Source organism: Membranihabitans marinus (assembly GCF_021729155.1).
In the GTDB taxonomy this organism is placed as follows: Bacteria; Bacteroidota; Bacteroidia; order Chitinophagales; family Saprospiraceae; genus Membranihabitans; species Membranihabitans marinus.
The window spans coordinates 1-230,686 of the sequence record NZ_JAJQYA010000002.1 but is presented as its reverse complement, the minus strand read 5'-3'; the positions used below and the strand labels follow the sequence as shown (position 1 = coordinate 230,686).

Below are 230,686 nucleotides of genomic sequence, written 5' to 3'. Positions count from 1 at the left end.
GCAACGCCTCGATCGGTCGCAGTTGATTGTTAATCGGCACCCATTTCACCTTTCGATATTGGGACAAACAAAGTAAAACATCAGAATCCACCCGCGTAAAATGCTTAGCGGTATTCATAGCCAATAGGTCAATTACGACACCATTGGCAGCCAATCCCCTACTTAGAGTATTGATAGCCACTGATTCACCATCCTTTTGTGGCCATGGAAACTTTTTACACAGTTGTAATATTTTCATATTATAAGAACTCAAAATATAAAAGAAAACGGAAAAACTTGTATTATTATTCCCGAATAGAAACGTTAAATTCTCGTGATAGCAAAAAACATACATAAAAGTTACGGCAAATTGCCTGTATTAAAGGGCGTAAATCTTGAAATCAACGAGGGTGAAATCCTTGCTATTCAAGGAAAATCAGGTGCCGGCAAGAGTACATTTTTACAAATATTGGGCAGTCTCGACCAGCCCGATTCTGGTGAAATTATTTTTCAGGGTCAAAATATATTTAATAAATCGGAAAAAGAATTGGCACAATTTAGAAACCAACACTTGGGTTTTATTTTTCAATTCCACCATTTATTGGATGAATTTACGGCTAAGGAAAATGTTGCCATACCAGCCATGATTGAAGGAAAACAATCGAAAATAGATTTCTATAAAAAAGCAGAATCATTGTTACATTTCATGGGATTGAGTGAAAGACTAGAACATTTCCCCAACGAATTGTCAGGTGGTGAACAACAACGAGTAGCCATTGCAAGAGCCCTAATCAATGATCCTATGCTGATATTGGCCGATGAACCCACTGGTAATCTCGATACAGAAAATAGTCACCAGGTTTTTCTATTGTTTAAAAGACTTCAACAAGACTTCAACCAAACCATTGTCGTGGTTACCCATGATGAAGTTTTTGCTAAAAAATGTGATCGCATCGCCTATATGAAGGACGGTGTTATCGAATCTATAACGAGGAACACAGCAGTTGTCAACCCACAATAATCATATAAAACAAGGACAATATGTGGTATGCATTCTGTAAATATTACTTCAAAGCTCATACTATTTACCAGGTCCACTCACCACTATTGTACGACTTTTGTCAACATGTATTGGAAGATAACAAGGGGATTAATCATCCTCATTTAGAGGTTTTGAAATCAAAACTAAAATCCGATCAACGCATCATAGAGAGAAAAGATTATGGTTCTGGATCCAAAAATATAGCCACGACCACTTCTGTGGCCAAAGTAGCCCAATATGCATTGTCCCATCCCATTGTGGTCAATTGGTTAAGTAGAATGATGACTCATTACCAACCCTCGGTATTTCTAGAATTGGGAACTTCTTTGGGCTTGACGACGTCCTATCTCGCCACCGCTCATCCGCCATGTCGGATAATCACCGTAGAAGGTGATCCGGCCATATATAATATTGCCACTGAAAATTTTAACCAACTTCAGCTTTCTATTGATAGCCATTTGGCCAGTTTTGAAGAGTTTTTAAATCGAGACCACCTCGATGATTCTCCACCCAATATGATATTTATTGATGGTCACCACAATGGTTCAGCAACCTTAAAATATTTTGAAAAACTCAAAACAAAAATGGCCGCAGACGCCATTATTATTTTTGACGACATTCACTGGACGCCAGACATGGAAGATGCTTGGGAAATCATTAAAAAAGATGAATGCGTAAGCTATAGTGTCGATTTGTTTCAAATAGGCATTATATTTACCCAAGCTTTGAACAAGGAGGCCGAACACAGAATCATTATTCCTTGGAAATATAAACCCTGGAAACTAAAACTTAAATAACTCATGTCACAAAATATAGATTTTTCCAAAATTCAACTATTGGTACTCGATGTAGATGGTGTGTTGACCAATGCCGATATTCACATCACAGAAAATGGAGAATTTTTAAGAACCATGAATACCAAGGATGGCTATGGAATGAAGCGACTACTGGATGCAGGCATCCCCATAGCTGTGATTACTGGTGGTACGAGCAAGGGTGTTGAACTTCGACTGCGAGGACTGGGCATTGAAACCATTTATTCCGGCATACACGACAAATTACCCGTGTTAGAAAAAATTGCCTCCGATCTCAATATATCCATGTCGGCCATGGCTTATGTCGGTGACGACATACCAGATCTTCCTTGTATCCAACATGTAGGCATAGGTTGTTGTCCAGCGGATGGAGTCCAAGAAATATTAGATGCCAGCCAATACATAGCGGAAAAACCAGGAGGCAGAGGATGTGTTAGAGAGATTATCGAACATATCTTACGCAGTCAAAACAAGTGGAATTAAAACCAATCAATGAATTTATCCAGATTCCTACAATTAATTCGATGGCAAAACATAGTCTTAATATGGCTTATGCAGATCATCGTGTTCTATCTATATATTAAACCACTTTGCGGACCGCAGACCTATACTTATGATATTTTTATAGTTTTTATCTTGGCCATAGGTTGCAGCATTGGGGCAGGAAATTTGCTTAACGATATTGTCGATCAAGAAAGCGATTCACTAAATAGCAAACGTATTTCTATTGTTGGCCAATCGGTATCTGAGAGCTTGGCATGGCGTTATTATTATATTCTACTTTCATTATCGGTAATTCTTTCGATTACTGGGGTGATTCTCGGATGGCCAATATTGATCTTAGTTTACATAATCATCATTAATATTTTATTATATTTTTATTCCCTAAAATGGCAAAATTCCGTGCTAATCGGCAATATTACCATAGCCTTTTTGTGTAGTTCTGCGATATGGATAATTACTTCACTCATCCCTGATTGTAATCTCTCTTTCAATGTCCATTTTCAAGACAAAACCAATATCATCATCTGGGGATATACGATAATGGCCTTTTTTATCCACCTCATTCGAGAAATCATCAAAGACTTGGAGGATAGAGATTTTGATATAAAAGCAGGGGTCTATACCCTTGCTAGTAAGCCCATAGCCATGGTCAAAATCATCACCAATAGTCTCATTGTTCTATTGGCTACAGTTATACTCGGCCAGCTTTACTTATTAACTCCATTTATCGATAGTCAACAAATGACGGTAGGTCTAGCCATACTGATGATCCCATTGGTTGTCATTACCATAATATTCAACAACCCAGTGCGCAGCAACACTTATTCATTTCTATCGAAGTTGATTAAAGTCTATATTATTTTTAGTTTATTATTACTTATTCTATGGCAGAAATAAACCGGCATTTGAGATTTCAAAAACCTATACTTCTAGCTTCTGGTTCTCCAAGGAGGTTGGATCTTTTACAAAAAATGGACATTGAGGTTCGTCAAATCAAACTAGATTACCATGAGAATATCGAACCGGATTGGGCATTAGAAGAAATTGCAGAATTATTGGCCGTCCAAAAATGGGCACAAGCCTTGCCCAATCTCCGCAATAATGAAATCCTAGTAACCGCTGATACCATCGTTATTCACAATGACCAAGTCTTGACCAAACCGAAGGATGCTGAGGAAGCTCACCAATTTTTATTGGCCATGAGCGACCAAAGCCACGTTGTAATGACGGGGATCAAAATCGGAAATCGAGAATTCGCTTCGAGTTTCACGGATACTACCAAGGTTACCTTCTCCCCATTGAGTGAAAAAGACATCCAATATTATATCCAACATTATTCACCATTTGACAAGGCCGGTGGATACGGTATTCAAGAATGGATTGGATGGACCTATATTCACTCTATTGAAGGTAGTTTTAGCAATGTAATGGGACTCCCTACACAAAAAATCCATCAATGGTTGAGCCAATATGCAGAATAATAGCCCTGTTACAACAACTGTAAAGATTTAATATTACACAATTTTAAATTTTAACCATATTTATACTATATTCATTGACTAAATCAATCATCGAAAGTCCATGAGTAGAAGAAAATTTATCCGCCAAACAGGGATTTCCGCAGCTGGATTGGCACTAATACCAGAACTCAGTTTATCCGAAATTATTCAACGAAAGAGAGCAGTTTCACCCAATGACAAAATCCAAATCGGTCTTATCGGCTGCAAGGGTATGGGTTTTTCCGATTTGTCCTCCATGCTCAAGGTGGATGCCACGGAATGTGTTGCTCTCTGTGATATAGATGATGGTATCTTAGCCAGTAGAACTAAGGACTTAGTAGACAAAGGATTTAAAAAGCCAAAACAATACAAAGATTACCGAAAATTATTGGAGGACAAAGATGTAGAAGTCGTCATTATTGGCACTCCAGATCATTGGCATTGTCTTCAATTTAGCGATGCATTGGATGCGGGTAAGGATATATATTGTGAAAAACCCATAGCCAATTCTATACAGGAGTGCGATATAATGTTGGAGAAAGCCAATGGATCTGATGGCATTGTGCAAATCGGTCAATGGCAACGCAGTCAAAAGCATTTTAACGATGCCATCGAATATGTAAAATCTGGGAAATTAGGAAAAATTAGAGTGGTCAAGGTTTGGTCCTATCAAGGATGGATGCACTCTGTTCCTCGCAAACCAGATAGTCCTGTTCCTCCAGGCGTAGATTACCAAATGTGGTTGGGCCCAGCTCCCAATAGACCATTCAACGAGAACCGTTTTCATTTTAATTTCCGTTGGTTTTGGGACTACGCCGGTGGACTAATGACGGATTGGGGGGTTCACCTCATGGACTATGGAATATTTGGCATGGATGTAGTCTATCCCAAAAGCGTAATGGCGATGGGTGGTAAATACGGATATCCCGACAGTGGAGAAGAGACTCCAGATACCATGCAAGCTATTTATGATTACGGTGACTTTTCCCTAATTTGGGAACACGGAACTGGTATCAATTCGGGAAATTTTGGCATGAATCACGGTATTGGCTTTATAGGCAACAATGGAAGTTTGGCCCTCAATAGACAGGGGTGGAAGGTGATTCCAGAAAAAGAAGGCAAAAACGATAAAATCGAAGCCATAGAGTGGATGCCCAGCGTAGATCGAGGCTTGGATATCAATACTCAAAATTTTATTGACGTCGTACGATCTCGAAATGCTTCCGATTTAAATACCCCATTGCAAGTTGGGTACAATGCCGCTGTTGTCTGTCATTTGGGGAATATAGCCCTCAAATCTGGTCAAAAGATTCACTGGAATCCAGATAAATCTAAATTTAATGAGAAAATAGCCAATCAATACATCAATGCCCAATACCAAAATGGATGGAAATTGCCCAAAGTATAAATCTGGTTTATTTAAATAAACCAACAACTTAAGGAATGTGAAAATAGCTATCTAACCTTCAATAAATATGGCATTGAAGGGACATTAGTTCAACAAGGCGATTGAGGCAATCGTCTTGTTGAGTTAATAAGCTAAACTATTAGCCAAGTCTTATGTCATGGTAATTTATCTTGTTAACTCATTTGAACTTTCTACTTTAGGTACTGCCTTTATAATTGATAAACAATTTATTATAGATAGTGTCTAAGAAGAATCTAACTTTGATATTAATTCTAAATACCTGGATAAATACCCTATCTAAGAAATTAATATTACCCAACTAGTAGACTATTTCTAAAAATTAGTGGAGTTCAATGATGATAAAGAATGAGAACTATCTTTAAGTCTATCCGATAGAGTAGTAATATATCGTGATTTATTATTGAATTTAGTCATCCATTACTATTCCATTTCAATGATTCTACATATTTCGCAATAAAACTATTAATTAAATCACAAAAACCATTTTTTTACAAAAATTAATCTTATATTTAACAATATGTGAAGCACTATAATATAACAATCTAATTTTACTTAATTGCAAGTAAAATTCCCCATAAAAAAATATAAAACATTAGATAATAATATCTTATCTAGTCTAGGTAACCTCTATATTAATAATGGGTTAAAAGTGAATTTTTTCACATTATTGAGTGTTATAATTTTAGTGATGAATACCCTAATATTAGAAGAATAGAATATATGATTAATCTTTCCTTAAATACATGGTGGGATGCTCTATCGGGCGGAGGTCAATTCTTTTGGGCCTTGGCCATAGTTTCGTCCATTGTCTTTATATTGGTATTTGTCATCAGTTTATTGGGAATGGATGCCGATACCGATCTCGAAATTGACACCGATGGTATAGACGGTGATTTTGATTTCCCCATATTTGGGGTAAAATCCATTACTGCATTTTTAACATTTTTCAGTTGGACAGGAGTGATGATGCTCGATGCGGGCAAATCGGTAGCTCAGTTAATGCCATTTAGTATTGGAGCGGGATTGGTGGCCATGTTTACCGTCGTGTTTTTAGTTCGACAATTCAATAAATTTACAGAATCAGGTACGGCCGATTTTCTCGACCTTATCTTTGAAAAAGGTGATGTATACTTAACGATTCCCCCAGACAAGAAAGGCAAAGGCAAGATTCACATCACTTTAAACGACAGCCTCAAAGAAATCAATGCCATCACAGAAGGACCAGAGATTAAAAGTGGAGAAAAAGTGCGCATTTTAGAAATTATGAAAGACAATACCTTATTGGTAGAAAAAATTAATCAGTTAAAATAAAATCCTACACTATGGACTTAAACATCACATTAATATTAATGGCCGGCCTAGTCGGACTGGTCGTCTTATTACTTTTGCTCTTCATCACCAGATTCAAACGATGTCCGTCTGATAAGGTGTTGGTTATATATGGAAAAACAGGCAGTGGATCAGCGAAAACCTTGGCTGGTGGTGCCGCCTTTGTATGGCCTATTATTCAAGATTACGCCTATTTGGATCTTTCACCTATATCGATAGATGTTGATTTGAGAAATGCCTTGAGTAGACAAAATATTCGGGTCAATGTACCTTCTCGATTTACCGTGGCAGTATCCAATGACACAGGGACTATGCTCAATGCGGCCGAACGTTTGCTCGGCAAGTCCATTAACGAAATTCGAGATATAGCCAAGGACATTATCTTTGGACAGTTGAGATTGGTCGTAGCTACTATGGATATTGAGGAAATCAATTCGGATAGAGACAAATTTCTTTCGAATATAGCCTCGAATGTTGGAAGTGAATTAAAGAAAATTGGTCTGGTATTGATCAACGTAAATATCACCGATATTGAAGACGAGTCTGGATATATCGTCGCCTTGGGTAAGGAAGCCGCAGCACAAGCCATCAATGAAGCCAAGGTTCGAGTGGCAGAACAAGAGCGACAAGGTGCTATTGGAGCTGCCTTAGCACACAAAGAACAGCGAATTAAGGTATCGACTTACGAAGCGGAAGCCAATTCTGGTGAAGCCGATGCCAAGCGATTGGAAAGGGTCAGAGTATCTGAAGCCGATGCCGAAGCCATTAATGGTGAAAACTTGGCCAAGATAAAAATCGCTGACTCCGACGCCGTCAGAAGAGAAAGAGAGGCTGAAGCATCTAAAAGAGCCATATCTACTGAAAAGATTCAAGCGGCCAATGCTTTAAAAGAAGCCTACAAAGCAGAGAAAGAAGCAGAATTGGCCAGAGCCGAACGCGAATTGGCTCGCCAAGAAGCTGATGAAATCGTTAACGCGGAAATCGAAAAAAGAAAAATAGCCATTGCAGCCGAAGCCGAAGCAGATCGTCAACGATTAATTGCCAAAGGGGAAGCCGATGCTATATATTTAATGAAGGAAGCAGAAGCACGAGGTCTATATGAAATATTGGAAAAACAATCTGAAGGTTTCAACAAAATAGTGACTGCGACCCATGGCAATACAAGAGATGCTGTCTTAATGATAATCGCAGATAAATTGGAAGACTTGGTCAAAACCCAAGTTGACGCCATTAAGAACATTAAAATAGATAAAGTAACCGTTTGGGAAGGTGGTGATAATGGTAGTGAGAATGGTCAGAATTCAACTTCAAAATTTATTTCTAACCTCTATAAATCCATTCCACCGATGCACGATTTATTCGATATGGCCGGTATGAATTTACCTGAATATTTAGGTAGTCAACAAAAAGCCATTGACCAGTTGTCCTCTCAGGTAGAAAAGAATAGTAAGAGAGACGATACCCCGATCGAAGTCAATGAATTGGAATAAATTACTTTTAACGGTTTAATGATTTACAACATTTTGTTTCTATAATCCATGTTTCCAGTATTGGTCTTTTGCCCGATACTGGAAATTTTTTTAATTCAATCCAATGAAAAGAATTTTCCTAGCATTAACACTGGTATTTGCAACAACTGCACTTCATAGTCAAGATCAAAAAAACGTTGTGGTTATCCTCGTCGATGACTTGGGATGGAAAGACTTAGGCTATTCTGGTAGTCCGTTGTACCTTACTCCCAATATCGATGCATTGGCCAGTGAGTCCGTAATTTATTCCAATGCCTATAGTGCACATCCCGTGTGTTCCCCATCACGTGCGGCATTACTCACCGGTAAAAATCCTATTAAAATCGGGATATCGGACTGGATTCCTGGTAGTGACCCTAAAGATAAGCCATTGCTAGGACCAAAGGACTTACACGAATTGCCTTTAAAGGAAATCACCTTGGCAGAACGATTAAAAGATTATGGGTATTCTACTTTTTTTGCAGGAAAATGGCATTTAGGTGGTGAAGAGCACTCTCCTAGTCAACAGGGATTTGACATCAATGTTGGAGGAATAGATCTAGGCTCACCTCCTGGGGGTTATTATGTCCCCTACAAAAATCCACTCCTGCCAGATGGTCCAGAAGGTGAGTATTTAACGGATAGATTGACCACGGAAACCATAGATTTCATTACAGCTCACAAAGATTCGCCCTTCTTTGCCTATCTGTCCTATTACACCGTGCATACTCCTATTCAAGCCAATAAAGACTTTAGGCCAAAGTATAACGATGTAAGTATCGACCACAAAACAACTAATGAAGGCGAAGGCCAATCCTTGATTTTTCAAGACAATCTAGACTACGCATCCATGGTATCGGCTATGGACAACAATGTAGGGCGGCTGGTCAGACATTTAAAGGATGAAGGTCTATGGGAAAATACCATATTGGTATTTACTTCAGACAATGGAGGTCTATCTACCTTAAATAATCAGTACAAAGGCAAGATACCTACTTCGACCTTCCCCAAAAGAGGCGGTAAGGGTTGGTGTTATGAAGGGGGAATACGAATTCCACTATTAATTCATAGCCCTGGAGATGTAGATAATAAAACCTGTGACAAACCAGTCACTCATATGGATATAGTCCCTACTATCTTGGAGAATATAGATATAGATTCCAAGGCCACTGCAACAATGGAAGGAGAAGATATTCTTTCTAAGCATTGGATAAAATCAACAGCTATCCGACCTTTGTTCTGGCACTTTCCTCATTATCATGGCAGTGCATGGACTCCGGGATCGGCTTTGCGACGAGGTGATTGGAAACTCATATATTTCTATGAAGATGAGCGAAGTGAACTATACAACTTAGCAGTAGATGAATCTGAAAATGTAAATTTGGCGAAACGATATCCGGACAAGGTAGCCATCCTTAAAAAAGAATTATTTGCCATGATCGATGCTTCGAATGGGAAATATCCAAGTAAAAATCATTCCGCTAAAAAGTAATCCGAGAATGGAGAATGGTCAATTATTAATGGTTAATTATTAATGGTTAATGGTTAATGGTTAATTATCAATGGTCAATTATCAATGGTCAATTATCAATGGTTAATTATCAATGGTTAATTATCAATGATTAATGGTTAATGGTTAACGGTTAATTATTAATGATTAATGGGTAATGGGTAATGGAATTCGTATTATACCAAATGAATTTTTAATAATTGATTTTTGGGGCAAACAGTGTGACAAAACCATTGGACAATATCCTTTTCATTATTCCCTATCGTCTTTGAATAATGGCTAATCGAAATCCTCTTGGCTAAACAAAAAAGACCAATTATTGAATGTATTCAATAATTGGTCTTTTTTGTAAAATAATAATCTCTGCTAAATTACTTTACAAACTCAGCGTATTTTGCATTGATTTGGTCGGCACTTAATGCAGAATTGGAATGAACCAAAATATTGTATCTAAATGTCACTGATTGACCTGGATCAAGAGAATAATTCAACTCCTCCTTGCCACCAGACATTGCTTTTTGCCCCAATGGATTGGCCGCAAACAAACCATATCCTCTGGCGTGCCAGTATGTTGGATAACCTACATTGGTAGGGTGGTCCATTACGGTAATCGATACAGGATCACCGTCGATATTACTGTACAACTCCATCCATTTACCTCTCGTCCCCCAAACATCGTCACCTTCAATACCTTCACTTGAAAGATAATTTCCATTGACTCCATCGTTGTTCAATTCTTTAACCTCGGTAGGATTACCTGCAGCATCGGTAAATACAGCTGGCTTATCGGAAGGCAACTCCATGGCTCTGGTTACACGAATACCCAACATCCCCTCTTTATTATCCGTAAAATCTACTTTTTTATCCTGTGCAGTCAATTTTGTCTCTCGATAAATATTTCTGCTATCTCCTTCACTGTCAAACTTGTAAGTAGTCTCTTCACTTAACAAGACTTGGCCATTGATATCCTTCCATTCGGCTTCTACCACTAAGGTATTGCCCTCCATCTTTTTTATCCCTTTGTGATAGATGGTTCCATATTCACTTTTCTTCTCGGCAGAAATTGCCTCTGAATTATTCCAAAAATCCAATCCATTAACATCTCCATAATTTAACCAAATACCTACGTGGTGAGGGTGATCAACTCTCTCCCCCGGCATAGGATCCAATGGAAATCCCCGTGTTAGACTCTTTCCACTGGCCGTCACTATGGGATAAAGAACTGGCTTGGCTATGTTATCTGGATATATATACGCCGTAAACAAGTCGTCCCCCATATATACCTCTACCTTCTTTTCAGCTTCATTGGCCACTAATTTTACTTCATCCTTTGTCATTGTATCACTCATAGAACCTTCCTCAGATTTTTGGTCTCCATTCGAACCGCATGAAAATACCATTCCAGCCATACAGGCAAGACCGATTGAAAAAAACAAACGCTTTATCATTTTATTGTATTTAGTTAATATTTATAATTGTACCTCCTGCCAAAACATCTTGACCGTTTTCTTGAAATGCTTGAAAATTCCCTCTCACCACTAGTCTCGGACTAAAATAATGTAGAATAAAAGATATAAATGACATTGGGAATAAAGGGTATCTAGATTTTCTAAGCCTACCCTCATTACAGCATTTCTTAAACCATGAAATAGCTATTACGGTAGTAGAACCATTGATTATGGTCAATTTCTTTATGAATAAAGACTTGAATCCTTTTATGTTTAAAGCCTTAACATTCAAGATATCTGCTGTTTCATCTAGCAGACAACGCCAAGTCATCCATAAAATATTACCAACTGACCGATTCCAATTTACCATTAATTACACATTCTGTGTTTTACTTATTTTTCACTCACTAATAAGGCTGAAAGCGCTTTCAAAAACTTAAAAATAATAAAATCTCACGGTTTAGACTGCTATTATTTTAACCTTGTTTAACACAATTTAGCGGAATTATTGAAAATTGTCCATATATCCTTGCTATTTCATGGTTTAAATTAATAAAAATATATATTTATAAATACTTTTAGATTTTCGGAGTAGGAACTTTCTAAAAATCGCTCTATTTTGCAATTTGATATCGCATGGTCAAGAATTTACAATTAGTCGTTACTGAGCATTCGAATATCATAGTCTTTAAACCTCTAAACCAATAAAATGTCAACGTCTCCTAAAATTAAATTTGCTATCATAGGTACAGGATCCATTACCAAACTCCACATTCAGTCGATCGAAGAAATCGAGAATGCTGAAGTGGTCGCTCTGTGTAGCTCTTCCAAAGAACGGGCCTTAGAAACTGAAAAAATATATCCTTATCCTTGCTACTACGATATCACCACATTGTTTGATAGCGAGACGATCGATGCCATTTCCATCTGTACCTATAGTGGCAACCACCTCGAATCATGTGTAGAAGCGGCTAAACGAGGAATTCACGTGATCACAGAAAAACCATTGGAAGTTTCTCTCGAAAGGGCAGATGCAATGATAGAAGCATGCTCGAAAAACAATGTCTTATTGGGCTGTATTTTCCAAAGTCGGTTCAAACCGGATTATATTCGATTAAAAGAAGCCATCGACCAAGGTCTTTTAGGTGACATACTCCATGGCAATGCCTATATCAACTGGTATAGAAATGAAGATTATTATCAATCCAGTAGTTGGAGAGGAACATTAAAAGGCGACGGTGGTGCAGCTTTGATCAACCAAGGTATCCATACCATCGATTTGTTGCTCGATGTAATGGGGGAAGTAGAAAATGTTTACGGACAAGTGAAAACAGTGTATCACGATATCGAAGGAGAGGATCTCGGTATGGCCATCCTCAATTTTAAAAATGGACGCACAGCTACCATTCAAGGTAGTACAGCCATGTACCCTGGCTACCCTGAAAGATTAGAAGTATATGGAACCGATGGAAGTATAATCTTGGAAGGTGGACAAATCGTTTCATTTCATTCCAAGAAACAAGAAACGACATCTAACAAATCAAACCATACTGGTTCAGGAGCTTCTGATCCAATGAGCATCAGCTATCTCTACCACAAGATACAATTGGAAGATTTCGTAGACAGCATTATCAACCATCATGAGCCTCTAATATCAGGAGTTGATGGAAGAGCTCCTTTGGCCGTCATTCAAGCCATTTATCAATCTTCGAAAGAACAAAAATTATTGACTTTATAAGAATTTATAAGGAATTTCCATAATACTTTTATAAGTATTGTACGCAGTGCATTAGGGATAAAAATAAAAAGAGGCCGACTTCATTAAGTCGGCCTCACCTATTCTATATATTGAAATTTAATGATCAACCTTTAATTAATTTCTTAAATATTTTTCGTTGTTCCTTCATTGCCTCCACAGTATCGGCTGGTTTAGTACGACACTCTAACAATATCCATCCATTGTAATCCATCTCTTTAAATAGTTTCATCAATTGAGGATAAGGATAATCTCCTTCGTTCATTTCTCTTATGTGAACCGTATCTCCAAACCGATCTTTTACTAAATTGAAATTGTACTCCAATCCACCACCGATAAGATCCTCATCATTTGAATTCCAACAAACCGTAGCATTTGGATGATCTGCCACATCAAATATGGTTTTCATATGCGGTAACTCCTGAGTCCCTCTTCCGTGAACTTCTACTCGAATCTGCTGTCCATAATCGGCGGCGTATTTGGCAACCTCATTGAGCGAACGTCCGATCTGCTCCAATGTTTTTTGCTTCGATACTCCCTTAGGAAAGGCATTCGGTTTAACCTTTACACCGGTTCCACCTATGTCGTGACTCAATTTGATATACTCTTTGGTCTGCTCAATAGAATCTCTTAATTTTTGTGCATCTGTGTGATGGTAATCTTGATTCGTCCCCATGCCCAAACACTGTACCTTAGTGTCTGCAAACCTCATCTTGACTTCCTGTCGCGCTTGAGCCGACATTCCTAGGTGAACATTATGAGCGTGTTCTATCCGCAACTCCACCCCATACAATTTGGACTTTTCACAGTTGGTAATCAATGTTTCTAGATCCCAATCTTTACCCCATAAATAGGTCACCAAACCCAGTTTCATATTTTTACCCTTCTTCATCATAGAAGAATTTAACAGAGAATGAGGACTCAACATTGCACCCGAAGCAGTAAGTGCAAGCGCTTGATTAAATGCGCGTCTATTCATTTGTTTTGACTGTGATTTAGACATTTTACAAATTTAAATTTTTATGAGAATAATGTTTCCAAAAATAATAAAATTCTTGATATATAAAACCAAATATCATTGTCAATCTCAAAAGACTACTTTTTATCACAGAAAACCATAAATAAATACTGCCCTATAAAAACATACACTACAAAACATTACTCCCTCATTTTCAACCAATAGCAGCTTACATTCCTGTCATTAAATACGACTCAATAAATCCACTATAAAAAATGAATAAAAAATTTTCAATTAATTTTCATTGGACTTTACGATTATCACACAACCAAATTAAATATACACATAACCCCAAAACGCCTTCTATTCTATCGATATGCGGCAAATTCAGAAATGGGTTTCCATTCTGGTGTAATCTCTCCTGTAGCAATTCGCCATCCAATATTGTAATACAACTGACCATCTTGTTGAATGCCAGAGAAATCCATGTCCTCTCTATATTCGTCTGAAGGTTGATGATAGTGTTGAGCCGTATATTGATCCATTACCGATTTAGCGTATTCTACACCTTTTGACTGATGCTCATAGGAACCCTTGGCATAGAGAGCGGGAATACCAATTTTTGCAAAATTAAAATGATCACTGCGAAAGAAGTACCCTTTTTCAGCTTCTTGATCAGGGATAATGTATCTATTTTGCAAAGCGGCTTCCGCTTCTGTTATTTCATCAAAAGTAGAGTGTCCATACCCTATCATAGTCACATCCTTCATCAATCCCAGTGGTTCTATAGCGTCCAAATTCAAATTGGCCATCGTAGTCCTTGGGGGATAGATGGGGTGTTCACTATAATATTGAGAACCCAATAAACCTTGCTCTTCTGCAGTCACAAATAGAAAAACCAGCGACCTTTTAGGCATAATATTATTTTCCTTATAAGTTCTGGCTATTTCCATCAAAGCAGCCACTCCAGTAGCATTGTCTACCGCCCCATTGTAGATACTGTCTCCATCGATGGGAGTAGACACACCAAAATGATCCCAATGCGCTGAAAAAATAATATTCTCAGGACCACTTCCAGAAATTTTAGCCACTACATTTTGACTGGTATTGTATGTCAATTTGTTTTTGATCTCTATACTGGCAGTAGCATTTAGAGGAATTGGCTTAAAACCGGGCTGAGCTGCAGATTTAAATACGGTTGAAAAATCCAAACCAGCCTTGGTAAATAACTTCTGAGCAGCTTCTAAGGTCAACCAGCCCTGAACCGCACATTTGTCGCTACCTTTGTTCTCACTCTGAATATTTTGTTGAGAGCCAGCCCATGAATTCCGAACCACAAACCATGGATATCCGGCCATTGTCGGTTCGTGAACGATAAACACTCCAGCCGCACCCTGTCTAGCTGCTTCTTCATATTTATAAGTCCAGCGACCATAATAAGTCATTGAACGACCTTTAAAAAAAGTAGAATCCTTACTACTCAATCCTGGATCGTTGACCAACACAATTATCGTCTTCCCCTTGACATCTACACCTTCAAAGTCATTCCAGTCTTGCTCGGGAGCATTGATGCCATAACCGCAAAAAATAATTTCACTCTTATCGAGGGACACCTCTGTTGCTTCTTGCTGGGTATATGCTACAAAATCCAAACCCAATTCCATATCCATATTGCCGTTTTCCAATTCAATATCCAATGTGTTGGCAGGAAAACCTTCGATATCCACCAAGGGTACCTCCTGAACAAATTGATCGCCATTCCCAGGCTCTAATCCAAATTGCGTTAATTTCTTTTGTAAATAATCTACCGTTATCTTTTCACCAGGGGTAAATGGCATTCGGCCCAAAAACTCATCAGACGCTAGGGTTTTAGTATAAATTCTCAAAGAATCTTCAGAGATTTCTCCAGTGGGTGCGATATAACTTTCTTCGCTGTTACAGGCAATACCCAGATAAAATACAAGAATGTATAAAATGGAAACAAAAGGAATTTTAGTTTTATTGATTGCTGATTTTCTATACATAAAATATTGTTATTCTTATTAAATTAATCATCCTCATTAGAATTGTCAACTAAAAATAAATTAAATTTGTTACCATTGCATATAATCTGATTTACCATTTTTAGTCCTACTACGTGCGATTAAAGGGATTAAACCTCAGTAAGCACACGCATCCAAGGGTAAAAGATAGAAAAAATAAATGCTGTAACCAAGTTATGAATGAGATTGAATCAAAACTAGAAGCAAGAAAAATTCGTCCAACAGCTATGAGGATATTGGTCTTACAATACCTCACCCAACAAGATACGGCAGTATCCTTAAAATCCCTCGAATTAGCTTTTGAAAAAGCAGATACCTCTACCCTCTTCCGCACTCTAAAAACTTTCGAAGATCATAAATTAGTACACAGGATCGAAGATGGCTCTGGCCAAACAAAGTATGCCCTCTGTCTTCAACATTGCCAGTGCAGACCGCAAGATCAACACTATCATTTTCATTGTATTCAATGTGAAGAAACCTATTGTTTGACTGCCAATACCGTACCCCAATTGGACTTGCCTGCCAATTTCACCTTAAAACAGGCCAACTTAGTATTGAAAGGAATCTGCGCCCACTGCCAATTGTAAGTTTGCAAGTCGTTTGCAATCACTATTAACTATCTTTGTTATATAGTGAAAAACATACTAATCATATTATCGCTTTTTATTCTTGGTTTTGGATTTAGTCCATGTGCCGATACAGCTGTAGACCATCAATGGACTACCCTAGATCAACACGACCATTCCATGGACACCGATAAAGAAAGTGAAGATGAATGTACACCTTTCTGTATATGTCAGTGCTGTGGCTTATTCATCACATTTTACGATATAATTCAGGTAGATAAAGAAAAGTGTATTTTTGATTATTCTTATCTATACCACTACGACAATCAATACAAGTGGGAATACCAAACTACCATCTGGCAGCCACCAGCTAATATTTAAACTATAATATAATGGACTTATGTCCATCACTAAACCTATTATATAGTTTAAATATACATCATAAATATGTTTGATAAAATCATTGCTTATTCAGTAAAGAATAAGTTTGTTATTGGTCTATTGGTCTTGGCTCTCATTCTTTGGGGCAGTTATTCCATTAGACAAATTCCCATAGATGCAGTACCAGATATTACCAATAATCAGGTACAAATCATCACCACTTCTCCGACATTAGCTACTTTGGAGATTGAGCGCTTTGTGACTACTCCATTAGAACTCACATTGCAAAATTTACAAAACATCGTTGAAATTAGATCCATATCGAGATTTGGACTATCTGTAATCACCATTGTCTTTGAAGAAAATGTAGATATATACAGAGCTCGTCAATTGGTCAGTGAAAAATTGAACGAAGCAGAAGAATACATTCCCCCCAGCATTGGCAGACCGGAAATGTCTCCCATATCCACAGGTTTAGGTGAAATATATCAGTATGTAGTCCGCCCTGTAGAAGGATATGAAGATCAATACAGTACTAGCGAATTACGAACCATACAGGATTGGATTGTCAAAAGACAATTGTCTGGCATTGACGGTGTTGCAGAAGTCAATTCCATGGGCGGGCATTTAAAACAATATGAAGTAGCTGTTGATCCCAATCTTCTTAAATCCATGAATATCAATATAGGAGAGATCTTCACCGCCCTCGAAAAAAGTAACGAAAATACCGGAGGGGCCTATATTGAAAAAAACCCTAACACCTATTATATTCGTACTGCAGGTCTGGCCAAATCCTTGGAGGACATCGGAAACATTTTGGTAAATAATCGAGGAAATACTCCAGTATTTGTCAAAGATATAGCCAAAGTGCAATACGGTCAAGCTCCTAGATATGGTGCTTTGGTGAGAGATGGTAAAGAAGTTGTGGGAGGAAAAGTTATGATGTTTAAGGGCAGCAATACTGCAAAAGTCACTGAATCCATTAAGGAGAGAGTAATCCAAATCCAATCCTCGCTACCTGAAGGGGTAATTATAGAACCTTATCTGGTCCGAGACAAGCTTATTCATACCGCTATAGGCACTGTTCAAAAGAATCTTATCGAAGGAGGTCTGATCGTCATTTTTATCCTCGTTTTGCTATTGGGCAACTGGCGAGCCGGTCTAATCGTAGCCTCTGTAATCCCTCTTTCCATGATGTTTGCCATATCCATGATGAGGGTATTCGGCATTTCTGCCAATTTAATGAGTTTGGGAGCCATCGATTTTGGTTTAATCGTAGATGGTTCAGTAATCATCGTCGAAGCCATTATTCACAGAATTGTATCGCGAAAAGGGGGTCAAAGATTATCCATTCAGCAAATGAATGAGGAAGTGATCAAAGCATCGCAAAAAATCAGAAAATCTGCGGCATTCGGTGAGATCATTATCCTCATGGTATACATACCTATTTTGGCTTTAGTCGGCATTGAAGGCAAAATGTTTAAACCCATGGCTCAGACCGTAATGTTGGCCATTATCGGAGCTTTAATACTGTCTTTAACCTATGTACCCATGATGGTCGCTTGGCTATTGAACAAAAATGTACAGCATAAAAAGAATTTTTCCGATCGAATAATAGCCTATATCCAAAACCTCTATAGTCCATTACTTCGAATGGCATTTACCTATAAAAAACTCGTTCTCGCTGTCATCATTGCAATCTTCGGTATCAGCATAGCAGTGTTTAGCAAAATGGGAGGGGAATTTATACCCACCTTAGAAGAAGGTGATTTGGCCATGCAACATATTCTTCCACCTGGAAGCTCATTATCACAGAGTATTGCCACTGCAAAAATGATTCAGGAAAAACTGCTCAACGAGTTTCCAGAAATCGAAGACATTGTCGCCAATATAGGATCGGCTGAAATCCCCACCGATCCCATGCCGGTTGAAATCGCCGATTATGTGTTGATCATGAAAGACATGGACGAATGGACATCGGCTAAAAACAGAAAAGAAATTTTTGAAAAATTTGAAGCCAGTCTCCACGACATACCTGGAGTAGGATATGAATTCTCACAACCCATCCAACTCAGATTCAACGAATTAATGACTGGAACCAAAGCTGATATTGCCATTAAATTATACGGAGACAATCTCGACTTATTGTACGATAAAGCAAAAGAAGCTGAATCCATTATTCAACAATTACCAGGAGTGTCTACTGTCAATGTCGAGCAAACCATAGGCATGCCTCAAATAATGATTGAATACGATTACTCGAAAATGGCGCGCTACGGTGTACACGTCAAAGAAGTCAATCAAGTTATTCGATCGTCCTTTGCAGGTGAAAAAGCAGGAGTCATATACGAAGGCGAAAAACGATTTGACCTAGTAGTTCGACTCAATCAAGACAATCGAGTAGACATACAGGATGTACAAGAACTTTATGTACCCTTGGATGATGGCAATCAAGTACCACTATCCTCATTGGCGAAAGTTAGCCTTCAAGATGCTCCAATGCAGATTTCTAGAGACAATACCAATCGTCGAATCGTCATCGGCGTCAATGTGGGCGATACTGATGTAGAAACCTTGGTCAATAACATAGAAACATCATTGAATCGGGAATTAAACCTGCCTGCTGGATATTATTTTAGTTATGGAGGACAGTTTGAAAATCTTAAGGCCGCTACAAAACGGTTGTCCATTGCCTTGCCCATTGCTCTAGGTATCATATTTATCTTACTGTATTTCACTTTCGGTTCGGTAGCACAAGCTGGTCTAATATTTACCGCTATCCCCCTTTCGGCTATTGGTGGTATTTGGGCTCTACAGCTAAGAGATATGCCTTTTAGCATTTCTGCAGGTATAGGATTTATTGCTCTGTTTGGGGTGGCCGTTCTCAATGGCATTGTCCTCATTGGATATTTTAATCAATTAAAAAATGAAGGGATGAAAGACATTATGGACCGTATAAAACATGGAACACAAGTCCGACTTCGGCCTGTAATAATGACGGCCAGTGTAGCTTCGCTGGGATTTTTACCCATGGCCTTATCTACCTCTGGGGGAGCAGAAGTCCAACGCCCCTTGGCCACTGTAGTCATAGGTGGACTGATCACAGCTACTTTTCTGACCCTCATAGCTTTACCGATATTGTATTACTATTTAGCTAGATGGCAAGAAAAAGGATCTAATAAAATTTTATTGCGAAATATATTATTGCCCATCCCCATATTGTTTGCCAGTCAATGGACACAAGGTCAATCCATAACCTTGGGTCTCGATAGTGTTATAACATTATTGCAGCAAAACCATCCTTTGATGGATCAATTCAATTTATCGGTGGACCAATACAGCAGTTTACAAAATATGCCCTACAGTTTGGGTAATACTCAAATCCAATATGAGGGCGACGGTCTTTTTAAAGAAAATGGACAATTGGTCAATCAACTTACCGTAAATCAATCATTGCCTCATCCCCAAAAAGTCAAAGCCGCCAACGCCGTCAATGCCGGTTTATTTGCATTGGCCAAGACGAGAAGAGAAATAAATATTCAAGAACTCGTCCTCTCAGTAAAACTAATCTACTATGAGGCCCAATACCAAAATGAATTATGGGATGTCTATGAAGATTTGATTAAAGTATACCGTGAATATCTTAAAAAATCAGAGGTTCGACGATCTGCTGGTCTCACACAGCCATTGGAAGCTATACATATTCAATCTCAGTTAGAAGAATACCAAATTCAGCAACGAGGTACTCGACTAGAAATTGACTATTTAGAAGAGCAGTTGGCCATATGGACAAATCAAAATCTCCCTGTCCATCCTCTGCCCGCTGTGGATACGATTACGTGGTCACCTAGTGCTCAACCTTCTAGTCTTTGGACAACAGAAAAGACGCAATCAATTGATATACAGCTACATAAACTCCATCAACTAAAGACGTCTATGAAACCAGATTTCAATATTGGATATGGCTTACAAAACTATTTCGATGGCGGTCAATTACACGGCTTACAATTGGGGATGACCTTGCCACTTATGCGGTCTCAACAAAAACGTTTGATAGAATCCCAAAACATTGAAATTAAAAAAAGTGAATTAGATGTTGAAATTCAATCTCTAGAAATAGCCAATAAAATAGCCAAAACCATTAAAGAGATCGAACAATATCATGCTGGATTTTCATACTACAAGACACAAATTGAAACCATTAATCCGATGGTAAAATCTATGTCTGAAGCTATTTATGATGCAGGAGAAATGGATTATTTAGACCTGCTAAAAACCCTTGACCTTCTGTTTCAGAAACGGAAAGGTTATCTAAATCAACGTTTGGGTTGGCAAAATGCTATAGCCCAATACCAATATTTTACTCAATATCAATAATTAACAAAATGAATTTAAATATCATATATAGTTTTTTCTTCGTCCTATTGTTTGCCTGTCAAAACACCTCTCGATCCACTGACGAGGATAATCATACTGACCATTCAACCGACAACCATCTACATGAGGATGAAACCTCAAGTGACCATCATAGTGAGAAAGCGATGTCATCCGATCATGAAGTGATATCTCTCACGCGTGATCAAATGAATACCATTAGCATAGAATTTGGAAGTTTTTCCGAAATGAAAATAAACGATTTTATCAAAGCTACTGGAACTTTGGGATTGCCTCCGAATGCCTATACCAGTGTCAACACAAAATTTCCTGGAGTTATATCCAACAGTATAAAAATGGTAGAAGGGGAATATATTCAAAAAGGCAAGATCTTGGCCTATATCGAAAATCCCGATCTAATTCTCAAACAGGAATCCTATCTCACCTTACAAGCAGAACTGATCTATCTTCAACAATCAATTGCCAGACAGGAAACCCTAGCTAATGCTAAGGCAGGTATTGAAAAAAATAGACAGAGTCTAGAATCAGACATTGCCATAAAAAAAGCACAAATACAGTCCATTGAAAAACAATTGACCTATTACGGAATTGATGTAGGTGAGATCGAGAAAAATCCATTTGTTGACAAAATACCACTTATTTCACCTAGTTCTGGTTACATAACCGCAGTAAATATACACAACGGACAATATGTCAATCCTCAAGACCAACTTTTAGAGATTATAAGTAATGAACATTTGCATTTAGAACTGGATGTTTTTGAAAAGGATATCGCTCTAATTGAAAAAGGGCAAAAGATCACCTACACTATTCCCGCCTTGGGAAGTAAAATGTATAATGGAGAAGTCGAAATTATTGGAAAAGAGTTTAATTTAGAAAATAAAACGGTGAGGATCCACGGCCATCTCGATGAAGAGATTCAGCCTTTTATTAAAGATTTGTTTATTGATGCTAAGATTTGGCTTAACGGGGGGTCTGTTACAGCATTGCCTGAAGAAGCCATTATCCAAGATGGTGAATCGTCCTATATATATACTGCCAATCCCGACTCAGAAGGCAAGTCAGTAGAGTTTAAAAAAATAATGGTAATTCCAGAGTCTACATCTGGAGGATATACCAGTTTACGAATGCTAGAAGACCTTCCTTCGGGACATAAAATTGTAATAAAGGGAAGCTATTATATATATGCCCATTCCAAATCGGGAGAACTAGAACACGAACACTAAAAATTATTAAAATGTCAAACCTTCAACATACCGACAAAGAAATCAATCCAAAATGTTGCTCAATGGATGAATCTTCTTCAAACATAGAAGTTCAACCCATCACAAACTCAACCAATAAAAGGGGGCTATCAGATTACTCCCAAGATTCGAGTAGATTTTCGTTTAATTGGCCACTTTACCTTCCCATTATTACAAGTGGATTACTCTTGCTGTCTGGCTTGGTTTTTGAGTTTTACTTTAAGGCATCTTTTTTCATAAATTGGGTCAAAATCCCTTGGTATTTATTGGCCTACCTCATCGTAGGTCTACCGGTAATTAAAGAGGCTGTGAAGGCTATAGGTAAAAAGCAAATTTTCACGGAATTTTTCTTAATGAGTATAGCTACTATCGGGGCCATTGCTATTGGTGAATATCCCGAAGCTGTAGCCGTGATGTTGTTCTATACTTTTGGTGAAATTCTTCAATCCAATGCATTGCGCAAAGCCAAAAGAAGCATTTCCGCCTTATTGGATATTCGCCCCAAGATAGCCCATGTTGCCCGATCTAATACCTATGTTACCGTAAGCCCTGAAGAAGTGAATATTGGTGACATGATTCGAGTCAAGGTAGGTGAAAGTATACCACTAGATGGTATTTTGCACAGTGCCAGTGCCCAATTAAATACGGCAGCCATTACTGGTGAAAGTAATGTACAACATTTTGACAGAGGACATAATCTTATGGCTGGATCCATCAATCTAAGTAATGTATTAGAAATAGAAGTGACAAAGTCATACAAGGATAGTTCAATTTCTCGGATTTTGGATATGGTTCAGAATGCCAATAGTAAAAAAGCAAAATCAGAATTACTAATTAGAAAATTGGCAAAAATATATACCCCAATAGTATTCTATCTAGCGGTTGCTCTATGCCTCGTCCCAATGATTTTCCTAGACCAATATGTATTTAGTGACTGGCTGTACAGAGCATTGGTGTTTTTGGTCATCTCCTGCCCTTGTGCCCTCGTTATTTCTATTCCCCTCGGTTATTTTGGTGGTTTGGGTGCTGCCTCTAGAAATGGTATTTTATTTAAGGGCAGCAATTATATCGACCAAATTACTAAGATCAACACCTTGGTATTGGATAAGACAGGAACAGTCACTACTGGCAAATTTGGCATAAAGTATATAGATGCCATAAATGGCTATTCTGATCAAAATATAATGGCCTATATCCAATCTATCGAATCTCAATCCAACCATCCATTGGCCCAGGCTCTACTCGATTATTCGGTAGATCATCCCCTGCCTCAAGCCCAAGATGTAGAAGAATGGTCTGGCCGTGGATTGTCTGGTCGAGTCAATGGTGATGAAGTTGTTGTGGGTAATGAAAATTTACTATCAATGAAAGGAATTACTCTCCCTCAGAATTTGAATCCATTATCCGGTACGGCAATCTATATTGCTATCAAAGACGAATATGCGGGTCGAGTAATTTTAGCCGACCAAGTCAAAGAGGATGCCGAAGCTGCGATTTTGGGAATTAAAAACCTAGGTATATCAGAAATATATATGCTTTCAGGGGACAAGGACAGTATTACCCAAGGCATCGCTAAAGAATTGAATATTCCCTATGCCCAAGGTGATTTATTGCCAGAAGATAAACTGGCCTATGTTGAAGATTTAACATATCAACAAGATCGCATCACTGCATTTATGGGTGATGGCATCAATGATGCACCGGTGTTGGCCGCTTGCGATATTGGTATTGCAATGGGGGGAATGGGTAGTGATATTGCGATAGAAACTGCCGATGTTATTTTGCAAAACGACCAACCGTCTAAACTTATCACAGCCATTAAAATAGCTCGATCAACCCAAAGAATTATTTGGCAAAACATCTACCTTGTCTTTGCTGTAAAGATCCTTGTTTTGATTTTGGGGGCTATCGGTTATGCGTCCATGTGGGAAGCAGTATTCGCAGATGTAGGATTGGCCTTAGTAGCCATAGCCAATGCAATTCGACTACAGAAAATGAATTGGGACGGAACTAATTCTTAAAGATTTAATTACCTAAAATCTAAAACAAATCACACCGGCCAGGTTCTGGAATTAGAAGTTGTTTTTCCACATCATCGACTCTACTGGTCGAATGGTTCTTTCGTTGTATTTGGCGTTGGCTTTTTTATTGTAATAGTTTTCTATTTCACCTTCCACCATAAAATAGATCAATTGACCTATGGGCATTCCTGCGTATACCCTTACCGGGTGGGTACATGAGATTTCCAATGTCCAAGTATTACAAAAACCTACATCGCCTTTACCGGCAGTTGCGTGAATATCTATACCCAATCGCCCCACACTGCTCTTCCCTTCCAAAAATGGTACAGAATTATGAGTCTCAGTATATTCTTCTGTCACTCCGAGGTATAGGGTATTGGGATGTAATACAAAGCCTTCTTCTGGGATTTCTAAATGCTCAATAGTGTTATGTTTCTTAGCATCGAGAATATGATCCTTGTAATAGGCCAACCACTTTCCAAGGTGAACATCGTATGAATTGGTTCCCAAACAAGAAGGATCGAAAGGTTCAATTACTATTTGTCCATTATCGATGGACTCCAATATTTTTTTATCACTCAGTATCATAGGCTATTCTCGTAATTGCGACACAAGGTAAATAGTTTTTTTAAAACAGCATCATATATCTCATACCACATTATCAAAAGACGGAGCGAAGAGATCACCAATTAAAGGATGTATAAAATATTTTAAATTTTTAATAACACTAGCATTTGCAAACAATTAAACACACAAAGGGAAATAGTCCAAATATTTTGTTTTATTTGTTACACTATTTCAATATCATTAGAAAAATAAAAACATAAATTATAAAACATGGCAACAACCGATTTATATACTAGAGATGAATCAGGAATTTTAGAGCCACCTACTACCACTATAGGTAAAATCAAACAAATCGGTCCAGGTTTTATTTTATCGGCGGCTGTAGTTGGCTCAGGTGAACTTATAGCAACCACTGCATTGGGAGCAAAAGCAGGTTTTATTGCATTCTGGGTCATTTTGGTCAGTTGTTTGGTAAAAGTTACCCTGCAAATGGAATTTGGTAAACAAGCCATTTTCTCTGGTAAAACGGTGATGATGGCCTTTAACGAGTTGCCCGGTCCCCGGATAAAAAAAACCAATTGGACGATATGGAGTTGGTTATTTATTCAACTTTTCAAATTGCTTCAGGTCGGGGGAATCATTGGTGGTGTGGGCATCGCCATCCATATGTTACTGCCATTTTTCCCTATTTGGGTTTATGTGTGTTTTGCTGCCATCGTAGCTGCATTATTGATAGCTAAGGGGAATTATGGATCTATAGAAAAATTGGCGTTATCAATGATCCTATTTTTTACTTTACTGACCTTTGCCTCATTAATAGCCGTTCAATTTACCGAATACCAGATTCATTGGGCCGATATTCGCGAGGGTTTGTCCTTTTCACTTCCAGCGTCTGCTGTAGCTGTTGCCATTGCTGCATTTGGAATAACCGGTATTGGTGGTGATGAAATCATGTATTACAATTATTGGTGTATAGAGAAAGGCTATGCGAGATTTACAGGACCCTATCAAGATACAGAAGAGTGGTACAATAGAGCTCGTGGATGGATACAGGTCATGCATTGGGACGCTATTTTATCTATGGTAGTATACACCATTGTAACTGCGGCTTTTTACCTTTTGGGAGCATCCATCTTGCATTCACAGGGATTGATGCCTGAGGGTTATGAAACCATTAAGACGTTGGCATTACTGTATACTGAGTCATTGGGATCATGGGCAAATGTGATGTATTTACTAGGTGCCATAGTTGCATTATTTTCCACAGTTTTTGCCGCTCTAGCCAGTTGGACAAGAATATTCACCGATGCATTTGGCCAATTGGGATGGATTTCTTTCCACGATGTCAAAGTAAGGGCGAAGAGTTTTAAAGCCATGGCATGGATTTTTCCAAGTTTATGGGCCATCCTGTATTTCTTTATAAAACTACCTGTTTTGATGATTTTAATTGGGGGTTTTTCAACTTCTATTTTGCTGTTAATCGTTGTATATGCCGCATATCATTTTAGATACAACAACTTGCCCGAACCATTGAAACCCAAACTTCTATACGACATCTTTCTATGGATAAGCATCATTGCCATTATGGGCGTAGGTCTTTATTCCATATATCAGGTAGTCTAATTGTACTTATCGTAAAACCAGGTTATAAAAATATATTCATTGAGACCAAGTCTGATTGAATGAGTGAAGACGCAAGGCATTGCGTCTCTACGGTGCTGCGCACTTCACTCCTTCACCTCCATGTCGTGTGGGTTGGCCCTGCGTCTCCTAAAATCAGGCTCAAGCTATAATGACCAAATGCAGTATACGACCGAATGAAGATCCAAGATCCAAATGTCTTAAAATAGGCATTTAGTAGTCTTTCAGACTACTTCATTCGCTCGTACTCTACAGAAATCGAAAGATTACCGACAATTATAAACTCATTTGGTATAATTTAAAATCCGGAATAAATAACACTTTGCAAAACCATTTAAATAAAAAACAACAAAAAAATAATCAACTAAATATACTTATACTAAATTAATATCGTATATTAATTCATATAATTTTAATTAGATATTCAACTCACTGAATAGATCAAATAATTTATGAATATACTCATCGTCAAAAACGGTGTCATTCCATTTAAACATTATGGTGGCACGGAACGAGTAATTTGGTATTTGGGAAAAGAACTAGTTAAATTAGGCCATAAGATAACTTATCTAGTTGAAGCGAATTCCACTTGCGATTTTGCTAAGGTTATTGTATTGAATCCTAATAAGGACATTAGATCTCAAATCCCCAAAGATATCGACCTTGTCCATTTCCATTATTTCCCCGACAACTATACGTCAATCGACCGGCCCTACGTAATCACCCTTCATGGAAATCCCAACCATTCTAATCCCCTCGATCTCAATACCATTTTTATTTCAAGTAATCATGCGAGTAGATTTGGTTCTCAAAATTTTGTATACAATGGTTTAGATTGGGAAGACTACTCTAAGGTAAACTTCCAAATTAATAGAAAATATTTCCATTTTTTAGGAAAGGCAGCCTGGAGAGTTAAAAATGTTAGAGGTGCTATCAATGTAATTAAAGCCAGTCCAAAGGAAAAAATAAAGATATTAGGTGGACGAAGGTTAAATTTTTCCATGGGATTTCGTTGGACACTGAGCCGACGAGCTGAATTTCACGGCATGGTTGGAGGTATTAAAAAAGATGGTTTAATTCAAGGCTCTAAAGGATTAATATTTCCAGTTCGATGGCATGAACCATTTGGATTGGCTATAATTGAAAGCATGTATTTTGGTTGTCCAGTATTTGGAACCCCCTATGGATCTCTGCCGGAATTGATCCATAAAGAGGTTGGATACTTAACCATTGAAGGTCAGGAGATGACAGAGGCTATATTGAACAGTGACCAATACAATGCGCGATTTTGCCATGAATATGCAAGAGAGAGTTTTCACTCTAAAAAAATGACTGAAGCTTATTTAGAGAAATATCAACTAGTACTATCCGGCCAAAACCTAAATACCAGTCCTCCCAAAAGGATAGAATTAAACACAATCAAGTTATTACCATGGAATTCGTAATGTTGAATTACAACTTATAATTAGATTTAGTAATAACTGATATTTAATTTTAAAATATTATGTTTTTACTAAAAAAACCTTTATTATAGTCTGTCAAAATGATAAATACAATGAGACTTATTGGAATATTATTATTTTCTTTCAATATTTTATTTGGACAAAACGCCTCAATAACTATTAAGATAACAGAACCCTATATAAACCTCCCAGTAGCCCAAGACCAGGAACGAGGCAAGATGACTATTCGCGATAACAATGGTTTTCAACGGGAATTTGTTATCCGCCTAAGTGATGATATAGTTGACTATTGGGTATACACCGATGTTTCGGATTATATAGGCCAAACCCTCACCTTAGATTTTACAGAAGCCCGCAACGGGTTAAAAAATATTTACAATTCAGCGGACATAGCAGATGCCGAGGACCTCTATCGAGAACGGCTTCGGCCTCAGGCCCATTTTAGTACTCGACGTGGATGGATCAACGATCCCAACGGATTGGTCTACTACGATGGAGAGTATCATCTTTTCTACCAGCACAATCCCTATGAGATCCACTGGGAAAATATGCATTGGGGACATGCAGTCAGCAAAGATCTACTCCATTGGGAAGAATTAGGAGAAGCCTTATACCCAGATGATTTAGGAACAATGTTTTCGGGCACGATTGCTGTAGATGAAAACAATAGCAGTGGATTTCAAACCGGAAATGAAAAAACCTTGATTGCCGCATACACCGCTCACCAATCACATAAACAGGTTCAATGTATAGCATACAGTAATGATAGAGGTCGTACTTGGACCAAATACGAAGGTAATCCCGTCATTGATAGCCAAGACCGCTGGCAATCAAAAAACCTCAGAGATCCAAAAATATTTTATCACCATCCCTCTGAAAAATGGGTCATGGTTCTGTTTGAAAAGGATGGTTTTTCTATTTATCAGTCAAAAGATTTAAAAGATTGGGACTACAAAAGCCACGTCGAAGGATTCTGGGAATGTCCTGAATTGTTCGAACTACCTGTGGATGGCGATCTCAACCATAAAAAATGGGTAATGTATGGTGCATCAGGAACCTATATGGTCGGTGATTTTGATGGCGAAAAATTTACCATGACATCGGGCAAACATCAATACTATAGTGGTAAACAATTCGCTTCACAGACATTTAATAATATCCCTAAAGAAGATGGGAGAAGAATCCAAATTGGATGGGGTAAAATCAATTCGGAAAATATGGCATTCAACCAGATGATGCTCTTCCCTACCCAACTTACTTTGCGAAATACCGTAAACGGAATTCGATTATTTAATCAACCTATTCGAGAAATTGAAAATCTTCATATCGATAACTACAGTTGGAAAAACCCATCAGTAGATGATCTCAATACTGAATTATCAAAAATAGAAGGCGATGCTTTTCATATTGTAATGAAAGTGGAAATCATCGAAGGAAATCGATTCATTTTGGAATTGGATGGACAGATCATCGCTAATTATTCAATGAATTACAACACATTAAATGATGTGTTTTTTGAAGATGACCAGATCCAATCGCGAACCATGGATTTGGAGATTATTGTCGATAGAACTTCTGTTGAATTATTTGCTCAAAATGGAAAATTCACCAAAATAGATGCGAGAAAAAGTCCAGTTAATGGCAAAAAAGGATTCTATTTTAACCCTCATGGATCAAAACTCAAAATACATGAATTTGAAATAGCCCAATTGACTTCCATATGGAATTCATACACCAATGACAAATAAACTACAGCGAAGAATAAAAGTATTTAAAAGAAATCTATGTCGACATTCTGCGAACCAAACTGATATCAACCACTTTTTTGGTCAAACTTCCCTCCGTAGTTACATTTTTACCTTGTACAACCAATTCAATAAATGCTTGTACAACAGCATCAGCCATTTCGGGGATTCTCTGATCAATGGTAGATATAGAAGGTGTAACAATAGATGAACGAGGATCATTGGAATACCCAATAATTTTTAATTGACTGGGTACATCAATTTGATTTTCTTTAGCATATTGAAGAACGGTAATGGCTGTGGTATCGTTGGCAGCCAATATCCCATCTGGAGGTATATCAAAGTCGTTAAACAAATGTCTACAATCATCCCAAGTCAAATTATTATTCAATGGATGGGAAAAAACATAGTTTTCATCGTAGATGATATTGTTATTTTTCAGCGCTTGTTGAAATCCTTGTAGTCTATCGTGATAAATCTTACAGGAAGTTGGGCCATTGATAAAGGCCAAGGTTTTGCAACCGGTCTCAATCAAGTGATTGGCAGCCAAATATCCCCCTCTGACATCATCACCTATTATAACATATGCCGGCAAATCAACTTTGGGAACCCTATCATAGAATACCACAGGAATCCCCCTGTCAATAAAGGGTTGAAAATGACTGTAATCTTCTGTATAAAGTGAAAGTGAAGTAAACAAAGCATCTACTCGATAAGAATACAATGTATTCACCAATTGACGTTCCAGCTCAAAGGAATCATTGGATTGACAAATAATGACATTGTACCCGTAATCATGCATTTTGTTTTGAATAACGGTCAACAATTCAGTCTGAAAATATGAAGACAAACTCGGGATAATAAAACCCACGGTATATGACTTCTTACTTCTCAATCCAGAGGCTATTTTGTTGCGTCGATAACCCATTTTTTGAGCCATTTTACGCACCTTTTCCTTGGTAGCCTCACTGATATCACTATGATCGTTTAGAGCACGAGATACAGTGGCCGCAGATATATTCAATTCATTGGCTATATCTACGATGGTAAAATCTTGTCCGTTTTTCTTTTTCTCCACTGCAGATCATTTAATCTTTTAAGCTTCTATTCCTCTGTGAAAATAAAGCTAATTGTATTAATTTAAATTCAATAATTTCTATTATTTAAGAAATTAAAGATTCAAATATTGTTTTACATTATTGTAACAAATATCTTCAACCATTTGTCCAATAAAGGCAATTTCTGAAGCTGGGAGTAAACCCTTCTCAATATCATTCCCCAATAGATTGCACAATATCCTTCTAAAATATTCATGCCGAGGGAAGGAAAGGAAACTGCGACTATCGGTCAACATCCCTACAAAGAGAGACAAGATACCTACACTAGATAATAGGTTCATCTGATCTTCCATTCCATCTTTTTGATCTAGAAACCACCAACCAGATCCCCATTGAATCTTACCACGGGTTATACCGTCATTAAAATTCCCTATCATGGTTGCAAAAGTGGCGTTATCTTTGGGATTTAAATTATAGATTATGGTTTTGGTCAGTTGATCTGTTTGATCTAATCGATTAAACAATCTCGACATATTCCAAGCGTGATTTTCATCGCGCATAGAATCAAATCCGGTATCCGACCCCAATTTATTAAACATTCTAGTGCTGTTGTTTCGCAGCGCTCCTACGTGAAATTGCTGTACCCAACCTTGCTGGTGATACATACAACATAAATGATACAACACATAAGACTTGTACTTATTGGATTCCTGCTCGCTAACTTCTTCTCCACTCAATCGCTTGACAAGGATAGCTTCTGCTTCTTCCGGTGTACAATCTTCTGAATAAATAGTATCCAAACCGTAGTCAGAAGCTTTACAACCCAATGAAGTAAAAAACTTAATCCGGGCTTCCAACACTTCGATCAATTGACTTACCGACTGGATATCAACACCTTCCGAATTACCCAATTTTTCAATATAGGCTGGAAATTCACTTTTTTCAATATTAAGTGACTTGTCAGGTCTAAACGTGGGGAACATTTTAAAACTCCCGCCTGGATCTTTTCCATATGCAATATGTTGATCTAAAGAGTCGGCAGGGTCATCTGTTGTACAGACGACCTCTACCTTCATTTTCTCTAATAAGCGAACAGCGGAATATTCAGGTGAATTTATTTTCTCTGAAACAGCGTCGTATATCGCCGATCCAGAGTCCGCATTCAACAATTGGTTTACACCAAAATATCGCTTTAATTCCAAATGCGTCCAATGATACAATGGATTACGCATAGTATATGGTACTGATTCAGCCCATTTCTGAAATTTTTCCTTTGGCCCATGGTCACCAGTTATAAAGGATTCATCAACACCCAAGGCCCTCATTGCACGCCACTTATAATGATCACCTTCCAACCATGCCTCAGTGATATTGGTATATATTCTATTATCTTGAATATCCTTCGGCGGTAAATGGTTGTGATAATCAATGATGGGCTGATGAGCAGCATGGTCAAAATACAGCTGCCTTGCATAATCGTTCTCCAGTATAAAATTCTCCTTTATAAAATCAGACATAGTATAGTAATTTATAGGCTTGGGGCCAACAAGTAAGTATTTAAATTATCTTTAAAATTCTCGAATCTTGATGCTTCTATAAGCAACTCTGTTTCCGTGGTCTTGCAACAAGATATGTCCTTGATCTAATTCTCCGAAATTAGGCCATTTTTCATATTTGCTATAATTTACAAGAGCTCTAAACATTGGGGTTTTGCGCTCGTATTCAACCACTTTGTAACCGTTCAACCAATGTTCTACGTGATTGCCTTGAACCACTATTCTAGCTTGGTTCCACTCTCCTACTCCACGGAAAGTCTTTGATCTACCTTCAATAGACAAATTGGTAGCAGCGATAAGATCGTACAATGAACCAACAGTTCTATTTCCCTTTACACCTTTCTTAGCGTCAGGATGTTTCTTATCATCCAAAATTTGAAATTCCAAACCAATTGACGAACCCGATCCTTGATTGATATCAGGGTCTACAAAATACTTAATACCAGAATTGGCACCTTCGGTTATTTTAAATTCCAATTGCAATTCAAAATCGGAGAATTTTTCTTCAGTGATAATATCACCACCGTTTTCAGCTTCTCCTCCGTTTCCTTCCAATACTATTAATTGGCCATCTTCAACCACCCAACCATTCTTAGGAAAGGTTTTGGACTTGGCACTTCTCCATCCGTCAGTGGTTTTTCCGTCCCACAACATTCTCCATCCTCTTCTTATTTCTTGCTCGCTAAGATTGTTGGCCAAATAATTCAGTTCAACAACATCGGGATCCATGGCCCATCGATTGTATTCCAAATTCTCTGTAGCAATACGGATATTTCTCCATCTAATTTGTTTGCCTTCTTGGAATTTTTTACCGATACCGTGAACTTGTAATCCGATAAAACCACTAGCGGTTTTGTCGTCCAACATATTGGTCGTATTGACACCATTTACCCAAATTCGAATACTTGGTCCAATGGCTTCAATACGGTAACTGTTCCAACCAGAAACGTTAAATGCTGCTCTTCCTTTGGGATTACGAGACAAGGGATATAACCATCCTCGACGACCTTCATCATAAACACCTCCACTATAAGCCCGACTACTGGGATCGATTTCGCATTGGTATCCGTGAACTCTTCCGTCTTTATAGCTTTCGATGCTATTGGATCTAAATTGAACCCCGCTATTTAAACTAGGGTCTACCATTACTTCAAATTCCAATATAAAATCGGAATACATTATATCAGTGGTCAAAAAAGTATTCGGTGTATTTAATTGAGAAGTACCCACTATTTCATCTCCTTCTATATGGTATTTAGCCTTACCATTCAAGATAGTCCAACCGTCAAAATTTTTTCCATTAAATAATTCTTTCCAGTTGAGATCTTGGGCTGATAACGCTTGCGCGCCCAAAATTAAAAGTGTTAATAATAAAAATTTGTTTTTCATAATAAAGTTTTTAGTATCCAAATAACCCAGGTAGCCACATGACCAACGCTGGAACATAAGTTATAATAAATAGTACAATGACCATAGTCAATAAAAATGGAAGCAATGGCTTAATCACCTCGGTTACCTTTACATGGGCGACCCCACTACCGACAAAGAGCAAGGTTCCCACTGGAGGTGTACATATCCCAATACATAGATTGAGGACCATAATAATCCCAAAGTGTACGGGGTCCATTCCCAACTCAGTAACTAAGGGCAAAAATATAGGCGTAAAGATTAACACCGCAGGGGTAATATCCATAAAGGTACCCACCACTAAGAGCGTTAAGTTGATAATCAAGAAAATGACAAATGGGTTACTTATATTACCCAGTACCAGATTGGTGATATACTGTGGGAAGCTTTCAAAAGAAAACAACCAAGACATGGCCATAGAGGTACCGATTAAGAAAGTAACGATAGCATTGGTTTTTGCACTATCTAGGAATATCTTTTTGAAATCTTTTATTTTGACTTCTTTATATGCCAAAGCCAAACCTGCAGCATAGAGTACTGCAATAGCAGCAGCCTCAGTGGCAGTAAATACACCAGCTACAATTCCGCCAACAACGACGAACAACATCAATAAACTTAGGAATGCACCTTTAAAGTCTTTCCACAATGTGGTCAATGAAGATCTGTCCCCTCTTGGCAAGTCCATTTTACGCGCAAAATAAGAAGCGGTAATCATCAATGCCAATCCGGTAAGAATACCTGGAATATATCCAGCCAAAAATAAGGCAGCTACTGATGCTGTCCCCCCACTGGCCAATGCAAAAACGATAAGGACGTTACTGGGTGGAATAATCAATCCAGTAGTTGAAGCTGTTATATTTATGGCCGCCGTATATGGTCGAGGATACCCCTCTTTGACCATGGTTTCAGTCATAGTCCCTCCAATAGCAGAGGCCGCTGCAACCGATGAACCAGATATTGCTCCAAAAAGCATGGCCGCTAAAATATTGACAAATGACAAACCTCCTGGCAGAGCTCCGACAAGAGATTTTGCAAAATTAATTAATCGCCTTGCAATACCTCCTTGGTTCATTATTTCCCCTGCTAATACAAAGAATGGAATAGCCAATAAAGCAAATGAATCCAAACCTGTCATCATTCGCTGACTAATGGTCGTAACAGCTGGCAAAAAAGGAATGCTCAACAATAATGTCAAGGTGGTGGATATACCAATACTAAAAGCTACGGGAACTTTTAGAAACAACAATATAAAAAACGATAAAAATAGAATCGATATACTAAATAATTCAGGATTCATGCTCAGGATATTTATTAACACTAATTTGCTTCAAGTGAATTAGGGAATAGAATGTAATCAATACGCCACTCAAGGGCAATACAGAATACACCGCCCCCAAAGGAACCTGCAAGGCAGGAGACTTTTGATTCAAATAAAAGGTCATATACATTAAATACGCACCTCCAATAACCAATACGGCTACAGAAAATACGATGATCAATATTTCTATGAAATAATCTAATCGACGCTGATTATCCGGTGAAAATTTTTTAAACAAGTAATCGATAGATATGTGCCCCCGCTGACCTGTCATATATGCGGCGCCTAATATGGCCAACCACATCAAACAAAATCGAGCCAATTCTTCTGTAAAAGAGGCGGATACGTTGAAGATATATCTACTCAACACTTGCCAAGTAACGCTCAGTGTCATAATAATAAATATACCTATCAGTAATCGCTCTACTGTTTTGTTTATTAAGGTTATCATCAATTTGTATTTTCTATTCGTTCCAATAATTCACCTAATTTGGGATCGGCTCTCAGCCTATCTTTCATTGGTTGAGTAGCCACTCGAAAAGATTCGGCATCAGGCTCAATAATTTCAACACCTTGTTCTCTTAAGAAAGCCATATCTTTTTCTACCGCTTCATTCCAATATTTCTTTTCTGCCACTAAAGAAGATTCAGCCGCCGTCATCAACCAACCTTGCTCCTCTTCAGTCAGTTTATCCCATACCTGAGTTCCAACCACTACTACGTCGGGCAAAAAAGTATGCCTATCCAAAGAATAGTATTTACAGATTTCATAGTGATTTGAGGTCACCACAGATGGAGCGTTATTTTCTGCTCCATCCACAACCCCTTGCTGCAATGCAGTATAAAGTTCTCCAAAAGACATTGGCGTTGCAGATCCTCCGAGCAAGTTGACCATTTCAATGGCCATATTGTCGTTCATTACACGAATTTTCAAGCCTTTAACATCTTCAGCAGAATGAATGGGCTTTGTTTTGGTATAAAAACTACGACTCCCAGCATCGTAAAAACATAGTCCTTTCAATAAATATTCTTTTCCGCTATCTAATATCTCTTTGCCGATCTCTCCTTCTAATACCCGCCAACCGTGATCGGCATCCTTAAATAAATAAGGGACGCCAAGTACGCGATATTTTGGAGAAAAATTGGCCATGGTTCCCGCACTGACCTTAGTCATTCCTACGCTTCCTATCTGGATAAGCTCCAACACTTCTCTTTCAGACCCCAATTGGCCATTGGGATAGATTTTCAACTCCATTTTCCCATCAGAATTTTTAATTAATTCCGTATTTAAAAATTCTAAAGCCCGATGCACTGGGTGACTGGTGGGCAAAGAGTGAGCTAAAATAATAGTGTTTTTGTCTTTTGCCCCACCGCAAGAGGTCAACAAAATGGACAATACAATGAAAGCACTATAGAACCAAGAGATTTTCATATTTTAAGAGTTTTGAAGTTGGACAATGGCTCTTTCTATTCCTAATATAGCTCGCAATCCTTTCATTCTTCCAATACATGTATAGCCTGGATTGGTGGTTTTGTGCAAATCGTCCAACATGGCATGACCGTGATCTGGTCTCATGGGAACTACTCGATCCGAACCTATAAGTGTTTGTATAATGGCTACGAAATCAGCATTACCCGCTAAGTGATCGGCCTCATAAAAATGGCGTTCGCCAACGACTTCAACACTTCGAAGATGGTAAAAATGAATTCGCTCTCTAAATTCCTTTACCATGGCCACCATGTCGTTATTGGGATTGGCCCCGAAAGAACCCGTACAGAAACAAATACCATTATTCATAGATGGTACTTTGGTCATTAGGTAATCTAAGTCGTCGCGATTGCTGACAAATCTAGGAATTCCAAATATAGAAAAGGGAGGATCATCAGGATGTACAGCCATCTTGATACCATATTCTTCAGCCGTAGGCATAATCGCTGACAAGAAAGCTACCATATTATTTTGCAAATCTAATTTCGATACTCCATCGTAGAGTTTCAACTTCTCCTTAAAGTCGTCTAATTCATAACCAGATTCAGAACCGGGTAAACCTGCCAAAATATTTTGTTGCAATTTCAATCGTTCTTCTTCCGACATTTGATCGAATAAAGCTGTTGCCTTTGCGATTATTTCATCGTTGTAATCTACTTCCGTACCCTCTCTTTGGAGAACAAAAAGGTCGAAGGCTGCCAAATCGACTATATCAAAATACAAGGCCAGGGTTTGATCTTCCAAGGGGTGATAAAGCCTCGTTCTAGTCCAATCTAAAATGGGCATAAAATTATATGTAACCGTTTTCACACCCAATTCTCCCAAATTGCGAAGAGATATTTTATAGTTTTCAATGAGTTGTTCACTGGTATCCAACATCAACTTGATATCTTCATGCACTGGCAAACTCTCAACTACATTCCATGTAAGTCCAGCGGCTTCAACTTCGTCAATTCTCTTTTGGATTTCTTCCTTAGTCCACACTTCTCCATTGGGAATATGGTGCAGGGCAGTTACGATTCCGGTAGCACCAGTTTGTTTTATATCGAGTAAAGTTACTGTATCTGCAGGTCCATACCATCGCATCGAAGGTTCGAAGAAATTTTTATTTTTCATATTATTTGAATTACAATATCAATTTAAAATATAGATTAAACACCACTAAAAGCACTAAAACCACCATCGATAGGAATAATAATTCCCGTAGTAAATCGCGAAGCTGGACTACATAAATAATGAATAATACCATTGAGTTCATCAGCTTGGCCAAATCGACCATAAGGTGTATTCTGAACAATTACTTGTCCTCTATCAGTCAGGCTCCCATCTTCATTGGTGAGCAATCTTTCATTTTGTTCGGTTAAAAAGAAACCAGGAGCCACAGCATTCACTCGAATTCTCTCCCCGTATTTTTTAGCAAATTCTACAGCCAACCATTTGGTAAACACATCGATGCTTCCCTTGGCCATGGAATAACCCAATACTCTGGTAATGGCTCGATCGGCGGCCATGGACGAATAGTTGATCACACTGGAATGTCCATCCTCTGGAAACAAAGCAGCCAACACATAGGTAGGCAATAATGTACCTAGGATATTTAAGTCAAATACCGACTTTAAGTCCTCTATACTTGCATCAAAAAATTGACTATCTGGCTGAATAACCGCACCGGGCTTATTCCCCCCAGCAGCATTGATAAGCACATCAATACCACCCCATTGTTCTTTTAATTGGTCTCTCACATTTTCGAGAAAACCTTGATCTAGCACATCTCCAGAGAAGCCACAAACTTCTCCGACGGCCGACCATTTGGTCAACAAAGCTTCTAATTTTTGAGGGGATCGATTAATTACGCAAACCTTTGCGTTGTTTTCTAATAAATATTGCACAGCTGCTTGTCCGAGGACACCTGATCCTCCGGTAATTACAACTCGTTTATTTTCAATACTAAATATTGACATTATTTTTTCTTTAAAACTTATATTTCAAAATTAAACTCAGTACTACTTTTAAAAACGCTAAAACTACATTAAAAAAGGGGATATGTCAAAAATATCTAAGGTAATTTTCCACAAGAAATTAAGTTAGTTTTGCGGTAATTATTGAAAAAATTAATACCGTCAAAATCGCAATCGATTGCAATTTATTCTAAATCATGGACTTTGGATTTTATATTAACTTAAAATTTAAAGCGTTTGCATAGTAAAAAATCTTGATTTAATAGAGATAATCAATTCCGATGACCACTGCAGGATAAAGATATGGCATTCAAATAACTGTATTACCAAATACTTTTTTTAATGACCGAGCATGACAGAACATGACCGAATGTAGTTGCTCGAAGAGCAACCCAATTGATTAAATATCAATTGGATGAAGGAACCGAGGGATCCATCCATCGGGTGTGACCGAGCGAAGTGCGCAGCACCATTGATCCTAAATGGATCAATGGCGAGGGAACCGGAGCCACTGTGCTCCGGCGTGACTGAAATATAAATCGATAGGTTTTTAGCCGCTGTGCTCCGGGTGGGTGAGCCTAGGTGAAGGAGCCACGACCACAGTGTCGTGGATGGGTGAGCCCGTAAATCGGTATTTGGCGAGGGAACCGAGAGCTCCGCCTCTCGGCTAAGAAAGATCCCATGCCGAGGCGTGACTGCAACGTAATTCGATAGGTTTTTAGCCACTGTGCTATGACGATGCTGCATAAAATTAGAAAGCGAAATTCCCCTCCAAAGGAGGGATGTCTGACTTGTCAGACGGGGTGGTTCGATTGAAAAAAGATAAATTTTAATAATTCCTACAGAATTTCCATACCACCCCGTCAGTAAACTGACACCCCTCCAAAGGAGGGGAATTGTCTAGGATGACTGAATAAAGTTGCTCAAAGAGCAACCCGATGTCCTAAATATGACCGAATGTAGTTGCTCTTTAGAGCAACCAGATGGACTAAATGTCCATCGGATGAGGGAACTGGAGCCACTGCGCTCCGGGTGGGTTCGCCACTGCGATGCGACAAGAACACATAAAATTCGACAGCAAATTCTCACTGGCTCCAGCGTGGTATAAATAAAATTTCATAATAATCTTTACTGTGCCGAGATGACCGAGCATGACAGAACATGACTGAATGTAGTTGCTCGAAGAGCAACCCAATTGATTAAATATCAATTGGATGAAGGAACCGAGGGATCCATCCATCGGGTGGGTGGACAAAAGCATCTGAGACTGTAAATCGGCATTTGGCGAGGGAACCGAGAGCTCCGCCTCTCGGCTAAGAAAGCTCCCGGCCGAGGCGTGACTGCAACGTAATTCGATAGGTTTTTAGCCACTGTGCTCCAGATGGGTTTGCTAGGCGAAAGAAGCCACGACCACTGTGTCGTGACAAAACTATATGAAAGTTGACAAATATTAACTAGATTTTACAGTAATACTTAAATTGTATTTTGGAAGACGCAATGCCTTGCGTCTCTACGTCCTCAGAATGAATTTAAAGATCATGCCTAGGCACAATATAGTCAGGTCTCTTCTTTCAGACATGACGACTCAAAAATAGTAGATAACAACTAAAAAATGTACCAGGATATTACTTCAATAGCCCATTCCGACAGCCTTCCATTAGGATTTTTAAAAATATTCCTCCTCATCTAATAGGGCAATAGCCATGGAATAAAACAATGAGTATATCTAGATTGACCAGCCTACTGGCTTACTTTTCTAATTTTATCTTAAATGTTTTCACCTCTGGAGGTAAACATCTCGTATTGTCACAAACCATAAACTCTACACTACCCATTAGGTAGGTAGTCACTGGAATTTTCAACTTCACCGATTGCTTAAAATCCACACTATTGGCATATGATTTAACTTCAACACCAAACATTTCATCCATCTTCGCTTCCATTTTGCCCTCTTCTCTTACCTCCCCAGTAATTTCTACAGCCCGATTCGCTACAAAGGTCACTTCAGTAGGTATAGGTCCACCCTCTGGTGTAAATTGAGAATAAATATGCCAGCCCGGATCGATGTCAGCTGTAAGAACAACATCAATACTATTATCTCCTTTTTTCACAGATGAAAATGACCAATCTACAGGCTTCACAATCTGAGCCATGGTTATATTGACAAATCCAATGGAGATCAAGACAATTAATAAATGTTTCATATATCAGTTAATTTATCTTCTTAAATATTTTTTTTCTCAACTCTATAAGATGACTTTTTTCATCCGATGCCAAGGTATTCCAACGCAATTTATACCAAGCATCCAATATTGAATCATAATATATAACACTTAAACGAATGAAAAGAGGGATAAGTACCCATAAGGCCATAGTCCATATACCCAAAATGGGGTAAAATATTATCGACCATATGATAGAAAATAATGGAATTAATACCAAAAACCCAGCCATCCTCAATCCAGATACATATTCTGCACTTGAATTTAGTTTGTTTTGAACTGTATATACGATATACCTCGGCACAAATAAAAATAATCCGCCCAGCAATGCAAAGGGAAAACCCAGTATCAACCAAAGGTATTCAACAAAAGGTTGTCGGTATTTTTTAAAAACGCGATCGTCTAAACCCTTCTTTTTTAATGCCTTTTTATATTCCCGATTAATTTTTTTAACATCATCAAAATCACTGGACTTCATTTTGCTGATCTCATGTCCACATTCGTCTACGGCTTCAAAAAAATCTTCATTATTTCTTTCAGCTACGGGATAAGACCTCATCTCCACATCATTGCCCCTATATCTCAATATATCATCAGCTACTCGCAGTCTATCATCTTGCTTGATATTGTACATTAAATCGTACATCCGCCGACCGATCTCATGGGTCAATTCTCGAATAGCCGCGCGATCTTCACCATCTTCTACCTTGGAATAATAATCTTGGGTCGATATCGGTTTGCCAATTTGAACCGATACCACCGTCCTGGGTTGTGGTGAACTTTCAAAATTGACCCCAACCGGCACTATATACACATCGTCTAAATCTCTATTTTCAATGCCACCAAAAGCAATTCGAGCGATCCCCTTTTGAATAGGTCGCGTACGCTTTATATGTACCGTACTGCCTTCACAAAAAACGGCAATACAACCATTTTCTTTCAATAAATCAAAACAGTAACTAAACTGTTTTTCATTTTGTCTCATATTTGAAAATCCATCTCGAAACCTGTAAATGGGTAATTGATTGGTCTCCTTAAAAAACCACTTCACCTTATCACTAACCAAATCTCCGCGAACTAAAAAATGTAATTCTCGATCCAAATGGGTGGCCAATACACAGGGTTCGGTAAAAGATGATGGATGGTTTACAGCCAATAGAACAGGCTTGTCTTTTGGGATGTTTTCCATACCATTGACTAATATCTTGCGATAATACCCCCTAATTACCCATCGTGTCGTAGGCCTTAATATATCATATAACATTCCTCCACATATTTTTTTTGTAATTTCGGCGCCGTAAACTTAGTGCATTTTGGTAGAAAAGGAAAATAAACCGTCGATATTGATCATTAGTGGCCCCACAGCCTCTGGCAAGTCTTCTATTGCCGAACAATTAGCTATAGATTACAACCTACCCATAATCAACGCCGACTCAAGACAGATCTATCGCTCTATGAATATTGGCACAGCAAAACCACCGCCAACTATTTTACAAAAAATAGATTACCACTTAATCGACATCCTCGATATAACAGAAAGATATTCAGCGGGTCAGTTCTGTCGAGACACCGGCGATTTATTGAAAAACAAACTCTCACATCACCCTATCATCATTATCTGTGGAGGAAGCGATTTTTATATTCAAGCCTTGATCAATGGTTTGGCTGAGACTCCTGCCATCTCAGAAACCATAAAGGAAAAATGGAAAAAAGATTACAAAACAAAAGGGATAAATTTTCTCCAAGACCAGCTTCAGGAATTAGATGCCGCCTATTATCAAAAAATCGATACACAGAATCCACATCGACTACTGCGAGCGTTAATGGTAATAGATCAAACTCAAAAATCACTATCTGAATTTGAAACCAGTCCATCCATTCTCGATGATTATAATGTAGGTCATTTTGCCGTTCATAGAGACAGACCAGAACTCTACGAAAGAATCAATAGTAGAGTCGACCAAATGATTGATCAAGGTCTTATCAATGAAGTCCTACAATTGTTACCCTTTCAACACACTGTAGCTCTGGACACAGTAGGATATAGAGAAATCTTGGATTATTTCGATGGTCAATACGATTTACTCTATGCCATAGACAAAATAAAACAACACAGTCGCAACTATGCCAAAAGACAATTGACCTGGTTGAGAAAAAACCCTAACTTACAAGCCATCAATCCCAATGACATCCAAATGCTTAGAAATTGGGTTGAAGATAAATTACAATAAAGTCAATACATTTTCTGGAGGTCTACCAATAACCGCTTTGTCGCCTTTGATAAAAATGGGACGTTCAATTAATGATGGATTTTCTGCCAAAACATCCAACCATTCATCGTCACTGAGCTCCTGGTCCTTATACTCTGTTTTGTACAATTTTTCATTCTTTCTAATCAATTCCAAAGGTCGAATTCCCAATTTTTTGATCAAAGAAGCCAGTTCTTGTTTACTAGGGTGATCAACTAGGTATTTTTTAATTTTAACCTCAACTTTATTTTCTTCTAAGAGGGATAATGCCTGCCTAGATTTCTGACATCTCGGATTGTGATAAATTTCCATATATTGCAACACTTATTAAAAATTTGAAATATAGGAAAAATGATTTGGAAGCAAGAAATAACATTGTCTGAATTAAATGCCCTCTCTAAAAACACCATGGGTGAAAACATGGGCCTTTCTTTTACACAAATTGGCGATGACTTTTTGGAAGCCACCATTCCTGTAGACGAAAGAAACAAGCAACCCATGGGATTATTACATGGTGGTGCATCAGTGGCACTTGCAGAAACCCTGGGGAGTGTGGCAGCCAGTCTATGCATCCAAAATCCTAAAGAAGAAGCGGCAGTGGGTATAGAAATCAATGCCAATCACCTCCGTTCGGTGAGATCTGGCCTGGTTACGGGAAGAGTTCGTCCAGCAAAAATCGGGAAACAGCTTCAAGTATGGAATATCGAATTATTCGACGAGAGACAAAACTTGGTTTGCACAAGTAGATTGACGACAATGACAATAAAAATATAACCTAGGACTACTTAACGAACTCTTTAAAAATTCATATCAGTTCGACTATTAATATATTTTATCCAATCGGCTTCATAATCGATATCGTCGTAGGCCGGTAAGGTATCATAGGATAATTGAAGAGCTTCCAATCTAGAGATGGTATCTTGATACACCGATGACGATGACCATTCTATATTAGAAAACACATCGATGTATTGGCTTAAACCCAAGGAATAATAGCCTCCATCATTGGCTGGTCCTACTACAGCAGCATTCGAAGACAATAATTTACAAGCATTTAAAATATTATCGGATTTAAAGTATGGACAGTCTGTGCCCATTATGAGAACTCCATCGTGCAAAGGCAAGACCTTTTGAAAAGCGTGATCCATCTTCTGGCCCAAATCTTCTCCTTCTTGAATGTGGTAGACAAAATTTGACCGACCATATTGACTCACAATATCCTGATCCACATATTGATTAAAAAAAACATGAGTCGGCAAACCTGTTTTCGCTAGTTCAGTCAAAGTAATATCTACCAATTGTTTATAGATAGAAAGGGCTTCTTCATCCCCTAATCCTTTAGCCAATCGAGTCTTAACCGTACCGAGTTCAAAATTTTTAATAAAGACAATTACTCCTATATCCTTCATCGTTCGAAGATATTATTCTTTCATAAATATTTCCAAACTTTTTCTTCGAGCCAAATAATCAAACTTTGATATAATTAAATTAAGTTCCGCTTGTTCTTTGCGATTTTGGGCGTTGATCAATTCAAAATTATTGGAAGCTCCCAAGGAATAACTCATCGATATATTTTCAAAAAAACGAGTAGATGCTTCCACCGACTTCAAAGCTGCCATATAGCTTCGATGGGCAGATTGCATATCGAGTAAGGTTTGTTCATATCGCTGTCGTTGGACCTGAGTTACTTCTTCTTTATAATTGACAGCGTCCTTATAATATATTTTAGCTCTTTCCACTCCCGCTTTGAGTTGGCCTTGGGAATAAATGGGAATGGATAATGACAACCCCAGTCCCAAACCCCAGTTTTCATTCAGTTGATCGAGATAGGGAATCGAATTAAATTGATAGATAGGGCTTTCCAACCCCACAGTAAAGGCCTCCCCATTGATATAAGCCTGCTGTTCATTGATTTGAGTACCTGTCAATACCGAACTCCTCCTCACCGATGAAAAGTTGGTATTGAAGGAACCACCCAAGCCAATAGACGGAGAATACCTTGATTTGGCGATGCCTATATTTAATTTTGCCCGATCCATCTGAAGATCTGCAGATTGAATTTGCGGTGATATTTTCAATCCTTTGGTAACCAATTCCTCTCGTGGCATAACTTCCCAGTTACGCATAGCTTCATCATCTATGTCGGGATAAGCCAATGCCACATCTTCTTCAGCAGGAAGACGCAACAGTTGTTTAAATTGTAATGATGCCAATTCCAGTTGATTTTCTGCAGAAATCAATCGCTGTTCAGCACTAGCCGTTTCAGCTTCTATTTCCAATAATTCGTTTTGGGGCATGGCACCGGCGTCTACTTGTTTGGCCGTTCTAGACCGCTGCTCTTCCAAGAGACTAAGATTGGATTCTGCTATGGTTACATTTTCTTTTGAAAATAATACATTAAAGAAAGATTCTACTACTCTCAATTGTATATCTTGAAGGGTTGCATCCTTATCCAGCATAGCAACTTCCCGACTCAAACCCGCATCCTGAACCTGTTTATGGATTCTTCCCCCACTGAACAATTGCACACCGGCATTTATTCCCGCACTTTGACTGGTATTACTTTCTCCAGTAAAATTATTTGTAGTAGGGTCGATTGTTCGTCCATAATTAAAGTTGTAATTACTTGAGGCAGACAGTGAAGGTATTCGCTGTTGTTTGGCCGCACGGTAATCGATATCAGCCTGTAATATTTGATGTCTTGCTTGAATTATGGCAAAACTATGCTCTTCCGCATGTTGCAATGCATGTTCAATAGTCCATACATCTTGTCCATAAGTAAATATATAGCAGAAAAAAAATGAGAAAGATAGAACTGATTTCATTCGACTAAATTTTTCCTTAAATAAGTCAATACTTTAAATATTTGAAAAAGATTTCTACAAAACCACTATATCGATGGATATACACAGGGTTTTAAGGTTTAATGTATTGAACATGATCGCTTAACAGTATAAATATAACTTATTTAATGAATCCATTCTTTGAATAAGTTATATACCTCAAATCCCTCACTACAAATAATTGTATTTAAAGTGAAAGACCATCCATACTCTTATCCATACTCGGAATAATTCAAATACCATTAATATGACCGAGCATGACCGAATATGACTGAACGTAGTTGCCCTTTAGGGCAACCAAAGGTCGTAAATCGACCTTTGGTGAAGGAACCGAGGCCTCCCGGCCGAGGCGTGACTGCCCTGTAGTTCGATAGGTATTTAGCCACTGGCTCCGGCGTGATTGCACCGTAAATCTTCAGGAATTCTGCCTTCCGACGTGATTACTCCCTATATCAATAGCCAATTACCAAAATGAAGAGAGAACATTCTAATTGTTAGGTATTTTGGAGACGCAAGGCCAACCCACCAGATACACGAAGGTTTCGGCTCCTTCATCCTGGCATCCCCACCCACGACACAGTGGTCGTCTTCCCTCGCCATTGATCCATTTAGGATCAATGGTGATACGCACTTTCCTCGGTCATCCATTAAGGGCATTTGGTAGTCTTTCAGACTACTTCATTCAGTAGTGTCTCTATGCCGAGGCGTGATCACATTTCAAATTAGTAGCGAATAGCCACTGCCCCTCTGCTGGGTTCGCCACTGTTTTTCGGATGGACTGACCACAGGATCCGGCATAATTCCTCCATAATTCGATAGCGTATTTTGAACACAACTCAATTACGTTATTCTAAATGGATGATATTGAAGGACATTAGGCATTGGATCTCTACGTCTAGCTGTGATTGCATAAATTATTTTAAATATTTTGGCCTCCGTAATCCTAGCTTTTCAGACTATCTTATAGAAAATATATTCTTCTACAAATCAAACCCCAAGTATTCCATGACGGCCTCATCTCCTTTCAAAGCATTGGAAGGAATTGATTGTCCATCACTAAACACTTTCAAATCGTCCATAGACAGTATGGTCACAAAGCTTTCGTCTACACTTGGATTAAAACCCAAAGAACCTTTATTGAGTTTTAAATAGTGATTCATAAACATATACATTGGAGCGCGCTTTGTATAACCGTAATCGTGCTTTTCTGCTGGTAAGTGAACATTCTCCACTTTGTGTTCTTTGTCATACAACTCATAGACTGATCGAATATAGGGATACTCTATACGAGGTGTATTATGGGTCCAATCTCCGCCATTCGAAATCAACAACAATGGTCTAGGTGCACACAATGCAGCTATTTCGACATTATTGGTTTGATGTGTAGGTCTTTTATGGATTGGCATACCGCTCTCACATACACATCCCCCAAAGAAATGCGCAGAGACCTGAACAGTTGGAGCTGATACGGTTATTCGATCGTCGATAGCTGTTAATATAAAAGTTTGAGTTCCACCACCAGAACCACCAGTCATTCCGATTCGACTGCCATCTACATCCTCTCTTGACAATAAATAATCCAGTACTCGCTGGCTGTTAAAGGTCTGAAGTGTCAAAGCAATCGGAATATCGTGACTTACTTGATGAGATTCCCCTCGCCCCACCATATCATAGGCGAATACTATAGCACCCATTTTTGCCAACACCGCACATCGATATTGTACATCTTCTTTTAATCGTTTGTCCATCATATGACCGTGAGGACTCAATATCGCTGCATGTTTACCTTTGGACTCTATGGGGCGATAAAGATTTCCTGTAATATAAAAGCCTGGGAAGCTTTCTATAGCAATATTTTCAACGATATACCCATCCATTTTTCTAGTCTTGCGAATAATTGGATTAAAATTGCCTTCAATCTTAGGCATTTTTTCCCACTGCATACCATCCAATATCCCTTGTTTAATCTTAGCTGCTCTATGCTCCCATGATGCAATATCATCCCATTGTTTGGCAAACTCTTTGAGCTTTAAATTGGCTTCATCTTCTGTCCAATAATAACTTTGACAAAGAACTTCGGATTGAGCCATCATCAGATGAGTATTGAAAAAGAGAGAGAGAAAAGTGATTAGCAGGGTGGACTTTAAATATCTCATAGGTGTTTTTTAAAAAATTAAAGGAAATAATACCAAATACGTTTATTATTGTCTATTATACTTCGTTTTACTACATAGACGCAATGCATTGCGTTTAAAATATTTCGGATTGCGATTTATTATTTTGTTTATATCAGCAATAATTTAACTTACTATAATGATGCGTCGTCTTACCACAGAGGACATGAATTCCTTCATCCCCAGCCCTCCCGAAACGCGGAGATTTCGGCTCCTTCACGGCTATTTTATTATTACTTCAATTATAGTTTATACTTGTCAATTTTAATGTATTGTTGTCACGACACGGAGGTCGTAACTTCTCTCACCCAATGTCCATTAAGGACATTGGATACTTCGTACTTCGCTCGTTCACACCCACGACCCTGTGGTCGTGGTTCCCTCCTCTAGGCTCACCCACCAGGAGCACAGTGGCTAAAAACCTATCGATTTTTATTGTAGTCACGCCGGAGCACAGTGGCTCCGGTTCCCTCGCCATTGATCCATTTAGGATCAATGGTGCTGCGCACTTCGCTCGGTCACACCCGATGGATGGATCCCTCGGTTCCTTCATCCAATTGATATTTAATCAATTGGGTTGCTCTTCGAGCAACTACATTCAGTCATGTTCAGTCATCCTTCGGACAACTATGCTCAGTCATATTCAGTCATTCAAAATCTTAACCGACATCATAAAACTTAACAATTATAAAAGGCCTATATCCTTATCTCAATCAACGATAAGCCGGTTAAAAGTAAAAAATTTAAAGCGCTTTCCAAACTTATATTTCAAAGAAATTAAAGAAAATATATAATCTTACGATGTAGATGGGATAAGGCATATACCGATATCATAAAGAAAAAACCACTAGAAAAGACAAAGAGAGTAATAAGACATGAAAAAATCTATAATAAATCGGTTTATTGCACCGTCCAATCCCCTAAATATTTATGGTATATTTTCTGCATATTATAGGTGTCTGGATAAGCCCGATGTGCTTGACCATCAAAATCGAGTTCTTCAAATTCCAATGCTTTCTGCAGTCCAATTCTTTCTGAAACTCCTTTTAATTCTGCATACTTTTTTCGAAGATCGATATGATTATCTATTCCATAAAAATAGCCAGCTCTTTCGCATTCTATATTAAATATATTGCGATCAAAATCACCCCAAGATACAAAGTAGGTATCTTGGTTGATATCTGCCCAATCCATAAAATCTTCATAGACTTCTTCAAATACTGGGGCTGCATAAATATCGGATTGTCGAATTTGAGTTAAATTCTTACAATAAAAAGATAGTACTGGATTGATTACGGGTTGAACCAAGGATGTAAAGGTATCGACGGTTTCTGAGAAAGCATTTAACTTAATACCTGCAATTTCTATAATCTCTTGTTCGCTATTGCTGTGATAACCATCCCAACACGTAGCCTCGATATCTATTAATATTCTTTCCAAAATATAGAGTCTTATTCTTCTTCCCTAAATATATCTATAATTTGATCTTGATCGGTAACTTTAAATATATTTTTAAAATGATAACCATCCAATCTATTGTGATAATAATACAACAATTCTAAATCATCACTGGCCAAAAAATTATCTTTAATTAATTTTAAAGGCTTTCGACTGTGGTATAAACCTATATGAGAAAGTCCATCCATCAATACCGTTTCTGAGCTTTCCTCAAAAATGGAAGAAAGTCGAATCGCTCCCTCCTCTTCCATAGTTTTAAGCAAAGTGATAAAATGATCCATTTGTTTAATAAAATATTTCTTGGGGATAATAAAATCTCCCATAGGCATTTTCAACAAACCAAATAAATCTAAATTTGGATGAAAATGTTTAAACATCTCAAAGGCCAAATAAGCTATCATATGACTAGACAATACTACATTGTCACGTTTGAAGCGTTCCACAATTTTGGCGGCCAATAATTTGGTGTATTCCGACTCTCGTTGAACGTCGGAAGCTAATCCGTCCTCCGAAATAAAATATTCATTTATATTGATGACCTTTCCATTTCTGTCCATACTATTGCCATCAAAATCTACTTTATTGCCTATAAAGTCAATAGGATCACCAAAGGAGCATACGATTTCTGAGCTTTTGGAATAAAACTCCCAGATAAATTTAAATATTTTGCGTTTACTCTTTCCTAAGTCTCTGATTGCACTGTACTTTTCTCTTCCTTGGATGGTAAGATGTTGTCGAATTAGTGATTTTGCCTCTAATACAAAATGGTAATCCAAAATCAAGGGTACGATAAACACTTTTTGATCCAAATTATTGATACAAATATCTCGCTGTGCCTCAATAATGGAATTTAACAATCCCAATTTCAATTTTTCATTGGTACTGCCCGATCGACTCCGAGTACCCTCTGGAAAAAACAAATTATTGACCCCAGATTTAATGGACAATGCCGACATCACTTTCAAAGTCTCTAGATAAATGGCATTCTTCTTACGTCTGTCCACTCGATAAGCACCCAATCGATTCATAAAATAAGCCGCTGGACCAAAATTATACAAGTTCAAACCCGCTCCATAAGAAAAAGCTGGAATGCCCAATTTGGTGTCCACTACATAGCCTATTAATATACTATCCAAATTGCTAAAGTGTGTAGGTACTATGATGACAGTTCCCTTGTCTGCTAGGTTTCTTATTTTATCAATATCGCCATAAACCTTCAATGCATTATATAATGACTCTCTTTTACCCCATATTTTCCACGACTTTTTAAAAAGATTTTCTCCCAGCAACATATTGAACATAGCGGTGAGAAATTTACGAGCAAACAAAAAAGTTTTAGGAACGAATGACCCCACTATTTCTTCAGAATATTTTTGAACTATTCTATACACGGATTTGCGCTCAAATTCTTCTAACTTTTTATCACTTTTAAACCGTTTAGATTTTCCAAAACGATTCTTCATTTTATTCCAAAATGCTTCATCGTTGGGTGGGTCAACCCTCCATGGCGTTCGTTTAATTCTTATTCGTTCTTGATAAATGGTTTTTTCCAAAATATCTTCAAAATCGCCATCGTATTTTTGATACAATTTCTTATAGCTGTTATTAACCAAACGATCAACAAAATTTGCTCGATTTTCACTGATGCTATAAATTGGCCAATCTTTGAGATTGGGTTTTATATGTTGATATACTTTCTTATTTTCTTTCATAAGTTTTGCCAGTGAGCCGCCAAATTACTTAAATAATCTAAAACCTCGTCCCGACCACTGCCATCAATTGAAGAAGTTAAAAAAATAGGTGGCAATTCTTCCCATGTTTCTAATAATTTATTTTTAAAGATTTCCACATTTTTATCGACCATCCTATCCTTGCTTTTATCTGCTTTAGTAAAAATAATTCCAAACGGAATACCGTGTTCTCCAAACCAATTGATCATGTTGAGATCATTGACTTGGGGAGTTAAATTAATATCCACCAATACAAATACACTAACCAATGGCAGGCGCTGTAAAAAATAGTCAGAAGTCATTTTTTTCCATGCACTGCGCTGTTTTTTAGAATGTTTGGCATAGCCATAGCCCGGCAAATCGACCAAATGATACTCACCATTGACTATAAAATAATTAATGGATTGGGTCTTCCCCGGCTGTTTGGAAACATGAGCCAGATCCTTGCGATCAAATAACATATTGATCAATGAAGACTTTCCTACATTTGATCGACCGGTAAATGCAAATTCAGGAATCTTGACATCGGGACAATCCGAAACTTTAGAGTAACTTTGCGAATATTTTATATCAATGGACATTCTGTAAATTTATGTTAATTGTGTCAATCCGTAAATAGAACCTACAAAGTTATTAGTTATATAAGAAAAACTAAGAAATCTTGAGAAATTTAATTATCATTTTGACTTTCCTTACTCTGACCCAAGTAGGATATAGTCAATTTCAAATTGGTGTAAAGGGGGGTATTAGTGCATTGGATATCGGTGTAGATTCTTTAAGAATAACCGATCCCAACTCCGTGGATCGATTCGTCCTCAATATTGAGAATGCCAATTATGGATTTTTTTTCGGACTCGTCTTTCAGATGAGATTCGATTGGTTCTTAATTCAACCCGAAGTCATATTCAACTCCAATAGTGTCGACTTTAGACTTCAGGACAATGCAAGTACACAAGCATCCAAAATATTAAATGAAACTTATCAAAACCTTGACATACCTTTTTTGTTAGGGTTGAAAGCAGGGCCATTGCGAATTCATGCTGGTCCTGTAGGACATGTTTTTATTAAATCCATATCTGAATTAAAAGATTTGGAAGGATATAAAACAAAATTTAATGATTTGGAATATGGATATATCGCCGGTGTCGGTATAGATTTTTTTAAAATTATGATAGATGTTAGATACGAAGGAAATTTTAGTCGTTTTGGCAACCATTTCAATTTCTTTGACAAACAATACAATTTTTCACAAAATCCTACTCGACTGATGGCTAGTGTAGCTATTATTCTTAACTAAACACCCTACTTTACTAACGCTTAAAGATGTTTAATGACGCAAATAAACTTCGATTTTAAATCGCTTGAAAAATTTAGCAAAAACGATATTGCCTATGCTGTGCAAGATGAAAAATTGAAACCATTTTACAAGTTCGAACCCAAAAGTGACAACCTTTTAAAGGTCGTAGCACAAAGACAGAAAATGGTAGTCGATCGCCATGTCTTAGTTGATGAAATAAAAAGTCAGTATTCTCATTTCACCGATTCAACTGAGATTTTTAATCGTATCGACTTATTAAAGGAAGAAAATGTTTATACCATTATTACGGCCCATCAGCCCAATTTAATGACTGGGCCTCTATATTTTGTTTACAAATGTTTGTCCGCTATCAAAGTTTCTTCTTCTTTCAATGAGGCAGAAAGCAAATATCAAACCATCCCTGTTTTAATCTTAGGAGGTGAAGATCACGATTTCGATGAGATGAACCATTTTAAATTGTTTGGAAAAACCATCACTTGGGAAGACGAACAAGGGGGTCCTGTCAGTCGATATAATACAGACAGTTTATTTCCCCTAATTGAGGAAGTCAAAAACATATTGGGAGATAGTGCCAATGCACAAGCCATCGTGAAAAAAATCGATGCCGCCTTCCTACCCTCATTATCCTATGGTGAGGCCATGCAGAGATTTGTACATAGTTTGTTGGGACATTTGGGCATATTGGTGGTCAACATGGACAACAGGGCTTTTAAGACAAGGATGGTGCCTTATATGATAGATGATGTAATGAACAGCACATCATATCACATCGTTAATCAAACCAAGGAAGCTTTTGCTTCTGCTGGATTTGACCCTCAAGCCCACGTTCGTGAAATCAACTTTTTCTACTTTACCGAAAATGATCGACTTCGGATAGAAAAAACCGACAAGGGTTACCAACTCGTCAACGGTGAAAAATCATGGACAGAAAAAGAATTAATTGATGAAATTCAACAACAGCCCGAACGATTTAGCCCCAATGTAGTACTTCGACCCATCTATCAAGAAATTATTTTTCCCAATCTTGCCTACGTAGGTGGAGGTGGAGAAATAGCCTATTGGTTGGAGCGAAAATCGCAGTTTGAACACCTGGAGGTTTCCTTTCCTATGTTGATACGACGAGATTCTTTTCAGTTGATTTCCCAGAGAGATATGGATACTTTAAAGGAATTTGAGTTTACTCTAGAGGACTTATTTCTCCCCGATCATCAATTGACAGAAAAATTCTTAGTGAAATACGGACGCGACGAAATTGATTTATCAGAGAATATCGGAGCTTTGGACGATATAGAAAAAATCATCCAACAGAAGGTGGAGGTCATAGATAAATCCTTGGTCGCGAGAATTGGTGCTCAATTTGCAAAATTCAAGAACGATCTCAACGGAATTGAAAAAAGATTAAAGAAAACGGAAAAACAATCTCACGAGAAAAACCTAAACAAGATCCTCAAAATCAAAGAAAAGTTATATCCAGGAGGTGGACTGCAAGAACGCTCAGACAATTTTATGACTTGGTATATTCTTCAGGGCGAAGAATTTTTCAATGTATTGCTTGCTGCGGTGGATCCATTTGATACTAGAGTTAAAACTCTGGTACTGTAATCTGGTTATCGGTTAATCTAAGGATTGCAAAAATAATACAACCAAAAAGGCAGGATTCGACTCAATCGGATCCTGTCTTTTTTTTATTTAAAATGGATAAGAATCCATACTTATTTCCCTTCTGCCTTTACCACCTCTGTGTCTAGCACAGGGCTTTTTGATTTTGGTTTGTTCTGAAAGAAATCTAACAGGGTTTGCAATTTCAATTTTAAGTCTTTACGATGAACGATAAAATCGAGAAAACCTTGTTCCAATAGAAATTCCGCTGATTGAAAACCTTCTGGTAATTCTTTCTTTATGGTTTCCATAATGACACGAGGACCTGCGAATCCAATTAGAGCTTTGGGCTCTGCAATATTGAAGTCCCCCAACATCGCAAAACTCGCTGTTACCCCTCCAGTTGTAGGATCTGTCATCAACGAAATGTATGGAATTTTGGCATCTGCCAACAATCCCAGTTTAACCGAAGTTTTGGCCATTTGCATCAAAGAAAATGCAGATTCCATCATTCTGGCACCACCGGATTTGGCAATAATCATTAGTGGAATTTTATTGACCAAACTATAATCGATGGCCTTTGATATTTTTTCACCAACTACACTTCCCATAGAACCTCCAATAAAAGAAAAGTCCATAGCTGCGATCACCAATGGTTGACCAGGTGCTATTTCACCCACAGCCACTGATATAGCATCCTTTAATTTAGTCTTCTCTTTGGCGTCTTTTAATCGATCTTTGTACTTCTTAAGATCCTCAAATTCCAGCATATCTTTTGCCTCGTAATCATCAAAATGAATCTCATATTTTGAATCTTCAAACAAAATCTCGAAATATTCGTAAGAACCGATTCTCAAATGATGATCACAATGTGGACAGACAAATAAATTATCTCTCAAATCTCTGGTCAGAGTTGCTTCTTTGCAACTCGGGCATTTCGACCAAATACCGTCAGGAATTTCTTTTTTATTACTGGTAGCTGTCTGAATTCCTTCTTTTAGTCTTTTAAACCAACCCATAAATAGTTTTTTTATATGATATCGAGGATTATTTTTAATGAAAATTATTCATCTAATTGTCCTCCATAAATCAATTTATTCTCGAACAAAACTTTAAGATTTGCTCTGGTTTTATGATTAAAATAATACTCCTATCACGCAATATAGTAAAATCAATGATTAGTATCGAAAGGATTTAACTTCGTCCACAAATTTCTTCACCCCAGATAGTGGTGTATCTGGATATACCCCATGACCTAAATTGACAATATGTCCGCCCTTAAAAACAGACAATAATCGCTGGGTCGAACGTACTATTTCTTCATTATCAGCATATAATACACAGGGATCTAAATTACCTTGTACCACTTTTTGTCCATTGACCTGAGAGGCTATATACTCAGCTTCAATTTGCCAATCGAAGCCCAAAGCTTTACAAGGCAGATCCAATAATTCCTCCATTGAGGCATGGGCACCTTTTGAAAAAACTATGGTTCTAGTATTTTCTGGTAATTGCTCCAAGATCCAACGAATGTATTTCAGACCAAATTCATGGTATTGCTGGGTTCCTAAGCATCCCGCCCAGCTATCGAATATTTGGACACAATCCACCCCTTTTTCAATTTGAATCTTTAAATATTCAGCTACTGTAGCAGAGATTTTTTGCAACAACTTATGAGACCATTCTGGATGTTGGTATAGAAAACGTCTAGCCTTAGAAAAAGTCTTTGACCCTTCTCCTTCCAACATATAACAAAACAAAGTCCATGGCGCACCTGTAAATCCGATTAATGGAACTCGATCATTGAGTTGATCTTTGGTTTCGGTGATGGCATTGTATACATATTCCAATTTTAGGGCGGCTTCCTCACCGTCAATCAAAGCGGCAATATCATCCCATGATTGAATGGTGGTTGGAAACATCGGTCCTTTCTTCTCGACCAAATTGTAATCCAAGCCCATGGCTTCTGGAATCACTAAGATGTCTGAGAACAAAATCGCTGCATCTACACCCAACTCATCTACAGGTTGTATGGTTACTTCTGCAGCCTTAACTGGATTTTTGACCAAATCCTTGAATGATTTCATATTACTTCGAACGGCTCTATATTGAGGCAATATCCTTCCAGCCTGTCTCATTAACCAAACAGGTGGTCGCTCTACCAACTGTCCATCCAAGGTTTTTAATAAAATGTCATTCATTTCTTCTTATTGGTTTTTTTATGAATATTTTTGCAAAGGTAAATTTTTAAAAATTATAACTTATGAATATTGCAATTATTGGTTACGGAAGAATGGGAAAAACAATTGAAGCCATTTGCCAGAGTAGAAATCATAATATATCAGCCATTATAGATCAAGACAATAGCGACGAAATACAGAAATTGACACCAGAGACTGTGGACGTGGCTATTGAATTTACTCAACCCGAATCGGCTTATAAAAACATTCAAACCCTCATCCATCAAGACATTCCAGTAGTTTGTGGGACCACTGCTTGGACAGAACACATGCCTCAAATACAGGAATTGGTTAAAGAAAAACAAGGGAGTTTCTTTTACGCACCCAATTACAGCATTGGCGTCAATCTATTTTTTGCCATCAATGATTATATTTCAAAACTGATGAATTCATTTAATGACTTTTCGGTTCGAATGGAAGAAATTCACCATATTCACAAATTGGACAGTCCCAGTGGAACAGCCCTTCACCTTGCCAACACTATATTGGCCAATACGGACAGCAAAGATAGCTGGGTTAATGAGGTGACTGATAAACAAAATGAATTGGAAATCGTTTCCAAAAGAGAAGTTGAGGTAGCTGGTATCCACAGTGTAATTTATGAAGGAGAATTCGACACTATGACCTTTACCCACGATGCCAAATCGAGAAAGGGATTTGCATTAGGAGCAGTTTTGGCTGCGGAATGGTTATACGGGAAAAAAGGAATTTATTCCATGACTGATCTATTAAAGGAACATTTACCCGCAGAAATATAAAACAATACCAGCGGACTATACATATATTATATTTTTATTTAATAAATTTACTACGATCTATAGACTTTTTGAGCATAGGTAAAATATGATATCAAAAAACACCATTGCAGAGATTTTCGATAAAATGGCCATCGAAGATATCGTCGGCGATTTTGTTAGCCTGAGAAACCGAGGGGTTAACAAGTTAGGGCTTTGTCCATTTCACAATGAAAAAACACCATCCTTTACCGTATCTCCCGCCAAAAACATTTTCAAATGTTTTGGATGTGGACGCGGTGGTAATGGAATTGATTTTTTAATGGAACATGAAGCCCTGTCGTACCCAGAGGCATTGCGATACGTAGCCAAAATGTATAATATCGATGTTGAGGAAGATGTAACGAAGGCAGAAGATCGCACCGAATCCCTTTATCGAGAATCATTGCAAATCGTCAACAATTTTGCTCTGGATCACTACAAAGACGCACTACACAACACCGACCTCGGCCGCAGTGTAGGTCTTGGCTATATGAAACAACGGGGATTTACCGATAAAACTATAGCCACTTTTGAATTGGGATTTGCTGCTAGAAGTCCGCGAAATGCCTTTACCCAAAAAGCTGTTGAGGCCGGATATAATGAGGATATGTTGCGAGCCCTTGGGCTTACCAATAAGCATGGATCAGATTTCTTTTTCGATAGAATAATGTTTCCTATTCACTCCCTCAGTGGTCTCGTTTTAGCCTTTGCCGGACGAATTCTCAAGAAAAACGACAACGCCCCGAAATATCTCAACTCTCCAGAAACAGAAATATATCAAAAAAGGAAGATATTGTTTGGCATGCATCTGGCCAAACGAGCGATTAGAAATGAAAATCTATGTTTTCTTGTAGAGGGCTATACCGATGTGATGATGATGCATCAACACGGTGTTGAAAATGTTGTAGCCACCAGTGGTACAGCATTAACTCCAGATCAGATACGAATCATAAAGAGATATACTGAAAATATCTGTCTAATATTTGATGCAGATCAGGCTGGAGTCAAAGCTTCTGTTCGAGGTATTGACTTGATCTTAGAAGCCGACATGAATGTTCAAATTCTAACTTTACCAGAAGGCGAAGACCCCGACAGTTTTGTCCAATCAAAAGGGCAAGCAGGTTTTGCTGAGTATTTTGAAGAAGAAGTCAAAGATTTCCTTTTATACAAAGCGGAGTTGGGCAAATTGGCGACGGCCGATGATCCAGTCCATAGGGCTCAAACTATTCAGGAACTCGTTGACAGTATTTCCAAAATTCAAGATGGTATTAAACGTCACCTCTATGTCAAGGAGACTGCAGCCTTGATGAATATACCAGAATCTGCTCTTGTAGAAGAATTAGAAAAGAAATTAGAAAAAAATCATCAGCGATCTCGAGCTGCTGAATTTCGAAATGCTCAAAAAGAAAAAGAAAAACCGAATTCCGAAGTAAGTCCTCAATCGGAGAAAAAGAAAAGTGTAGATTTACGATTAGAGGAAAATATCATCCGCATTTTAATCCAACATGGGGATAAGCCAATCGATGAAGAACAAAACGTCACAGAATTTGTCATTGAAAATTTAGAGGATGTTGTCGATTTTTTTGAAGACGAAACTCTAAAAGCCATATTGGAAATATACCAAGAATTCAATGAAAAGTCTGAAGTGCCAGACCTCCACTATTTAACTCACGAAACATCGACTGAAATACGCAAAACCGTCATTGATCTCCAAGAAGGTCGGTTCGATAGTCATTACAGTGAAAACTGGGTCAAGATGTGGGATATGGATTTACAAACACAGCCGGCTCCTCAAAAAAATCAGAAAAGGGACGTGCAAGAAGCCATAATGAGGTTTAAGTTGAATAAGGCGACCAAGTTATGCGATTTAAATAAGCAAGAAATTCAAAAATACGAAGCGGAGGACAATATGGTGGAATATTTAAAACACCTTCAAATCCAGCAAAAGCTCATTGAAATGCGCAATGTTTTTGCCAAAGAATTTCAAACCACGGTTTTGAAATAAACTCTTTCTAGAGACACTTACCAAAATATTCTAGCAGCTTCAAGTAATCAATATTATTGATAAACATTATATTTTGAATTTCATAAGAAGTAATTATTGTTTATATTTTTTTGTAAAAGTGTTATCATTACAAATTCAAAAATTTATAGCCCAAAACCTAAGAACAGACAAAATGATAATACCGATTAACCATATTAAAGCCCTAGAAGAAAAACGAATTATTATAAGTAAATGCCAACACCGAGTTCCAATTATTGGCAAAATACAATCCCTCTCCAGATTAATACGAAAGTTTTAAATACCTACAAATTAGGCAGCAACTAAGACTCTATTTTTTTACTTAATGATTCATTTAAAAGACATGAAATCAATTTTTACCGTTCTCATAATCTGTGGATTATATAATGTATCACATTGTCAATCTAAGGACAGGAAATACTATGCAGATATGTCTAATGCATTGGGATTTGCATATGGCATAGAATTGAATAACCAATACATTCAAGAATTCTTACCAGAACTAGCTGCAAAAGCGAAATTAGCCCAAGGCGATTTTATAATGGCACACGGAGAGTCCATTGAGTCTATTGAAAATGAATTAGCTACATTTCAAGATATTACTCCTGCAACAATAAAGACCCAATATACAAATCCTATCATTAATCAAATTGAACCCAATAGCTTAACCCAAAAAGAATCATCAAAGTATTTAGAAAACTTTAATGATGAAGTAATTATGGGTCGTAAAGAGGTATTCACTCCCTTTGTCAAAACCTTATTACGTAATAATCCAAGTTACAGAAAAACTCCAGCCAAAGAATTCCTAAATAATTATAGAGAAATATTCTATTCCAATGGCCACTCCAAATCAAGTGGTGTAAACTTATCCATCGAATATCCAACAAGTTGGATATCTGAACCTGGAATAAAATCTAATCTCCTACAAAAATTTAAAACTGACAATAATTTATGTATAGCTGGTATCACTATTCAAAATCGGTCTATTGAGACAAATAATCATTCATCGAATATGACGAAAGAAGAACTTGAGTATATATTATCTATGGATTACACCAATGAATTAGTCAAAGAATATTTCGCTCTTGAATTGGGAAGAAAAAATATTGATGAAGTAAGACTAAAGAATATAAACGATTTCAATTATGAACACACTGTCATTGATGGTCAATCAACAATGATCATGGAAACTACAGGCGAAATACAGAACGAATATCACGAATCAAGAGTTTATATTTCATTCTACCATATTGTATACAAAAATCATCTTATTACTTTATCCTATATGATTAATAGTGCAATCGGTGATTTGGATAGCGAAATAGAAAAATATAAACCACTATATCAATTGATGGCATCCAGCCTAAAATTTACTGATTAACTATAGGTGATATCATCTCTACAATTTTTTTTCAAAGAATGCTAGACTATGGTTAGGTATTTTTTAATCAATTCATTGCCAGGCGGTCAAATAATAATTATTCATTTACTTACCCTTATTCCCTTTTAAACACATGTTCTTTTAGTTCCAGGATTCCATCGAATATTTTGTTCTATTTCGATAGTTGAGACTCATATTTTAAGTTTTGACACAAGGAAACCTCTTACAAGGATTTGGTCTTAGACCATAGAATAGGGATATTCTGAAGATCATTATATAGCATACTAGGAATATTGGTAGTGGAATAAATGTTAATTCCGCAATACCATAACCTTGTCTTATTATGGTTTTGTAGAATGCAAATTTCAGTAGATAAGTTTCTGGATAGCCGTAATATTTTTTAGATATATAAATATCCTAAATATTGAAAAATTATTGACACTAATAAGACACTAATCATAAGTGATTTCAAATATATGTTTATCGCTAGCTTTTAGACAAACCCAATCTACAAAAAGATTACCCATTGATTTTTTAATCTCAATTTCATCTCGACGAAATACAATCACTTGGTTAAAGTTGTGGAGATATAGATCAATACATTAGCCGATTGGGGTAATAATAAATTTATTAATAATTCTTCTAGTCAAAACCACTATGGTCTATTAAAAGGTTAGCGAGCTGATATTTTAGTGATAAAATTTTGATTATAAAATGGCTAAATTAAAAGTACTTACGGGTGATAATATTTTAATGTAAAAGTGGAAGTGAGTGTAAGAGTCATATAATTAGGCGGTTATGGAATAACCTATGTTTTCCGTATATTAAGGAAAATTCATATCGCTATGGAAGAGAAATTCAAAAGTGTGTCAATTTATGACTTATACAAGCGTTTCCCTAGCAGAGAAAGCTGTCTAGCATATTTGGCCAAAATAAAGTGGGAATCGGGATTTACTTGTAAACATTGTGGACATCATCATTATTGCAGCGGCGGAAAGCCGCATTTAAGGCAATGCAGTCGATGTCGATATAAAGAATCAGCTACGGCCAACACATTATTTCACAAAGTTAAGTTCGATCTGGTCAAAGCATTTGCCATTGTCTACTTTATAGCGACCAATAAAAAAGGAATCTCCTCATGTGAATTAAGTCGAACTTTACAGTTGCGACAAAAGACTTGTTGGCTTTTCCGACTCAAGGTATTGTCGGCCATGGAAACTCAACGCAATGTCGGGCTAAGTGGGAAAGTAGAAATTTCTGATTTTGAAATCGGAATGAAGAAGATGATGAAAAAAGGCCAGGAAGTCCGTTTTAAAAAGAGAGTAGTCCTCACAATAGAGAAAAAAGGCAAAGGAGTATCTCACGTTTATGCCGACGAAGTAAAAAGTCGAGGGTCCAATCAAATCAATTCAGTGGCTAAACGGACAATAAATCAAGATGCGTTAATTAGCTGTTATAAATGGCATGGATATGACCATATTTGCCAGAATTACCAAGTCATTTCCAGAGTAAAAAAAACTAAGAAGACCATTATGCCATTGTCTAATAGAATTGAAAACAGTATAATTTCCTGGTTGAGAGGAATTCATCATCACGCTGAACTATTGCAGTATTATTTGGATGAATTCTGTTATAGATTTAATCGCAATCAGATGAAGGAGGGTATATACGACCACCTATTAGAACGCATGGTACACCATCGTCCGAGGACATATTTAGAACTTATCAGCTAAATAACTAATTATATAGCCCTTCACCATACAATACAGGACCCATTTAAAAATCATATACCCCTTTTACATTATATGTCCTACAACTCAAAGTCCAAATCCATTCATCTCTACCCCCACATTTAATCAGGAGCCTGTATGAGTTAATAGAACCAACTATTAACTCAATAAACGCTGTAAAAAAAATTACTAGCAGAAAAACCTTGTCATATAATACGAATTACGTTTTACGATGACAGATAAAATTTTGAATGTCTGAAAGTACTTGCCCTTTAGGGCTTTGGATACTACGTATTTTGCTCGTTCACATCCGGAGCGCAGTGGCTAAATACCTATCGAACTACAGGGCAGTCACGCCTCGGCCGGGAGGCCTCGGTTCCTTCACCAAAGGTCGATTTACGACCTTTGGTTGCCCTAAAGGGCAACTATGCTCAGTCATATTCAGTCATGTCTCCACATTAAATCGAATGATTGTCGTCAATTTAAAGGTATTTCGTATAATATCTATCCTGTTCAACCCTACCTTTACCCTACCTTTACCATAAAAAAAGCCCCCCAGATTGGAGAGCTTTATTTTCTATTGTAATATTTCTCATCGATACATCAGCAATGACTATCCCTCTATATAATCAAGATATAGTCAACTGAATATCTCGGCTATTATTTGTTCTTACCCACAGCATTGAGATCTTCAAATGCGCGTTGCAACCTCAACACAAAAGCCTCCTCTCCTGCACGCAACCACTTTCTAGGATCGTAATACTTTTTATTGGGAATATCCGCACCTTCAGAATTTCCGATCTGGGCTTGTAGATAATCGTGATATTTTTCGTCATATCCGCGAACTCCATCCCAAAGTGCCCACTGCAAATCAGTATCGATATTCATCTTTATGGCACCGTAATCGATAGCCTCTCTAATTTCTTCAAAAGAAGATCCACTACCACCGTGGAAAACAAAATTAATCGGTCGATCACTAGTTAATCCAAACTTTTCCTTTACAAATTCTTGCGAATTCTTCAAGATAATGGGCTTTAAGGAAACATTACCCGGCTTGTATACACCGTGTACATTACCAAAAGCAGCAGCAATGGTAAATTTATCTGAAATAGCAGATAACTTCTCATAAGCAAATGCAACCTCCTCAGGTTGAGTATATAATTTAGAACTGTCTACATCGGTATTATCTACTCCGTCTTCTTCCCCACCTGTTACTCCCAATTCGATTTCAATGGTCATATCAAGCTTCTTCATTCTCTCCAAATACTGACACGAGATCTCAATATTCTCTTCTATGGGCTCCTCAGACAAATCCAACATATGTGAACTAAATAAAGGATGTCCATTGGCAGCGTGATATTTTTCACCTATATCCAACAATCCGTCTACCCATGGTCTCAATTTGTTGGCACAATGATCGGTGTGTAAAATCACCGTTACACCGTATTCTTTGGCCATTAAATGTACGTGTCCAGCAGCTGATGCAGCACCTTGAATCGAAGCTCTTTGGCCTTCATTACTCAATCCCTTACCAGCATAAAAGGAAGCTCCTCCATTGGACAATTGAACGATAACAGGAGATTCCAATTTTTTCGCAGTCTCCAAAACAGCATTAATGGTATTGGTTCCTGTTACATTAACAGCCGGCAATGCAAAATTCTCCTCATTTGCATATTGAAACAAATCAGAAACTTCACTTCCATATAATACGCCTGCTCTAAATTTTGTATGTGCCATACTTCTTTTTAATTTAAAATTATATAATTCCTTTTTCTACTAAATATCGTTCGGCATCCAATGCCGCCATACAGCCCGTTCCAGCAGCAGTTACCGCCTGTCGGTATATATGATCCTGCGCATCTCCACTGGCAAATACACCTTCCACATTAGTCTTGGTACTCTTGCCTTCAGTTACAATATAACCATTCTCATCCAAATTAATAAAATCGGCAAACACCTTTGTGTTCGGCGTATGACCAATAGCTACAAAAAATCCGGAAATTGCTATCTCAGAAACCTCTTGAGTCTTGTTATTAATCACCTTCATACCAGTAACTTCACTTTCAGTCCCCAATACCTCTAACGCCTCAGTATTCCAGTGAATTTTAATTTTATCGTTATTGAGTACACGTGCTTGCATGGCCTTACTCGCTCTAAATTCATCTCGTCGAACCAACAAGTGAACTACAGGACAAAGCTTAGCCAAATAACTGGCCTCTTCAAGAGCAGTATCACCCCCTCCTACTACAGCAACATCCTTTCCGCGAAAGAAAAAACCATCACAAACCGCACAGGCCGAGACCCCTAGATTCATATACTTTTTCTCGGAAGGCAATCCCAACCATCGAGCACTTGCCCCTGTAGATATAATAACAGTATGGGCATGTATCGTCTCCCCATTATCTAAAGTAAGACTGTGAACACCATTGGAAAAATCAACCTTATTTACCAAATTATAGTGAATCTGAGTGTCGAAACGCTCAGCTTGCTTTCTAAATTCCTCCATCATTTGCGGTCCTTGTATTCCCTCTGGGAATCCAGGATAATTTTCCACTTCCGTGGTAATCGTCAATTGACCACCCGGCTCCCCTCCAGTATACAAAATAGGATCCATATTTGCTCTCGCTGCGTAAATAGCCGCTGTATATCCAGCTGGGCCTGATCCAATAATTACACATTTTTTAACGTCCATAACCTTATTTTTTTCGGTTGTAAAAATATAATAAATCGCAATAAACTTGCCGTTTGTCGAAATTTTCCTGTTACTTTTCTCATTTTTGACCCAAAATTGAATCTATTTTGATTTACATTGTTTAAATATTAAGTTTAGATACACTCAATATGATAGATTTCTTAAGTCTCAATATAATAACCTTTGTTTCTACCCTCGTTTTTCTAGGGCTTTGGTTTATTTTCTCTAGCAACAGAAAATGGAACATAGTATTGGGATTATTGTTCTTTATATCCCTTGCCTTCAACCTAGGAGTAAATTATTTATTCTCAATCGGCCCTTTGAAATATTTTTACTTCTCTAAAAATTTACTGCTCATCGGTTTTTTTGGCATGGTGTTTAACTGGGTAAAACACAATAAAATTGCCTTATTTATAGCCGTTGCCGCTTCCATCGTTCTCTCCTTCCCCCTCTTCAATCTCCCCATACCCATCACTTTGATACCAGAAGATATTCATCAAATGATGGAAGAAGGAGAATTAATTATTGAAATAAATGAAGATCAATTAAATGATGTTCAAAAATTAATAGAACCATATGACGGCAAAATAGTCAAGGCCTTTCACCCCGACAAAGCCAATGAATTCCTCAATCGATTCTATATTGTAGATTTGCCTAGTGAACAAGCTCACGCCGCCTCGAAATTACTCCAACAACTTGAGGATGAATCCATCATCCTATATGGAGAATACAACGATGAAATATCCATTACCCCAATTGAAAGCAATCAAAAAATTAAGGAAGATCGAGACTATGGAACCAATGACCCCTTGGCAGAAAAACAATGGGCTATGAATAATCTCAATTTTCATCAACTACACGGCCTTATCATTAATAATAAAGATAAAATCAAGAAAAAAGTTGTCGTAGCCGTACTCGATACAGGTATTGACGCCCAACACGAAGATTTAAAAACAGCCGTCCATCCAGATTTTCAAAATGTTAAAGACCCAGTAGGTCATGGCACTCATTGTGCTGGTATCGTCGCTGCCATTACCAACAATAAAAAAGGGATATCATCCATGGCCTTCTATGACGACCTCATCGAAATCCAACCCATAAAAGTGCTCAATTCCTTTGGTTTCGGTACTCAAGCACAAATCATAAATGGAATGATTGAAGCCGTTGACAATGGAGCCGACGTTCTGTCTCTCTCATTGGGAGGATTGAGTGACAATTACAAACAACGTGCTTATAGTGCAGCAGTAGCCTACGCCAATGATCAGAATCGCATAGTAGTAGTAAGTGCTGGCAATAGCTCTGGCAATGCTTCAGATTACAGTCCAGCCAATGTAGACGGTGTCATCTGTGTGGCGGCGACCAATGAGACCAATCAGATGGCCAATTTCTCAAACCATATCGATGATATCGACTGGGGTATTGCTGCACCAGGTGTAAATATCCTCAGTACCTATAAAAACAATTCCTATAAAGCCCTCAACGGGACCTCTATGGCAGCCCCATTTGTAGCCTCTACAGCAGCATTGATCAAAGCATTTTATCCCGACATCCAATCACATGAATTCTATGAACTTATTCGCTTCACAGCCATCCCCAGCAACGATGAAGCTTTTTGCCCCATTTTACAACCAGCCTCTGCATTAGAATTGCTATTGGACGGGTGGGAATCATCGCGGTAATAGAAGATTTAAATAGAATTGATCTGCCGTTGAATTAATTTTTTTAAGAACAAAATATTAGAAGTCTTGCTTTTAAATACTGGATTAAAGATCCAATCCCCGCCCTTGTAATATGGCTCTCGAATGGTCAAGGTATCTCGAATATAGGTACGCAATTCATTTTCCGTCTTCCCTCTAAGTAAAGGTCTATGATCCATACCATTTACCAATCTCGATAAAAGAATATCTTCTGAGGGACGAATATACACTACCACCCCATTTTCCTTCATCCGCTGTAAATTGTCATTAAAACAGGGAGCTCCTCCACCAGTAGATACAATAATAGTATCTTTAGCCTCACTTGCCTTATCGATGATGTCATCCAAGATCTTTCGTTCAATAGATCTAAAATACGCTTCTCCATCATGCTTAAAGATGTCTTTAATTTCACATCCTGCTTCTTTTTCGATAAGTTCATCCATTTCCATAAAAGTGACATCCATCAATTGGGCTACCTTTTTCCCCAGCAAAGATTTGCCTGACCCCATAAAACCTATTAGGAAAAAAATTGTTTTATTATTCATAAATGAGCTAAATTTGAACTATGAAACCAAAACACAATTATATATCAATATTTTTAATATTAATGCTAATATTAACTTGGGAAAGTTGTGGTTTGGGTGACCAAGATACCAAAGAAAATGAAATCGATACCAATATTTCCGCCAGTATTGCTATTCCAGTAGAAGTTGACCATGTTATCGATACCGCAAATGTGGCCAAAATTAGCTTCGAATATACCACCACAAGTTTTGATACCATCCCACAAGGAACCATAGTCACCAAAACTTATCCTTTTCAAAATACTGGACTGCGACCACTTATTATATCAGATGTCACTACTTCCTGTGGTTGTACTGCAGTGGAAATACCTGAAGGCATCATAGAACCTGGACAATCCAGTAGTATTACTGTAGAATTTGACAGCAGCGATAGAAAAGGCTATCAAAATAAAACAATAAATATCATTGGAAATACATTCCCTACCAGAACCTTATTATATTTGCAAGGTTTTGTAAATTAAAAATAAAAAACATGCTAATACTTCAAGCTGAACCTAATCCTATTATCTCTATGTTGCCATTAATTGGAATGGCCTTAGTATTTTATTTCCTTTTTATGCGACCACAGCAGAAAAAAGCAAAAGCCCAACGAAATTTCTCAAATGAATTGGAAAAAGGGAAAGTAGTGGTAACAGGATCAGGTATTATTGGAAAAATAAATAAAATTGATGATGACAATGTGGTAACCCTCCAATTGTCAGAAAAGACCTTCATCAAAGTGGTTAAATCGGCTATTTCTAAAGAAATGACTGAGTCTATAGACGCAACAGAACACGCTAAGTTTTAATATCCCACAAACCGAATAAAGTATTAATGCCACTACTAAAAATCAAATTTTAGTAGTGGTATTTTTTTATCTATGCGTTTAGCTCCCGAATGATGTCCCACAATACGATACCCCCTGTAATAGAGACATTTAACGAATGCTTGGTACCAAACTGCGGAATCTCCCAAACCGTATCCAATAAAGGCAATAAGTCTTCTGAAAGTCCATGTACTTCATTGCCAAAAAACACAGCAACTGGTTGCTGCATTGGACTGCGTTGATGCAAAAACTGTGACTGACTGGTCTGCTCGATGCCCACACATAAATAGCCTTTCGATTTTAAATCTATCGCACAATCTACGGTATTATCCCATGACTCCCATTTTACAGATTCGTGGGCTCCTATCGCAGTCTTGAAAATTTCTTTATGAGGGGGATGAGGTGTGAATCCACACAAACACAACTTCTCTATTAGAAATGCATCAGCTGTGCGAAAAAAACTACCTACGTTTACACCAGAACGTATATTGTCCAATACTACCACTACGGGATATTTGGGCGTAGATTGAAATTCATCTACACCTATTCTATTTAATTCGTCGAGTTTAAGCTTCCTCATTGACAGATTGAACGATTTCTTTTTTATTATTTTTTCTATTTTCTATAGCAGCGCGTACAAAAGATGTAAACAAAGGATGAGGATTTTCAACCGTACTCTTCAATTCCGGGTGAAACTGGACACCGACAAACCAAGGATGATCTTTGAGTTCAATTATTTCAACCAAATCTCTCTCCTTGTGGATACCCACTGGCATAAACTGCTTGCTAATAAAATCGGCCTTAAATTTATTGTTAAATTCAAATCGATGCCGATGTCGTTCGTAAATAACATTGGTACCATAAGCTCTTCCGACAATGCTATCCGGCTCAATTTCACACTTCCATGCTCCCAAACGCATCGTCCCCCCCTTATTTTTTACCTTTTTCTGATCTTCCATCAAATGGATGATGTCGTTCGGAGTTTTGGAATCCATTTCAGCAGAATGGGCATCAGCTATCTTCAACACATTTCTAGCAAACTCCACAGCTGCACATTGCATTCCTAGACAAATACCAAATAAAGGTATCTTATTCTCTCTCGCATACTTAATGGCCACCAGTTTACCCTCTATTCCTCTTTCTCCAAAACCTGGCGCAACCAATATTCCATTGAGTGATTCGAGTTGCTTAAGACTACCCTCTTCTTCTAAATCTTCAGAATGTATATTAATTACATTGACTATGGTCTCGTTTTCTGCTCCTGCATGAACGAATGATTCATATATGGATTTATAGGCATCTTGCAATTCAATATATTTCCCCACTACTCCTATCTTGACTTCGTGCAATGGATTTTTTAACTTTCCTAGGAAATTTTTCCACGCCGTCAAATCGGGTTCATTTCTTTTATCTAATCCCAACTTCCGCAGTACAGTAGTATCGAGATTCTCCTTCAACATCAACAAAGGTACATCGTATATTGTACTCGCATCTCTGGATTCAATCACGGAATTGATATCGACATTGCAAAATAGCGACAATTTTTTTCTTATATCTTCAGTGATGGGATGCTCAGATCGGCAAACCAATATCTCTGGTTGAATACCATAGGTCAACAACTCCTTTACGGAATGCTGTGTGGGTTTGGTCTTCAATTCCTTAGCCGCACTTAAATAAGGAATCAAGGTAAGATGTATTACAATACCGTTTTGTTTGCCTAAATCGTTCCGCAATTGTCTAACCGCTTCAATATAGGGCAGTGATTCAATATCCCCTACCGTTCCACCAATTTCTGATATAATTATATCGTATCCCTCTACTTCCAACCCCCTGATATACCGCTTGATCTCATCTGTGATATGAGGAATAACCTGAACCGTCTTGCCCAGATATTCACCGGAACGCTCTTTGTTGATTACGTTTTGATAAATCTTTCCCGTAGTCACATTGTTGGCTTGGGAAGTGGGTATATTTAAAAATCTCTCGTAATGGCCCAAATCCAAATCGGTTTCTGCACCATCGTCAGTTACATAACATTCCCCGTGTTCGTAGGGATTCATTGTACCTGGATCGATATTGATATAGGGATCTAATTTCTGAATCGTTACTTTGAAACCTCTAGCTTGTAGAAGCTTGGCCAATGAGGCAGAAATAATGCCTTTACCTAAAGAAGAGGTTACGCCACCCGTAACAAATATATATTTGGTCATAGTATTGTGATTATTACGTTACGGAATGCAAAGTTATAGAATTTTTGAAGAAAATATAATTATCTATTCCTCAATTATTACAACCCTCATACCTACATCGCTTTTTAAGCTATGAATTAGTACTTTATAGAAAAATAAAAAATATATGAATTACATGAAGGTGGATATTCGAATAATATCCACTGGAAAAAATATTCTTATTCCCATTGAAAAATTAGAAAAAATTCTGCCATAATTGCAAATCAGGTGGATCTGATTTAATTTGTACACGAACCAATTTAATGGGATGAATAAAACTCAATTCGTAACAATGCAGTGCTATTGACCGATCAGGCATTTTGTATTCTGCTCCATACTTAATATCACCCAGTATCGGTGTGCCCATAGCAGACATTTGCACCCTAATTTGATGAGAACGACCAGTGTGAGGAGTAATTCTCACAAATGACCGATTGTTAATTACCTTCTCAACCTTGTACTCCAATACACATTTCTTGGCCGTTTTTATTTTCTTTTTGGCAATATAACTGATGTTTTTTGCCCGATTCTTCACAATAAAATCCTCTAAACGCCCCTCAAGTTCTTCAGGGATACCTTCCAAAATGGCATAATACGTCTTATCTACTTGATTCTTTTGAAACAAATCATTGACTCTGGTTAGAGCTTTGGAAGTCTTACTAAACAGTAATGAGCCACTGACTGGTCGATCCAATCGATGATTGGGAGCTAAAAAAACATTACCAGGTTTATTATCCTTAACCTTGATATAATCTTTCATCATCTCTACTATAGGTAGGTCACCTGTGTCATCTCCCTGCACCAAATAACCCGCAGGCTTATTGATAGCAATCAAATGATTGTCTTCATATAAAATTTCTGCTGTATTCACTATCTAGTTGTTATAGGTAAAAATCGGAAACCAAATTAGAATAATCCTCAGTCATTTGCCCTGTTTGGCCATCCCTCAAAATCAATTCCGATTCAACAATACGGTCTACCGGTTTAGTCCTAAAGTTGATCAGCAATCGTTCGATTTCCTTTTCAGCCGTTGGTTTAACCATGGTTATTTTGGATTCGTACAATCCGTATTGTTCGGCCAATTCAATAAAACGGTATCCTTCTAATGTAGGTAAGATCACAGTAAATCGTCCTTTAGGATTCAATAATCGTTTTACCGATCTCAATAAATCACTATGGGGCAATTTGATGGTGTGACGGACATTGTTTTTTGTTTGAGATTCGGATAAAGTCCCCCCCGTAAAAAAAGGTGGATTACTAATGATGAGATCAAATCCAAAATCTACCTCGTTGGCAAAATCCTGAATAGATTGATGAACAATATTTAAGCGATCTGCCCAAGGGCTCTGTTCAAAATTTTCCTTGGCCTCATAATAAGACCTTTCATCAATCTCCACTCCAATGATAGGATCCAATTGAGAGGCTCTTTGAGCCAGCATTACCGAAAGCAATCCAGTTCCCGCACCTATATCCAATGCAGAATTTACACCATCAATAGGAGCCCATGCCCCCAATAATATTCCATCCGTACCTACTTTCATCCCACATTGGGATTGAGAAATGGCAAATTGTTTGAATCTAAACACGTCTTTTTGCTCAATAATATTCATGGCGCTTTTGCAATATTTCATGCAAATATCTTAAATTTCAATGAAATACATTTCTTATTCTCCGTATTTCCCATCTATTTTTATTATTCACCTAATAATACTAGCCTTTTTATTGAAGGTTAAAACCAAATCAATACGGGATATCTCCACCCTTCTAAAGCATGTGAATGACGAATATTAATCATTGAAATTTTTAGTAAAAAAAATATTTATCTTAATCCACTTCATACCTTCCTACCAAAATCAAGGGTAAATTCACTTTTTGCTTCCTCAATACCATAGAATAAATCCTCCTCTCTTCGCTCTGGAATTTTATCGATCTATTTTAAAAAAAGATTAAGACCGGTTATTCACATAAGATGAAGGACATTATCTTCTCAAAGTAAAACCACAGTTTATTTGAAATTTCACATATTTATTTATTTTTGCAAGAATAAAACACATATACAATGTCAAAATCAAATTCAGATATTCAATTTAGCAAAGGTCAATCAACTTTATTCTTTCTAGTGTCTTTGGTGATCACCTTGCTTCTTTTAGTATTTGCTACTTCGTGGTTTTGGGTTCCACTCCCTTTTGTAATTACTTTTGCAGTAGTTGCCCTCGACAAAATCTAAGAGTATAATATACAGATTCCTAGACCATTGGAATGCTTGCCCAATTTACAATGGTTAAATACCTAAATTTGGACCCCGTATATTAGTAGCCTTTATATTGGCCAGATCTATATTTGATTTAATTCCTGTGTTGGTATTATTAACTCCTTATTTATGATAGAACTCAGGAGAAATAAATCTAGAATTATAATGGATTTAGGCTAACTCTGTCATTGTCGAAACCTAGACTTCACATTTTTCGACAATGAGATTCACAGCCATAAAAAAAGCGGATCCCCAAAAAATAATAATTGTGAATCCGCTAATATTATTCTATTATCAGTTATTGATCTTTATATCCCAATATACGCAACATATCCTGGGCCGTTTGTTCGTCTCTAAATACGTAATCTACATAATTACCAGTACTATCCCTGTCGATGACTATAGTTTTGGGCGATGGGATTAAACAGTGTTTTATCCCCCCATACCCACTGATGGCATCTTGATAGGCTCCTGTGTGAAAAAATCCTACATAGAGGGGCTCTTCAGCATCGTTGGACGTAGCGGGAAGAAAGACCTGTTGGTTGAGATCTTCAGAGTTATAGTAATCAGAATGGTCACAACTAATTCCTCCGATATTTACATTGCGGTATTCTTCGTTCCATTTATTAATGGGCAGTAAAATAAATTTCTCCAACAATCCCCATGCATCTGGAATAGTATTCATTAAACTATTATCTATCATATACCAGCGCTCTGCATCATTTTGTTTTTTCTCTTCCAATACCGTAAATATGGTAGCTCCACTTTCCCCTACGGTATATTTTCCAAATTCTGTAAATATATTGGGTTCCTCGATACCTTCACTATTACATGCCACCTTGATATTTCGCACGATTTCATTCGTCATATACTTGTAGTCGTATTCAAAACCCAAATTATTCCGAATTGGGAAACCACCACCAATATTTATATTATTCAAGGTATCACATTGCTTTTTCAAATCGGTATACAATCGAATGGCCCTCTTGAATTCACCCCAATAGTAAATATTATCCTTGATTCCAGTGTCAACGAAAAAATGCAACATGGTCAATTCAATATTCTCCATATTGGCAATCTCCTTGGAATAAAAATCTATAATTTTAGAAGATCGAATACCTAAACGCGAAGTGTAATAGGCTGATTGTGGCTCTTCATTTATAGCCATACGTACACCTATTTTCATCTTTTTGGTCAACATCTTATTCAATCGATGCAATTCCTTCATTGAATCCAATACCACAATGGAATTCTTAAAACCGTCGTTTTGAAGTTGAATGATTTTACTTAAATACTCATCAGTCTTATATCCATTGTGAACAATAATAATGTTGTTCTTGATCTCACCTGCAGTATAGAGCTTATAGATAATATCGACATCAAATGCAGAACTAGTTTCTAAATGGATGCCAAAATCTAAGGCCTTCTTGATCACATGTTCAAAATGACAACATTTGGTACAATAACAAAAATAATATTTCCCCTTATATCCATTCTCTCGAATACTGCGATTGAATAAATTTTTGGCCTTCTTGATCTGTTCTCCTATACGCGGTAAATAGGTCAACTTAAAAGGAGTGCCATATTTTTTTATCAAATGCATAATTGACACGCCATGAAAACTCAATTCCCCTTCGTGTAAATCAAACCCCTCTTGAGGGAAATAATAAGTCTGATCAATGAGATCAAAATAGGTACTTTTCATTCATTTAATTAACAGATGTTTACGATTAATATTTCAAGTGCGAAAATAGATAAATGATACGGAGTCCAACAAATAAATTTTCAAAAAACTAAAACTTTTAATCTGCGGATTTTCTATTCAAAAATATATTCTGGAAAATAAATCGACAATACACAAACAACCTTGACTATACTCTATTATTTACCAATGATTTATATCCAAAAAAGTTCGATTCCTCAAAAATATTTCTTTTACAAAATTGACTTGAGCTGTTACTTCTTACTCAATCACAGATATTATTCTAAAAAATTATCGAAATAATAACCAAATAGCAAAATAATCAAACTACAAACTATAGATTTCTCAATTATACATTTAAATTTAACATTTAATACCAAAAGCAAAATTTAAAATCAAATGATTGCATTATTAACGAACCTAAAAACATGGGCTCTGATTCTTCTGTTTAGTCAGATCACATGGGGGCAAAATAAAACCGTAGTCAGTATTGTTGACGACGCCTTCTATATCAATGGAAAAATAACCTATTCTGACAGATATTGGCAAGGAAACAAAATAGAAGGATTGCTGCTCAATTCTCGAATGGTTCAAGGTATCTTCGACGATCTCAACCCCGAGACCAAAGACAATTTCATATATCCAGATACTAAAAAATGGAGTGCAAAACGAAATAATAAAGAATTCGTCTCTCAAATGAAAAATTGGAGAGACCATGGATTATTGGCTTTTACCCTTAATTTACAAGGAGGGAGTCCATTGGGCTATGGAAATAAAGGATGGATCAATTCTACATTTACCCCTACAGGTGATATAAGAAAACCCTATCTAAAACGATTGAATAAAATCCTAAAAGAAGCCGACAAATTGGGCATGGTCGTCATATTGGGATATTTCTACTTTGGTCAAGATGAATGGTTAAAGGATGAAGCTGCCGTCATCAATGCCGTGGATAATATGAGCCATTACTTACTTCGAAAAAAATACAAAAACGTAATTGTAGAAGTAAACAACGAATGTAATATTAAGTACGATCACGATATTCTCAAACCAGAGCGCGTTCACGAATTAATAAAACGAATTAAAGACATTGAAATAGATGGACACCGATTGCTGGTCAGTACCAGCTATGGAGGGGGCACATTGCCCAAAACCAACGTGGTCAGCCATTCGGATTTCATATTATTACATGGCAACGGAATCAAAGATCCTGACAAAATCACTCAATTGGTCAATAATACCAGAAAAGTTGAAGGCTACCATAATCAACCCATTGTATTCAATGAAGACGATCATTTTGATTTTGATAAAAAGAACAACAATTTCGTAAACGCTGTCAAGTCATATGCCTCATGGGGCTACTTTGATTATAGAATGAAAGGTGAGGGATTCGACGATGGTTTTCAAAGTGTACCTGTCAATTGGGGCATCAGCTCACCTCGTAAAAAAGACTTCTTTATGAAATTAAAAGAAATCACTGGCTATTAAATAAAAAACACCCCCTTAAGTGGACTTAAGTGGGTATTCTGAATAAATGCAATATGATGTTTTCTTTATTTAATAAGGTATAGCTTTTTGTTGATAAAAGATGATTCAAAATTAATTCTCACAGTATAAAAACCATTTCCTCCTAAATCCGTGTTGGACAAACTGAATTCTGTGATGACTTGATTTACATTATTCTCATATACTCTTCGTCCAGACAAATCAAACACTTCCACACTCTTGACATAAGATCGATTTCCTTGAAAATCTATCTTGGTTATATCACTAAAAGGATTGGGATAAAAATCTCCTACATTTGGCTGAATTTCAGCATCCGTTTGCTGTGGATAAACAATACTTATATCGTCCTTTAAATCTTCATCGGCAAACACTTCAGATTCCAAACCATGGCCCAACACGAGTTGAGTCACATCAATATCACTGGGATCTTGGCTATCGAATACTAAGTAGAAATGTGGAATTTCTACTGCATCGTCACTTTCACTTTGCTCTATCCAAACCAAATCCAATTCCTCACCAGAAACCTGGTAGTCGTTTTCACTCAATTTCAATCTCCCCGACTCTATTGCCAAAACTGCATTCGCATTTTGATTAATTAAAGACAATTGCAAAGCACTTACCTCTGTAGCTCGATCTACAAAAACGGGCACTTTCACAAAGCCTCCATCGAGAATAGGTCTTTCCAATCTAATATCTTGATTGCGATTACTAGATCTACTATTACTTCTCAATTTGGCACTGCTGTTTACATCTCCCTTCTTCACCCCGACGAAGTGCAGCATAGATTTGTATTCCGCAGTAGGATCAATTACAGATATTTGCTTCATTTCACTATTAAAAAACATCCAATTATTACCCGGTAGTTTCTGAATTCTATCCAACAGCAAACTCTGCAAATACAATACATCAAAAACAGATAGATTGCCGTCTTCATTTACATCTGCAGCTATGGCTTCATAAGGTGAACTTGGTTGGATCTGACCTTTAACCATACGGTTGATCATCAACACATCCAAGATTGAAATACCATTGCCATGGGAATCCTCTTTTTCAGGTTTTACCATATATGATTGGACAACATTGGGGAATATTCCCAAATCGTATTGTCCATCATCGCTGGTAATATTGTCCTTGATTTCGGTATCATTGACCATCAATTTGACCATAACATTCTTTATGGCTTCACCATTGGACGACCTCACCGTCCCTGCTATTTTTTCTACTGCATTGGGGCAGAAATTATATGGGTCTGCTACATTGAGGGTGAACTCTTTTTTCACTCCTACACCACCTTCATCAACTACCCATAGCTCTACGACATTATTCCCGATTTGATTACAGGTATATGGCAGTGATTCACTCCCTGATTCCGGAGGTAAAGATTGGCCATCCATACCTACTTTCCCTTGACCTTTGTATTGTAATCGAACATCATAACTAGCTAGATTACAAGGTAGAGAAATGGAATAATCAAGATCATCGATACTTAGATTGCCTTGACTAGCAATTATATTTCGATTTACTACTGCCGGTATGGTAATGGATACTGCTGAACAGAAACTTACCCCAAACTCATATTCCTTTATTAATATGTTGTTACAGTGATCTTCCACTTCCAAAACTACACTATATTTACCAACTTCTAACTCAGTATTGGGTATATCCAAACTAATACCACTGGCAACTACCGATTTACTACTCCCTGACCATTTATAAAGCCTCCAATTAATATTTAATTCATCAATCGGAGTACAGTCATCTGAAACACTAAAAGTTTTTGAGAAAATAGTTGAGCAACCCGTATTGATACAGATATCTTCAATATCAGAACTCAATACTTTTGGCCCTTCGACATTCTTAATATAAATGTATTGATCATATTTGGGAAGATAGTATGGATCATCTGCACACCAATCCCCTACCGTCCATGATCTCAAAATTTTATGGCATAAGCCCGGCACTTTATCTTGTGGATACAATTCCACATCTTTATGTGAAATCCCTATGGTTCTCCACAATTTGTCATATACCAATATAGGCGAATCCAATGCGACCTCTACCTTATCACAAGAATAAATAGTAGTATCAGAAGAAGGCCAAATAAAATCTTCAGATCTCAATTCACAATCGGCCTCTATGTATATTTTCTGAACCAAAGTTAATATTGGATCGTGTTTATCCGCATCCATACAAGGATTACTAATGATGAAGGTACGCTCAATCCAGCCTTCTCCACAAGAACTTATATTTTCCTTGATCCGCTCCTCCACAACCAATTGACAATTTTGCAAAATCAAACCATCAGTGATAGAATCCGTTTTTTCTATATAGGGAGTACGGTATTCACTGCTACATTCATAGGTTTTCAAAGCTCTTCGTTGGATATCGTCCACACTAAATACATAGGCTCCGAAAACGTCGTAATTCCCTTGATCGATTTCCGCTTTATACAATTGATTGTAGGTGTAACAATTCATCGTAAGATCGGGAAGTTTAGTGACTACCTCTGGTACGCTTTTATCCTCTACTTGAATCCGCGTAACCAATTTGGAATAATTACAAAACTCATCGATGGCCATAAATTCGACCCAAATCCCACCGTCTACACATACATCTTCACAACAAATAGGAAATTGCTCCGACCAACCGTATTCTGCCAAACTAGCAATACAATCTCCCCAATTGTTTTGGTAATAATCGAAAGATTCATCGTAATACTCTCGCACTACACTCCCCTCTTCATCAAAACCACAAGCCGTCTTCCAATCCACCCTTCTAGCCATTAGGAGTTTCATACCGCAGTTGTCCTTGGTTCCCTCATCAAAATCTTCAGCATTGGCCCATATTATAGGGTCATTACCAGTAATTGTGACAATGGCCTGTAAATCCAATACTATGCTCGGAGGAGTTTTATCTTTTAAAACCAATACTATGGTATCTAATCCTGTATTCCAACACTCATCGTAAGAAGAATAGACAATCATATGTTTTCCAACCAATAACCCACTATAAAAGAGATCTGGATTTTCTTCATCCATTGAAAAACCATTTACCCTTTGATTCCCCCAATGAATCTTAATATTCGCACTGGGATTGGGAGAACAATCTTCCATCAACATAGGCAGAGGAAAATCTCCTGATGCCTGACAATTGTCTTTAACATCATTTTTATAAAAGGTAGGATATTCTTTATTGCTGTTTAGCTCTGGAATATCATCGTGCATTTCAGATACATAGGTTTCCGGGTCAAAGAATAATTCTGGTCCCGTAGTATCCACTACCGATATGATTTGAATGCATTCCTTTTCTAATTTTTGTCCATCTTCCTCAAACGAAATAATACGCCATACCCGTTCTACCTCTTTTCCGCTACCACAACCAGGAGTTTCGTAGTCTTTATAAGATACATAAACTTTACAATAAGGATCGTCTGAATATATCGACTGACCGTCAAAGGTAGGTGTCCCCGTCAAAAAAGGATCCAATAGTGTAAGCGTATCGGTGCACTCTATCATAGTATCCCTAGGACAAACAATGTCATCAAATACAATGCGCTTGAGGAAAATAGTATCACAACAATCATTGGTATTGCCTTTGGCATCGGTTACACGCCATGTACGTTTAATATAACCAGTAATCACAGTATCTCCTTCTACATTCACCCATTCGTAGTCATTGACTTCTAGCGTATAAGATTCATTACAGCCTGCTATTACCTCTGGACCGCCCAAGGAGGGATCGGTCGGATCATAGGCCCGAGGATCACTACATAATATAGTATCGTTAGAACAAATAAGATCAGGGGGGCTGCCATCGACCAATATTATGGTAGAAGAACAACTCGTCCCTGTTTCAAGATGCCTTATAGTCGCTATTATTTCCTTGTTTAAATAATTTTGCGGAACGGGATTGGGAATCGTATGATTGTCTACCGTTAAAATAAATTCAAAGTCGCCCTCACATTTTATGGTACCCGTACCGATAACTTCATTGATGTCAATATATCTTTCGCAGTCAGGACCAAAATCCAGTCCGACGAATCCTTCGCAATTGAGGTCTAATCGATTGAGATCTTTATCCACATGTATGGTTATCGTATCTTGAATAGTTACGTTCAACATAGGCATCATAGGAATGGGAATATAAGACCCAAAAAGGATTAACCTAGTATATCCACTTGCCCCTTCTGACCATTCAACATCAATAGAGGTCTGATTGAGAGGATTTCCTATTATCTGACCGCCTGCATCATTAAAATTTTCATCGATATACCAATTTATAGCTGTCCCAACAGGTAAATCGTACTTTATGAAATAATTATTGGACAATTCCGGACAGGCCTCGTCGTCACCAACGATAGCATCATCGTAAAAGACTTGACCAAATCCAGAACCTATGGCCATCATAAACATTAAGCACAGTAGCCAGAGTTTTGATTTTAGTCGTATTAATTGTAAAAGTAAATTGACATACATATCGATTGCGTTTTATTCATGCGAATAACAACAAATATTATGCCAAATCATAATATGTATTAAATTTATATACAGATTAGAATAAATAACGTAAAAATGAAATACGAATGGCTTTTATCGGCAGAAAATTCAATAAAAAAAACCATTCAAAAACCTAAAAACCAAATATTTACAACGGAATATTACCGTGCTTACGCACAGGTCTCAACACGGCTTTATCCTTGAGTTCCTTTAAACACCTAATAATTACCCTTCTAGTATCGCTGGGCTGAATCACTCCATCTATGTATCCCAATTCAGCAGCTTTGAAAGGATTGGCAAACAAATCGTTATACAATTCTTCTTTTTCTTCTGCCATTTTTTCGGCATCATCACTAGAGGCAATATCATTTCTAAAAATAATTTTTGCAGCTCCCTTAGCTCCCATTACTGCCACTTCCGCACTAGGCCATGCAAAATTGAAATCGGCTCCAATATGTTTTGAATTCATTACACAATAAGCACCTCCATAGGCTTTGCGGGTTATAATGGTTATTCTAGGTACAGTAGCTTCACTAAAAGCGTACAACAATTTAGCCCCCTCTGTAATGATTCCCTTCCATTCTTGGTCAGTTCCAGGCAAAAATCCAGGTACATCTTCCAGTACCACTAAAGGGATATTGAAAGCATCGCAAAAACGAACAAATCGTCCTCCTTTTTTGGAGGCATCAACATCTAAGACACCAGCGAGGTTGGCGGGTTGATTGGCAACTATACCTACACTCATTCCCGCGATTCTACCAAAACCCACCAATATATTTCCACCGTAATCGGCCTGTAACTCAAAAAAACTATCATGATCTAATATTGCTTCAATGACGGTGTGCATATCGTAGGGCAAATTGGGGGATTCCGGAATTATGTCATTCAAGACAGGACGAACCTCCTCGTTTAAAGTATAGGGAAGATCTTCAACCTTGCTCTCATTATTGGCTGGAAGATAGGTCAATACATGCCTGATGTCGTCTAAACAGTCTGCATCAGATTTGGCTATATGGTGAGCTATTCCTGTTTTACTCGCATGAGTTTTAGCGCCCCCTAAGTCATCGGTACTCACCTCTTCATTGGTTACTGTCTTCACTACTTCAGGTCCAGTCAGAAACATGTAGGAAGTATCTTCCACCATAAATATCATATCAGTCATAGCCGGTGAATATACAGCTCCCCCTGCACATGGCCCCATGATGGCTGAAATTTGAGGAATCACTCCCGAACATTGAACATTGCGATAAAATATATCAGCATAACCACCTAGAGAGGCCACACCTTCTTGAATTCGAGCTCCTCCACTATCGTTGAGACCGATAATGGGCTTTTTATTTTGAAGAGCCAAATCCATGACCTTGCATATTTTCTGTGCATTGGTTTCTGATAAGGTTCCACCAAAAACCGTAAAGTCTTGAGCAAATACATAGACAAATTGACCATTGACTTGTCCACTTCCCGTTACTACTCCATCTCCGGTAATCCTCTTATCTTCCATACCAAAATCCGAAATCCGATGAACGACCAATTGGTCTAATTCGTGAAAACTTCCGGGATCTAAAAAATACGATATCCTCTCTCTAGCTGTCATTTTTCCTTTCTCGTGTTGGGCTTCAATCCTCTTGATTCCTCCTCCCATTTTAGCAGCTTTGATAGCATCCTGCCATCGCTTAATTATCTTTGACATCGCGTTGAATTTTAATTTTTGTAAAAAATAAGAGAAATATTTAGAAAGCCATCTATCTCTATGGTAATTAGCTCAATTATTTTCACTTATTTTGTGCCAGCATTTAATAAAAAAATAATTGTACATACATGAAAAAGTCCTTTGATGATATGATCTCGCATAGAGTGAAAAATATGAATGAATCTGCGACTATTAAAATGGCGCAAAAGGCAAGAGACCTAAAGGCTCAAGGACATCAAGTCATTGCGTTGAGTCTTGGTGAACCTGACTTTGATACTCCAGATTTCATAAAAGAATCTGCTATTCAAGCATTGAGAGATGGAAAAACTAAATACACTCCAGTCCCAGGTATTATGGAACTGAGAGAAGCCATCGTCAATAAGTTTAAAAGAGATAATCAACTCGAATACAAACCTTCACAGATTGTAGTATCCAATGGTGCTAAGCAATCAATAGCCAATGTATGTCTTTCTCTTCTAAATGAAGGTGATGACGCTTTGGTATTTACTCCGTATTGGGTATCTTACTATGAAATCATTAAATTATGTGGAGCCAATCCTATATTGATAGATGCACCCATCGACCAAGATTTCAAGGTAACTCCAGCCCAATTGGAAGCCGCCATTACCCCCAATACAGAGATTGTAATATTCTCATCTCCTTGTAATCCTACAGGAAGTGTATACAGCAGAGAAGAATTGGAAGGACTGGCAGAAGTATTGAGAAAGTATCCCAACATCATCATTATTTCTGATGAGATCTACGAATATATCAATTTTGGAGAACCACACGTAAGTATTGGCAGTTTGGAAGGGATGATTGATCGAACCGTAACGGTTAATGGTTTTTCTAAAGGATATGCCATGACGGGATGGAGATTGGGTTACATCGGTGGACCACAATGGTTGGCCAGTGCCTGCGGAAAAATCCAAGGTCAAATCACCAGTGGAGCCAATTCATTCAGTCAGTATGCAGCAGTAGCTGCCCTTAATCAAGAATCGACTGAAAGACAAGAGATGGTCAAAAAGTTTGAGAAAAGAAAAGCTTTGGTTATTGAAAAGCTTAAGAATATACCCAATATTAAAGTTCCAAATCCAACTGGGGCTTTCTATATTTTCCCAGATGTAAGTGCTTATTTCGGAAAATCTGACGGCAGTCAAACCATTGAAAATGCAGATGACTTTGCAGAATATATTCTAATGACAGCTCACGTTGCCATAGTATCTGGTTCTGCTTTTGGAAACAATGATTGTGTAAGAATATCTTATGCAGCGGCTGAAGAAGAATTAATAGAAGCTTTGAGTAGAATTCAAACAGCCCTAGCCAAACTAAGCTAGTAAATAACATAAAAATTACTTCAAAATATCCCTTGGCCCATTGCGATCAAGGGATATTTTTTTGCCCCAAAGATTATTTAAAACAATAACCCCATCAACACCAATACCACAATAATATTATTCGCCAAATTGAATTAGAGCAAAATTATTGCAAAACGAAAGTTTGCCTTTCAATTTACAATTTGTAAAAATTAATACTTTTTTTAACAAATCTAATATTATTCACATCTTATTAATACCCAATGAAAAAGAAATTATTTACAAATAATTATAAAAATTATAAGGGTTAAATTTTGGTTATAAAAAATATATTGTAGAATTTAATTGCTTAATTAGATGAATATTAGAATAAATAATTTACAAATACTAAATAAGCGAGTAAAATGCAAATCAGGAATTGGGATGATTATCAAAATAATTACCAAAAAAGTGTAGAGGATCCAGAAAAATTCTGGGGTGAGATTGCGGACCAATTTATATGGAAAAAACCATATAAAAAAGTCTTGGATTGGGATTTCGAAACACCCAGTATTAAATGGTTTGAAGGTGGAAGTTTAAACATTACCGAAAACTGTTTGGATCGACACGTAAAAACTCATCCTAACAAAAAAGCGATTATTTGGGAACCCAACGACCCCAACGACGATGGGCTTACATGGACTTACCAAGAATTATACAATGAAGTATGTAGTTTTGCCAATGTATTAAAAAAACACGGCGTGGTCAAGGGAGATCGCGTATGTCTATATATGCCTATGGTTCCTCAGTTGGCTGTGGCCGTTTTGGCTTGTGCCAGAATAGGGGCAGTTCATTCTGTTGTTTTTGCTGGTTTCTCTGCACAATCTTTAGCCGATAGAATTGACGATGCCAAGTGCAAATTGATTGTAACTACTGACGGAGCTTTTAGAGGTCAAAAAGAGATTCCAATTAAAGGCATTGTAGATGAAGCCGTCAGCAAATGTGACTGCGTAGAAAAAATCATAGTATTTAAAAGAACGGAGCAATACGTCAGCATGACAGCTCAGCGAGATGTTTGGTGGCATGAAGAAATGGAAAATGCCAGCACCGACTGTCCTGCCGAAGAGATGGAATCAGAAGATATGTTGTTTATTCTATATACTTCGGGAAGTACAGGCAAGCCCAAAGGGGTAGTACACACCTGTGGTGGCTATATGGTGTATTCTCACTACAGCTTCACCAATGTATTCCAATATGAAGCCGACGACATTTACTGGTGTACCGCCGATATTGGTTGGATTACTGGACACTCCTATATAGTATATGGTCCATTGTTGGCTGGAGCGACCACATTGATGTTTGAAGGCATTCCGACATGGCCAGATGCAGGACGATTCTGGGCCATCTGCGACAAATACAAAGTCAATCAATTCTATACCGCTCCTACAGCGATTCGATCCTTGATGAGTAAAGGATTGGAACCAGTGGCGAGATATTCACTGAACTCATTAAAAGTAATTGGTTCAGTAGGTGAACCGATTAATGAAGAAGCATGGAGATGGTACAATACTTATATCGGTAAAAATAAATGTCCTATCGTGGACACTTGGTGGCAAACGGAAACCGGAGGTATCATGATATCCCCTATCCCCAATGTCACCGACATTAGACCTACTTATGCAACCTATCCCCTACCGGGAATTCAACCTATATTGTTGGACAAAGACGGCAACGAAATTAAGGAGAACAATGTCGAAGGCTTACTTTGCATAAAATTCCCTTGGCCGTCTATTGTAAGAACACTTTATGGAGATCACGAAAGATTAAAGCAAACCTATTTCTCCACATTCAAGGGATATTATTTCACAGGGGATGGAGCCAAGCGCGATACACAGGGTCGATACAGAATCATTGGTCGTGTAGATGACGTAATCAATGTATCTGGACATAGAATGGGTACCGCAGAAGTTGAGAATGCCATCAATGAACATCCTTGGGTGGTTGAATCAGCAGTAGTCGGTTATCCTCACGATATCAAAGGTCAGGGAATCTATGCTTACATAATCCCAGACCGTCATATTGAAAGTGAACAGGCTTTTATCGATGAAGTAAATGAGACTGTTCGCAAAGAAATAGGCCCCATCGCCAAACCCGATATTATTCAAGTGGTATCAGGCCTACCTAAAACCAGAAGTGGTAAAATTATGCGTCGGATACTGAGAAAAATTGCCAGTGGAGACATATCCACTCTAGGAGATACTTCAACCCTTCTCAATCCCGATATTGTGGAAGAGATTATAGAAAAATCACCGATGATTAAAAAATAATCAGTAAAAGGTGGCTTATCCAAGCCACCTTTTTTTATTTCATGCCCAATGAATTCAATTGGTGTATTATTAAACTCAATCAAGTCGAATTGACAATCCGCTTACGACTACAGTACAGTCTCGTCAGACACAATATAAGCATTCCTGTTAGTGCAATATATGTCAGCTCATGACGTAGTCCTGTTTAAAGATGTATTCTATACCCAATGCATTTAATAACAATCGATTATAGAAAGACCTTTGCTTTAACGAGCAATTGCATTCCATCATCTTCAATCAAAAGATTAAATAATGTCCGACTCTATCATTATTTTTTCAAAGCCATATAGAGGATTTCCACGGGATGTAGGGCCGTTCGATTGGTACCGTCTTTTATTTGATGTCTACAACTCACTCCTTGAGCCGCAATTAGATATTGTTCACTGGCATTGCGAACCTGAGGAAATAGCACCAATTCTCCAACTGAGGTTGACAACTCAAAATGCTCTTCTTCAAAACCAAATGACCCTGCCATGCCACAACAACCAGACTGAATATATTCAATATGGTGACCGGAAGGTATTGACAAGATACTTTGGGGCGCTGTCTTATCTCCTAAAGATTTGTAATGACAGTGTAAATGCAATTTTACCCATCTTTGTACATCATCGAAATCACTACTACTGATATTTCCAGTTTCAAATTCTGTCCACAAAAATTCTTCAATGGTAAATACAAATGGTTTTATCTTATTGGCCATGGTTTTCAACTCTCCTTGAACCACATCTGGATATTCATCTCTAAAACTGAGTACAGCTGAAGGCTCAACACCAATCAATACCGCGTCCTCGTGAATCAAAGGACCGAAGGTTTGGATATTGGATGTGGCCATCTCTACCGCTTTGTCCAAAAATCCTTTTGAAAATGCAGCTCTACCACTTTCACCATGTGATTGAAAACGCACATCATACCCCAATTTACGCAACAATTTAGTGGTTACTATTCCCAATTCGGCTTCATTGCGATCAACAAATTCATCGACAAAGAGATATACTGCCTTTTTTTGATGAGGTTGAATTGTACTTGGATTTTTCTGTAGCCACTTTTTCCATGAAGTTTTAGCGACCAGGGGAAGTGATCGCTCAGGAGCAAACCCAGCCAACGATTTAATAGTCTTTCCAAAATTTTTAATAATAAAATTGGAAAAAGCAGGCCAAATAGAAGCCCATCCGTACATGGAATAGAAATTAAGCACCAAATAATCTCTATATTTTCTTGGATTATTTTTATAGTATTTATGGCTGTACTCCGCCTTTAGCCTTGCCATATCCACATTGGAAGGACACTCTGCTCTACACCCTTTACAAGAAAGACATAGATCCAGCACTTCCATCACTTCAGGACTGTTAAAACTTGTCTCCTTGCCATTGCCCTTCATATACTCTCTCATTACATTGGCTCGTCCTCTAGTGGTATCCTTTTCCTGACGAGTAGCCATATAGCTCGGACACATTGTCCCCCCAGACTCAGCAATTCGCCGGCAATCTCCTGTACCATTACATTTTTCAATAGCACGCATCATTCCACCACTTTCCGAATAATCAAATACCGTATCAGTTGACCAATCTGCCTCGTTGACCGTATATCTCAAGTCCTCATCCATGGGAGGACTATTGACTATTTTTCCAGGATTAAATATATTATTGGGATCCCAAAGATTCTTAATATCTTTCCATATATCATATACTTTCTCTCCTACCATAAAGGGCAAAAATTCACCACGAAGACGACCATCTCCATGCTCTCCACTCAAAACCCCATTATATTTTTTCACCAATCGGGCACTGGCTTCACTAATGGCTCGCAACCCTTTCACATCTTTGGGATCTTTAAGATTTAGGATGGGACGCAAATGCAATTCTCCCGCTCCAGCGTGAGCATAAAAAACAGCTTTTTGATGATGCTGTAGACATATCTCTTCAAACTCAGCTATATATTCTGGTAAATCTTCGATTCTCACCGCAGTATCTTCAATACAAGCCAAAGGTTTGGCATCTCCTTTCACATTGGACAATACCCCTAATCCAGCCGATCGCAATTCCCATATTTGATCGGTTTGTTTCCCCAAGACAATGGGATTGGCAAAACCCAATTGCTGATTTTGAAGATCAGTGGCCAAAAGGTCTGCTTTTTGCTTGGCTTCTTCTATAGTACTGCCCCTAAATTCAACAGTCAAAATAGCTTGGGGATCATCGACAACAAAAAACATATTTTTGAGTTGATCGGGATTCGTTCTCGCACAATCGAGAACAGTTTTATCCATTAATTCACACTTCGAAGGCTGATGTTTCATCGCTACTAATGTAGCTTTCATTGACTCTGCTATGGAAGAATAATGTCCGCACAAGACGGCTACATGTTCAGAAGGAAGATCTACTAAATTAAGAGTGATGGCCGTAGTAAAAGCCAGTGTACCTTCTGATCCACAAAGTATTTTACTGAGATTAAAAGATTGACCATTATTGGACTCAAAAGGCACCATATTCAATAAAGCATCTAAGGCATAGCCTTGATTTCTACGCTTGATTTCCTGATGGGGATAAGAGGACAACACCATGTCCCGTACTTCGTTCTGAGAAAGTAATTCTATAAAATATTCATAGACCTTTTTTTCGAGTGGATTTTCAATTCCAGCAATATATTCATCTACCTCATCAATGGGTTTCACCTCCATTGTACTTCCATCGGACAAGACCACGTCCAATCCAATAACATGGTCTCTGGTATTGCCAAACTCAATAGAAGTAGAACCACAAGAATTATTGCCGACCATACCTCCGATCATACATCGGTTGGCTGTAGAGGTATTGGGACCAAAAAACAAACCAAAGGGTTTGAGATAATTATTTAATTCATCTCTTATCACTCCTGGTTGCACTTTTATCCATTTTTCTTCTTGGTTAAAAGCAATAACTTTATTCATATGCAAAGAGATATCCACTACCAATCCTCCCCCTACACATTGACCTGCCAAAGAAGTCCCCGCCGCTCTGGGTATTAATGGAACTCCGTGATTATTGGCTATACGTACAATTTGTTGTACATCTTCATGATTTTTAGGATAGACCACACCAATGGGTTTTTCCTTATATATAGAAGCATCTGTAGAATACAAGGTTTGATGTAAATCATCGACCCGTATTTCACCAATAATTCCATTGGTGAATTCTCCTATAATACTCTGTTTTATTTTCATCTGTTCTCTTCGTTTTGGTAAAGTTTTAATGTAACTTTACACTATTAAAAACTAATTTAAAAAAAATAATGGACGCTTTTTACAATATTTTGACTCATGCTCACTCAGGCCTTAGATGGTTAGTATTAATTGCTCTTTTCATAGCTATATCACAAACTTTTGCAAAAAGAGGTAAATTTGGAAATATCGGTGAGACTAAAGCAGTCCTCATTACTTTTATCCTTACAAATTTACAATTTTTAGTAGGATTGATACTTTATTTTATTAGTGAAAAAGTACAATTCGGAGCCAATACTATGAGCAATGATATTATTCGATTTTTCACCGTTGAACATGCATTAATGATGTTTATTGCGGTAGCCTTAATCAATATTGGTTACTCTAAATCTAAGAGAGCCACCAAACCTTTTAATATTTCTTTTAATTTTTATTTGGTTGCCCTTATCCTCATTCTTATTAGCATTCCTTGGCCTTTTAGAGATTTAGGTGGTCAGTGGTTCTAAAAATTACTCCACACTTCAGTCTACATTGTCGATATTACTAAATCTTTGTCTAGAATTATTTAGAGTAGTGAATAATATATTGCGTAAGTATATTGTTGTATCTGCAAAATAATAGATTTAGAAATAGGTCAAATAATTAATAAGACCATAAATCATAAATGCCCTTTACCCATATTATCCCCTATACGGTATGGAATGTCCTGTTATACTCTTGATTCATTTTTCTTATGGTCTCTTAAAATAGGGAGCAAGGGAATGTCTAGGGTTCTTATTATACTATCACTATTTCGACGCTAGGACAATCTCTAACCAAACAATAACTAAATACCTTGATTTTTTAACTAAAAAATCACAACAATTAATAAGTAAAAAATAATTTTAAAAAATATATACAAAGTCTTTGTGATCTCGTTTGAAGTATTCAAATTTGCAGAAAATTTCAATAATGGAAGTAATCACTAGGGATATTATATCGGTAAGCCTGGTTTTGTTTTCAGTAATCGACATCTTGGGATCCATTCCCATCATTATTTCGATGAAGAAAAAAGGTATTAAAATCGAATCCAAGAAGGCGAGTATCGCCGCTTGTTTGATAATGATATTGTTTTTGTATGCGGGCGAAGAAATTCTTAAACTTTTTCACGTAGACCTTGCTTCATTTGCAGTAGCTGGATCCATTATTATTTTTCTCATCGGTATAGAAATGATATTGGGAATTCATCTTTTCCGAGAAGAACCCGATAGCAAAAGCAGCAGCATCGTTCCCATTGCATTTCCTTTAATCGCAGGTGCAGGTACATTAACCACCATCTTATCTCTGAAATCTGAATTCAATAATATCAATATATTCTTAGGCATTATTATCAATATTCTATTGGTATTTTTAGTCCTTCATTTTTCAGATTTTATCGAAAGAAAACTGGGAAATAGTGGAGCTGAAGTATTGCGTAAAGTTTTTGGCATTATATTATTGGCTATTTCCATCCGTCTTTTCAAAGAAAACATCTACGGTTAATCACTGATCAATCTGGATTTTTAGAATTCAGCTCTGTTGACTGGATACGGGCTGCGTAGTTTATTGTATAAAAACAAAAAATCATCTTGTAATCATAGACACTGGAATACTTTGTCTATGAATAATCATACTGCCATTTACATGGTCATGAGGAGCAACTATGTCCTATCCCCAACCCAGACTTTGATCAACTTTATAGCTTGGTTGTAATTGATTTCATTCCACAATGGACTTTTGACATTAAGTCTCACAACCATCCATTCTCTATAATCTTCTACTACAACGAAAACGAAACTTTCTAAAAATTTCCCGAAATAAACAATACTAGAAATATTCCACGGCGGGAATATAAGAACAACTCATTCAATGCACTGTCTAAACCATGGAATAAAATTCTAAAACACGACTAATAAATACCCATACACCAAATTAACGCAAATCAAACAATAACTTAATACAGTAAAATTTAAAAATCAATCAGAATCAGATTTCTTCATGGCTTATTTTAATGTAAAATCAAACAAAAAAATATTTTCAAAATCAGCAAAAGAGTAATTTAATTTAGAAATTTTTTGTATTTATATTTTTCTTTTAAAAACAACCCGTCTATATGAAGGAAACAGAGATAATAAATAGAGATATTAGTTGGTTATCGTTTAATGCGCGCGTATTACAGGAGGCGAAAGACCACCTTAATCCCTTATTCGAACGAATAAAATTTTTAGCCATCTACTCCTCTAATTTAGGTGAGTATTTTGCAGTGAGAGTGTCACAACATAGGAATTTACTAAGACTTGGAAAAAAAGAAAAAAAAGAGCTTCATCTAGAAACCAAAGATATTTTGGAAGAGATGCTCCATATTGTCAAGACCCAACAAATAGAGGTAAGTCGCATCTTTGACGAAGAAATCGTTCCCCATTTAGAAAAAGAGGGAATTCGTCTATTGCGACGTCTAGACCTAAGCGCATCTCAAAGAAAATATGTAGAAGATTATTTTCATCAGTTTTTACTGCCCTATGTCCAACCCGTACTATTGGTCAAAGACAAGGTGAGACCTTTCCTCAACAATGCCGAGCTCTACTTAGTCGTGGATATGATTGAAAAAATGAAATCCAAAGAACTCGGCAAATATCAGTATGGAATTGTAAAAATCCCCTCTGATCACATTGATAGATTTATTCAACTGCCCTCAGACAAAGGGACTGAAGATTTAATCCTTTTGGACGATGTCGTTCGACACAGTATATCATGGTTGTTTCCGGGTTACGATATTATAGATACTTACTCAATAAAGTTGACAAGAGATGCAGAATTATATATAGACGATGAATTTTCTGGTGATCTTGTTCAAAAAATAAAAGACAGTTTAACCAAACGAAATATAGGTCCGGCATCGAGATTGGTCTACGATCGGGAAATGCCCAAACGACTGGTTAAATATCTTCAATCGGTCTTGGAAATTGAAGATCTCGACCTGATTCCAGAAGGGCGGTATCACAACAATTTTGACTATTTTAAATTTCCTCATTTTGGAAAAACTCATCTTCAGCAAAAGCCACTTCAACCCTTGGTCTATAGCCCACTTGAAAACACTGAAGATATTTTTGAAACGATAAAAGAAAGAGACCATCTTTTGATGTTCCCATTTCACGAATACGAATCTGTTATCCGAATGTTTGAAGAAGCGGCTGAAGATCCCAATGTGACCCACATTAAGATCATTCAATATCGAGTCGCCAAAGAAAGTAGAATCATGAATGCTTTGATGCGAGCAGCCAAGGCCGGTAAAAATGTAACGGCTTTCGTTGAAGTAAAAGCGCGATTTGATGAAGAAGCCAATCTCAATTGGGCTGCGAAATTGGAACAATCCGGGGTAAAAGTTCACTACAGTTTTCCCGGTTTAAAAGTGCATTCCAAAAGTGCTTTGATTAGACGAATCGAAGGCAATACCGCCAAATTATATACTTATCTCAGTACGGGGAATTTCAACGAAGACACTGCTGAAATATACAGTGATTTTGGCCTTTTTACCGTTCACGACGATTTATGTCAAGAAATTTCTCGCCTATTTTCCATCTTAGAAACCGTTCAATTGCCCAATCGCTCTTTCAAGCATATATTGGTAGGTCAGTTTAATTTAAAATCAACACTAATTGATCTTATTCGAGTGGAAATCGCCAATGCCCTAAATGATCTACCCGCAGAAATATTTATTAAAATAAATAGCATTCAAGATGAGGAAATGATTGACCTCCTCTATCAAGCTTCCCAAGCGGGAGTAAAAGTAAAAATCATCGTCCGAGGCATATGCTGTATCATCCCCGGTCGACCGAATTTAAGTGAGAACATCGAGATTATCAGTATAATAGATCGATACCTAGAACATGCTAGGATATTCAGATTTCACAACAACGGTCAACCCAAACTCTATTTCTCATCGGCGGATTGGATGACTAGAAATTTAAATTATAGAATTGAAACCGCCATCCCCATTTACGATGAAAATGTATTCAATTCTATAAACGATATTATGGAATTGCAGTGGAAAGACAATGTTAAGGCCAGAAAAATTGATGAAGCGGCTACAAATTCTTACATTCGCCGCGATAATGATGTCCGAATTCAAAGTCAAATTGAAACATATTATTATTTCAAGAGACAGGAAGAAGAATATTTAAAAGAAATAGAAGTAGAGAATGACGAACAATCTAATTAACATATCCCCTATTGATGGCAGATATGGCAGTAAAACAGAAGTGCTACAAGGTTATTTTTCAGAATATGCCTTGATTAAATATAGAGTAGAGGTAGAATTGAAATATTTTATCGCTTTAAGTGAAATTCCTTTGCCCGGATTGGAGTCCTTTAATGAAGCAGATAAAAAGGTAATCTTATCTTGGTTAGACGATTTTGACCTCGAGCAAGCTTCCATGATTAAGGACATTGAAAGAACGACGAATCACGATGTAAAAGCCGTTGAATATTGGATTAAATCAAAATTTGACCAACAAGGCTGGGAAGATTGGAAAGAATATATTCATTTTGGTCTGACTTCACAAGACATCAACAATACAGCGATTCCTTTAATGTTGCAAGGCGCCATGAATCGAGAAGTTATTCCGATGATGGAATCTTTAATCACTCAAATCGAAGCTTTGGCCAGTGAATGGGCCAGTGTTCCCATGTTGGCGAGAACCCATGGTCAACCCGCTTCCCCAACCAAACTCGGAAAAGAGATTCAAGTCTTTGTCTATCGATTAAATCGACAATTGTCGGCAATTAAAGAGACTACTATTTCTGGGAAATTTGGAGGTGCCACGGGTAACTTAAACGCCCATAAGGTAACTTTCCCCGATATCGACTGGATTGAGTTTTCAAATCAATTTCTAGTGGACAAATTGGGCATAGAAAGACAAACCTGGACTACCCAAATAGAAAACTATGATGAAATGGCTGCACTTTTTCAGGCCATTGCTCGATTCAACACCATATTGATCGACTTAGCCAGAGATATGTGGCAGTATATCTCCACGGATTATTTTAAACAAAAAATAATAGCGGGAGAAGTGGGTTCTTCAGCTATGCCCCATAAGGTAAATCCTATCGATTACGAAAACGCAGAAGGGAATTTAGGTTACGCCAATGCCATATTTAATTTTTTGGCCGGCAAATTGCCCATTTCTCGACTGCAAAGAGATTTGACCGATAGTACGGTAACTCGAAATATTGGCGTTCCAATCGCACACACCGTAATCGCCATCCTATCCTTGCAAAAGGGATTGAACAAAGTCGTCCTCAACCCAACAGCTATTGAAAAAGATTTGGCAAACAATTGGGCGGTTGTGGCAGAAGCAATTCAAAATATTTTGCGTCGTGAAAAATACCCCAATCCATATGAGACCTTAAAAGCCCTTACCCGAACAGGTACTGCTATCACAGAGGAGACCATTAAGACCTTTATTCAAGATCTCGACGTCTCGGAAGATATTAAGGCCGAGATGATGAAAATATCTCCTTTTACATATACTGGATACTAGCAATTCTAGGGTAAAATTAAACCGACCGAATTCTATAAATTCAAAAATTGTCCTATTCAAATAGAGGCTAGGTTTGAGTAATGGAGAATTGTTAAATCTACATTTGGAGGTATTATTCTACATGCGCTCCTCCCCATTGCCGTCGTACAACAACATATCTCGTATGGCATCAAACATCGGGATCATAGAGATAAAACAATCGACTACCTCATTTTTGAAGTCTGGCTGGATTGAATCGGCTATTGTAAAATTTTGACTGACTAAAAACTGTTTCTTTCGCAATAGATTCACTTCGGGATGATCTTTGGAATACCCTCGAGGTGAAGATTTCAACTCATCCCCTGCTAATGAGGAAAATCGCTTTACAAAGTTTTCGTCATTGATGGCTGCCTTCAAATCTTCTGCATCTCTAGCTATGCCTTCTCTTATATATTGCAAATCCTTGGACTCGGGATTCCAAAATCCCCCCGCTACATGGAACTGCCCGGGTTCCAACATCAAATAGTATCCACCCCTACGATGTTTACCCGCACGTGTAAATCCTGCAGAAAAATTAGTTTTATATGGAGTCTTGTCCTTACTAAAGCGAACATCCCTGTATATGCGAAAAACTTTTGTCTTTTCGATTACATCTTTCTCCTGCAATGCCAACTCCACAGATTTGACAAATGATTTAAAATTATCCAAGGCTACTTCGTATTGAGATTTATTGGCTTGAAACCACTCTCGATTGTTGTTCATCGATAAGTCTTGTAAAAACTCTAAAGTAGAGGTTTGTAAGGTAGAATTCATTGTTTTACCATTTTTAGATTTAACTCAATATAAATCAATAATATATTATATTCATAAATTCTACCAATTCTTCATATAAAGGATATTGTCCATTAGGTATTTAATTCCATATTCAGAGCTGTTCATCACTGAGGACACAGAGATTTGCACAGGAGATACAGAGATTAGCAAAGGGGATACAGAGATTAGCACAAAGGACACAAATAGCGTAGCGGCTATTCTTTCATTCATGCTTTATGTTCGGTCATCTTCATCACTGACCAATTTCCAGGTTCTGACAGAAATATTGCCCTAGTCTCCACTCAAACACCTCCAGATTTTTCTACTTTTTTATAATACTAAAATAAAGACAATTGATTTTAATTTTCAATTAATAACAAACGGCCTAAATATTTTAAAGGAAGTAGAAATTCAATTAAATCGAATGATTCCCCTTAATTATTAAATGTATTTCGGAACAACTTCTCTCCTCAGTCCATGTGGAAAGAATAGGACGTAGAGGCCACCCTAGCAGCGACCTAACAAAGCAGTAAATAGTGGACAATAAATTCCCACTTATACGAATTACATTTTATAATGACGGAAAAGATTTCGAGACAACTGAGCAGGATGGGTAGCATTGAAAGTCGTAAATCGACTTTCAGCGAGGGAGCCGTGAGCTCAGTCTCACGGGAGGGTTGGCCGTTTGACGAGGCTACGACTGAATGAAGCTCACGACCGAATGTAGTTCGAAGAACCGTAGACCTTAAATAGGTCTACGATGAGGGAGCCACGACCGCTGTGTCGTGGGTGGGTAGGGAAAGACCGTAAATCGGTCAATGATGAAGGAGCCGAAACCTCCGCGTTTCGGGAGGGGGGCTGCATAGCCGTAGCTACGGCGTGATTGAGTAAAGTTGCCATAATGGCAACCAAAGGTCGTAAATCGACCTTTGACGAAGGAACCGAGGCCACTGTGCCGAGGCGTGATTGCCCTGGAATTCCTTGTTAAGATACTACTACCAGTATAGCATTACGTCTTAATCTACAATATTTAAGCCGCAATGCATTGCGGCTCTACAATAAATCGAAAGATTACCGTTAATTATAAATGTAATTCGTATTATACACTAGAATGAGTATTTTGGTGATTGTAACTCGCTATAATTTCACCTATGCCTACTTCAATTGAAGCCATTTTTAATAATCATCAATATCCGTCCATTTTATATAAAAATCCAAAATATATCCATATCCATTATTGGATATTGAAGATATTATACACTCGATCTCGAGTTACTTCTAAAAAATTGTACGCTGTAATCAATCAAATCCAACATCGGGGAAATATCCTAGATATAGGTTGTGGAGAAGGTCAATACTTAATTCCCCTAGCCAAAAAATTTCAATCTCATCAATTTCACGGTATGGATTTGCGATCTGACCACATTGATTTTTTAAAAACCTATATCAATGTCCAAAACATGGACAACCTCTTCCTTAAAGTAGCCGATATTGAGACCTATAATCTGGACAAATCTATGACCTTTGATTGTATTTACCTCATCGGCATATTGCAATACCTTCATCAACCAGAAAAATTAGTTGCCCGCTTAGCTAATGTCCAAATCCAGGGACAAAAAATGGTAGTATACAGCCCCATTGTAAATATAGGCCCCAGTTCTTGGTTTAAAAAATGGCAGCAAAAATTTAAACATTACGACAATAGCCAACAGAATTACAGTGAATTTGACCTAGAAAAACTCATAAATTTTTGGGGTGAGAATGGCTACAACATTACTGAAAAGCAATACTATTACGGCCCTATAGGTAGACTGGGACGAGAAATATACAACGCTCTCTTACTGGGATTTATCCATTCCCATATCACAATAAAAATATTTGCCTTACTTTTCCTATTACTTTTGAGTCCTATCTTTGTAACTTTACAGGTTGTAGATAGCTATATTCCTAAAAAATCGGGAAACAGTATTTTGTTCATCGCAGAAAAAAAATAACATTGGCAGCAAAATCCAAATCGAAAACCAAAACGCCTTTGATGGCTCAATACGGAAAGATAAAATCCAAATATCCCGATGCCATCTTATTGTTTAGAGTGGGTGACTTCTATGAAACTTTTGGGGAAGATGCCATTACCACAGCCAATGTATTGGGTATAGTGTTGACCAATAGAAACAATGGCGGGGCAAAAATTGAACTGGCAGGATTTCCCTATCATTCCCTAGACCTCTATTTGCCCAAATTGATTCGGGCTGGATTTAGGGTAGCCATCTGTGAACAACTGGAAAAGCCATCAAAAGAGAAAAAGATTGTCAAGCGAGGAGTCACTGAATTAATCACTCCGGGAATTGCCGTAGACGATAAATTATTAGAAAATAACGCCAATAATTTCTTGGCTTCTATCTACATCGAAAATGATGAATACGGCCTATCCCTATTGGATATATCTACCGGTGAATTTTATTTGACCGAAGGCAATCAATTCCTAATCGACAAATTATTGGAATCATTTTCACCTTCAGAAATCATCTATTCTAAGGACAATAAAAAGGAAATCCAGGACTGGATTGGCGAAGAATACTATATCTATGGTTTAGAAGATTGGGTTTTTAATTGGGATTATACCAGAGAAAAGCTCTTAAATCACTTCAAAACCATGAATCTAAAGGGATTCGGTGTAGAAGAGGACAGGTTGGGCCAAACGGCAGCAGGAGCCATATTGCATTATCTAGAGTCGACCGAGCACAACGACACCAGTCACATATTCAAAATCCAACGCATACAAAAAGAGCAGTCTGTATGGCTGGATCGCTTTACCATGCGCAATCTCGAATTGCTATCTAGCAATCATCCTACGGGAATTTCTCTTTTAGACGTTTTGGACAAATGTAAATCCCCAATGGGTTCTCGGTTAATGAAGAGATGGATATCCTTGCCGCTCACCGACATCAACGAAATTGACAAGCGATTGGAAACAGTAACCGTATTGCGTGGCGAAGATAATTTTAGAAATCATGCAAGTGATTTTTTTAAGCGAATTGGCGATTTTGAACGACTCGCTTCGAGAATAGCAGCTTACAAAATCAATCCAAGGGAGATCAATCAACTCAAGTTGGCGCTAAAAGCCATTCCTTCTCTCATAGAATTTTTACAGGATATCGGATCCGACCTCATAGAAGGAATTAGAGATCAACTCAATCCCTGCACTGACCTCGTCACTCGATTGGATCAACAGTTGAATGAAGATGCACCAGCAGTTGTCAACAAAGGGAATATCATCGCAACAGGTTTCAATGAAGAATTGGACGAATTGAGATTTCTTATTTCCAACAATCAAAACATTTTGTTGTCCATACAGGAAAAAGAAGCAGAAGCTACCGGTATTGCCAGTCTAAAATTGGGATTTAATAATGTTTTTGGATACTACCTTGAAGTCACCAATAAGTACAAAAACTTAGGTCTGATTCCCGATCATTGGGTTAGAAAACAAACTTTAACCAATGCTGAACGATACATTACCAGTGAACTCAAAGAGATAGAAGACAAAATATTACACGCCGAAGATAATATCCTCGTTATTGAAGAACGGTTGTATCAAGAATTGGTCTTACACCTCCAGCAATATATAGAGACCATATTGACCAATGCACACATGATTGCTCAACTCGACTGCCTGCTTTCCTTTGCTCAGATTAGTTTGTCAAATCAATACAATAGACCCAATATCAACGACAGTTTAAGTATCGATATCAAACAGGGCAGACATCCAGTCATTGAACATCAGTTACCACCTGGAGAACACTACGTGGCCAACGATGTATATTTGGACAACGACGAACAGCAAATCATGATGATTACCGGGCCCAATATGTCGGGTAAGTCAGCCATACTTAGACAGACTGCATTGATCTGTCTAATGGCCCAAATGGGGAGCTTTGTACCCGCTGAAAAAGCCGACATCGGTATATTAGACAAAGTTTTTACCCGTGTAGGAGCCTCAGACAATCTGTCTAAGGGAGAATCTACCTTTATGGTGGAAATGATTGAAGCCGCCAATATTATCAACAATCTTTCCAATCGATCTCTAATCCTTTTGGATGAAATAGGTAGAGGAACCAGTACCTATGACGGGATATCTATAGCCTGGGCCATCTCGGAATACTTACACGAAAATACCCTGGCCCACCCCAAAACCTTGTTTGCCACCCATTACCACGAATTAAACCAATTGGAACAACTATACAGCAGGATCAAAAACTACCATGTTTCCACAAAAGAGATTAACGAAAAAATCATATTTTTAAGGACATTGCAATTAGGTGGTAGCGAACACAGTTTTGGTATCCATGTGGCACAAATGGCAGGACTGCCCCAACCCATTATTACAAGAGCAAAAGATATTCTTGAAAAAATGGAAACCCATAATCTGACCAACGATTCGAAAAACAAAATGCCCATTGTTGAAAAAGCCAATAGTCCATCACTACAATTAAAAATATTTGATGCTGTAGATGAGAAAACTTTGCGACTCAAAGAAACTCTAGCAACATTGGATATCAACAGTTTATCCCCTATTGAAAGTTTATTAAAGTTAAAGGAATTGAAAGAAATGGTAGATTCCTAATTGAGAATATTAATCGATATTTTGGTCATGGGGTAGAACTTGACCTGATTCATTTCGTCGGTATGTTATTCTCAATAATCTATGGTTATTGAGAAAGAAATCGATGACTCCTACAATTCGATGAATGGGTATTTTTTATTCACCTTGCCTCATCGCGAAACCAAAGAATACATAATCAAAGGATGGGAGTCTGAATTCCTCCAAGGCAATTTCTTTATAGCGATAAAATATGGTTCTTAAACGAAATGAAATCTATAAATATAGGTTTTTCAGTATTGTAGTCACAACATATTATATCGCCCAATTGAAGTCTAGTGACAATGTCGAGATTCCATAGTAACCGCTGTCGATTTACCATGCATTACGTCTCGGCGTAGAGACACGACTGAATATGACTGAGCATAGTTGCCCTTTAGGGCAACCAAATGCCTTAAATAGGCATTTGATCAGGGAACCACGACCTCTGTGTCGTGGGTGGGGAAGCCAGGGCGAGAGAAGTCACGACCTCCGTGTCGTGACAACAATACATTAAAATTGACAAGTATAAACTATAATTGAAGTAATAATAAAATAGCGGTGAAGGAGCCGTAACCTTCGTGTTTCGAGTGTGACCGAATTGCAACCTTTATTTGCCCAAAAACCAACTTAATTCACTGATTTCAATATTATCACTTATTTTCACAACGACAACCCATCGTTAATACTGAATTGTTCTACATATGCAACATATTAAAACTTTGACAATTACCATTATTTTAATCATCATCATACAACCATTTAGTCAGGCTCAAGACATATCTAGACAAAGACTGAAGACGAGTTTAAATGCATATTCCTTTCACAAGGACCTTATCAATTCTCATATGAATATTGAGGACTTATTACAATTTTGCCACGATGAAGGATTTGACGCCGTAGATCTAACTGGCTATTATTTCAAATCCTACCCTCTGCCTCCCCATGACAGCATATTGTTTCAAGTCAAAAGATCGGCATTTGCCAAGGGGTTGGCTTTTAGTGGAACTGGTATACGAACCGACTTCACCAGCAGCGATATTCAACAAAGAAGAGCCAATATAGACTTGGTCAAACAATGGATCAAGGTAGCGGCAAAACTGGGCGCACCTGTTCTGCGTATATTTGCTGGCAAATCTGTAGATGATCCTGTAGAAAGACAAAAAGTCTTAGTTCACATGATATCTGACCTCAGAGAATGTATTGATTACGCCAAATCTCATGGCATCATCTTAGGCCTGCAAAATCACAACGAATTTTTAAAAAATTCAGCTCAAGTTATTGAAATAATGGAAGCCCTGCCTTCCCCATGGCTAGGGCTGGTATTGGATATAGGGAGTTATCGACAAGGCCAACCCTATCCGCAAATTATTGAAACCATTCCCTATGCCGTCAACTGGCAACTCAAAGAAAATATGTATATCGATCAGGTGGAGGTTAAAACGGACTTAAATAAAATCTTATCCATCATTCTCAATAGCAAGTATCGAGGCTATATTCCAATTGAAACACTGGGACCAGGCCATGCCCCCAATAAGATCCACGCTATGATTGAACAAGTTAATATGATTTTAAAATCCAATAAATAATGATTATCTTTTATGACTTCACTTAAAGTCAACTCGATATGAAAAATATTACAAAACCCAATCAATGGCTATTTATTACTCTTTACTTTCTGCTGGTATCTTGTACTGGCAATAGCCAACCCCATACTGAACCAGATTCTGACTTTGCCTCCTATTGGTACCAAAATCAAGCGGAAATCTCTAGTTTCGAACTCAACCAAGTTCAGTATGGTGAAATCAGAAAGGGAGAAGCCGTCCTTATATTTGTGACAGAACCCTTTTCTTCAAAAGAAAAAGTAAAAGAAGATCATCCAGAGAAAAATGATTACACCAATGTTTTAAAACTCAATTTTACAAAAAAATTCAATACTGGCTTATATCCATATTCCATGATGAACAGCACATTTCTACCCATCCAAGGTCCTCCACATTCCCTAAAAATAGCAGCCTCAGTCCAAGAGTGGTGTGGTCAAACCTATATGGAATTAAAAAACAATTCAAAATACAATGTAGTTTCAAATTCCTATTTTCAAGGTGAGGGAGGAAATACAAAACTTCCCAAAAACTATCTTGAAGATGATTTTTGGTCTCTGATTAGAATCAATCCACAATTATTGCCCACAGGCGAACATCAAGTAATTCCCAGTTTCTTTTTCTTTCGAATGAAACACAAGGAGGTCAAAGCTTATCAATGTGTTTTGACCAAAGAAATAATCGACGACGAAGTCCTATATCAAATAGAATATCCTGAATTAGATCGCAAACTTAAAATTTATTACAATCAAGAGTTTCCCTACCGCATTCTTCGCTGGGAAGAATCCGATGGCAAAGATGGCTTGTCCACTACTGGGAAATTAAAAGCAACTCTGTTGGCTCCCTATTGGAAATTAAACCACGTAAACGACGAGCATTACAGAGACTCTCTGTTACTCGGTCAATAATAAAAACCAGCAATACCAAATTCTTCAATCCCTATGATTCTTATCCTAAGCTTCTATAAATACGGGTGAATTATCAGAGGGTAAAGGAATTAATAGCTTGACTTCTGTAGTATAATTGAAATGAACTGTACATCCATCTCCTACAGCAGCAGACTCTATTCGCTCACTAAAATACTCCTCTCTGCCATTGTGGTATAGAGGTATATTTACATTAAATACAATATGATCATTGAACAACCAATCGTATTCTGTGATATTAAACCTAATGGATAAAAAACTAAATTCTCCCAATCTTGGCACTTCATATTCTACACTGTGTTGACTTCCCAATAGGCGAATACCTTCAAATCGACCGAGGAAACTATTAGACGGTCGCCAATCCCAGTTGTGATTCATCCTACCCTCGATCATTTGAATAATTCTAAAATGATGAAAATCATCTGTAAAAGAATCACACGAACTTTCTAACCAAAAGAAAAATGGATACACTACTAGTTTATACCTCGGGGTAATAATGATTCGCTGTGATGAAAAATCAACTAATCCATTAACATCATCACTCCTTACAGAGACAAGATACTCTCGTGGAGCTGGGATCACAGAATCTCCGAATCCAGGAGTGTAAAACACCTCATATCGATGGTACAATTCATAGCTTCCAGGGGCTAATGGCTGTCCGCCTAATACGGGTTGAGTAACATTATTAAATCCAGGACGTCGGTTAATCACTTCTATATTGCCATCGCCCCAGTCAATCTCCAATCGTCGACTGGATGCATCTGTAATTATTATGGCCTTAGCAACCACACTGTCGGCAATCACGGAAAAATTAATAATTCTCTTAACCGTACAATCCTTACTATTAGGCTTTACATTTACTAACTGAGTCGAAGAACTTCGCTCAACATCATTCATTAATCCAGAATTTTTCATAATTAAAATTTTGCGTTTATTAATTAAAATTCAGGGATAGCCATTTTGTAATTTACAAAAATTAGTAACTTTTAAGATATATTTCACTTAAATATAAATAAATTAACACAAAATGACAATTACAAACAATAACAAATCATCAACAATAACAAACTCCACAACTAGCAAGTGCATACAACATACATTGACATACTCACAAACACATAACAACACACTTAATTTAAATTACTAATTAATACATTTATTATTACAACACAACCATATTAAATCCAACTATTTATTCCAAAATTTTACATTATTAATAAAATAAAGCCTCAATTCTCAGATTACTATATTAATTATCTTATTTTAGCACAATGGACAGAAGACAAGTACTCCAACAAACAGCAAAAATATTAGGTATCGGCTACCTGGCACCTGGTGTTTTTATAGCTCTACAGAGTTGTGAAAACAAGGATGTAAATGACGATTGGAAACCAGCAGTATTGAGTCAACAACAACTGGATATTCTCACAGCTACAGCAGACACCATAGTTCCCAAGACGACTACGCCTTCGGCTACTGAGGTTAAGGTGCATGAATTTATCGACCTTATTCTCAGTGATGTTTTGAGTGATCAAGAAGTAGACAAGGTTATGCGTGCCCTATCCGACATTGAAGCTATTTCGATATCAAAGGCAGGTAAATCCCTTTCAAAACTCAATGATGAAGATAAAACAACAGTCATTGGAGGAATTGACCAAGCTGCATATGGCAATACCAGCCAAGATAAAAAATCAATGGATTACAAATATTTAAAATCCCTGATCTTACTCTCATATTATTCCTCTGAACAAGGTGTAAAACAAAACTTAGATTTCTTGCCCCTACCAGGTAATTATCAAGCTTGCATCGATATTTCATCTAACCCAACCATTACCATAGGCCTTCACCTCTAGAATAAAAATTATGAACACAACCTACGACGCAATAGTTATTGGCTCTGGCATGACCGGAGGCTGGGCTGCCAAAGAATTAACTGAAAAAGGATTAAAAACACTGGTATTAGAAAGAGGTCGAGACGTCAAACACTTAGAGGATTATCCGACCATGAATCAGCCACCATGGGAATTTAAATATCGAAAGTTCGATTCAAAACAAGACCGCCTTGAATACCCTATCCAATCAAAAAAATACAACTTTAGTGCGGCCTCCAAGCACTTTTTTGTCAAAGACAGTGAACATCCCTATTCCCATCCTGAAGATAAACCCTATTTATGGTTTAGAGGATATCAAACTGGAGGTCGATCACTACTTTGGGGACGGGGTTCTTACCGATGGAGCGATGTAGAATTTGGAGCCAATGCCATAGATGGTTATGGTACAGATTGGCCCATTCGATACAAAGATATCGCACCTTGGTACGACTACGTAGAAAAATTTATTGGAGTAAGTGGATCTAAAGAAGGCATACCTCAATTTCCCGATGGACATTTCTTACCCCCTGTGGAGATGAATTGTGTGGAGTTAGAAGTAAAGAAGCGAATTGAAAAACACTATCCCGATAGGAAATTAATTCCCAACCGCATTGCCCATTTAACCCAAGTGGAACCTGGGCAATTTAAGGGGCGCTCCCAATGCCAGAATAGAAACCTCTGTCATAGGGGCTGTCCATTTGGAGCTTACTTTAGCAGCAATAGTTCAACCCTACCAGCGGCTTATGCCACGGGCAATCTTACCTTGCGTTCACATTCCATCGTAGAATCCCTAATCTATGACGATATCCACCAGCGATTATCTGGGGTTAGGATCATCGATGCGGAAACCCATAAAGTAGAAGAATTCAAGGCTAAAATAATATTTCTCTGTGCCTCAACTCTTCCTTCTACCGCTATTCTCATGAGATCGACTTCAAATAGATTCCCCAATGGACTGGGCAATTCCAGTGGAGTTCTAGGACATTACCTAATGGATCATCACAAAAATGTCAGTGGTTCTGGTGAATTTGAAGGGTTTGAAGACCAATCCTATAAAGGTTTTCGACCTGGATCCTTGGCCATAGCTAGATTTAGGAATATAAATGGTCAAGATGCCGACTTTCTTCGCGGTTATGGTCTATGGGGCTCAGCCTCTCGAGCTGGCCTCAATTTCAACCAAGCAGGTATAGGTAGCGACCTCAAAAAAAACATCGTTCAGCAAGGTTCATGGCGTTTTAGTCTTTCTGCTTATGGTGCCTGTTTACCCTATTATGAAAACAAAGTAGAACTAGATAATGAAAATAGGGATCAATGGGATTTGCCACTTCTTAAAATCACTGCTTCGTTTAAGGAAAATGAAATGACAATGCGCAAAGATATGAAGGCGGCAATACAAGAGATATTGGAAGTTGCGGGATTAAAAAATATTAGAACCCATGAAGGTTCTGCCATCCATGGTGATGCCGTCCATGAAATGGGAACCGCTCGAATGGGCTCAGACCCTGAGACCTCTATATTCAATGCTCACAATCAATGCCATGAAGTACCCAATCTATTCCTAACCGACGGTGCATGTATGCCATCATCAGGACATATGAGCCCTTCTCTCACTTATATGGCCCTTACAGCTAGAGCATGTGATTATGCAGTAAAACAACTCAAAGAAGGCAAACTATAAAAAAACACCTATCTTTCCTGAGAAAGATAGGTGTTTTCTTTTTTTCTACAATCTATTTTCTACTATAATGGAAGTCAAACATTTAAAGATGCCTTCAGTCTAGGAACAATAGAATATTCAGTTATCGGTTAAATGATACCAAATTCATTTTATAATGTTGGTGTATCCAACATAGCCAAAGAGGCATCAATTTCCGCCGAAGTCAATTCGTGATCTACTATTTTACCAGCAAAATAATCTTCATAGGCCTTCATATCCAAATTGCCATGTCCACAGAGGTTAAATAAGATAGTCTCTGAACGTCCTTCTTCCTTACATCGATTGGCTTCAGCAATTACAGTGGCTATTCCGTGATTGGCTTCAGGAGCAGGTATAATACCTTCCGTTCTCGCAAAAAGCACACCTGCTTCGAACACCTCTTTGTTCATATGAGCTCTGGCCTCAATCAAATTGTCGTGCAACAATTGGCTGACAATGGCACCGGCACCATGATATCTCAACCCACCTGCATGAATAGGGGCAGGAACAAAATTATGCCCCAATGTGTACATAGGTATTAACGGCGTCATCCCCACGGCATCACCAAAATCATATCTAAATTGCCCTCTCGTCAATTTGGGACAAGAGGCAGGTTCACTGGCTATACATCTTATTTGTTTGCCTTCTTCCAGATTCATTCTCAAGAACGGGAAAGTCAATCCCGCAAAGTTGGACCCACCACCAAAGGGTGCTACCACTATATCAGGCATATCGCCTACCTTTTCCATTTGTTTTACCGCTTCTAGTCCTATAATGGTTTGGTGGGTCAAAACGTGGTTGAGTACAGAACCCAAGGCGTAGTTGACATCGTCATTTTGGGCAGCCATTTCTACGGCTTCAGAAATCGCAATACCCAAGGAACCCGGTGAATCTGGATCCTTAGCTAAAATCGAACGTCCAGCCTCTGTTAAATTTGAAGGTGAAGGAATCACATTCGCCCCCCATGTATTCATCATCGTCTTGCGGTAGGGTTTGTGATGAAAAGAAATTTTCACCATATACACTTCGCACTCAATTCCAAATTGATTGCAAGCAAAACTCAAAGCACTTCCCCACTGTCCTGCACCAGTCTCGGTAGTTATTTTTCGTATCCCTGCTTGTTTATTGTAATAAGCCTGAGGAATGGCAGTATTCGGTTTATGAGACCCCGATGGGCTCTGGCCTTCGTATTTATAATATATTTTAGCTGGCGTATCTAAAGCCTTCTCCAATCCCAATGCGCGAAAAACCGGTGTTGGTCTCCAAATCTTATACATATCGCGTACCTCTTCTGGAATGTCGATCCATTTTTCCTGACTCACTTCCTGTCGTATCAACTCTTCTGGGAATAATGGAGCCAACGCCTCACCTGTGATTACTTCTCTAGTACCCGGATGCAAAGGGGGCATAGGCTTATTCTCCATGTCGGCTACAATATTATACCATCTTTCAGGAATATCCTTCTCCTCTAATAAAAACTTTTTTGTTGTCATAGCTTTGGTTTAAATTAAAATAACTCCCTAATATATTTAAAATATATCATTCGTAATAAAAACCTTCTCCGGCTTTACCCAACAATTAACATATAATACCAACCCATTTAACTACTTACACCAACCTATATAACTATTTATACCAAATCAATGGGGTAGATATTTCGCTAGGATTCCATACAAAAATGCACCTGCTAAGGCAGCTAATAAGACAATAACATAAGATGAGTATCCGTATCCGACCAATATATAGATAGGTCCAGGACAGGCTCCTGTAATGGCCCAACCCATACCAAAAATCACTCCACCGAATATATACTGTTTAAAGGCGATGGGTTTCGGAGCGGGGATTAAACTTTGTCCATAGGCATCTTTAAGATCCAGTTTTTTAATTATTTGTAAACTAATCACCCCTAATACTACGGCAGAACCAATAACTCCATACATATGAAAATCATCAAACCGAAACATCTCTTGAATTCGAAACCAGGAAATTACTTCTCCCTTGGCCAAGATGACGCCAAAGACTATGCCCAGAATTAAAAAAGGAAAATTTTTCATCATTGTCATATTTAAATTAACCAAGGCAATAGAAAATAAGTACCAATCAGACCGCCAATAAAAAATCCGACTACAGCAATTAGAGATGGCCATTGTAAATTAGACAGTCCCATAATGGCATGACCAGATGTACAACCATTGGCATAACGGGTCCCAAAACCTATCAGCAATCCTCCGATGATGTACAGTGGCAGGTGAGACCAAAAGCCATCCTCTCCAAATATTCCAATAGGTGCATAGTGGTCAAAATCCCTCACTCCTATGTCTATCAACGCCATCTTGGTTTCTTCAGCAATAGCTACATAATGATCACCGTCCAGAAATTTCACCGTCAATATTCCGCCTACAATCAATCCTACAGTAAAAAATAGAACCGGGGCCTTTTTCTTCCAATCATATCTAAAATAGTCAGAGAACTTGCCAGCTCCAGCCATACTACAGATATGTTGTAAGCTAGATGATATTCCAAACACTTGTCCCAAATACAGAAAGATTACCATGACTATGGTAATCAATGGTCCCACCACATACCACGGCCAGGGATTCATTAAAAAATCATTCATAAAACATTATTACTTGAAAAAAATATTCAATACACGGCACAAAGAACTACTATACTCTCCATATTCTGTGTATCAATTGTCACACAACATTGAATACCTCAATACTGTTTCTAGACATAGCGATTTTATTTTGACCTTCTAGTTTCTTTAACAATCGAGAAATGACCTCTCTACTGGTTCCCAATTCTTTGGCAATCTCAGAATGGGTAATATCTAATTGACTAGCTTGCAATACTGTAGTTCGATTCACGAGGTAAGACCACAGTCTCTCATCCATTTTGTTAAAAGCCAATTCATCAATGGTCTCCAACAATTCTTCAAAACGGTCTTGATAAGTTTGCATTACAAAACTTTTCCAAGTCGGGAAAGATTGTACCCATTCATCCATTTTCTGAATGGGGATAAGAATGACTTCAGCATCATCCTCCACTACTGCTTTAATCGAGCTCACCTTAGATGCCATACAACAACTTAGACTTAGAGCACAGGTTTCTCCAGGATAGAGGTAGTACAGTAAAATTTCCTTACCCTCTTCGTCTTCCCTCATAATTTTAATAACACCAGTCAAGATTAATGGAAAATTTCGAATAAATTCACCGGCATTGATCAAATTGTCTCCCTTATTCAATTCGACAAACCTACCCTCTTCCACCATTACATCGAGTAATCCATCTTCGAATTCGTTCTTAAATTTGGCTTTAATTAAGTTCTTTATCATGATTAGGGCTTATATAGCATTAAATTTCTCAATACGAAATACATTTTACAAAGACGGAAAAGATTTCGTATAATATGGACACATACAAAATAGGCCGACAAAAGCCGGCCTATATCAAATTCTTATTTTGGGATAGGATTAATTCAATCCAAATGCTTCGTAAATTCTTTGTTTTGGATTATCGGGATAAATACCCTCTAACATTACACCAGAATTTTTTCTTTCTCGAAGAATAGACTCCAATTGGTCTACACTTTTGATCTCTTTGTCATTGGCTTTCAAAATCACAAATCCCGGCTCAAGCTTTGTATTTTTATAAAGGATTCCACTCTGGGTCATATCTTCGATCTTAACCCCGTAGTCTAGATCTAGCTTTTCTTTTTCTTCAGATGTCAATTCTACCAACTTGGCACCGAGTAACCTTTCCATATCAGAATCCATGGCAGCTACTGCACCTGTTGTATTTTCCAAACCTTTGAGAACAACATCTTTATGAAGGATTTCACCATCTCTATTAATAGTCAATGACACCGTTTCTCCAGGACGAGTTCTAGCTATTCTTTCCTGTAAAATAGGAACTTCAAATACATCTTTACCGTCTATTTGTGTGATCACATCTCCGGCCTTTAAGTCGGCATCAGCTGCAGAAGATCCCTCGATAACAGATTGGATATATACTCCATCTTGGGTCTTAAGGTCTTTTTCTTTAGCAAATTCAGGATCAACATGGCTTATTTGCACACCGAGAACCGCTCTTTTTACTTCTCCGTATTTCAATAAATCATCCACTACTTTGTTGACCAAATTGGAAGGAATCGCAAATCCATAACCGGCATAATACCCAGTAGGGCTGGCAATAGCGGAGTTAATTCCTATTAAATCTCCATTCAAATTGACCAATGCACCTCCACTATTCCCCTTGTTGATAGCGGCATCGGTTTGAATAAAACTTTCGATGGCGTAAGGAGTTTCTTCTTTGTCTAAAATATCGATATTTCGACCTACTGCACTGACAATTCCCGCAGTGACAGTACTGCTAAAACTCAAAGGATTTCCGATGGCCAACACCCATTCTCCTACTTCCACATCATCGGAATTGACCATATTGACAAAAGGTAAATCCTCAGCATCGATCTTTATCAAGGCAAGATCAGTAGAAGGATCTGTACCTATAACCTCTGCGGAGTATGAACGATTGTTATTCATGACAACGTCGATCTTAGTGGCATCTTCTACCACATGGTTATTGGTAACGATATAACCATTGCCATTAATAATTACACCTGATCCCTTCCCTCTTCGAACTTGATTGCTCTGTGGGCTTTGACGTTGTTGACCTCGTGGGAAAAAGTCCTGAAAAAAGTCCTGAAAAGGATCTTGATATTGTTCCTGAACTCTTCCTCCTCTTGAAGAACTACCGATTTCTACATTGATTAACACCACGGCTGGCATTACCTTCTTTGAAGTAGTTGTAAAATCTAGGGGTACGGCATTTCCTTTACTATCCATGGTAAACAGAACATTGTTGACAGGAGTCTCCAATTCTGTGTTAAATGTAGGAATACTTTCTTTCGCCTTAAACTGGTCATATATACCCAATGTCAATGCGGTAACGACGAGGGCGACCAAGGCTGGTATGATTAAATTCTTTTTCATTGTTAATTATTTTTCTGTTTGAAATTAAAATACGTGTAAAATTTTTTAATCATATTTTCTTTTGTGCTCAAGATATTGATAAAATCATTTGAACAATGTTATAAATATAATGCATTAATCTCACAAGTGTTTCTTAAGAAAAATTTAAACCCTGAAATTCTTCGACAGAGACAAACAATCTATCTACAAAATAATGCCCTATGGCGCTAATCTTTTTAAATGAAATCCACCTCTATCTACATTCTTTTGGTATATGAGTCTATCGTGCAATCTATTCTTTCTTCCCTGCCAAAACTCAAAATACTCGGGTTTTACAACAAAACCACCCCATTGATCAGGTCTTGACAATTCCTCCTCTGATTGCATTTTCTCCCATGCCGATTCCAATTCATTATAGCCGGACACTTCCCGACTCTGTGGAGAAACGATAGCACTGATTTGGCTCCCTCTTGGCCGACTGTAAAAATATTCATCGGAAGCTTCACTCGAAACCTTCTGGGCTATACCTTCTATGCGAATTTGCCGGTCAAGGCCGGGCCAAAAAAACAAAAGCGCAACTTGGGGATGAGATAGAATCTCCATCCCCTTTTTGCTTTCGTAATTGGTATAAAACATAAATCCTTCTTCACTTACTCCCTTCAGCAATACCGTCCTACTCGACGGTTGACCAGAAGCGTTGACGGTGGACAAAAACATAGCGTTGGCGTCCAATTCATAAACTTGGAAAGCATCGTCAAACCAAACTTTAAATTGCACATAAGGATCTTCATTCATCGATTCCTCCAACAGAGGAGGATGATCGTATTCTCTTCGTATTTTATCTAACCTATTCATTGCCTTTTATGCTTTCTTAGATTTTCTATTTTTAATTATATACATAAATCTATAGGCCAACCAGTACATGGCCGGAATCACAACCAAGGTAAGGAAGGTAGAAAAGGTCAAACCGTAGATTACCGTCCAAGCCATTGGGCCCCAGAAATCTTTATTATCACCACCGATAAAAAACTGAGCATCTAGGTCTGAAATTATAGTAAAGAAATTGATATTCAACCCAATAGCCAATGGAATCAATCCCAAAATAGTAGTAATTGCCGTTAGCAATACCGGTCTCAACCTAGTACTTCCCCCTTTGATAATCATTGATTTCACATCGGACTTGTCCAACATCCACATGTTTTCAAAACCCAATTCTTTTCGGCGTCTGGTCACCAATAGGTTAATATAATCCACCAATACAATGGCGTTGTTTACCACAATACCAGCCAGCGATATAATACCCACACCGGTGAGGATAACTGCGATGTCTGACCCCGTCACTACGTAACCGAGGAATACTCCAATGGTACTGAAAAACACTGACATCAAAATTATAAAGGGCGATATTATCGAATTGAATTGACTCACCAAAATTATAAATATCAAAAATATAGATAATATAAAGGCCCCACTTAAGAACTGCATATCCTCAGCTTGCTGCTCCTGCTCTCCTGTGAAAGCATAGGATATGCCATTAGGCATTTTGTAATCGGCAAAAACCGCCTTCACCTCTTCTACAATTTCATTGGCATTGTAACCATCCAATACATTGGAATAAATCGTAATTGCACGCTCCAAATCCTTTCGATTGATCGAACTATAAGTAGAAGAATATTCCACGGTAGCTACTGCTGAAATCGGCACTTGAGTTAACTGTCCATTAGCCGGATTTCTAAAAGTGATTTTTTGATTCATCAATGCTCCCACATTATTGCGGTACTTGGGATCCAATCTCAATTGAATGGGATAATCGTCTTCCCCGTCCTTATAGGTGGATACCTCTTTACCGTAGACTGATGTTCTCAAGGCATCGGCAATAGCATAAGTCGACAATTCATATCTTCGAGCAGCCTCTCTATCTATGTGAATCAGCAACTCGGGCTTACCGATTTTTACATCGGCCTTCAATTCCTCTATACCCGGAATATTTTGTTTATTCACATAGGCGATGAGATCTTCAGACAATTGAGCCAATTCATCAATATTTTCACCTTGTATCTCTATATTCACAGGTTTACCTGTCGGAGGTCCAGCAGCATTTTGATCCACCACAATCTGAACTCCAGGCATATTCTTTAGATTGGCCCTTATATCCTCCATAATCTTTGAGGTCTTCACCCCATTTCGCTCATCGGCAGGCACAAAGGTCACAGTAATTCTAGCCTTATTGGGCGAAGCTCCAGGCTCTGGAGTACTATTGGGATCAGAGGTATTTTCCCCAATTTGGGTCAATACCGATTCCACTACGTCTTGATAGGGTTCCAATACTGTAGTTATCTGAGATTCTACAATCCTCACAGCTTTATCCGTCGCTTCAATGTCTCTGCCTATGGGCAATTCTAAAAACACATTGATATAAATGGGCTGGGTATCGGGAAAGAAAACAACTTTCGGTGATTTTACCGCCAACAACATAATAGAACATATCATTAAGACAAATGTGCCTACAAATACCACAATTGGCATTTTTTTGTACAATGCCTTTCCTACAAACCAATCATATCCTCGCTCTAATGCCGGCATCACCTTGTTCTGAAAATAAAAACTAGCCGGTCGCAATGCAAAGAAGTTTATGGTGGAAATCACAGCAGTTATACCCAATAAATTTCTAGCCCAATCCAATCCAATAGAATGAAAGACAAATCCAAAAACTATGGCTCCTAATATAAATATCCCGATGTTTCTGGTTTTTTTCTTGCGCTCCTCAGCAGAATCAGCTTTTTCATCCACCTTCATAAAATAGGCGGTAAACACTGGATTAATAACCAGGGCAACAATAAGAGACGAAGACAAGACCAAGATCAGGGTTATCGGAAGATATTTCATAAATTCACCGACAATACCAGGCCAAAAAGCCAAGGGCAAAAAGGCTGCTAATGTCGTAGCCGTACTGGCGATAATGGGAACTGCGACCTCTCCTGCACCAAACTTGGCAGCATCTTTGGCCGAATATCCCTCTTGAAAATAACGATATATATTCTCTACCACCACAATGGCATTATCTACCAACATCCCCAATGCCAAAATAAGGGCGAACAACACCATCATATTCATGGTCACTCCTGTCAAATACAGCCACATTATCCCAGTCAACATCGATAAGGGTATGGCCACACCAACAAAGGTTGCATTTCGCAAGCCCATAAAAAAGAGTAAGACCAAGATCACCAATATCATACCTGATATTATAGAATTTTCAAGGTTTGAAACCTCTCTCTTGGTATTTTCGGATTGATCATTAAAGATACTGACCTTCAAATCAGCGGGAAGGACATTATTCTCCGCTTCTTCAACAATGGCTTTGACCTTATCCGCTGCTGCTATAAGGTTTTCTCCAGATCGTTTAATGATATCAATCGAGACAACAGAGAACCCATCCGATCGAGCAATACTTTTGAGCTCTTCATAACCATAGGTCACTGTAGCTATATCCTTAAGATAAATGGGCCGTTGAGACTCACTCTTAACGATCATATTGCGAATCTGATCCATATTGGTAAACTCTCCAATAATACGCACACCGCGTCTAAAGTTATCACTGACGATTTCTCCTCCAGACATCGTAAGGTTTTCTGCTTTAACCGCGTTTTCTATATCGGTAAAAGAAACCTTTAAAGATTCCATCTTCGGCAAATCTACATCTATCTTCACTTCTCTGTCGAGTGCACCTTTAATATCAGCTTCTGATACTTCAGAGAGATTTTCAAATTCCTCTTCCAAATATTCAGCGTAGGTTTTTAACTGATCTATGGTATAATCACCAGATACATTGACCGTCATTATGGGAATCTGAGACAAGTCGATCTCCAAAACCTGAGGATCAGTCGTCAAGTCTGTAGGCAATTCACTCTTAGCCAAATCAATAGCATCCTTTACTTTGCGCACAGCCTCATCAATATCTCTATCGGCATCAAACTCTACAATGATTACAGAAAAATCCTGTACAGAAGAAGAAGTGATATTATCTACACCGACAATAGATTGCAATTCTTGCTCGATAGGCCTGGTAACCAAATTTTCTATATCAGCTGCAGTATTCCCAAAATATGGGGTATTGACATATACGGTAGGAAAAGATACTTCTGGATATTGCTCTTTTGGCATACTGTTGTATGAGTCAAGACCAAAGATAAATATCATAACCGTCATCAGGAAGATACTCGTGGCATTATCCACAGCAAAGGACGACAATTTAAACTCTCTTAAATTGTCTTTTATCTTGTCAACTATCTTACTCATTTATTATTTTTTTCGCTTCATCCAATTCCTTAGTACTTATGACTTCCAAAGCATCTTTATCTACCAAGTTTTGAGCTCCTATATTGACCAAGACTTGTCCTTCTTCCAAACCCGATGTAATCACCACTTCCTCATTGTTAAATGGACCTCTGGTAACATATTTTTTCTCAGCAACTGCTGTACTTCCAGACTGATTGACCACCATTACATATTCTTTCCCACTTACTTCTTGCAGTACACTGTTTACTGGAATACTTATCACATCGGCAATGGTTTTATCGTTAATCTTAATTTCTGTCAAGAGATTAGGCTTTAAATTTTTAGTAGTTCTCGCTACCCTCACTTCTATTTTAAATGTCCTATTGGCCGCATCAATGGTATTTCCAATTAAATTGATCCTACCTTCCACTGAATAATCTATAGAAGGAAAATTAAGCAGGACTCTATCGCCTACCTTCACACTACCCAAATAATTCTCGGGAACATCAGCCGTGGCAATAAGTCGACTCACATCTAATATATTGGCTATAGGCATGCCTGGAGAAACCATTTCTCCGGGGTGAATATTGATTACATCCACTACACCAGATACAGGGGCATATACTTGACCTTTTGTTTGTTGGAAGTCTAAAGTCTCCAGACTTTTTTCCATTCGCTCTACATCATTCTTAGATTGTAAATATTCGATCTCAGAACCTATTTTTTGATCCCAAAGTCTCTTTCTTCTTTCGTATACTTCTTTAGCCAATTCCAAAGCCTTAAGAATTTCATCTCGCTGTTTGTCAAAATTTTCTGTATCTAATACTGCTACCAAATCGCCTTTTTTTACATAATCTCCTTCGTCGATCTTTAACTGCAGCATTCTTCCCCCAGTCTCAGCATTGATGGCGATTACATCATTGGCTTCCAATAGGCCTTGTACCGAAATAAAATGTTTAAATTCTGATTTAACAATGGGCAAAGTCGTTACCCTTTTGGCCACTTTTTGAACCGAAGTAGGATCGAGTTCTGCCATTCTATCCTCTATATTGGCAATCGTAGATTGAAGATTTTTAACCTCATCTTTTTTAGTTTTTAGATAAGACTTCAATTCTGAAAGCGCCATGTCATTGACATTGATTTCACTCACCTCTGAAGTAGTGCTACCACATGAATACAGAAGACTAAGTATTAGTATTAAATATGCGTATTTCATTGTTATATTGTTTTATAATTTTCCTAATGCTTTTTCCAAATTAGCTTTGGCTACTGAAAAGTCATACAAAGCATTGATGTATTTTGACTGTGCTTGATACAATGCCGATTCTGCTTGACTCAATTCCACGCTGGAACCAACCCCTTCCTTGTATTTAATTTGGGTCACTTTGTATATATCATCGGCTAGGGTCATATTGTTCTTACTATCATCTATTCTATTCAATGCCGAACTGAGATCCCTTTTGGCATTGTCCACTTCTACCTGCATAGATCGCTCGATATTTTCCATATCCAATTGATGCAACTTTAATCTCACGTTGGCGCGCTCAATTTTCATAGCTCTGTCTCTTCCATCAAATATGGGTATGGCCAAAGAACCGCCGACTATGGAGTAGGGAAACCATAAACCATCCTTCAATTTATTCGCTTGTAATTGTTGATTGTAATTGGCAAAAAACGACAAGGTTGGCAAATATCCAAAGCGAAGTTGTTTGACATCCATCTCTCTCAAATCCTCTGTTATCGACAATGTCTCATATTCTGGTCTATTTTGAAAACTATAGGTTTCTGAAAGAAGGTTGACGGCTTCATCAACTTGAATATAATCTTCCAATTTTTCACTAACTTCTATCTCTTCATCCATGGGGTATCCCATCTGTAGTTTAAGTATATTTTTGGCAGCATAAATCATATTTTCATTGTTCTCCGCTTCCATTTCCAGATTAGATATTGAATATTTCAGCCTATCTACGTCCAGTTTTTCCAAAAATCCACTTTTATACATTTCATTGGTCTCAAAGTAGGTCTGCTCTAGATTCTTAATGTTCAAATCAATAATCTCACTCATGTGATCGGCGATTAGTATTGCCAAATACGATTTAATAACATTCTCTCTTATATCCCTTTCCACTACATCAATCTGTGAATTGGCCAAGGAGCGTGCCAACCTCGATGCTTGGATTCCCACAAAAACACTTCCGTCAAACAGCAATGCATTGAAAGACAAACCAGCCGTTAGTGAATTATTGACACCAAATTGCACTCCGATATCTTCCGCTGGATTGGGGGGATTATTTTGGTCTCCGGCAAAAAAGGCTCCCTGCGGGATAATTTGGGTAGGCAATTGCAAATACCTTTGGTAATCCACATTTCCTTTTAGGGTTGGAATGGCTAAGGCCAATATTTCTTTAATCTGATAATCGGCATCTTCAATGTTCAATCGCGCCTTTTGAATCTCGATTTGGTGCTGCAGGGCATAATCCATCGCCTCTGAAAGGTTAAATGAATTTTGAGCCGTTACAATCCCCATAAAACTAATGTATAAGCAGAGGAGTAATCTATATTTCATAAAAATAATTTTCTTTACTTAAACGGTTGAATTTGACAATAAATCGAATTTCAATATCTAAGGATGAGTAATAAATAGATCAACATATTGTTTTCAATACCTAGGTTTTTATTTCAAAAAATAAAATTAAATACTGGCATTGATTACAAGGATCAAATTTAATAAATATTTATCTATAAGGCTATGTTAAATCGTCATTAGATTGAACCCATATACAATAATTTGATCAATCCCTTTTATTGATCTATTGAATGGCAGTTTTTCACGACAAGAATTACAGTAACATAGAGATATGAGGGATACCATCCTCCAGATAACTTTCTCCCACGGCTTTAAATCCCAGTTTTTCATAAAATCCTTGCAAATGTAGCTGAGCAGATATATAAATAGGATTGTGACCATATAATGTACGACAGTGTTCAATAGCTGACTTCATCAATTCTTCTCCTAAGCCAATTCCGCGAAATCGGGAATCTACCACTACTCTGCCTATAGAAACATAGGGACTTTCAGATATTTTTGTAAGGCCGGGATTTAATATCCGACAATAAGCCAAAATCCCGCCATCATCTTGCCAAATTAAATGATGAGCCAACTGATCTCGACCATCTGCATCCAAATATGCACATGATTGCTCGACCACAAAAACCTGCTCACGCAATTGACTTATGGCATACCACAAGGAAATGGGTATAGAATCAAAAGCCAATAATTGTTTATTTAATTTCACGTTTAGGATTCTCAATAATATGTACAAAAACCAAAAATCATTACTCTACTAATCATCTTGACTGAGATCAACAAGAGATTCGCGACTTTTTAATTGATACTGACCTCTAATGGCAATGCGTTGATTATTAGCATTTTCCACCTTTTTAAAAGCCAAGCACTCCAAATATTCGTTATAAAAAATATGATCAACGGGATAATCAAAAAAGGAAGTTCCCGCTCCGTATAAGGTGGGGAAAAAACCCTTTCTACTGTCGTTTAGAAATCCAGAATATCTAAATTTCACCATTTCATTGTCCCAGGGAGCATAATTGATCGTTCCCACATATAAGGTAGGAATCTTCTGTTGTCTTATATAATTGGACAACTCGGAAAAAACCTTTTTAGAAGTCGATCGATAATCTTCTGTCAAAGGTGGAAGGTTGTAATGTCCTATTATATTGATATTTTTCTCCTCGGATAAAGCAACGGTAATATTGGCAATTGGAACCCCGTTAAACTCCATAGTATCCCTCATGACAATGGGATATTTGCTAACTATTAACTGACCGTAATTATCCAATCTCAAAAACTCGTATTTATACTGGTATACAGAGTCAAATTCAGGCAATATAATTTGTTTCCACTGCGGAGTATACTCTTGAAACACGATAATATCATTGTCCAACTTGAGAAGACTTGAAAAATCAAAAGTGGATTCTCCTTGAATTTCAGACATGGTGCAATGCAAAAGTGAGATCAATCCATCATTTCCATTTTGAGGAATAACTTTTAAGGAGAGATTCGATGCATTTTTTAAAAACAAACACAAGAAAGTACATGCTCCAAACGCCACAAAGGACAATAATCTACTTTTTAATAGCAAAAAACAAACTCCTAAAAAAAGACAAGCAAGCAAAATCTGTACGGTCTGAGTAGATATCCATCTGAAATACTCCATATCTGGCTGTAGGATACAAACTGCAGTAAGACAGATAATACCTGATACCATTAGCCATTGAATCCATTTTATATGTACCAATTTTACCAAAAACAGGTAAAATTCTCCTACTGTCGAGACAATGCGCATGTTAATTTATGTGTTTTTTCATAACCTAATTCATCAAAATGGTAAGCCCAGATTAAGTATAATCCCGACGGAGCTGGATTATATCGACTATCTCTTCCATCCCAAATAATAAAATCACCCTCTTGTATGGGGAGATTATTTGCTAAGGTATTTATTTTTTTCCCATTCAAATCAAAAATATTAATCGTGAGACTGCCGTAATTGCCTCTCCCTCCGATATAAATTATCAACCTATCATGTTGACCGTCTCCATCGGGTGTTATCACCTGAGTAGACAAATACAATTCCGGTTGATCCGCCCTCTTATTTTCCTCCGGAATAAATGATGCACTATTGAAACCGTATTGCCTATAACCGGATTTCCACACCCTATCTGCCGTTCCAAACAATCTCCTCTCCAATGATATTCCATGACTATCTAGCCAAAATGGGTGAATGTCATCAACTCCATAGCTAGCATCGTCCAACACTTCGTTCTCGCTGTTGGTCAAGGACATAGTCAATCCCAGATTATTCAATGTATACAAGGAATACTCAAATACGGCCTCGGATTGGGCACTGTGGTAGCAATCTAACAATTCTTCAGGATGACGGGTCAAAATCCACACCCCATAGGGTGGCATATCATTGGTCAGTGACAATTTCTGATTTTGATTTCCCAGTTGCAATACCACTTCTTCAAGATCTAGATAATCTTTTGTCGTATTGTACAATTCTATATATTCCGGACAACCAGGATGGGGATTATACATGATTTCCGATACCAATAATTCGCCCCGATGGGGTAGTCGACCTTTGACATAATATACTACAGTGTCCCATACCACTACATCTCCATTACAGTTCACATAAGTACCCCCAAAACCCAATGAATCACCATGGCTCCAGCCTTTGTCATCGTCGATATTTAAAGTCATCATATTGCCACTATCCGAGTTTTCTTCTACATTAAATGGCAATTGGGATTGAATCCAGGATGCCATTAATGTGAGATCCGATATCCAATATGGCCACTGAATCGATGCCTGATTAGACGTCAGAAATACCACAGTGGGCTGATGGACAGGTACCGTGGTTTCAAATATAGTATTATCCTGACCTGGACTTCCCAATTCATCTGCTGACAACGCCCAATTTCCGACGACGAGACAGGATTGAAATATAGATTTCATTTCGACACTGCTCCGAGGATGAGGATAGGATAATAAGGGTAAATATTGGATACTCCCATTGTAATTTTTCAGCCATCCATTGGACTCTATGGATTCCACCCTAGGCAATTCACCAATAAACAATGGTTGAATATCTCTAGATGACCAGTAACTAGAACTATCGTCAGACAATACCGCGTATTCATAGGGGGCAAGGACTAAGTTGGGCATTTTTATCCATATTCCCCCTAAGATGAGATCCACGGCATGTAGGCAAAGAATTTTATCGCTGTAATTCAACAATTCAATAAAGGCTGGCAAATCTCCATCTAACATCCATTCTGTGACTATTAATTCACCTCGATCCACCTCGGAGGATAAATGATTAATACCTAAACTGTACTGAGTCAATTTATGAAGAACCCATTTGTCGGCTCTAGACGTAGTGTAAACTATCCGAAAAAAGAAGGTTAACTCGACCTCATTCGTCCAAGGTAGGGCTAGGGAAGTCTGATCATGTCCATTTAAAGTCATCAGTATATTGGAACCGACAAATGACAAATCCAAATAAACATTTACACCTCCATCTTGAAATTGACCTTGGAATATTTCATCGACATTATCCATATTTTCTTCCTCATTGATAATCATAATTCCGTCTCCTCGTCCTGATCTACCAATTCTAAATGTAATCGAGCTGGTATCGCTAATGTCGTTATACATCCACCCAAACTCAAAATAATTGTTATCTGAAGGTGGAAAATCCATAGTAAAATTTAAAGATAGTCCCTTCCTATCTATGGGCCAATTAATATCCATTCGGCTTTCTTGAGCGTTTTTATCCGCTAAGATCCACTGATGACCCTGTCTATCAAAATGTTGAAGGTCACCATGCCATGATTCTTTATCTTCCAATAGATTTACGCCAGAACAGGGAACAGTCCCAAATATCGAATGGGAAATCCCCAATATGCAAATAATAACACATAGTAAGATCTTCAAATCAACTAATAATAATTTGAGATTTGGACGCTGCTGACGGGAATGAATCAAAGAAATGTACATAAGAATGCAGCCTTAATTAATAAATACCTTATCTTTACCGTTCTTTTAAATATAACGTAATAAACCGAAATAATAAAATGAAATTAGCAGTAGTTGGAATTACAGGCATGGTTGGTACAGAGATCTGTAAAGTACTGGAAGAATATGACTTCCCATACAGTGAACTTTTACCAGTAGCCTCTGAGAAATCGATTGGAAAACAAGTGGAGGTAAAAGGAAAGTCTCATTCCATCATTGGGTTGGAAGAAGCTGTATCTTTGAAGCCGGATATTGCGATTTTTTCAGCTGGAGGTCAAACCTCTTTAGATTGGGCGCCCAAATTTGCAGAAGTGGGCACTATAGTTATCGACAATTCATCGGCTTGGAGAATGGATCCAACTAAGAAATTAGTCGTACCAGAAATCAATGCAGACACCATAACTGCAGAAGACAAAATAATAGCCAACCCCAATTGCTCAACCATCCAAATGGTTCTAGCTTTGTCTAATCTTCACAAGAGATTCGGGATTAAAAGATTGGTTATCTCAACCTATCAATCCATTACGGGAACAGGAGTTAAAGCCGTTAGACAATACGAGGCAGAAAAAAAAGGAGAAAAGGTAGCTGATCCAGCCTATCCACATCCAATATTTGACAATTGCATTCCCCATTGTGATGTATTCTTGGACAATCACTACACCAAGGAAGAAATGAAATTGGTCAATGAAACTCAAAAAATATTAGGAGACAATAATATCAAAATAACGGCAACCGCTATCAGGGTTCCAGTACACGGAGGACATTCCGAATCGGTAAATGTAGAATTCAATCAGGGATTTGAAATCGATGAAGTCATTGATATTCTAGCTCAAACCGAAGGTGTAGAAGTTCAAAATGATCACGCAAATCAAGAATATCCCATGGCCTTATACGCCAAAGGTAAAAACAGTGTTTATGTAGGTCGAATCCGAAGAGATGATTCGATAGAAAATGGATTGAATATGTGGATCGTAGCCGATAACTTAAGAAAGGGTGCAGCCACAAATGCAGTTCAAATTGCAAATTATATATATAAAAATAGTTACGTTACAGTATAATCATTTGACTTAATTAGTAAGTCATATATTAAAATACAGTGAGTTTATGAAAGATAGATTGGTATTTTGGGGAAAGAAAAAAGAAGGAGAAAAAGTGCTTATAACCATCGACCTAAATGAAGATGAAGGCACTTACGAAGTTTCTGTGATACGAGGAGATTTAGTTACCGAAGATTTTGACAATTTAGTTCGCAATCAATGGCGAAATGGGGCGGAGGAAGTCGTGTTTCCTGAAATTGAGGAGACATTTGTCAAAGAGCTGTCACTTACCCATCCCCTACTTCCTATAGAATATGAAGTAGAAAGAGAAGATCTCATCAAGATGGCACAAGCAGAATGGAATTTCTTAGTCCTCTCCAAAAGATTGAAATCCACCTATCAACATGAATTAAATGAATTAGAAGAGCGCATTGAATCAATAGAAGAATTCAGTCAAGATGTTTGGTCGGAAATGAAAAATTTCTGGAATAAAGTACAGAGTCAAATCAGAGAAAACAACTTGGCTCGTCGTCACGGCAATGAAATTCGCAAAAAGACCAATGAGCTCTTTAACAATCTCAAGAATTTGAGAGCCAAGGCAGAAGATTCATTCAATCAAGATTCACAGGCCAACAAGAAGAAGTTTCAAGATAAATTAGACGGCATCAAAGCCAAGATGGAAAGTGGAAAATCTTTGCGTCCACTCTTTGAAGAACTAAAAAATCTTCAAAGAGATCTTAAGAAAGTAAAATTTACTCGAGAAGATCAAAATACTATTTGGAACCAATTGGACGGTCTATTTAAAGAAATTAAAGAGAAAAAATATGGTAGTGCTGGAGGTTCATCCAATTCTCCTCTTGAAAAGACAACTCGTCGGTTAGAAGGATTGAAGTCTGCCATAGAAAAAATGGAAAGTTCGATTGGTAGAGATAAATCAAACCTTAATTTCGAACAAAATAAAATCCAAAATGCTGGTGGACAGCTCGAAGCTCAATTGAGACAAGCCAAGTTATCGCTTATTGAAGAGCGCATCCGGTCTAAAGAGTTGAAATTAGAGGATATGTTGAAGACTCAAAAGCAATTAAATAAAAGGATTCAAACCCTGCAGAAACAAGAGGAAAACAACAAGAAAGAAGCGGAGCGAAAAGAAGCAGAAAAGGCGGTTAAAGCTAGAATAGCTGAAGAAATCAAAGTTTCTCAGGCCATCACCGCATCAGATCCTACTGTTATCAAAGCAGCAGAATTATTGACAGACAATGAATCCGATAATAGCGAAGTGAAATCTGAAGTTGAATCAGGAAAATCAAAATCCGAAGACGATTCTAAGCAAAACGGGAGTGATAGTACAGCTATGGTCATCGCTAGTCTTGTCAAAGCCGCAGAATAAAACTGCGTCATGAAAGAAAAAACAGACTTAATTGTTGGGCGAAAGCCAATCTTGGATGCTATGGCTGCTGATTTACCCATAGCCAGTATTTGGATAGATACAGGACTAAAAGGAGGGGTAGAAATCGAGATCAGGAATGCAGCTCAAGAAAGAGCCATTCCCATTAAGAGGGTTCACAAAACCGTTTTAAACAAGAAATCACAAGCCAATCATCAAGGCATTATCGCCTATACCTCTCCTGTGCGATTCCAATCCCTGGATATGGTCATTGCCCAAGTGTATGAGTTAGGTGAAGTACCGTTTTTTATATATTTGGATCGAGTACAAGATGTAGGCAATTTGGGTTCTATAGTTCGGTCGGCAGAAACTCTTGGAGTCCATGGTTTAATCTTACCTACAAAAAAAATGGCACCCATTAATGATCAAGTAGCCAAGATTTCTTGTGGAGCTCTACACCATATATCCATAAGTAGAGTAGCGACGGTGCAAGAGGCAATTAACACCCTCCAGAACAATGGCATCCAAATCATCAGCTCTTCATTGGAAGCCAAACAACCTCTATCCAACATCGATCTCAAATCTCCGATTTGTATTGTAATAGGATCGGAAGACAATGGAGTATCACCTGTATTTATATCCCAATCAGATCAACTATACATCATACCCCAGCTGGGTCAGACAGAATCATTAAATGCTGCTGTGGCAGCAGGTATTAGTATGTATGAAGTACAAAGGCAAAGAAAATACGCCGATCTACCATCACTCTAATCCGCTATTTTAGGTTATTAACCTATAAGCTGCTCTAAAATCAAAATTAAAGAGATTCCAGCACCAGCCCCAGAAAAAAACAACTTCCATTCGCGATGCAGTATTTTTGTAAAAACAGAGAGTAAGGCATAAAAGGCGAAAAAGATAACCACTATAATCAATTGGCCCACTTCCAAGCCCACGTTAAAAGCAAATAATTGACCTAACAACTCACCGGCATCATCGGTTAATGCCCGCAAGTAATTTGAAAATCCCATACCGTGAATTAAGCCAAAGACCAATGCAAGAAAATAATTGAGATAAATTTTTTTATCCCCCTTTGATCGAGCCACAATATTGTAAATAGCTGTCAAAAAGATGGTTACCGGAATTAGAAATTCAATTATCTCTGCAGGAGCCACCAAAATATTCATTACAGACAATGCCAAAGTAAGAGAATGACCTATGGTAAAGGCAGTAACCAAAATCAATAGATTACGCCACTGACTGAGATTGTAGAAGGCACAGAGGGTAAGAATAAATAACAAATGATCATATCCATTGACATCGGTAATATGATCTAACCCCAATCGAAAAAACACTAAAAACTCTTGCATAGTCAAAACTTATTATTGCGCTGAAAATACTAAATTTTAGGCAATATGGATTCACTTAATCTATAAGATATTATTAAACTTATAATTATATAAACATAGCCCAGTTACCCCATGTATTATTACAAGAAATGCAACATATATTCAATTATAATTTACAAATCGCCACAAAATCCAAAGAATCACTAATTTCAAAAATCTTAAGACACAATATTTACATTAATTCATATTATTGATTTAAATTGGCAACATTGATGATTAAATACAGAAAGAATATGTTTGTTGATGCAGTATACAGGAATAGAAGAGGACAATTGAAAAACCATATTGATACCGGGGTTATTTGGTTGCAGGGAAATCGAGAAATTGGTATGAATTATCGCCACAATGCCTTCCCGTTTCGCCAAGATTCCAATATTTTATACTATTCAGGACTAGACTTACCTGATATTCATATTATCATAGACATCGATAAAGACAGAGAAATACTATTCGGGGAAGATTTATCTGTTGAACAAACCGTATGGGTGGGACAACGTCCATCCTTAGCTTGGTATGCAGAGCAGTCGGGGATATCTGAAGTATTGCCACTGAGTCAATTGGAAGAATACTTATCCAATGCCCTTCGAAAAAATAGAATCATCCACACCCTACCGACTTATCACGCCTATCACGATATTTTAATTCATCAATATATCCGGAGTAATCATCGCCATAGTGTGGATTTAATTAAAGCCATAGTAGCGCAGCGAAGCATAAAAGAAGATAGAGAAATACACGAAATCGAACAAGCCCTTTCGGTCACAGCCAAAGCACATAAAGTGATAAGAGAAAATGCCAACGCCGGCATGACAGAACAAAGTATTCTAAGCAAAGCCATGGAAGTAGTTATAGATGCCAATTGCAGATTGGCATATCCAGCCATCATCACCGTCCACGGAGAAATCTTACACTCTAATAGATATGAAAACATACTGTCAGAGGGACAGCTATTGCTTTGTGACCTCGGCGTAGAAAACCAAATGCATTACGCCAGTGATATTACTCGAACCATTCCTGTCAATCGAATCTTTACAGGCCGCCAAAAAGAAGTCTACGATTTGGTACTGAAAGCCAAAGATGAATCTATTGAGAGATTGCGACCAGGCATCGCCTACAAAGAAGTACATACTTTAGCCTCTGTGATCCTCGCTCAAGGTTTAGTAGACATAGGACTACTCAAAGGTGATGCAGACGAAATAGTAGCTAAAGGAGCTCACGCTTTGTTCTTCCCCCATGGACTGGGTCACATGATGGGTATGGACGTCCATGATATGGAAGGCTTAGGAGAAAAATATGTAGGTTATAATAAAATAATCGAAAAATCAGATCAGTTTGGCATTAACCACCTTCGCTTAGGTAGAAATCTACAAAAAGGCAATGTCATCACGGTAGAACCGGGGATATACTTTATTCCTGCATTGATAGATAGCTGGCAATCACAAAATAAGTTCCCTGAGCATATATCGTATTCAGAATTGAAAAAATGGTCTTCCTTCGGAGGTATTCGCCTAGAAGACAATGTAGTCATCACATCTAAAAAAGGCAAAATCCTAGGACCAGCTATTCCTTGTTAGCTATAATACCATATGAAAAATCTTTATTTTCTAGGCTACTCTTCTATTCCCAAATTAGAAGTGATCAGGTTGTGGTATAAGTAGTATAATAAATAATCCCAAACTGAAAGAGATAGTGATATAGTGACCAAGATTTTGATCCGGTTTTATAAATATATTTCGTATATATCTAAATGGTTTGATAGCTAGATTAAAATCAGGGAATGACTACCTAGTTTATCTTTGGCGAAATAGATCTTTTCCCCAAAAACACAGTACGTTCTCCTTCTGATAGACCATCAGTGGGATAGACCATCAATCATTTGAGGTCTGCTCCTGATCCAACAAATGTATGGGAAAGTTTTTTTCAAACTCAAAGCCAAAGCTTATCATGGTTTCCGTTTGTTGAATCTCCTTTAAATTATCCAATCGCTCAAATACATCTCTCAAATGCTCATTATTACGGACAATGACTTTCAACAGGAAGGAATAATTCCCTGTCACATAGCTGCATTCTATGATTTCTGGAATCTCTTTTAATACTTCTATGATTTCTTTGGACTTACTGGTGTCTTTCAATATTATACCCATATAGGCAAAGGTCTCAAAGCCCAACACCTTAGGATTTAATTTAACTTCCATTTTATCGATCACCCCAGCATCCTTCATCTTCGATATACGTTGGTGAACCAAAGTATTGGAGATGCCCAAATCCTTGGCAATTTGGGTATAGGCTTTTTTTGCATCCAATATCAATTGACTCAATATTTTGATATCTATTTCGTCCATCTTTGTTGCCATGACTCACTATTTTTTCGGACTGTTATTTACTATTTTCATAACGTCGTCAATCGTCCAATCTTGTAAATCTTCTTGGGTGTACTTCGTGCCATCTTCCTTCTTAGGCAGTGAGATACTCTTTTTATTGAATCGAATAAATGGTCCCCAACGGCCATTTTCCAAAGCCAACTTTTTATCTTCCCATCTTTTGATATATCGATTGGCTTCCTTTTCAATCTTCTTTTCTACAAGGTCAAAAATTTCATCTTGACTTAAATTATTGGGATCGTATTTCTTGGGAATATTGACAAATAGAGATTTGTATTTAAGAAAAGGACCAAACCTCCCCTTCCCTTGGGTAATGGGTTCTCCCTTGTAGGTGGCCACTGGTTCGTCTTCCTTTTTCTTAATTTTAATCAATTCTATCGCTCTCTCCTCATCTACAGTATAGGGATCCTCGCCCTTGGGCAGTGATATAAAAGAATCACCCCATTTGATATATGGCCCAAATCTACCGACATTAACCGACACCTCCTTGCCTTCGAATTCATCGAACTGTCGAGGCAAATCAAACAATTGCAGAGCTTCTTCCAGAGTAATGGTTTCGATGCTTTGATCAAACTTAAGATTGGCATAAGCAGGCTTAACATCTTCTCCCAATTCTTCAAAATTCCCTTTTTGGATCAGCGGTTTTCCAAACCTAGATATTCGAGCAATAATGTCGTATCCAGTTTCGGGATCCTTCCCCAAGACGCGTTCTCCTTTAAAACGATCTGCCTCTTCCAATGTAGTATTGACATCTTTGTGAAAAGGTTCGTAAAAATCCTTTAGCATCGACTGCCATTGCAATTGCCCATCGGCTATTGTATCAAATTGTTTCTCGATACTGGCAGTGAAATTGTAATCCATTACCTTATCAAAGTGATTTTCGAGAAAATCAGTGACCACCATCCCCATATCTGAAGGATACAGACGGTTACTGGTTTTTCCCGTATTCTCGGTTTCATCTTTGGTTTTGATGGTACCGGCCTTTAGTGAGAGTACACGATATTCTCGCATTTCCCCATCTCTACTTTCCTTGGTGACGTATCCCCGCCCTTCTTCCATAATCTTACTGATGGTCGGAGCATAGGTCGATGGTCTCCCGATACCTTGTTCTTCCAGTTTTTTAACCAGGGATGCTTCCGTATATCGCGCTGGCGGTCGAGTAAAACTCTCTTTGGCCAACATCTCCTTTAGCAGTAGCTCTTGTCCCACTTTAAGAGGTGGCAACATTCCCTTAGCTTCTTCCTCTTCATCCTCGTCGTTGGATTGAATATAGAGTTTGAGGAAACCGTCAAATTTGAGCACCTCCCCTTCTGCTCTCAACAAATCGCTGGGACGAGTAGAAATAGAAATATCAACATTGGTTTTTTCCAATACTGCATCGGCCATTTGGCTAGCTACCGCTCGCTTCCATATCAGTTCATACAATCGCTTTTGATCGGAGTCAGTGCCCATAGAGCGATTCTCAAAATAAGTAGGTCTAATGGCTTCGTGAGCTTCTTGTGCACCAGCCGACTTACTCTTATAATTTCTCGTTTGCAAATATTTTTGTCCGTAATCTGCAATTATAGTTTTAGATATATTTTGAATAGCAGTCTCACTCAAGTAAGTGGAATCTGTTCTCATATATGAAATATGACCACCTTCGTATAGTTTTTGCGCTGCTATCATGGTTCGCTTTACCGCAAAATTCAATTTCCTACTGGCCTCTTGTTGCAAGGTAGAAGTAATAAAAGGTGGAGAAGGTCTTCGCTTTAGTGGTTTTACTTCAATATTGTGAATCTTGTATTCGGCATCAACACAATCCTTTAAAAAATCCATAGCATTGGTTTCTTCATCAAACCTGCCTGGATGGACGGCCTTTAATTCAACCATTTTTCCACTTTCATTGCGAATTTGGAAAAAGGCAGTGACCTTAAAAAAGTTTTCTACAACAAAATTATTAATCTCTCTCTCCCGCTCTACTACCAATTTAACCGATACCGACTGGACTCGACCAGCACTCAACTTCCCCTTAATTTTTTTCCACAACACCTCGGACAGCTCAAAACCTACCAGGCGATCTAAGATCCTTCTCGCTTGCTGAGCATCCACAAGATTTTTGTCCACGGTTCGAGGACTTTGCACTGCTTTGAGGATGGCGGGTTGGGTAATTTCTCTAAATACAATCCGCTCAGTCTTCTGGGGATCCAGTCCCAAGACCTCACATAAATGCCATGATATGGCTTCTCCTTCGCGGTCTTCATCCGTCGCGAGTATCACTTCGTCTACTTTTTTCATATTGTCCTTCAACTCCTTCACCACCTTCTTCTTGTCGGGAGACACAATATATTTAGGTTTAAAACCATTTTCTACATCGACTGCTCCATTGCCCTTGTCCAAATCTCGGACATGACCATAACTGGATTTAACCGTATAGTTTTTACCTAAAAATTTTTCAATGGTCTTTGCTTTTGCCGGGGACTCTACTATTACTAATTTTTTAGACATACAGTGCTAAAAATAATTTGTTATAAAATATTTTATTAAACAGTCTCTTCTTTAAACCCACACTCCTAGTCTTAGATTACAATACCAGATACTCAATACCCTCTTAATGTAAAAAATAGTGGTTGGTTTTAAAGGCATTTCCCTATGAATACAACTGTAATAAGCAATCGATAATCTTCAGTTCTACAGCAAATTACATCACGTAAAAACAATAGATCCACTATTCCCAATAACTGTATCCATAGCCCCACATTAGGGTGCATTAAAGAAACCAAATTTGGTCAAAGATATAAATTGCGAGAATACATTAATATAATATCTAGAATAAAATTAAAATTTCTCAGCCTATACCTTGAATTTCATCATTTAAAATAAGGGGAAACAAATTCTCAAAAATAGTAAGTATTATCATTTTTACTTTTAACACAAGAGCTCTGCAAGTGCGAGCCTCAACAGAAGATAAGGCCTCAAAAAATAGGGAATTAAAATTGATTTGAACATAGGATTGGCAGCTGAACTGACAAATAGGAAAAAACTATACCTTCCTCATTGATTGGAGATAAATCACTGAGATTCTGAAGACTCTGATGTCTTTTGCAATCTGTATTCCACAACTTCCTCTACTATTTTTTCAATATCCACTGGTCTGCGGTTAAGTTTGCGATGGTAGCCCACCATTATAGCCCTCACCATATCATCTGGGAAGGTAAGTCCGAGTTTATTTAGAGAAACCGTTAAACGGCTGCCTTCTTCTATCCCCCAATTAATAAGCAACCATCTGCCAAAACTAAAAAAAACATTATTGACAGCGTAGTCTTCCGGCTGTTCGCTGTATTTCATTTTTCCTTTGGGTTCTATAATCTCATCTAACAATTCCAGTGCAGAGGAGTAATCTGGGGGGATAAACACACCATTAATATGAGACTTGACTATACGTTTTTGATATTCAAGTTGTATTTTCTCTTCCAGGGTCATGGAATCTACTTGCCCATAAACCACCATACTATGCATTAAAAGGCAAGACCAAAAAGCCATCCATTTAATCACCATGATGTTTAGTTTTCGTAAATTTCAGTATAAAATGAGTGTTTTGAATCCAGCCATTGAGATGCATATGGTTGGAGTCAATTGATTCTATGTGAAAAGTAAGTGGGTTGTCTGCTGAAATAGATATAGTATCCGACTGAATCACATAAATATTATTGGGAATTGATTCCATATTCGAAAATACGGAATCGTTCTTAAAGGTAAAATACAATCCATTAAGGGTATTCGTCGGTTTTCCTTTCCTGAGGGCTGCATCGATGACCCATTGTCCCTGTACCAATTCTTCATAAGGTGGTCGACGATCACAGGAAGATAATACTATGGTCAACAGCAAAAACAAAAAACCCAACTTAATATCTGTCATGCTTTTTTTAATTCAATGAATGTAATTTCTGGCAATATCCCTACTCTTCCGGGATACCCCAATACACCAAAACCTCTGTTGACATAAATATATTGTTCATTTTCTCGATATAATCCCGCCCATTGTTTATAAATATATTGACTGGGACTCCATCTAAACCATTTTGGAATTTCAATACCAAATTGAAAACCATGGGTATGTCCAGATAGGGTGAGATTAATATCTTTGTATTTCGTCGTCACTTCCGCATTCCAATGCGTAGGATCATGAGATAACAAAACCTTAAAATCTGCCATATCTGTATTCTTTATCGCTTCGTCCAATTTCCCCTTTCTGGGAAAACGAGCTATGGTGCTATAATTCTCAACGCCAATAACAGCTATTTTAGCATTATTCACCTCTATTATTTTAGATTCATTGCTCAACAACTGCCAATTGAGTTGCTTGTGCTTGTCTTTGAAATCAATATCATTTTGCAATTTATCTACTTCCGAATCCCACTCGTGATAGTCTCCATAGTCGTGATTGCCGTAGATACTATAGTTGCCATAAGTTGATTTTATTTGGGAAAAATAATCGATATATGGATCGATTTCATCGGCAACGGAATTGACCAAATCCCCTGTAAATACAAATAAATCCGGCTTTAAATCATTGATCATTTCAATGCCCTTTAATATGGGTTTCTTTTGAGGAAATGTACCCGCATGTATATCAGAAATCTGAACTATTCTAAATCCTTCCAATTCCTCGGGCAAATCAGCTACGGGGAGTTTTACTTTTCTAATTTTGTATCGGTATATATTTCTCACCACTCCAAATCCCAAGACCAATAGGGGAATAGACCCCATCAGAATAGAAAAATTGCGAATAAACTTTGACCTAGATATCCCATCCACACTGTCGTGTTGAGGTCGCATTCTCATAGATAGGTATCGTATACCACGCCCTACATCCTCCAACAAAAGGGGGATTAACAGGAATAATTTTGATAAAAGATATATAAATATGAAAGCGCGAATATAGATCGATGCCCCATCGGGTAAGGATTTAGCACTGCCTAACAGGACGGCCATAAAATACAAATAAACCAATAAATTTAAACCCCAAAAAATTGGAGACTTTGAATTAAATCCGGTATATCCATTTAAAGCCTTATATACATAAGCATCCAACAAAACCAAAACAATAATAAACAACATCATTACTTTCATAATCTTATAAATAAAAAAAGCTGTGTCTCAAATAGAAACACAGCAATTATTCTTAAACATTATAATATAACTAAAGTTCTATTTATATGTTCTTTTCTCTTTAATTTTAGCACGTTTACCTACTAATGCACGTAGATAATAAAGTTTAGAACGACGTACTTTACCTCGCTTCAATACTTTAATCTCAATAATATTAGGAGTATTAATAGGGAAGATACGCTCAACACCTACACCGTGAGAAATTTTTCTAACGGTAAATGTTTTGGTAGCGCCTTCGCCACTCCATTTTATAACATCCCCTCTAAAGGCCTGAGGTCTTTCTTTTCCTCCTTCCACGATATTATAGACGATCTCTACATTATCTCCTGCTTGAAACTCAGGAAAATCTTTCTTTGTTATATTCTGCTCTTGTACAAATTTTACTGCATCCATTGCTCTATTAGATTACTTGGTGACTTAATAGCGGCTGCAAAGATAATCTAATTATATTAAAAAAAGAATCCATAGCTTAGTTTATCAGAAAAACTTCACCAAAAAATGTCTTTGGTCGGTTTCTAGCGTCCAAATATTCAACCACATACACATATGTTCCTGGCAATGCGGCACGATTTTGACTCCCCATACTGCCATCCCATCCTTCCTGTGGATCATTGCTGGTAAAAACTTGGCTACCCCATCTATCATAGATTCTAATTCGAAAATCCTTCATGCCTACAAATACACCCAAACCTTTAAATTCATCATTTGTCAAGTCGTTATTAGGTGAAAATGCATTGGGCACGGTATAGATCACTATGGGTTCGATATCTACTGGCCTGAATGCGGTATCCATACATCCATTTTCATGGATGGCGGTCAATGCCACTAAGTAAATACCTGAATCAGGAAAATTTATAACAATATTTTCATCGGTATAACTACCTACATTGGGTATATCCCACACATATGAAACCGCATCTGTAGATTGATTCACAAAGGTCACTTCCTTGTCCAAATTAGTGGGTTTTAACGGACTGTAGTCGAAATCAGCTATTGGACTGGGCTGAGTCACTACCATTCTAGGGAAAAATACAGATGTACTACAACCGATAGGAGATATTATGTCCACTCCCACGTCATATACTCCTTGTCCCTCGTATATGTGATAGGGTTGATACCCCGTTCCCATTTCACCATCTCCAAAATCCCATGAGATATCGTACTCCCCATTGATGGGTGGTGGAAGATTATCAAAAACTACTCCAGCCGGCAAACAGGCTATCTCTGTATTCATAGGGAAGGCATCCAATGGAGGTATAGGATAATATGATAATGTCTGAACCATGGTGGCCATACATTGGTTTTTATCGGTCACCAATAAAGAGACCTCTTTTAATCCTGGACTTTGAAACAAATGCTTGACATCTTTGAGGGTGGATTGTGAGCCATCACCAAAATCCCACTGGTAGGACGTTATCCCTCCATCGGCGTCGGAAAAACTAAAATTGTTAAAGGTCACATCACCAGCCACACAGGTATCATAGAAAAAATCAAAACTCGCTTCTATATTGGGTAGGACAGAAATCACAATATCGGTACTATCACTACATTCCGTTCCTTCATTGACGATGAGTTGCCCCGTATAATTTCCCAAAGCTGGAAAGGTTACATCGACATCCTTACTGTTATACACTTCTTCATTGCCATTGATATCAAATTTCCAGGCCCAGGTTTTAATAAATCTTTCTTCATAACTAGAATCCCTAAAAGGGATGGTAAACTCTCCACAAGATCTTAGAAATACACTGGACTCATCGATGGTAATGGCCGATTTGACCTGAGCCACTACCGTAGGATCGCATTTGGCCACATTAAACTGAAAATCTCGAATGATTTCTCCAATTTTCACTCCAGCCCTAAATTCCTCTGCGATAACAGATATTACAAATTGTCCTTGTACCGTTGGTGTTCCGGTGATTACACCGGTTTGAGGATCGATGCTAACGATGGGGTCTCCCCCCATCGGATTGTTAGTAGAATACAATGGCGACTTAAAAGTAGCCTGCCTAAATGGGGGTGGACAAGGTGGAGTTGGTTTTACCCCATTACATCCAGCTGCATTACCGGGATTGTTCTGAGAGCTTCCTTCCATCCCTCCTCCTTCCAATGGAGTTCCAAATTTATAACTGATAGAATCTGCTTCTGTATCGGTTACAGAGTGGTCAAATACAAAGGCCTGCCCCACACAAACAACTGTGGGTGGAAAATTTTTAAAAACCGGACTATTATTGCATTCCGCCTGTGATTCAGGTGAAATCTGGGTATAAAAGGTCGCCCCAATAGATCCTGGATCTACGATATTGGAAATGGTATTATTTCTACAACATCGCTGATAAACTATGGTATAAGTTTGAGTCGATGGCCAGGCAGGTATATTAATTTCAAATTCGTATTTTCCGCGTTCAACACATAATCCCGGGGGCAATTCTACACAGGGGTAGTCGGGAGGATTTATATAATCTCTACTTCGCAAAGGAGTCATAAAGGATCCCACTAAACTATAGCGAGAATCCCCTCGATATATGGCTATAGAGGCATCGGAGTCCAATGCGGCGGCATTTTCTTGAGGCCTACAGTCCCTATACACATACATGGTAACCAAATACCTGCCTCCACCTAGACATTTATAGGTCACATCTCCTCCTATAATATGTCGCGCCGACAATGAGGTCGTGACTAGAGTTAATAGAAGGAAAAATATTTGTCTTAATGAAACCATGAAGTCATTTAGATTGAGGCTATTTTTTAAAAATAAAATTTAAAATAGTACTTAATTGTCTTTAATTTGCGTTTTGGGATCTGAATTAATATAATTTTATGAATAGAGAAGTACTCAATGTTGTCGAACAGCTAAATTCTGGTCGGGTTATTCTTTACCCCACCGATACTATATGGGGCTTAGGTTGTGACCCTAGTGATCAAAACGCAGTTGACAAAATTTTCGCCATTAAAAAACGCAAGCACAATCAGCCTTTAATAATATTGGTGGATGACATAGCTATGCTCAAAACCATTGTCCCTAATATACATCCAAAACTCGAAAATATCTTATTTTATAACACAAGACCATTAACTATTATTTTTGACCATCCGGAAATAAATTATGCGAATGGTATAACGGCTGAGAATGGTTCCATTGCCATACGCATTGTCCAAGATAATTTTTGCAAAGATGTAATTAAGACATTTGGCAAACCCATAGTGAGTACTTCGGCCAATATTAGTCAACAGCCTTTCCCTCAAAAATTTGAAGACATTTCCCCGGAAATTTTACAAAGTGTGGACTACATCGTCGATTACAAACCCGAAAATAACGGAGATATCCTACCCTCTTCTATTGCCAAATTTTCAATTAGTCAAAAGGAATTAATTTTTTTGAGAGAGTAATTCCAGAAAATCTTTCATTGTTGTTTTTAACTGTTCTTCCTTGTTTTCCGTAGAAATAGAAAACAACAATTCAGACATTGATTTATAATTTTCTATCATTGCATCATTAGAAATGGACTTGGCCTGGTATTCTTCGACTTGACTGTTGTCTGTCAATACAAAGTCGCAAATACTGTATCTTCGATCTTCGATGGAATAAGTCTTTTCAACGCATAGTCGTGAAGGAATATTCGGAATTTGACCGACCATATGGTAATCAGAGTGACTGGTCAATCTTTTCAATAAATGCAACAAGGGTAAAGGACTGTGAGAAGAAACCAAAAAATAATATTCATCAGCTTGAAAAAAAGGCTTACCACTCGAAATGATTTCCCGATCTCCAACCGTTGACTGAATACTGTCCAAGGTAAAATTTTCCAAGGCACACCATTGGTTCAGCATGCGAATGGTTAAAGGAATGTCTACTTCGCGAATAAATCTTAAATCGATCACCATATTCTCAAAATGACTATCCCGATATTCATCCAATGCTTTAAGAAAATTCGACACCCCTTCAACGTCAATTTTATCTACCAAAACATAGACATTGTTGGCCAACCACTCATAAGATAGATAGCCTTCAACATTGACTTCCTCCTCCTCGATATCTTCCAGTTGGTTTTTTACATCTGTTGAACTATAGGTTTCATCGATGACAAGATTGGTTTTCAATCCTCCTTTATACTTATAATTATCTCCTTGGCTATCAAAATATCGAGATACTTGAATACCGTTGACCAACCATTCCTCTTTCAGTGGAAGTGAGGGATCGAATGAAGTTTGAACCAGCATTTGGCGTTCAATATCAAAATAATCTTCTGAAGAAATCTCATTTCGACTATAAAAATACCCGACAAGAATGGCCGCCAATCCCAAAATGAAGAAAAGTAAAAAAACAGTGTTCTTAAATTTCAAATTGTATATTTTATACATTTAAAAAATGATAAATATTCTTATAAATATTTTAATTACTTTAAATTTATCAAGGATTTTTTTAAAAAAACCCATTACTACCAATGACAAAAATACAGGATTTAGACAAATTGGATAAGGAAATCTTATCTATACTCATGAAAGACGCCAAAATACCCTATACCGATATTGCCAAACAGCTTTTTGTTTCTGGCGGAACGGTTCATGTTCGCATGAAAAAATTAGAAGATTTAGGTGTAGTCAAAGGATCTAGATTGGAAGTAGATGCCACCAAACTAGGCTATGATATTACCTCATTTATTGGTATTTTCTTGGAAAGAAGTAATTTATACCACAAAGTCATTGAAGAGGTCAAACTTATACCAGAAGTGGTAAGTGCCTACTATACAACAGGAAATTACAGTATTTTCGCTAAAGTATGTTGTAAGGATACCATGCATTTAAGAGAACTATTAAGTGAAAGAATCCAAGCCATTGAAGGCATACAACGGACAGAAACACTGATTGCATTAGAAGAAAGTATCAATCGCCCCATTACTTTGACCAAGGATTAAATCACTTACAATATAGCATTATTCCCCCTCCTATTGACCTAGAAGATCACAGAACTTCTAAAACCTCTCTCTTTCAAATTATAGAGAATACATTCCAATTTTCTCAAATACCATAGAAGTCCACAAAACATCTTTTCTTTCTCACAACTTCTTCTCCTCTCACCAATACTTAGAAGATGGTAGCCATCATCACAGTCTCGGTGAGGCATCCGTACATAAAGGTGATTTACGACCATAGTAATGACTCTAGATAGATCAAAAGCGTAACGATAATAAGGCCCTAGGCTAAGATTCATCATCACCAAATAATGAATCCCATAACTATAAAATATAAACGGCTAACTTCGATCACAAAGTTAGCCGTTTAAAATATTTATACCCTTAGGAAACTAGCTCCCTAAGTAATGTTTCAACAATTTACTTCTAGAAGCCGATCTCAATTTATTGATGGCTTTGTCCTTGATTTGTCTTACTCTCTCTCTGGTCAATCCAAATTTGTCGCCGATATCTTCCAAAGACATTGGGTGCTCTACACCAATACCAAAATACAATTTCACAACATCACATTGTCTTTCTGTCAAGGTGTTGAGGGATCTCTCTATTTCAGTTTTCAACGATTCATTGTATTCCAAAGACTTATCGGTAGAATTGATATTATCGTTTTCCAATACGTCCAACAATGAATTGTCTTCCCCATCTACGAAGGGTGCATCCATAGATACGTGTCTAGCTGCAACACCTAAAGTTTTTTCAACTTCATCTGGGGCTATTTCCAATTGCTCGGCCAATTCTTCAGAAGAGGGCTCTCTTTCAAATTCTTGCTCCAACTCGGAAAAGGCTCTATTAATTTTATTTAATGAACCTACTTTATTCAAAGGCAATCTCACAATTCTCGATTGTTCAGCCAGTGCTTGCAAGATAGATTGTCTAATCCACCAAACAGCGTATGAAATAAATTTGAAACCTCTGGTTTCATCAAATCTTTTAGCCGCTTTGATCAAACCCAAATTTCCTTCATTAATCAAATCACTTAAGGATAATCCTTGATTTTGATATTGCTTAGCTACAGAGACCACAAATCTAAGGTTGGCCTTTGTCAATTTCTCTAATGCTTCTTGATCACCTTGTTTGATCCTTTTTGCCAAATCTACCTCCTCTTCTGGAGTTAACAGATCAACTTTACCTATCTCTTGTAAATATTTTTCTAGTGATTGACTCTCTCGATTGGTAATCGACTTCGTGATCTTCAGTTGCCTCATGTATTATTTTTCTTATCAACAATGAATAAAATGTGCGCAAAGTTAACCATTTGCTACTTTATAACCTAGTAGTTGTCTACTATAAATTGGAAATGTTTTAAATACAAATTTAGTTCCAAAAACTAAAAAAGGATAAAATAATTTGGTTTTTCCAATAAATTAAATTTTCTTTTGCCTCAATTTAAAACAACAACCCATGAAAAGAGTTTCATTTGATCTTGAATTTTTATTTAAAGCTTCACCTACAATACTATATAAATTTCTAACAACACCTTCTTGTCTTGTACGATGGTTCTGTGATGCTGTAGATATTACGGGCGACACATACACCTTCGAATGGAGTGGTTTCGAAGAAACTGCTTTTATGATTGACGATTTTGAAGAAGAACGCATTCGATTTCAATGGGAAGAATATCCCGATGAATTCTTTGAATTTAAAATTGACATTTCTCCCGTGACCAATGAAACCATCTTGACCATCACCGATTATTGTGATAGCGACGAACAAGATGAACAAAAAGAATTGTGGAATTCTCAAATCACTAAACTAAAAAGAGAAACCGGAGGTTAATTATTCTGCCTCTGGTGCCAATTGAACGATCAAGCCATCCATACTGTCAGTTATCTGTAACTGGCAGCCAAGACGACTGTTTTCCTCCACAAAAAAGGCTTGATCCAACATATCTTCTTCCGCATCCTGTAATTCGGGAAGTTCAGTATTGCTCATCACATATACATGACATGTCGAACACAATGCCATACCTCCACATGTCCCTTTAACTGGCAAATCTGAGGCCTTGCATACTTCCATGAGGTTCAACCCCATATCGGTAGGCACTTCAATATTATGATTATTATTTTCGCGATCTATTACCGTAATCTCTATCATTTCAATTAATTTCGACTGCAAATATACAATGCTGATTGATTTTCAGAAACGAAACAAAATAATAGTTATGAAAAATATTCAAATGGTTGATCTCAAAAGTCAATATCTCAAGATAAAATCTGAGGTCGATACTGCCATTATGGACTGTTTAGAATCCACTCAATTTATACATGGCCAACCGGTCAAATCCTTTGAAAATAATCTTGCCAGCTATCTTGGCGTCAAACACGTAATCGCCTGCGCCAATGGTACCGACGCATTACAAATAGCCATTATGGCTGCAGAATTGCCCTTGGGTTCAGAGATTATTGTCCCCGATTTTACCTTTATAGCCACGGCAGAAGTCATTTCCCTATTGGGTATGGTTCCCGTATTTGCCGATGTCGATTACCACAATTTCAATATTCTTCCCCAACAGATCGAATCCTTGATCACCGACAAAACCAAGGCCATTATCCCCGTCCACCTATTTGGACAAAGCGCACCGATGACAGAAATATTAGACATCGCCCAAAGACATCAATTATTGGTTATTGAAGACAATGCGCAAGCCATTGGCGCCTCGTATTCCTCAGACCACAAAGCCGTTAAATTGGGAGGTCTGGGTGATATTGGTTGCACTTCATTTTTTCCATCCAAAAACCTAGGGGCATACGGAGACGGTGGTGCCCTGTTTACCAACAGCGACGATCTGGCTCATAAGATAAGAATCATCGCCAATCACGGCATGGAAACAAGGTACTATCACGACGAAATAGGGGTCAATTCAAGACTGGATAGCATCCAAGCCAGTATTTTAAATGTAAAACTCCGTCATTTGGATGAATACAACTCGGCCCGATATACTGCCGCTCAACGGTACAAGTCAGCTCTAGAGGATATCCCTCAAATCGTATTGCCTACAGAAGAATCCTACTCCAATCATGTCTATCATCAATTTACCCTTAAGATAAAAGACAATCACAGAGATGGAGTCAAAGCAGCACTTGACCAACACAAAGTTCCCAATGGAGTGTACTACCCCGTTCCCCTACATCAACAAAAAGCTTTTCTTAAGCATCCTTCTAAAGTAGGTGATTGTACCAATACCATTCAATTGTCCAATGAGGTATTGTCCCTGCCCATGCACAGTGAACTCGATGAAGAAACTCAAAAATTCATTTGCGATATTATTGTAGAATATTTTAAATAAAATGAAATCAGGCCTGCCAACATGGATTACCATAGACCTAGCTCCAGATTTGCAGCCAGTAGGCAGGTATATGTGGTCCTTGTTTGCAGACAGCCAAAACATTGATTACGAGTCCATTGACCATAATGGATTTGAGTTAATTATTGATCGTAAAGGTTTATTTGCCATTTCCGATAGTTTCGATCTATTGTTAAATGGCAAAATCGCATCGGTCTGCCAGCAATACAATTTACCAGAGGGACTAGATGATTTTGCTAGAACAGAGCCTTTGGCCTGTTGCTTTTACCTCATCAATAGTCTGCACGAACACTTGCTCCCTCCATCGCAAAGAGATCGATTCGACAGATATCCGTTTAAAGCCTCTATTCAATATAAGGCAGATATCATCCATGTCAATTACTGTCAGAAAATTTTCAATCAAATCTATTCCAAAGTATTTGGCAAATCACATCGGACTAGGACATCGGAAGTTTTTTGGTCTCACGACATCGACTTTCTCTACAGCGATTGGAAGGTCGATCTATTGCTGGGCTGGAGGTTGAAAAAAATAAAATTACTTTGGCAGGGCCTGCTTAAAACCCTTGACAAAAAATCAAAATGGGACAATATTGAAGATATTTTGGCCATCGAAAAAACCCATGGCTTGATATCTACCTTCTTCTTTTTAACCGAAGAAGGCAAATTTCAAAGTGATCGCATCGACAAGATCTCTCATGCCGATTATTCAATTAGCCATGCCGGTATCCAAAAGAAAATTGACCAGATTTTAGATTCCGGTTCCCAAATTGGATTGCACAAGAGCAGTTTCCCCTATGATTACCAGACTGAAATAGCTAAAATTCGCCGTCCAATTACTTCCAACCGCAATCATTTTCTACAATTCCACCTCCCCCATCACTATGAAAATATCCAAAAGTCAGGTCTATCTATGGATTCATCCCTCGGCTTTGCAGAACAATACGGTTTTAGAAACTCTTATGGCCGACCATTCCACCCCTTTGATTTAAAACGAAATAAACCCTACTCCTTTATAGAAGTCCCCCTCCACCTTATGGATGCTAGCTTTACCGACTACCTCGATTTTTCGGAGAAGGAAATGCAGAACAAAATCATATCCTTTCTTCACGATCACCGTGAGGATTGCGTCATCAGCATACTGCTCCACAATACGCGAATGGACTTAAAAACCGAAGATTCACTTGCCCAATGGAAGGAATTTTATCGCCAAATTCAATCCTTGAATTTGGCAGTCTTTAAGTAATTTACTTTCAATATTTCACAAACACTTGTTTATATTTTTCAATAAATCCATCTTGATATTAATCTCATACGAGTTGTCTTAAATCAACGGTATGTTTGCTTTCCACGAGATCTGGACGAGAAATTGGTTCGAGAATATGATCGGACTGAGATTGATCTACTACGAACCTCTTTATGCTGTCACCCTGATTCATGCTATCTTGAATGATATCGTTTGGAATAGCACTGTGGGTATTTTTAAAGAATCGAGTTATCCTTCTTCCTTCAGCTTCCATGGTATTGATAGGGAAGGTTTCATAACTCCTACCCCCTGGGTGGACTACGTGGTACACACATCCCCCGATAGAGCATTTATTCCAAGTATCATAGATATCGAAGGTCAGTGGAGAGTTGACGCCAATAGTAGGATGTAATGCCGATGGTGGATTCCAAGCCTTGTACTTGACACCCACGACGTAGGTATCTGGCTTCTGGGTTGGTTGAAGAGGTAGCACTACTCTATTGCACAACAATTGATAGCGCTCTTTCTGAATCCCTTTGACCAATATCTCAATTTTTTCTACAGAACTATCGACAAAGCGAGCCGTACCTGAATTTGACATTTCTTCTCCCAATACATTCCAAGGTTCGATTCCTTTTCTAATCACGATCTCTATTCCCTGAACAACGGTTCGACCTAAGACTGGAAATCTAAATTCGAAAAAACAATCTAACCACTCCAATTCAAATCTATCCCTGCCTTGATTGAGATAGCGAACGACTTCTTCCATATCTTGCTTTACATAATAATGCAACAGATATTTATCGTGGAGGTCAGTTCCCCAGTCAATGAGGGGGAATCGATAAGGACATTCCCAAAAGCTAACCACTAGGGCACGAATCAATAAGATTTGTACCAAACACATTTCTACATTGGGTGGCATATCAAACCCTCTCAATTCGAGAATTCCCATTCTACCCGATTTAGAATTGGGATTGTACAATTTATCGATACAAAATTCAGCACGATGAGTATTTCCCGTTATATCGACGAGAAGGTTTCGAAATATCCGATCCACTAACCAAGGACTTGGATTGGGATATTTATCTAGTTCTTTAAAAGCGATCTGCAATTCTAATAAGATATTTTTTCTACCCTCATCTACCCTCGGTGCCTGACTCGTCGGACCGACAAAGGCAGAAGAAAACAAATACGACAAGCCGGGATGGTTTTGCCAAAAGGAAACCATGCTGCGCAACAAATCTGGTCTTCTCAACAGTGGACTATCATAGGGCATATGCCCTCCAAGGGTGATATGATTTCCACCCCCAGTACCGGTGTGATTGCCATCAAGCATAAATTTCTCTGCACCTAAATTGACTTCTTTAGCCGATTCGAATAAATATTTATAATTGCGAACAATTTCCGACCAACTGCCTGCCGGTTTCATATTTACTTCAATCACCCCTGGATCTGGAGTAACCGACATCTGTTCCAATCGATTATCAGAGGGAGGTTGGTAGCCCTCGATAATAATGGGAATTCCCGTGGCTTCACAGGTTTTCTCTATTTGACCTATCAAATCAATAAAGAAATCCAAATCCTCCAATGGCGGTAGAAATACATAGAGTATTCCATTTCTTATTTCAACACTTAAGGCCGTCTTAATAGAATTATCTCCTTGAATATTATCCTTCAATGAATCATAGGATGAATTATCTTTCGACAATGGAGGCAATTCCTCCATTGGACTCGGGGCATACAATACCTTTTGTTCTTCGTCTGAATCGGTCTCTGCAAGTGAGGAAAGCGGAAGTCGATACCCCAATGAAGAATTCCCGGGAATAAGATATAATCGATCCCTACCGGTATTCCATTTACAACTTACCCATTGTTTGGTAAACGGGTCAAATCTTAGAGGTAAGATAAAGCCCACTTCATTTTCCAAGCCGTGATTCAAGAGTTCGGCCAACTTTTGCTGTTCCAAACTACCCTCTTTCGGCATAGAAAAAGGATCTGTGCCCAAGGGGAGCTTACTTTGTTCCCATAAGAAATAATAGATATCTTCATACACCGGTTGGACAATAGACTCAGTCAATCCCAAATGATGCGACAGTGTATTTAAAAACTTGCGACCTTCTTCCATTGACGTATCCAATTCTCGATTGGGATTGGCCAACCATTTATCGTTTTTCCAAAGTGGATATTGATCTTTGCGCCAATATATTACATATTGCCATCGAGGGATGGGTTCGCCTGGGTACCACTTGCCCTGTCCTTGATGAATCATGCCTTTAGGAGCCATTGCAGCTTTCATCTTTAAGGCTAGATTATAGCCTTTTTCCCTTTTTTCTTCTCCATCAGCGGATTGATTCCACTCTTCTGCATCCATATTTTCAACAGACACGAAGGTAGGCTCACCCCCCATGACCAACCGTATTCTCTCTTGTTCCACTCTCTCATCTAGCCGTTTGCCATATGCCAATATGTCTTCCCATTGTTGGACTTGATATGGCTTGGTCACTCGAGGTCCTTCATTCAGTCGTTTTACCATGTTGGTAAATTGAAAATCCACTTTAGTTGGCCCTACAAATCCCGAAATAGCTGCAGCACTTGAGGGCGAAGGAGTACAGGACAAGGGGATATGACCTTCACTGGTAAACAGGCCAGAAGTAGTATCTAAACCAATCCAACCCGCACCTGGAATATATACTTCGGCCCAGGCGTGTAAATCGGTAAAATCCTCAGATGGCCCATCGGCTCCGTTATTGGATTTTTGATCCGGTGTTAACTGGACCAAATATCCAGAGGCAAATCTAGCTGCCAGACCATGACTTCGCAAAAGCTGCACCAATAGCCAAGCGGTATCGCGACAACTCCCACTGCCCAATTTCATGGTTTCCTCACAGGTTTGAATCCCCGGCTCCAATCGAATGGTGTAATCTATGGATTTGTACACACGCTGATTGAGATCTACCAAATAGTCGATGGTCGACTGGGCTTCCGACAACTTGGATTCTTGTTTTAAAGTATTAAAAAGTTCCCCATTTTCTTCAACTTCAAAATACGGAGCCAATTCCTTTTTAAGACCTTCTTCGTACTCAAAGGGAAATTTATCAGCGTAATCTTCCAAAAAGAAATCAAAGGGATTTATATGAATTAAATCGGCTATAACTTCAACTTCGACGAAAAAATGATCCACTTTTTCGGGAAAAACAACCCTAGCCATATAATTCCCAAATGGATCTTGAAGCCAGTTGATAAAGTGATTTGAAGGAGATATCTTTAAACTATAGCTCAAGATTTCAGTTCTAGTATGAGGAGCTGGCTTCAAACGAATGGTTTGTGGCCACATTTGAACAGGGCTATCATATCGATAGTAAGTATTGTGTTGAATGGCAATTTTTATGCTCATAATCTACTTGTGCTGTTGATGAATATAAGTTGAAAATAACAATTATTACAGATTATGAATAGTCCACAAAATTAGGTTTTGTTATTTTCAAGTATTCTTTTTCAATTTTCATGTAATTATTCCTCTCATATAAAGGAATTATTATTCTTCATTTTTAAAAAATACAAGGCATGGAGCAAATAATCTTTGATAATTACAATTTTAGACCAAATTTTATTGACGAGGTCATGTGTCCAAAAGAAGGAGTAAAATCTTTGTATAAAGATATACTCAACACCTTTGAATCCCTCGGCCCTTTGGACTTCCAGCGACTCAACGATTCCATAAAATTATCCTTTCTCAACCTCGGAATCACCTACGCAGTATATGGTGAAGACAATGTAGGTGTAGAAAAAATATTCCCATTTGACTTAATCCCTAGAATCATCTCTCTCAAGGAATGGGAAATTATAGAAAAAGGTGTAATTCAAAGAAATAATGCCATCAACTTGTTTATTAACGATGTATATAATAAACAATCCATTATTAAGGACAAAATTGTCCCTTTGGATTTAATAGAAAGCTCCAAAAACTTCATACCCCAAATGCGAGGATTTACACCGATCCAAGGTATTCATACCCATATTAGTGGCACCGACCTCATTCGACATAGCGATGGAAAATTTTATGTATTAGAAGACAATTTAAGAAATCCTTCAGGAGTGAGTTATGTTATGATGAATCGCAAAATCATGCATCGAAGCTTTACATCGATATACAAAAGCAAGGAAATTCTTCCCGTATCTGACTATTCCGATGAACTTTTAAAGATGATGCACAGTGTAGCAGTGACAAAAGTCGAGAATCCCAATTGCGTTCTCCTCACTCCTGGTCAATTCAATTCTGCCTATTACGAACATTCATTTTTAGCACAGGAAATGGGTATTGAATTGGTTCAAGGTGATGATTTATTTGTAGACAATGACTTTGTTTATATGAAGACCACAGCTGGTCCAATTCGAGTAGATGTCATCTATCGACGTATCGACGATCATTTTTTGGATCCTGAAATATTTAACAAAGAATCACTGTTGGGAGTCTCTGGGTTGATGAATTGTTATTTCAAAGGCAATGTAAATATAATTAATGCCCCGGGCAACGGTTTTGCTGACGACAAAGCCATTTGTGCCTACGTGCCCAAAATCATTAAGTATTACTTAGGAGAAGATCCCATCATTGACAATGTCCCAACCTATATCTGCAGGGACCCCAAAGACCTGCAATATGTATTGGAAAATCTTGCCAAACTAGTGATTAAACCAGTAGACATGGCCGGTGGATACGGGGTAATGATCTGCGATCAACTCAGCGAAGAAGAATTGGGCGTAGTTAGAGCAAATGTGATGGAAAATCCCAGACAATATATAGCACAACCCAAGATGTATCTATCTACTCATATGACATATATAGAAGAGGAAAAGAAGTTTGCAGCTCGTCATATCGATCTTCGAACCTTTGCCCTTATGAGTGGTGAAGACACTTACGTTTTGCCGGGAGGATTGACCAGAGTGGCCTTAAAAGAAAATAGTCTAATTGTTAACTCATCTCAAGGTGGAGGATCAAAAGACACCTGGGTTTTAAAAAACAGCTGATATGTTATCTAGAGTAGCGAACAACTTATATTGGATGGGACGATATCTGGAGAGGTCAGAACACTTGGCTAGGTATACCAAAGTACAATATTTTTCAATGTACGATGCGCCCAACTTACAAAACAAAAACTTCACCCTAAGATCCATTATACATATGACTGGGATAGAATACGATACCCAGACAGATCATCTCGACGAGCAGGACATTATATTAAAGGTGGGATTAGACCCAGCCAGTTCGGCTTCTATATATACCAGTGTTTTCAATACGAGAGAAAATGCCAGAAGCTCAAAGAATATGTTGAGTGAAGAACTATGGGAAATGGTAAACACCTATTACAGATTTGTACAGTCCTTCCCCGACACATATTTCAAAACCCGGGGATTATATGAGTTCACCCAAGAAGTCAACAGACATTGTTACAGCATTAAATCCTGTATCAATCAAACCCTCATTCACGAATTTGTGTGGGCCATTATCAATCTGGGAATTTACATTGAAAGGATCATACAAATCCTCAGAACGATTAGGAGTAAACTCACCGACATTGAGATCCTCAGTCAAACCAGTCAGAATGGAGTTTTACAGGAATACCAATGGACGACAACCCTAAAAATTCTCAATGCTTTTGACATCTATAAGCGCTATTACAAAAATCAAAACGCCGCGGAGACATCATCTGATTTTATTCTCTTTCACCGCACATTTCCATGGTCTATTTTATATAATTTAAGGAAAATTTATTCTCTTGCCGATCGCATACCCAATTGGGAGTCTGGCCACGAAAAATTAATCTTCTTTACGGGAAAACTATACAATAAGGTAAAATATACCACATCTGTGGAAGTAGGGGATCTCAAAGTTTTTTGCGAGGAATTATTAATCGATTTAAATAATCTAAATGAATTAGTCACCGAAGAGTTTTTTGAATAAAAAAATAGCTTTCAAGATATTTCATATCTTTGGGGGATTTTTATCGATAAAAAGAAAATTTCGAAAAATCAGTTTTGAAATAGATTACCCATAAATACCTATTATGACCTATTGTCTAGGAATTAAAGTTAAGGAAGGCCTATTGGCCATTGCAGATACTCGGATTACTTCTGGTACAGAAACCACAAATGCCAAGAAGATATCAGTCTTACAATCGGGCAACAACAAATTATTTTTAATGACCTCTGGTTTGAGGTCGATTAGGGATAAAGCCGTCACTTATTTTGAGGAGATACTGGATGGCCCCACTCTCCCCTTCACTAAAATGTATCAAGCCGTCAATGCATTTGGCGAGCAGCTGAGGCGGGTCAAACACGAAGACCAGGAGGCTTTAATGACGAGTGGCCTGGTATTCAATCTGTTTTCTATCGTCGGAGGCCAGCTCGAAGATGACAAGGAACATAAATTGTTTTTACTCTATCCCGAAGGCAATTGGATAGAGATTGGTCAGGCCACGCCATTTACCATTATCGGGAATTCCGGTTATGGCAAACCTATATTAAACCGGGTTATCAATTTTGAATCCCCCTTAAATGTGGCTCTAAAAACAGGACTACTATCATTTGATTCAACCAGGGTTAGTGCCAACGACGTGGGTTTTCCTATCGACATTGTGATTTTTCAACAACACAATGGGGAATTAATTGAAAAGCGCTTATACGAACAAGACATTTCTAATATCACATCGAGATGGGCGGCAGAATTGAAAAAAGTCATTGATAAAATACCTCAAGACTGGATAAGTAACTTAATTGAATTGGACAAAATTCCTGTTGATCAATAACTACAATTTAAATAGCTATCCTAAGATTAAAAAATCCCTTAAAACATCAGTTCTAAGGGATTTTTTTATTGACTCTATAGAAGAGATAGATCTAGTGACCTACCACTATTTTCTTTACTTTGACACCTTGGTCAGAATCTAATCTAACGAAATAAGTACCTGCAGGGTATTGGCTTACTTCAAAACGGACCGTCCCTTGAACAAAATTGTCATAGGATTTTCTAGCCAATATTTTACCAGTCACATCGGTCAAATAAGTAGATATAGTCTGAGGATTGTTTAATGTTAAATCTACATTGATGAAATCAGTGGCTGGATTAGGGAAGATAGTCACTTCGGCTTCCGACAACTCCAACTCATTGGCTGTCATTACATCGGCTTCTATATCCAATCCGATGATGGCTACAGCACTACCAAATGGATTGTTCATACTCCATGTATTGTTGTCAAATATTACAGTGGCTATTTGGCTACTTCCCAAACCTCTGTAATAAGTAATTCTTCTACCTAAATGCTGACCTAATTTTACAGAACTACCGGCGTATTGAATCGCTGCGATATACCGACTACCTGGTTCTAAAACAACGGCAGAATCCAGATTGGTAAAACTGTATAAATCCGCAGAAAAACGATCCAATGTACTTACGTCGTCATCTGCACTAGTATAAGTATAAGTACCAATTCCTATGGTTTCAATGGTTGCATTATTTTCTGAAGTAATATCCAAATCAGATAAATCATCTTTGACATCATCAGAGATCTTATACAATTTCAATATAACTTCCTTCCCTGCTAATGTTGAATTGTCAGGCGTAAAATTGGAAAAAGTAATCTTTTTGGCTACAAGACGGCCGGTGTAAAAAGGATTGGTCTTATAAAAATTTCCAATAATAAATGGTACTTCATCGGGATTGGTATAAAAGATATTATCTCCTCTATCCGTCTTTCGATAATTTCCTTCAGATACTCTAAAAAAGTCTGCAGCCAAATTATTAGTTTCATTAATTTCATCAATGTCCTCCACATTTCGGAAACTATAAACAAATAAATAAGTACCTTCTGTCAACTCATTGGGCACATATATATTCGGTGTACTTACCTCTATAGTATCTCCAGGCATTAAGTTTTCTACTAAAACACTATCGGTAAAGTACAATACTGAATTGGCGGTATTTGATCTTACCGAAACTCTAAGATAAGCACTATCCACTACAGCTGAACCGTTGTTCGTTACATCGGCGATAAAAGTCATGGTATCGGAGGTAATCATAGACACCGGAGTTTCATAATTACCTACAGGGTATTTAAAAGCAGATATAGCCAAGTCATTGACCTTGCTATCAAAAAATCTAACATCATCTACACCCCAAAAATAATAATCTCCTCTCCACAAGAATTTAACCTGAACATTGGATTTACCGGCCAAATAACTGGTCAAATCAAGAGTTACCTCATTTTCTTCAATGGTATTCGTTCTTAAGATAGCTACTGTTTCATTGATGGGAATCTCAGTCCATGTGGTTCCATCTGTAGTTACCGCTACATAGGTAGATGTTTCGGCAAAAGCATCGGTATACCCTTGAAATCGCAAATACAATTGGCTAAAAGACATATACACCTCAGATTGATTAGTAAAATCCAAAGATGGCGATATCAATTCCGCCACTTGAGGAGACGGACATGGTCCATTGCCAATATTATTGTCCAATCCCATATTATCCAGAAACTCTGAATTCAATATGACGATACCATTGTCTGGAGTTCGACTATCCAATTGACCAAAACCACTGGAATATATGCCTTGGTCAGTACTTCCATCGGCTACCCAACTCCATTTGGCCTCATCACTTGTGACTCCATTACACTCAACACTGACTGGGACCCAACCCTGAAAGCCTCCATCAAAATCGAAATTTAATAGAGGTGTTTGCGCCCAAGATAATATAGGCAACATAACTAAAACCGCAAAACCGTAAAATCTTTTCATACTTGTTTCTTTTAATGCATTTTTATAAAAGCAATAACCATTAGATTCAATGCTTAAATTACTGGAAATCTATACAGAACGAAAAATCTATTGACTAGATTACATCCATCCTATCAAAATCTATCAACTATTTAATATAATCTACGCGAAAATAAAACTTATTACCATTATATGAAATAAAGTTACCAATTGTATTTTGGTATTTATATTTTAAATAAAAATCATTTCAGATTTTAACATATTTACATCAATGGGTACCACTCCGGGAAACCGGCATACAATGTGACCTGCTAGATTGGAGATCAATCCCAATTCCCGATCTGAATATCCGCTTAAATAGCCGATGGTCAAGGTACTTATTACCGTATCCCCAGCTCCACAAACATCAGATACTTTTTGCTTTATTGCATCGATATAGATTCCTTGACCTTCTTTTCTTTTTAAATACATACCTCTGTCAGAAAGTGTGATCATTGTCAATTCGTGGATTGTTATTTTTTGTAAATCTTCAGCAGCCTTGGACAATCCCGCTTCATCCAATTGAATAGAATAACCCAAAATAGTTTCCGCTTCTTTGAGGTTGGGTTTAAATACCGTACAATGACTATAACAGGCAGTGTTGGCCGTCTTTGGATCTACAAAGACAGGGATATTATTCTCCTGAGCCAAGGCTATAGAATACCTAATAACCTCAGGAGTTAACATGCCTTTGTTGTAATCCTGTAACACAATTCCATCCGGCTGCAGTATCGAAATACTTTCTTCTATCACTGATTTAACACGTCCTTCGTCTTCTACAGACAGAGGGTCTTTATCCTCCCTATCTACTCTCAACAACTGATGATTGGAGGCCATTACCCGGGTTTTTAAAGTGGTTCTTCTGGTATGAGATTCTACTAGATAGGTTGTAGGAATATTGTTATCTTCAAGTATTTTTCTTAAAATATCGCCTTCTTCATCCCTTCCCATTATAGAAATCAAAAATACATCGGCGTCAAATCCCAATAAATTCAGGGCCACATTGGCCGCCCCTCCCAATCGATGATCGGTTTCTCTATAGTCTAAAACTGGAACTGGTGCTTCCGGTGAAATTCTTGTAACCGTCCCAAAAAGATAGCGGTCCAACATTATGTCACCGATAATCAATACCTTTTTTCTAGTCTCAAATGATTTCATACCCAATTTAATTGATAATTTTTTTTGATATTTCCGCCAATATTTTCTTTGATGCTCCAGAATTTTCATCTATATATTCTGAAATTTTTGCCTTCACTCCCAATAGAGTCTCTTCTCGGGCAAAGTGTGTAAGACCATTTATTAAGGTTTCTGCAGAAGTAATACTTCTTCCCATTTCACCTTCCACTATCGCTATTGCTTCTGGAAACTTGGAATACTTAGGTCCAAATAATACCGGCAACCGATAGACCAATGGTTCTAAAGTATTGTGAATGCCAGCACCAAAACCACCTCCAATATAAGCCAAATCACCATATCTATATATTCTCGAAAGCAATCCCACACTATCCACTATCAGAACCTGAAATTCTTCTTCAACATCTATTTGGGACAGCAACTGCATCCTCGAACCCAATCGCTTGCTCAACACTTGAATGGCTGTCGGTGAAATTTCATGAGGGGCAAGAATCCATTTCCAATCGGGAAAGTGATCTATGGCCTCTAATAAGACCTCTTCGTCGCCAGGCCAAGTACTTCCAGCTATAACCGTAAAATGGCCTCGGGTAAATGCTGCGATTTCCCGATGATCAAAAGCTTGATCCACCAACTCCAATACCCTATCTATCCTAGTATCTCCGGTCACCATTACATTTTCAATACCCTTTTCTGCAAGTAATAATGCAGAAGACCTATTCTGAACAAAGAGTTTTTCCGCCCCAGCAACTAAGGACAAAAAAGGCCTACCCCAGGATTTAAAAAAATATTGATTTGGCCTAAAAACAGTAGATATAAAATAATAATCGATCTGTTTTTGTTTTAGTATAGATAATGCATTGAACCAAAATTCGTATTTGATAAAAATAACAGCCAATGGTTGTATTTTTTCAATAAAGGATGTCATAGCCCTACCAGTATCATAGGGCAGATAATATACCGCATCAGCCAATTCATAGTTTTTTCTCTTCTCATAGCCTGATGAGGAAAAAAAAGTCAAAACCAAGGGGATATTGGGGTATTTTGCCTTGATAAGATCGAGTACGGGCTTGCCCTGTTCAAACTCACCTAACGAGGCTGCATGGATCCATATACACCGATCCAACTCCTGTACAGACTGAGTCTTAAGTCCTTGATTCCTAAGATTTAACTTATTATTAAACCTCCCTAAGTTCAATAAGACTACTTCCAATATTTTCATTAACACACGATACAAAAACAACATCTCATCTATATTTGGAATGTAATCTTAATCAAAATTTTCTTGCCATCTACTATCATAGGTCATTTTTTCAATTCCATAAAACACGGAATTCAACCCTTTGTTGAGCTGCTGACCTTTTGGCCATTTAGTTACATGCTTATGTAGTCTGATACAATTTCATATACCTCATAAAATATTTCCCAAAAAGATCGTACTCTACATTGATTAATTGTCCAACTTTCCAAAATTGAACAGTAGTATGTTGATAAGTATAGGGGATGATGGCGACCTTTAATCGATCTTCTTCCAATGAAGCAATGGTTAAACTAATGCCCTCTAGGGTAATCGAACCTTGAGCCACAACAAGGGGAAGATCCTTCTGAGGTATGGTGAATCCATACAGGCGACTCCCTTCTTTTTCCTCAATAGACACACATCTCAAGGTTCCATCCACATGTCCTTGAACCATATGTCCATCAAGGCGATGTTCTAAAGTAACAGAACGCTCCAGATTCACCTTTTTCCCCACTTTCCACTCCAAGAGATTGGTCTTATTCAAGGTTTGATCAATGGCCGTTACACGGTATTGATTCTTTTGTAGATCTATGGCTTCTACAGTAAGACAGACTCCATCGTGAGACACACTTTGGTCAATTTTAAATTCTGGTGTCAATGTGGATTGAATCCAATAAACAATGTTATTCTGCTCTTGCTCAGCCGACACAACCTCTCCGAGGTTTTCTACTATTCCAGTAAACATAAGGGTATTTTTTAACGAATTAGATCGATGGTTCCACTCAATGAATTAATCAATTGTGAACCACTTTGCGTACCCACAAATATATCACATCTATAGGTATAAGTACCAGTTTCCGCTTCTTTTCCATCTAAATTAAATCCATTCCAATTGATTTCTGGATCGGCGGTTTCATAGACCAAATTGCCCCATCGATTAAAAACGGAAAACTGAATCCTATCGACAAAGGCTTTTCGCAATGGAAAATATAGATCGTTGTTACCATCACCATTGGGAGTAAAGACATTGGGCAATATATATAGTGGACATGCGTCCACACAAATGGTATCACTGGTCGGACCTAGATTGCCAAAATCGTCGGTAAATCGAACGGTATAACATCCTGCAAAACCATCGGTACTGCTGTGATTGGCCGTTTCATTATTGATAAAGGACAACGGATTGCTATCTGTAATATCGACAAATTCATCGCTGCCAAACGGTCTAAAGTAAACGGAAGTAAACAAATCATTGATTTGGTCACTACAGGTATCGGACAAACCAAAACTCAAAGTATTGGAAAATATCGTTGCATTGGGATTGTCCATACAATTGGACTCCACCGTCAATATAGGCTTACAGGGAGGAATCACATCATCGGGAATGACGCATAACTCTTGTGAAAAATTATAGGTAGTATCTGGATATGATATTCCGACGAATACACCAGCACCCTCGACTTTATAACAATACTCAACCCCATTTTCGACATCGTCATCTGTAAAATTAGGTAAGATGGATTTTCCAATTTCTACAAACTCGCCGCCCTCTTCTCTGAATATCGTATACTCGTAATTCATCCATGGAGTCAATGAGTTCCACGTCAAGTTTACTCTCTTGTTGGCTACCTGGGAAGTCAATACAATCGTCGATGCTATCGAGGAAAATCCAATATCTCTACTCTGTGCTTGTAATATGACCTTGTAAAAAGATTGCTCAGTCTCTGTATTCAACCCAGTATGTGTATAGAAATACTTGAGATCAAAAGAATCTATATTGCTGGCCGTAACCAATGCATCCGGGATGGGGCTATACACACCATCAAGACTATAAGAATGATACAATTGCATTATATAAGGTCCATCTACATTGGCCGAATCAACATTAATTTCTGGCTTTATCCATTCAACATCAACGATACCGGCAGTAGTACTGGTCTGACTGATATTTGCCCTTGTCAATAAAGGCAAATCCCTTTGAATCATGATACATACTTCTTCACTAGGCCTACTTTCCACGATATTGTAAGGATTATTACCTGCACTTGTTTTAGCAAATCTTGCTGTCACACGGTAACAATAGGTCACTCCATTCTGCACCGTCTCATCTTGAAACATTTCGGGACTGTCAGCATCCACAAAACCCGCAATTTCATAGCCATAATTTTCCAGAGAAGGCAAACACACATCATCGGGCACATTGCTACTTCCTATCCTTCGCCATATCGTATACCCTTGAAAATTATTGGCCATATTACAAGAGTATTCTTCATTCCAAGTTAAAATATTTAAGGTTCCCGTTCGCTCAATAGCCAACCCCTCGGGTGCAGGACCTACTACGGTAATATTCAATGTTTTTAAATCTACCAATCCGCCGGTATCCTGAAAGAAATCATCGACGGCCTTAAAAACAACGGTATAGCCTTCTTTCTGAATGTGTGAGCAGTCGGTCTGCCAAATAAAATCACTTTCTCTTGGCACGGGTTGAAACCCGGGATCGCTAATGAATACAGCTGGCGAAACATCTAGAGTCAACGGTCCTCCCAAAGCCGTCAATCTTACTTGCTGAGTTTCAAATTCAGGATCGTTCACACCGACCTTGAGATCAATTAAACTTCCCGCTTCCACACATATATTAGTTGCGACATCGATACTGGGCGGATTGTTATCGCAGTCCAAGATTTGAATCTGCATATCCCTAACAATAGTACCGATGAGAACGCCTTGTCGATATTCTTTTATCCGAATAGCGATATTGTACTGCCCGGCTCTCTGGGGTGAATTCCATATTAATTCTCCCGTCCTTTCATTTAGAGAGAGCTGATTATTATCTCCTGGGGATATTTGATCTGGATATAAATAATTGGGTACTTCCGTTCCCACATCTTGCAATGGAACGATTAACTCATAGGCCAAACTATCGCCGTCGGGATCATAGGCATTGGGATTGTGAATAAAAGGTTTACCTACACAGCCCATATCTATTGGCGGTTGCAATAATATGGCAGAACTATTCTCTCCTTGAAATTGCTGACTTAGAAAAGAAAAGGAAGTGGTAATGTGAAATCGTATCCGAATAGAATTGGGATAGTTTACATTCAATATTCCTCCTATCCTATTGGGATCGGTCATCCCTATAGTATAGGTACCTCTTCCCGGATAGGTGTGTTCTTCTACGTAAAAGTTCTTCTGAATATCGTTCTCCAGCATTTGTCCATCGCCATTGGTACGGGCAATAGTCTGAATACTGCCATCTCCCCAAAATACGATTAAACTATCTCTATCTACGTGACTACTGGACTTGGTATAAGTAACAATGGTTATTCTAATGGTGAGTTCTCCTATCTGTTCATAAGTAATTTCTCCCGCTCTATTATGAGTTGCATAGAGGGAAGTATTTGCCAATAAATAGCAAATCACAACATAACCTAATATTATCCATTTTTTTCCCACCTACTAAAGATATTAAAATCGGAGAAATTATATAAAATTAGAGTGTTAACCTTTATAAAAATATAGAAATTCTATCGAAAATACGAAAGACCTATTTGGTGATAATACGACCACACCTATAGTCTTATTTGCTTTTACTCTGTCTTATTTGATCCAAACAAATAGATAGTGAATCCTTCCAGGGCAGTATTTGTACCGAAGGGCATTTTGCTGTTATCTTGCTGCTATCCAGAACAGAATAACTCGACCTTTGAGCTTTGGTTGAATATTCGGCAGAAGTAATTGGCAATACCTTACAATGGGGATAATCCTCGGCCAATATTGCCTTGGCAAATTCCCACCAAGTAATACTCCCCAGGTTGGCGTAATTAAAAATATCAGAATCCATTGGAAACCGGTTATCTGTCTCAATGAGGGCAACTATGGCCTTTGCCAAATCACCGGCAAAAGTAGGTGATCCTACCTGATCAGAGACTACAGATATTTCGTTGCGAGACTGAGCCAACCTCATCATGGTCTTTACAAAATTTTTCCCATAAGAAGAATACAACCAAGATGTTCTCACGATAAAATAATGAGGTTCAATGGTTTGAACATAATCCTCACCCCTCTGCTTGGACTTACCGTAAATATTGATGGGTTTTATAACACCGTCTTCTATTATTGGCTTATCCGATACCCCATATACATAATCGGTCGACACGTGAATCAAGGTAATTCCAGCTTCTTTGCAATACTGGGCCAAATATTTCACCCCTTCTGCATTAACAGCAAAAGCTTTTTCCTCTTCGTCTTCAGCAGCATCAACTGCGGTATAGGCTGCAGCATTAACGATGTAGTCCAAATCGTAAGAAGACAACTGCCCTATTGATGCTTCATCGGTGATATCTATAGTTTTTCTGTCGAAAAAAGTCCACTTTATTTCGGGATGATCATTGTGCAAATCATATAATTCTTTACCCAACTGTCCTTGCGAACCGAGTACTCCTATCTTTATCATATGCCTATCGGTGTATGTTGAGCAAACTTGGGATGTTTTTTGTCTTTATCGGATAGACTGACTGAGGCAGCTCCCAGTTTCCAATCGATATTCAAATCGTCATCGTTCCAGATAATACCACCTTCCGCTTTGGGATTGTAATAATTATCGCACTTATATTGTATTATAGCCTTCGGAGATAGAACTGAAAAGCCATGGGCAAAACCCGCTGGCACCCATAATTGCAACATTTCTACATCGTCTAATTCAATTGAAAAATACTGCCCATAAGTCTTCGATTCCGGTCTAATATCCACCACTACATCCAGGATCTTGCCCTGTACGGCTCGAACCAATTTTCCTTGAGCATCCTTCCCCCTTTGGTAATGAAGGCCTCGGACCACGCCATAGGAAGATTTTGATTGGTTTTCTTGAACAAAGTTTACCGCAATTCCATGGTCATGAAGTAGGTCTTGTCGATAACTCTCAAAAAAGTAGCCTCTATCATCTTTAAACACGCGAGGTCTTATTATTCTAAGCCCCTCTAGAGGTGTTTGCTCTATTTTCATAATTACTTTTGTTTAAATACAACACCAATTGGCACTCCAGTAAAATCGAACTCTTTTCTAAGTTGATTCTCAATAAAGTTTTTATAAGGCGTTTTAATCTCCCTCGGATAGTTACAATAAAATGCAAATGCCGGGTACGACAAAGGTAGTTGAGTGATATATTTAACTTTAATAAATACTCCTCTATACGCTGGAGGTGGCGTTTTTTCCAAAATCGGCAACATCACCTCGTTGAGGACAGAGGTCTTAATCTTCTGACTTCTATTATTATACACCTTAATACTCTCGTCCAATACCTTCATGATTCTCTTGCGATCTATGGCACTGGCAAAGACGATAGGCACATCATTAAATGGTCTCAATTTGTCCCGCAATTTCTTTTCGTAGTCCCGGGCCGTATTGGTTTCTTTTTCCAATAAATCCCATTTATTGACCACCACTACTACGCCTTTCTTTCTTTTTTGTATTATTCTGAAAAGTTTCATATCCTGGGTTTCTATTCCCATCTGAGCATCCAACATCAGTATACACACATCGGCTTCATCGATGGCTCTAACCGCTCTCAACACAGAATAGAATTCCAAATCTTCGTGCACCTTTGATTTCTTCCTGATCCCCGCAGTATCCACTAAATACAATTCCCGATCGTACTTATTGTAATAAGAGTGAATGGAGTCTCGTGTCGTCCCAGCGATATCGGTAACTATATTGCGCTCTTCGTCGAGTAGGGCATTGGTCAATGACGATTTTCCCACATTGGGTTGACCAACGATGGCCAGCTTGGGAATATCTTTTTCCATTTCCTCCTCTTTTTCGGGCAATATGGTTATAATCTCATCCAACAACTCTCCACTTCCACTTCCAGACAAAGAAGACATAAAATAGGTGCGTTCAAATCCCAGGCTCCAAAATTCATTGGCCTCTAATTGTCGATTAAAATTATCGACTTTATTCACGACCAATATAATGGGCTTTTTAATAGGGCGCAGCATTTTTGCAACGTCCTCGTCCAAATCCGTTATTCCTGTAGACACATCGACCATAAAGAGAATAACATCGGCCTCATCGATAGCCAATTTAACCTGACTACCTATTTCGATTTCAAATACATCATCTGTATTTTTCACAAATCCACCGGTATCTACCACGGAAAAAGACTTGCCATTCCAAAAACTTTTACCGTAGATCCGATCTCGAGTCACTCCACTTTCATCATCTATTATGGCCATTTTTTCACCCACCAATCGGTTAAATAGGGTGGATTTCCCAACATTGGGACGTCCGACTATCGCAACTAAATTTGACATACTTTATATTGTTAATATCCGAACCTTTCGAGGAGATTATCATTATCCCTCCATTTTTCTCGGACTTTTATGTGTAGTTTTAAAAATACTTTTTTACCCACGAATTCCTCAATTCGCTTTCTCGATGCTATGCCGAGGTTTTTTATAGACTCTCCCCCCTTTCCTATGAGGATAGACTTTTGTGTTTTGCGATTTACATAAATCATGGCTTCTATGTGATGAATATCTTCTAGCTCTTTATAGCTCTCTATATCTACTTGGCAGGAATAGGGAATTTCTTGTCTAAACTGCAAAAATATTTGCTCTCTAATCATTTCGCTGACAAAGAAGCGCACATCTTTATTTGAAATTTGATCTTTGGGAAAATAAGCTGGTCCTGGAGGTAATGCCTCCAACAAATCTGGGAACAAATCCTCTACTCCCTTCCCCTGCAATGCAGAAATCGCGAATACGGCCTTAAAATCAACTTTTTCCTTCCAATCATTTATGACTTTATCGACGTCTTCTTCCTTGTATTTATCGATTTTGTTGACGACTAAAAATTTGGGAATTTCTATGCCGGTAATTTTATCGATCAAATCGGATTCCAACAATTGCCTATCACCGGGTTCTATCATAACCATTAACACATCGGCATCCTGAAAGGATTCAGAAACATAGGCATTCATTTTTCTATGCATCGAATAACTTTCATCTTCAACGTAGCCGGGCACATCAGACAGTATCATCTGATAATCATCACCAGAAAGTATCCCCAATATCCTATGTCTTGTGGTCTGTGGCTTATGTGTTACAATGCTCAATTTGTCTTCTAGCAGAAAATTCATTAAGGTAGATTTACCTACATTGGGCAATCCTATAATATTTACATAGCCAGATCGATGTTCTTCATTATTCAGTTTCAATAAAATTCTTTTTTAGAATCAAAGCATCAAAGGTATTAAACAAATTGGGAGGATCATGCTTTCGCCATTCAAAATTCATTAAATGAGGCAATATATTTACGTAGTGATGCAAATGAGTATTGATCATTTCTTCGTAAACATGTTGATACAAGTTGAGATACAAAATCCATCCCCCTTCTTCAATCACCGACTCATACCATTCCTCGTAATAATCTTCATCACCACCGTGAAAATTAAGAACATTTTCACCGATAATAGCAAACTTAAATATGCCATTATCCATTAAGTGATTGAGAACATTTTGTTTAAAAAACATAATGTCGTTGTGCAGACAATCATTCCATTCACCGATCATTTCTATGATGGCAAAGCCCATATCATAATCTGCAAATATTATTTTATGATACAGGGTATCCGAACCAAATTCATCCCACTGAGGATGGATATAATAATTATAAACCCTGTTGGTAAAATAAAATTCATCGTAATTTTTACCATAAAGTAAGGATTGAGGATCATCCTCAACGGTATATAAATTCCTCCAATTATAATATGGTTCTATATCGTGCAATCTCTAATGTTTTAATTTTTTAACTCAGTTATTTCACCTTTCTATACTAAATGATTAAATAGACCTCTTATTAATACAACTAAAATTAAATATATTGTGTTCTAAAAGTATTCAAAAGCCCAAAAGATTCTCATGAAATTCATTGTCTACAAATCTATAATCTAATGCTGCGCTTAATATCAAGTATAACGCTCGTTCTTTGCGCACATATATTTACCTTTGCGCAAGAATGTAAATTTACCAATAAAATAGCTATTCCCGATAATGGTTCTATTCAAAATATAAAAATTGAAGCCGATACCAGAAATGCTGGCTCTAATATTCTTTGTGGTGTCACACTAAATTTTGAACACGATTTTATCGGCGATTTATTCGTTGAACTTATTAGTCCCGATGGGCAAAGATTAACATTGATTCAGAGTTCAGCCTCATCGGCCAATACCGACAATTCAACCTGGGATATTACCTTTGTTCGCGATCTCGCTTCTACAGCCCCTGATCAATTTAAATTGCCCGAATGGGGAAATAACACCTGGTCCAAAAACCAATCCTATACTGGAGCCTATCTCCCAGAGGACAATAACGGACTCAGTGTATTTGACAACAGTCAATTACTGGGCACTTGGAATCTCAATATTGCAGACAGTACCGAAGGGGGCTTGGGTAGCTTGCTTTCTGCCGCCTTAGTTTTTTGTAATCCAACAACCAACTGTGCCCCCTGTACAACCTCTTCCGATCTGTTAAACAACACTGATCTGGGATCGTTTTGTGGAGGAGATCCTAGCCTTGCTTCTATTCGACCTACCATCCTCACAGCCAATACCACTACCGATCTCGAAATCACTTACGTCGTCCTCGATCCGTCCAACAATATTGTCCTTGAAGGTCAATCCCTTGATTTCACATCGTTGCCCAAGGGCAAGTATCGAATATATGCCGTTCAATATCGATCGGAAAATTACCCCTTGATTCAAACCGCAGTCAATTGGAATATTTTAAATAATTTATTGGTCGGAAAAAGTTCTAAAATATGTGGATCAATTTCTAACCAAAATTATACGATTGAGATTTTATCTGACCCCTTTCCCATCCAAGCTAGTCAAAAAGTATTTGGGCGAAATTATATTGATATCGATGGTCAAAGAATAACCTCAGATCAATTATTGATTAGAGATTTACTCACCTCAGATGGATGCGATAGTACAGTACACCTGGATATTCAATTTTTAAATTATCAAACCAATTTTTCACAAGATAAAAACTACGACTGCAACAATACCAGTATTGAATTGTCGGTGAGTAATTCCGAAAATTTCCCCGTGCATAGATGGTTTACAAAAACGGGGTATATCGATGCTCAATCAGATGTATTTTCCAATAAAATCACTGTGGTTTCTCCTGGTGAATACTTCGTTGTATTTGAAATCGAAGATTATCTAGACACGGTAGCTTACACCCTGCAAAGTATGGCCGACGTCCCTTTATTTACCCTAGACAATGAATATACCATCTGTGGCAACAGTTTCGTAGAAGCCAATATAGGAAGTAATTACGATGGCATGCCCACTGTCATCCCTTCTGATGGCGTAGTGATTACCGGCAATACCATTAGGTTTACTACCCCTAGATCTTATACGATAAGACTGCAAAAGGGATCTTGTTCCATCGACAAAACCATACTGGTAACCAGAGACAACAGTTTAGCCTCAGTGACTATTCAAGGAGGGCTTTTGTTATGCGAAGGCAGTACGACAAACTTGATCCCCGACTTAAGTGAAGAGTATGACAACTATCGATGGATTTTAAATGGCAATGTAGTCAGCACCAGTAAAACCTATAGTACAGATATTATTGGAGATTATTTATTCGAAGCATACAATGACAACAGTTGTGGTCTTCAGGGAAATGTAACTGTGCTCAAATCTCTGGATGCGGGTCAAATAACCATCCAAGGACCAGATTTAATCAACTGTAATAATCAATCAAACGACAATTATCTATATGTAAACATCGATTCTGATTTTTCTGCGGTTTGGACCAGACCAGACGGCTCACAGATAACCAATGACTCCGTCCTCATCTTAGGCGACGGGATGTATTCTGTAGATATAAGTACTCCTTCTGGATGTAATTTTACGGAAAATAAAATGGTCTCTACCAATCTATCTACCATTGATTTCACCGTACCAGCCTCATTGGCCTTGAATTGTTCTTCTCCTCAAACTAGAATTACAGCCACAGGATTTACAGCAGCTAATTACAGTATATCTTGGTCGGGAAATGGATTAACCAGTAGTCAAAATTACATAGACGTGGACAAATCCGGAGTCTACAATGTTACCGTAACCCATACCGACTCCAAATGCAGAACGAATAAATCGGTCTCCGTCACCGCCAATACTGACAAACCCATTGTAGACTTCTCTCCCAGCCAAGCATCGATCACATGTGAAAATATCGCAACCGGCAATAATTGGCCGAAAATACAAGCCAATATCAGTCAATGTGCCAATTGTAGTGTAAGCGTTCTTCCTGGCATAGACGCTTCATGGGATGATGCCAGTCAAACTATAGAAGTTAGAGAACCAGGCCAATTTACACTTCAAGTAACCAATACCGACATCAATTGTGTTACGGAAGCCAGCTATACTGTATCTGCCGATACTACAGCCACACCTCCGAATATAACTATCGATCATATCGGTTGCGGAGATACCCAAGGCGGATTTACCATTTCCGATGCCGTGGATTATTCATCTTTATATCTATACGACGAAAGCAATAATCCCATATTATCTTTTCCTGGCAATAAATTAGACACCAATCAAGCTGCTGTATTTACTCTGTCCTATAGACAAGATCAAAACAGTTGTGCCAATCTTATTCCTATAGAAATCCTAAACACTCAAAATCCTCCACAACCTCAATATCAGCCCACGGCCGAAATAGAATGTAGTTCTGGTTATGCGACATTGATTATCACAGAACCCACTTTGACGACCATTGACTGGACCTTCGAAGGAGGAAATTTGCCTCAAAAAACCAAAACCATACAGGTAGACAAAGCTGGAGTTTATTCTTTTTCTGCCATCAACGACGAAAATTGCATGGTTCAAGGTCAAATAACGGTTATAGATGGACGACAACCTCCTCAGATTACACTTTTATCAGAATATGAACTGTCTTGTAGCAATCCCTCTATCACCATAAATTATACTCGTCCCAGTAGTATAACCCAGCAAACATGGTTAGGTCCCAATGGATATCTGTCCACCGAACAATTTCCAACGCTAACCACTCCCGGCAAATACTTGGTGAATATTGAAGACAATAAGGGCTGTATAAACACTCAAGAATTTTTCGTTACAGAACAAAGTTTTACTTTAAACCCCAGTATTGAATTTGATACCATTACCTGTGATATCAATCCAAGTATAGCTCATTTAGACAGTTATAATCAGATAGCCTCAGTTACTTGGAGTGACGAAGGAGGGCGTATCTTGACCAGTGATAGTTTCGCGCTGTACAATACTGGTCGTGTTTCTGTATATATTGAAGATATTAATGGATGTTCGCAATCTACATCCATCGAAGTTTTCAATGATTTGGAGAAAGTGAATACCTCTGTAACAGCTGCAACCATAAATTGTGAAATGCCCAATCCAGTGCTCACGGCTACCGTAATAGGGAATCCCAGCCGAGCGGTAAATCACAATTGGTATTTCAATGGCAATCTCCTATCTACGAGCAATAATCTAACGGCCACTGATTCTGGCCAATATTTACTGGAATCCTATTTCGATAACGGCTGTAGAGACAGTGTATATACCTTTGTCAATTTGGATACTGTTAAGCCCATCATAAGTTTGCCTGTAGATACAATATCATGCTTGAACTCAAAAATTAAAATGCCCATAGAAATCCAAAAGCAAAATTTGAGATCGGCATCGTGGACCTCTGATAATGGATTTACTTCCACAGTCTTCCAACCCATATTTACTGAAGCGGGCACATATGATTTAACCTATACCGCCAAAAACGGTTGCGTGGGTACAGCGACATACCAACTCTTTGCCGACCTGGAATCGCCCACTATTGATTCGGTAGGTTATTTATCATTAGGATGTAATGGACAAACTGTTCCTTTGGGGTATTACAGTTCTGATTCCATAGTCAACCAGTTTTGGAAGGATCCCAACGGCATTATTCTTCCTAGTCAAGTGACGACCATCCAAGCAGCTGGTGAATATATTTTATATTTAGAAGGCCCTAATGGCTGTGCGATGATCGACACCTTCGATATAGTAGAAACCATTCATCCAGAAGTAGAATTGGAAGTAGAACCAGCCAACTGCAGGGACAATGAAGGGGAAGCACTCGCCGTATTAGAACAGCCTTTTTTTGGTGTTGAATGGCGAAGTGGTGGAAGCAACAACGTGGTCGGTAATAATATTTCAATACAGAACCTCGCCATAGGCATGCACAATGTAACGGTCACCAATCCCATCAATGGATGTTCCACCGTTGTAGATTTTGAGATTTTAGATGCATCTAGCCAATTGGGAGTTAGTCTTATGTTAGACGATTCTCTTCGCTGTGAAAAAAATACTGCAAATATCATTTCCCAAATGATGACTCCATCCAATCACTATACATATCAATGGACATCGGTAAGCGATGGCTCTATTTTGGCAACCAGTCCCAACTTAATGGTTACCGGTGAAGGGCAATACCGATTATTGGTTACCGATACCAGTAATTTTTGTACCATCACAGAAGATTACGATGTAGTGAGAGCCTCCAGCTCCTTACGGTCTATCGTTCTGAATACCACAGACCCAGCTTGCTTCTTGGGCGCTACAGGATCTGTAGAAATACTCGATGTAGTGGGGGCCAATAATATCAATCAAATTCAATCGCGAATCAACAATACAGAATTTGCCTTTGGCAGTTATTATTCTCAATTATTACCCAATCAAACCTATCAATTGACGGTAAAAGACGAATATGGATGTACCATATCTACTAATTTCTCCTTGCAATTGGTCGGTCTCATTGAACGAGATAGAAGCTTGAGTGATTACGATCTGATCAAGGGTGACACCATAGACCTCAACTCTCATCTATATAGTGTGAGAACTAATTTACTCGAATCAGAAATCAGTGAAAAGACCTGGACCATTGATGGATCCACCTATTCATGTGATCAAGGCTGTGAAGAACCTGCCAATATCGTACTGACAAACAGCAGTTATGTATACACCTCGGCTTCCAATGAATTTGGTTGTACCGTAAGAGATACCTTCCATATCAATGTGCGAGAAGGCGATCTACTCGACATCCCCAATGCATTGTATTTGAATAGTAGTTCCGAAGACAATAGACACGCCTGTATCTATACCAATAAATACATAGAAACCATTCACCAATTTATTGTATTTGAAAGAAGTGGTGCCATCGTATTTGAACGAAAAGAATTTAACCCTCGCGCTTCGTCCAATTATGTCAATTGCTGGTCGGGACTTGTAGAATCCTCCCAAGAACCAATGCCAGCAGGCAATTACACCTATTTCGTAGAATATTCAACCAATACTGGAGAAAGAAAAGAAAAATTTGGTTCAATATTTTTGATAAGATAATAGATGAAAAATACTTCATTAATATTTTAATAAATAAAAAATTAAAGAATAAAAGAATTAATTAATTGTAATATATTATATTAGCTTGTAATAGTCTAAATATCAATAGGCTAATCCATGGCTAATGAGCTATAGATAATATTCTATTTACTACCAATTGCAAAAAATTAATTCATGGGAAAAAAAACACTGTTTTTAATAGGCATTCTATTGACCATAATTATAGGTAGTTACTGTTATTGGGTTTATTGCTGTGGTTGTTGTGTGAAGGAGGAAAAAAGCTCATCGGTAATGGCCCAATCTAATCGACCTCTTCTCGAAGAAGAAGGCTTTCCATTTAACTGGTCAGACAATTTATCAAATAATGAATACCATTGTACAGATAATTTTATTTTTAAACAAGGCCAACCTATCATTGTAGAGCCAATTAGCGATTCGGTTGACATAGGTATTGACAAACTGAGGCAACATCTTGTAAATAATTCAGAAAGAGATTTATTGATTACCGGGTATTATGGTGAGACGGAAGCCGAATCCATGCCTAATTTGGGACTTAAAAGAGCAGAAGCCATCAAAGAATACTTAGTTTCCAAAGGATTGAATCCTGCTAAAATATACCTCGCCTCTCAGTTAACTGACCAATTGAATGTCAGCAATAATAATGTTATGAAGTCTTCAAGTTTGAAAATTGGCAGTAAAGATGAATTTGGTGATGTGCTATTGGATTTAAATTACGCTAGGTTAACTACAGGACTAAAAGCCCATCCTTTAAATATTTATTTTGATTACAATAGGGACAAACTGGCAATCTCTCAGGCCAAAACCGACAGTTTAAATAATATCATAGATTATCTTAAAGAAGTGCCGGGGTCAAAAATAAAACTGGTTGGCCATACCGACAATAGGGGGAATCCCAACTACAATATGGTATTGGGTAAGAAACGTGCAGAAATTTTGAAAGCATATTTAATTAATCGCGGCATTGACTCCTCAGTCATAGAAGTAGAATCGGCAGGTCAAACTAGACCCATAGCCTCCAACGACAGTTCTGCTGGCAGATCTCTTAATCGAAGAACCGAAATAACTATTCAATAAATAACGACAAAAAATAACAATATGAATCTGTGCATCCTAATACCACTTATCGTTGGCTTAATCTGTGCTTGGCTTGGCTATTTGTTAGGTAAACTATTATCCAAAAACAGCAACAACGACCAGGAAGTCGAACATTGGAAATCACAATACAATAAGGTTTCTCGAGAATTACAGATTTGCAAGGATAAGAATATCGAATGGCAAACCAAGGCCAAACACAGTTCTCAGAGTCTCAAATCACAAGCCGACATTAGTTTACCCTTTAATGCCGTATTAGCTCGTACTGTATTTGGAAAAACCATTAAACAAGACGATTTAACCATCATAGAAGGAATCGGTCCCAAAATAAGTTCCTTGTTTGTGGATCACGGAATTACAACTTGGAAATTGCTTTCTGAGGCCAGTGTGGAAAAATGTCAGAAAATTCTAGATAGTGAAGGCGAACGATACAGTGTACACAATCCCGGCACTTGGCCAAGACAAGCCAAATTGGCTTATGAGGGTAAATGGCAAGAATTGTTGGATTGGCAGGACATTCTCGACGGAGGAAAAGAATAATACTTTATTTAAACCATTTTTTAGAAATAGTAATAATTTCACGGGAAATCCAAAAATCAGATATCTGCTAATCAATAAATTCGGTGACTAGCAGGATTGGCTGCAAATTGGTCTTTAGGGAATTTAAATTTGCTTTACTGAAGGGGTTGTCTGTATTTGGGGATATTATTTTCTTCAAACCACTGACTGGCGCCTTGGGCTGAGATGGATTTCATTTCGACTTTTAACAATCCTTTTTCAATCATTTTTAAAGAACTGGCAGCAGCCCAACTCAAATCAATTAAACGAGTAGAGCTCTGTGGTAGTCGATCATTCACTTTGACCACTATCGACTGCTTGCCGATGATGTCATTGACCATAACATAACTCCCTAGCTCAAGTGATTTATGAGCCGCAGAATAAACCGCGGTATCATATACTTCCCCTGATGCTGTAGGAAGACCGTGTAAACTATTATGATAATAGCTGGCTATTCCCTCTACAACATCATCATCGCCGACAACTTCTTGATTGACAGATGTATATACGAGTGTAAAAAACAAAACAGCAAAATAGGTTAATCCCTGCATATTCTAAATTTTGACAAAGATAAGCGGATTTTTTAAAAACCATTTGATTTAACCTCATGAGGAGAATTTACAATATTTTATTTAATTCATTAGCAATCAACATACTGCCTGTCCAAGCATTTTGAAAATTAAACCCGCCAGTTACCGCATCTATATTTAGAACTTCACCAGAAAAATAAAGACCAGGATAATTTTTACTCTTAAAGTTTTTAAAGTTTAACTGTGACAATTCCATTCCACCTGCAGTGACAAACTCTGATTTGTAAGTGGTTTTACCATTGACCATATAACGATCTGCAGTCAATACTTGATAAAGTGACGTCCATTCATCCTTATTGAGGTGGCTTACTACTTTTTCCCCATCAACCTTAGATCTCTGCAATAGATAAATCCACAAGCGAGATGGAATTTCTACTGGACGAATCGACTTCAGTCTTTTTTTACCGTGATTTAGCCTCATTTCTTCTACAAATTCATCCATGGTATTGAGCAAGAGCCAGGAAATACTAACCACAAACTTATAATTTAACTTGGCTAAATCTATTGCCGCATGGGCAGACATTTTTAATATTGCAGGACCACTCAATCCCCAATGTGTAATGAGGATGGGACCTTCACATTCAGAGTTATCGGTAGAGGGCAAAAACACCCTTCCTTGCTGAACCGAAATGCCAGCCATAGAGGTCAGCTTTTTATTATCTATCCGAAAGGTAAAAAGTGAGGGTACTGGTGAGACACAATCAATATCCTTACCTTTTAAAATATTCCAGTTTTTGGGTTGACTCCCCGTTGTGACCACGACTATATCGGCATGGTAGTCCGGTTTTTTGTCGAAGTGCAATACATATCCATTATTTTGATCTCTAGTCCAATCTATCCACTTATGTTGCAAGCGCAGCGAAACATGGTTCTTGGCAGCTTCGGCTTGTAAACAATCGATAATGGACTGGGACTGATCACTTACGGGAAAAACTCGACCATCTTCTTCAATTTTAAGAGATACACCTCTAGACTCAAACCACTCCATAGTATCTCCACAGGCAAAATGATGAAAAGGCCCCAACAATTCTTTCTTTCCCCTCGGGTAGTACTCTACCAAATCAGCAGGATCCCAACAAGCGTGGGTAACATTACATCTTCCTCCCCCAGATATCCTCACTTTTTGCAAAACTTTGGAAGTCTGCTCAAATATGGTTATTTCGTGTTTACCGTCTGTGTTATGTAGATTGGCAGCGAGAAAATATCCAGCTGCTCCCCCACCTAAAATTGCTATTTTCAATGTTGAATTGATTTCAATAATTCTTTATAATATAGAGTTTCCTCCTTCATGTCTATCTCGGGATAATGGGACTTAAAATTTAAAATTTTATCCAATTGCTTTTTAACAAATAACTGACTCGCTTCACTATTTTTGGATTTAAACCGGTGCGAAAGCCCCGACAGAATTGGTTGAATGGCATGCATCATTTGAATAGTCTCATTTGAAAAACAATGATCTCTAAACTTTTCTTGTATATATTTCACTGCCATATTATTGGGATGAACCAAATCCTCATCGACATATCGATAATCGCGTAAATCATCCATAAACAATTCATATGCGGGAAAATAGTCCACTCCAACCATCTCCGTCAATTCCTCTACGGCCAATATCAAACGCGCCTTACTGCGTTGATTTTCAATAAAACCATCCCTTAAATACCGTACTGGACTTATGGTAAATACAAATCGAATCTCAGTATTCACTAACTCTTTCAGTCTGATTACAATTGACTTAAGTTTTTGGGTAATAACCTCGAAACTCAAAATTTCCTTACTAAACTCGTTATTGGGCATACCGTGACAATTGCCCACTATATTCCCTGTATCTTTTCGACGATAGACCCAAGCTGTGCCAAGGGTAATTAAGACTATTTTGGGCCTGTCACTGCGACAAAAGATTTTAAATCTATTTTGTTGTTGGTTTATGGATTCGACCAAGTCATCTTCAGACTCCCCATACATATCACTGTGTAGATCCCAATGGAAATAATGAAGATGCCTATGTTGGCGTATAAGACTTTTATCGACACCATCACCAGACAACAAGGATATTTGTTTGCCTATGGATACTGGATTGTAAACATTGCCAAAGGGATTGATCCATGTAGACAACTTATAATTATCGAGATACGAAGACATATGATTGGAAAAACAAGATCCCAAAAAGAAAAAATCAGAACGGTAGTCCATTTTTTCTAACCATTCAATGTTGTCAAAACTCGTCGTCCGTTTCATAGCAATCAAAGGTATGAATAAAAAAAAGGATACCTTCAAATACTGAAGATATCCTTTTGTTTGTATGCAGTAATAATATATACATTTCTCACTGACCCAATTTGGCCTTAAGAAATGAAATATGATCCAACTATGGATTAATATTTTTTGAAATAGAGATCAAAGGTCTAACATCTGGAAGGATGATAAACTCTGTTCTTCTGTTAGGTTTCAATTCGTCGATTGACAAGTTATCACCTTTTACAACAGGATCAAATTCACCTTTACCTGCAGCCAACAATTGACCTGGCTCAACACCATTTTTAACCAAAGTTCTAACTACATTGGCAGATCTAGCAACAGACAAATCCCAGTTATCACGGTATGCAGCACCGTCCTTAATCATTTTATTATCAGTGTGTGACTCGATAATAACTTTTACATCAGAATGCGCTTTAAGAATATTTCCTACACTTCCGATCACTTCTTTTCCAGCAGATGATACATTTGCAGAACCAAAGTTGTACAAAATATCATCACCCAAAGTGATGTATAATTTACCGTCTTTTTCTTCTAAATCGATATTCTCATCTTCCAATAAGACATCGGCGATTTCGTCTTTAATGGTTTTGATTTTATTCACAGCAGCATTTCTTTCAGATTCTACTACTTGTACTCTTGTCTTTGTTTGGTCTAGGGTTGAAGACAAATCGGTCACTTGACCTTTCAATTTAGAAGCTTGACTTTCTAAGTCTTGATTCGCAGATTTCAAATCACTAATATCAGATTTAGCCTGATCTAGTTTATTGTTTAGTTCCATTTTTTGTGCTTCTAATTCGGCATATTTCTTTTTAGAAACACAGGAAGTCATTACTGACAATCCCAAGAATACTACTGCTGCAAACTTCACGTTCTTTCTCATAACAACATTTTTAATTAAATAATCCATTAACAATAATTTCAGTTTAAATTTCAATTTATTCGAAGAAAAGAGTCAGAAAAAACTATCACTTTTACACCTTCCTTACAAATACCATGCGAAGTTAGTATTTTAATTGTAATACATTTATCTTTTCATATACGTAATATATAAAAAAACTGTAAAAATTATTTCTTTTACGTAATTCTTCTACTCAATTTTTTTTATGAACATAGATTTATCCCAGTTCTGGCCAGATTTAACCATTAATAAAGGCAAAATATTTGATCCCATACGAAAAAAGTGGTATGTCGTCCAGCCTGAAGAATTGGTTCGTCAATGCATGATACAATATATAACAAAGTTCTTAAAATGGAACCCTCAATTTATAGCAATTGAAAAATCTATAGCAATTGGCACGCAAATTAAACGATTTGACCTCGTTTTATACAATATTCATCACCGCCCTATCCTACTGATAGAGTGTAAGGCTCCCGACCAACATCTCAATGACAAAGTTCTCGAACAAGCTATTTGGTATAATTATGAATTGGCCGCTCCATATTTAATGCTTTCAAATGGACAGGATCATCAATTGTATCAAGTCGATAATGCAAATAAAACATATGAAATATTAGAACAATGGCCGACAATGACGCAAAACCATAAATAAAAGGATGTCTACTTTTTTACAATAAAATATTAATATCTAATTATAAATATTCGTTGTCATTTTTTAAGAACAACTTAGGATTTTCCTTTTCATCATTGTTGCTCTCGCAATCCCTATATTATAACCTTTGATTGTTTTAAAAACTAATTTGGTTCAATTACCCCATGATTTGACAGGTAAGTTTCACTAATCTACAACCACACTACATGGATATCGATAGTAAATCTTATGCCTTCCACTCAGCTCAGTGCGCCGCTATCGAGATTTATTTGCTCCGCAAGGTCTCACTTATAAATTACTCTCTCCAATGATCAATAAAAATCAGACATTAGATTAAGATGTTTCTTCCCAAAATACTTCTATTGTCAATGCTTACACAAAATCGAGATTAGTACCCAATTGTATTGTCTGTATATTTATTTAAAATGATCTAAGCTCATTGTATTGAGCTTAAAAAATGCTCTTCATTTCCCGAAGTTTTACCAACTGGTTTATTCTTAATAGAATATAGAGGTATTTGATAACCACCTCGCATTTTTAGGTAAAATTCCCATTTCATTTATATAGGTGTGAGCTGAAATTCTAATGCTTTTTTGTCTGTGCAGATATTAAAGGCTTTTTCTCTTATAGCCCAGATGATTTTAATATTTTTTGAGATGCTATGCATTATATCCTTGAATTCTTGAGATTGGAATCGATGATTCAATTAAAGGATTGCCTAAATTCATTGGGGGAAGTATTGGTTTTCTTCTTAAATAATTTACTGAAAGAACCAGGATACTCAAAACCTAATTTAGCCAAACCACATCGTCTTCTGCTGGTATAGAAATAAAGGATGGTTTAATTTTGGTTTTTAATTTAGAAGTAATTGGAATCCCTACTTTTTGAATAAAATCTTTTTTCCCCATATAAATTCCGGAATAAGGTCAATTCCCAATCACCGTCCATATGACATCCTAGGCTAATAGGTCAATAAAACTTCTTCCTGAGGTTGTCCATTTCTCAAATGCTATTTTATACCAAATCCGTTTATAATTTTGATGTTATTAAAGTTTTCATTTAATTAAACCCTGTTGAAGTAGCTAAAGTTTTATTTTCTGCCATGGCACTCTGCACCGTTTCTATTTTAAGATTTGCATAATGATAGGGCGTCTTCTCCAATAAATTAAGTGTATGGGCGGTTGCTCTTGTTTGCTTAAAGCGATTAAAACTTTGGCAGCCTTTTTTGGGTCATTGGGTTGATTACCATTAATAACTGTTAAGTGCGCTTCTTCCATATTACGAGCACTTATATAGTCTTCAATGGGTTTAGCAGGTGTTTGAACAGAGTCCTCAGCTAAAAAATTAGTTCTAAAATAACCTGGATAAACTAAAGTTGTATGTACGCCAAATGGTTTCATTTCTTTTGCCAATGTTTCGGTAAAACCAGCAACCGCAAATTTTGTTGAACAGTAAACTCCGAAACCTGCAAAATTACCTGTATAACATCCAATGGTTGCGATATTGAAAATATGTCCAGAGTTTTGTTTGCGTAGATCCTGGGTAGCATTTCTAATTACATTTAATGAACCGAATCCATTTACTTTAAAATTCTTTTCTTCTTCATCTTCGGAAAGTTCCTCTAATGTCCCAATCTGACTATAGCCCGCATTATTGACCAAAACATCTAACCGGTTAAAATGATTAAGAATAGCTTCAATAGCTTTTCTAACATCTTGGTTTGGGGTTAAGTCCATTTCAGTGGGTAAGAATGTTTTATCCTCTTTTCCAATAGCAGCAATTAAGGATTCTTTATTTCTTGAAGTAGCGGCTACATTTTATCCTTCTGCTAATAACTTTTTGGCTAATGCCCATCCTAGACCTTTTGATGCTCCAGTAATAAACCATACTTTTTTTGATTCCATTGTTTTTGTTTAAAATTAGAATACAAAGTTGGCCCTATATATTTCCATTCCCTTTTCCAAATCTATGAAAGCTATAGGCAAATCTACTTTTTGCCTTGCAACTGGATTTATATAACCTTGAGAAATTTCGCAAGTAGTAGTAGTAGTAGTAGTAGTAGTATACCAAATGAATTTATTATAAATCATCAGGCAACTGCATATTGTTTCAGTATAAAAAGTTATGATTTTCATTCAAAAGGAAGTAAATCAATGTCCAATCTTTCTTTCGTAATAAATGTTTTGACTGGGTAATAGATCTTCTCCAACACCTGAGAATTGAGACAGGATGAGTGCTTTGAATAACTATTACGGTTAGCAAACTCAGACTTCGAATTCCACCTCGACCATCAACTTCTTGCAATTGTATTAGTTAAAAGAATTTTCCACACTTTTCTCTTTAACTAACTTAGATTCATTTTATATCGGCCTACCCAAACTCTTTAATTTCTCGACAATGGCCTTCAACACAATAAAGATGAGGAGGAAAAGACTAAAACGACCGAGGAAATCTCCCCATTTTGCATAAAAAGTAAGTTCGCTATTCAGAGGTACAATTTGAGTTAATACCGCCTGTTCATCGTAGTCATTCGGAGCTTGCATTTCCAATCCATTGGGATCAATAAAACCACATCTACCCAAATTAGCCGATCTAACCACCGATCTTCTCAATTCAATAGCACGTAATTTGGCATAATCATAGTGTTGTTTATACCCTTCAGTGTCACCCCACCATCCATCATTTGTGACCACGCCTAAGACATTACTTCCCTGCAACACATATTTCCTACAAAAATCACCATAGACTGACTCATAACAAATAACAGGACCTATATTAATATTTTGAAAAGTAAATACATCCTTGGATTGGGGACGACCATATCCGTATATCGAACCACCTAAACCATCCACAATAGGTTTAAAAAAGAAAAGCAAATTGCGATAGGGAAAAATTTCCGCACCAGGAACCAATTTGCGTTTGTGATAAAGGTCTATCTCATCAGGTTGAACCATTAATGCCGAATTGTACACCTCCCAATGGTAGTCTTCACCAAGTCTATCTGTCGAAGTACGAATAGAGGATCTATCGGGCAAAACTTCAGTTTGGCCAAAAATTTTCAGCGCAGTGATACCAGTCAGTATAGCGGTATTTTCCCGACTCTGCTCTACCTTATCTCTGAGAAATTTAACTGCTGATTGATTGTCTAAATCGTGAATATACACCCTGTCAAAACTAGTCTCTGGCAGTAGTATAAGATTGGGTTGTTCTTTGAGGGCTTCATCGATAAGACCATCAAAGACCTTAAACTTATCGTTGGCATTGGCCGAAAATTTCTCGTAATGGGGTTCAAAATTAGCATTGATGACCGATATCTTGCCTGAATTGGAAGAATATTCACTTTGAGAATAAATCCAAAAAGATCCAATCATCGGTATAAATAACCACAATGCGACTGGGATCAATTGGGTAATTGCCAATTTTCGTCGACGAATAATATTGATATAAAACAATTTAAACAAAAGTACATTTCCTCCCAAAAACCAAGCGGATCCACCTAAGACTCCGGTGAATTCATACCACTGTGCCAATAGAGGTGCCGAAGACATGGCATTGCCCAAGGTCAACCAAGGCCAAGAAATATCCCATCTCAAATGGATAAACTCAAACAACAACCAACAAGCTGTCCAAATAAGTCCGTAATATTCTTTGATCGTAACGGTTCTATACAACCAATTGGCCAATATAATAGGTAGGGTCATCAACAAACTGTTGAGGACAATAGCTACTATTCCAGCAGCCAAAGCAGAGTTGGCAACCCAATAAGTAGCCACAATATTCCACAATACAAAGGCATTAAAGAGAAAAATAAAAAATTGGCGACCAGAGATACTGCCCTCCTGCCTTTTTTTATCGAGATATAAGATCGGTATAAAACACAGAAAAGCAAATGGGATTATCCCGTATGGAGGAAAACTAAGGCCTAGTCCTAGACCACTAGCCATGGTCAGCAATATATATTTAAAACAGACATCTTTGTTGGAAGTCTTCACAAAAGTCAATACCAAGCCCAGAACTGTGAAATAAAATGACAGGAATAAGTATTCGGGCAACCTTTCCCACAACAGTTTTTCCGACATTTGTTGTAGGGAATAGGCCATACCGCATATCCCGAGGACAATCATACCATACTGGATAAAACGATATTTTTGCTGGCTGAGCTTCATAGCAATTATGAGATTTTACTGCCTGACGGTATATGGGCTGGTGGTGCTAAAAACCCGAGCTTCCCATCTCCGTTTTCGGCCATTAATATCATGCCCTGAGACATTACACCTCTCAATTTTCGAGGTGCCAAATTAGCCAAATAGGTTACCTTTTGACCTATGATTTCTTCAGGCTTGAATTGAAGCGCTATCCCGGAGACAACCGTTCTTTCTTCGCTGCCTACCTTTAATTCTATTTTTAATAATTTATCTGCCTTGGCCACTTTTTCCGCCTTGGTTATTTCTGCTACTCTTAAATCCATTTTCACAAAATCCTCATACTGGATTTCTGGTTGAAAGGTCTCGGTTTTGACCTCATCAACTTGTTTTGTTTCAGCATCTCTCGATTTCAATTTCTCAATTTGCTGATCGACAACGTCATCGTCAATCCGAGAAAACAAATGACTTGCTTTTCCGATTTGATGATCGAGATCTATAGCCATTTCACCTTCGGCAATCAATCCCAACAAATCCAACAACTCTCCTTTGCCTTTTAATTCCTCTAATCCGAGAATATTTCTAAGTTTTTTAGAAGTATAGGGCAAAAACGGTTCCATGATCACACTTAGGGCAGTCACGTATTGCATACAGATATTCATGACGACTTTGACGGTTTCAGGATCTTCTTTGACCAATTTCCAAGGTTCATTCTGTTGCAATATTAAATTGCCGGCAGAAGAAATATCCATGATGGATCGCAGTGCCGATCTAAAATCGTATTGTCGGACATATTGACAATATTCATCCATCTTGTCGAATAGAGTAAGCATCTCAGAATCGTGCCAAGTCGGCATATCTGGACCTTCGCTACCGATAAAATCAATATCTGGGTCAAATGAGGGGACTACACCGTTGTAGTATTTATTGGTCAACACCAAGACCCTATTGACAAAATTACCGAGATTATTGACCAATTCGTTATTATTGGCCTCTTGCCAGCCTTTCCATGTAAATTCCGAATCCTTCTGTTCCGGCATATTTTTATACAGGGAATATCGAAGTTCATCTACCCTATTGGGGATATCTTCAATATATTCATGAACCCAAACAGCCCAACCTTTGGAAGTAGATAATTTACGTCCCTCCAAATTCAAAAATTGATTGGCTGGTACATTTATTGGTAAATTAAAATCCCCGTGAAGCTTCAAAATAGCGGGAAAGATTACACAGTGAAACACGATATTGTCCTTGCCTATAAAATGGATCAATGCTGCATCATCTTTTTGCCAATAATCTCTCCAATCTTTCTGATTATCCTTGGCCCATTGTTTGGTGGCAGATATGTATCCGATAGGAGCATCCATCCACACATATAATTTTTTGCCTTCTGATCCTTCAATTTCTTGAGGTACATCAACCCCCCAATCCAAATCTCTGGTCATCGATCGAGGATGTAGTCCCCCATCTAACCATGACATACACTGCCCTACCACATGTTTTTTCCACATATTGGGATCGTGGTGGAAGGTCTTATCCAATTCACCATTCTTTATCCAATCTCGCAACCATTCTTCATTCTTTTGTAGGGGTAAATACCAGTGTTTGGTTGATCTCATCACTGGAACGCTACCAGAAATGGTTGACTTAGGATCAATTAATTCATTGGGGCTTAACGAATTGCCACAATTTTCACATTGATCACCATAGGCTTCTGGATGACCACAATTGGGACATGTTCCCAAAATATAGCGATCGGCCAAAAACATATTGGCCTCTACGTCGTAATATTGCTCCGATTGGATTTCTTCAAATTCTCCTTTTTGATACAGGGTTCGAAAAAATTCTTGAGAAGTCTCAGCGTGAATATCGGCAGAAGTCCGATGGTAAATATCAAATGAAACACCTACTTTTTCAAAGGTTTCCTTAATTAATCCGTGATATTTATCCACTATTTCGTGTGGACTTACACCTTCTTTTCTTGCGCGAATGGTAATGGCGGCGCCATATTCATCCGACCCACATACAAAAACAATGTCCTTGCCCATAAGGCGTTGAAACCTCACATAGGCATCGGCAGATAAATAAGCTCCAGCCAAATGACCTAAGTGTAAGGGACCATTGGCGTATGGAAGTGCCGCGGTAACCAAATATCGTTCAGGGTAAAATGTGTTCTGCATAGAAATAATGAATTAATGCACGAATATAATGGCTTTGCATTAATTAAACTACTACATTAAAATATAATCCTCGATTCTTTATTTTTACATTTTAACGAGATCAGTCTATACCACCTTCATTACATTATATTTTAAACCATTACAATAAAAAATTAGAGATTGCTAATAATGATATTTTCTAAAAATAATTTATCCACAGTATCCACTGCAATTTTTGCCTAGGATTCTATTTTTACCATTTTCTCCAACTCTTTCAACCTTTTTTTCAATTTTTTGATTTCTGCAACCACTTCTTTTTCAGAGGTTGGCAATGATTTACTCGACTCTATTCTTGCAATTTCATCTTCTACCCTGGTCATAAAGTCAGATAGCACATTCATATAGTTGATAAATGCTTCGTAGGGTGAATCATAGGGATTAAAATATTTATGTACATCGCCATCGCTAAACCATTTGGTACATTGATAATAAAAATGATCGCTGGTTTGCAATAGATGCCAATCGTGTCTCAACTTGGGATTGTCAATTTTTTCAATCATCTCCTCTAGGGAATACAATCGATCAAAAGCTTCGTCTTGCATTTCATTGCCCAGCCAAGCCGTTAAGTCTCGCTCTTCATCTGCCCAAGATATGGGATATTGGACGTTCATTGGAGCTATAGGCTGATAGGTAGCGGCAACTTCTGATGGTGTTTTAAAAGTGAAATTAGATTTTTCAAAAACCTGCTCAGGAAGCTTTCTCATAAAATCAAAGATTCCGGTTTCCGCCCATTGATGTTCACCAAAAGTTTCATAATCCATAAACAAATTGACTACTTCCTCATTGTCGTCCATTTGATTTAACCAGTCCACATATTTTTCTGTGGTTAATGGCCATTCTTCCCATGCGCGATTTGAAAACCGAAAAGCGATATCATCACTCATGGTAAAGTTCTTCAATAACAATTTCAATTTTGGAGATGTCGCACTGTTGTATATAAAATTGGGACTTCTCCATCCCAATACGTGTTTGGCTCCTTCAGTCAACATGGCTTTATATCCCATTTCATATACCATATTACTTATTTCATCAGAATATATAAGTTCAGTATTTCTAAACACCTTCGGTGTCTGACCAAACAATTCTTCGACCATAGTAACCTGGGTTTTTACTTGGCGTTCAAATTCCTCCTTGCTCTTCAGCGCACTAAGGGAATGACTATAGGTTTCTGCTAAAAATTCAACACAACCCGTATCTGCCAAACGCTGGAAACTCGCCAACACATCTGGTGCGTACTCTTTGAATTGAGTAAGCGCTGTACCACTTATTGAATATGAAATTTTAAATTTATCTCCGTGTTGATGAATGAGGTCCAACATCAACTGATTGGTGGGCAAATAACACTTTTCAGCTACCTTTCTCATTATCCTCTCATTGGCAAAATCATCAAAATAATGATCGCTTTTTCCTATATCAAAAAATCGATACCGTCTTAATCTATAGGGCTGATGTACTTGAAAGTAAAAACATATCGCTTTCATATATTGAAATTTTTATATTCATTTATTTTTTGATCATATAATTTTTTCACCTCTGCGGCTGCATTTTCCCATTTTAAGTTAAATACTTCTTCCTGCCCATATTTTTTAAAGGTGGAAGACAGGGCATTATAATTTAAGATACCATAAATAGAATCAGCAATGGCATCGACATCCCAAAAATCTACTTTAATGGCGTGGTTTAAAATCTCCGCCACTCCAGATTGCTTGGATATAATGACAGGTACGCTGGATCTCATGGCTTCCAAAGGACTTATGCCAAATGGTTCTGAAACCGATGGCATAACATAAACATCGCTCATAGCAAACATCCGAGGCACGTCATCTCCTTTGAGAAATCCGGTAAAATGAAAGTGAGTACTGATATTTAAATCGGCCACCCTTCGGATCATTCTATTCATCATATCTCCATTGCCAGCCATGACGAAACGCACATTTTTATCTCTGGAAATGACTTTATTAGCCGCCTCAATAAAATACTCCGGTCCTTTCTGAAAGGTTATTCTTCCCAGAAAAGTAACAATTTTTTCCCGAACTGATTTATTGACCGAATTCATTCCATCTGCTTCTGAAAAGTCCACTGCATTGTGTACGGTAAACACCTTTGCGGGATCAATTCCGTACTTACTAATCACTATTTCTCTGGTCCAATGACTCACCGCCACTACGGTGTCGGCCATTTCCATTCCCTTTTTCTCGATTTCAAAAACGGCGGGATTTACATTCACTCCGCTGCGATCAAACTCTGTAGCGTGTACATGAATAACCAAGGGCTTTCCCGATACTCGCTTAGCCGCAATTCCCGCGGGATAGGTCAGCCAATCGTGAGCATGAATGATATCAAAATCGTTGCGTTCTCCCAAACTGGCTCCGATAAGAGCATATCTCGACACCTCGCCCAATAGATCGAAACCGTATTCTCCTGAAAATGTCAATGTCTGATTGGTTGTTACTACATTGTCCCAGCTGTATTCACTAGAACCACCGTCCTTCCATTTTTCGTATTCTACTGGATCTACGTAAGGAACCAATACCGATTCGATTTCAATATATTGAAAATATTCTTTAAAATATTTGAAATCTTTTTCTTCAATGGACAATGGAACTTCTTCGGCTGAGACCAACTTTATTTGAGATTGATCTTCATCGCCATGTGACTTCGGGACTACAAAAATAATTTCTACATCTTGCTTTAGCATTCCCTTGGTCAATCCGTAACATGCTGTACCTAAGCCACCGCTAATATGGGGTGGAAATTCCCAACCAAACATCAGTACCTTCATATTAATTCTTATGTTTTTGAATAAATTTTAGAATTCTAATGACTTCAGCCACACTCCATGCTTGGGAAATAGCCCCCCTCGAATAATGTGGCGGATCGCCTTCGTATATTTCTGGAATCGATCCTATTCCGTATTGTACCATATCGTCTTCAAATCGCTGTAACACTTCCTCTGCCAATGGAATAGTAGCAGCACGTCCGTGTACTTTGATATACGATGCAAAAAAATGGCCCAATAACCATGGCCATACCGTACCTTGGTGATAGGCATTGTCTCTGGTCTTTTGGTCGCCATAGTACTTGCCTTTGTATTGAAAATTAGACGGAGACAAGGTTCGCAATCCTTTTATGGTAAAAAGATCTGACCTTATTCGGTCCACAATCCTGCGCTGTCTATCGGGATCTACGACAGAAAACGGCAATGAGATAGCAAATATTTGGTTGGGTCTAACATCTAAATTGCGTCCATTTTCATCCACATAATCGGCGAGATATCCCCCTTTCTCCACATAAAACACATCCATAAAATGTCGTTCAATCAAGGACGGAATATCTTTCCACTTTCCTACTTTCTTTTCTTTTCCCACTTTCTTAGCCAGGGATAGGGTAAATCGCAATGCATTGTACCACAAAGCACATATTTCGACTGCATACCCCCTACGAGGAGTCACAGGTTTTCCATCAACCACAGCATCCATCCAAGTCAGTGCATATCCCTCTTCCCCTTGCCAGATCAATCCGTTTTCCTTCATTTGGATATTATATGGTGCTTTGCCATTGGTATAGGCATCTAATATCTCCATCATGGTCTTGCCGTATTTTTTCCACAACATAGCCGAACCATCTTCATCCACTTCTAAATATCTCTGCAATACCCAAAAAAACCACAGTGGTGCATCCACACTGTTAAACAAGGTCGCATCTTCCAAATCGGTATTGGGAAACATGCCATCCTTCATTTCTCCCACCAGAGAATCCAACACCTTTAAACAGGTCTTAGTGTCCCCCAAACTCAGAGTCAATCCCGGTAATGCAATAAATGTGTCTCTGCCCCATCTGCCAAACCACGGGTATCCGGCAATAACTTGAGTCTTCTTTTTATTGTGGACAATAAATTGAGAAGCCGAATTGCGCAGACAATCTTCAAAAGAAGCCTTCGAAGGTCTGCGCTTGGTTTCTTGATTAAACAATCTCGTAAATTGTTTCACATTGCACACCTCTGTCGATGCAGAAAAAATAATTTTGTCTCCCTCTTTTAGACTGGCTTCAAAATATCCAGGCATAAATAAATCTTCATGCCCCTCATATCCACGATCTACTTCCTCTTTGTATTCGACATTGTAAAACCACGATGGATTAGCCACCCAGTCACATTTTTTATTTACTTGCATATACAGGGTCGGAAATCCCGCATACAACTGGTAACCTGCCCCTCGTTCGACTTCTTCATATTTGGTATTGGCTACCAAATTGGCATGGGTCAACGCATGGGCATTTCTAAAAGCCAACAAAGGATTTATTTCCAACTTTATCGGATAGGGAGATTTTTCTACCGTATACCGAATCATCACCTGTTCCTTGTTGTGAACGAAGAGCAATTCTTTTTTCAATTGGATATTGCCCACTCTATACCACAATGTCGGCGTCGGTGAATACTTGAAATCTACTAAATATTTATGGCCTTTTGGACTATATTTTTCTGGGAATTTGTGAATTCCAAGATTGAAATTTCTTTCATGAGTCACGATCTTATCATCCACACAGGACAGCAACACATGATTTTCACCATTGAACTCGGGCAATGGCAAAACCATTAATCCATGGTATTTCCTTGTGTTGCACAGGGGCAAAGTCGTACTCAAATAGCCACCGGCTCTATTGGTACTTAAAATTTCCCTATTGAGAGAATATTCTAAGTTCACCAATGACTCCTTATTAAAAGTCAAATACTCCATATAATATATTGAATTTTTTGTTGGTACCAAAAGGTAATCATTTTAATAATGATTGCCAATAAAATAGCATTAAAAAATTCTAAAGTTTTTGAATTTCAACAAGAAATTTAATACAAAAAGAATAATTATTCTTTTATATACACAAACTAGGATATGATTACATCAAAACATAACTATTTAAAATACAACAAAGTAGGATTTTTGTTAGATATTTATAAGGGAAAATACTATTTAATTCAAAATAGTAAATAAAAAAAACATATTTATCTTTTCACTATTTCTGATGATGCCGCTGACCTAGCAAATCATAAACTTCACCAAGGGGAATATTTTTCTCCGCCAAGAGTACCGTAAAGTGATACAACAAATCGGCAGCTTCACCCAAAAACAGATCTCTGTTGTCATCCTTGGCTTCTATTACCAATTCTACAGCTTCTTCACCTACCTTCTGTGCAATCTTATTGATACCTTTACTGAATAAATGATTGGTGTAACTCCCTTCTTTGGGGTTTTGTTTTCTGTCTAACACAATGTCCTCTAATACCGAAAGGTTAAAGACTTTGGCTTCGGGATCTAAATCAAAACAAGTAGATGTTCCCGTATGACATACTGGGCCTTGAGGTCGAACCCGCAATAATAGTGTATCATTGTCGCAGTCCATATACATTTTAGAAAAATGTAGAAAATTTCCCGAGGTTTCCCCTTTAGTCCACAAGCGATTCTTAGATCGACTATAAAAAGTGACTCGACCGGATTCAAAGGTCTCCAATACTGCACCAGCATTCATATAACCCAACATTAAAGTCTCCTGTGTAACTGAATCCTCTACTATGGCAGGCACCAAGCCTTCCCCCTTATCAAAATCGATATCTGCGATGTTCTCTTTGCTTATTTCTTTCATATTAACGTACGGTTATATTATTCTGTTTTAGATAAGTCTTTAATGTTGGTACTGGAATTTCACCAAAATGGAAAATAGAAGCTGCTAAAGCAGCATCAGCAGCATCGCGATCGAACAACTCCTTAAAATGTTCCTTCTGTCCTGCCCCACCAGAAGCAATCAAAGGTATGGTTAAAAATTCATTCATCTCGGCCAAAGCTTCTATTGCAAAACCCTGTTTGGTCCCATCGTGATCCATGGAAGTAAACAGAATTTCCCCTGCCCCATTGGCCTCAGCACGACGAACCCAAGAAAACAATTCTATATCGGTAGGTTTGGTGCCACCAGCAGTGTGTACCCACCACTGTCCATCGATATTTTTGGCATCCACCGCTAAGACAATACACTGAGATCCATAGGCATTGGCTGCATCGGCTATTAGTTCTGGCCTGCGCACAGCAGCCGAATTGATGGCCACCTTGTCCGCTCCATTCTCCAGCGCTATAGCAATGTCTTCGACTGAAGTAATTCCTCCTCCTATAGTAAATGGAATATTGATCTCCTTGGCCACACTGCGGGCTAAAGCCGCCAATGTTTTCCGTTTTTCTAAGGTGGCAGAAATATCTAGAAAGACCAATTCATCAGCCCCCTGTTCACTGTACAACTTACCCAAAGCTACTGGATCCCCAGCATCTCTAAGCGACTTAAAATTGACTCCTTTTACGGTTCGTCCGTCCTTGACATCCAAACAAGGAATTATTCTTTTTGCAACCATTAGGCTATTTTAATTTTTTACTTATTGCTTACTCCATTGGATAAAATCCAATTTTCAATCTCCTTCAAGCTTATTCTATTCTCGTATATGGCCTTACCCACGATGGCAGACTCACAACCTATGGCCTGCAGTTCTTCGAGATCATCTAAATTGGTTACACCACCGCTGGCGATCAAATAAGCCTTGGGACAGACCTCTAAAATTTCCCTATACAAATCCACAGACGGTCCCTTCAACATCCCATCCTTCTCAATATCAGTGGACAAAATGTATTGTACCCCTCGATCAACATAATCTTTAATGATTTCGATTACATCCATATCGGTGCTTTCCAACCATCCTCCCACGGCTATTTTCCCGTGATGGGCATCGGCTCCCAAAATGATTTTATCCGAAGTAAATTGAGTCAATATACTAAAAAACAAATCCGGATTTTTAAACGCTAAACTACCCACTACAGCTTGACTTCCCCCATAGTCAAATATTGTATCGATATCTTCGGCCGCTCTGACACCGCCCCCAAAATCTACGGACAATCCAGTCTGACTGGCTATTCGATCCAAAATGGAATAATTGACGACCTTGCCCGCCTTGGCACCATCCAAATCCACTAAATGTAAATATTCCACACCGTGATCTTCAAATGATTTGGCCACTTCTAACGGATCTTCATTGTAAATGGTTTTTTTCTGATAATCGCCTTTTTCTAGACGCACACATTTACCGTCAATAATGTCAATAGCTGGAACAATTCTCAATGTCTATATATTTATAAAATTTTTCAATAATATTTCTCCTTGCAAGCCGGATTTCTCAGGGTGAAACTGTGTGGCCATATAGTTGTCATTGGCCAATACAGAAGTAAATGGAAGTCCGTAATTACTTTGCCCTATTGTCACATCGGACAACTCTGCATAATAACTGTGAACAAAATAAAAATAGGGATCAGTTTCCAACCCTTTAAATAACTCATGACCGTTGCCATCTACGGTATTCCATCCCATATGAGGCACTTTCAATCCCATATCTCCGGGAAATTTCACAACCGACAAATCAAAAATACCCAAGCATTCCGTATCGCCTTCTTCTGAGTGTTTACACATCAATTGCAAACCTAAACAAATACCGAGAAATGGCTTTCTATAATTGCGAATTAAATCAGCCAATCCAGTTTCCTTTAAATAATTCATCGTCGTTCCCGCCTCTCCCACTCCTGGGAATATAATCTTATCCGCTGCATTCAATACATCAGCATCCCTGGTCAATATTGGCTCGACACCCAATCGCTCCAGAGCAAACAGGACCGATCTTATATTGCCTGCATTGTAATCTATTATGGCTATTTGTTTCATAATACTCCTTTTGTACTGGCCAAGGTAAGATCGTTGACATCGCGATGAATAGCCGCTTTAATAGCTCTGGCAAAGGCTTTGAATATGGCCTCTATTTTATGATGTTCGTTATCTCCTTCTGCCGTGATTTGAAGATTGACTTTTGCAGTATCCGAGAATGATTTAAAAAAGTGTGAAAACATTTCAGTAGGCATTTGCCCTACCATTTCTCGAGAAAATTCAGCCTTCCAAATAAACCAAGGTCGCCCTCCGAAATCGATTAATACCTGTGCAGCAGCATCGTCCATCGGAATGGCAAATCCGTAGCGCTGCATTCCTATTTTACTACCTATGGCCATATAAAATGCCTCTCCAAGCGCCAAGCCCGTATCCTCTATGGTATGGTGTTCGTCGATATCCAAATCTCCATTGACTTGAATGTCGAGATCTACTCCGCCGTGTTTGGCTACTTGATCCAACATGTGATCGAAAAAACGAATACCTGTATCTATATTACTTTTGCCTGATCCATCGATATCCAACACTATATCTATCTTGGTTTCTTTGGTATTTCTAACATGGTGGACTCGTCGAGGTAATCCAATGAGAAAATCTCGTATTTCCGTCCATTTTTCAGCTTTTTTGGCAATCACTCCCTCCATATCCACACCGTTCAATACATGGTCTTCTTGTGTATCGGTAGACTTACCCAACATTATACCTCGGCATCCCAAATTCTTTGCCAAGATCATATCGGTATATCGATCTCCTATGACAAAGGAATTGGCCAAATCATAATCCCCAGTAAAAAAGTGTTTTAACATACCAGTGCCCGGTTTGCGCGTATCTTTATTGTCGGCTGGAAAACTGCGATCAATATGTATTTCGCGAAATTCAATGCCCTCATTTTTCAGACATTGCAGCAGTAAATTATGAGGTCCCCAGAAAGTTTCTTCTGGATAGGATTCCGTACCCAAACCATCCTGATTACTGACCATGACCAATACATAGGTCTGGGTAGCCACTATATCTTTAAGAGCCGAAATACACCCTGGGAATATTTCAAATTTTTCATAGGAGTCCACTTGATAATCCCCCAATGGTTCTTTTAGCAATACCCCATCTCTATCTATAAATAATACCTTCTTACTCATTGATTATAGTTGTTCATTCTTTCTATAAATATCTTATTTTCTTCTGGACTGCCTACAGTCAACCGCAAACAATCTTCACACAATACCACATTGCTTCGATCTCTAATCACTATCCCCTCTGTACGCAAATATTCAAACAATGACTTGGCTCCAATACATTTAAACAACAAAAAGTTGGCATCAGAAGGATAAACCTCCAAAACACTAGGATGGTTGACCAAAAAATCCCTCAATTGATTGCGCCCTTCTATAATGGTTGCTATTTCATCTTGAACCTCCTCTAGTTTGGACAGACTTTGCAAGGCGATTTCTTGAGAATAACTGTTGATATTATAGGGCGGTTTAACCGCATTCATCAATCGGATAATCCAAGCCGGACCAAATGCCATTCCCATTCTCAAACCAGCCAACCCCCATGCCTTACTAAAGGTTTGGAGAATCACTAAATTGGGACAAGATTCTATATATTGTATCATTGAAGGTTGACTTGAAAAATCAATATAAGCTTCGTCTATTACTACAATACCGTGAAACCCTTTTATCCCCCGCAACAACACATCGGCATCGATGGCATTCCCTGTGGGATTGTTGGGACTGCACAAAAACAATATCTTATCGGCCGAAGTAGTGTGAGCCAACACAGTATCGATATCCAAACTATAATCGGGATTCAAAGTCTGACGATTGACCGCTACATTATTGATATCAGCGGCTACTCTATACATTCCATAGGTAGGCTCCACGGTCACAATCTGATCGACACCGGGTTCACAAAATATTCTAATAAGCAAGTCGATGGCTTCATCACTGCCATTGCCTATGAAAATTTCATCGACAGCGCACTTTTTAATTTCAATCAACTTATTTTTTAAAGCCGATTGAAAAGGGTCTGGATATCTATTCCACCGATGATGCGAAAACGGATTTTCATTGGCATCTAAGTATATGTCTGCATGTCCAGTAAACTCGTGTCTAGCAGACGAATATGGTGTTAAAGCAGCGATATTGGGCCGCACCAATTGGACAAAATCTTTTTCTTCCATAGTAATTACTTTGTATCCGTAATTATTGTTTATCTAAACGTATTAAAACCGCTCTTCGGTGTGCTTCCAATTCCTCGGCAGCAGCCATCGGGGAAATAATCTTCTCCAAATGTGTCAACCCAGTTTTAGATATCTCTTGAAAGGTTATTTTCTTTACAAATGAGTCCAGTGACACACCAGAATAAGCAGTGGCAAATCCATTGGTAGGCAGGGTATGATTGGTACCTGAAGCATAATCCCCTGCGCTTTCCGGAGTATAGGGACCAATAAATACCGATCCCGCGTTTGCGATGTCAGCCAACTGATAACTCTTCGTATTTCGCTGAATGATTAAATGTTCAGGGGCGTAAAAGTTGATCACTTCTATGGCCTCCTTCTCATTGGCCACCACAATACTGCTGTTTTCCAGTACTACTTTGATTATATCTCTTCGAGGGAGAAATTCCAATTGCCTTTCCAACTCAGCCTCTACTCTAGCGCCGTAATCGGGAGAATCACAGACCAAGACTACCTGACTATCGACACCGTGTTCTGCTTGAGCCAATAAATCTGCCGCTACAAAATCAGGACGAGCCTCATCGTCACACCACACCAAGACCTCTGACGGACCGGCTGGCATATCGATGGCCACACCTTCTTGTTGAGCCAAGACCTTGGCACAAGTCACATATTGATTGCCTGGACCAAAAATTTTATTGACTTTGACTACGGTATCAGTACCATAAGTCATGGCTGCTATAGCTTGGCTTCCTCCCACCTTATACACAGCATGGACTCCACACAAGGAAGCCGCATAAAGAATGGCTGGGTGAATCTGTCCCGACCGATTAGGTGGTGAACAGAGTACTATTTGAGGACATCCTGCCACTACAGCGGGAACTGCCAACATAAGTACGGTAGACAGCAGAGGTGCTGTTCCTCCGGGGATGTAAAGGCCCACAGTATCTATGGGTCGGCTTTCACGCCAACACTGCACTCCGGCTTGGGTCTCTATTTTTTCAACCTCTACTTCTTGACTGCGGTGAAACAACTCAATATTTGCCTTTGCTTGTTTTAAAGCAGCCTTTAATTCGTCATCTATTAAGTCAACAGCCCTTGACATTTCTTCTTGACTTACCTGAATATCAGTCAAGGACACCCGATCAAATTCTTGGGTGAGGGCCAAAAGACCACGATCACCTTCATCTCTGACCCGATCCATAACCTTCCTCACTACAGTGGACAACTCGGCCATATTCTGCAATGGTCTAGCCAACTTTTCCGCCCAGTTGGACTCTTGATTAAAATAAATGTATTTCATTTCTTTTGTAATTGTATGATAAACTATTACAACACCATTTTCTCAATAGGCACTACCAATAAGCTCTCTGCACCTTGCTCTTTTAATTGGTCTATAACATCCCAAAAATCTTCTTCTTGAACTACTGAATGGACACTAGACCATCCTTTTTCAGCCAAAGGAAGGATGGATGGGCTCTTCATGCCTGGGAGTATAGATATGATTTTTTCTAAATTTTCATTGGGTGCATTCAACAAGATATACTTGCTGTTGGAGGCTTTTTGAACGGCTTTTAATCTAAACAAAAGTTTGTTTAACAAGTCCATTTTTTCTGCAGACATATTGGTATTGTTGATCATGACTGCCTCCGATTTCATGATTACCTCAACCTCCTTCAAACCATTGCTCAACAGTGTAGATCCAGTACTTACGATATCGCAAATACCTTCGGCCAAGCCAATACCTGGAGCTATTTCCACAGAACCAGAAATGGTTTGAATCCCTGCATTGACATTGTTCTTCTTGAGATATTCCTCTAAAATCACCGGATATGATGTGGCAATATCCTTGCCAGCCAAATCTTGAATTCCTTTATAAGCTTGATCTCTTGGGATGGCTATTGACAAACGGCACTTTGAGAATCCGAGTGGCATGGTAATCTCGGCTTTTTTCATGGATTCTTTGATCACATTGAGGCCTACAATACCTACGTCGGCGATTCCATCCTGTACATATTCAGGAATATCATCATCTCTCAAATAATAGATATTGGCAGGAAATCCACTGCTGGGTGCTATTAATCCCTTCCCACTTGAACTAAATCTCAGTCCACAATCTCGCAGCAGTTTGATGGAATCTTCACTCATTCTGCCTTTTTTCTGAATTGCAATGTTTAGCATAGTCTGTTTTTTAAATAAAAAATGGCTTACCAACAAATAGTGATAAGCCTCAAAATCTTTATAATATATAAATACAATTGCTTACCTCCATTCCTTATAGGAAATGATGGATATGATGATGCAATGTGTATTTGTTTGTATTCATAACTTGTGCCAAATATACAAAGTGAAAATTATATAGCTGAATTTTTCATATAAAAAAACCTATAATTTTAAAAATTCTACCTTTCTCCTTTTAAATCCATCTAAAAAACCGTGAAAAATAAATTCTCAACATCTCTTAGATGGACTAATATTTCTACACTGTTGTACTAGCCGCGAATAGGTTCCAACTCCAAAACCAAATCGTCCTGATGAACCATGGTCTTCTCCTCGAGTACTATATTTTCAACTACTCCAGCCATAGGTGAAGTGATGGTCGACTCCATTTTCATAGCCTCAATGGTAAATAGTGGTGTATTCTTTTCGACCTTGTCCCCTACTTTTACAAATATCTTCGACAGATTGCCTTGAAGCGGAGAACCAACATCGGTCACTCTTTCAGCCTTTTTATGTTTTACTTTTTCGACATTTACCGAGTTGTCTACTACTTTAACCGTTCTCGCTTGGCCATTCAATTTAAAGGATACAAAAACTTCTCCCATCTCATTGGGCTTAGAAAGATTACTGTATTCAATCAACAGTGTTTTGCCCTCATCCAACTGAACCAAGATCTCCTCTCCTTCTTTCATACCATAGAAGAAAGGCCAGCTCGGCAATGTGCGCACTAAGCCATATGACTCATAGTGACTGTGATAATCTTCGTACACCTTGGGATACAAACTCCAAGACAAGAAATCTAAATAATTGACATAGGGACCAAATTTTTCTTTAAAATCGGCAAATCCCTGTTCCAAATCAATGGGTTCCAAATGTGCATTGGGTCGCTCTGTGTATGGCTTCTCATCCTTTAATACCGCTTTTTGTAATGCCGCAGGGAATCCTTGATAAGGCTGACCCAAATCGCCCCTAAACAAGGCTTTCACACTTTCTGGGAAGGATATTTCATCCCCTTTTTCCAGAATGTCTTGAGCTGTGTATTGATTAGAAGTCATAAACATAGCCATATCTCCAACTACCTTGGACGATGGAGTTACCTTTACAATATTGCCGAACATTTCATTGGCAATGCGATAGTTTTCTCGAATGGTATCAAATTTGTCTTCCAATCCCAATCCTCTCGCCTGAGGTTTTAAGTTGGAATACTGACCACCTGGGATTTCGTGGCGATATACACTTGCCGTTCCAGCTCTCAATTCGGTTTCAAATGGATAATAGTAAGATCGAACGGTTTCCCAATAATCAGAGTATAAATTCAAACTTCTCAGATCGATATCGTTTTTGCGATCGTGATCTTGCATAACAGCCACCATTGAATTGAAATTGGGTTGACTAGTCAATCCAGACATTGCAGACAATGCTACATCTACTGCATCTACACCAGCCTCTATAGCTTTTAGATAAGTAGCAGATTGAACCGATGATGTATCGTGAGTATGAAGGTGAATCGGCATGGAAGTCGATTCTTTTAAAGCCTTGATCAATGTCTCAGCGGCATAGGGTTTCAACAAACCAGCCATATCTTTAATGGCCAGTATATGAGCACCTTCTTTTTCCAATTCACGCGCCAAATTTACGTAGTATTCTAGATTGTATTTTCCTTTTTGGGGATCGAGGATATCTCCAGTATAACAGATACATGCCTCTGCCAGAGCATCGGTATTGTCCACCACTGTGCGAATACTGGTACGCATATTTTCAATCCAATTCAAAGAATCAAATATTCTAAATAAGTCGATTCCCGTTTCTGCTGCCTTTTCAATAAAGGATACGATGAGATTATCCGGATAGGCCTTATAGCCCACTCCATTGGATCCTCTAAGCAACATTTGTAAAACAACATTAGGAACTTTTTCTCGAATCAATCGCAATCTAGCCCAAGGATCTTCCTTCAAGAATCTCATGGCCACATCAAAAGTAGCCCCACCCCATACTTCCATGGAGAACACATCGGCACCATGGTTTTTGGAGAAACTTTCTGCCACATTTAACAAATCTATGGTTCGCATTCTAGTGGCCAACAAAGACTGATGAGCGTCTCGGAAGGTAGTATCGGTAAAATGAATTTTCTTTTCGTTTTTCAACCAATCCGCAAAACCTTTCGGGCCTTTTTCGGTCAAAATTTGTTTGGTCCCATCGGGGAAGGAGGCATTTTTATCAAATGCTGGCACTTTGGCCGGCATCCATGTTTTGGTTGAATCGATATACTTGACATCTTCGTTGCCATTGACAATGACATTGGCCAAATAGCGCAACATCTTAGTTCCTCGATCTCGTCTTCGAGGTACTTTCATCAATTCCGGCATGTCTCCTATCATATTGACGGTAGCCTTACCCGCTCTAAAAGTTGGATCTTTTAAAAGATTAAGCAAAAATCCAATATTGGTTTTTACCCCTCTAATTCTAAACTCCAATAAAGCCCGGTAAAGTCGATCCGCAGATCCGTCCAATGTTCGTCCCCAAGCTGTTACTTTCACCAACATACTGTCGAAAAAAGGACTAATGGTAGATCCTGGATAGGCACTTCCCGCATCCAATCGGATCCCAAATCCACTGGCCGATCGATAGGCCACCAAAGTTCCGTAATCCGGTTTGAAATTGTTCTCTGGATCTTCTGTAGTCACCCGACACTGAATGGCAAAACCACTGATCTTGATATCTTCTTGTGATCGGATAAAAATAGTTTCATGGCTGAGTTCAAATCCCATAGAGACCAAGATTTGAGATCTCACCAAGTCAATACCTGTAATCTCTTCTGTAATAGTATGCTCTACCTGAATTCTTGGATTGACTTCTATGAAGTAAACATTTTGTTGTACGTCGACCAAAAACTCGACGGTACCGGCATTGACATAGCCCACATGACGCGCGATTTTCAATGCATTGTCGTAGAGTTGATCCAATGTCGATTGGCTCAATCCTGTACTTGGAGCCACCTCAACTACTTTTTGAAATCGACGTTGTACGGAGCAATCTCTCTCGTAAAGGTGAACGATATTGCCATATTGATCTCCCAATATCTGGATTTCAATATGTTTTGGGTTTTCTATAAATTTTTCTAAAAATATGGTATCGTCGCCAAATGCTGATTTGGCTTCTCTTTTGGCTTCTCTATAAGCGGCTACGATTTCCGAAGCCGAACGAACGATTCTCATTCCTCGGCCTCCACCTCCAGCGGCAGCCTTGACCATTATGGGAAATCCAATATTCTCAGCTTCACTGAGCAATATCTCTTCAGAGGTAATATCTTGCTGACTGTCCTTAATCGTAGGGACATTGACGGCTTCGGCGATCTCTTTGGCGCGAACCTTATCACCCAATGCCATCATAATCTCAGGAGTCGGTCCCACAAATATTATTCCTTCGGCCTTACATCTTTCTGCAAAACGAACATTTTCAGATAAGAAACCATATCCTGGATGAATGGCATCTACATCGTTGGCTTTAGCGACCTTGATAATTTCATCTATGTCGAGATATGGACTTAATGGTTCATTTTCCGGACCAATCTGATACGCTTCATCTGCTTTGTATCGATGGAGAGAATATCGATCTTCAAAGGTATAAATAGCTACCGTTCGAATGTTTAATTCCGTAGCTGCTCTAAAGATCCTAATAGCAATCTCACCTCGATTGGCTACTAATAATTTTTTATATCGGTTATGAACATATTCCATTAAATCAAATCTTTAATATTGTTAATCAATCGAAAACCTCAAACGGGGCATAATCGAAAAAACTATAATTAAGCCTCATTCAATATTGGTTTTCATTCCATCTTTTCCGTATCCCTTATTGAAAAGCGAATTTAATACATATAGTACTAAAATTTCACTGGACTTCACTCATTTTTAAACAAAGTCGTAAAATATGCGAATCGAGATACATTAAATAACAATAAAAAATATATGTTACCTATTAATGTACAAAACCTAACAATAAAATATTGAGAAATAATAAGAAAATTATAACATTGATATTATTCCGACTATTTCCAAAAGTCGGTTATCAACCTTTCCAAAAGATCCCATTCAATCAAAAATCCATCGTGACCATAGGGTGTAGAGATTTCTTTGTATACACTATTGGGTATATGGGCTGCGATTCTTTTTTGTTCAACTGGGGGAAATAAAAAATCTGTATTAATTCCAACGACTAAAGCATTGGCGGTAATAGTAGACAAAGCCTCTTCAACACTGGATCTATTGCGTCCGAGATTGTGGCTATCCATTGCTTTGGAAAGATAATAATAAGATTTGGCCTTAAACCTCTTGCTCAACTTACTCCCTTGGTATTGTTGATAAGAACTCGCTCTGAAATTTATTATTTTATCGGGATCGTCTTGTTGGGTCTCATCAAAGGCGGTATAATTTCTATAAGACAACATGGCGATAGCCCTTGCCGCCTCTAATCCCTTCTTTCCGGCATCTTCACTGCCATTCCACAATGTGGGATCAGCTTCCAAGGCCATTCTCTGAGCTTCGTTGAAAGCGATGCCCCATGGTGAATGAACGGCATTGGTGCCAATGGCAAAAATATTTTTGAATACATGTGGAGCGTAAATATTCCACTCCAACAATTGTTGACCACCCATAGATCCACCTGCACCCATCTCAATCTGATCAATTCCCAATGAAATCCGCAACAGATCCATTGATCTAACCATATCTCTAATGGTTACCATGGGAAAATCGGCGTGATAAGGCTTTTGAGTGACTGGATTAATAGAATCGGGATTGGTACTCCCATAGCATGAAGCCAACATATTAACGCAAACTATAAAGTGTTTTTCAGGATCAAACACCTTTCCAGGCCCTACCAGTCCGGGCCACCACTCTTCGGGTTTGCTGTTGGCGGTCAATGCGTGACAAATCCAAATCACGTTGGATTTGTCCGCATTTATCTCACCTAGGGTGGAATATCCCAACTCAAATCCTACTAACTCCTCCCCATTTTCCAATGGGAACGTTTCATTCCATTTAAATACCTCTACACTCATCTATGCTGATCAAAAATTTAAAATATACTTTAGTCTCATTTCTTTCTTTTACCTAACGATTCTTTGACTAAAGCGCAACAATTATTATTTCCACGAGAAGACTTCGTCTTACAATTGATCAAATGCCTGTTGCAAGTCTGCTTTAATATCATCTATATGTTCTATTCCCAATGACAATCTCAATGAAGATGGCAATACTCCAGCATTCAACTGTTCGTCTGCGCTCAATTGTTGGTGAGTCGTAGCAGACGGCTGAATAATCAAAGTTTTACTGTCACCCACATTGGCCAAATGAGAAATAAGCTGTAAACTATCTACCAATTTGGTAGCTGCTTCGGCACTGCCTTCTAATTCAAAAGACAAAACACCTCCGAATCCATTTTTCAAGTACTTTAATGCCCGTTGATGAGAAGGATGACTTTCCAAACCAGGATAACTCACGCTTTTCACCTTTGGGTGTTTTTCCAACCACTGGGCCATTTCCAATGCATTGGCACAAGTTCTTTCCATTCTAAGACTCAAAGTCTCCACCCCTTGCAACAACAAGAAGGAATTAAACGGACTCATTGCAGGCCCCAAATCTCTCAATCCTTCTACCCTAGCTCGAATAATAAAGGCAATATTTCCAAATGGTCCTTCCGATCCAAAAACATCCCAGAATACCAATCCGTGATACCCCTCTGAAGGTTCAGAAAATTGAGGGAATTTGCCATTACCCCAGTTAAAGTTACCACCATCTACGATGACACCACCGATAGAATTACCGTGACCTCCGATCCATTTGGTTGCAGCTGAAACAACTACATTGGCTCCGTGCTCTAATGGACGGAACAAGTAACCTCCAGCTCCAAAAGTATTGTCAACCACTAAGGGAAGATCGTGTTTTTTGGCAACGGCAGCAATGGCTTCAAAATCTGGAATATTAAAACTGGGATTCCCTATAGTCTCTACATATATAGCTCGAGTATGTTCATCGATTTGATCTTCAAAACTCGTTGCATTCTCTGGGTCAGCCCATTTTACGGTAATCCCCATTCTTTTAAAAGCTACCTTGAATTGATTATAGGTTCCTCCGTATAAATTTTGCGAAGCCACAAAATTTTGACCCGATTCCAAGATATTTGTCAATGCAACCAATTGAGCCGACATTCCGGAAGCCGTGGATAGAGCAGCTACACCACCTTCGAGGGCAGCGATTCTTTTTTCGAATACGTCATTGGTGGGATTCATGATCCTCGTATATATATTGCCAAATTCCTTTAAGGCAAATAAATTGGCCCCGTGTTCAGAATTATTAAACACATAGCTAGTAGTTTGATAAATCGGAACCGCTCTGGAATTGGTATTGTCGATGTCGTGACCGGCGTGTTGTTGAAGTGTTTCAAATTTAAGTTTAGTCATTGTATTCCATTATTTTTGGTTATCGAATCATATAAATAGTCAAAATATAAAGTTGCCTATTTTGCCAAAGATGTTGAAAACTGAGAGATCAAACTTAAGGATAAAGATGATGCTTCTTATATCTCCAATTACTTGGCAGGAATTAGCACCTTTCCATTTTGGCGGTTGCTAGGGTTTCACAGAGCCTGTTCTCTCCACCCTTCTTTATAAAAATCATTCTAAGATTAGATTGATTTGCCATGCAAATGTAAAAATAAATTTAATAGTTTTGTGACAAGATAAAAACTAAAGTTTAGAAATATTTTTAATATTACCATTTTGTCGCCGACTAATTACCTTCTTTGGAGCGAATTATGTAGGATACAATTTAGAACTGGCTTTGGTTACAAATAAAATAAATTTTATGAAAATTTCAATAGAACGAGCCTCGGGTAAGTATCATTTAAAATCTTCAAATGAAGACGGCCTCTATGTAGAATCAGATGCCTCGGAATCCATAGGAGGTACTAACAAAGGAGTCCGACCTATGCAAATGGTCCTCATGGCATTGGGCAGTTGTTCGGCCATAGATGTAGTTTCGATATTAGAAAAACAGAAACAAGTCTTGGACGATATCAAAATCGAAATAGAAGCCGAACGCGAGAAAGACAAGGAGCCCTCTCTGTTTACCGACATCCATATCCACTTTAAATTATATGGTGATATTGCAGATAAAAAAGCGGCTAGAGCAGTGAATTTGAGCATGGACACCTATTGTTCTGTTGCTCAGATATTGAAGAAATCGGCCAATATAACTTTTGAATACACCATTTATAAATAAAATAATCTTGAAAAAACAAACTCAACTGGTTCGCAATCAGGTTCAACCAGCTTCTGAAAGATCACATAGTGTTCCGCTTTATTTGACCAGTAGCTTTACTTTTGAAAGTGCGGAAGAAATGCGTGACACCTTTAATGGTGAAATCGATAAAAACATTTATTCAAGATATTCCAATCCCAACCTTCAGGAGTTTATAGAGAAGGTCTGTCTACTGGAGAACAAACCGGCAGGATTCGCTACGGCTTCAGGTATGTCAGCTGTATATCTAAGTTTGGCCAGTTTTTTAAAAGCTGGGGATCACGTTTTGGCATCCTGTGCCCTATTTGGTTCCTCTCACCAAATACTCAATAATATTCTATCCAAATTTGGCGTCACCACTACCTATGTAGATCCAGAAAACACCTCGACTTGGGAAGATTCCGTCCAAGAGAATACGAAATTATTCCTCATTGAGACTCCGAGTAATCCAGGGTTAAAAATTATTGACCTCGAATTTTGTGGCCAGTTTTGTGAACAACACGGATTAATCTATGTGGTGGACAATTGCTTTGCCACCCCAATTCTACAAAAACCTGCTGATTACGGTGCTCATATCATTGTTCATTCAGCCACCAAATACATGGACGGACAAGGTCGTGTTTTAGGTGGTGTACTGGTGGGCGATAGTGAATTAATGGAAGAAGTCATCTTCTTTGCCCGTCATACCGGCCCCATAATGTCACCTTTTAATGCTTGGTTATTGAGCAAAAGCTTAGAAACATTATCCCTTCGGATTAAAGCACACTCGAGTAATGCATTAGAAGTAGCACAATTTCTTACTCAAAGAGATGAGGTCACTGTAGTACATTATCCTTTTTTGCCGAGTTTCCCTCAGCATGAATTGGCCAAAAAACAGATGACTATGGGTGGAGGTATCGTGACTTTTGAATTGAAAGGCGACATTGAAAAAGTGTTTTCGTTTATCAATCATCTCAATATGATATCAAAGACTTCCAACCTCGGTGATACCAGAACCATCGTCACCCATCCATCTACAACTACACACAGCAAGTTGTCGGAGGAAGAAAGACAATTAGCCGGTATTTCTAATCAATTGATTCGAATATCTGTGGGTCTGGAAGACGTGGAAGATATTATTGATGATTTAAGACAGTCCTTAGATTTGCTTTAACATTTGGGAGTAGATAGAACCAAATGTAAATTATTATCTTTGCTAGATATCAATACCGATTTATTATGGCAAAGAATTTACTGTTATTTTTATCATTATTTACCTTCTTTATTATATCGTGTTCGGACGATGTAATGCACGTTAGTGACTTAGATGTTAAGTTAGAAAAAAGTGTTAGAGATGCTGCTCCAGATAATTCATTAGACTATTGGGTTCTACACAATTCCAAAGACTTAGAAAACATTCCACAAGATCCTAGGAATCCGTTGACCCCATCGAAAGTGGAATTGGGAAATTTTCTATTCTTTGAAACTGGAATTGCATTAGACAACAAATTTGATGCTGGTAAACAAACCTATTCTTGTTCCAGTTGCCATATCGCAGAAGCCGATTTCAAACCGGGAAGGATGCAGGGAATTGGAGATGGTGGATTTGGAACAGGCAATGTAGGTGAAACGCGTTTGAAACACGAATCCTATCCAGGTGCTGCCGACTTAGATGTTCAAGGGATAAGACCACTTACCGTACTGAATGTAGCTTATTCCGCCAAAAACACGCAGTGGAACGGTTCTTTTGGATCTGGCCATGCCAATGAAGGATTCGAACATCGTTTTTCTGATGATGTAGATGCGGGATTGGCATTAAACAATTTGGGCTATGAAGGTTTAGAGACCCAGCTCCAAGAAGGATTTAGTTTACATCGTTTTAAGATGGACCCTGCCATTGCCGACAGTTTGGGATATATAGAGCTTTTCGATGCTGCCTTCCCCGATGTCCCAGTTGAGGAGAGATATTCTCCCTTAAATGTAGCTCTTGCCATGGCTGCCTATTTAAGAACCATCAATACGACTGAAGCACCATTTCAAAAATGGTTAAAAGGCGACAAATACGCATTGACCGACCAAGAGAAAAGAGGAGCATTATTAATGTTTACCAAAGCCAATTGTACTTCATGTCACTCCGGTCCTGCATTTAGCGACACTCGTTTTTTTGCGATAGGAGTCAATAACTTAGACGAATTGGCCACCTTTGTCGATGAACCGAGAGCGCTAAATAAAAACTTTGGACGAGGATTTTTTACTGGTAATGCAGACGACTTACACAAATTTAAAGTACCTACCTTATACAACCTTACCGGTACACCGTTTTACTTTCACGGCAGTAGTAAACGCAGTCTAAGAGAGGTAGTGGAATATTTCAACGATGCCATTCCTGAAAATCCTGATGTACCCACAGAATTAATCGCATCTAATTTTAAGCCCTTGGGCATGACGGAATCAGAAATCGATGATTTAACTGCATTTTTGGCCAATGGATTAGACGATCCAACGGTTGAAAGATATAAACCAAGCTATCTTCCTTCTGGTCTGTGTTTCCCCAATAACGATATTGTTTCGAGAAGGGAACATGGCTGTGATTAAAGAGGAAGTATTAAAAATAGAAAACTAAACTCCATTAAAAAGTCAAAAATCAATACTTTTGCGAAACAATTGTCATTTCAATTGTTTGTATATAGAAACATAAAAAAATATTGATATGTATCCACCCAATTTAGTGGCTCCAATGGCCAAAGATTTAACGGATTTTGGATTTGAATCCTTAAGCAATCCCGAAGAAGTCATAGACGCAATAGAAAATACAGAGGGCAGTCTTTTGTTGGTTGTCAATTCTGTATGTGGTTGTGCTGCAGCCAATGCAAGACCAGGGGCTAAACTGGCATTGACCAACGAAAAAAAACCAGACCGATTGGTCACTGTATTTGCAGGAGTAGACCGTGAAGCGACAGGGAAAGCTAGAGAATATCTTCTTCCTTATCCTCCATCATCACCATCCATCGCTTTGTTTAAAGATGGGAAATTGGTAAAAATGATAGAACGATTGCAAATCGAAGGTCGTTCGGCCTATGCTATTGCCGATGACTTAAAAGCGAGTTTTGACGAATTTTGCTAGTGTAGAATAAAGATTATTTCAAAAGCCACTTCGACTTAGAGGTGGCTTTTTTTTGTCTAATACCATTCTTAAAACTATAATGTTTTGTTAAGACTTTGGGATAATCTGTATCTTTTTGTGTTCTCTCGCGTCACAATAAGTGAAACAAAGATATTGATCAATCAATATCCTATAATTAATTCAAGATTCTAAATAAACCCTTATGAAACAAGTATTTGCCATTTTCTTTACATTATCTGTTGCTTTTTCAATGAATTCATGTAGCATGGTCAAAGGACTCGACAATCCATTGGAATTATTGACGAATAACCAGTGGGTATTGTCCACCCTACTAGGTAATGTTATCGGTGAAAGCGATTTTGCCCAACAATTACCTTTCTTAAATTTCGGAGATGATGGAAGTATCAATGGATCTACGGGTTGCAACAACTTCAATGGTCAGTTTAATTTAAGTGGAACTTCATTGAGTTTGGATCCAGGAGCGATGACGAAAAAAGCTTGTCCTGGTGAAGGGGAATCCAATTTTCTATCTGCCCTAAACTCTGTGAAAAATTTTAAAATAGATGGAAACACCCTCAAGCTACTCGATGGCGCTAAAGAAGTAATGTCATTTATTAAAAAATAAGAATTCATAACATTATCCCTTTGATTATATCCTACTCAGAGATATTGTTCAAAGGGATTCTTTTGAATTTAAGAAAAGTTGTATGACTAATCTTATTGATGCCATTTAAAATATACGAATAGAGAGTAGATTTCCATAATCTAATTGTCCACTAATTGATAGTATATTTTGCACTCGATCTCAATAAAGTTTGGGATAATTCGTATAAAATAATTGTTCCTTAAACTATTCCCCAATAGATTATTTCAACGATTACGTACTAGATGTCGACCACAGCAAGATTGATGTTAAATAATAGTGCGTGTTTTGAAAATACATTAAATAAATTTTAAATGTATAAGTTATTTTTAACTTTAATTATTGGTGTTTATTCTTTCCATTTTCTATCGGCCCAAACCGAAGTTGGTATAAAGATAGGATATAGCAATGCATGGGTAGATTTTCTTGATTTCCCACCACCGCTTGGCCGGCCCACTGCCATGCATGGATATAGTATTCATTCCAGCATCCGTCATCACCTGACCAAAAGATTCAGCCTAAGTGTAGAACCCGGCTATGTACAGCGCGGTAGTGGCTACCTTCCCAGCCTCCTATCAGATGGAGATAATGGGGAACAAAAAGCCCATTACTTTAACCTTCCCCTGTATTTACAAATAGAAAAACCTGTCATCAATCAACTCGGCATTGTCGGAAAAATCGGCTACAGTCTATCTCGTTTATTGGGAGGCCAAAGAAAGATCTACAACTCAGATCCTCATCAACCATCACAGACGGTTAAACTCAATGCTTGTAGTCCCTATCCTTTAAACAAATGGGATCACGGATTACATACCGGATTTGGCATATTTCACGTACTACCCTTTGGAAGGTTCCAAATCGAAGGGGACTATTATTTTGGTGCCATGGACAGCATACAAGAACTGGCTTCTAAAAATAAAAACATCAACTTCAGCCTAAGCTTTACCAGATTTTTATAGATCATCGAGCAATACCAAATAGAGATAAATCATTTCCTCCCATATCTCACCCATTTTAGAATATCCTTCATCGATATATCCAGTATTGAACAGTAGCCTTATGCCTTATATTCAGTAGTAATATCAAATGGATGAGGTATAATTTCAAAAACTATTTTGGAAATACCAATTATTTACAGTACTATTATAATATCAAAATAATATCATTATGAATAATAACGAAGTAAATATCAAGCCTACCAACGGTTATACGGTTTTAACAACTCTAATCGTCCTTATTTTAATCACCATCATAGCCCTATTGGCCACGAAAAACGCCCTTTTTATTATTACATTTTTAATAATTATTTTTGCGGTGAAGGGATTCTTCATAGTCAATCCCAATGGATCCAAGGTCTTAGTATTATTTGGTGCTTATAAGGGCACGGTAAGAGAAAATGGATTTTTCTGGGCCAATCCGTTTTATACTAGGCAAAGAATATCACTTCGCGCTCGAAACTTTGATAGTGAACGAGTAAAAGTAAATGACAAATTGGGGAATCCCATTCTCATCAATGTCATCTTAGTCTGGAAGGTAGAAGATACTTACAAGGCAGCATTTGATGTGGACAAATACGAAGAATTTGTCCGTGTGCAAACCGATGCCGCCGTTCGAAAACTGGCTGGCTCCTACCCCTATGACAATTTTGATGCCGATGAAGGCGAATTGACCCTTCGTTCTGGCATGGATGAAGTCAACCAAGCCCTGGAAGAAGAAATCACGGAAAGATTAATCATTGCGGGCATCAAAGTATTGGAAGCTCGTATTGGATATTTGGCCTATGCGCCTGAGATAGCCAGTTCTATGCTTAAACGTCAACAGGCAGTAGCCATCGTTGCTGCGCGAAAAAAGATTGTCGAAGGAGCTGTAGGCATGGTTGAAGATGCATTACAACAGTTGTCTGACGACAATATTGTTGATTTTGATGAAGATAAAAAAGCATCCATGGTCAGCAATCTTATGGTTGTTCTTTGTGGAGACAAGGAGGTGACTCCAGTTATCAATACAGGAAGTCTGCACCAATAATACGAAATAATAAAAACTGAATTTTCTACTTATAGAGATAAATTACAGTTTTGTAAATTGTGATTATAAAAAGCGAAATTCATATATAATACTATATACTTAATATACATTATGACGAAGAAGAAATCATTTGCACTGCGCATCGATCCGGAAGTTTTCAAGATGATTGAAAAATGGGCCGACGATGAGTTCCGCAGTGTCAATGGTCAATTGGAATATATGTTAACCAAATCCCTCAAAGACGCCAAAAGGTATAAGCGTTCAAAAGATGAGGAATCAGAATCGTAAATCAAGGGGAAATCTCGTATTAAAATTAATGTTTTGTTGATTTAAGATTGAGATCTGTATCCATTTATAAGTTGATCTTTAAACTCCTTGTAGAATATTTCTACAAAAACAAAAAGATCAATCACTATATGGATAATAAGTCACTATCGAAAGTCATAATATTTCTCACCTTATTATCTTCATGTACCGAAAAATCCGAAGAAGACAATGGTCTATTTCAATTATTAAGAAGCGAGGAAACAGGTATCGAGTTTTCCAACGAACTCTATGAATCATCTGAACTGAATATCATAACTTATGAATATTTTTTCAATGGAAGTGGTATAGGCGTAGGTGACATCAACAACGACGGCCTGCAAGACATATATTTCAGTGGCAATATGACGAATGGAAAATTATACCTCAATAAAGGAGATTTTAAATTCGAAGACATTACTGAATCTGCAGGTATTAATACCCAACTCAAATGGGGAACAGGAGTAAATATGGTCGACATTAATGCCGATGGGTGGATGGATCTCTATCTATGTTTTTCAGGCCCTTACCATGCCAACAATAGACGCAATCAGCTCTACATTAACAACAAAGACAACACATTTACCGAAAGGGCGGCCGAATATGGATTGGACAATACGGGATATCAAACCTCTGCTGGATTCTTTGATTACGACAAAGATGGAGATCTCGACGTATACCTGCTCAATAACACCACCGACGAAATGGGACCCAATGTATTGCGCCCCAAACGCATCAACGGTGAAATGAAAAACACCGATCAATTAATGCGCAATGACAATGGTTATTTTCGAGATGTGTCTATTGATGCAGGCATCAATATAGAAGGCTATGGTCTTGGCCTAGCCATAGGGGATATCGATGGCGATGGTTGGGAAGACATCTATGTTTCTAATGATTATGTCAGTAATGATATATTGTATATCAACAATGGCGATGGCAGCTTCACAGACAAGGCAGCTGATTATTTAAAGCACAGCAGTTATTCCTCTATGGGCTGTGATTTAGCTGACTACAACAATGATGGTAGGCCGGACATTATCGCAGTAGACATGTTACCTCCCGACCACAGACGGAGAAAATCCATGATCAATTCCATTAACTACAACCGTTATGCCTCAGAAATAAAACTGGGATATCAGCCTCAAGTCGTCAAAAACACCATCCAGCTAAATAGAGGACTCGATGACAAGGATGAAGTAGTATACAGTGAAATCAGCAATTTGAGTGGAGTATCGAGTACCGATTGGAGTTGGTCACCACTGTTTTTTGATATTGACAACGACGGGTTCAAAGATTTGACCATTACCAATGGCTATCCGAGAGACAACATCGACTTAGATTTTATTCATTACAAATCTGGACTCGTAGTCGGCGGTCAATTCGACAACAACAGCCAATCCCAACTCATCCAATACATAAGCCAACTTAAAGGGGTGTATTTGCCCAATTATTCTTTTCGAAACAATGGCGATTTGAGATTCACCGATTCATCTGCTGATTGGGGTTTTGTGGACTCTTCTTTTTCTTCTGGATCAGCTTATGTCGATTTGGATAACGATGGGGACTTGGACTACATTACCTGCAATTCATTCGACAAGGTATTTGTTTACAAAAATACATCTAGACAGCGGCTCAACAACCACTATATAAAAGTAAAACTGAGAGGAACGGATGAAAATATCAATGGCATCGGTAGTAAAGTCTACGTTTACGGAGAATCCATTTTCCAATACCAACACAACTACCCCTACCGCGGTTATCAATCCTCCGTAGATCCCATTCTTCACTTTGGATTAGGAAATATTGACAAAATCGACTCCATCGTTGTGATTTGGCCTGACTTCAATAGACAAGTCATTGAACACCCCAATGTGGATCAGTGTATCACTCTTTCATATGAGAAATCATCCATAGAAATACCGACAAAGAAACAATACAATACGCCCTTAGAAAAAGTAACGCAAACTAAACCATTCATTCACAAAGATATAGAGTTTGCTGATTTTAATATACACCCCTTAATTCCGCATAAATATTCCATTCAAGGTCCGAAAATATCGATTGGCGATGTCAATGCCGATGGTTTAGACGATTACTTTATAGGTGGTGGATACAATCAATCAGGTCAAATCTTTGTCCAAATGCCCTCTGGACAATTCAAATCTCAAGAAATAGACCAACAAGAAGATGGCTACGAAGACCTGGGCTCGGTTTTCTTCGATGCCGATGGCGATGGCGACCTGGACCTATATGTGACCAGCGGCAGCAATGAATTTGAAAAAGATCACCACCTCTATCAAGATAGACTATACTTAAACGATGGTCAAGGTAATTTTCAAATGACGACGAATTGGCTCCCCCCCATGAAGACCAGTACATCATCTGTGGCCTCTGGGGATTTTGACGGCGATGGCGATCTCGATTTATGCATAGGTGGGTACGTCGATATGCAGTCCTATCCCCTCCCTGCTCCATCTTATATTCTAGAAAACAAAGGTGGATATTTTGAAGATGTTACCGACTCTCTATACCCCAAACTCAGGAAGATCGGTATGATCAAAGATATACAATGTACTGACATTGACAACAATGGCCACATCGACATCATTTTGGCTGGAGAATGGACTCCCATTATCATCTTAACCAACGACAATGGTCAATTTCGAGATGGTACGACAAAATTCAATATGGAAGACAGTCGAGCTTGGTGGAATACCATCCTGCCCGTTGATATCGACGGAGATGGTGACATCGATCTTGTCGCAGGCAATCAAGGTCTCAATTCGTCTTTCACCACTTCTGTCGACAAACCACTTACAATGTTCGTCGATGATTTTGATGGAAACAATTCCATAGATCCCATCATAGTGCAATACCGAGGTGACCATAGGGCTCCAGTGGCCTTTAGAAATGACCTTTTGGCATGGATATCCCCTCTTAAAAAACGATACCGAAATTACAAATCCTACGCAGAGGCGAGTTGGTCTGAGATTTTCCCAAATCGCAATAAAGGACTAGAATTTCAGGTCGATGATTTTAGGACTCAATGGTATGAAAACATAGGCAACGAAACATTTAAACCCCACATCCTACCTATGGAAGTTCAATTTGGTCCAGTACACGGTATAACGACAACGGACGTAAATGGAGACGGTTATATGGATTTGATATTGGTGGGCAATTCCGAAGCTCCAGACAGCCATCAAGGGCCATTGGATGGACTCAATGGGCTCATTCTTACTGGCAATCGAGATAAGAGCTTTGATGTATTGCCGATGGATGAATCTGGTTTTCATTGCCCAGCAGACAATCGAGATATAGGTATTGTCAAAAACAAAAACGGCCTAACCCTCATTGTATCAGCCAATAATGCCGAGACCATGCAATTTACGGTAAAATAATTAGACAAATTCATTGAGTCCTTGCACAAGTGTTAAAAATAAAAAAAAGCCCTAAAGGCGTTGAATTGAATCGAAGTGGACTTAGTCTAATAGCTGTGACTGACCATGACCAAATGCAGTTGTCCATGACTGAGTATGACTGAATGGAGTGCTGTAAAGCACCGATGTTCCTAAATGGATCATCGATGAAGGAACCGAGACCACAGGCTCGGATGGCAAGCCAGCGAACCTCCCCTAACCAGTCGGATTTGTCACACTTTTTGCGGATTTGAGAATTACGATTACGTAACTTGAAAATATGTTGTATTAAAACATCTAGGTTAAAGCAAAAAGTCCGCCAAATCTATATTCTGCCACAATGCTATCCGTGTATTTTCAACACTCGGCTATGACATGTGATCCCTTTAGGATGATAGATAATGCCAACACGACCTCTGTGTCGTGGGTGGGTGAACTTATCAATCTTCAATGCATTTGGCAATATATTCTCACAACACTACCTCGGATCGACAAATGGGATAATTTCTTCACTGGGAAGATTCGTTCTAGACATATACCTAATCTCGTATCGTTCACCGTCTATTTCAGAAAAAAGTCCTCGCTTAGTCTTTTTAAGAATAAGTTGCTCTTGAGTCAGCCCCAGTAATTGGTAATAGATCGGCTGCCCCCCTGAGGTAGAACGAAGGACGATGGTGTCCAATCCCTGCCAAGAATAGTGATAGCTTTGAAATGTTTGGTATTTTACTTCCTTCATCAATCCATCTTCACTGTAAATATTTTTAGCCCAATCCCCTCCAGACTTGCGTTCTGTATAAGAGAATCCATTGTAATAACTATAGGTGGAATCAACCTTCCACGCACCGAGTAAAAAAGGTTTATAGGGCTTTTGCTCACAGCCCCATAAACCAATTAATATAATATAAAGAACAAAGGATTTTTTCATTCCGCCATCCTATTAACGATATTAATAACCCTCATTTTGCATCAAGATTCCGTTGGACAAATCAATTTCATTTTGAGGAATGGCAAAATAATAGTGCTTAGGACGTTGAAAATTTCGAGCGGGTTTATATTGCCCTCTATCGATATTGTAGTGTTCGACGATATCCACCTCGTTGGTTTTGTCCCAACGTACTAAGTCGGCATGTCGTTGATTTTCACCGGCCAACTCTACTCTCCTTTCATGAATTACATCGGCCATAGTTGCATTAGACTTTGGTGTTAATCCAGCACGAGTTCTAACGGCATTTAGCTCTACATCTCCACTTTGCCCTGATCTAATTTTGGCTTCAGCCACCAATAAATAAACATCAGCAGAACGGAGAATAGGAATATTTTGATCGCTATCCAATCCGCCGGCTTCATTCCACGAGGCAAATTTTCTAAAGTGATAATTAGTTTGAGATAGTCCTTCTACATATTCTGTCAAGCCTTTATTACCTCCCAAATCGACCATGTCTCCTACTTTAAACACTGTGGCATCTAATCTAGGGTCATTATCCTCATATTCATCGATCAAATCCTGAACGGGTTCGTGAAAATCCCAACCACCCCAAGGTCTAGGCGTAGTATAGACTCTATATGGTGCAGATGTCCAACCATCTAAACACTGTACGGCAAACAGAACTTCGGGATTATTCTCTGTCTCAATCGTAAAATTATCGGCAAAGTTATCTGCCAATCCATAGGGGCCATTGATAACTTTGTTTCCAGCGGCGATGGCCTGATCTAGCTTGTTCCAGTAAACATATAATTTTGCCAAAAAACCGTTGGCTGTTCCACCAGATGGGCGACCGATATTATCTTCGGAATGGCTTACAGGCAACAATTCTGATGCTTTTTTCCAATCTGCTTCTATGAATGCTCTAAATTCCTCCACACTAGGTTTCGCAACGTTAAACTCATTGTTTCGATACCGTTCTACATCTATAATGGGAAGAGATCCATAAATGACATGTTGGCGCCACATAGCAAAGCCTCTCATAAAGTGTGCTTCGCCCAAGACTCTGTTTTTAATACCTGCATCCATATCTATATCTGGAACATTGATCAAAATAGCATTGGCGCGATTGATAATTTCATATTTCCTCGTATAACTCTCTCTCAATTGTGCATTGTTGGCATCAAAGGTAAAGTCTTCAATTGCTTGATCCTCACCGTGATCACCTGCTCGCCAAAAATCATCGGAACATATCTCAAAGGTTTGCTCAGTATGTCCATAAAAACTTTCGTCATCGAGTGGCTCATACAAGGCATTAGATGCCGATACTGCATCGTCGGCATTGCGCCAAAACTGGTCAGAAGTCGACTGGCCGTAAGGCTCTGTATTTAGAAAATCCTGTGAGCAAGAGCATAATCCAGTCAAGGATATAAAGAATAAAATATAATGTCTCATTATAGTTTAATTTGTGTGTTTGTTTTTAAAATTTAATGCTAGTTCCGAAGATAAATGTCCTTGCCTGCGGATATTGTGCGTAATCTACATTGGCTTGGAGATTGCCATCGACGTAGCCCAACTCTGGGTCCATACCGGAATATCCTGTCAAAGTAATGACGTTTTGGCCCGAAATATAAAATCTCCAACTCGCCATACCGATTTTGCTGGTGATGGCATTGGGCAAACTATAACCTAGGGTTAGATTCTTTAAGCGTAGAAAGTCTCCCTTCTCTATAAAGAGATCTGAAGTTCGGTGATTGACATTATTGCGTTTGGTCGTCATCCTAGGTATAGAATTTGAGGTATTTTCACCCGTCCATCTATTCAAGGTTTCTGCATACATATTAAATGAATAGGTCGGGTCAAGGCCCTGCATTCTATCAGCATTGAAGATTTCCACTCCGGCAACACCGAGAATGTAAACATTAAGGTCAAAACCCTTGTAATCCAATGAAGTATTTAAGCCAAATGTCACATCTGGAAATGGATCTCCGAGTATGGTTCTATCTTCTGCATCGATCTGTCCATCGCCATTTAAATCTAAAAATCGCACATCTCCTGGCTGGATTAACTCTTGGTCTCTGCGTTCGTCATTGGCCAGTGCAGGATCGGTATCAATCTCAGTTTGATTCTGGTATAATCCATCGGCCTTCCAACCGTAAAATGTACCGATTGGAGTTCCGACATAGGTTCTCGCAATCTCTTGATTCGGTCGACCGTAAAATTGAGACCCCAAAAATTCCCGTCCTCCCAAATCTAGGACTTCATTCTTGATTAGAGAAGCGTTACCCGATAAGGTTAATCCAAGTTCCCCGATCTCATCTCGATAAGTCAATTCTATTTCTATTCCTGAATTTTTTAGTGAACCAATGTTTTGATCTGGAATACTCGCTCGCCCAATCGACCCAATCGTCGGTGGCGCAATCAACATATCTTCCGTCTTTTTATCAAAATAATTAACCGTAGCCAACCAGCGATTGTCAAACAAGCCAATCTCAACACCAAAATCGAGCATTTCAGTAGTTTCCCATCCAATGTTTTCATTGGGGATTCTAGATAGGGAAGATCCTGTGGCTTGATTATTTCCAAATGCATTTTTCAGCGTACTGCTGATCAAGGCCAAATATTGGAAAGCAGATACCGATTGATTACCTAAACGTCCCCATCCTCCATTGAGTTTTAAAAAGCTAACAACCTTGCTATCGCCAAACCAGGATTCTCGGTTCACCCTCCATCCGGCAGAAATAGCAGGAAAATTACCCCATCGATTCGCTTCAGCAAAACGCGATGTACCATCTCGTCGCAATGTAGCCGACAATAAATATTTACCTTTATAACTATAGTTGACACGACCAAAAACCGATGCTAGGTTAATCTCAGACTGCGATCCAGAGATAGATTGAAAGGTCCGACCAGCATCCAGCACCCGTTGGGTCAATGATTCATTGGGATAATCTTGCTTCCATGCAGAAAAGTTATCATACTGAAAAGTTTGTGCAGTATACCCCCCTACCATATCGATACTGTGGTCTTTTGCAATCACCTTATTGTAATTGAGATAATACTCTGCCAACAAGGAATAGTTACTAGAATATCCTCTTCCCAAATCGGCCAATGCATTTTGGCGAATTTGATCCGTGATTTGAACCGAAAAATTATAAGAGTCCGATAGATTGCCGTCTAAGGCATAATTGGATTTAAATTTTAATCCATCAACGATTTTCATTTCCAAAAACACATTGGTTAACAACCTATTCCTAGTGTTTTCACTATCCTGGTGATCAACGGTGTATATAGGATTATTGATATCTCCAAACTCACCACTGACTTGTGAAGAGCTATAACTGCCATCGGCATTGATAATTGGCAAACCAGGGTGAAATCGAATTGCAGACCACAACAATCCTGTTTGTGCAGAACTGGTATTCACACCAAAGCCTCTCTGTCTGGTTATCTGAAGGTTTTCACCAATGGTTAGCCAGTTACCTATCTTGTGATCTGAATTGATACGAAAGTAGAATTTTTGAGAAAGTGAATGATTAATTACCCCTTCTTCGTTGTAGTATCCACCGGAGATGGCAAAGGCTGAGTTCTCACTCCCTCCTCTTAAAGTAAAGTCAAGGTTTTGAGTCAGGCCTGTTCCCAATAATTCATCTTGCCAATTGGTCTTTTGAGTCAGATAGTTAGGGTCTTCCCAAATGGGATTAATGGCTAATCCGTCATTGACATATCGCTCTCTTTTCAACTCTGCCAATTGAGGTGCTGTCAAAACGTCGATGGTATTGACCACATTGGAAGTTCCGGTATAGCCATTAACCGTAAAAGATAAATTTTCATTGAACTTTCCCCTTTTCGTGGTAATGATTACTACTCCATTGGCTGCACGCAAACCGTATATAGCCGCTGTGGAGGCGTCTTTTAGTACTTCAATGGATTCGATATCGTTGGGATTGACATCGTTCATCGAACCAGCGGGAACTCCATCGATGACAACTAGTGGATTGGCGTTATTGACTGTTCCCGTTCCCCGGATTCGAATACTTCCACCCGAACCAGGCGCTCCACCATTTCGTACGACTTGTACACCGGCAGCTCGACCTTGAAGCGCTTGCGAAGCACCAGCTACTGGCAAATTCCCCATATCCTCTCCTTTTACCGAAGAAATAGACCCTGTCACTTCACTTCGCTCCTGGGTTCCATAACCAACGACGACAACTTGGTCTAAGGTTTGTTTGTTTTCCGCCAATACAATGTCGAATGACGACTGCCCATTTACAGCTACTTCCTGGCCTTCATAACCGATATAACTAATCAATAGCCTACCAGTCTCAGACACATTGTTCAATTGAAAACGACCATCAAAATCCGATGAAGTACCATTACTCGTTCCCTTTTCTACGATATTAACCCCAATTAAAGGCTGATTATTGACATCCATTATACTCCCCGAAATCGTCAATGGATTTTGTCCCTGTAACTGCAGAACAAAGATGAGTAAAATAGAAAGTTGTAAAATTTTTAGTTTCATAATTGAAGGTTTTTTTAATAAAAATTATATTTCAGATAAGTAACTTATACTTCGACTAAACCTGAGTTAGAATGGCATCAAATCCGCTTAGGAATCTAATTTCTCTACCAAATATTAAAAATATTAACCTCTATCAATAAAAACAATTACACATAATCAGACATTCATAAATAAATCACAATTAATCAACATAGAAAATACACATATTTAATATTAAATTCATGTATTCTATTTTTATACAAATAATTGTATGTTTTTCTAATACTCTTCTCTATTATCACCGGTCCACCGAATTAGACATTCTCTTAATATCATTAATGCTAAAAACAGTAGACATAATCACAGAGAACAGACAATAAACCTACCAGAGTACATCATCTAAAAAAGTTTTGCAGCCCAATCACTTAATCATATTTAGAGGGATTAGTTTTTTAATTTTCAAGTTTAAACCACTTCACAGTGAAGGGTGATCCAGCATTTATTCACTGAATATTTAGCTTGCCTACATGATTATTGAATATGTTGCAGGGTTTTCATCATTTAAACAGAGTGGAGGTTATAGTCTTTTTTGAAAAAACCACTATTCATTATAAACGCTTATTACTCGATAGAGACATTGGGGAGAAGCAAAATAGATTGATCTATAAAATTTTAAATCCCAAATTGACAATCCAACTATTCGCTGTGCAGTGAACAAGGAGTAAAACGGAAAATATTCCACACAATAACGGCTCTGAGGACTCAAAAAAACAATGACATTTTGAATTATATATTCAATTAAATTCCTTAATTTTTAATCCGTTTTTAATCACGACCTTCTTTTTTTCAAAAAAATTATAGACCTATATCACAAAGATATTCATCATGGAAACTATATTCTTAACCTCTAGTATCAAACAATTTAAGTATTATAGACATTTGGGACGGGCGACCATAGATCAATTATCCGATGAAGATTTATTTAAAGAACTCACAGTCGACAGCAATTCTATCGCCATTATCGTCAACCACCTTCACGGAAACATGGTGTCGAGGTGGACTGACTTTTTAACCACAGATGGTGAAAAAGAATATCGGAATCGCGATGCAGAATTTGAAAACATGTTACAAAATCGTCAGGCTGTCCTCCAAGCTTGGGATAAAGGTTGGGACCTCCTTATAGAAACCTTGGAATCCTTACAACCACGAGATCTTCACCGCACTATATATATTAGAAACCAAGGACATAGTGTTGTAGAAGCCATACAACGTCAGTTGTGCCATTACAGCTACCACGTTGGCCAGATAGTATATATAGGCAAAGTAATAAAGGGCAAAGAATGGGTGAGTTTGTCCATCCCCAAAAATCAATCGAAACAATACAATGAAGAAAAATTTAATCAGAAAAAATCAAATGTTCATTTCACCGATGAGTATATCAACAATCCCGATCCACAGTAAATTCTTTCTGTCAATATCCAAAACACAGGATGATCAATAAAAAATTGTCCCCAAAGACTATTTATCGAACATTGTATGGATAAAAGAAAGGAAAATAGGATAAATTGCTATGTTTTTTTATAATTCCAATTGAATTCTAAGTAATCTTCTGTGGAGTTTTATAATTTTAGCCAAGTAAAATCAAATTCACAATAAAATACGTATAATGAAAAACATCTTCTTTCTAATGGCTGTCTTATTGAGTTTCGCAGCCTGTAACTCATCATCATCGGAATCCAGCGATCAACCGGCAACTGCGGAATCAAAAGTCCACATAGGAGCCATCACGTATAGCTGGAGGAGCATGCCGAGCTCAGCAGCCGATATTATCAAATATTGTAAAGAGACCAATATCCACACCTTGGAACTCATGGGCAATGTGGTGGAATCCTTTGCCGGCATACCTGATGGACCACCGAGAAAAAACCGCAATCAAAAGATGACAGCGGAAGAGGAAAAAGAGTTTAATGCTGTCGTAGAAGCGGCCAAAGAAAAACAAAGAGAATGGAGAACTACGGTTTCCATGGACAAATTTAAAGAATTGAGAGCCATGTTTGACGAAGCTGGAATAGAGATCCATATCGTAAAATTTTCTCCTGCCAATTGGACGGATGGAGAAATCGATTATGCCTTTAAGGTAGCCAAAATAATGGGGGCTTTAGGTGTCAGTAATGAAATAGGTCATGAAGCTGCCAAGAGACTGGGGCCATTTGCCGAAAAGCACGATATGTTTGCTATTTTTCACAATCACACCCAACCAGGCGATCCCGGATTTGATTTTGCCGACTTCCTCGCCTATTCACCCAACAATCGTCTCAACTTTGACGTAGGGCATTATGTTGGCGCTACGGGAAAACACCCCAATGAAATTATCGAAAAATTTCACGACAAGATAGTCAGTCTCCATATCAAGGATAAAACCAACAATGTCACCAATCCCCCCAATACCAATAGACCATGGGGAGAAGGAGACACACCACTTGCCGACATCCTTCAGTTGATAAAAGAAAACAACTGGCCCATCTATTGTGATATAGAATTGGAATACGAAATACCAGAGGGCTCAGATGCGGTCAAAGAAACGGCCAAATGCAATAGCTTTTGCATGGATGTCATCGGAGAATAATTCCGAAATGAAGTAAAAGACTTACCTGAGGCTATCTCTTTCTGAGATAGCCTCTTTTGGTTTTAATACGAATTACATATTAAAATGACGGATAAGATTTTGAATGACCGAACGAAGTTGTCCGAAGGACAACCCAATCCACTAAATGTGGATTGGGTGAGGGAACCGAGAGCTCCGTCTCTCGGGTGGATGACTGAATGAAGCTCGGAGAGCCATTGACCGCAAATCGGTCAATGATGAAGGAACCGAGGGTTCCATCCCTCGGGTGGGTGGCCAAGAGCATCCAATCGACTAAATGTGACTGAATAAAGTGCGAAGCACCAAATGCCGATTTACGGCATTTGACGATGGAACCGAGGCCACTGTGGCGAGGTATGACTGAGCTTATAAATTATAAATGTAATTCGTATAACTCAATAATTATCTTCCCTTCCCTATAGCTAAAAGTGTGGTCGGTTTTTACCAATTATAAATCTCATACTATATTGATTTTCCTCAAACTCCCACTTCTTTTATCAAAATTGCCATCTATGGACTATATTAAAACCATATCCTTTATCATTGGAAAAATATTCAAGGCTGGGGGCAATTTGGTCTGCATTGGAGGATTTACAATTTCGCTGGGATTTAATGTTTTATATTGAAAATAGCGATAACTGTAAAATGCCACAATAAGGATAAAGATTACCGTTAATATAATATTCAATCTCTTTATAAGGGACTCCTTACTTCTAGACACGATGTAAAAAGCAAAGACAAGTCCAACAGCCGTAGCTATAAGTCCATAGAAAAGTACGATAGCTCCTCCTGCCAATCCCTGTCCGTTAACTGCGCCAGACCATTTGGCAGTAAAACCACCTAGGATAAAAGAATAAAACATCGTTAGAAGATAAAATAACCAAGCACTAGGGCGAAATAAATTTTTCATTGTGACTTTCATTATTGATCATCTATACAAAATACTAAATTAAATTGACAATCAAGCTCTAAACACAGGAGTATTCCTTTAATTATCAAGGCAGTAAACAAAAAAATCCAGATTGTAAATAATCATCTATATCGTATTTTTCCAAGGTTAGATCACAGCGTTTTTTGATTGGAACCTTCCATAATCAATCGCCTACCTTCCAAAGAACTTTCCCCCTCCCCTATGAGGCATGATAAATTAAATTTTATTTTCGCTTAAATCAAAAAATAAGGACAAAACAGATCAAAAAATGAAAGAAATGAAGTAGATTTCTGCACTATTGCTTTAATAGAAAGCGTAGGTAAATATCAACGAGTGATTGAAACCTTTGAAACGATAATTAACCGGTATTTAACCAATAAGATTGGTACAACCTCTGGTTTTTTAAATAATAAATTGGCTGTAAAATTGCGAACAGCATTAGTCGATTTACACGATGGTGAATTGTTAAAAAGAGCGGGCATCGGAAGCCAAGCTAAATTAACAACCAACCAAGCCATTCGAGGCGATAAAATATATTGGCTCGATCGCAGTCACCAAAATGACACGGAAAACCTGTTTCTAGATATCATCGATCAATTTGTAAGCCACCTCAACACCACCTGTTTTGCGGGGATTACCGGCTACGAATTTCATTATGCATGGTATGAAGCCAACAGTTTTTACAAGCGTCATTTAGATCAATTTGAAAATGACAGTGGAAGGGCGTATTCGATGATTATCTACCTCAATGAAGACTGGAATGAAGCCGACGGTGGCCAACTCTGCGTATATTTAGACGATAGACGAGAATTAATTCCGCCCATCAGTGGCTCTTGTGTGTTTTTCAAAAGTAGTGAATTGGAACACGAAGTTTTGCTTTGCCACAAACCAAGACTCAGTGTTACGGGCTGGCTCAAAACCCATTGATCAGGCTGTCTAACCTAGATTTATACGATTTACATTTTATGATGACGGAAAAGATTTCGAATGACCGAACGAAGTTGTCCGAAGGACAACCCAATCCACTAAATGTGGATTGGGTGAGGGAACCGAGAGCTCCGTCTCTCGGGTGGGCAGACTTCATCTCGTCATCGAATATAATGGAATCTCGTCATGCCACAGTGGGCATGACTTCACTCGCCAGAGCCCCATTTACGGGCTCTGGTGCAAGCACCTTGCTCGTTCACCTCCGTGTTTTGGGAGGGATTGCCAGCATAGCCGTAGCTACGGCGAGTATTTTAAACGATGTAAAACTTCAAATAAATCGAAAGATTTCCGTTAATTATAAATGTAATTCGTATTACTGCCTCTATAGCGCCTATGAACTACATGACATAGGGCAATGATTCCGTCTGAAGTATTTGGGACTAGGTTTTCTTTTTGCTGTGAGTGACGAGATCGAGATACAATTCTTCAACCTTAGCTCTGGCCCATGGTGTTTTTCTCAAGAATTTTAAACTCGAATTTACGGATGGATTATGAGTAAAACATCTCACTTTAATCCTCTTACCTAGACCTTCCCATCCATATACAGCCAATAGATAATCGAGAATTTCTACTAGTTTGACTCCGTGTAAAGGATTATTGGGTTGAAAGTCGGTTTGCTCCATTTTCACTAATTGTTTTTATATAATCACAACATAACGATAATTTTAAAATTTGGTAGAGATATTCCTATAATAAACATTAAGCTATATTGACCAAATAGACAAAATTTAAGTGAGTAGTAAATAAAAAAAGGGATTCATCCGACAAAATCAGATGAATCCCCTATATTTCTATTGATCATCAACTTGGTCTAACCAAGTGATATATGTTCAGAATAATTAATATGGCTTATTCGTGCCTTGTAATAGCCAAAATTTTGACCAAGCAGAGTTGTTACTCACATCAATACCTTTGTACTCCGTGGGCTCTAATTTGGCAATGGCTGCTTCGGCATTCTCAGTATTTTTAGAGATTTCATCGTTGAAATGATAATAAAATCTCAAAGGAAGAGCCTGTCTTTTGGCCAGTTCTCCAGTCTTCAAATCGGGCAATCCAGTTCGGCGGTAATCAAACCAGGCTTCGGCAGCCGCTGACCAACTGGCGATCCATTTTTGCTCAATAATACTTTCTACACCGTTATAAGGTGCTCGATCCAAATAACCATTAAAACTTCCACTTATGCCCCAAGCAGAAAAAGATCTACTGATAGCTGTTGCATAATATTCACTAGCTTGTCCGCTAATCCAGCCCTTTTCAGCTGCTTCAGCTAAAATAAAGTATACCTCAGAAGAAGACTGCAACCTCATCTGAAGCAGATCTCCCGCAGACTCTTTATAGATGTCGTTCAGTTGAGAAGCATGAGGATTGTAAACCCCTTGATCTAGATTGGGATTGAGATTGTAGAAAGACGCAGCTTCTGTAGAAGGACGCAATCCCACATATAGAGAATCAAAATCCAAGGGGAAGCCCCAACTTTTTTCATACCCATCAACTGTATCTTGGGATATAAGTCGATAGCCGTCTTCTATTTGATCCACCTTAGTACCACTCACCACTTTTAATGGAATTTCTATGGGATTGGCCCACACTGTCAATCGAGGATCTTCATACTCTTGAAGCTTATCCACCAAGGTAGAACACATTTTCAATCGCATATAACTACCACTTGGATCGTTATTAAATGCTGTGGTGGTAGGCCAAGAATCAGAAGATGAATTTCCTACATATCCGATATTAGCATCATCGGCAACGTTGACCATTATTGGATAAGTAGAAGGATCGCTCACTATTTTATTGATGCCCTGCTGTGCTACTTGAGGCAACTTTTCAGAGATTCGCAAATAATATCGCAATGCCAACGAATTGGCAAATTTCTGCCACTTGCGCACATCGCCGTCAAATAACACATCCTGAACTGGATCAATATTGTCATAACTAGACTGGCTACCTGACAACAATGTATTAGCCGTTTCCAATGTAGCTAAAATATCAAGATATATATCTTCTTGACTATCAAATACAGGCTTGAAATTTTCTGACCCTTCCTCTGCTTTTAAAGAAGCAAAATAAGGTGCATCACCCCATAGATCGGCTATTAAACCAAATACATAGGATCTCATAATCAGAGCCACTCCTTCGTGAAAAGTATAGTCCCCTTCGACTGCTTTTCTGTGCAATTCGTCATTGGTTCTCAAAATACCATAATACCCTGACCAGCTTTTATTGTCATTATCCCAATCGTAATCGTTATGGCCACTGGACCAACCATCCTTCTGTGTGTGTTGCATTACTCCTGCAATATCGCCAAAGCCCAAGCCTACTACATTTTTCCCAACACTGGTTAGTACCGTAGGCATTAAGAGGTTAAGATCTGCAACTTGGGGATCTATACCATTTGGATTTATATTTAACTCGTCCAAATCCTCACATGACATCAATGAAATCAATGCAATAGAAAAAATTAGAGACCAGTTTTTTATGAATTTATTCATGATTCTAGTTGTTTATTATTGTTAAAATGTGAGACCTAATTTAAAACCGATTGGAATAACCCATGGTTCGACGTTGTATCTTTCGACACCTTGCTTAAACGTACCATTGCTTTCTGCTTGATAGGCGCGTTCTGGGTCAACACCTAAAGCGGCATCTTTAGTCCACAACATTATATTTCTACTATAAATAGAAAAATTAGCTCCTTGAATACCTATTTTTTGCGTAAATGATTGAGGCAGAGTATAATTTAGCGAAATTTCTCTCAATTTCACATAATCGGCATCAAATAAATTGGCTTGACCAATATCCCATGGATAACTCACTACGTAAGGTAAAAATATGGTTCCTTCATTTCCAAGGTTCTCACTATGCAAAATAAACTTGCCATTTTCATCGTATTCTCCGGTAACACCTGGTGCAAAAGTTCCATCATAAACCGTTACTCCACTAAAGCTCTCTGGGAAACCACCATACTCAGGTGTTGGACCACCAATTGGGTGGACATCTTCTGTAAAAATAAATTTATCGGCATTTGCGACAACCCAATCTCTGAGCTCTTGGCTGGGTTTACCCCCCAACTCTCCTGGATGAATCAATTCGTCTAACCAGGTCTGGGTATGAACAGATTCTGATAAGTATCTAGATGTTTGAGAAACATATTGTCCCCCAGACCTCCAATCAAAGGTCATGTTCAAAGTAAAGTTTTTATAAGTCAGGGAAGATTGCAAACCGAGAATAAAATCGGGATTGTAATTACCGACTTTTGAATACTCCTCTTCACCTTGCCACTCCGCATCGGTTCCGCTACCCAAAATTGGATATCCGTAATATGGAGAAGTTTCATCGGTTACTCTCAACACCTTGCGTGAGTATAAATTACCCACCATTCCGTCATGTCCATTGGCCTCGTCTTTTGAGAAACCAATACTTTCTACACGAGCCTCACTCCAAAACTCAATAAAATCAATGTCATCTGCCAATTCTACTATTACCGTTTCATTTTTGGTATAATTAAAGTTGAGATCCCATGACCAATTCTTTGTCTGAATCGGTGTAATGCCCAACATAAATTCATATCCTTTACTTTGCAATAAACCGGCATTAATTTGAACCCCACTAAAACCAGTTGAAGAAGCCAATGGAACATTCAATATCTGATTTTCATTATCTACCACATAATATGTTCCATCTAAGCGCAAGCGATCGGAAAACATAATGATGTCGGTTCCCACTTCAAACGATGTAGATTTTTCGGGAAGCAATTCTGCATTCAACAAATTGCTCTGCTTACCCAACTGAATGGCATCTCCCCACTGACCAGCGTTGGAATAGGTGGCAAACAATCGATATGGGCCTGTGTCATTACCCACTTGAGCAATTCCTCCTCTCAACTTAACCATGTCTACTTGATTGCCAAAATTAAAGATTTGGTCAGCCAAAATACTCAATGAAGCTGAGGGATAAAAATACGATCGATTAGAAGCTGGCAAGGTAGAAGACCAGTCATTCCGCGCAGTCACATCTAAATATACCATATTGTTCCAACCAAAATTACCCAAGGCATATACACTATTGATCGCTCTACGACTTCTTGAGTTGGAGTAACTCAAAGAACCTGCGCTAATATTCTGGACGGTAAACACATTGGGAACAATGATACCTGAACCCGACTTAGACGAAGTACTTTCACTCGCTCCTTCAGAATACAATAAATTCCCCCCTACTGAAGTAGATAAAGTAAACTTATCCCAATCTTTGTGGAAGGTCATTAATGCATCGATATTTCTTTCCATTCCCGTACTCGAGGCTATACCATAGGCGCCATTATTCGGCTCTTTAGTATATCCTGGAGACAATTTACTTTCTTCTATTTGATCGTTTTTATTGATGGACACTCTTCCCATCAAATCGAGGAAAGATGTGATTTCCCAATTGGCCGACACATTACCATAGATTCTATAGCGATTAAAACTGTTGTTGACCCCATAAGCTAGGTAATATGGATTTTCATAATTGTCGCCCACAGATAACACCGAATTTCCTCGCTGATAGTCTTCCAATTTTCGAATATCAATATTTGTGGGAACACTATAAGCCCATTGTAGCGGATTGGTTCCTCTATTGGAAGAGGGTCTATTATCCGCCCATGTATTTCCAAAATTGATATTGGTAGCTATGGTCAATTTATCTTTCAAAGTTGAAGACGCGGAAAGAGTTAAGGTATTTTTATTGAGGTCAGAGTTGGGCACCAATCCCGTATGGGTCATATTGGTAAATCCAAGTCGATAATTCAAATTATTATTGCTATTGGATATGCTGGCACTATTGGTCGTCGTCAATGCATAATCATTGAGAAAATTCCTAATGTTGTTTTTATAGGAAACCACTTCTGTAGGAATTGGAACTCCATTGGCATCCAATGGTGCATCCCACTGTACAGCCCAGAATCCTTGATCATTCTGAGGGCCGGCTCCTGTACCTTCAGTTGGAGAGATATTAGGCAATACACCTCCTCCAACGTTTTCTGGTCTAAATGAGAAAAAACCAGTTGAAAAATCCGTTTGCGTATTTACATATCTACTCGGAACATCAAATACGGTATTCGATGATATCGATACTCTCATAGGTTGACCTTCCTTGGCTGTCTTAGTAGTAATGAGAACAACTCCGTTACCGGCTCGAGTACCGTAGAGGGCTGCTGCACTAGGCCCCTTAAGCACTGATATACTTTCTATATTTTCGGGATCCAAATCCGCAATAGCATTCCCGTAATCCACGCGGTTGTCGTTTCCAAATCCACCGACGTTGTTGACAGAACTAGACAAAGGCACTCCATCGATGACAAAAAGAGGTTGATTGTCTGTGCTGAGAGAACTCGCTCCTCTAATGACCATATTTACTGAAGATCCAGTACCCCCGGTAGAACTAATAGATACACCAGATACTTTTCCGGCCAATGCATTGAGGACATTCTCCTGGGCTACTCTGGTCACATCGGCTCCATCCACTTCCCCAACAGAGTATCCCAAAGACTTTTCCTCTCTTTTGATACCCAAAGCCGTAACCACAATCTCATCTAGAGCAGAGGCACTTTCTTCCAAAATTACATTTATCACCGTTCGGCCATTTACAGGAACCTCTTGAGTCGTAAAACCGATATATGAAAAAACCAATACATCATCGGGCTCAACGCTCAATTTGTACTCCCCATCAAAGTCGGAAGTAGTTCCATTCTGACTTCCTTTCACTAATATGGTCACCCCTGGTAGTGTTAATCCATCGGCACTAGAAGTTACTACCCCGGTTACTTCAATGGCATCTATTCCGGCTTTATCAACAGGCTCAACATTATTCGTATGGCCTATCGATATATTCAACAGCAACATCATCCACAAGGACAGCGCTATCTTTATAAAACCAGATTTATTCTTTATTGTATACATTTTATTCATGTCTTATTTTTTATTTTACAACTTCAAAACTTAGTAATACAGCATTGGTATTAATGCTTGGATAGTCAGGAGATGCGGCCATAAACATAGCTAGTTGCATCTTTTCATTAGATATTTGTTTCACAATTACCTTTCTTTCAAAATCTCTAAATCCAATAAATTCTGTCCCTGAAAAATCTAGCGTAGACACATCTTTATACGTCAATTGACCTCCAGGTCCGTAGACAGATGAAACGGTATAATCTTCTTGGGGATTAAACGTAAATGTAGCGTTGGCCTCAGGTGTATACTTAGCAATGCATAATCCAAAATCTTGACCATTTGCATTGACAATATCAGCACCACCATTGGTCAAAAGTTGATATACAATTCCCCCAAAACTGGCATTGTCTTCTTTGACGTCGTGCTCATAACTACCATCAAAATGGAAGGTAAATTCATCTTTGTAAATTGCCCCCATACCAAATTCTAAATCAAAAATTCCAGTAGGCAAAGGTACTGGGGTGCCATCTACTGGAGAGAATCCAGCATCGGCATTTGCAAAATAATCGCCAGAATTACTGTGATTGGCCGTCAACTTCCAGGTTTTACCCTGATATCCTTCGGCAGTATAATCACCGGTCAACATAGCATACGGTGTCAATTCTAGAGCAAGGGTAACTTCTTTAGTCACCGAATTACCACCAGCATCCTTGGCTGTCAATGTTGCCAAGTAATAGCCTCCATCACTATATACATGCACAGGATTTTTTTCGGTACTTGAGGAACCATCTCCAAAATCCCACTCCCAAGAGACAGCACTATGCGTCAATGCTGTAAAAGCCACTTGCTTCCCATCGACACTGTGAAAAATTTCAGCAGACAACGGAAATGTCTTCCGCTCCTCCTCTTTGGTACACGATATCGCCGAAAGCAATAACAGACCAGGTAATAAAAATGTAAAAATTAGCTTCATAAATAAAAACATTAAATTTTTGCAAATACTTCCACGTCAATCGCTAAATTTTTCACTAAATAACAAACATTTATTCACACTCACTTAACATTAAAGTAACCTTAAATACAAGTGCATGCAGAATAATCGGTGTTAATACAGTAATAAAACACAGCGACTCCAAGGTAAAAATAGTAATTATTTTCACCAAAAGTCAATAAAAACAATGTAAATTATATGTTAAACAAAACCCAGTCAACACAACACATACTATTATACACAAGGGATTATATAAAAGATGGTAAGGACGAATAGAATTTTTATAAGATTTTATACGCCGAACATTTCTAACTTTTAGTCAAGTTAATTTAACTTTAAATTTAATCTTTAAACCCCTTACCTTATAGATTAAATAAAAACATATATATTGACTAGCATTTTAACACAGATTAATACAAACCAACTTTAATATCTTGAACAACATCATCTAAAAAGCCAATAACATGATATATTGGATAGATTTTGTACTAAAGTGGTAGTTTTATTCCATTTTGCAGGAAAAATTCACAATAGTCGCAAATTCAGGATTGATTCAATTTTCACACCTAGAGAAGTTTTATTATCCGGAGAAAAAAAACCACAATAATTATCCTAAATCGAAGTTATAATCTGATTTTGTGATCCGAAATTAACCGTCAAAACCATTCAAAATGAATATCAAGTATAAATTAGACCAATATCCTGTAGCCCAAAAAATCAACTACCTACCCCCACCTCCTTATAAAGAAGGATTAGATTATTATCATTGGATGAGATTGCACGACGATCAAAAAAATGCAGAAATCAGTGATGATCATACCAAACAAGTACTTGAATATCTTGAATCAGAAAATGAATACACCCAAAAAGTGCTGAACCACACCAAAGAATTCCAAGACCACCTTTACAATGAAATGGTGGGCAGGATAAAACAAACCGATATGAACGTACCTTATTACAGCAATGGCTATTTTTACATTACAAGGTACGAAGAGGGCAAAGAGTACCCCATCTACAGCAGGAAGAAAAACAACCTGTCGAATCCGGAAGAAATCATGCTCAACGTCAATGAATTGGCCAAAGACCACGCCTATTTTGTGGTTAAAGGTCAATCCGTATCACCGAACAACCGATACCTGGCCTATGGGGAAGACAATTTGAGTCGTCGTATTTATACCCTGCGATTTAAAGATTTGGAAACCGGGGAATATTTAGTCGACACCATCCCCAACACATCGGGAGATGTAGTATGGGCCAATGACAACAAGACTGTTTTCTATTCCGTAATGGACGAAACCCTGAGACCATATAAAATATTTAAGCACATTATAGGTCAATCTTCCGACAACGACGAGGAGGTATTTCACGAAGACGACGAAACATTCTTAACCTTTGTCTACAAAACCAAATCTCAGCAATACATTGTCATCGGTTCCTATGCCACCTTATCGCAAGAATATAGATACCTCAATGCCAATAAGCCAGAAGGTGATTTTGTGGTTTTTCAACCGAGGATTCGAAATCTTGAATATTCAATCTATCACTTCCACGACAAATGGTATGTGAGAAACAATCAAAACGCCAAAAACTTCAAGCTTTCTATAGCGTCTGAGACCAATACCAGGATAGAACACTGGCAAGATTTGATTCCTCACAGGTCGGAGGTTCTTCTGGAAGATGTTGACGTTTTCAACCGACACCTCGTCCTCTCAGAACGCATAGATGGCTTATCTAAATTAAGAATAATTACATACGACGGTGATGAACACTACATCCCCTTTGACGAAGAGGCATATATGGCCTATACCGGCATCAATCGAGATATGGATACCGATGTATTGAGGATTGGCTACACCTCACTTACTACGCCCAATACCGTCTATGATTACAATATGAAGGAGAGAACCATGACGCTAATGAAACAGGAAGAAGTCGTCGGTTCTTTTTCCAGCGAGGATTACCACTCTAGTCGATTGATGGTAAAGGTGAGAGATGGAGTAACTGTCCCCGTTTCCTTGGTACACCACATCGATACGCCAATAGATGGCAGCGCTCCCTGTCTGTTGTATGGTTATGGATCTTACGGTCACTCTATGGATGCTTATTTTAGCTCTGTTCGACTAAGTTTATTAGACCGTGGATTCATTTTCGCCATTGCCCACATTAGAGGAGGAGAAGAAATGGGAAGACACTGGTATGAAGATGGCAAATTGCTCAAAAAGAAGAACACCTTTTACGACTTTATCGACTGTGGTCAATATTTAATTGATGAAAAATATTGCGCTCCAGACCAATTATTTGCTTTTGGAGGTAGTGCTGGAGGATTGCTCATGGGTGTGGTCATCAATGAAGCTCCACAATTGTGGAAGGGTGTGGTAGCTGCCGTTCCCTTCGTCGACGTCCTCAATACCATGCTGGATGAATCCATCCCCCTCACTACTGGAGAGTTTGACGAATGGGGCAATCCCAAAGATGAGATTTACTACGATTATATTAAAACCTATTCTCCCTATGAAAATGTCAAAGCACAAGACTACCCTGCCCTATTGGTCACCACTGGGTATCACGACTCTCAAGTTCAGTACTGGGAACCGGCCAAATGGGTGGCCAAATTGAGGGAATACAAAACTGATAACCAACCACTGCTATTACATACCAACCTTGAAGCCGGTCATGGGGGCGCGAGTGGACGATTTAGAAAATTTAAAGAAACTGCACTGGAATACGCTTTTCTATTGGACTTAGCCGACAAAATAGACCAAAGCTTTAAGCAGAAATAAGAGCTCAAAACCCTAATTTTTATGCCATCTATAATGAATTAATATAGTTTAATACTGTATTAATTCATTATAGATGGCATTTTACATTAGCATTCAGATATATTGACAGATATATTGGCTAGGCCACCTTCCGATGTTTCCTTATACTTGGTATTCATATCCAATGCCGTTTCCCACATGGTCTTTATGACATTATCCAAACTCACTAAGGCGGTTGGAATATCTAGTCCCATGGCTATATTGGAAGCAGTAATGGCTTTAATCGCCCCCATACAATTGCGCTCGATACAGGGAATCTGAACCAATCCTCCTATGGGATCACAAGTCATACCCAAGTGATGTTCCATTGCTATTTCGGCGGCTTGCAAGACTTGAGCTCTACTCCCTCCAAATGCCTCTGTCAATCCACCAGCAGCCATCGAACTGGACACGCCTATCTCAGCTTGGCAGCCTCCCATCGCAGCAGATATGGTCGCTCCCTTTTTATACAGTGTACCGATTTCTCCCGCAGTAAGAATAAACTTGATTATCTCTTCCTCTCCAAAATGAGGAGTAAAACAATACGCATACATCAACACCGCTGGGATGACCCCAGACGCTCCATTGGTAGGTGCGGTAATAATGCGACCAAAATCGGCATTTTCTTCATTGACAGCCAATGCAAAGGTGCTCACCCACTTATTCACAGTATTGAAGTCGTGAGATCCCAATCGGATGGCTTTAATTAAATCTTCCACGGTGAGAAATGTCTGGCCTGGCATCAATTTTTTAACCATATCTGCAGCTCGACGATGAACTCCCAATCCTCCAGGTAAAATACCGCGCTTTGAAATACCTCTAAAAATGCATTTCTTAATTTCACTCCATATCGTCAATGCTTCTGATCTAGTCTCCTCCTCATTTCTCCACGCCATTTCATTCATCATCACGAGTTGAGAAATAGATAGATTCAATTCTTCGCAGTAAGACTCTATATCCTGGGCACTGTGACAGGGATATTGAGTGACGATGGGATTTTGGGCCACATGATCGGAGTCATGGGTCACCACAAATCCCCCACCCACAGAAAAATACTCCCGAGTTATAGAAGTGCCATCGGACAATTCAGCCACGAAACGCATTCCATTGGGATGAAAGTCCAAACTTTGATCAAAATCAAATACCATGTGATCTTTATAATTAAAATCAATGGTTTTATGTTTATCTATGGTTATTCGACCACTTTGAATAATGTTATCGGCTTTTTGTCTAATCGCTGTGGTGTCAATGGTCAAGTAATCTTCTTGTGACAAGCCCATTAATACGGCCACATCGGTTCCGTGCCCCCATCCCGTTTTGGCCAACGAACCGAATAAATAAGTGGTAATACTAACCACCTCTGTAATTTTTTCTCTTTTCTTTAAATATTCTAAAAAAAATGAAGCCGCTCTCCACGGTCCCATGGTATGGGAACTAGATGGCCCTATCCCTACTTTAATTATTTCAAATACACTGATTGATTCCATTTTTCTTTGATTTCTTTACAATACATACTTCTTCCCTTAGATTTCATCATTGATCAAATCTCAATCTTTCCCATTATTATAAACCGTGATGGATGTAAAAGTCATTTTACAATCCCAGATGCAAGCCCGCAATTCCAATCTATTCATAAAAAATTCCCCTTTCAAATGGAATATATGCGGTGAATCATTCTTAACGAAGAGCAAATCTACATTTTTTCAACATCATTTGCCATGTAAATTTCATTATATAAATTTCGAATTCAAATATGCAAACTCCTTCCGCATTTAAATTAACTCCCCTTTATATTAAAGTAAATTTAATCTAATAGAAACCATTTCAGAATACGGGCTGTATACATTTGATTACAAGATAGGACATAATCCGATGAAGTGCAGACATAGAATATATTACGACGATGTATACAATGCTGGAATTGTCCATATTAAATCAACAGTACGATCTAGGTCAGAGGAATATTTATCATGATTTATACGAAATGCATTTAACAATCTAGAAAGTAGAGACCTAATTCTCTATGTATCAATCGATGGCATTAGTAGATGCTGACCACCTCACCCACAGCACGGAGGTAAGCGAGGGAAGTGCACGACTGAATATAACTGAATATGACTGAATATGACTGAGTGTCGTTTCCCCAAAGGATAACCGAATGTAGTTGCTCAATGGAGCAACCCGATGGACTAAATGTCCATCGGATGAGGATGACTGAACATGACTGAATGTAGTTACTCGAAGAGTAACCCAATTGTAAGCCATCAGCTAACTACGTATTGATCAGGGTATAAAAAGACTATAAATTTGCTTCAAAAGAAGTAAATGAATAAATACGAAGAATT

General features: G+C 38.2%; 174 protein-coding genes and 1 riboswitch (1 of these 175 cut by a window edge). Of the genes, 73 read left to right on the top strand and 101 right to left on the bottom strand.

What is annotated here, in order from left to right; genetic code table 11:
- Window positions 1–238: the 5' portion of a glycosyltransferase family 4 protein gene (locus LVD51_RS02215; protein ID WP_236969545.1), read on the bottom strand. Its footprint begins 1,004 nt before the window's first position; 238 of the gene's 1,242 nt are visible here — the first part of the coding sequence; it begins with the start codon at window positions 236–238; the stop codon falls past the left edge of the window.
- Between the two features lie 111 nt (window positions 239–349).
- Here LVD51_RS02215 and LVD51_RS02210 point away from each other — a divergent pair, with 111 nt between their 5' ends.
- From LVD51_RS02210 to LVD51_RS02170, 9 genes are all read left to right on the top strand, one after another.
- Window positions 350–1,000, top strand: a complete 651-nt coding sequence (locus LVD51_RS02210) for an ABC transporter ATP-binding protein (RefSeq protein ID WP_236969544.1) — start codon at window positions 350–352, stop codon at window positions 998–1,000.
- Window positions 1,001–1,020: 20 nt separating this feature from the next.
- Entirely contained in the window at window positions 1,021–1,818 is a 798-nt protein-coding gene (locus tag LVD51_RS02205; protein ID WP_236969543.1) for an O-methyltransferase, read from the top strand.
- A 3-nt stretch (window positions 1,819–1,821) separates the two neighbouring features.
- Window positions 1,822–2,319 (top strand): KdsC family phosphatase, encoded by a 498-nt coding sequence (locus LVD51_RS02200; protein WP_236969542.1) that lies wholly within the window; start codon window positions 1,822–1,824, stop codon window positions 2,317–2,319.
- Between the two features lie 9 nt (window positions 2,320–2,328).
- A complete protein-coding gene (locus LVD51_RS02195) occupies window positions 2,329–3,237 on the top strand; it encodes a UbiA family prenyltransferase (RefSeq protein WP_236969541.1) in 909 nt (302 codons plus the stop codon).
- The gene (locus LVD51_RS02190; RefSeq protein ID WP_236969540.1) at window positions 3,225–3,821 is read left to right on the top strand and encodes a Maf family nucleotide pyrophosphatase; all 597 of its coding nucleotides are present in this window, start codon (window positions 3,225–3,227) and stop codon (window positions 3,819–3,821) included. Before LVD51_RS02195 ends, LVD51_RS02190 begins: the two co-directional genes overlap by 13 nt.
- A gap of 100 nt (window positions 3,822–3,921) precedes the next feature.
- Entirely contained in the window at window positions 3,922–5,247 is a 1,326-nt protein-coding gene (locus LVD51_RS02185; RefSeq protein ID WP_236969539.1) for a Gfo/Idh/MocA family protein, read from the top strand.
- Window positions 5,248–5,988: 741 nt separating this feature from the next.
- A complete protein-coding gene (locus tag LVD51_RS02180) occupies window positions 5,989–6,579 on the top strand; it encodes an NfeD family protein (RefSeq protein WP_236969538.1) in 591 nt (196 codons plus the stop codon).
- Between the two features lie 11 nt (window positions 6,580–6,590).
- Window positions 6,591–8,087: a flotillin family protein gene (locus LVD51_RS02175; RefSeq protein ID WP_236969537.1), complete on the top strand. Its 1,497-nt coding sequence runs from the start codon at window positions 6,591–6,593 to the stop codon at window positions 8,085–8,087.
- A 103-nt stretch (window positions 8,088–8,190) separates the two neighbouring features.
- A complete protein-coding gene (locus LVD51_RS02170; RefSeq protein ID WP_236969536.1) occupies window positions 8,191–9,597 on the top strand; it encodes a sulfatase in 1,407 nt (468 codons plus the stop codon).
- A gap of 389 nt (window positions 9,598–9,986) precedes the next feature.
- Here the strand turns inward: LVD51_RS02170 and LVD51_RS02165 are convergent, their stop codons facing one another.
- Window positions 9,987–11,063 (bottom strand): DUF6807 domain-containing protein, encoded by a 1,077-nt coding sequence (locus tag LVD51_RS02165; protein WP_236969535.1) that lies wholly within the window; start codon window positions 11,061–11,063, stop codon window positions 9,987–9,989.
- Window positions 11,064–11,772: 709 nt separating this feature from the next.
- Here LVD51_RS02165 and LVD51_RS02160 point away from each other — a divergent pair.
- Window positions 11,773–12,801 carry a Gfo/Idh/MocA family protein gene (locus LVD51_RS02160; protein ID WP_236969534.1) on the top strand — a complete coding sequence of 343 codons (1,029 nt, stop codon included), beginning with the start codon at window positions 11,773–11,775 and terminating at the stop codon, window positions 12,799–12,801.
- A gap of 124 nt (window positions 12,802–12,925) precedes the next feature.
- On the opposite strand, the gene LVD51_RS02155 is transcribed toward LVD51_RS02160, so the two are convergent.
- The gene (locus LVD51_RS02155) at window positions 12,926–13,822 is read right to left on the bottom strand and encodes a sugar phosphate isomerase/epimerase family protein (RefSeq protein ID WP_236969533.1); all 897 of its coding nucleotides are present in this window, start codon (window positions 13,820–13,822) and stop codon (window positions 12,926–12,928) included.
- A 323-nt stretch (window positions 13,823–14,145) separates the two neighbouring features.
- Window positions 14,146–15,801: a M28 family metallopeptidase gene (locus LVD51_RS02150; RefSeq protein ID WP_236969532.1), complete on the bottom strand. Its 1,656-nt coding sequence runs from the start codon at window positions 15,799–15,801 to the stop codon at window positions 14,146–14,148.
- A 194-nt stretch (window positions 15,802–15,995) separates the two neighbouring features.
- Between LVD51_RS02150 and LVD51_RS02145 the strand changes: the two genes are divergently transcribed.
- The 5 genes from LVD51_RS02145 (at window position 15,996) to LVD51_RS02125 (ending at window position 24,426) form a co-directional block, all read left to right on the top strand.
- Window positions 15,996–16,406, top strand: a complete 411-nt coding sequence (locus LVD51_RS02145) for a Fur family transcriptional regulator (RefSeq protein ID WP_236969531.1) — start codon at window positions 15,996–15,998, stop codon at window positions 16,404–16,406.
- A gap of 45 nt (window positions 16,407–16,451) precedes the next feature.
- Window positions 16,452–16,766, top strand: coding sequence for a DUF6660 family protein (locus tag LVD51_RS02140; RefSeq protein ID WP_236969530.1), 315 nt, complete (start codon window positions 16,452–16,454; stop codon window positions 16,764–16,766).
- A gap of 66 nt (window positions 16,767–16,832) precedes the next feature.
- Complete coding sequence (locus LVD51_RS02135; protein WP_236969529.1) at window positions 16,833–21,143, top strand: CusA/CzcA family heavy metal efflux RND transporter; 4,311 nt, start codon at window positions 16,833–16,835, stop codon at window positions 21,141–21,143.
- 8 nt (window positions 21,144–21,151) lie between these two features.
- The gene (locus LVD51_RS02130; protein WP_236969528.1) at window positions 21,152–22,387 is read left to right on the top strand and encodes an efflux RND transporter periplasmic adaptor subunit; all 1,236 of its coding nucleotides are present in this window, start codon (window positions 21,152–21,154) and stop codon (window positions 22,385–22,387) included.
- Window positions 22,388–22,398: 11 nt separating this feature from the next.
- The gene (locus tag LVD51_RS02125) at window positions 22,399–24,426 is read left to right on the top strand and encodes a heavy metal translocating P-type ATPase (RefSeq protein WP_236969527.1); all 2,028 of its coding nucleotides are present in this window, start codon (window positions 22,399–22,401) and stop codon (window positions 24,424–24,426) included.
- A gap of 51 nt (window positions 24,427–24,477) precedes the next feature.
- On the opposite strand, the gene dcd is transcribed toward LVD51_RS02125, so the two are convergent.
- Window positions 24,478–25,014 (bottom strand): dCTP deaminase, encoded by a 537-nt coding sequence (gene dcd / locus LVD51_RS02120; protein ID WP_236969526.1) that lies wholly within the window; start codon window positions 25,012–25,014, stop codon window positions 24,478–24,480.
- Window positions 25,015–25,263: 249 nt separating this feature from the next.
- Between dcd and LVD51_RS02115 the strand changes: the two genes are divergently transcribed.
- From LVD51_RS02115 to LVD51_RS02105, 3 genes are all read left to right on the top strand, one after another.
- On the top strand, window positions 25,264–26,616 hold the full coding sequence (locus LVD51_RS02115; protein ID WP_236969525.1) for an Nramp family divalent metal transporter: 1,353 nt from the start codon (window positions 25,264–25,266) through the stop codon (window positions 26,614–26,616).
- 470 nt (window positions 26,617–27,086) lie between these two features.
- Window positions 27,087–28,079, top strand: a complete 993-nt coding sequence (locus LVD51_RS02110; RefSeq protein ID WP_236969524.1) for a glycosyltransferase — start codon at window positions 27,087–27,089, stop codon at window positions 28,077–28,079.
- Between the two features lie 110 nt (window positions 28,080–28,189).
- Window positions 28,190–29,845, top strand: a complete 1,656-nt coding sequence (locus LVD51_RS02105; protein WP_236969523.1) for a DUF4980 domain-containing protein — start codon at window positions 28,190–28,192, stop codon at window positions 29,843–29,845.
- Between the two features lie 34 nt (window positions 29,846–29,879).
- Here LVD51_RS02105 and LVD51_RS02100 read toward each other — a convergent pair whose 3' ends face one another.
- The 10 genes from LVD51_RS02100 to LVD51_RS02055 all read right to left on the bottom strand — a co-directional run bounded on the left by LVD51_RS02100 (window position 29,880) and on the right by LVD51_RS02055 (window position 42,113).
- Window positions 29,880–30,920: a LacI family DNA-binding transcriptional regulator gene (locus LVD51_RS02100; RefSeq protein WP_236969522.1), complete on the bottom strand. Its 1,041-nt coding sequence runs from the start codon at window positions 30,918–30,920 to the stop codon at window positions 29,880–29,882.
- Between the two features lie 93 nt (window positions 30,921–31,013).
- Window positions 31,014–32,417: a glucuronate isomerase gene (uxaC, locus tag LVD51_RS02095; RefSeq protein ID WP_236969521.1), complete on the bottom strand. Its 1,404-nt coding sequence runs from the start codon at window positions 32,415–32,417 to the stop codon at window positions 31,014–31,016.
- 51 nt (window positions 32,418–32,468) lie between these two features.
- Window positions 32,469–33,845, bottom strand: a complete 1,377-nt coding sequence (locus LVD51_RS02090; RefSeq protein ID WP_236969520.1) for a 3-keto-disaccharide hydrolase — start codon at window positions 33,843–33,845, stop codon at window positions 32,469–32,471.
- A gap of 10 nt (window positions 33,846–33,855) precedes the next feature.
- Entirely contained in the window at window positions 33,856–35,160 is a 1,305-nt protein-coding gene (locus LVD51_RS02085; RefSeq protein ID WP_236969519.1) for a TRAP transporter large permease, read from the bottom strand.
- Window positions 35,150–35,632 (bottom strand): TRAP transporter small permease, encoded by a 483-nt coding sequence (locus tag LVD51_RS02080; RefSeq protein ID WP_236969518.1) that lies wholly within the window; start codon window positions 35,630–35,632, stop codon window positions 35,150–35,152. The genes LVD51_RS02085 and LVD51_RS02080 overlap by 11 nt, the downstream gene beginning before the upstream one ends.
- A complete protein-coding gene (locus LVD51_RS02075; protein WP_236969517.1) occupies window positions 35,632–36,612 on the bottom strand; it encodes a TRAP transporter substrate-binding protein in 981 nt (326 codons plus the stop codon). The genes LVD51_RS02080 and LVD51_RS02075 overlap by 1 nt, the downstream gene beginning before the upstream one ends.
- A gap of 3 nt (window positions 36,613–36,615) precedes the next feature.
- Window positions 36,616–37,785 (bottom strand): mannonate dehydratase, encoded by a 1,170-nt coding sequence (gene uxuA, locus LVD51_RS02070; protein WP_236969516.1) that lies wholly within the window; start codon window positions 37,783–37,785, stop codon window positions 36,616–36,618.
- Between the two features lie 35 nt (window positions 37,786–37,820).
- Window positions 37,821–38,630, bottom strand: a complete 810-nt coding sequence (locus LVD51_RS02065) for an SDR family oxidoreductase (RefSeq protein WP_236969515.1) — start codon at window positions 38,628–38,630, stop codon at window positions 37,821–37,823.
- 1,745 nt (window positions 38,631–40,375) lie between these two features.
- Entirely contained in the window at window positions 40,376–40,831 is a 456-nt protein-coding gene (locus tag LVD51_RS02060) for a protein-disulfide reductase DsbD domain-containing protein (RefSeq protein WP_236969514.1), read from the bottom strand.
- 7 nt (window positions 40,832–40,838) lie between these two features.
- Window positions 40,839–42,113, bottom strand: coding sequence for a 1-acyl-sn-glycerol-3-phosphate acyltransferase (locus LVD51_RS02055; protein ID WP_236969513.1), 1,275 nt, complete (start codon window positions 42,111–42,113; stop codon window positions 40,839–40,841).
- 49 nt (window positions 42,114–42,162) lie between these two features.
- Here LVD51_RS02055 and miaA point away from each other — a divergent pair, with 49 nt between their 5' ends.
- Complete coding sequence (gene miaA / locus LVD51_RS02050; RefSeq protein WP_236969512.1) at window positions 42,163–43,080, top strand: tRNA (adenosine(37)-N6)-dimethylallyltransferase MiaA; 918 nt, start codon at window positions 42,163–42,165, stop codon at window positions 43,078–43,080.
- On the opposite strand, the gene arsC is transcribed toward miaA, so the two are convergent.
- Window positions 43,072–43,422, bottom strand: coding sequence for an arsenate reductase (glutaredoxin) (gene arsC / locus LVD51_RS02045; protein WP_236969511.1), 351 nt, complete (start codon window positions 43,420–43,422; stop codon window positions 43,072–43,074). The two genes, miaA and arsC, sit on opposite strands and share 9 nt — an antisense overlap.
- A 27-nt stretch (window positions 43,423–43,449) precedes the next feature.
- Here arsC and LVD51_RS02040 point away from each other — a divergent pair, with 27 nt between their 5' ends.
- Entirely contained in the window at window positions 43,450–43,872 is a 423-nt protein-coding gene (locus LVD51_RS02040; RefSeq protein WP_236969510.1) for a hotdog fold thioesterase, read from the top strand.
- 23 nt (window positions 43,873–43,895) lie between these two features.
- Here the strand turns inward: LVD51_RS02040 and LVD51_RS02035 are convergent, their stop codons facing one another.
- The 6 genes from LVD51_RS02035 to yihA all read right to left on the bottom strand — a co-directional run bounded on the left by LVD51_RS02035 (window position 43,896) and on the right by yihA (window position 51,884).
- On the bottom strand, window positions 43,896–44,507 hold the full coding sequence (locus LVD51_RS02035) for a TIGR04282 family arsenosugar biosynthesis glycosyltransferase (protein WP_236969509.1): 612 nt from the start codon (window positions 44,505–44,507) through the stop codon (window positions 43,896–43,898).
- A 12-nt stretch (window positions 44,508–44,519) separates the two neighbouring features.
- Window positions 44,520–45,923 (bottom strand): TolC family protein, encoded by a 1,404-nt coding sequence (locus tag LVD51_RS02030; RefSeq protein WP_236969508.1) that lies wholly within the window; start codon window positions 45,921–45,923, stop codon window positions 44,520–44,522.
- 998 nt (window positions 45,924–46,921) lie between these two features.
- Window positions 46,922–48,097: an alpha/beta hydrolase family protein gene (locus tag LVD51_RS02025; protein WP_236969507.1), complete on the bottom strand. Its 1,176-nt coding sequence runs from the start codon at window positions 48,095–48,097 to the stop codon at window positions 46,922–46,924.
- A gap of 918 nt (window positions 48,098–49,015) precedes the next feature.
- Window positions 49,016–49,555, bottom strand: coding sequence for a 3'-5' exonuclease (locus LVD51_RS02020; RefSeq protein ID WP_236969506.1), 540 nt, complete (start codon window positions 49,553–49,555; stop codon window positions 49,016–49,018).
- 11 nt (window positions 49,556–49,566) lie between these two features.
- A complete protein-coding gene (locus LVD51_RS02015) occupies window positions 49,567–51,285 on the bottom strand; it encodes a 1-acyl-sn-glycerol-3-phosphate acyltransferase (RefSeq protein WP_236969505.1) in 1,719 nt (572 codons plus the stop codon).
- Window positions 51,282–51,884, bottom strand: coding sequence for a ribosome biogenesis GTP-binding protein YihA/YsxC (gene yihA / locus LVD51_RS02010; RefSeq protein ID WP_236969504.1), 603 nt, complete (start codon window positions 51,882–51,884; stop codon window positions 51,282–51,284). The genes LVD51_RS02015 and yihA overlap by 4 nt, the downstream gene beginning before the upstream one ends.
- A gap of 80 nt (window positions 51,885–51,964) precedes the next feature.
- Here yihA and LVD51_RS02005 point away from each other — a divergent pair, with 80 nt between their 5' ends.
- Window positions 51,965–52,600 carry an outer membrane beta-barrel protein gene (locus tag LVD51_RS02005; protein WP_236969503.1) on the top strand — a complete coding sequence of 212 codons (636 nt, stop codon included), beginning with the start codon at window positions 51,965–51,967 and terminating at the stop codon, window positions 52,598–52,600.
- A 33-nt stretch (window positions 52,601–52,633) separates the two neighbouring features.
- Window positions 52,634–54,223, top strand: a complete 1,590-nt coding sequence (gene bshC, locus LVD51_RS02000; protein WP_236969502.1) for a bacillithiol biosynthesis cysteine-adding enzyme BshC — start codon at window positions 52,634–52,636, stop codon at window positions 54,221–54,223.
- Window positions 54,224–54,333: 110 nt separating this feature from the next.
- Here bshC and accD read toward each other — a convergent pair whose 3' ends face one another.
- Window positions 54,334–55,239 carry an acetyl-CoA carboxylase, carboxyltransferase subunit beta gene (gene accD, locus LVD51_RS01995; protein ID WP_236969501.1) on the bottom strand — a complete coding sequence of 302 codons (906 nt, stop codon included), beginning with the start codon at window positions 55,237–55,239 and terminating at the stop codon, window positions 54,334–54,336.
- A gap of 159 nt (window positions 55,240–55,398) precedes the next feature.
- Window positions 55,399–56,421, bottom strand: a complete 1,023-nt coding sequence (gene hemE / locus LVD51_RS01990; protein ID WP_236969500.1) for a uroporphyrinogen decarboxylase — start codon at window positions 56,419–56,421, stop codon at window positions 55,399–55,401.
- Window positions 56,422–56,483: 62 nt separating this feature from the next.
- On the opposite strand from hemE, the gene dapB reads away from it, so the two are divergent.
- The 4 genes from dapB (at window position 56,484) to LVD51_RS01970 (ending at window position 62,373) form a co-directional block, all read left to right on the top strand.
- A complete protein-coding gene (gene dapB / locus LVD51_RS01985; protein WP_236969499.1) occupies window positions 56,484–57,218 on the top strand; it encodes a 4-hydroxy-tetrahydrodipicolinate reductase in 735 nt (244 codons plus the stop codon).
- 85 nt (window positions 57,219–57,303) lie between these two features.
- A complete protein-coding gene (dnaG, locus tag LVD51_RS01980; protein WP_236969498.1) occupies window positions 57,304–59,241 on the top strand; it encodes a DNA primase in 1,938 nt (645 codons plus the stop codon).
- Window positions 59,242–59,689: 448 nt separating this feature from the next.
- Entirely contained in the window at window positions 59,690–60,640 is a 951-nt protein-coding gene (locus tag LVD51_RS01975) for a hypothetical protein (RefSeq protein ID WP_236969497.1), read from the top strand.
- An 845-nt stretch (window positions 60,641–61,485) separates the two neighbouring features.
- Window positions 61,486–62,373 carry an IS1595 family transposase gene (locus LVD51_RS01970; protein ID WP_236969496.1) on the top strand — a complete coding sequence of 296 codons (888 nt, stop codon included), beginning with the start codon at window positions 61,486–61,488 and terminating at the stop codon, window positions 62,371–62,373.
- 657 nt (window positions 62,374–63,030) lie between these two features.
- Here the strand turns inward: LVD51_RS01970 and fbaA are convergent.
- Both fbaA and trxB read right to left on the bottom strand, forming a co-directional pair.
- A complete protein-coding gene (fbaA, locus tag LVD51_RS01965) occupies window positions 63,031–64,107 on the bottom strand; it encodes a class II fructose-bisphosphate aldolase (protein WP_236969495.1) in 1,077 nt (358 codons plus the stop codon).
- 19 nt (window positions 64,108–64,126) lie between these two features.
- Window positions 64,127–65,062: a thioredoxin-disulfide reductase gene (gene trxB, locus LVD51_RS01960; protein WP_236969494.1), complete on the bottom strand. Its 936-nt coding sequence runs from the start codon at window positions 65,060–65,062 to the stop codon at window positions 64,127–64,129.
- A gap of 149 nt (window positions 65,063–65,211) precedes the next feature.
- Here trxB and LVD51_RS20095 point away from each other — a divergent pair, with 149 nt between their 5' ends.
- Window positions 65,212–66,741 carry a S8 family peptidase gene (locus LVD51_RS20095; protein ID WP_317207887.1) on the top strand — a complete coding sequence of 510 codons (1,530 nt, stop codon included), beginning with the start codon at window positions 65,212–65,214 and terminating at the stop codon, window positions 66,739–66,741.
- A gap of 8 nt (window positions 66,742–66,749) precedes the next feature.
- Here LVD51_RS20095 and LVD51_RS01950 read toward each other — a convergent pair whose 3' ends face one another.
- On the bottom strand, window positions 66,750–67,304 hold the full coding sequence (locus tag LVD51_RS01950) for a shikimate kinase (protein WP_236969493.1): 555 nt from the start codon (window positions 67,302–67,304) through the stop codon (window positions 66,750–66,752).
- Between the two features lie 62 nt (window positions 67,305–67,366).
- On the opposite strand from LVD51_RS01950, the gene LVD51_RS01945 reads away from it, so the two are divergent.
- Together LVD51_RS01945 and yajC are read left to right on the top strand one after the other, a co-directional pair.
- Window positions 67,367–67,804, top strand: coding sequence for a DUF1573 domain-containing protein (locus tag LVD51_RS01945; RefSeq protein WP_236969492.1), 438 nt, complete (start codon window positions 67,367–67,369; stop codon window positions 67,802–67,804).
- Between the two features lie 11 nt (window positions 67,805–67,815).
- Window positions 67,816–68,130, top strand: coding sequence for a preprotein translocase subunit YajC (gene yajC / locus LVD51_RS01940; RefSeq protein ID WP_236969491.1), 315 nt, complete (start codon window positions 67,816–67,818; stop codon window positions 68,128–68,130).
- Window positions 68,131–68,200: 70 nt separating this feature from the next.
- On the opposite strand, the gene LVD51_RS01935 is transcribed toward yajC, so the two are convergent.
- The 4 genes from LVD51_RS01935 to LVD51_RS01920 form a co-directional block, all read right to left on the bottom strand.
- Window positions 68,201–68,728 (bottom strand): RNA methyltransferase, encoded by a 528-nt coding sequence (locus LVD51_RS01935; protein WP_236969490.1) that lies wholly within the window; start codon window positions 68,726–68,728, stop codon window positions 68,201–68,203.
- A complete protein-coding gene (locus tag LVD51_RS01930; protein ID WP_236969489.1) occupies window positions 68,715–70,358 on the bottom strand; it encodes a CTP synthase in 1,644 nt (547 codons plus the stop codon). Before LVD51_RS01930 ends, LVD51_RS01935 begins: the two co-directional genes overlap by 14 nt.
- Window positions 70,359–70,572: 214 nt before the next feature.
- A complete protein-coding gene (locus LVD51_RS01925; protein WP_236969488.1) occupies window positions 70,573–71,247 on the bottom strand; it encodes an RluA family pseudouridine synthase in 675 nt (224 codons plus the stop codon).
- A gap of 10 nt (window positions 71,248–71,257) precedes the next feature.
- Window positions 71,258–72,007, bottom strand: a complete 750-nt coding sequence (locus tag LVD51_RS01920; RefSeq protein ID WP_236969487.1) for a tRNA1(Val) (adenine(37)-N6)-methyltransferase — start codon at window positions 72,005–72,007, stop codon at window positions 71,258–71,260.
- A gap of 428 nt (window positions 72,008–72,435) precedes the next feature.
- Here LVD51_RS01920 and LVD51_RS01915 point away from each other — a divergent pair, with 428 nt between their 5' ends.
- A complete protein-coding gene (locus LVD51_RS01915) occupies window positions 72,436–72,603 on the top strand; it encodes a hypothetical protein (RefSeq protein ID WP_236969486.1) in 168 nt (55 codons plus the stop codon).
- Between the two features lie 322 nt (window positions 72,604–72,925).
- Here the strand turns inward: LVD51_RS01915 and LVD51_RS01910 are convergent, their stop codons facing one another.
- Window positions 72,926–74,332 (bottom strand): type III PLP-dependent enzyme domain-containing protein, encoded by a 1,407-nt coding sequence (locus tag LVD51_RS01910; RefSeq protein WP_236969485.1) that lies wholly within the window; start codon window positions 74,330–74,332, stop codon window positions 72,926–72,928.
- Window positions 74,333–74,728: 396 nt separating this feature from the next.
- Here LVD51_RS01910 and LVD51_RS01905 point away from each other — a divergent pair, with 396 nt between their 5' ends.
- Entirely contained in the window at window positions 74,729–75,817 is a 1,089-nt protein-coding gene (locus LVD51_RS01905) for a hypothetical protein (RefSeq protein ID WP_236969484.1), read from the top strand.
- A 65-nt stretch (window positions 75,818–75,882) separates the two neighbouring features.
- Here the strand turns inward: LVD51_RS01905 and LVD51_RS01900 are convergent, their stop codons facing one another.
- Window positions 75,883–80,310, bottom strand: coding sequence for a T9SS type A sorting domain-containing protein (locus LVD51_RS01900; RefSeq protein WP_236969483.1), 4,428 nt, complete (start codon window positions 80,308–80,310; stop codon window positions 75,883–75,885).
- Between the two features lie 169 nt (window positions 80,311–80,479).
- The gene (locus tag LVD51_RS01895; protein WP_236969482.1) at window positions 80,480–82,021 is read right to left on the bottom strand and encodes an acyl-CoA carboxylase subunit beta; all 1,542 of its coding nucleotides are present in this window, start codon (window positions 82,019–82,021) and stop codon (window positions 80,480–80,482) included.
- 128 nt (window positions 82,022–82,149) lie between these two features.
- Between LVD51_RS01895 and LVD51_RS01890 the strand changes: the two genes are divergently transcribed.
- Window positions 82,150–83,358 (top strand): pyridoxal phosphate-dependent aminotransferase, encoded by a 1,209-nt coding sequence (locus LVD51_RS01890; protein ID WP_236969481.1) that lies wholly within the window; start codon window positions 82,150–82,152, stop codon window positions 83,356–83,358.
- Between the two features lie 383 nt (window positions 83,359–83,741).
- The gene (gene acs, locus LVD51_RS01885; protein ID WP_236969480.1) at window positions 83,742–85,643 is read left to right on the top strand and encodes an acetate--CoA ligase; all 1,902 of its coding nucleotides are present in this window, start codon (window positions 83,742–83,744) and stop codon (window positions 85,641–85,643) included.
- Between the two features lie 307 nt (window positions 85,644–85,950).
- Here acs and LVD51_RS01880 read toward each other — a convergent pair whose 3' ends face one another.
- Window positions 85,951–88,878 carry an FAD-binding and (Fe-S)-binding domain-containing protein gene (locus tag LVD51_RS01880; protein ID WP_236969479.1) on the bottom strand — a complete coding sequence of 976 codons (2,928 nt, stop codon included), beginning with the start codon at window positions 88,876–88,878 and terminating at the stop codon, window positions 85,951–85,953.
- A 68-nt stretch (window positions 88,879–88,946) separates the two neighbouring features.
- Between LVD51_RS01880 and LVD51_RS01875 the strand changes: the two genes are divergently transcribed.
- The 4 genes from LVD51_RS01875 (at window position 88,947) to purB (ending at window position 94,433) form a co-directional block, all read left to right on the top strand.
- Window positions 88,947–89,381 carry a cytochrome B gene (locus LVD51_RS01875; protein WP_236969478.1) on the top strand — a complete coding sequence of 145 codons (435 nt, stop codon included), beginning with the start codon at window positions 88,947–88,949 and terminating at the stop codon, window positions 89,379–89,381.
- 445 nt (window positions 89,382–89,826) lie between these two features.
- Window positions 89,827–90,396 carry a MarC family protein gene (locus LVD51_RS01870; RefSeq protein ID WP_236969477.1) on the top strand — a complete coding sequence of 190 codons (570 nt, stop codon included), beginning with the start codon at window positions 89,827–89,829 and terminating at the stop codon, window positions 90,394–90,396.
- Between the two features lie 610 nt (window positions 90,397–91,006).
- Window positions 91,007–93,112 carry a polyphosphate kinase 1 gene (gene ppk1 / locus LVD51_RS01865; RefSeq protein WP_236969476.1) on the top strand — a complete coding sequence of 702 codons (2,106 nt, stop codon included), beginning with the start codon at window positions 91,007–91,009 and terminating at the stop codon, window positions 93,110–93,112.
- Complete coding sequence (purB, locus tag LVD51_RS01860; protein ID WP_236969475.1) at window positions 93,093–94,433, top strand: adenylosuccinate lyase; 1,341 nt, start codon at window positions 93,093–93,095, stop codon at window positions 94,431–94,433. The genes ppk1 and purB overlap by 20 nt, the downstream gene beginning before the upstream one ends.
- A gap of 117 nt (window positions 94,434–94,550) precedes the next feature.
- Here the strand turns inward: purB and LVD51_RS01855 are convergent, their stop codons facing one another.
- A complete protein-coding gene (locus LVD51_RS01855; RefSeq protein WP_236969474.1) occupies window positions 94,551–95,225 on the bottom strand; it encodes a DUF2461 domain-containing protein in 675 nt (224 codons plus the stop codon).
- Between the two features lie 1,151 nt (window positions 95,226–96,376).
- On the opposite strand from LVD51_RS01855, the gene LVD51_RS01850 reads away from it, so the two are divergent.
- The 4 genes from LVD51_RS01850 (at window position 96,377) to LVD51_RS01835 (ending at window position 102,370) form a co-directional block, all read left to right on the top strand.
- A complete protein-coding gene (locus tag LVD51_RS01850; RefSeq protein ID WP_236969473.1) occupies window positions 96,377–97,219 on the top strand; it encodes a class I SAM-dependent methyltransferase in 843 nt (280 codons plus the stop codon).
- 2 nt (window positions 97,220–97,221) lie between these two features.
- The gene (gene mutS / locus LVD51_RS01845; RefSeq protein WP_236969472.1) at window positions 97,222–99,846 is read left to right on the top strand and encodes a DNA mismatch repair protein MutS; all 2,625 of its coding nucleotides are present in this window, start codon (window positions 97,222–97,224) and stop codon (window positions 99,844–99,846) included.
- Window positions 99,847–100,565: 719 nt separating this feature from the next.
- Window positions 100,566–101,450, top strand: a complete 885-nt coding sequence (locus tag LVD51_RS01840) for a sugar phosphate isomerase/epimerase family protein (RefSeq protein ID WP_236969471.1) — start codon at window positions 100,566–100,568, stop codon at window positions 101,448–101,450.
- A 38-nt stretch (window positions 101,451–101,488) separates the two neighbouring features.
- Window positions 101,489–102,370, top strand: a complete 882-nt coding sequence (locus LVD51_RS01835) for a hypothetical protein (RefSeq protein ID WP_236969470.1) — start codon at window positions 101,489–101,491, stop codon at window positions 102,368–102,370.
- Between the two features lie 45 nt (window positions 102,371–102,415).
- Here LVD51_RS01835 and LVD51_RS01830 read toward each other — a convergent pair whose 3' ends face one another.
- Window positions 102,416–103,303 carry a hypothetical protein gene (locus LVD51_RS01830; protein ID WP_236969469.1) on the bottom strand — a complete coding sequence of 296 codons (888 nt, stop codon included), beginning with the start codon at window positions 103,301–103,303 and terminating at the stop codon, window positions 102,416–102,418.
- Window positions 103,304–103,659: 356 nt separating this feature from the next.
- On the opposite strand from LVD51_RS01830, the gene LVD51_RS01825 reads away from it, so the two are divergent.
- Both LVD51_RS01825 and LVD51_RS01820 read left to right on the top strand, forming a co-directional pair.
- A complete protein-coding gene (locus LVD51_RS01825; protein ID WP_236969468.1) occupies window positions 103,660–104,241 on the top strand; it encodes a gluconate 2-dehydrogenase subunit 3 family protein in 582 nt (193 codons plus the stop codon).
- 10 nt (window positions 104,242–104,251) lie between these two features.
- Window positions 104,252–105,937 carry a GMC oxidoreductase gene (locus tag LVD51_RS01820; RefSeq protein ID WP_236969467.1) on the top strand — a complete coding sequence of 562 codons (1,686 nt, stop codon included), beginning with the start codon at window positions 104,252–104,254 and terminating at the stop codon, window positions 105,935–105,937.
- 149 nt (window positions 105,938–106,086) lie between these two features.
- Here the strand turns inward: LVD51_RS01820 and LVD51_RS01815 are convergent, their stop codons facing one another.
- The 12 genes from LVD51_RS01815 to LVD51_RS01760 form a co-directional block, all read right to left on the bottom strand.
- Window positions 106,087–107,448 carry a TrpB-like pyridoxal phosphate-dependent enzyme gene (locus tag LVD51_RS01815; RefSeq protein ID WP_236969466.1) on the bottom strand — a complete coding sequence of 454 codons (1,362 nt, stop codon included), beginning with the start codon at window positions 107,446–107,448 and terminating at the stop codon, window positions 106,087–106,089.
- Between the two features lie 147 nt (window positions 107,449–107,595).
- Window positions 107,596–108,012: a DUF6691 family protein gene (locus LVD51_RS01810; RefSeq protein ID WP_236969465.1), complete on the bottom strand. Its 417-nt coding sequence runs from the start codon at window positions 108,010–108,012 to the stop codon at window positions 107,596–107,598.
- A gap of 8 nt (window positions 108,013–108,020) precedes the next feature.
- Complete coding sequence (locus LVD51_RS01805) at window positions 108,021–108,572, bottom strand: YeeE/YedE family protein (RefSeq protein ID WP_236969464.1); 552 nt, start codon at window positions 108,570–108,572, stop codon at window positions 108,021–108,023.
- 79 nt (window positions 108,573–108,651) lie between these two features.
- Window positions 108,652–109,290, bottom strand: coding sequence for a Crp/Fnr family transcriptional regulator (locus LVD51_RS01800; protein ID WP_236969463.1), 639 nt, complete (start codon window positions 109,288–109,290; stop codon window positions 108,652–108,654).
- Between the two features lie 138 nt (window positions 109,291–109,428).
- Complete coding sequence (locus tag LVD51_RS01795) at window positions 109,429–110,946, bottom strand: Do family serine endopeptidase (RefSeq protein ID WP_236969462.1); 1,518 nt, start codon at window positions 110,944–110,946, stop codon at window positions 109,429–109,431.
- Window positions 110,947–111,144: 198 nt separating this feature from the next.
- Window positions 111,145–111,780, bottom strand: coding sequence for a pyridoxamine 5'-phosphate oxidase (gene pdxH / locus LVD51_RS01790; RefSeq protein ID WP_236969461.1), 636 nt, complete (start codon window positions 111,778–111,780; stop codon window positions 111,145–111,147).
- 6 nt (window positions 111,781–111,786) lie between these two features.
- Entirely contained in the window at window positions 111,787–115,224 is a 3,438-nt protein-coding gene (locus tag LVD51_RS01785) for an efflux RND transporter permease subunit (RefSeq protein ID WP_236969460.1), read from the bottom strand.
- Window positions 115,217–116,419, bottom strand: coding sequence for an efflux RND transporter periplasmic adaptor subunit (locus LVD51_RS01780; RefSeq protein WP_236969459.1), 1,203 nt, complete (start codon window positions 116,417–116,419; stop codon window positions 115,217–115,219). The genes LVD51_RS01785 and LVD51_RS01780 overlap by 8 nt, the downstream gene beginning before the upstream one ends.
- 12 nt (window positions 116,420–116,431) lie before the next feature.
- On the bottom strand, window positions 116,432–117,769 hold the full coding sequence (locus LVD51_RS01775) for a TolC family protein (RefSeq protein ID WP_236969458.1): 1,338 nt from the start codon (window positions 117,767–117,769) through the stop codon (window positions 116,432–116,434).
- 274 nt (window positions 117,770–118,043) lie between these two features.
- Complete coding sequence (locus tag LVD51_RS01770; protein ID WP_236969457.1) at window positions 118,044–118,499, bottom strand: GNAT family N-acetyltransferase; 456 nt, start codon at window positions 118,497–118,499, stop codon at window positions 118,044–118,046.
- A gap of 48 nt (window positions 118,500–118,547) precedes the next feature.
- Window positions 118,548–119,489, bottom strand: a complete 942-nt coding sequence (locus tag LVD51_RS01765; RefSeq protein WP_236969456.1) for an endonuclease/exonuclease/phosphatase family protein — start codon at window positions 119,487–119,489, stop codon at window positions 118,548–118,550.
- 56 nt (window positions 119,490–119,545) lie between these two features.
- Entirely contained in the window at window positions 119,546–121,633 is a 2,088-nt protein-coding gene (locus LVD51_RS01760; protein ID WP_236969455.1) for a hypothetical protein, read from the bottom strand.
- A 227-nt stretch (window positions 121,634–121,860) separates the two neighbouring features.
- Here LVD51_RS01760 and LVD51_RS01755 point away from each other — a divergent pair, with 227 nt between their 5' ends.
- The 3 genes from LVD51_RS01755 to rlmB are packed head-to-tail and all read left to right on the top strand — an operon-like array spanning window position 121,861 to window position 124,993.
- Window positions 121,861–122,859, top strand: a complete 999-nt coding sequence (locus tag LVD51_RS01755) for an aspartate-semialdehyde dehydrogenase (RefSeq protein ID WP_236969454.1) — start codon at window positions 121,861–121,863, stop codon at window positions 122,857–122,859.
- Between the two features lie 46 nt (window positions 122,860–122,905).
- Entirely contained in the window at window positions 122,906–124,225 is a 1,320-nt protein-coding gene (locus tag LVD51_RS01750) for a hypothetical protein (RefSeq protein ID WP_236969453.1), read from the top strand.
- A 9-nt stretch (window positions 124,226–124,234) separates the two neighbouring features.
- Complete coding sequence (gene rlmB, locus LVD51_RS01745; protein WP_236969452.1) at window positions 124,235–124,993, top strand: 23S rRNA (guanosine(2251)-2'-O)-methyltransferase RlmB; 759 nt, start codon at window positions 124,235–124,237, stop codon at window positions 124,991–124,993.
- A 17-nt stretch (window positions 124,994–125,010) separates the two neighbouring features.
- Here the strand turns inward: rlmB and LVD51_RS01740 are convergent, their stop codons facing one another.
- Window positions 125,011–125,589, bottom strand: a complete 579-nt coding sequence (locus LVD51_RS01740) for a HupE/UreJ family protein (RefSeq protein ID WP_236969451.1) — start codon at window positions 125,587–125,589, stop codon at window positions 125,011–125,013.
- Window positions 125,590–125,840: 251 nt separating this feature from the next.
- Between LVD51_RS01740 and LVD51_RS01735 the strand changes: the two genes are divergently transcribed.
- Window positions 125,841–127,202, top strand: coding sequence for an aminopeptidase P family protein (locus tag LVD51_RS01735; RefSeq protein ID WP_236969450.1), 1,362 nt, complete (start codon window positions 125,841–125,843; stop codon window positions 127,200–127,202).
- A 294-nt stretch (window positions 127,203–127,496) separates the two neighbouring features.
- On the opposite strand, the gene LVD51_RS01730 is transcribed toward LVD51_RS01735, so the two are convergent.
- The 7 genes from LVD51_RS01730 to LVD51_RS01700 all read right to left on the bottom strand — a co-directional run bounded on the left by LVD51_RS01730 (window position 127,497) and on the right by LVD51_RS01700 (window position 135,879).
- On the bottom strand, window positions 127,497–127,982 hold the full coding sequence (locus LVD51_RS01730; protein WP_236969449.1) for an Lrp/AsnC family transcriptional regulator: 486 nt from the start codon (window positions 127,980–127,982) through the stop codon (window positions 127,497–127,499).
- Window positions 127,983–127,988: 6 nt separating this feature from the next.
- Entirely contained in the window at window positions 127,989–130,496 is a 2,508-nt protein-coding gene (gene topA / locus LVD51_RS01725) for a type I DNA topoisomerase (RefSeq protein WP_236969448.1), read from the bottom strand.
- 564 nt (window positions 130,497–131,060) lie between these two features.
- A complete protein-coding gene (locus tag LVD51_RS01720) occupies window positions 131,061–131,546 on the bottom strand; it encodes a DUF6794 domain-containing protein (RefSeq protein ID WP_236969447.1) in 486 nt (161 codons plus the stop codon).
- Window positions 131,536–131,907, bottom strand: a complete 372-nt coding sequence (locus LVD51_RS01715) for a hypothetical protein (protein ID WP_236969446.1) — start codon at window positions 131,905–131,907, stop codon at window positions 131,536–131,538. Before LVD51_RS01715 ends, LVD51_RS01720 begins: the two co-directional genes overlap by 11 nt.
- The gene (locus tag LVD51_RS01710; RefSeq protein ID WP_236969445.1) at window positions 131,904–133,121 is read right to left on the bottom strand and encodes a metallophosphoesterase; all 1,218 of its coding nucleotides are present in this window, start codon (window positions 133,119–133,121) and stop codon (window positions 131,904–131,906) included. The genes LVD51_RS01715 and LVD51_RS01710 overlap by 4 nt, the downstream gene beginning before the upstream one ends.
- 78 nt (window positions 133,122–133,199) lie before the next feature.
- Window positions 133,200–133,553, bottom strand: a complete 354-nt coding sequence (gene rplS / locus LVD51_RS01705) for a 50S ribosomal protein L19 (protein WP_236969444.1) — start codon at window positions 133,551–133,553, stop codon at window positions 133,200–133,202.
- 76 nt (window positions 133,554–133,629) lie between these two features.
- A complete protein-coding gene (locus LVD51_RS01700; RefSeq protein ID WP_236969443.1) occupies window positions 133,630–135,879 on the bottom strand; it encodes a PKD domain-containing protein in 2,250 nt (749 codons plus the stop codon).
- A gap of 98 nt (window positions 135,880–135,977) precedes the next feature.
- Here LVD51_RS01700 and LVD51_RS01695 point away from each other — a divergent pair, with 98 nt between their 5' ends.
- Window positions 135,978–136,547: an L-threonylcarbamoyladenylate synthase gene (locus LVD51_RS01695; protein ID WP_236969442.1), complete on the top strand. Its 570-nt coding sequence runs from the start codon at window positions 135,978–135,980 to the stop codon at window positions 136,545–136,547.
- Here the strand turns inward: LVD51_RS01695 and LVD51_RS01690 are convergent.
- Complete coding sequence (locus LVD51_RS01690; RefSeq protein WP_236969441.1) at window positions 136,527–137,501, bottom strand: hypothetical protein; 975 nt, start codon at window positions 137,499–137,501, stop codon at window positions 136,527–136,529. The genes LVD51_RS01695 and LVD51_RS01690 overlap by 21 nt on opposite strands.
- Before the next feature lie 101 nt (window positions 137,502–137,602).
- Between LVD51_RS01690 and LVD51_RS01685 the strand changes: the two genes are divergently transcribed.
- Window positions 137,603–138,073 (top strand): Lrp/AsnC ligand binding domain-containing protein, encoded by a 471-nt coding sequence (locus LVD51_RS01685; protein WP_236969440.1) that lies wholly within the window; start codon window positions 137,603–137,605, stop codon window positions 138,071–138,073.
- A 389-nt stretch (window positions 138,074–138,462) separates the two neighbouring features.
- Here the strand turns inward: LVD51_RS01685 and LVD51_RS01680 are convergent, their stop codons facing one another.
- Complete coding sequence (locus LVD51_RS01680) at window positions 138,463–139,332, bottom strand: sigma-70 family RNA polymerase sigma factor (protein WP_236969439.1); 870 nt, start codon at window positions 139,330–139,332, stop codon at window positions 138,463–138,465.
- 196 nt (window positions 139,333–139,528) lie between these two features.
- Between LVD51_RS01680 and LVD51_RS01675 the strand changes: the two genes are divergently transcribed.
- Window positions 139,529–139,903: an START-like domain-containing protein gene (locus LVD51_RS01675; protein ID WP_236969438.1), complete on the top strand. Its 375-nt coding sequence runs from the start codon at window positions 139,529–139,531 to the stop codon at window positions 139,901–139,903.
- Here LVD51_RS01675 and LVD51_RS01670 read toward each other — a convergent pair whose 3' ends face one another.
- A complete protein-coding gene (locus LVD51_RS01670) occupies window positions 139,904–140,221 on the bottom strand; it encodes a 2Fe-2S iron-sulfur cluster-binding protein (protein ID WP_236969437.1) in 318 nt (105 codons plus the stop codon).
- A gap of 67 nt (window positions 140,222–140,288) precedes the next feature.
- Here LVD51_RS01670 and LVD51_RS01665 point away from each other — a divergent pair, with 67 nt between their 5' ends.
- Both LVD51_RS01665 and LVD51_RS01660 read left to right on the top strand, forming a co-directional pair.
- A complete protein-coding gene (locus LVD51_RS01665; RefSeq protein ID WP_236969436.1) occupies window positions 140,289–141,413 on the top strand; it encodes a DegT/DnrJ/EryC1/StrS family aminotransferase in 1,125 nt (374 codons plus the stop codon).
- Window position 141,414: 1 nt separating this feature from the next.
- Window positions 141,415–142,674 carry a DUF7033 domain-containing protein gene (locus tag LVD51_RS01660; RefSeq protein ID WP_236969435.1) on the top strand — a complete coding sequence of 420 codons (1,260 nt, stop codon included), beginning with the start codon at window positions 141,415–141,417 and terminating at the stop codon, window positions 142,672–142,674.
- Between the two features lie 64 nt (window positions 142,675–142,738).
- Here LVD51_RS01660 and LVD51_RS01655 read toward each other — a convergent pair whose 3' ends face one another.
- Window positions 142,739–146,068 (bottom strand): transglutaminase family protein, encoded by a 3,330-nt coding sequence (locus LVD51_RS01655; RefSeq protein WP_236969434.1) that lies wholly within the window; start codon window positions 146,066–146,068, stop codon window positions 142,739–142,741.
- Between the two features lie 170 nt (window positions 146,069–146,238).
- Between LVD51_RS01655 and LVD51_RS01650 the strand changes: the two genes are divergently transcribed.
- The 3 genes from LVD51_RS01650 to LVD51_RS01640 all read left to right on the top strand — a co-directional run bounded on the left by LVD51_RS01650 (window position 146,239) and on the right by LVD51_RS01640 (window position 149,477).
- Entirely contained in the window at window positions 146,239–147,699 is a 1,461-nt protein-coding gene (locus LVD51_RS01650) for a circularly permuted type 2 ATP-grasp protein (protein WP_236969433.1), read from the top strand.
- A gap of 1 nt (window position 147,700) precedes the next feature.
- Window positions 147,701–148,633: an alpha-E domain-containing protein gene (locus LVD51_RS01645; protein WP_236969432.1), complete on the top strand. Its 933-nt coding sequence runs from the start codon at window positions 147,701–147,703 to the stop codon at window positions 148,631–148,633.
- 103 nt (window positions 148,634–148,736) lie between these two features.
- Window positions 148,737–149,477, top strand: a complete 741-nt coding sequence (locus LVD51_RS01640; protein ID WP_236969431.1) for a peptidase — start codon at window positions 148,737–148,739, stop codon at window positions 149,475–149,477.
- Between the two features lie 91 nt (window positions 149,478–149,568).
- On the opposite strand, the gene LVD51_RS01635 is transcribed toward LVD51_RS01640, so the two are convergent.
- The 10 genes from LVD51_RS01635 to LVD51_RS01590 all read right to left on the bottom strand — a co-directional run bounded on the left by LVD51_RS01635 (window position 149,569) and on the right by LVD51_RS01590 (window position 161,637).
- Entirely contained in the window at window positions 149,569–151,464 is a 1,896-nt protein-coding gene (locus tag LVD51_RS01635; protein ID WP_236969430.1) for a T9SS type A sorting domain-containing protein, read from the bottom strand.
- Between the two features lie 210 nt (window positions 151,465–151,674).
- Window positions 151,675–152,640, bottom strand: a complete 966-nt coding sequence (locus tag LVD51_RS01630) for a bifunctional heptose 7-phosphate kinase/heptose 1-phosphate adenyltransferase (protein ID WP_236969429.1) — start codon at window positions 152,638–152,640, stop codon at window positions 151,675–151,677.
- Window positions 152,641–152,647: 7 nt separating this feature from the next.
- Entirely contained in the window at window positions 152,648–153,859 is a 1,212-nt protein-coding gene (locus LVD51_RS01625) for a 3-deoxy-D-manno-octulosonic acid transferase (protein WP_236969428.1), read from the bottom strand.
- A 136-nt stretch (window positions 153,860–153,995) separates the two neighbouring features.
- Window positions 153,996–154,598 carry a riboflavin synthase gene (locus LVD51_RS01620; protein WP_236969427.1) on the bottom strand — a complete coding sequence of 201 codons (603 nt, stop codon included), beginning with the start codon at window positions 154,596–154,598 and terminating at the stop codon, window positions 153,996–153,998.
- A gap of 11 nt (window positions 154,599–154,609) precedes the next feature.
- Window positions 154,610–157,306 (bottom strand): T9SS type B sorting domain-containing protein, encoded by a 2,697-nt coding sequence (locus LVD51_RS20090; protein ID WP_236969426.1) that lies wholly within the window; start codon window positions 157,304–157,306, stop codon window positions 154,610–154,612.
- Window positions 157,307–157,430: 124 nt separating this feature from the next.
- Window positions 157,431–158,306, bottom strand: coding sequence for a dTDP-4-dehydrorhamnose reductase (gene rfbD, locus LVD51_RS01610; protein WP_236969425.1), 876 nt, complete (start codon window positions 158,304–158,306; stop codon window positions 157,431–157,433).
- On the bottom strand, window positions 158,303–158,854 hold the full coding sequence (rfbC, locus tag LVD51_RS01605) for a dTDP-4-dehydrorhamnose 3,5-epimerase (RefSeq protein ID WP_236969424.1): 552 nt from the start codon (window positions 158,852–158,854) through the stop codon (window positions 158,303–158,305). Before rfbC ends, rfbD begins: the two co-directional genes overlap by 4 nt.
- A gap of 2 nt (window positions 158,855–158,856) precedes the next feature.
- Complete coding sequence (der, locus tag LVD51_RS01600; protein WP_236969423.1) at window positions 158,857–160,161, bottom strand: ribosome biogenesis GTPase Der; 1,305 nt, start codon at window positions 160,159–160,161, stop codon at window positions 158,857–158,859.
- Window positions 160,162–160,172: 11 nt separating this feature from the next.
- Window positions 160,173–161,066, bottom strand: coding sequence for a GTPase Era (gene era / locus LVD51_RS01595; RefSeq protein WP_236969422.1), 894 nt, complete (start codon window positions 161,064–161,066; stop codon window positions 160,173–160,175).
- Window positions 161,053–161,637: a hypothetical protein gene (locus LVD51_RS01590; RefSeq protein ID WP_236969421.1), complete on the bottom strand. Its 585-nt coding sequence runs from the start codon at window positions 161,635–161,637 to the stop codon at window positions 161,053–161,055. The genes era and LVD51_RS01590 overlap by 14 nt, the downstream gene beginning before the upstream one ends.
- A 164-nt stretch (window positions 161,638–161,801) precedes the next feature.
- Between LVD51_RS01590 and LVD51_RS01585 the strand changes: the two genes are divergently transcribed.
- From LVD51_RS01585 to LVD51_RS01575, 3 genes are all read left to right on the top strand, one after another.
- Window positions 161,802–167,276, top strand: a complete 5,475-nt coding sequence (locus LVD51_RS01585) for a proprotein convertase P-domain-containing protein (protein WP_236969420.1) — start codon at window positions 161,802–161,804, stop codon at window positions 167,274–167,276.
- Window positions 167,277–167,450: 174 nt separating this feature from the next.
- The gene (locus LVD51_RS01580) at window positions 167,451–168,371 is read left to right on the top strand and encodes an OmpA family protein (protein WP_236969419.1); all 921 of its coding nucleotides are present in this window, start codon (window positions 167,451–167,453) and stop codon (window positions 168,369–168,371) included.
- Between the two features lie 21 nt (window positions 168,372–168,392).
- Window positions 168,393–168,929, top strand: a complete 537-nt coding sequence (locus LVD51_RS01575) for a hypothetical protein (protein WP_236969418.1) — start codon at window positions 168,393–168,395, stop codon at window positions 168,927–168,929.
- Window positions 168,930–169,063: 134 nt separating this feature from the next.
- Here LVD51_RS01575 and LVD51_RS01570 read toward each other — a convergent pair whose 3' ends face one another.
- The 4 genes from LVD51_RS01570 to LVD51_RS01555 form a co-directional block, all read right to left on the bottom strand.
- On the bottom strand, window positions 169,064–169,498 hold the full coding sequence (locus tag LVD51_RS01570) for a septal ring lytic transglycosylase RlpA family protein (protein ID WP_236969417.1): 435 nt from the start codon (window positions 169,496–169,498) through the stop codon (window positions 169,064–169,066).
- A gap of 67 nt (window positions 169,499–169,565) precedes the next feature.
- Entirely contained in the window at window positions 169,566–170,777 is a 1,212-nt protein-coding gene (locus tag LVD51_RS01565) for an aminoacetone oxidase family FAD-binding enzyme (protein ID WP_236969416.1), read from the bottom strand.
- Window positions 170,774–171,775 (bottom strand): GSCFA domain-containing protein, encoded by a 1,002-nt coding sequence (locus LVD51_RS01560; RefSeq protein ID WP_236969415.1) that lies wholly within the window; start codon window positions 171,773–171,775, stop codon window positions 170,774–170,776. The genes LVD51_RS01565 and LVD51_RS01560 overlap by 4 nt, the downstream gene beginning before the upstream one ends.
- 130 nt (window positions 171,776–171,905) lie before the next feature.
- The gene (locus LVD51_RS01555) at window positions 171,906–172,676 is read right to left on the bottom strand and encodes an OmpA family protein (RefSeq protein WP_236969414.1); all 771 of its coding nucleotides are present in this window, start codon (window positions 172,674–172,676) and stop codon (window positions 171,906–171,908) included.
- Between the two features lie 223 nt (window positions 172,677–172,899).
- On the opposite strand from LVD51_RS01555, the gene LVD51_RS01550 reads away from it, so the two are divergent.
- A complete protein-coding gene (locus LVD51_RS01550) occupies window positions 172,900–173,346 on the top strand; it encodes a type I restriction enzyme HsdR N-terminal domain-containing protein (RefSeq protein WP_236969413.1) in 447 nt (148 codons plus the stop codon).
- A gap of 1,121 nt (window positions 173,347–174,467) precedes the next feature.
- On the opposite strand, the gene LVD51_RS01545 is transcribed toward LVD51_RS01550, so the two are convergent.
- From LVD51_RS01545 to LVD51_RS01465, 17 genes are all read right to left on the bottom strand, one after another.
- Window positions 174,468–175,118 carry an SDR family NAD(P)-dependent oxidoreductase gene (locus tag LVD51_RS01545; RefSeq protein ID WP_236969610.1) on the bottom strand — a complete coding sequence of 217 codons (651 nt, stop codon included), beginning with the start codon at window positions 175,116–175,118 and terminating at the stop codon, window positions 174,468–174,470.
- Window positions 175,119–175,706: 588 nt separating this feature from the next.
- On the bottom strand, window positions 175,707–177,512 hold the full coding sequence (gene lnt, locus LVD51_RS01540; protein ID WP_236969412.1) for an apolipoprotein N-acyltransferase: 1,806 nt from the start codon (window positions 177,510–177,512) through the stop codon (window positions 175,707–175,709).
- 5 nt (window positions 177,513–177,517) lie between these two features.
- The gene (gene metG / locus LVD51_RS01535) at window positions 177,518–179,668 is read right to left on the bottom strand and encodes a methionine--tRNA ligase (protein WP_236969411.1); all 2,151 of its coding nucleotides are present in this window, start codon (window positions 179,666–179,668) and stop codon (window positions 177,518–177,520) included.
- Between the two features lie 218 nt (window positions 179,669–179,886).
- Window positions 179,887–181,188, bottom strand: a complete 1,302-nt coding sequence (locus LVD51_RS01530) for a glycoside hydrolase family 57 protein (protein WP_236969410.1) — start codon at window positions 181,186–181,188, stop codon at window positions 179,887–179,889.
- Entirely contained in the window at window positions 181,185–182,489 is a 1,305-nt protein-coding gene (locus LVD51_RS01525; protein ID WP_236969409.1) for a glycosyltransferase family 4 protein, read from the bottom strand. The genes LVD51_RS01530 and LVD51_RS01525 overlap by 4 nt, the downstream gene beginning before the upstream one ends.
- A 1-nt stretch (window position 182,490) precedes the next feature.
- A complete protein-coding gene (locus tag LVD51_RS01520; RefSeq protein WP_236969408.1) occupies window positions 182,491–184,443 on the bottom strand; it encodes an amylo-alpha-1,6-glucosidase in 1,953 nt (650 codons plus the stop codon).
- A gap of 274 nt (window positions 184,444–184,717) precedes the next feature.
- Window positions 184,718–185,344, bottom strand: a complete 627-nt coding sequence (gene hisIE, locus LVD51_RS01515; protein WP_236969407.1) for a bifunctional phosphoribosyl-AMP cyclohydrolase/phosphoribosyl-ATP diphosphatase HisIE — start codon at window positions 185,342–185,344, stop codon at window positions 184,718–184,720.
- Window position 185,345: 1 nt separating this feature from the next.
- Window positions 185,346–186,098, bottom strand: a complete 753-nt coding sequence (hisF, locus tag LVD51_RS01510) for an imidazole glycerol phosphate synthase subunit HisF (RefSeq protein ID WP_236969406.1) — start codon at window positions 186,096–186,098, stop codon at window positions 185,346–185,348.
- Between the two features lie 17 nt (window positions 186,099–186,115).
- Window positions 186,116–186,856, bottom strand: a complete 741-nt coding sequence (gene hisA, locus LVD51_RS01505; RefSeq protein ID WP_236969405.1) for a 1-(5-phosphoribosyl)-5-[(5-phosphoribosylamino)methylideneamino]imidazole-4-carboxamide isomerase — start codon at window positions 186,854–186,856, stop codon at window positions 186,116–186,118.
- A 3-nt stretch (window positions 186,857–186,859) separates the two neighbouring features.
- Window positions 186,860–187,450, bottom strand: coding sequence for an imidazole glycerol phosphate synthase subunit HisH (gene hisH / locus LVD51_RS01500; protein ID WP_236969404.1), 591 nt, complete (start codon window positions 187,448–187,450; stop codon window positions 186,860–186,862).
- On the bottom strand, window positions 187,447–188,583 hold the full coding sequence (hisB, locus tag LVD51_RS01495) for a bifunctional histidinol-phosphatase/imidazoleglycerol-phosphate dehydratase HisB (protein ID WP_236969403.1): 1,137 nt from the start codon (window positions 188,581–188,583) through the stop codon (window positions 187,447–187,449). The genes hisH and hisB overlap by 4 nt, the downstream gene beginning before the upstream one ends.
- Window positions 188,580–189,626 (bottom strand): histidinol-phosphate transaminase, encoded by a 1,047-nt coding sequence (gene hisC, locus LVD51_RS01490; protein WP_236969402.1) that lies wholly within the window; start codon window positions 189,624–189,626, stop codon window positions 188,580–188,582. Before hisC ends, hisB begins: the two co-directional genes overlap by 4 nt.
- Window positions 189,627–189,648: 22 nt before the next feature.
- On the bottom strand, window positions 189,649–190,926 hold the full coding sequence (gene hisD / locus LVD51_RS01485) for a histidinol dehydrogenase (RefSeq protein ID WP_236969401.1): 1,278 nt from the start codon (window positions 190,924–190,926) through the stop codon (window positions 189,649–189,651).
- 26 nt (window positions 190,927–190,952) lie between these two features.
- Window positions 190,953–191,804: an ATP phosphoribosyltransferase gene (gene hisG, locus LVD51_RS01480; protein ID WP_236969400.1), complete on the bottom strand. Its 852-nt coding sequence runs from the start codon at window positions 191,802–191,804 to the stop codon at window positions 190,953–190,955.
- Between the two features lie 311 nt (window positions 191,805–192,115).
- Window positions 192,116–195,580 (bottom strand): pyruvate carboxylase, encoded by a 3,465-nt coding sequence (locus LVD51_RS01475; RefSeq protein ID WP_236969399.1) that lies wholly within the window; start codon window positions 195,578–195,580, stop codon window positions 192,116–192,118.
- Between the two features lie 311 nt (window positions 195,581–195,891).
- Window positions 195,892–196,902, bottom strand: coding sequence for a homoserine O-acetyltransferase family protein (locus LVD51_RS01470; RefSeq protein ID WP_236969398.1), 1,011 nt, complete (start codon window positions 196,900–196,902; stop codon window positions 195,892–195,894).
- Between the two features lie 108 nt (window positions 196,903–197,010).
- The gene (locus tag LVD51_RS01465) at window positions 197,011–198,303 is read right to left on the bottom strand and encodes an O-acetylhomoserine aminocarboxypropyltransferase/cysteine synthase family protein (RefSeq protein WP_236969397.1); all 1,293 of its coding nucleotides are present in this window, start codon (window positions 198,301–198,303) and stop codon (window positions 197,011–197,013) included.
- Between the two features lie 113 nt (window positions 198,304–198,416).
- Window positions 198,417–198,516, bottom strand: a riboswitch (SAM riboswitch).
- A gap of 190 nt (window positions 198,517–198,706) precedes the next feature.
- Here LVD51_RS01465 and LVD51_RS01460 point away from each other — a divergent pair.
- The 9 genes from LVD51_RS01460 to LVD51_RS01420 all read left to right on the top strand — a co-directional run bounded on the left by LVD51_RS01460 (window position 198,707) and on the right by LVD51_RS01420 (window position 208,619).
- On the top strand, window positions 198,707–199,123 hold the full coding sequence (locus LVD51_RS01460) for an OsmC family protein (protein WP_236969396.1): 417 nt from the start codon (window positions 198,707–198,709) through the stop codon (window positions 199,121–199,123).
- A gap of 7 nt (window positions 199,124–199,130) precedes the next feature.
- Window positions 199,131–200,294, top strand: a complete 1,164-nt coding sequence (locus LVD51_RS01455; RefSeq protein ID WP_236969395.1) for a trans-sulfuration enzyme family protein — start codon at window positions 199,131–199,133, stop codon at window positions 200,292–200,294.
- Window positions 200,295–200,359: 65 nt separating this feature from the next.
- Complete coding sequence (locus tag LVD51_RS01450; RefSeq protein ID WP_236969394.1) at window positions 200,360–201,715, top strand: cytochrome-c peroxidase; 1,356 nt, start codon at window positions 200,360–200,362, stop codon at window positions 201,713–201,715.
- 115 nt (window positions 201,716–201,830) lie between these two features.
- On the top strand, window positions 201,831–202,244 hold the full coding sequence (locus LVD51_RS01445; protein ID WP_236969393.1) for a BrxA/BrxB family bacilliredoxin: 414 nt from the start codon (window positions 201,831–201,833) through the stop codon (window positions 202,242–202,244).
- A gap of 202 nt (window positions 202,245–202,446) precedes the next feature.
- A complete protein-coding gene (locus LVD51_RS01440; RefSeq protein WP_236969392.1) occupies window positions 202,447–202,869 on the top strand; it encodes an META domain-containing protein in 423 nt (140 codons plus the stop codon).
- Between the two features lie 332 nt (window positions 202,870–203,201).
- The gene (locus LVD51_RS01435; RefSeq protein ID WP_236969391.1) at window positions 203,202–203,846 is read left to right on the top strand and encodes a porin family protein; all 645 of its coding nucleotides are present in this window, start codon (window positions 203,202–203,204) and stop codon (window positions 203,844–203,846) included.
- 208 nt (window positions 203,847–204,054) lie between these two features.
- The gene (locus LVD51_RS01430; RefSeq protein WP_236969390.1) at window positions 204,055–204,912 is read left to right on the top strand and encodes an SPFH domain-containing protein; all 858 of its coding nucleotides are present in this window, start codon (window positions 204,055–204,057) and stop codon (window positions 204,910–204,912) included.
- A 111-nt stretch (window positions 204,913–205,023) separates the two neighbouring features.
- Entirely contained in the window at window positions 205,024–205,200 is a 177-nt protein-coding gene (locus LVD51_RS01425; protein ID WP_236969389.1) for a hypothetical protein, read from the top strand.
- Between the two features lie 128 nt (window positions 205,201–205,328).
- Complete coding sequence (locus LVD51_RS01420; protein ID WP_236969388.1) at window positions 205,329–208,619, top strand: CRTAC1 family protein; 3,291 nt, start codon at window positions 205,329–205,331, stop codon at window positions 208,617–208,619.
- A gap of 496 nt (window positions 208,620–209,115) precedes the next feature.
- Here the strand turns inward: LVD51_RS01420 and LVD51_RS01415 are convergent, their stop codons facing one another.
- From LVD51_RS01415 to LVD51_RS01405, 3 genes are read right to left on the bottom strand one after another with little or no spacing between them, the layout of a single operon-like run.
- Window positions 209,116–209,562: a hypothetical protein gene (locus tag LVD51_RS01415; protein WP_236969387.1), complete on the bottom strand. Its 447-nt coding sequence runs from the start codon at window positions 209,560–209,562 to the stop codon at window positions 209,116–209,118.
- A gap of 21 nt (window positions 209,563–209,583) precedes the next feature.
- Window positions 209,584–211,014 carry a RagB/SusD family nutrient uptake outer membrane protein gene (locus tag LVD51_RS01410; RefSeq protein WP_236969386.1) on the bottom strand — a complete coding sequence of 477 codons (1,431 nt, stop codon included), beginning with the start codon at window positions 211,012–211,014 and terminating at the stop codon, window positions 209,584–209,586.
- A gap of 25 nt (window positions 211,015–211,039) precedes the next feature.
- Window positions 211,040–214,084: a SusC/RagA family TonB-linked outer membrane protein gene (locus tag LVD51_RS01405; protein WP_236969385.1), complete on the bottom strand. Its 3,045-nt coding sequence runs from the start codon at window positions 214,082–214,084 to the stop codon at window positions 211,040–211,042.
- Window positions 214,085–214,948: 864 nt separating this feature from the next.
- Between LVD51_RS01405 and LVD51_RS01400 the strand changes: the two genes are divergently transcribed.
- Window positions 214,949–215,524 (top strand): DUF1572 family protein, encoded by a 576-nt coding sequence (locus tag LVD51_RS01400; RefSeq protein ID WP_236969384.1) that lies wholly within the window; start codon window positions 214,949–214,951, stop codon window positions 215,522–215,524.
- A gap of 205 nt (window positions 215,525–215,729) precedes the next feature.
- On the top strand, window positions 215,730–216,689 hold the full coding sequence (locus tag LVD51_RS01395; protein ID WP_236969383.1) for a sugar phosphate isomerase/epimerase family protein: 960 nt from the start codon (window positions 215,730–215,732) through the stop codon (window positions 216,687–216,689).
- A 535-nt stretch (window positions 216,690–217,224) separates the two neighbouring features.
- Here LVD51_RS01395 and LVD51_RS01390 read toward each other — a convergent pair.
- Window positions 217,225–217,617 (bottom strand): hypothetical protein, encoded by a 393-nt coding sequence (locus tag LVD51_RS01390; RefSeq protein ID WP_236969382.1) that lies wholly within the window; start codon window positions 217,615–217,617, stop codon window positions 217,225–217,227.
- 354 nt (window positions 217,618–217,971) lie between these two features.
- Here LVD51_RS01390 and LVD51_RS01385 point away from each other — a divergent pair, with 354 nt between their 5' ends.
- Window positions 217,972–218,565 carry a 2OG-Fe(II) oxygenase gene (locus LVD51_RS01385; protein ID WP_236969381.1) on the top strand — a complete coding sequence of 198 codons (594 nt, stop codon included), beginning with the start codon at window positions 217,972–217,974 and terminating at the stop codon, window positions 218,563–218,565.
- 38 nt (window positions 218,566–218,603) lie between these two features.
- A complete protein-coding gene (locus LVD51_RS01380) occupies window positions 218,604–218,984 on the top strand; it encodes a hypothetical protein (RefSeq protein WP_236969380.1) in 381 nt (126 codons plus the stop codon).
- A gap of 21 nt (window positions 218,985–219,005) precedes the next feature.
- Here LVD51_RS01380 and LVD51_RS01375 read toward each other — a convergent pair whose 3' ends face one another.
- The 4 genes from LVD51_RS01375 to LVD51_RS01360 form a co-directional block, all read right to left on the bottom strand.
- Window positions 219,006–219,248 (bottom strand): VF530 family protein, encoded by a 243-nt coding sequence (locus LVD51_RS01375; RefSeq protein WP_236969379.1) that lies wholly within the window; start codon window positions 219,246–219,248, stop codon window positions 219,006–219,008.
- A 216-nt stretch (window positions 219,249–219,464) separates the two neighbouring features.
- Window positions 219,465–221,117: a SusD/RagB family nutrient-binding outer membrane lipoprotein gene (locus LVD51_RS01370; protein WP_236969378.1), complete on the bottom strand. Its 1,653-nt coding sequence runs from the start codon at window positions 221,115–221,117 to the stop codon at window positions 219,465–219,467.
- A gap of 21 nt (window positions 221,118–221,138) precedes the next feature.
- A complete protein-coding gene (locus tag LVD51_RS01365) occupies window positions 221,139–224,570 on the bottom strand; it encodes a SusC/RagA family TonB-linked outer membrane protein (RefSeq protein ID WP_236969377.1) in 3,432 nt (1,143 codons plus the stop codon).
- A 10-nt stretch (window positions 224,571–224,580) separates the two neighbouring features.
- Complete coding sequence (locus LVD51_RS01360; RefSeq protein WP_236969376.1) at window positions 224,581–225,525, bottom strand: PKD domain-containing protein; 945 nt, start codon at window positions 225,523–225,525, stop codon at window positions 224,581–224,583.
- A gap of 689 nt (window positions 225,526–226,214) precedes the next feature.
- Between LVD51_RS01360 and LVD51_RS01355 the strand changes: the two genes are divergently transcribed.
- The gene (locus tag LVD51_RS01355) at window positions 226,215–228,323 is read left to right on the top strand and encodes a S9 family peptidase (RefSeq protein WP_236969375.1); all 2,109 of its coding nucleotides are present in this window, start codon (window positions 226,215–226,217) and stop codon (window positions 228,321–228,323) included.
- A gap of 86 nt (window positions 228,324–228,409) precedes the next feature.
- Here LVD51_RS01355 and LVD51_RS01350 read toward each other — a convergent pair whose 3' ends face one another.
- Entirely contained in the window at window positions 228,410–229,828 is a 1,419-nt protein-coding gene (locus tag LVD51_RS01350) for an L-serine ammonia-lyase (protein ID WP_236969374.1), read from the bottom strand.
- Window positions 229,829–230,686: the final 858 nt, after the last annotated feature.

Coding starts and splice junctions, on each gene's coding strand:
- LVD51_RS02205 (WP_236969543.1), top strand. CDS start 1,021: ATGTGGTATGCATTCTGTAAATATTACTTCAAAGCTCATACTATTTAC.
- LVD51_RS02035 (WP_236969509.1), bottom strand. CDS start 44,507: ATGAAGGATATAGGAGTAATTGTCTTTATTAAAAATTTTGAACTCGGT.
- LVD51_RS01670 (WP_236969437.1), bottom strand. CDS start 140,221: ATGATAGAGATTACGGTAATAGATCGCGAAAATAATAATCATAATATT.
- LVD51_RS01935 (WP_236969490.1), bottom strand. CDS start 68,728: ATGAGGAAGCTTAAACTCGACGAATTAAATAGAATAGGTGTAGATGAA.
- LVD51_RS01435 (WP_236969391.1), top strand. CDS start 203,202: ATGTATAAGTTATTTTTAACTTTAATTATTGGTGTTTATTCTTTCCAT.
- LVD51_RS01945 (WP_236969492.1), top strand. CDS start 67,367: ATGCTAATATTAACTTGGGAAAGTTGTGGTTTGGGTGACCAAGATACC.
- LVD51_RS01375 (WP_236969379.1), bottom strand. CDS start 219,248: ATGGAGCAAACCGACTTTCAACCCAATAATCCTTTACACGGAGTCAAA.
- hisH (WP_236969404.1), bottom strand. CDS start 187,450: ATGAAACAAATAGCCATAATAGATTACAATGCAGGCAATATAAGATCG.
- LVD51_RS01405 (WP_236969385.1), bottom strand. CDS start 214,084: ATGAAACTAAAAATTTTACAACTTTCTATTTTACTCATCTTTGTTCTG.
- LVD51_RS01800 (WP_236969463.1), bottom strand. CDS start 109,290: ATGATAAAGAACTTAATTAAAGCCAAATTTAAGAACGAATTCGAAGAT.
- LVD51_RS01765 (WP_236969456.1), bottom strand. CDS start 119,489: ATGGTATCAGGTATTATCTGTCTTACTGCAGTTTGTATCCTACAGCCA.
- LVD51_RS01355 (WP_236969375.1), top strand. CDS start 226,215: ATGAATATCAAGTATAAATTAGACCAATATCCTGTAGCCCAAAAAATC.
- LVD51_RS01470 (WP_236969398.1), bottom strand. CDS start 196,902: ATGAGTGTAGAGGTATTTAAATGGAATGAAACGTTCCCATTGGAAAAT.
- LVD51_RS02190 (WP_236969540.1), top strand. CDS start 3,225: ATGGCAGAAATAAACCGGCATTTGAGATTTCAAAAACCTATACTTCTA.
- LVD51_RS01875 (WP_236969478.1), top strand. CDS start 88,947: ATGGACGCTTTTTACAATATTTTGACTCATGCTCACTCAGGCCTTAGA.
- LVD51_RS01365 (WP_236969377.1), bottom strand. CDS start 224,570: ATGAATAAAATGTATACAATAAAGAATAAATCTGGTTTTATAAAGATA.
- uxaC (WP_236969521.1), bottom strand. CDS start 32,417: ATGTCTGATTTTATAAAGGAGAATTTTATACTGGAGAACGATTATGCA.
- LVD51_RS01675 (WP_236969438.1), top strand. CDS start 139,529: ATGAAAAGAGTTTCATTTGATCTTGAATTTTTATTTAAAGCTTCACCT.
- hemE (WP_236969500.1), bottom strand. CDS start 56,421: ATGAATGACATTTTATTAAAAACCTTGGATGGACAGTTGGTAGAGCGA.
- dcd (WP_236969526.1), bottom strand. CDS start 25,014: ATGATACTGAGTGATAAAAAAATATTGGAGTCCATCGATAATGGACAA.
- LVD51_RS02030 (WP_236969508.1), bottom strand. CDS start 45,923: ATGAAATCAGTTCTATCTTTCTCATTTTTTTTCTGCTATATATTTACT.
- LVD51_RS02105 (WP_236969523.1), top strand. CDS start 28,190: ATGAGACTTATTGGAATATTATTATTTTCTTTCAATATTTTATTTGGA.
- LVD51_RS01360 (WP_236969376.1), bottom strand. CDS start 225,525: ATGAAGCTAATTTTTACATTTTTATTACCTGGTCTGTTATTGCTTTCG.
- hisB (WP_236969403.1), bottom strand. CDS start 188,583: ATGAGTAAGAAGGTATTATTTATAGATAGAGATGGGGTATTGCTAAAA.
- ppk1 (WP_236969476.1), top strand. CDS start 91,007: ATGAAGGAAACAGAGATAATAAATAGAGATATTAGTTGGTTATCGTTT.
- LVD51_RS02130 (WP_236969528.1), top strand. CDS start 21,152: ATGAATTTAAATATCATATATAGTTTTTTCTTCGTCCTATTGTTTGCC.
- yajC (WP_236969491.1), top strand. CDS start 67,816: ATGCTAATACTTCAAGCTGAACCTAATCCTATTATCTCTATGTTGCCA.
- der (WP_236969423.1), bottom strand. CDS start 160,161: ATGTCAAATTTAGTTGCGATAGTCGGACGTCCCAATGTTGGGAAATCC.
- LVD51_RS01840 (WP_236969471.1), top strand. CDS start 100,566: ATGCAACATATTAAAACTTTGACAATTACCATTATTTTAATCATCATC.
- LVD51_RS01560 (WP_236969415.1), bottom strand. CDS start 171,775: ATGAAACGGACGACGAGTTTTGACAACATTGAATGGTTAGAAAAAATG.
- LVD51_RS01750 (WP_236969453.1), top strand. CDS start 122,906: ATGAAAGATAGATTGGTATTTTGGGGAAAGAAAAAAGAAGGAGAAAAA.
- LVD51_RS01575 (WP_236969418.1), top strand. CDS start 168,393: ATGAATCTGTGCATCCTAATACCACTTATCGTTGGCTTAATCTGTGCT.
- LVD51_RS01410 (WP_236969386.1), bottom strand. CDS start 211,014: ATGAGACATTATATTTTATTCTTTATATCCTTGACTGGATTATGCTCT.
- LVD51_RS01735 (WP_236969450.1), top strand. CDS start 125,841: ATGATTAAATACAGAAAGAATATGTTTGTTGATGCAGTATACAGGAAT.
- LVD51_RS01655 (WP_236969434.1), bottom strand. CDS start 146,068: ATGAGCATAAAAATTGCCATTCAACACAATACTTACTATCGATATGAT.
- LVD51_RS01780 (WP_236969459.1), bottom strand. CDS start 116,419: ATGAAATACGCATATTTAATACTAATACTTAGTCTTCTGTATTCATGT.
- bshC (WP_236969502.1), top strand. CDS start 52,634: ATGACGCAAATAAACTTCGATTTTAAATCGCTTGAAAAATTTAGCAAA.
- trxB (WP_236969494.1), bottom strand. CDS start 65,062: ATGGACGTTAAAAAATGTGTAATTATTGGATCAGGCCCAGCTGGATAT.
- LVD51_RS01585 (WP_236969420.1), top strand. CDS start 161,802: ATGCTGCGCTTAATATCAAGTATAACGCTCGTTCTTTGCGCACATATA.
- LVD51_RS02065 (WP_236969515.1), bottom strand. CDS start 38,630: ATGTCAATATTTAGTATTGAAAATAAACGAGTTGTAATTACCGGAGGA.
- LVD51_RS01785 (WP_236969460.1), bottom strand. CDS start 115,224: ATGAGTAAGATAGTTGACAAGATAAAAGACAATTTAAGAGAGTTTAAA.
- LVD51_RS01685 (WP_236969440.1), top strand. CDS start 137,603: ATGACAAAAATACAGGATTTAGACAAATTGGATAAGGAAATCTTATCT.
- LVD51_RS01890 (WP_236969481.1), top strand. CDS start 82,150: ATGAAAAAGTCCTTTGATGATATGATCTCGCATAGAGTGAAAAATATG.
- LVD51_RS01915 (WP_236969486.1), top strand. CDS start 72,436: ATGTCAAAATCAAATTCAGATATTCAATTTAGCAAAGGTCAATCAACT.
- LVD51_RS01465 (WP_236969397.1), bottom strand. CDS start 198,303: ATGACTAAACTTAAATTTGAAACACTTCAACAACACGCCGGTCACGAC.
- LVD51_RS02015 (WP_236969505.1), bottom strand. CDS start 51,285: ATGAAAGAAAATAAGAAAGTATATCAACATATAAAACCCAATCTCAAA.
- LVD51_RS01850 (WP_236969473.1), top strand. CDS start 96,377: ATGCCTACTTCAATTGAAGCCATTTTTAATAATCATCAATATCCGTCC.
- LVD51_RS01855 (WP_236969474.1), bottom strand. CDS start 95,225: ATGAATTCTACCTTACAAACCTCTACTTTAGAGTTTTTACAAGACTTA.
- LVD51_RS01920 (WP_236969487.1), bottom strand. CDS start 72,007: ATGAAATATTGCAAAAGCGCCATGAATATTATTGAGCAAAAAGACGTG.
- LVD51_RS02085 (WP_236969519.1), bottom strand. CDS start 35,160: ATGAATCCTGAATTATTTAGTATATCGATTCTATTTTTATCGTTTTTT.
- LVD51_RS01525 (WP_236969409.1), bottom strand. CDS start 182,489: ATGAAGGTACTGATGTTTGGTTGGGAATTTCCACCCCATATTAGCGGT.
- LVD51_RS01570 (WP_236969417.1), bottom strand. CDS start 169,498: ATGCAGGGATTAACCTATTTTGCTGTTTTGTTTTTTACACTCGTATAT.
- hisG (WP_236969400.1), bottom strand. CDS start 191,804: ATGCTAAACATTGCAATTCAGAAAAAAGGCAGAATGAGTGAAGATTCC.
- LVD51_RS01445 (WP_236969393.1), top strand. CDS start 201,831: ATGTATCCACCCAATTTAGTGGCTCCAATGGCCAAAGATTTAACGGAT.
- LVD51_RS02075 (WP_236969517.1), bottom strand. CDS start 36,612: ATGAAAATCTCTTGGTTCTATAGTGCTTTCATTGTATTGTCCATTTTG.
- LVD51_RS01390 (WP_236969382.1), bottom strand. CDS start 217,617: ATGAAAAATTTATTTCGCCCTAGTGCTTGGTTATTTTATCTTCTAACG.
- yihA (WP_236969504.1), bottom strand. CDS start 51,884: ATGTCCATTGATATAAAATATTCGCAAAGTTACTCTAAAGTTTCGGAT.
- acs (WP_236969480.1), top strand. CDS start 83,742: ATGCAAATCAGGAATTGGGATGATTATCAAAATAATTACCAAAAAAGT.
- LVD51_RS02195 (WP_236969541.1), top strand. CDS start 2,329: ATGAATTTATCCAGATTCCTACAATTAATTCGATGGCAAAACATAGTC.
- LVD51_RS02145 (WP_236969531.1), top strand. CDS start 15,996: ATGAATGAGATTGAATCAAAACTAGAAGCAAGAAAAATTCGTCCAACA.
- LVD51_RS01810 (WP_236969465.1), bottom strand. CDS start 108,012: ATGATGAAAAATTTTCCTTTTTTAATTCTGGGCATAGTCTTTGGCGTC.
- LVD51_RS01400 (WP_236969384.1), top strand. CDS start 214,949: ATGGAAACTATATTCTTAACCTCTAGTATCAAACAATTTAAGTATTAT.
- lnt (WP_236969412.1), bottom strand. CDS start 177,512: ATGAAGCTCAGCCAGCAAAAATATCGTTTTATCCAGTATGGTATGATT.
- LVD51_RS01620 (WP_236969427.1), bottom strand. CDS start 154,598: ATGTTTACTGGAATAGTAGAAAACCTCGGAGAGGTTGTGTCGGCTGAG.
- LVD51_RS01905 (WP_236969484.1), top strand. CDS start 74,729: ATGATTGCATTATTAACGAACCTAAAAACATGGGCTCTGATTCTTCTG.
- LVD51_RS01900 (WP_236969483.1), bottom strand. CDS start 80,310: ATGTATGTCAATTTACTTTTACAATTAATACGACTAAAATCAAAACTC.
- LVD51_RS01350 (WP_236969374.1), bottom strand. CDS start 229,828: ATGGAATCAATCAGTGTATTTGAAATAATTAAAGTAGGGATAGGGCCA.
- LVD51_RS01895 (WP_236969482.1), bottom strand. CDS start 82,021: ATGTCAAAGATAATTAAGCGATGGCAGGATGCTATCAAAGCTGCTAAA.
- LVD51_RS01440 (WP_236969392.1), top strand. CDS start 202,447: ATGAAACAAGTATTTGCCATTTTCTTTACATTATCTGTTGCTTTTTCA.
- dnaG (WP_236969498.1), top strand. CDS start 57,304: ATGATATCAAAAAACACCATTGCAGAGATTTTCGATAAAATGGCCATC.
- LVD51_RS01380 (WP_236969380.1), top strand. CDS start 218,604: ATGATGACGGAAAAGATTTCGAATGACCGAACGAAGTTGTCCGAAGGA.
- LVD51_RS01640 (WP_236969431.1), top strand. CDS start 148,737: ATGACCTATTGTCTAGGAATTAAAGTTAAGGAAGGCCTATTGGCCATT.
- LVD51_RS01625 (WP_236969428.1), bottom strand. CDS start 153,859: ATGTTGTTTTTGTATCGTGTGTTAATGAAAATATTGGAAGTAGTCTTA.
- LVD51_RS01870 (WP_236969477.1), top strand. CDS start 89,827: ATGGAAGTAATCACTAGGGATATTATATCGGTAAGCCTGGTTTTGTTT.
- LVD51_RS01815 (WP_236969466.1), bottom strand. CDS start 107,448: ATGACAACAAAAAAGTTTTTATTAGAGGAGAAGGATATTCCTGAAAGA.
- LVD51_RS02025 (WP_236969507.1), bottom strand. CDS start 48,097: ATGAGATATTTAAAGTCCACCCTGCTAATCACTTTTCTCTCTCTCTTT.
- LVD51_RS02115 (WP_236969525.1), top strand. CDS start 25,264: ATGGCAACAACCGATTTATATACTAGAGATGAATCAGGAATTTTAGAG.
- LVD51_RS02150 (WP_236969532.1), bottom strand. CDS start 15,801: ATGTATAGAAAATCAGCAATCAATAAAACTAAAATTCCTTTTGTTTCC.
- LVD51_RS02135 (WP_236969529.1), top strand. CDS start 16,833: ATGTTTGATAAAATCATTGCTTATTCAGTAAAGAATAAGTTTGTTATT.
- LVD51_RS20095 (WP_317207887.1), top strand. CDS start 65,212: ATGATAGATTTCTTAAGTCTCAATATAATAACCTTTGTTTCTACCCTC.
- LVD51_RS02165 (WP_236969535.1), bottom strand. CDS start 11,063: ATGATAAAGCGTTTGTTTTTTTCAATCGGTCTTGCCTGTATGGCTGGA.
- LVD51_RS01665 (WP_236969436.1), top strand. CDS start 140,289: ATGAAAAATATTCAAATGGTTGATCTCAAAAGTCAATATCTCAAGATA.
- LVD51_RS01370 (WP_236969378.1), bottom strand. CDS start 221,117: ATGAATAAATTCATAAAAAACTGGTCTCTAATTTTTTCTATTGCATTG.
- LVD51_RS02040 (WP_236969510.1), top strand. CDS start 43,450: ATGATTTGGAAGCAAGAAATAACATTGTCTGAATTAAATGCCCTCTCT.
- pdxH (WP_236969461.1), bottom strand. CDS start 111,780: ATGAATAGGTTAGATAAAATACGAAGAGAATACGATCATCCTCCTCTG.
- fbaA (WP_236969495.1), bottom strand. CDS start 64,107: ATGGCACATACAAAATTTAGAGCAGGCGTATTATATGGAAGTGAAGTT.
- LVD51_RS01415 (WP_236969387.1), bottom strand. CDS start 209,562: ATGAAAAAATCCTTTGTTCTTTATATTATATTAATTGGTTTATGGGGC.
- LVD51_RS01450 (WP_236969394.1), top strand. CDS start 200,360: ATGGCAAAGAATTTACTGTTATTTTTATCATTATTTACCTTCTTTATT.
- LVD51_RS01530 (WP_236969410.1), bottom strand. CDS start 181,188: ATGAAAGCGATATGTTTTTACTTTCAAGTACATCAGCCCTATAGATTA.
- LVD51_RS01550 (WP_236969413.1), top strand. CDS start 172,900: ATGAACATAGATTTATCCCAGTTCTGGCCAGATTTAACCATTAATAAA.
- dapB (WP_236969499.1), top strand. CDS start 56,484: ATGAATATTGCAATTATTGGTTACGGAAGAATGGGAAAAACAATTGAA.
- LVD51_RS02080 (WP_236969518.1), bottom strand. CDS start 35,632: ATGATAACCTTAATAAACAAAACAGTAGAGCGATTACTGATAGGTATA.
- LVD51_RS02170 (WP_236969536.1), top strand. CDS start 8,191: ATGAAAAGAATTTTCCTAGCATTAACACTGGTATTTGCAACAACTGCA.
- LVD51_RS01825 (WP_236969468.1), top strand. CDS start 103,660: ATGGACAGAAGACAAGTACTCCAACAAACAGCAAAAATATTAGGTATC.
- LVD51_RS01555 (WP_236969414.1), bottom strand. CDS start 172,676: ATGAGAAAGAACGTGAAGTTTGCAGCAGTAGTATTCTTGGGATTGTCA.
- LVD51_RS01795 (WP_236969462.1), bottom strand. CDS start 110,946: ATGAAAAAGAATTTAATCATACCAGCCTTGGTCGCCCTCGTCGTTACC.
- LVD51_RS01700 (WP_236969443.1), bottom strand. CDS start 135,879: ATGGTTTCATTAAGACAAATATTTTTCCTTCTATTAACTCTAGTCACG.
- LVD51_RS01880 (WP_236969479.1), bottom strand. CDS start 88,878: ATGAAAATAAAACAGAGTATTATAGGAGAATTCACCAATGGAATTATT.
- LVD51_RS01715 (WP_236969446.1), bottom strand. CDS start 131,907: ATGACAGATATTAAGTTGGGTTTTTTGTTTTTGCTGTTGACCATAGTA.
- accD (WP_236969501.1), bottom strand. CDS start 55,239: ATGGGTTGGTTTAAAAGACTAAAAGAAGGAATTCAGACAGCTACCAGT.
- LVD51_RS01740 (WP_236969451.1), bottom strand. CDS start 125,589: ATGCAAGAGTTTTTAGTGTTTTTTCGATTGGGGTTAGATCATATTACC.
- hisC (WP_236969402.1), bottom strand. CDS start 189,626: ATGGAAGAAAAAGATTTTGTCCAATTGGTGCGGCCCAATATCGCTGCT.
- LVD51_RS01695 (WP_236969442.1), top strand. CDS start 135,978: ATGAATAGAGAAGTACTCAATGTTGTCGAACAGCTAAATTCTGGTCGG.
- rfbD (WP_236969425.1), bottom strand. CDS start 158,306: ATGATAAAGATAGGAGTACTCGGTTCGCAAGGACAGTTGGGTAAAGAA.
- LVD51_RS01430 (WP_236969390.1), top strand. CDS start 204,055: ATGAATAATAACGAAGTAAATATCAAGCCTACCAACGGTTATACGGTT.
- LVD51_RS01775 (WP_236969458.1), bottom strand. CDS start 117,769: ATGAAATATAGATTACTCCTCTGCTTATACATTAGTTTTATGGGGATT.
- hisIE (WP_236969407.1), bottom strand. CDS start 185,344: ATGAAAGAAATAAGCAAAGAGAACATCGCAGATATCGATTTTGATAAG.
- LVD51_RS01580 (WP_236969419.1), top strand. CDS start 167,451: ATGGGAAAAAAAACACTGTTTTTAATAGGCATTCTATTGACCATAATT.
- LVD51_RS01710 (WP_236969445.1), bottom strand. CDS start 133,121: ATGAAAGTAATGATGTTGTTTATTATTGTTTTGGTTTTGTTGGATGCT.
- LVD51_RS02160 (WP_236969534.1), top strand. CDS start 11,773: ATGTCAACGTCTCCTAAAATTAAATTTGCTATCATAGGTACAGGATCC.
- LVD51_RS01830 (WP_236969469.1), bottom strand. CDS start 103,303: ATGAAAAATTCTGGATTAATGAATGATGTTGAGCGAAGTTCTTCGACT.
- LVD51_RS01970 (WP_236969496.1), top strand. CDS start 61,486: ATGGAAGAGAAATTCAAAAGTGTGTCAATTTATGACTTATACAAGCGT.
- metG (WP_236969411.1), bottom strand. CDS start 179,668: ATGCAGAACACATTTTACCCTGAACGATATTTGGTTACCGCGGCACTT.
- LVD51_RS01730 (WP_236969449.1), bottom strand. CDS start 127,982: ATGGCAACAAAGATGGACGAAATAGATATCAAAATATTGAGTCAATTG.
- rfbC (WP_236969424.1), bottom strand. CDS start 158,854: ATGAAAATAGAGCAAACACCTCTAGAGGGGCTTAGAATAATAAGACCT.
- LVD51_RS01460 (WP_236969396.1), top strand. CDS start 198,707: ATGAAAATTTCAATAGAACGAGCCTCGGGTAAGTATCATTTAAAATCT.
- LVD51_RS01930 (WP_236969489.1), bottom strand. CDS start 70,358: ATGACCAAATATATATTTGTTACGGGTGGCGTAACCTCTTCTTTAGGT.
- purB (WP_236969475.1), top strand. CDS start 93,093: ATGACGAACAATCTAATTAACATATCCCCTATTGATGGCAGATATGGC.
- LVD51_RS02055 (WP_236969513.1), bottom strand. CDS start 42,113: ATGTTATATGATATATTAAGGCCTACGACACGATGGGTAATTAGGGGG.
- LVD51_RS01520 (WP_236969408.1), bottom strand. CDS start 184,443: ATGGAGTATTTGACTTTTAATAAGGAGTCATTGGTGAACTTAGAATAT.
- LVD51_RS01645 (WP_236969432.1), top strand. CDS start 147,701: ATGTTATCTAGAGTAGCGAACAACTTATATTGGATGGGACGATATCTG.
- topA (WP_236969448.1), bottom strand. CDS start 130,496: ATGTCTAAAAAATTAGTAATAGTAGAGTCCCCGGCAAAAGCAAAGACC.
- LVD51_RS01975 (WP_236969497.1), top strand. CDS start 59,690: ATGTCTAATGCATTGGGATTTGCATATGGCATAGAATTGAATAACCAA.
- LVD51_RS02175 (WP_236969537.1), top strand. CDS start 6,591: ATGGACTTAAACATCACATTAATATTAATGGCCGGCCTAGTCGGACTG.
- LVD51_RS01755 (WP_236969454.1), top strand. CDS start 121,861: ATGAAATTAGCAGTAGTTGGAATTACAGGCATGGTTGGTACAGAGATC.
- LVD51_RS01420 (WP_236969388.1), top strand. CDS start 205,329: ATGGATAATAAGTCACTATCGAAAGTCATAATATTTCTCACCTTATTA.
- LVD51_RS02180 (WP_236969538.1), top strand. CDS start 5,989: ATGATTAATCTTTCCTTAAATACATGGTGGGATGCTCTATCGGGCGGA.
- LVD51_RS01680 (WP_236969439.1), bottom strand. CDS start 139,332: ATGAGGCAACTGAAGATCACGAAGTCGATTACCAATCGAGAGAGTCAA.
- LVD51_RS01425 (WP_236969389.1), top strand. CDS start 205,024: ATGACGAAGAAGAAATCATTTGCACTGCGCATCGATCCGGAAGTTTTC.
- LVD51_RS02125 (WP_236969527.1), top strand. CDS start 22,399: ATGTCAAACCTTCAACATACCGACAAAGAAATCAATCCAAAATGTTGC.
- LVD51_RS01650 (WP_236969433.1), top strand. CDS start 146,239: ATGGAGCAAATAATCTTTGATAATTACAATTTTAGACCAAATTTTATT.
- LVD51_RS01820 (WP_236969467.1), top strand. CDS start 104,252: ATGAACACAACCTACGACGCAATAGTTATTGGCTCTGGCATGACCGGA.
- LVD51_RS01635 (WP_236969430.1), bottom strand. CDS start 151,464: ATGAAAAGATTTTACGGTTTTGCGGTTTTAGTTATGTTGCCTATATTA.
- hisD (WP_236969401.1), bottom strand. CDS start 190,926: ATGAAATACATTTATTTTAATCAAGAGTCCAACTGGGCGGAAAAGTTG.
- LVD51_RS01805 (WP_236969464.1), bottom strand. CDS start 108,572: ATGAATGATTTTTTAATGAATCCCTGGCCGTGGTATGTGGTGGGACCA.
- LVD51_RS02200 (WP_236969542.1), top strand. CDS start 1,822: ATGTCACAAAATATAGATTTTTCCAAAATTCAACTATTGGTACTCGAT.
- LVD51_RS01395 (WP_236969383.1), top strand. CDS start 215,730: ATGAAAAACATCTTCTTTCTAATGGCTGTCTTATTGAGTTTCGCAGCC.
- LVD51_RS02185 (WP_236969539.1), top strand. CDS start 3,922: ATGAGTAGAAGAAAATTTATCCGCCAAACAGGGATTTCCGCAGCTGGA.
- LVD51_RS01475 (WP_236969399.1), bottom strand. CDS start 195,580: ATGGAATATGTTCATAACCGATATAAAAAATTATTAGTAGCCAATCGA.
- hisF (WP_236969406.1), bottom strand. CDS start 186,098: ATGGTTGCAAAAAGAATAATTCCTTGTTTGGATGTCAAGGACGGACGA.
- LVD51_RS01910 (WP_236969485.1), bottom strand. CDS start 74,332: ATGAAAAGTACCTATTTTGATCTCATTGATCAGACTTATTATTTCCCT.
- LVD51_RS01720 (WP_236969447.1), bottom strand. CDS start 131,546: ATGGTGATTAAATGGATGGCTTTTTGGTCTTGCCTTTTAATGCATAGT.
- LVD51_RS02060 (WP_236969514.1), bottom strand. CDS start 40,831: ATGAAACATTTATTAATTGTCTTGATCTCCATTGGATTTGTCAATATA.
- LVD51_RS02155 (WP_236969533.1), bottom strand. CDS start 13,822: ATGTCTAAATCACAGTCAAAACAAATGAATAGACGCGCATTTAATCAA.
- LVD51_RS01950 (WP_236969493.1), bottom strand. CDS start 67,304: ATGAATAATAAAACAATTTTTTTCCTAATAGGTTTTATGGGGTCAGGC.
- LVD51_RS02110 (WP_236969524.1), top strand. CDS start 27,087: ATGAATATACTCATCGTCAAAAACGGTGTCATTCCATTTAAACATTAT.
- LVD51_RS01630 (WP_236969429.1), bottom strand. CDS start 152,640: ATGAAATCATTTGAGACTAGAAAAAAGGTATTGATTATCGGTGACATA.
- rplS (WP_236969444.1), bottom strand. CDS start 133,553: ATGGATGCAGTAAAATTTGTACAAGAGCAGAATATAACAAAGAAAGAT.
- rlmB (WP_236969452.1), top strand. CDS start 124,235: ATGAAAGAAAAAACAGACTTAATTGTTGGGCGAAAGCCAATCTTGGAT.
- uxuA (WP_236969516.1), bottom strand. CDS start 37,785: ATGAAAAATAAAAATTTCTTCGAACCTTCGATGCGATGGTATGGACCT.
- LVD51_RS02090 (WP_236969520.1), bottom strand. CDS start 33,845: ATGAAAAACAAATTTTTATTATTAACACTTTTAATTTTGGGCGCGCAA.
- LVD51_RS01660 (WP_236969435.1), top strand. CDS start 141,415: ATGAAATCAGGCCTGCCAACATGGATTACCATAGACCTAGCTCCAGAT.
- LVD51_RS01835 (WP_236969470.1), top strand. CDS start 101,489: ATGAAAAATATTACAAAACCCAATCAATGGCTATTTATTACTCTTTAC.